The organism is Pseudomonas sp. WP18, from assembly GCF_036689585.1.
Taxonomy (GTDB): Bacteria; Pseudomonadota; Gammaproteobacteria; order Pseudomonadales; family Pseudomonadaceae; genus Aquipseudomonas; species Aquipseudomonas chlororaphis_E.
On record NZ_CP144758.1, the window covers coordinates 3,818,809 to 4,049,494 of the forward strand.

202 protein-coding genes, 1 tRNA gene, 6 pseudogenes and 2 riboswitches (2 of these 211 running past the window's edge) are annotated in these 230,686 nt (G+C 59.6%); of the genes and pseudogenes, 122 read left to right on the forward strand and 87 right to left on the reverse strand.

Annotated features, from left to right (window positions below; all coding sequences use genetic code 11):
* The 6 genes and pseudogenes from V5F23_RS16775 to V5F23_RS16800 form a co-directional block, all read left to right on the forward strand.
* Positions 1-241 carry the end of a transporter gene (locus tag V5F23_RS16775; RefSeq protein WP_338498943.1) on the forward strand. Its footprint begins 635 nt before the window's first position, so the window shows 241 of its 876 coding nt (coding positions 636-876); its start codon lies off the left edge, out of view; its stop codon occupies positions 239-241.
* Between the two features lie 22 nt (positions 242-263).
* A complete protein-coding gene (locus V5F23_RS16780) occupies positions 264-1,427 on the forward strand; it encodes an MFS transporter (RefSeq protein ID WP_123579859.1) in 1,164 nt (387 codons plus the stop codon).
* 34 nt (positions 1,428-1,461) lie between these two features.
* Positions 1,462-2,574 (forward strand): class II histone deacetylase, encoded by a 1,113-nt coding sequence (locus V5F23_RS16785; RefSeq protein WP_123579858.1) that lies wholly within the window; start codon positions 1,462-1,464, stop codon positions 2,572-2,574.
* 363 nt (positions 2,575-2,937) lie between these two features.
* A pseudogene (locus V5F23_RS16790) lies at positions 2,938-3,015 on the forward strand (ABC transporter ATP-binding protein); the annotation flags it as partial.
* Between the two features lie 107 nt (positions 3,016-3,122).
* A complete protein-coding gene (locus V5F23_RS16795) occupies positions 3,123-3,365 on the forward strand; it encodes a hypothetical protein (protein ID WP_338495686.1) in 243 nt (80 codons plus the stop codon).
* A gap of 270 nt (positions 3,366-3,635) precedes the next feature.
* Positions 3,636-4,457, forward strand: a complete 822-nt coding sequence (locus tag V5F23_RS16800) for a deaminase (protein ID WP_338495688.1) — start codon at positions 3,636-3,638, stop codon at positions 4,455-4,457.
* A gap of 93 nt (positions 4,458-4,550) precedes the next feature.
* Here the strand turns inward: V5F23_RS16800 and V5F23_RS16805 are convergent, their stop codons facing one another.
* The 4 genes from V5F23_RS16805 to V5F23_RS16820 all read right to left on the reverse strand — a co-directional run bounded on the left by V5F23_RS16805 (position 4,551) and on the right by V5F23_RS16820 (position 9,995).
* Entirely contained in the window at positions 4,551-5,888 is a 1,338-nt protein-coding gene (locus V5F23_RS16805; RefSeq protein WP_338495690.1) for a Shedu immune nuclease family protein, read from the reverse strand.
* 629 nt (positions 5,889-6,517) lie between these two features.
* The gene (locus V5F23_RS16810; protein WP_338495692.1) at positions 6,518-7,075 is read right to left on the reverse strand and encodes a hypothetical protein; all 558 of its coding nucleotides are present in this window, start codon (positions 7,073-7,075) and stop codon (positions 6,518-6,520) included.
* Between the two features lie 453 nt (positions 7,076-7,528).
* Entirely contained in the window at positions 7,529-8,764 is a 1,236-nt protein-coding gene (locus V5F23_RS16815) for an aromatic ring-hydroxylating dioxygenase subunit alpha (protein WP_338495694.1), read from the reverse strand.
* Between the two features lie 262 nt (positions 8,765-9,026).
* Complete coding sequence (locus V5F23_RS16820) at positions 9,027-9,995, reverse strand: LysR family transcriptional regulator (protein WP_338495695.1); 969 nt, start codon at positions 9,993-9,995, stop codon at positions 9,027-9,029.
* Positions 9,996-10,328: 333 nt separating this feature from the next.
* On the opposite strand from V5F23_RS16820, the gene V5F23_RS16825 reads away from it, so the two are divergent.
* From V5F23_RS16825 to V5F23_RS16865, 9 genes and pseudogenes are all read left to right on the forward strand, one after another.
* The gene (locus tag V5F23_RS16825; RefSeq protein ID WP_338495697.1) at positions 10,329-11,489 is read left to right on the forward strand and encodes a glycine betaine/L-proline ABC transporter ATP-binding protein; all 1,161 of its coding nucleotides are present in this window, start codon (positions 10,329-10,331) and stop codon (positions 11,487-11,489) included.
* A gap of 94 nt (positions 11,490-11,583) precedes the next feature.
* Positions 11,584-12,537, forward strand: a complete 954-nt coding sequence (gene proW / locus V5F23_RS16830; RefSeq protein ID WP_338495699.1) for a glycine betaine/L-proline ABC transporter permease ProW — start codon at positions 11,584-11,586, stop codon at positions 12,535-12,537.
* Between the two features lie 58 nt (positions 12,538-12,595).
* Positions 12,596-13,624, forward strand: coding sequence for a glycine betaine/L-proline ABC transporter substrate-binding protein ProX (gene proX / locus V5F23_RS16835; RefSeq protein WP_338495700.1), 1,029 nt, complete (start codon positions 12,596-12,598; stop codon positions 13,622-13,624).
* A 386-nt stretch (positions 13,625-14,010) separates the two neighbouring features.
* Positions 14,011-15,330, forward strand: coding sequence for an FAD-binding oxidoreductase (locus V5F23_RS16840; protein WP_338498946.1), 1,320 nt, complete (start codon positions 14,011-14,013; stop codon positions 15,328-15,330).
* 140 nt (positions 15,331-15,470) lie between these two features.
* Positions 15,471-16,373: a dihydrodipicolinate synthase family protein gene (locus tag V5F23_RS16845; RefSeq protein ID WP_338495702.1), complete on the forward strand. Its 903-nt coding sequence runs from the start codon at positions 15,471-15,473 to the stop codon at positions 16,371-16,373.
* A gap of 1 nt (position 16,374) precedes the next feature.
* On the forward strand, positions 16,375-17,865 hold the full coding sequence (locus V5F23_RS16850; protein WP_338495703.1) for an aldehyde dehydrogenase: 1,491 nt from the start codon (positions 16,375-16,377) through the stop codon (positions 17,863-17,865).
* A gap of 142 nt (positions 17,866-18,007) precedes the next feature.
* Positions 18,008-19,345, forward strand: a complete 1,338-nt coding sequence (dddP, locus tag V5F23_RS16855) for a dimethylsulfonioproprionate lyase DddP (RefSeq protein ID WP_338495704.1) — start codon at positions 18,008-18,010, stop codon at positions 19,343-19,345.
* Positions 19,346-19,355: 10 nt separating this feature from the next.
* A complete protein-coding gene (locus tag V5F23_RS16860; protein ID WP_338495706.1) occupies positions 19,356-20,312 on the forward strand; it encodes a GlxA family transcriptional regulator in 957 nt (318 codons plus the stop codon).
* Positions 20,255-21,319: pseudogene (locus V5F23_RS16865) on the forward strand (GlxA family transcriptional regulator); the annotation flags it as partial. The gene V5F23_RS16860 and the pseudogene V5F23_RS16865, both read left to right, overlap by 58 nt.
* An 80-nt stretch (positions 21,320-21,399) precedes the next feature.
* Here the strand turns inward: V5F23_RS16865 and V5F23_RS16870 are convergent.
* The 7 genes from V5F23_RS16870 to V5F23_RS16900 all read right to left on the reverse strand — a co-directional run bounded on the left by V5F23_RS16870 (position 21,400) and on the right by V5F23_RS16900 (position 27,507).
* The gene (locus V5F23_RS16870) at positions 21,400-22,395 is read right to left on the reverse strand and encodes a 2-oxoglutarate and iron-dependent oxygenase domain-containing protein (RefSeq protein ID WP_338495709.1); all 996 of its coding nucleotides are present in this window, start codon (positions 22,393-22,395) and stop codon (positions 21,400-21,402) included.
* 278 nt (positions 22,396-22,673) lie between these two features.
* Positions 22,674-22,922, reverse strand: coding sequence for a ribbon-helix-helix protein, CopG family (locus tag V5F23_RS16875; protein ID WP_338495710.1), 249 nt, complete (start codon positions 22,920-22,922; stop codon positions 22,674-22,676).
* 50 nt (positions 22,923-22,972) lie between these two features.
* Positions 22,973-23,590 carry a dimethylsulfonioproprionate lyase family protein gene (locus tag V5F23_RS16880; RefSeq protein ID WP_338495712.1) on the reverse strand — a complete coding sequence of 206 codons (618 nt, stop codon included), beginning with the start codon at positions 23,588-23,590 and terminating at the stop codon, positions 22,973-22,975.
* 43 nt (positions 23,591-23,633) lie between these two features.
* Positions 23,634-24,632, reverse strand: coding sequence for an Ldh family oxidoreductase (locus V5F23_RS16885; protein WP_338495714.1), 999 nt, complete (start codon positions 24,630-24,632; stop codon positions 23,634-23,636).
* Positions 24,633-24,720: 88 nt separating this feature from the next.
* The gene (locus V5F23_RS16890) at positions 24,721-25,620 is read right to left on the reverse strand and encodes a glycine betaine ABC transporter substrate-binding protein (RefSeq protein ID WP_338495716.1); all 900 of its coding nucleotides are present in this window, start codon (positions 25,618-25,620) and stop codon (positions 24,721-24,723) included.
* Positions 25,621-25,822: 202 nt separating this feature from the next.
* Positions 25,823-26,758, reverse strand: a complete 936-nt coding sequence (locus tag V5F23_RS16895; RefSeq protein WP_338495717.1) for an FAD-binding protein — start codon at positions 26,756-26,758, stop codon at positions 25,823-25,825.
* Positions 26,758-27,507 (reverse strand): electron transfer flavoprotein subunit beta/FixA family protein, encoded by a 750-nt coding sequence (locus V5F23_RS16900; protein ID WP_338495719.1) that lies wholly within the window; start codon positions 27,505-27,507, stop codon positions 26,758-26,760. Before V5F23_RS16900 ends, V5F23_RS16895 begins: the two co-directional genes overlap by 1 nt.
* Positions 27,508-27,719: 212 nt before the next feature.
* Between V5F23_RS16900 and V5F23_RS16905 the strand changes: the two genes are divergently transcribed.
* Genes V5F23_RS16905 through V5F23_RS16915 form a run of 3 tightly spaced genes read left to right on the forward strand, consistent with a single transcriptional unit; the run spans position 27,720 to position 31,363 of the window.
* Entirely contained in the window at positions 27,720-29,756 is a 2,037-nt protein-coding gene (locus tag V5F23_RS16905) for an NADH:flavin oxidoreductase (protein ID WP_338495721.1), read from the forward strand.
* A 57-nt stretch (positions 29,757-29,813) separates the two neighbouring features.
* Positions 29,814-30,938: an S-(hydroxymethyl)glutathione dehydrogenase/class III alcohol dehydrogenase gene (locus V5F23_RS16910; RefSeq protein ID WP_338495722.1), complete on the forward strand. Its 1,125-nt coding sequence runs from the start codon at positions 29,814-29,816 to the stop codon at positions 30,936-30,938.
* A 41-nt stretch (positions 30,939-30,979) separates the two neighbouring features.
* Positions 30,980-31,363 (forward strand): VOC family protein, encoded by a 384-nt coding sequence (locus V5F23_RS16915; protein WP_338495723.1) that lies wholly within the window; start codon positions 30,980-30,982, stop codon positions 31,361-31,363.
* A gap of 44 nt (positions 31,364-31,407) precedes the next feature.
* On the opposite strand, the gene V5F23_RS16920 is transcribed toward V5F23_RS16915, so the two are convergent.
* Together V5F23_RS16920 and V5F23_RS16925 are read right to left on the reverse strand one after the other, a co-directional pair.
* Complete coding sequence (locus tag V5F23_RS16920; protein ID WP_338495725.1) at positions 31,408-32,193, reverse strand: pyrroline-5-carboxylate reductase dimerization domain-containing protein; 786 nt, start codon at positions 32,191-32,193, stop codon at positions 31,408-31,410.
* Positions 32,190-32,891, reverse strand: coding sequence for a TetR/AcrR family transcriptional regulator (locus V5F23_RS16925; RefSeq protein ID WP_338495727.1), 702 nt, complete (start codon positions 32,889-32,891; stop codon positions 32,190-32,192). The genes V5F23_RS16920 and V5F23_RS16925 overlap by 4 nt, the downstream gene beginning before the upstream one ends.
* A 454-nt stretch (positions 32,892-33,345) precedes the next feature.
* Here V5F23_RS16925 and choW point away from each other — a divergent pair, with 454 nt between their 5' ends.
* From choW to V5F23_RS16955, 6 genes are all read left to right on the forward strand, one after another.
* The gene (gene choW / locus V5F23_RS16930) at positions 33,346-34,194 is read left to right on the forward strand and encodes a choline ABC transporter permease subunit (protein ID WP_338498949.1); all 849 of its coding nucleotides are present in this window, start codon (positions 33,346-33,348) and stop codon (positions 34,192-34,194) included.
* Positions 34,191-35,414 carry a choline ABC transporter ATP-binding protein gene (choV, locus tag V5F23_RS16935; protein WP_338495728.1) on the forward strand — a complete coding sequence of 408 codons (1,224 nt, stop codon included), beginning with the start codon at positions 34,191-34,193 and terminating at the stop codon, positions 35,412-35,414. The genes choW and choV overlap by 4 nt, the downstream gene beginning before the upstream one ends.
* Before the next feature lie 29 nt (positions 35,415-35,443).
* A complete protein-coding gene (locus V5F23_RS16940) occupies positions 35,444-36,382 on the forward strand; it encodes a LysR substrate-binding domain-containing protein (protein WP_338495729.1) in 939 nt (312 codons plus the stop codon).
* Positions 36,383-36,510: 128 nt separating this feature from the next.
* Complete coding sequence (locus V5F23_RS16945) at positions 36,511-37,767, forward strand: aromatic ring-hydroxylating dioxygenase subunit alpha (protein ID WP_338495730.1); 1,257 nt, start codon at positions 36,511-36,513, stop codon at positions 37,765-37,767.
* Positions 37,768-37,776: 9 nt separating this feature from the next.
* Positions 37,777-38,913: a hybrid-cluster NAD(P)-dependent oxidoreductase gene (locus V5F23_RS16950; protein ID WP_338495731.1), complete on the forward strand. Its 1,137-nt coding sequence runs from the start codon at positions 37,777-37,779 to the stop codon at positions 38,911-38,913.
* An 88-nt stretch (positions 38,914-39,001) separates the two neighbouring features.
* Positions 39,002-39,916: a LysR substrate-binding domain-containing protein gene (locus V5F23_RS16955; protein WP_338495732.1), complete on the forward strand. Its 915-nt coding sequence runs from the start codon at positions 39,002-39,004 to the stop codon at positions 39,914-39,916.
* 469 nt (positions 39,917-40,385) lie between these two features.
* On the opposite strand, the pseudogene V5F23_RS16960 reads toward V5F23_RS16955, so the two are convergent.
* Positions 40,386-41,102: pseudogene (locus V5F23_RS16960) on the reverse strand (IS21 family transposase); the annotation flags it as partial.
* Between the two features lie 518 nt (positions 41,103-41,620).
* On the reverse strand, positions 41,621-41,749 hold the full coding sequence (locus V5F23_RS16965; protein ID WP_338495733.1) for a hypothetical protein: 129 nt from the start codon (positions 41,747-41,749) through the stop codon (positions 41,621-41,623).
* Between the two features lie 65 nt (positions 41,750-41,814).
* Between V5F23_RS16965 and V5F23_RS16970 the strand changes: the two genes are divergently transcribed.
* Positions 41,815-42,135 carry a hypothetical protein gene (locus V5F23_RS16970; RefSeq protein ID WP_338495734.1) on the forward strand — a complete coding sequence of 107 codons (321 nt, stop codon included), beginning with the start codon at positions 41,815-41,817 and terminating at the stop codon, positions 42,133-42,135.
* Positions 42,136-42,161: 26 nt separating this feature from the next.
* On the opposite strand, the gene V5F23_RS16975 is transcribed toward V5F23_RS16970, so the two are convergent.
* Entirely contained in the window at positions 42,162-43,070 is a 909-nt protein-coding gene (locus V5F23_RS16975; RefSeq protein ID WP_338495736.1) for an AraC family transcriptional regulator, read from the reverse strand.
* A 163-nt stretch (positions 43,071-43,233) separates the two neighbouring features.
* On the opposite strand from V5F23_RS16975, the gene V5F23_RS16980 reads away from it, so the two are divergent.
* From V5F23_RS16980 to V5F23_RS16990, 3 genes are all read left to right on the forward strand, one after another.
* The gene (locus V5F23_RS16980; protein WP_338495737.1) at positions 43,234-44,304 is read left to right on the forward strand and encodes an NAD(P)-dependent alcohol dehydrogenase; all 1,071 of its coding nucleotides are present in this window, start codon (positions 43,234-43,236) and stop codon (positions 44,302-44,304) included.
* Between the two features lie 24 nt (positions 44,305-44,328).
* Complete coding sequence (locus V5F23_RS16985; RefSeq protein WP_338495738.1) at positions 44,329-45,351, forward strand: alpha/beta hydrolase; 1,023 nt, start codon at positions 44,329-44,331, stop codon at positions 45,349-45,351.
* Positions 45,352-45,440: 89 nt separating this feature from the next.
* Positions 45,441-46,649, forward strand: coding sequence for an MFS transporter (locus V5F23_RS16990; protein WP_338495739.1), 1,209 nt, complete (start codon positions 45,441-45,443; stop codon positions 46,647-46,649).
* 535 nt (positions 46,650-47,184) lie between these two features.
* Here the strand turns inward: V5F23_RS16990 and V5F23_RS16995 are convergent.
* Positions 47,185-49,221 (reverse strand): NADPH-dependent 2,4-dienoyl-CoA reductase, encoded by a 2,037-nt coding sequence (locus tag V5F23_RS16995; RefSeq protein ID WP_338495741.1) that lies wholly within the window; start codon positions 49,219-49,221, stop codon positions 47,185-47,187.
* 244 nt (positions 49,222-49,465) lie between these two features.
* Positions 49,466-49,906, reverse strand: coding sequence for a hotdog fold domain-containing protein (locus V5F23_RS17000; RefSeq protein ID WP_003174093.1), 441 nt, complete (start codon positions 49,904-49,906; stop codon positions 49,466-49,468).
* Positions 49,907-50,796: 890 nt separating this feature from the next.
* Between V5F23_RS17000 and V5F23_RS17005 the strand changes: the two genes are divergently transcribed.
* Positions 50,797-51,159, forward strand: a complete 363-nt coding sequence (locus V5F23_RS17005) for a helix-turn-helix domain-containing protein (RefSeq protein WP_338495744.1) — start codon at positions 50,797-50,799, stop codon at positions 51,157-51,159.
* A gap of 93 nt (positions 51,160-51,252) precedes the next feature.
* Here the strand turns inward: V5F23_RS17005 and V5F23_RS17010 are convergent, their stop codons facing one another.
* Positions 51,253-51,873 (reverse strand): TetR/AcrR family transcriptional regulator, encoded by a 621-nt coding sequence (locus V5F23_RS17010; protein WP_338495745.1) that lies wholly within the window; start codon positions 51,871-51,873, stop codon positions 51,253-51,255.
* Positions 51,874-51,990: 117 nt separating this feature from the next.
* Between V5F23_RS17010 and V5F23_RS17015 the strand changes: the two are divergent.
* Positions 51,991-52,432 (forward strand): annotated as a pseudogene (locus tag V5F23_RS17015) (hotdog fold domain-containing protein).
* Positions 52,433-53,004: 572 nt separating this feature from the next.
* Here the strand turns inward: V5F23_RS17015 and V5F23_RS17020 are convergent.
* Positions 53,005-53,910, reverse strand: a complete 906-nt coding sequence (locus V5F23_RS17020) for a LysR family transcriptional regulator (protein ID WP_338495747.1) — start codon at positions 53,908-53,910, stop codon at positions 53,005-53,007.
* Between the two features lie 88 nt (positions 53,911-53,998).
* On the opposite strand from V5F23_RS17020, the gene V5F23_RS17025 reads away from it, so the two are divergent.
* The 13 genes from V5F23_RS17025 (at position 53,999) to V5F23_RS17085 (ending at position 65,514) form a co-directional block, all read left to right on the forward strand.
* Positions 53,999-55,021 carry an NAD(P)-dependent alcohol dehydrogenase gene (locus V5F23_RS17025; protein ID WP_338495749.1) on the forward strand — a complete coding sequence of 341 codons (1,023 nt, stop codon included), beginning with the start codon at positions 53,999-54,001 and terminating at the stop codon, positions 55,019-55,021.
* 40 nt (positions 55,022-55,061) lie between these two features.
* Entirely contained in the window at positions 55,062-55,352 is a 291-nt protein-coding gene (locus V5F23_RS17030) for a DUF1330 domain-containing protein (RefSeq protein WP_338495751.1), read from the forward strand.
* Between the two features lie 495 nt (positions 55,353-55,847).
* The gene (locus V5F23_RS17035) at positions 55,848-56,597 is read left to right on the forward strand and encodes a hypothetical protein (protein ID WP_338495752.1); all 750 of its coding nucleotides are present in this window, start codon (positions 55,848-55,850) and stop codon (positions 56,595-56,597) included.
* 118 nt (positions 56,598-56,715) lie between these two features.
* Positions 56,716-56,946, forward strand: coding sequence for an AlpA family phage regulatory protein (locus V5F23_RS17040; protein ID WP_338495754.1), 231 nt, complete (start codon positions 56,716-56,718; stop codon positions 56,944-56,946).
* Between the two features lie 4 nt (positions 56,947-56,950).
* Positions 56,951-57,793, forward strand: coding sequence for a ParA family protein (locus V5F23_RS17045; protein WP_338495756.1), 843 nt, complete (start codon positions 56,951-56,953; stop codon positions 57,791-57,793).
* A gap of 85 nt (positions 57,794-57,878) precedes the next feature.
* Positions 57,879-58,085 (forward strand): hypothetical protein, encoded by a 207-nt coding sequence (locus V5F23_RS17050; RefSeq protein WP_338495758.1) that lies wholly within the window; start codon positions 57,879-57,881, stop codon positions 58,083-58,085.
* Positions 58,086-58,099: 14 nt separating this feature from the next.
* On the forward strand, positions 58,100-59,677 hold the full coding sequence (locus tag V5F23_RS17055; protein ID WP_338495760.1) for a ParB family protein: 1,578 nt from the start codon (positions 58,100-58,102) through the stop codon (positions 59,675-59,677).
* On the forward strand, positions 59,674-60,222 hold the full coding sequence (locus tag V5F23_RS17060) for a DUF2857 domain-containing protein (RefSeq protein WP_214917054.1): 549 nt from the start codon (positions 59,674-59,676) through the stop codon (positions 60,220-60,222). The genes V5F23_RS17055 and V5F23_RS17060 overlap by 4 nt, the downstream gene beginning before the upstream one ends.
* Complete coding sequence (locus V5F23_RS17065) at positions 60,219-61,409, forward strand: STY4528 family pathogenicity island replication protein (RefSeq protein ID WP_338495765.1); 1,191 nt, start codon at positions 60,219-60,221, stop codon at positions 61,407-61,409. Before V5F23_RS17060 ends, V5F23_RS17065 begins: the two co-directional genes overlap by 4 nt.
* A gap of 176 nt (positions 61,410-61,585) precedes the next feature.
* Positions 61,586-62,341 (forward strand): TIGR03761 family integrating conjugative element protein, encoded by a 756-nt coding sequence (locus tag V5F23_RS17070; protein WP_338495766.1) that lies wholly within the window; start codon positions 61,586-61,588, stop codon positions 62,339-62,341.
* Complete coding sequence (locus V5F23_RS17075; RefSeq protein ID WP_338495768.1) at positions 62,338-62,856, forward strand: DUF3158 family protein; 519 nt, start codon at positions 62,338-62,340, stop codon at positions 62,854-62,856. The genes V5F23_RS17070 and V5F23_RS17075 overlap by 4 nt, the downstream gene beginning before the upstream one ends.
* Positions 62,853-63,323, forward strand: coding sequence for a single-stranded DNA-binding protein (locus V5F23_RS17080; RefSeq protein ID WP_338495770.1), 471 nt, complete (start codon positions 62,853-62,855; stop codon positions 63,321-63,323). The genes V5F23_RS17075 and V5F23_RS17080 overlap by 4 nt, the downstream gene beginning before the upstream one ends.
* Positions 63,324-63,546: 223 nt before the next feature.
* On the forward strand, positions 63,547-65,514 hold the full coding sequence (locus V5F23_RS17085) for a DNA topoisomerase III (protein WP_338495771.1): 1,968 nt from the start codon (positions 63,547-63,549) through the stop codon (positions 65,512-65,514).
* A 30-nt stretch (positions 65,515-65,544) separates the two neighbouring features.
* Here V5F23_RS17085 and V5F23_RS17090 read toward each other — a convergent pair whose 3' ends face one another.
* Positions 65,545-65,802 carry a hypothetical protein gene (locus tag V5F23_RS17090; RefSeq protein WP_214917040.1) on the reverse strand — a complete coding sequence of 86 codons (258 nt, stop codon included), beginning with the start codon at positions 65,800-65,802 and terminating at the stop codon, positions 65,545-65,547.
* Between the two features lie 186 nt (positions 65,803-65,988).
* Between V5F23_RS17090 and V5F23_RS17095 the strand changes: the two genes are divergently transcribed.
* The 12 genes from V5F23_RS17095 to V5F23_RS17150 all read left to right on the forward strand — a co-directional run bounded on the left by V5F23_RS17095 (position 65,989) and on the right by V5F23_RS17150 (position 75,441).
* Complete coding sequence (locus V5F23_RS17095; protein ID WP_214917039.1) at positions 65,989-66,330, forward strand: helix-turn-helix transcriptional regulator; 342 nt, start codon at positions 65,989-65,991, stop codon at positions 66,328-66,330.
* Between the two features lie 863 nt (positions 66,331-67,193).
* Positions 67,194-67,751 carry an STY4534 family ICE replication protein gene (locus V5F23_RS17100; protein ID WP_214917037.1) on the forward strand — a complete coding sequence of 186 codons (558 nt, stop codon included), beginning with the start codon at positions 67,194-67,196 and terminating at the stop codon, positions 67,749-67,751.
* A 70-nt stretch (positions 67,752-67,821) separates the two neighbouring features.
* Entirely contained in the window at positions 67,822-68,079 is a 258-nt protein-coding gene (locus V5F23_RS17105; RefSeq protein ID WP_214917035.1) for a hypothetical protein, read from the forward strand.
* 89 nt (positions 68,080-68,168) lie between these two features.
* Entirely contained in the window at positions 68,169-68,663 is a 495-nt protein-coding gene (gene radC, locus V5F23_RS17110) for a DNA repair protein RadC (protein WP_338495778.1), read from the forward strand.
* 52 nt (positions 68,664-68,715) lie between these two features.
* Entirely contained in the window at positions 68,716-69,465 is a 750-nt protein-coding gene (locus tag V5F23_RS17115) for an ABC transporter substrate-binding protein (RefSeq protein ID WP_338495780.1), read from the forward strand.
* A 102-nt stretch (positions 69,466-69,567) separates the two neighbouring features.
* Positions 69,568-70,110 (forward strand): PilL N-terminal domain-containing protein, encoded by a 543-nt coding sequence (locus V5F23_RS17120; protein ID WP_338495781.1) that lies wholly within the window; start codon positions 69,568-69,570, stop codon positions 70,108-70,110.
* Positions 70,107-70,775: a chemotaxis protein gene (locus V5F23_RS17125; protein WP_338495783.1), complete on the forward strand. Its 669-nt coding sequence runs from the start codon at positions 70,107-70,109 to the stop codon at positions 70,773-70,775. Before V5F23_RS17120 ends, V5F23_RS17125 begins: the two co-directional genes overlap by 4 nt.
* Before the next feature lie 9 nt (positions 70,776-70,784).
* Entirely contained in the window at positions 70,785-71,504 is a 720-nt protein-coding gene (locus V5F23_RS17130; RefSeq protein ID WP_338495785.1) for a TIGR03759 family integrating conjugative element protein, read from the forward strand.
* Complete coding sequence (locus V5F23_RS17135) at positions 71,486-72,034, forward strand: lytic transglycosylase (RefSeq protein ID WP_214917023.1); 549 nt, start codon at positions 71,486-71,488, stop codon at positions 72,032-72,034. Before V5F23_RS17130 ends, V5F23_RS17135 begins: the two co-directional genes overlap by 19 nt.
* Positions 72,031-72,507, forward strand: a complete 477-nt coding sequence (locus V5F23_RS17140; RefSeq protein ID WP_338495787.1) for an integrating conjugative element protein — start codon at positions 72,031-72,033, stop codon at positions 72,505-72,507. The genes V5F23_RS17135 and V5F23_RS17140 overlap by 4 nt, the downstream gene beginning before the upstream one ends.
* A gap of 9 nt (positions 72,508-72,516) precedes the next feature.
* Complete coding sequence (gene traD / locus V5F23_RS17145) at positions 72,517-74,613, forward strand: type IV conjugative transfer system coupling protein TraD (RefSeq protein WP_338495789.1); 2,097 nt, start codon at positions 72,517-72,519, stop codon at positions 74,611-74,613.
* Between the two features lie 96 nt (positions 74,614-74,709).
* The gene (locus V5F23_RS17150) at positions 74,710-75,441 is read left to right on the forward strand and encodes a TIGR03747 family integrating conjugative element membrane protein (protein WP_338495791.1); all 732 of its coding nucleotides are present in this window, start codon (positions 74,710-74,712) and stop codon (positions 75,439-75,441) included.
* An 11-nt stretch (positions 75,442-75,452) separates the two neighbouring features.
* On the opposite strand, the gene V5F23_RS17155 is transcribed toward V5F23_RS17150, so the two are convergent.
* Entirely contained in the window at positions 75,453-76,034 is a 582-nt protein-coding gene (locus V5F23_RS17155; protein WP_338495792.1) for a hypothetical protein, read from the reverse strand.
* 290 nt (positions 76,035-76,324) lie between these two features.
* Here V5F23_RS17155 and V5F23_RS17160 point away from each other — a divergent pair, with 290 nt between their 5' ends.
* The 13 genes from V5F23_RS17160 to V5F23_RS17220 all read left to right on the forward strand — a co-directional run bounded on the left by V5F23_RS17160 (position 76,325) and on the right by V5F23_RS17220 (position 88,717).
* The gene (locus V5F23_RS17160) at positions 76,325-76,660 is read left to right on the forward strand and encodes an RAQPRD family integrative conjugative element protein (RefSeq protein WP_338495793.1); all 336 of its coding nucleotides are present in this window, start codon (positions 76,325-76,327) and stop codon (positions 76,658-76,660) included.
* Positions 76,657-76,896: a TIGR03758 family integrating conjugative element protein gene (locus V5F23_RS17165; protein ID WP_214917011.1), complete on the forward strand. Its 240-nt coding sequence runs from the start codon at positions 76,657-76,659 to the stop codon at positions 76,894-76,896. Before V5F23_RS17160 ends, V5F23_RS17165 begins: the two co-directional genes overlap by 4 nt.
* A 17-nt stretch (positions 76,897-76,913) precedes the next feature.
* Positions 76,914-77,285, forward strand: a complete 372-nt coding sequence (locus V5F23_RS17170) for a TIGR03745 family integrating conjugative element membrane protein (RefSeq protein ID WP_055127985.1) — start codon at positions 76,914-76,916, stop codon at positions 77,283-77,285.
* A 7-nt stretch (positions 77,286-77,292) separates the two neighbouring features.
* Positions 77,293-77,706, forward strand: coding sequence for a TIGR03750 family conjugal transfer protein (locus V5F23_RS17175; RefSeq protein WP_338495796.1), 414 nt, complete (start codon positions 77,293-77,295; stop codon positions 77,704-77,706).
* Positions 77,703-78,344, forward strand: coding sequence for a TIGR03746 family integrating conjugative element protein (locus V5F23_RS17180; protein ID WP_338495798.1), 642 nt, complete (start codon positions 77,703-77,705; stop codon positions 78,342-78,344). Before V5F23_RS17175 ends, V5F23_RS17180 begins: the two co-directional genes overlap by 4 nt.
* A complete protein-coding gene (locus V5F23_RS17185) occupies positions 78,341-79,153 on the forward strand; it encodes a TIGR03749 family integrating conjugative element protein (protein ID WP_338495800.1) in 813 nt (270 codons plus the stop codon). Before V5F23_RS17180 ends, V5F23_RS17185 begins: the two co-directional genes overlap by 4 nt.
* The gene (locus tag V5F23_RS17190; RefSeq protein WP_338495801.1) at positions 79,143-80,660 is read left to right on the forward strand and encodes a TIGR03752 family integrating conjugative element protein; all 1,518 of its coding nucleotides are present in this window, start codon (positions 79,143-79,145) and stop codon (positions 80,658-80,660) included. Before V5F23_RS17185 ends, V5F23_RS17190 begins: the two co-directional genes overlap by 11 nt.
* The gene (locus V5F23_RS17195) at positions 80,623-81,030 is read left to right on the forward strand and encodes a TIGR03751 family conjugal transfer lipoprotein (protein ID WP_338495802.1); all 408 of its coding nucleotides are present in this window, start codon (positions 80,623-80,625) and stop codon (positions 81,028-81,030) included. The genes V5F23_RS17190 and V5F23_RS17195 overlap by 38 nt, the downstream gene beginning before the upstream one ends.
* Positions 81,030-83,783: a conjugative transfer ATPase gene (locus tag V5F23_RS17200; protein WP_338495804.1), complete on the forward strand. Its 2,754-nt coding sequence runs from the start codon at positions 81,030-81,032 to the stop codon at positions 83,781-83,783. The genes V5F23_RS17195 and V5F23_RS17200 overlap by 1 nt, the downstream gene beginning before the upstream one ends.
* A 438-nt stretch (positions 83,784-84,221) precedes the next feature.
* Positions 84,222-84,956: a hypothetical protein gene (locus V5F23_RS17205; RefSeq protein WP_338495806.1), complete on the forward strand. Its 735-nt coding sequence runs from the start codon at positions 84,222-84,224 to the stop codon at positions 84,954-84,956.
* A gap of 16 nt (positions 84,957-84,972) precedes the next feature.
* Entirely contained in the window at positions 84,973-86,439 is a 1,467-nt protein-coding gene (locus V5F23_RS17210) for an RNA-binding domain-containing protein (protein WP_338495808.1), read from the forward strand.
* A 322-nt stretch (positions 86,440-86,761) separates the two neighbouring features.
* Positions 86,762-87,793 carry a hypothetical protein gene (locus tag V5F23_RS17215; protein WP_338495810.1) on the forward strand — a complete coding sequence of 344 codons (1,032 nt, stop codon included), beginning with the start codon at positions 86,762-86,764 and terminating at the stop codon, positions 87,791-87,793.
* A gap of 60 nt (positions 87,794-87,853) precedes the next feature.
* On the forward strand, positions 87,854-88,717 hold the full coding sequence (locus V5F23_RS17220; RefSeq protein WP_338495812.1) for a hypothetical protein: 864 nt from the start codon (positions 87,854-87,856) through the stop codon (positions 88,715-88,717).
* A gap of 80 nt (positions 88,718-88,797) precedes the next feature.
* Here the strand turns inward: V5F23_RS17220 and V5F23_RS17225 are convergent, their stop codons facing one another.
* Together V5F23_RS17225 and V5F23_RS17230 are read right to left on the reverse strand one after the other, a co-directional pair.
* Positions 88,798-89,181, reverse strand: a complete 384-nt coding sequence (locus V5F23_RS17225; protein ID WP_338495813.1) for a hypothetical protein — start codon at positions 89,179-89,181, stop codon at positions 88,798-88,800.
* A 471-nt stretch (positions 89,182-89,652) separates the two neighbouring features.
* Positions 89,653-89,910 carry a LasR-specific antiactivator QslA gene (locus V5F23_RS17230; RefSeq protein WP_338495814.1) on the reverse strand — a complete coding sequence of 86 codons (258 nt, stop codon included), beginning with the start codon at positions 89,908-89,910 and terminating at the stop codon, positions 89,653-89,655.
* Between the two features lie 169 nt (positions 89,911-90,079).
* Here V5F23_RS17230 and V5F23_RS17235 point away from each other — a divergent pair, with 169 nt between their 5' ends.
* From V5F23_RS17235 to V5F23_RS17255, 5 genes are all read left to right on the forward strand, one after another.
* The gene (locus tag V5F23_RS17235; RefSeq protein WP_214916988.1) at positions 90,080-90,334 is read left to right on the forward strand and encodes a helix-turn-helix transcriptional regulator; all 255 of its coding nucleotides are present in this window, start codon (positions 90,080-90,082) and stop codon (positions 90,332-90,334) included.
* 117 nt (positions 90,335-90,451) lie between these two features.
* Positions 90,452-91,408: a TIGR03756 family integrating conjugative element protein gene (locus V5F23_RS17240; protein ID WP_338495816.1), complete on the forward strand. Its 957-nt coding sequence runs from the start codon at positions 90,452-90,454 to the stop codon at positions 91,406-91,408.
* On the forward strand, positions 91,405-92,787 hold the full coding sequence (locus V5F23_RS17245) for an integrating conjugative element protein (protein WP_338495818.1): 1,383 nt from the start codon (positions 91,405-91,407) through the stop codon (positions 92,785-92,787). The genes V5F23_RS17240 and V5F23_RS17245 overlap by 4 nt, the downstream gene beginning before the upstream one ends.
* 4 nt (positions 92,788-92,791) lie before the next feature.
* Positions 92,792-93,100, forward strand: a complete 309-nt coding sequence (locus tag V5F23_RS17250) for a hypothetical protein (protein WP_338495820.1) — start codon at positions 92,792-92,794, stop codon at positions 93,098-93,100.
* A 5-nt stretch (positions 93,101-93,105) separates the two neighbouring features.
* Positions 93,106-94,656 (forward strand): conjugal transfer protein TraG N-terminal domain-containing protein, encoded by a 1,551-nt coding sequence (locus V5F23_RS17255; protein WP_338495822.1) that lies wholly within the window; start codon positions 93,106-93,108, stop codon positions 94,654-94,656.
* Between the two features lie 6 nt (positions 94,657-94,662).
* On the opposite strand, the gene V5F23_RS17260 is transcribed toward V5F23_RS17255, so the two are convergent.
* On the reverse strand, positions 94,663-95,031 hold the full coding sequence (locus tag V5F23_RS17260) for a DUF3742 family protein (RefSeq protein ID WP_338495823.1): 369 nt from the start codon (positions 95,029-95,031) through the stop codon (positions 94,663-94,665).
* Between the two features lie 455 nt (positions 95,032-95,486).
* Between V5F23_RS17260 and V5F23_RS17265 the strand changes: the two genes are divergently transcribed.
* Both V5F23_RS17265 and V5F23_RS17270 read left to right on the forward strand, forming a co-directional pair.
* Positions 95,487-95,810, forward strand: a complete 324-nt coding sequence (locus tag V5F23_RS17265; protein ID WP_338495824.1) for a hypothetical protein — start codon at positions 95,487-95,489, stop codon at positions 95,808-95,810.
* Positions 95,811-95,939: 129 nt separating this feature from the next.
* Positions 95,940-96,920, forward strand: coding sequence for a zincin-like metallopeptidase domain-containing protein (locus V5F23_RS17270; protein ID WP_338495826.1), 981 nt, complete (start codon positions 95,940-95,942; stop codon positions 96,918-96,920).
* A 243-nt stretch (positions 96,921-97,163) separates the two neighbouring features.
* On the opposite strand, the gene V5F23_RS17275 is transcribed toward V5F23_RS17270, so the two are convergent.
* Complete coding sequence (locus V5F23_RS17275) at positions 97,164-97,358, reverse strand: hypothetical protein (protein ID WP_338495827.1); 195 nt, start codon at positions 97,356-97,358, stop codon at positions 97,164-97,166.
* Positions 97,359-97,590: 232 nt separating this feature from the next.
* Here V5F23_RS17275 and mobH point away from each other — a divergent pair, with 232 nt between their 5' ends.
* The 3 genes from mobH to V5F23_RS17290 all read left to right on the forward strand — a co-directional run bounded on the left by mobH (position 97,591) and on the right by V5F23_RS17290 (position 105,558).
* Positions 97,591-99,315 (forward strand): MobH family relaxase, encoded by a 1,725-nt coding sequence (gene mobH, locus V5F23_RS17280; protein WP_338498952.1) that lies wholly within the window; start codon positions 97,591-97,593, stop codon positions 99,313-99,315.
* Positions 99,316-99,813: 498 nt separating this feature from the next.
* Positions 99,814-104,409 carry a hypothetical protein gene (locus V5F23_RS17285; RefSeq protein ID WP_338495829.1) on the forward strand — a complete coding sequence of 1,532 codons (4,596 nt, stop codon included), beginning with the start codon at positions 99,814-99,816 and terminating at the stop codon, positions 104,407-104,409.
* Between the two features lie 45 nt (positions 104,410-104,454).
* Positions 104,455-105,558: a hypothetical protein gene (locus V5F23_RS17290; protein WP_338495832.1), complete on the forward strand. Its 1,104-nt coding sequence runs from the start codon at positions 104,455-104,457 to the stop codon at positions 105,556-105,558.
* Between the two features lie 318 nt (positions 105,559-105,876).
* Here the strand turns inward: V5F23_RS17290 and V5F23_RS17295 are convergent.
* Positions 105,877-106,149: pseudogene (locus V5F23_RS17295) on the reverse strand (transposase); the annotation flags it as partial.
* Between the two features lie 665 nt (positions 106,150-106,814).
* Between V5F23_RS17295 and V5F23_RS17300 the strand changes: the two are divergent.
* The 4 genes from V5F23_RS17300 to V5F23_RS17315 all read left to right on the forward strand — a co-directional run bounded on the left by V5F23_RS17300 (position 106,815) and on the right by V5F23_RS17315 (position 113,549).
* Entirely contained in the window at positions 106,815-108,845 is a 2,031-nt protein-coding gene (locus V5F23_RS17300) for an ABC-three component system protein (protein WP_338495834.1), read from the forward strand.
* Position 108,846: 1 nt separating this feature from the next.
* Complete coding sequence (locus V5F23_RS17305) at positions 108,847-109,446, forward strand: ABC-three component system middle component 1 (RefSeq protein WP_338495837.1); 600 nt, start codon at positions 108,847-108,849, stop codon at positions 109,444-109,446.
* Positions 109,443-112,478: an AAA family ATPase gene (locus tag V5F23_RS17310; protein WP_338495839.1), complete on the forward strand. Its 3,036-nt coding sequence runs from the start codon at positions 109,443-109,445 to the stop codon at positions 112,476-112,478. The genes V5F23_RS17305 and V5F23_RS17310 overlap by 4 nt, the downstream gene beginning before the upstream one ends.
* Positions 112,479-112,586: 108 nt before the next feature.
* Positions 112,587-113,549 (forward strand): hypothetical protein, encoded by a 963-nt coding sequence (locus tag V5F23_RS17315; RefSeq protein WP_338495841.1) that lies wholly within the window; start codon positions 112,587-112,589, stop codon positions 113,547-113,549.
* Positions 113,550-114,232: 683 nt separating this feature from the next.
* Here V5F23_RS17315 and V5F23_RS17320 read toward each other — a convergent pair.
* From V5F23_RS17320 to V5F23_RS17345, 6 genes are all read right to left on the reverse strand, one after another.
* Positions 114,233-116,074, reverse strand: coding sequence for an integrase arm-type DNA-binding domain-containing protein (locus V5F23_RS17320; protein WP_338495843.1), 1,842 nt, complete (start codon positions 116,072-116,074; stop codon positions 114,233-114,235).
* A 235-nt stretch (positions 116,075-116,309) separates the two neighbouring features.
* Positions 116,310-116,385 (reverse strand) — tRNA-Gly (locus V5F23_RS17325).
* 62 nt (positions 116,386-116,447) lie between these two features.
* A complete protein-coding gene (gene pgsA, locus V5F23_RS17330) occupies positions 116,448-117,008 on the reverse strand; it encodes a CDP-diacylglycerol--glycerol-3-phosphate 3-phosphatidyltransferase (protein ID WP_042727903.1) in 561 nt (186 codons plus the stop codon).
* A gap of 32 nt (positions 117,009-117,040) precedes the next feature.
* The gene (uvrC, locus tag V5F23_RS17335) at positions 117,041-118,864 is read right to left on the reverse strand and encodes an excinuclease ABC subunit UvrC (RefSeq protein ID WP_123579857.1); all 1,824 of its coding nucleotides are present in this window, start codon (positions 118,862-118,864) and stop codon (positions 117,041-117,043) included.
* 2 nt (positions 118,865-118,866) lie between these two features.
* Positions 118,867-119,508: a UvrY/SirA/GacA family response regulator transcription factor gene (gene uvrY / locus V5F23_RS17340; RefSeq protein ID WP_003200277.1), complete on the reverse strand. Its 642-nt coding sequence runs from the start codon at positions 119,506-119,508 to the stop codon at positions 118,867-118,869.
* Between the two features lie 125 nt (positions 119,509-119,633).
* Positions 119,634-120,068: a GNAT family N-acetyltransferase gene (locus tag V5F23_RS17345; protein WP_338495846.1), complete on the reverse strand. Its 435-nt coding sequence runs from the start codon at positions 120,066-120,068 to the stop codon at positions 119,634-119,636.
* A 627-nt stretch (positions 120,069-120,695) separates the two neighbouring features.
* On the opposite strand from V5F23_RS17345, the gene V5F23_RS17350 reads away from it, so the two are divergent.
* On the forward strand, positions 120,696-121,766 hold the full coding sequence (locus V5F23_RS17350) for a 3-deoxy-7-phosphoheptulonate synthase (protein ID WP_338495848.1): 1,071 nt from the start codon (positions 120,696-120,698) through the stop codon (positions 121,764-121,766).
* A gap of 108 nt (positions 121,767-121,874) precedes the next feature.
* Here V5F23_RS17350 and V5F23_RS17355 read toward each other — a convergent pair whose 3' ends face one another.
* Positions 121,875-122,933, reverse strand: coding sequence for a hypothetical protein (locus V5F23_RS17355; protein ID WP_338495849.1), 1,059 nt, complete (start codon positions 122,931-122,933; stop codon positions 121,875-121,877).
* A 327-nt stretch (positions 122,934-123,260) separates the two neighbouring features.
* Here V5F23_RS17355 and V5F23_RS17360 point away from each other — a divergent pair, with 327 nt between their 5' ends.
* From V5F23_RS17360 to V5F23_RS17385, 6 genes are all read left to right on the forward strand, one after another.
* On the forward strand, positions 123,261-124,136 hold the full coding sequence (locus tag V5F23_RS17360; protein ID WP_338473638.1) for a triacylglycerol lipase: 876 nt from the start codon (positions 123,261-123,263) through the stop codon (positions 124,134-124,136).
* A 95-nt stretch (positions 124,137-124,231) separates the two neighbouring features.
* Positions 124,232-124,513 (forward strand): peptidylprolyl isomerase, encoded by a 282-nt coding sequence (locus tag V5F23_RS17365; RefSeq protein WP_042731335.1) that lies wholly within the window; start codon positions 124,232-124,234, stop codon positions 124,511-124,513.
* 179 nt (positions 124,514-124,692) lie between these two features.
* Complete coding sequence (locus tag V5F23_RS17370) at positions 124,693-126,561, forward strand: extracellular solute-binding protein (RefSeq protein ID WP_338495851.1); 1,869 nt, start codon at positions 124,693-124,695, stop codon at positions 126,559-126,561.
* Positions 126,561-127,619 (forward strand): microcin C ABC transporter permease YejB, encoded by a 1,059-nt coding sequence (locus V5F23_RS17375; RefSeq protein WP_042731337.1) that lies wholly within the window; start codon positions 126,561-126,563, stop codon positions 127,617-127,619. Before V5F23_RS17370 ends, V5F23_RS17375 begins: the two co-directional genes overlap by 1 nt.
* Positions 127,619-128,641 carry an ABC transporter permease gene (locus V5F23_RS17380; protein WP_042731338.1) on the forward strand — a complete coding sequence of 341 codons (1,023 nt, stop codon included), beginning with the start codon at positions 127,619-127,621 and terminating at the stop codon, positions 128,639-128,641. Before V5F23_RS17375 ends, V5F23_RS17380 begins: the two co-directional genes overlap by 1 nt.
* A 7-nt stretch (positions 128,642-128,648) precedes the next feature.
* A complete protein-coding gene (locus tag V5F23_RS17385) occupies positions 128,649-130,223 on the forward strand; it encodes an ABC transporter ATP-binding protein (protein ID WP_338498954.1) in 1,575 nt (524 codons plus the stop codon).
* 9 nt (positions 130,224-130,232) lie between these two features.
* On the opposite strand, the gene V5F23_RS17390 is transcribed toward V5F23_RS17385, so the two are convergent.
* Both V5F23_RS17390 and V5F23_RS17395 read right to left on the reverse strand, forming a co-directional pair.
* The gene (locus tag V5F23_RS17390; RefSeq protein ID WP_042732358.1) at positions 130,233-131,567 is read right to left on the reverse strand and encodes a methyl-accepting chemotaxis protein; all 1,335 of its coding nucleotides are present in this window, start codon (positions 131,565-131,567) and stop codon (positions 130,233-130,235) included.
* A gap of 168 nt (positions 131,568-131,735) precedes the next feature.
* Positions 131,736-131,949: pseudogene (locus tag V5F23_RS17395) on the reverse strand (TIGR02450 family Trp-rich protein).
* 151 nt (positions 131,950-132,100) lie between these two features.
* Between V5F23_RS17395 and V5F23_RS17400 the strand changes: the two are divergent.
* From V5F23_RS17400 to V5F23_RS17415, 4 genes are all read left to right on the forward strand, one after another.
* The gene (locus V5F23_RS17400) at positions 132,101-133,516 is read left to right on the forward strand and encodes a sigma-54-dependent Fis family transcriptional regulator (RefSeq protein ID WP_042732359.1); all 1,416 of its coding nucleotides are present in this window, start codon (positions 132,101-132,103) and stop codon (positions 133,514-133,516) included.
* Positions 133,517-133,807: 291 nt separating this feature from the next.
* The gene (locus V5F23_RS17405; RefSeq protein WP_042732360.1) at positions 133,808-135,199 is read left to right on the forward strand and encodes a GntP family permease; all 1,392 of its coding nucleotides are present in this window, start codon (positions 133,808-133,810) and stop codon (positions 135,197-135,199) included.
* 7 nt (positions 135,200-135,206) lie between these two features.
* Positions 135,207-135,983: a 3-hydroxybutyrate dehydrogenase gene (locus V5F23_RS17410; protein WP_042732361.1), complete on the forward strand. Its 777-nt coding sequence runs from the start codon at positions 135,207-135,209 to the stop codon at positions 135,981-135,983.
* Positions 135,984-136,192: 209 nt separating this feature from the next.
* Entirely contained in the window at positions 136,193-138,148 is a 1,956-nt protein-coding gene (locus V5F23_RS17415; protein ID WP_042732332.1) for an acetoacetate--CoA ligase, read from the forward strand.
* A 176-nt stretch (positions 138,149-138,324) separates the two neighbouring features.
* Here V5F23_RS17415 and V5F23_RS17420 read toward each other — a convergent pair whose 3' ends face one another.
* Positions 138,325-139,440 carry a PilT/PilU family type 4a pilus ATPase gene (locus V5F23_RS17420; RefSeq protein ID WP_042732331.1) on the reverse strand — a complete coding sequence of 372 codons (1,116 nt, stop codon included), beginning with the start codon at positions 139,438-139,440 and terminating at the stop codon, positions 138,325-138,327.
* A gap of 132 nt (positions 139,441-139,572) precedes the next feature.
* Here V5F23_RS17420 and V5F23_RS17425 point away from each other — a divergent pair, with 132 nt between their 5' ends.
* Positions 139,573-142,110: a PAS domain-containing sensor histidine kinase gene (locus V5F23_RS17425; RefSeq protein ID WP_042732333.1), complete on the forward strand. Its 2,538-nt coding sequence runs from the start codon at positions 139,573-139,575 to the stop codon at positions 142,108-142,110.
* A 45-nt stretch (positions 142,111-142,155) separates the two neighbouring features.
* Complete coding sequence (locus tag V5F23_RS17430) at positions 142,156-142,431, forward strand: peptidylprolyl isomerase (RefSeq protein ID WP_019690952.1); 276 nt, start codon at positions 142,156-142,158, stop codon at positions 142,429-142,431.
* Between the two features lie 122 nt (positions 142,432-142,553).
* Here the strand turns inward: V5F23_RS17430 and V5F23_RS17435 are convergent, their stop codons facing one another.
* From V5F23_RS17435 to cobW, 14 genes are all read right to left on the reverse strand, one after another.
* Positions 142,554-143,471: a sugar kinase gene (locus V5F23_RS17435; protein WP_042731869.1), complete on the reverse strand. Its 918-nt coding sequence runs from the start codon at positions 143,469-143,471 to the stop codon at positions 142,554-142,556.
* A gap of 151 nt (positions 143,472-143,622) precedes the next feature.
* A complete protein-coding gene (locus tag V5F23_RS17440) occupies positions 143,623-144,840 on the reverse strand; it encodes an amino acid deaminase (protein WP_042731868.1) in 1,218 nt (405 codons plus the stop codon).
* 39 nt (positions 144,841-144,879) lie between these two features.
* On the reverse strand, positions 144,880-145,644 hold the full coding sequence (locus tag V5F23_RS17445) for an IclR family transcriptional regulator (protein WP_042731867.1): 765 nt from the start codon (positions 145,642-145,644) through the stop codon (positions 144,880-144,882).
* A 62-nt stretch (positions 145,645-145,706) separates the two neighbouring features.
* The gene (locus V5F23_RS17450; protein WP_042731866.1) at positions 145,707-146,093 is read right to left on the reverse strand and encodes a RidA family protein; all 387 of its coding nucleotides are present in this window, start codon (positions 146,091-146,093) and stop codon (positions 145,707-145,709) included.
* A gap of 25 nt (positions 146,094-146,118) precedes the next feature.
* Positions 146,119-146,910, reverse strand: coding sequence for an amino acid ABC transporter ATP-binding protein (locus V5F23_RS17455; protein WP_042731865.1), 792 nt, complete (start codon positions 146,908-146,910; stop codon positions 146,119-146,121).
* Positions 146,907-147,569: an amino acid ABC transporter permease gene (locus tag V5F23_RS17460; protein ID WP_042731864.1), complete on the reverse strand. Its 663-nt coding sequence runs from the start codon at positions 147,567-147,569 to the stop codon at positions 146,907-146,909. The genes V5F23_RS17455 and V5F23_RS17460 overlap by 4 nt, the downstream gene beginning before the upstream one ends.
* A 9-nt stretch (positions 147,570-147,578) precedes the next feature.
* Positions 147,579-148,241, reverse strand: coding sequence for an amino acid ABC transporter permease (locus tag V5F23_RS17465; RefSeq protein ID WP_042731870.1), 663 nt, complete (start codon positions 148,239-148,241; stop codon positions 147,579-147,581).
* 54 nt (positions 148,242-148,295) lie between these two features.
* A complete protein-coding gene (locus V5F23_RS17470) occupies positions 148,296-149,144 on the reverse strand; it encodes a transporter substrate-binding domain-containing protein (protein WP_042731863.1) in 849 nt (282 codons plus the stop codon).
* Between the two features lie 351 nt (positions 149,145-149,495).
* Complete coding sequence (locus V5F23_RS17475; RefSeq protein WP_042731862.1) at positions 149,496-149,837, reverse strand: hypothetical protein; 342 nt, start codon at positions 149,835-149,837, stop codon at positions 149,496-149,498.
* A 196-nt stretch (positions 149,838-150,033) separates the two neighbouring features.
* Positions 150,034-151,680 carry a phospholipase D-like domain-containing protein gene (locus V5F23_RS17480; protein WP_212802777.1) on the reverse strand — a complete coding sequence of 549 codons (1,647 nt, stop codon included), beginning with the start codon at positions 151,678-151,680 and terminating at the stop codon, positions 150,034-150,036.
* 169 nt (positions 151,681-151,849) lie between these two features.
* A complete protein-coding gene (locus tag V5F23_RS17485; RefSeq protein WP_202595593.1) occupies positions 151,850-152,485 on the reverse strand; it encodes a VWA domain-containing protein in 636 nt (211 codons plus the stop codon).
* Positions 152,486-152,505: 20 nt separating this feature from the next.
* Entirely contained in the window at positions 152,506-153,510 is a 1,005-nt protein-coding gene (locus V5F23_RS17490; protein ID WP_042732887.1) for an AAA family ATPase, read from the reverse strand.
* A gap of 171 nt (positions 153,511-153,681) precedes the next feature.
* Positions 153,682-157,443 (reverse strand): cobaltochelatase subunit CobN, encoded by a 3,762-nt coding sequence (gene cobN / locus V5F23_RS17495; protein ID WP_338495860.1) that lies wholly within the window; start codon positions 157,441-157,443, stop codon positions 153,682-153,684.
* A gap of 3 nt (positions 157,444-157,446) precedes the next feature.
* On the reverse strand, positions 157,447-158,511 hold the full coding sequence (gene cobW, locus V5F23_RS17500) for a cobalamin biosynthesis protein CobW (protein WP_042732902.1): 1,065 nt from the start codon (positions 158,509-158,511) through the stop codon (positions 157,447-157,449).
* A 97-nt stretch (positions 158,512-158,608) separates the two neighbouring features.
* A riboswitch (cobalamin riboswitch) is annotated at positions 158,609-158,824 on the reverse strand.
* Between the two features lie 209 nt (positions 158,825-159,033).
* Positions 159,034-159,256: riboswitch (cobalamin riboswitch) on the forward strand.
* A gap of 104 nt (positions 159,257-159,360) precedes the next feature.
* Between cobW and V5F23_RS17505 the strand changes: the two genes are divergently transcribed.
* The 4 genes from V5F23_RS17505 to cobM all read left to right on the forward strand — a co-directional run bounded on the left by V5F23_RS17505 (position 159,361) and on the right by cobM (position 161,494).
* The gene (locus V5F23_RS17505) at positions 159,361-159,549 is read left to right on the forward strand and encodes a CbtB-domain containing protein (RefSeq protein ID WP_047739106.1); all 189 of its coding nucleotides are present in this window, start codon (positions 159,361-159,363) and stop codon (positions 159,547-159,549) included.
* Between the two features lie 11 nt (positions 159,550-159,560).
* The gene (locus tag V5F23_RS17510) at positions 159,561-160,256 is read left to right on the forward strand and encodes a CbtA family protein (RefSeq protein ID WP_047739107.1); all 696 of its coding nucleotides are present in this window, start codon (positions 159,561-159,563) and stop codon (positions 160,254-160,256) included.
* The gene (locus tag V5F23_RS17515; RefSeq protein ID WP_042728919.1) at positions 160,253-160,672 is read left to right on the forward strand and encodes a cobalamin biosynthesis protein; all 420 of its coding nucleotides are present in this window, start codon (positions 160,253-160,255) and stop codon (positions 160,670-160,672) included. The genes V5F23_RS17510 and V5F23_RS17515 overlap by 4 nt, the downstream gene beginning before the upstream one ends.
* A gap of 75 nt (positions 160,673-160,747) precedes the next feature.
* The gene (gene cobM, locus V5F23_RS17520; RefSeq protein WP_338495863.1) at positions 160,748-161,494 is read left to right on the forward strand and encodes a precorrin-4 C(11)-methyltransferase; all 747 of its coding nucleotides are present in this window, start codon (positions 160,748-160,750) and stop codon (positions 161,492-161,494) included.
* Positions 161,495-161,674: 180 nt separating this feature from the next.
* Here cobM and nfuA read toward each other — a convergent pair whose 3' ends face one another.
* On the reverse strand, positions 161,675-162,259 hold the full coding sequence (nfuA, locus tag V5F23_RS17525) for a Fe-S biogenesis protein NfuA (protein WP_024781251.1): 585 nt from the start codon (positions 162,257-162,259) through the stop codon (positions 161,675-161,677).
* A 115-nt stretch (positions 162,260-162,374) separates the two neighbouring features.
* Complete coding sequence (locus V5F23_RS17530; protein ID WP_338495866.1) at positions 162,375-164,666, reverse strand: fatty acid cis/trans isomerase; 2,292 nt, start codon at positions 164,664-164,666, stop codon at positions 162,375-162,377.
* A 154-nt stretch (positions 164,667-164,820) separates the two neighbouring features.
* On the opposite strand from V5F23_RS17530, the gene metH reads away from it, so the two are divergent.
* From metH to V5F23_RS17550, 4 genes are all read left to right on the forward strand, one after another.
* Positions 164,821-168,531, forward strand: a complete 3,711-nt coding sequence (gene metH, locus V5F23_RS17535; RefSeq protein ID WP_123579846.1) for a methionine synthase — start codon at positions 164,821-164,823, stop codon at positions 168,529-168,531.
* An 88-nt stretch (positions 168,532-168,619) separates the two neighbouring features.
* A complete protein-coding gene (locus V5F23_RS17540) occupies positions 168,620-168,838 on the forward strand; it encodes a DUF2970 domain-containing protein (protein ID WP_024781254.1) in 219 nt (72 codons plus the stop codon).
* 547 nt (positions 168,839-169,385) lie between these two features.
* Positions 169,386-171,044: a nitrite/sulfite reductase gene (locus tag V5F23_RS17545; RefSeq protein ID WP_042728923.1), complete on the forward strand. Its 1,659-nt coding sequence runs from the start codon at positions 169,386-169,388 to the stop codon at positions 171,042-171,044.
* Positions 171,028-171,522 carry a DUF934 domain-containing protein gene (locus V5F23_RS17550; RefSeq protein ID WP_042728924.1) on the forward strand — a complete coding sequence of 165 codons (495 nt, stop codon included), beginning with the start codon at positions 171,028-171,030 and terminating at the stop codon, positions 171,520-171,522. The genes V5F23_RS17545 and V5F23_RS17550 overlap by 17 nt, the downstream gene beginning before the upstream one ends.
* A gap of 207 nt (positions 171,523-171,729) precedes the next feature.
* Here the strand turns inward: V5F23_RS17550 and sohB are convergent, their stop codons facing one another.
* Complete coding sequence (sohB, locus tag V5F23_RS17555) at positions 171,730-172,761, reverse strand: protease SohB (RefSeq protein WP_042728925.1); 1,032 nt, start codon at positions 172,759-172,761, stop codon at positions 171,730-171,732.
* Between the two features lie 226 nt (positions 172,762-172,987).
* Here sohB and V5F23_RS17560 point away from each other — a divergent pair, with 226 nt between their 5' ends.
* From V5F23_RS17560 to V5F23_RS17575, 4 genes are all read left to right on the forward strand, one after another.
* On the forward strand, positions 172,988-173,698 hold the full coding sequence (locus V5F23_RS17560) for a histidine phosphatase family protein (RefSeq protein WP_123579844.1): 711 nt from the start codon (positions 172,988-172,990) through the stop codon (positions 173,696-173,698).
* Between the two features lie 51 nt (positions 173,699-173,749).
* Positions 173,750-174,064, forward strand: a complete 315-nt coding sequence (locus V5F23_RS17565) for an SCP2 sterol-binding domain-containing protein (protein ID WP_042728927.1) — start codon at positions 173,750-173,752, stop codon at positions 174,062-174,064.
* A 217-nt stretch (positions 174,065-174,281) separates the two neighbouring features.
* A complete protein-coding gene (locus V5F23_RS17570) occupies positions 174,282-176,000 on the forward strand; it encodes a hydrogenase maturation protein (RefSeq protein ID WP_123579843.1) in 1,719 nt (572 codons plus the stop codon).
* 63 nt (positions 176,001-176,063) lie between these two features.
* Complete coding sequence (locus tag V5F23_RS17575; RefSeq protein WP_047739116.1) at positions 176,064-176,927, forward strand: LysR family transcriptional regulator; 864 nt, start codon at positions 176,064-176,066, stop codon at positions 176,925-176,927.
* A gap of 123 nt (positions 176,928-177,050) precedes the next feature.
* Here V5F23_RS17575 and V5F23_RS17580 read toward each other — a convergent pair whose 3' ends face one another.
* Positions 177,051-177,290 carry a DUF465 domain-containing protein gene (locus tag V5F23_RS17580; protein ID WP_042728930.1) on the reverse strand — a complete coding sequence of 80 codons (240 nt, stop codon included), beginning with the start codon at positions 177,288-177,290 and terminating at the stop codon, positions 177,051-177,053.
* Positions 177,291-177,508: 218 nt separating this feature from the next.
* On the opposite strand from V5F23_RS17580, the gene V5F23_RS17585 reads away from it, so the two are divergent.
* Positions 177,509-178,030 (forward strand): DUF4142 domain-containing protein, encoded by a 522-nt coding sequence (locus V5F23_RS17585; RefSeq protein ID WP_042728931.1) that lies wholly within the window; start codon positions 177,509-177,511, stop codon positions 178,028-178,030.
* Positions 178,031-178,228: 198 nt separating this feature from the next.
* On the opposite strand, the gene V5F23_RS17590 is transcribed toward V5F23_RS17585, so the two are convergent.
* Positions 178,229-179,152 (reverse strand): hypothetical protein, encoded by a 924-nt coding sequence (locus V5F23_RS17590; RefSeq protein ID WP_338495871.1) that lies wholly within the window; start codon positions 179,150-179,152, stop codon positions 178,229-178,231.
* Positions 179,153-179,597: 445 nt separating this feature from the next.
* Between V5F23_RS17590 and V5F23_RS17595 the strand changes: the two genes are divergently transcribed.
* Positions 179,598-180,758, forward strand: coding sequence for a hypothetical protein (locus V5F23_RS17595; RefSeq protein WP_042728933.1), 1,161 nt, complete (start codon positions 179,598-179,600; stop codon positions 180,756-180,758).
* 289 nt (positions 180,759-181,047) lie between these two features.
* Here V5F23_RS17595 and V5F23_RS17600 read toward each other — a convergent pair whose 3' ends face one another.
* From V5F23_RS17600 to V5F23_RS17670, 15 genes are all read right to left on the reverse strand, one after another.
* Entirely contained in the window at positions 181,048-181,314 is a 267-nt protein-coding gene (locus tag V5F23_RS17600; RefSeq protein ID WP_123579842.1) for a hypothetical protein, read from the reverse strand.
* A gap of 93 nt (positions 181,315-181,407) precedes the next feature.
* Positions 181,408-183,519, reverse strand: a complete 2,112-nt coding sequence (locus V5F23_RS17605; RefSeq protein ID WP_047739121.1) for an ATP-binding protein — start codon at positions 183,517-183,519, stop codon at positions 181,408-181,410.
* Positions 183,520-183,795: 276 nt separating this feature from the next.
* Positions 183,796-186,894 carry an error-prone DNA polymerase gene (locus V5F23_RS17610; protein WP_338495874.1) on the reverse strand — a complete coding sequence of 1,033 codons (3,099 nt, stop codon included), beginning with the start codon at positions 186,892-186,894 and terminating at the stop codon, positions 183,796-183,798.
* Complete coding sequence (locus tag V5F23_RS17615; RefSeq protein ID WP_123579840.1) at positions 186,870-188,288, reverse strand: DNA polymerase Y family protein; 1,419 nt, start codon at positions 188,286-188,288, stop codon at positions 186,870-186,872. Before V5F23_RS17615 ends, V5F23_RS17610 begins: the two co-directional genes overlap by 25 nt.
* A 7-nt stretch (positions 188,289-188,295) precedes the next feature.
* Positions 188,296-188,919, reverse strand: coding sequence for a translesion DNA synthesis-associated protein ImuA (imuA, locus tag V5F23_RS17620; RefSeq protein WP_042731415.1), 624 nt, complete (start codon positions 188,917-188,919; stop codon positions 188,296-188,298).
* Positions 188,919-189,536, reverse strand: coding sequence for a transcriptional repressor LexA (gene lexA, locus V5F23_RS17625; RefSeq protein ID WP_338495876.1), 618 nt, complete (start codon positions 189,534-189,536; stop codon positions 188,919-188,921). The genes imuA and lexA overlap by 1 nt, the downstream gene beginning before the upstream one ends.
* A gap of 153 nt (positions 189,537-189,689) precedes the next feature.
* Positions 189,690-189,968: a DUF971 domain-containing protein gene (locus tag V5F23_RS17630; protein WP_042731413.1), complete on the reverse strand. Its 279-nt coding sequence runs from the start codon at positions 189,966-189,968 to the stop codon at positions 189,690-189,692.
* The gene (locus V5F23_RS17635) at positions 189,965-190,927 is read right to left on the reverse strand and encodes a HEAT repeat domain-containing protein (RefSeq protein WP_338495879.1); all 963 of its coding nucleotides are present in this window, start codon (positions 190,925-190,927) and stop codon (positions 189,965-189,967) included. Before V5F23_RS17635 ends, V5F23_RS17630 begins: the two co-directional genes overlap by 4 nt.
* A complete protein-coding gene (locus V5F23_RS17640; protein ID WP_042731411.1) occupies positions 190,924-191,772 on the reverse strand; it encodes an ABC transporter ATP-binding protein in 849 nt (282 codons plus the stop codon). Before V5F23_RS17640 ends, V5F23_RS17635 begins: the two co-directional genes overlap by 4 nt.
* Entirely contained in the window at positions 191,772-192,554 is a 783-nt protein-coding gene (locus V5F23_RS17645) for an ABC transporter permease (protein ID WP_047739126.1), read from the reverse strand. The genes V5F23_RS17640 and V5F23_RS17645 overlap by 1 nt, the downstream gene beginning before the upstream one ends.
* A gap of 136 nt (positions 192,555-192,690) precedes the next feature.
* Positions 192,691-194,094, reverse strand: coding sequence for an ABC transporter substrate-binding protein (locus tag V5F23_RS17650; protein WP_123579838.1), 1,404 nt, complete (start codon positions 194,092-194,094; stop codon positions 192,691-192,693).
* 236 nt (positions 194,095-194,330) lie between these two features.
* A complete protein-coding gene (locus tag V5F23_RS17655) occupies positions 194,331-194,576 on the reverse strand; it encodes a ferredoxin family protein (protein WP_003180418.1) in 246 nt (81 codons plus the stop codon).
* A gap of 24 nt (positions 194,577-194,600) precedes the next feature.
* Positions 194,601-196,346: a fumarate reductase/succinate dehydrogenase flavoprotein subunit gene (locus V5F23_RS17660; protein ID WP_162489259.1), complete on the reverse strand. Its 1,746-nt coding sequence runs from the start codon at positions 196,344-196,346 to the stop codon at positions 194,601-194,603.
* On the reverse strand, positions 196,343-197,095 hold the full coding sequence (locus tag V5F23_RS17665; protein WP_042731407.1) for a GntR family transcriptional regulator: 753 nt from the start codon (positions 197,093-197,095) through the stop codon (positions 196,343-196,345). Before V5F23_RS17665 ends, V5F23_RS17660 begins: the two co-directional genes overlap by 4 nt.
* Before the next feature lie 84 nt (positions 197,096-197,179).
* Positions 197,180-198,223: an AraC family transcriptional regulator gene (locus V5F23_RS17670; protein ID WP_042731406.1), complete on the reverse strand. Its 1,044-nt coding sequence runs from the start codon at positions 198,221-198,223 to the stop codon at positions 197,180-197,182.
* 204 nt (positions 198,224-198,427) lie between these two features.
* Here V5F23_RS17670 and V5F23_RS17675 point away from each other — a divergent pair, with 204 nt between their 5' ends.
* Positions 198,428-199,366 carry a transporter gene (locus V5F23_RS17675; RefSeq protein ID WP_338495884.1) on the forward strand — a complete coding sequence of 313 codons (939 nt, stop codon included), beginning with the start codon at positions 198,428-198,430 and terminating at the stop codon, positions 199,364-199,366.
* A 204-nt stretch (positions 199,367-199,570) separates the two neighbouring features.
* Here the strand turns inward: V5F23_RS17675 and V5F23_RS17680 are convergent, their stop codons facing one another.
* The 4 genes from V5F23_RS17680 to V5F23_RS17695 all read right to left on the reverse strand — a co-directional run bounded on the left by V5F23_RS17680 (position 199,571) and on the right by V5F23_RS17695 (position 203,843).
* Positions 199,571-200,854 (reverse strand): DSD1 family PLP-dependent enzyme, encoded by a 1,284-nt coding sequence (locus V5F23_RS17680; RefSeq protein WP_338495885.1) that lies wholly within the window; start codon positions 200,852-200,854, stop codon positions 199,571-199,573.
* Complete coding sequence (locus V5F23_RS17685) at positions 200,854-202,152, reverse strand: D-arabinono-1,4-lactone oxidase (protein WP_338474788.1); 1,299 nt, start codon at positions 202,150-202,152, stop codon at positions 200,854-200,856. The genes V5F23_RS17680 and V5F23_RS17685 overlap by 1 nt, the downstream gene beginning before the upstream one ends.
* 115 nt (positions 202,153-202,267) lie before the next feature.
* Positions 202,268-202,639 carry a c-type cytochrome gene (locus V5F23_RS17690; protein ID WP_047739131.1) on the reverse strand — a complete coding sequence of 124 codons (372 nt, stop codon included), beginning with the start codon at positions 202,637-202,639 and terminating at the stop codon, positions 202,268-202,270.
* 319 nt (positions 202,640-202,958) lie between these two features.
* Positions 202,959-203,843 carry a LysR family transcriptional regulator gene (locus V5F23_RS17695; protein WP_042732153.1) on the reverse strand — a complete coding sequence of 295 codons (885 nt, stop codon included), beginning with the start codon at positions 203,841-203,843 and terminating at the stop codon, positions 202,959-202,961.
* 117 nt (positions 203,844-203,960) lie between these two features.
* On the opposite strand from V5F23_RS17695, the gene V5F23_RS17700 reads away from it, so the two are divergent.
* Both V5F23_RS17700 and V5F23_RS17705 read left to right on the forward strand, forming a co-directional pair.
* Positions 203,961-205,604: a GMC family oxidoreductase N-terminal domain-containing protein gene (locus tag V5F23_RS17700; protein ID WP_338495887.1), complete on the forward strand. Its 1,644-nt coding sequence runs from the start codon at positions 203,961-203,963 to the stop codon at positions 205,602-205,604.
* 189 nt (positions 205,605-205,793) lie between these two features.
* The gene (locus V5F23_RS17705; RefSeq protein ID WP_338473657.1) at positions 205,794-207,416 is read left to right on the forward strand and encodes an MFS transporter; all 1,623 of its coding nucleotides are present in this window, start codon (positions 205,794-205,796) and stop codon (positions 207,414-207,416) included.
* Between the two features lie 154 nt (positions 207,417-207,570).
* On the opposite strand, the gene V5F23_RS17710 is transcribed toward V5F23_RS17705, so the two are convergent.
* A complete protein-coding gene (locus V5F23_RS17710) occupies positions 207,571-207,978 on the reverse strand; it encodes a response regulator (protein ID WP_042732097.1) in 408 nt (135 codons plus the stop codon).
* A 243-nt stretch (positions 207,979-208,221) separates the two neighbouring features.
* Between V5F23_RS17710 and V5F23_RS17715 the strand changes: the two genes are divergently transcribed.
* Together V5F23_RS17715 and V5F23_RS17720 are read left to right on the forward strand one after the other, a co-directional pair.
* Positions 208,222-210,147: a DNA topoisomerase III gene (locus V5F23_RS17715; protein WP_338473658.1), complete on the forward strand. Its 1,926-nt coding sequence runs from the start codon at positions 208,222-208,224 to the stop codon at positions 210,145-210,147.
* 573 nt (positions 210,148-210,720) lie between these two features.
* Positions 210,721-211,050 carry a hypothetical protein gene (locus tag V5F23_RS17720; RefSeq protein ID WP_042732095.1) on the forward strand — a complete coding sequence of 110 codons (330 nt, stop codon included), beginning with the start codon at positions 210,721-210,723 and terminating at the stop codon, positions 211,048-211,050.
* Between the two features lie 58 nt (positions 211,051-211,108).
* On the opposite strand, the gene glsB is transcribed toward V5F23_RS17720, so the two are convergent.
* The gene (glsB, locus tag V5F23_RS17725; protein WP_042732094.1) at positions 211,109-212,017 is read right to left on the reverse strand and encodes a glutaminase B; all 909 of its coding nucleotides are present in this window, start codon (positions 212,015-212,017) and stop codon (positions 211,109-211,111) included.
* Between the two features lie 141 nt (positions 212,018-212,158).
* Here glsB and V5F23_RS17730 point away from each other — a divergent pair, with 141 nt between their 5' ends.
* Positions 212,159-212,353 (forward strand): hypothetical protein, encoded by a 195-nt coding sequence (locus V5F23_RS17730; protein WP_042732093.1) that lies wholly within the window; start codon positions 212,159-212,161, stop codon positions 212,351-212,353.
* Positions 212,354-212,362: 9 nt separating this feature from the next.
* Here V5F23_RS17730 and V5F23_RS17735 read toward each other — a convergent pair whose 3' ends face one another.
* The 6 genes from V5F23_RS17735 to V5F23_RS17760 form a co-directional block, all read right to left on the reverse strand.
* The gene (locus V5F23_RS17735) at positions 212,363-213,382 is read right to left on the reverse strand and encodes a hypothetical protein (protein ID WP_080964374.1); all 1,020 of its coding nucleotides are present in this window, start codon (positions 213,380-213,382) and stop codon (positions 212,363-212,365) included.
* Positions 213,383-214,155: 773 nt separating this feature from the next.
* Positions 214,156-215,085 (reverse strand): ZIP family metal transporter, encoded by a 930-nt coding sequence (locus tag V5F23_RS17740; protein WP_042731040.1) that lies wholly within the window; start codon positions 215,083-215,085, stop codon positions 214,156-214,158.
* Between the two features lie 109 nt (positions 215,086-215,194).
* On the reverse strand, positions 215,195-216,076 hold the full coding sequence (locus V5F23_RS17745; protein ID WP_042731041.1) for a manganese catalase family protein: 882 nt from the start codon (positions 216,074-216,076) through the stop codon (positions 215,195-215,197).
* 253 nt (positions 216,077-216,329) lie between these two features.
* Positions 216,330-216,641, reverse strand: a complete 312-nt coding sequence (locus V5F23_RS17750; RefSeq protein ID WP_042731042.1) for a general stress protein — start codon at positions 216,639-216,641, stop codon at positions 216,330-216,332.
* A 461-nt stretch (positions 216,642-217,102) separates the two neighbouring features.
* Positions 217,103-217,375, reverse strand: coding sequence for a hypothetical protein (locus V5F23_RS17755; protein ID WP_042731043.1), 273 nt, complete (start codon positions 217,373-217,375; stop codon positions 217,103-217,105).
* Between the two features lie 58 nt (positions 217,376-217,433).
* A complete protein-coding gene (locus tag V5F23_RS17760; RefSeq protein ID WP_042731044.1) occupies positions 217,434-217,943 on the reverse strand; it encodes a ferritin-like domain-containing protein in 510 nt (169 codons plus the stop codon).
* 191 nt (positions 217,944-218,134) lie between these two features.
* Between V5F23_RS17760 and V5F23_RS17765 the strand changes: the two genes are divergently transcribed.
* On the forward strand, positions 218,135-218,974 hold the full coding sequence (locus tag V5F23_RS17765; protein ID WP_042731045.1) for an NAD-dependent protein deacetylase: 840 nt from the start codon (positions 218,135-218,137) through the stop codon (positions 218,972-218,974).
* A 45-nt stretch (positions 218,975-219,019) separates the two neighbouring features.
* On the opposite strand, the gene V5F23_RS17770 is transcribed toward V5F23_RS17765, so the two are convergent.
* Positions 219,020-219,967, reverse strand: coding sequence for a LysR family transcriptional regulator (locus V5F23_RS17770; RefSeq protein ID WP_234407923.1), 948 nt, complete (start codon positions 219,965-219,967; stop codon positions 219,020-219,022).
* Between the two features lie 168 nt (positions 219,968-220,135).
* Between V5F23_RS17770 and V5F23_RS17775 the strand changes: the two genes are divergently transcribed.
* The 3 genes from V5F23_RS17775 to V5F23_RS17785 are packed head-to-tail and all read left to right on the forward strand — an operon-like array spanning position 220,136 to position 222,729.
* Entirely contained in the window at positions 220,136-220,834 is a 699-nt protein-coding gene (locus V5F23_RS17775) for a CoA transferase subunit A (protein WP_042731046.1), read from the forward strand.
* A 36-nt stretch (positions 220,835-220,870) separates the two neighbouring features.
* Positions 220,871-221,536 (forward strand): CoA transferase subunit B, encoded by a 666-nt coding sequence (locus tag V5F23_RS17780; RefSeq protein WP_003180355.1) that lies wholly within the window; start codon positions 220,871-220,873, stop codon positions 221,534-221,536.
* 11 nt (positions 221,537-221,547) lie between these two features.
* Entirely contained in the window at positions 221,548-222,729 is a 1,182-nt protein-coding gene (locus tag V5F23_RS17785) for an acetyl-CoA C-acetyltransferase (RefSeq protein WP_042731048.1), read from the forward strand.
* 336 nt (positions 222,730-223,065) lie between these two features.
* On the opposite strand, the gene V5F23_RS17790 is transcribed toward V5F23_RS17785, so the two are convergent.
* Positions 223,066-223,776, reverse strand: a complete 711-nt coding sequence (locus V5F23_RS17790) for a FadR/GntR family transcriptional regulator (protein ID WP_042731049.1) — start codon at positions 223,774-223,776, stop codon at positions 223,066-223,068.
* A 338-nt stretch (positions 223,777-224,114) separates the two neighbouring features.
* Here V5F23_RS17790 and V5F23_RS17795 point away from each other — a divergent pair, with 338 nt between their 5' ends.
* The 3 genes from V5F23_RS17795 to V5F23_RS17805 all read left to right on the forward strand — a co-directional run bounded on the left by V5F23_RS17795 (position 224,115) and on the right by V5F23_RS17805 (position 228,078).
* A complete protein-coding gene (locus tag V5F23_RS17795) occupies positions 224,115-225,461 on the forward strand; it encodes an MFS transporter (RefSeq protein ID WP_042731050.1) in 1,347 nt (448 codons plus the stop codon).
* A 27-nt stretch (positions 225,462-225,488) separates the two neighbouring features.
* Positions 225,489-226,832, forward strand: a complete 1,344-nt coding sequence (gudD, locus tag V5F23_RS17800; RefSeq protein ID WP_212802793.1) for a glucarate dehydratase — start codon at positions 225,489-225,491, stop codon at positions 226,830-226,832.
* A gap of 328 nt (positions 226,833-227,160) precedes the next feature.
* Entirely contained in the window at positions 227,161-228,078 is a 918-nt protein-coding gene (locus tag V5F23_RS17805; protein WP_047737935.1) for an IS110 family transposase, read from the forward strand.
* A gap of 89 nt (positions 228,079-228,167) precedes the next feature.
* Here the strand turns inward: V5F23_RS17805 and glgB are convergent, their stop codons facing one another.
* Both glgB and treS read right to left on the reverse strand, forming a co-directional pair.
* Positions 228,168-230,402, reverse strand: a complete 2,235-nt coding sequence (gene glgB / locus V5F23_RS17810) for a 1,4-alpha-glucan branching protein GlgB (protein WP_042732774.1) — start codon at positions 230,400-230,402, stop codon at positions 228,168-228,170.
* 11 nt (positions 230,403-230,413) lie between these two features.
* Positions 230,414-230,686, reverse strand: partial view of a maltose alpha-D-glucosyltransferase gene (gene treS / locus V5F23_RS17815; protein ID WP_212802794.1) — the final stretch only. 3,072 nt of this gene lie beyond the right edge of the window; the window shows 273 of its 3,345 coding nt (coding positions 3,073-3,345); its start codon lies beyond the right edge, outside the window — the gene reads right to left on this strand; its stop codon occupies positions 230,414-230,416.

Here is a 230,686-nt window from a genome sequence, read left to right on the forward strand (position 1 = left end):
CTACGACTTCACGCCCAGCACCTACGGCGCGCTGCGACTGATCCACGCCGACGGTGGCGAATTGCGCATCAATGATCAGCGCATCGACGACACCCACAAGCGCTACACCCAGGTGGGCTTCGAGGTCGGCCACTGGCTGGATAAACAGAACCAGTTGATGTTCGGCCTCTCGCAGAACGTCGCTACCGACAACGGCTATCACGGTACCGACGCGCTGCTGCGCCTGGTCCACGTGTTCTGAATCCCCTCATCGGAGCTTGCCCATGAACACCCAGACACAACCGCTGACCGATGAACGCTCGCGTGCTTCATCTCCATTAGCACTGCTGGCCGCCATCGTGCTGTTCGCAGCCATCACCCCGACCATTCTCATGACCGCACCGGCCGTGGCCGCGCAACTGGCGACGCAATGGCAGTTGAGCCCATCACAGATCGGTGACCTGTTCTCCACCGAACTCGGCGCCATGAGCCTGGCCACCCTGCCCGCACTGTGGTGGCTCAGGCGTGTCGACTGGCGCCGCGCCGCGTTGCTGGCCGGACTGCTGTTCATCGCCGCCAACCTGCTCTCAATGCTGGCCCGCGACTACCCGATCCTCCTGGCACTGCGCTTTTGCAGCGCCCTGGCCGGTGGCTCGTTGATGATTATCTGCCTGTCCAGTGCGGCCTCGACGGCCAATCCCGGGCGTGTCTACGGGTTATGGGTGATGGGGCAATTGGTCGTCGGAGCGATCGGCTTGAGTATCCTGCCCCGCCTGTTCGAGCACTACGGGTTGTCAGCCTGCTACATGATCCTCGCCGCCTTGATGACCCTCTTTTTGCCCCTGGCGCGGCACTTTCCCCAAGGCAGCCCAGTGCCTGAAAAAGCCGCCGAGCACATCGCCCTCGACTCCAGGTGGAAAGCCACGCTGGGCGTTCTGGGCATCCTGAGTTTCTACGTCAGCCTGAGCGGTGTCTGGACCTTTATCGGCTCCATCAGCAGCCACGCCGGCGTCTCTGCCGAGGCCAGCGGTGAGATCCTGGCGCTCGCCACGGTGATGGGCATCGTCGGGGCCGGTTGTGCCTCACTGATCGGCGATCGTCTGCCGCGCCTGCCGCTGCTAGTGCTGGGGTATGCGCTGATGGCTGGCGCCGTGCTGTTGCTGCTTGGGCAACCCGACATTCTGCGTTTTGCCGTGGCAGCGCTGCTCTTCAAGTTCACCTGGACCTTCATTCTGCCACTGATCCTGGCCTGCCTGGCCGACCTCGACCGCTCCGGAAAACTGATGAACGCTTCCAACCTGGTGATCGGTGGCGGCCTGGCCATCGGCCCGACCGTGGCGGGCCGGATGATCGAAGCCAGCGGCAGTTTCCAATCGCTGCTGATCGCTGGAGCTTGCATCACCGGGCTGTCGCTGGTGTTGATGCTGAGCAGCCGCCCGAATGCCTGACAGGCCCTTTCACCCCAACGAAGATGGAAAAACGATGAGCCGAAAAAGTGCATTTTTCTTCGACGAACTCAGCCTTTGGCACAGCGCCGGGGCGCACGCCTTGACCTTACCGGTGGGTGGATGGGTGCAGCCGCCTGCGGCCGCTGGCCACGCCGAGTCACCGGAAACCAAACGTCGCTTGAAGAGCCTGCTGGACGTTTCCGGCCTGACCCGCCACTTACAGGTGCGCAGTGCCAACGCGGCCACCGATGAAGACCTGCTGCGGGTGCACACGCCCAACTACTTGCAACGCTTCAAGGCGATGAGCGATGCCGGGGGCGGCGATCTGGGGCCGCACGCGCCCATCGGGCCTGGCAGTTATGAAATCGCCCGGCTCTCCGCAGGGCTAGCCATGGCAGCAGTGGATGCGGTGCTGTCCGGCGAAGTCGACAACGCCTATTCCCTGTCGCGTCCACCCGGCCACCACTGCCTCGCCGACAGTGCCATGGGCTTCTGCTTCCTGGCCAACATCGCCATCGCCATCGAAGCCGCAAAAGCACGGCGTGGCCTGGGCAACGTCGTAGTGATCGATTGGGACGTCCACCATGGCAACGGCACACAATCGATCTTCGAAGAACGCAGCGACGTGCTGACGATTTCCCTGCATCAGGACGGCTGTTTCCCTGCTGGCTACAGCGGTGAAGCTGATCGCGGGCGCGGTGCGGGGCTGGGTGCGAATATCAATATCCCGCTGCCTCCCGGCAGTGGCCATGAGGCATATATGCACGCACTGGAGCGCATTGTGATTCCAGCGCTGGAGCGCTTCGAACCGGAACTGATCATCGTCGCCTGCGGCTACGACGCCAACGCTGTCGACCCACTGGCGCGAATGCTGTTGCACAGTGACTCGTTCCGACACATGACCCGTCTCGTACGCCAAGCTGCCGAACGCCTGTGCCAGGGGCGTCTGGTGCTGGTGCACGAAGGCGGCTATTCCGAAGCCTACGTACCGTTTTGCGGGCTGGCGACCCTTGAGGAACTGGTGGGTGTCAGGACACAGGTCAGCGACCCGATGCTGGAGTTTGTGCAGTTGCAGCAACCGAAAGCGCCAGTGGCGGCGTTTCAGTTGCGCTTGATCGATGAGTTGGCCGAAGCTTGCTTAGCATGACGTAAATCCATGACGCCATGGAGGCGCAGTTGCATCTGCCCAACGATTGACCGAAAACGCTAAAGCCTGACGTCTCAGCACGTAAAATTCAGGCAAAAAAAAGCCACTCAAATGAGTGGCTTTTTTGTGAATCTTGGAGCGGGAAACGAGACTCGCATCTGGCGTCCGACCCATTGAAATCAAAGGGGTTTCTTTTCGTGCCGAAGCATCAAAAGACTCAATTCTGGACTTGTTTTTGGGGTGTATCAAGGGCCAAGAAAGAGCGATTCACGAACGCGGCAATCGAAAGCATTCGAGCGATGGCAGAATGCAACGACAAGGAAATCCATATCCTGCCGGACAAGACACGTAGCCACCTGCAACAAGCCCGACCTGCTGCTTGACGAGCCGGTTAACGCGCTGGACGTGTCGGTGCAGGCGCGCATTCTTGAGCTGCTTGAATAGCTTCAGCGTGAGATGGGCATTGCTTACGTACTGGTGTCGCACGACCTATCGGTGGGCAACTGCGTTTGGTATGGCTGCTAACAGGAAAAAATGGGGTTGTTGAAGTGCGCTATGAAGGCGCGCAAGACATCGACATACGGTATGGAAACGTCGAACAACAATTCGTCCAAGCAAAAGACCATGCGTGGGGCAAACTCACCAGGGCTGCTATTTACGATGCCCTTGCAGGCTTTACACGAGACCTCATTCACGCGAGAAAACAAGGAACCCCAGAAGAAAAATTTTTACGATTTACCTTGACCCGCTGGGGCTCAGGCCACCAGCCATTCAAGACACCCAAACAATGACGCAGAATACGCCTCCACTCACGAAGCAGGCCGCCGCGCCCGTCGATTGAGATGGCTGCCGGTTCTTCAATTGACGAGAATTGGCTGACATTGTCTGGCATCGCCCTAGCCATGACTAGGCATCAGGAAGCGGCACGCAGTGCCAAACAGCCTGATGCTGACTGGCACAAACTTATCCTACAAGCGGTGCGACTGTAGCTTATGACCTAAGCAGTGGCCTAGTATCGCGGGCTGCGCGCACAACATGCCAAAGCCAACAGGAGAACTGACATGCAAGCGGATATGCAGCAACACAGAACGTTTATGGAGCGGGCCATCCAGGAGATGGGCAATTCTCCGGGTAGCACCAAAGTCGGGGCGGTGTTGGTCGTCGACGATGAAGTCGTCTCTACGGGTTTCAAAACCCCTGGCTGCCATGCGGAACGAGCCGCAATTGAACAGGCCAAGGCGAACGGTATCGACTTGAAGCAGGCGGTGCTCTACACCACGCTCGAGCCCTGCATTCAAGTAAAGGAAACGCAAACGAAGGTCTGCTGCTCCAGCCTGATTCTCGATGAAGGCATCCGCAAAGTGTTCATTGGGTACACTGACCCGAACCCGAAAGTCTTGCGTCAGGGCTGGCGGAGTCTGCGCGATGGCGAGGTGGAACTACGGTACTTTCCTGAGGAGCTGCGTAGCAAGATTGAAGCAATAGACCCCTTTGTTCACGTCTTCTCCCAGAGCATCGGCCCTACTGGCACAATGACGATCGATGTCCTTGAACCTGAGACCGTGACAATTCGATTCTCGGAGGATGACCCGCGCACCATGGCGATTCGGTGGTCTTGGTCAGGAAAGGGCGAGGCGTTTGCATACGACTCTGGAGGCATCGATGTTGCTCTCGCGAGGGAAGCGAAGGAGTTTTCTGAAATCGACGATCCGGGAATTTTTAAGTTCGGTCCTCAGGCTCGAGTACCGATTGGTGGCATCGCAATCTTTCGCCATCAAGACGCCTATCTGCTCGCGAAAGTTATCGATTCACAGGCAGGCCCGTCGTATGGGGATAAGCACTATCTTGTGAAGTTCAAGTACGAGATTTGCGTCAGGAACTGAAGTTTTATATTTCCCTTGGCGTCGACCCCGCAACCTGTATGCCCTGGCAAGCATGACCTGGTTGTGCAGTCCGACGCCGTCTCCACTACTTCGCTAGAAAGGCGGTTCATTATCTGGTGCTTCGCGCGGTGGTTCTTCGCGCCGCGTCAGGTGCTCCGACAACAGCTTCAGTTTGTCCAGCAGTTCATCGAACGTGATGACTTCGACGTTCTTGCAGGCATTGCGAAACACTTCAAGGCTCCGACGCTTCATTTCGTCCTTGGGCAGCATGCCGGTAATGATTACGCACTTGATGGCATCTGGACGCGAGTCCTGGAGCTCTGGCCGTACCCGGTGAACCAGCCAGTTTTCGTGAATCTTGCTCTGCTGGTACAACACCTGCGATACCGCGCCGCTGAGCTCTTCGTCTGGCGCGAACACTTCCCTGTTTCGGTAGGCCTTTCCGCGTAACAAAGGGCTGCTTGGCGTCTTGATTTCCACGATGGCCAAGGCGAAGCCTTTTTCGGCCAGCAGAAAATCTCCAATCTGTGCGCCGGCACCGTCCAACAATGAGCCCTGGGCATGGAACTGAGAGTGAAGCAGCCTGACTGGACGCGCGAAAATCAGGGTCAGGATGAAGGTGTTGCGCTCAAAGAACTTCTGCCATGCCGTTTCTGGCAGGCCCTTCTGGAGCATGTCTTCGTACTTCTCAATCATCTGGACCAGGGTGACTCGCTCAATCTCGGCGTGCAGCTCGATGAGTTCTTCGGGCGCTTCGGCCGCCAGGGCCTCCACATTGGAGCGCACCGCTTTCACCGTGGCACTGCGACCGGTGCGGGCGGCTTGTTTGCTTTGCCGCCCGTGGTCCAGGCGGACCTCAAGCAGTTGGCCTTTCGAATTGATCTGAAACATCGCCGGGTACCGCGCAGGGTCCAGCTGCGAGAGCAGTGCGTTGCGGATGTGGGTCTTCCTGACCTGTTTGACGAACTCGCGCATCCTGCGAGTGGTTCGCTCGAACGCACGACGAATCTTGTCAACTTCGTCCTTCGGAATTAGAACGGCACTGCCGTCCACCCGCAATGCGCCACCGCGGGTCAGCACCAGGGTGTTGAGCGCCGGAAACCTCGACAGCCCCCTCCACACTTCATCCAAGTCCTTGGTAAGTCCAAGTCCATAGATGCACGCATTCGACGCCCGCCAAGGAAGGGCAATCTCGATATGGGAAACAGTCGCCCCCGAGCTTTCAGGCAAGGCAGTTCCGTAGCTACTTTCGTAGATGACCGTTCTGAACTGACCATGCCGACGGGCCAAATACCGCTGTGCATGAGGATTGGTGAACACCGGATAGGAGATGATTTTGTCCAAAAATACCCTTGCCAGATGATGCCAATCTGACTCGGGTAGACTCCGCCAACGTCCAGTTTCCGAGGTATCTTTCTCGAAAATCTGCATGAATAAATCCCTGTACTCTTTCCCGTCATCGGCCACCCCCGCTTCAAGCCGGAACCCTGGCTCCAAGACTTCAGCGTCGGTGTACCGCCTGGTTTGTCCCTGCCCCTTCCTTCCTGCCATTGGTTTCCCTCCTGAGACATGCGGCCTCGTTCCGAGATGGCCGTCAGTCGATTATCGCGGACAGTTTCGCGGAAGCGTAGACGTTCATCTGCATTTGCCGGCAAGTTCACTGCCACACCTACCCATGACACATTGGCCAGAGTTGTCTTCAATTTCGGTCACGTTCGCCGACATGACCGGACGCGCACCTGGCCGGACCAGGCGAACCTGCTGGCGCGGCTGACGCCCGAGGGGCGTTCCGACCTGCAATTGCAGAGTTATCTGGACCAGCGCCCGGAAACCGAGTTTGACCACCAGTTGCTGGCGGAGCCGCGTGCGGCGTCGTGCACCCGGCGTACGACGTACGACGTACGACGTACGACGTACGACGCGAAGTGTGCCGTGACAGTGAGCAAGCAGAGCCAATGCTCTGCGCCACATGTCGGGCCAACTTCGACCCACCGAGCCATTGTCCAATTTGGCTGGTTCGCCGGCCATCGATTGGTCCATTAGCTGGTTTTGCAGAGACTTCATCGCATCAGCGTGGCACTTAAGGGCATACCGATGATGATCCCCATGGATAGCGCGTAGGTTCTGGAGTGTCCAGGCCGAAAGAACGGGTTCGCCGCGATTTCGGCCAACGCGACGAAGTACGTGGCGAAGAACATGAACCCAAAAGCGTGACCGAAGGCGCCGCACAGGGCCGCTGCTAGCGCAAAACCTGCGATGACCGCAGCTGCAACGGAGGCGAACGCCACGGCACGGGCGGACACGTGGCCAACGAACGCCTTGAGACGGGGGTACTCTCGTGTGGTGCATAGCCGTTCGACCAGTCCCTTGGCAAGCCATAGGAACATGACGGTTAACAGGAGTGAATTGAAGGCGATGTGTTCTTGAAGCAGTTCGGATCCCCAATTGGCTTTGTTGAAATATTGGTAGCCCACCCACTGGACTAGCCCACAAATCAGTCCGACGGTGCCGAAAAATGGGATATCACCTTGCAGATCCTTCGCAACCAACATCCAGGGGGTAGCCATACCATTTCGAGGCCGTGGGTCCCGCTCACGATCATTAAAGTAATCAGTCATAAGCAATCCTTACGTTCTACGCTGAGCGCCAGCACTTCAGACATCTATTATCCGAGTGCTCTTAGTCGACCTCGAAGATCCTAGGCCGAGTGAGTACCGAGTTGTTCGCCCATGTATGTGACAATCTTTCGCGCGGCTCCCGACCCTGGCGCGACAATGCTCGTTGACGCCTGGCAACACGTCAGTCATTGGCGCGCATGTGCCCGAAGCTGGAGCTTTCGTTGACAGTCGCACACCCTGTCAGCAGCGCCATGGTCATTACAGTTAGCATGAGCCGCATGATGTACCCTCACCCTGAAAGGGTGAGACTGTAGCACTGAAATCTCAGGCACAAAAAAAGCCACTCATCTAAGTGGCTCTTTTAATCTTGGGGCGGGAAACGAGACTCGCATCTGGTGTCCGACTCATTGAAATCTAAGGGTTTCTGAAACCGTCGGCCATCGTTGCACGAAATCAATCCACTAGTTTAAGCGGTATCTCGCCCCGGAGACGCGTCAGCATGGTTTCACAGTACCAATCGTCAAATTGGCATACACCATTTTCCGCAATGTCCGAAAAGGGTCCCGGCTCGTAAGTCGGCGAGGTCACACCAGCCTGCGTTCCTTCCACCAAACGACGGTCTTGATCATTGGTGGCAAGCCAGACTTTTGTCAGCCGGTCGATATCGTAGTCAACACCTTCAACGGCGGTATTGGGCACAAGCCATTTGGTCGTCACAAGCGTTTCGCCAGGTCCGATCGGGAGTACCCGGAAGCTCAATGCATGATCGCCGAGAAAGTGGTTCCAGGTAGACGGGTAGTTAAAGTAGAGCAAGGCACCAATATCCGGCTCGCCGCTTTTATCCAGGCGCCCCGCAACAGCAGGTTTACCGTCCATAGTGTAACTCACGGCACCCGCGGAAAGGGGAATGCGTGTCATACGAAAACGGCCATTCGGGTCCATCACAAGCCTGCTTGGCATACCCGCGCTTTCGCAGCGATTCCAGTGTGCAGTCAGTTCGGGATCGTCTTCGCCTCCAACCCCTGCCACCGAAAGGTTCTCGACAAAAGAGTTCATCAATTCGGGATGCGTACCGTCACAGTGGAAACACTCGCGATTGTTTTCAAACACGAGCTTCCAGTTACCCTTTTCCACGAGATTGGACTCGAAAGCAACCTTGCAATTATCCAGAAAATGGGGGGCGATGAAAGGACTTACAGAATTTCTGAAACTTTCGAACTCAGGCGCGTCGTCAGCGACGCATACATAAATGTACGTATGGACAATTTCACAGTGAACAGGTTTCAGATTGTATTGAGACCTGTCGAAATCGACCCCCATATTACCGGCAAATAAAAGATTACCGTCCAACTCGAAAGTCCACTTATGATAAGGGCAAACCAGTTTGGCGACTTTGCCTTGGGCGTGCTCACAAACTTTAGAGCCTCGATGACGACAAGCATTGTGAAAAGCACGGACCTGACCACTTTTATCCCTGATAATTAAGACTGGATAGTGACCGATCTGCAACGTCAAGTATTGCCCGGGTTTTTCAAGTTCAAAGGTATGCCCGGCAAAAATCCAATCCTTGTGCCAAATCTGCTCAAGGTCCTGATGAAAAACCTCAGGTTCAATATACAGTTCGCGGGGAAGCGCGTGGCGCGCCTTGCGTTTTTGAATCAGGTCGATCACGGATGCTTTGATATTCATTATTATCCTCTACACATCAACCTTGCGGTTAATGGCAAGTACGCCCAGAAAACAGTGTCATGGCCAACGGATCCTGCGAGGAAAATCGTCCAAGCAATCCTTGAATACGCATGTTTTAGCCATGTTTAACACAAAGAGTACGACAGCCATTTCAGTTGGCAAAGCTACATTTTCGTCGCTCAACTGATAACTTAGCGTTATGACACACCAACCCGGACAATGCTTTGCTTACAATCGCTACCGACCGAAAGGACTCAAATACTCATACACTCCACCTGGTAAATTTCGAAAGAATCCAGTCCCGTACTCTCCGACAGGCATCTTCGTATTCAGTCCTTTCATTGCAAGCCACGTAATGAAGACTGTTTCGAAGCGTCACCTGATGCTCGACGGGGCGAACAAGCTGCCCTCTCTCGACCATTGCACCGACAAGCTGGTTCCAGCCCAGTGCTACGCCTTGATGGGTCAAGACCATGTTCATGATCAGGTTGTAATCATTGGCATGAAAAATAGGCGGACAGTCTGAAGGGCGCTCATCAATATCAACGTTCAGAAACGCCAGCCACACCCCCCAGTCCACATGTTCAGCCACGCCCGACCGTCCATAGGGGCTTAGATCTAGTAGCGAAGAATCACGCATCCCTTCAAGCGAGCTCAGCTCGGGATGCGAGTCTAAAAATGTTGGAGAGCAGACAGGATAAATAATATCGTGGCACAACTGATAACTCTTATACCCATCCCCCAGCTTGCTAATCTTTGAGATGATGATGTCCGGCTCTACGCCAGGCTCCATATTTACAAAATTTTGAGTAGTAATCAGATTGAACTCAATATCCGGGTTGTTCGCACGAAACTCTGGAAGATGTTCTGATAGCCATAATGCAGAGAATGCGGGTGAGCAACAAACGGTCAGGATATGTTTCTGCGTCGGAGCGGTACGAATCCTTTCGGCCGCCTGTGCAATATTAACGAACGAAAGCTGCGCCGCCTCAAAAAAAATCTTTCCCTCGGCGGTTAGCTCCACCGTCCGCCCGGCACGCATGAACAGCTGAGCGCCCAACGACTCCTCAAGCTCTCGAATCTGCCGACTAATCGCTGCTTGCGATACGCACAGTGCCTCCGCTGCCCGAGTGAAGCTTTCATACTTAGCGGCGGCGACGAATGCTCTGACAGCCCGAAGGGAAGGCATTCTAAGCAGTAAGGTATCGGGGTCAACGTGTCTGCTGAGCATGGTAGGCCCTCATACTCCTATCATCCGCGAAAGCGGCGGAGCGTAACTCAACAGCCTAGCCCAGGCCATACAAAAGCGTCGTGATCGCGCCAAGGCGGTCGTTTCAGCGGGTTACGATAACGTTAGGTTATCCATAAAGCCCTGTAAATGTTGTTGGATTTAAAATCAGGATACTTATAGATTGAAAAAAAGCCCAACCCATTGGGCGAACAATAAAAAACAGGTACATGTCATGCGCAGATCTATCTTTTATTACTGCCCACCTAAATTACCAACGCTCGAGTTCAATTCGATTTCGCGCGTTTGTAGCGTTACACGCAAAGGAGGGACGCGATGACTAGCCCAGACGAAATCATTTCTGTTAAAAACGTTTTTAAAATATTTGGCGCACAACCTGACACGGCGATGAAAATGCTCGCCGCCGGGGCAAGCAAAAAAGAGGTTTTTGAAAAAACAGGCCAAGTTATTGGTGTTTTCGACGCCAGCTTTGCAGTTAAGCGCGGTGAAATCTTTGTGATCATGGGGCTCTCAGGTTCTGGGAAGTCCACGATGGTGCGATTGTTCAACCGCCTCATCGAGCCCACATCGGGCAGTATTTATCTGAACGGTCGAGAAATTACTGGACTGGATGACAAAGCGCTTCTTGATGTCCGCCGCAAAGAGATGGGCATGGTGTTCCAATCCTTTGCCTTGATGCCCCATATGAGCGTTCTCGAAAACACCGCCTTCGGGCTGGAAATTTCTGGCATCAGTGAAAAGGAACGCCATGGCCGCGCCAGGGAAGCCCTCGCCCAAGTCGGTCTTGCTGGACAGGAGCACAGTTATCCGCATCAACTTTCCGGCGGCATGCAGCAACGCGTGGGCCTGGCCCGCGCGCTTGCCAACGACCCGACCATCCTGCTGATGGACGAAGCCTTTTCCGCCCTCGACCCGCTTATCCGCAGCGAGATGCAGGGAGAGCTCATTCGCCTGCAAGCCGAGCAAAAGCGGACCATCATCTTCATTTCCCACGATATTGAGGAAGCCGTTCGTATCGGTCACCGCATCGCGATCATGGAAGGGGGTCAGGTGGTACAGATCGGCACGCCTCAGGAGCTGATCAGTCAACCGGCCAATGACTATGTACGCACGTTCTTCAAAGGATTCGACAGCTCCCGGATTCTCAAGGCAGGCGACGTGGCCAGGCTCGATCCGGAATCGGTTCGTAAAGCGAATGGTCAAGCTCCACATTTCAAGGCCGGCCTACCGTTTGGTTATTTGATCGACGAACGTGGGCAACTACTCGAGGTAGTCGATATCGATACAAGCGGCGCGGGTGGCAGCACCCATTACACCCAGCACAAGCACCAGCCCGTCTTTACCGATACCCCCCTGCACGAAGTACTGGAGATTGCGGCCAACCTGCCGTACCCGGTCCCAGTACTCGACCGCTCGGGCGCGCTCACCGGGACACTATCAAAGAGCGAGTTACTGCAAACGCTGAGCCGCCATTAATACAGCCGCGCCCTTCTACGCCGGCGCGTCCCTGACCTGAAGTACCTGCGGCCTTCATAACGCCGCTGCGGTGATGATGAAGAGGTAAGCCCTGATGTCCGAGTTCAGTTTTCTAGATCCGTTTCAAGTCGCCACTATCCCATTGGGTGATTGGGTGGAAAGCACCCTCAATTTTTTGGTGCACAACTTTCGCGATGTGTTCCGCGCCATCCGCTGGCCGATTGACCAAGTACTGAACGGCGTCGAATACATGTTGCAAAGCATTCCACCCAGCATCGGGATCCTCCTGTCTTCTTTGTTGGGATGGCAACTAGCCGGTAAACGAATGGCGTTGCTGTGCTTTGTGACGCTCACGCTGCTGGGGCTTATCGGTGTCTGGTCCGAGTCGATGACCACCTTGGCGCTCGTACTGACGTCGGTATTCTTTTGCGCCCTGCTAGGTATACCACTGGGTATTCTCTGCGCTCGCAGTGACAATTTGGAAAGAGTCCTGCGTCCCATACTCGACGCCATGCAGACACTGCCGGCGTTCGTTTATCTCGTACCTGTCGTCATGTTGTTCGGCATCGGCAACGTGCCGGGCATCCTGGTAACCATTGTCTTCGCCCTTCCCCCTCTGGTGCGCCTGACGAACCTGGGCATCCGCCAGGTACCGGAGGACAAAATAGAAGCCGCCCGCGCTTTTGGCTGCACACCGCGGCAGATGCTGACCCGCGTTCAGTTGCCACTGGCGACGCCGACCATTATGGCTGGACTCAATCAGACCCTGATGCTCTCGCTGTCGATGGTGGTGATTGCTTCGATGATCTCGGTGGGCGGCCTTGGCCAGATGGTCCTGCGCGGCATCGGCCGTCTGGACATGGGCTTGGCCACGGTCGGCGGGACTGGCTTGGTGCTGCTTGCCATCTTCCTTGACCGTTTGACCCAAGCCATAGGCGCGCGCACCGGAGCCGATCCGAGCCTGCGCTGGTATCACACAGGTCCCGTGGGCCTTCTGCTACGTCTGTTCGGCGCGAAACAGCCAGCGGGGCACAGCAAGACCGCCTGAACCCTCCCATTCGATCTGCCGCACTTGAAGATAAAAACCCAAAAAAAGGTATGCGAAGATGTCTGAATTCAAGCTTTCCCGCAGCATTCTCAATTGCGCTACAGCCCTTGCCATTGCGGCCATGTCCATCTGCGCAAACGCCTCGGCGAATCAACCGGGAGACGGTGTAAAGATCACCCCCATCTTCCCTTCTATCGCTGAAGAGCGATTCCGTGGCGAAGTGGCCATGGAGGGTCTTCGAGAGCTGGGCTACAAGGTGCAGGAGCCCAAGGAGACGGAGTACGGCGTCATGATGATGGCCTTGGCCAGCGGTGATGCGGACTTTACGGTGCACCTGTGGGACAAGCTGCACGATAAATTCTTCCAGCAGGCCGGGGGCGATAAAGTCATGGTCAAGGCGGGCGACATCATGCCCGGCGTACTCCAAGGTTATTTGATCGACAAAAAGACCGCTGACGCGCATGGCATCAAATACATCACGGACTTGAAAAAACCGGAAATCGCCAAACTGTTCGATACCAACGGCGATGGGAAAGCAGACATGACGGGATGCAATCCTGGATGGGGCTGCGAGCTGATCATCGCTCATCACATGAAGGCTTACGGCCTCGAAAAGTCGATAAACGTCAACCAGGGTTCTTATTTCGCACTGATGGCGGACACCATTACTCGTTATAAGGAAGGACAGCCGATTCTCTACTTCACCTGGGTCCCACAGTGGATTGCCACTGTTTTGGTCGAAGACAAGGATGTGGTATGGCTGGAAGTACCGAAAACCGACTTGCCTGATGGCAAAAATGATGTCAACACGATGTACAAGGGCAAGAATCTCGGTTTTGCAGTAGATAAAGTCGAGGCCGTGTTGAACAAAGACTTCGCCGAGAAAAATCCGGCGGCCTTGAAGTTTCTTTCGGTGATGCAAATTACTACGGCTGACGAAAGTGCCCAGAACTTGAAAATGCAAGAGGGCGAGAAAAAGCCGGCTGATATCCGCCGTCACGCCAAGGAGTGGGTAACAGCCCATCGCCAGCAATTTGACGCTTGGTTGCAATCAGCTCGCGCTGCGGCGGCACAAGCCAGCAATTAATAGACATACCGAGGTGGGGCACGTCGATGACTGTCCCATCCTTTAATGACATTGCGTTCGTAGCAGCACTTCATCCGCTGGAATTAACCGGATACCTTTTCGGATTGGCAGTTATAACGGGAGGTTATCTCTTTTCTCTCTTAAATGTTGTTGGATACCAAGCAATAACCCGAATAGATTTGAGCCCTGGCTTGCCCCACTGTAAGCCGGTATGAATTCAATACCCCAAGCAATTCAAACGTACTTCGATACCGCCTGACCCCAAAGTTAATTGAAACTGCAAAGGCTTAACACTTTCGTCCGTTGGATATTTAGCTCACGTGAATTATCGAGCACCCTTTTTTGCATGACTGGCGTCGGATCGGTTGAATGAACAGGATCTTGAAATGTTGAAAGTCTCTTCGTTACCTGCCGATGATCAATCTTGCGGGTGGTATCACTTGAGCAAGGGGCGCCAAATCAGGCCCGCCCATCAAGGCCATAGCAGCGCCCGTTGGGTCATTGTCGGTGCCGGCTTCACAGGGCTTGCCGCCGCCCGTCAGCTCGCGACTCATTTCCCCGACGATCAGATTGTGTTGATTGACGCTCAGGAAGTGGGCTTTGGCACTTCCGGTCGCAATGCCGGATTTGCAATCGACCTGCCGCATGACATCGCCGCTGAGGATTACATAGGCGATATCGCCACGGCCAAAACGACGCTGAAGTTGAATCTGAGTGGCCTGGGCTATTTAAAAGAGTTGGTTGAACGCCACAGTATCGATTGCCAACTGAAGCATTGCGGCAAATATCAGGCAGCTGTTGAACCAAGAGGTATTGCTGTCCTGGAGGCCTACCGCCGCGGACTCGACAAACTGGATCAGCCTTACCAGATGATCGAGGCCAGCGAACTGCCCGAACATATCGGTACGCACTTCTACCGCAAAGCGTTATTTACCCCAGGGACTTCTTTGCTTCAACCTTCAGCGCTTGTCAAAGGCTTGGCCGACAGCCTCCCCAGTAACGTGACGCTGTATGAAAACACTGCGATCACTCATGTGGAGTACGGCACGAAGACAGTGCTCACGCACGCCGCGGGCTCAATCACCGCAGACAAACTGATCCTGACCAATAATGCCTTTGGCATGAGTTTCGGCTTCCTGAAGGGCCGAATGCTACCGGTGTTCACCTATGCCAGCCTGACCCGTCCCATGACCGAGCAAGAGCAAGCTCGCCTCGGCGGCCGGCCTTATTGGGGTGTCATTCCTGCAGATCCATTCGGTACCACGGTACGTCGCACACCGGACAACCGTCTTTTGATCCGTAACAGTTTCAGCTTTAACCCGGACGGCCGCAGCGATTCAAAATATTTGAAACGCTTTGTCGCCAGGCATCAGGCATCTTTCGACCAACGCTTTCCCATGTTGCCTGAGATGAAGTTTGAATATACCTGGGGAGGCGCACTGGCTCTTTCACGTAACCATATGGGTTATTTCGGCGAACTTTCACCTCATGTCTATGGGGCACTGTGCTGCAATGGACTAGGTGTTACCCGCGGGACGGCGACTGGCAAACTCTTGGCGGATTGGCTGGCAGGGGAACACTCTGAACTCATTGACTTCGTCTTGAAATCACCGGGCCCATGCCCTAACCCACCCGCCCCACTGGTTTCAGCAGGCGTCAATATAAGTTTGCGATGGGGGCAGTACCGTGCGGGTAAAGAAAGTTGACCCGCCCCGAGAAACGAGGAAGTTGAAGTCCACTTGCTTGTTCCTCAGCAAGCGGCCTCCCTTGGTTAAAAAAATTGCTGCGCTGACTCTATCGAGCTAGCGCCGCTTGATAGGCAGTGACACTAACTGGAGCGAGATTAATGAAATTTGAAGGCATTTACACACCGGCAGTTACGCCCCTTTCCTCTGACGGCAGTATCGACAAGACAGCCTTCGCCGAAGTCCTGGAGTACCTGGTCGACTCCAAGGTGCACGGCATCATTATCGGCGGCTCAACCGGCGAATACTATGCACACACCGCTCAAGAGCGTTTCGACCTGGCAGCCCAGGCCAAGGACGTGCTGCGCGGCCGTCTACCGCTGATCGTGGGTACCGGCGCCATTCGCACTGAGGACTCGGTCGCCTACGCCGAAGCGGCGAAGGCCATCAAGGCAGATGCACTGTTGGTTGGCTCGCCACCCTACGCGCTGCCAACGCAAAAAGAAATCGCGTTGCATGTCAAGGCGGTAGACCGCGCGGCCTCGCTGCCCATCATGCTTTACAACTATCCAGGCCGCATGAGCGTAAGCATGGGCGAGGAATTCTTTGATGAGGTCAGCGATGTGACAAACATCGTCGCCATCAAGGAAAGCTCCGGTGACATGGCCCAGTTGCACCGTTTGGCCTGTAAATACCCGCGCATCGCCCTGTCCTGCGGATGGGACGATCAAGCCCTGGAGTTTTTCGCATGGGGCGCCCGCAGCTGGGTGTGCGCCGGTTCCAACTTCATCCCTCGCGAGCACATCGCCCTTTACGAGGCCTGCGTTGTCGAGAAAAACTTCGACAAAGGCCGTCGCATCATGGCGGCGATGATGCCGCTGATGGACGCTCTGGAAGGCGGAAAGTTTGTCCAGTCCATCAAGTACGGGTGTGAACTGAACGGCTTGAGCACCGGTGGCCTGCGCGCCCCTCTGCAAGGCCTAGATGTTGATGAAAAGCAGACGCTGCAAGGCGTCGTCACCGAGCTCAAGCGCAACATCGCGCAGATCACTGGAGGTGCCTGAAATGGCCGATCTACTGACCAAGGAACAGTACGCGGCCATCGCCGCCAAATTGGAATTTCCTACCCAGGCATTCATCAACGGCGAGTTCCGGGATGCACTCTCTGGAAAAACGTTCATCACGACGAACCCTGCCACGGGTGAAAAGCTTGCAGAGGTAGCGGCATGCGATACCCGTGACGTCGACGTTGCCGTGGCTGCCGCCAAGCAGGCGTTCGAGGATGGACGCTGGCATAAGCTGTCACCTGGCGCACGCAAGCAAGTGCTGCTGCGCTTCGCCCAATTGCTGGAAGACAACGCACATGAGCTCGCCGTGCTGGAAAGCCTGGACAGCGGCAAGCCAGTCAGCGAGTGCCAGAATGTCGACGTGCCCGATACCATCCATACCCTACGCTGGCATGCGGAGTTGATCGACAAGGTGTACGACAGTACCGCGCCGACCGGCCACGGTGCGGTGACCCTGGTGGTGCGCGAAGCGATCGGTGTCGTCGGCCTGGTCCTGCCTTGGAACTTCCCGTTGCTGATGCTGGCCTGGAAGATTGGCCCCTCCTTGGCCGCTGGCTGTTCCATCGTGGTCAAACCGGCCAAGGAAACCACCCTGACCGCATTGCGTGTTGCCGAGTTGGCGCATCAGGCCGGTATTCCGGCAGGCGTATTCAATATTACCCCTGGCGGCGGCCGGGAGGCTGGCGAAGCAATCGGTCGGCACATGGATGTGGCGATGGTCAGCTTCACCGGTTCTACCGACACAGGCCGGTTATTTCTCAAGTACGCGTCCGAGTCGAACCTCAAGCGCGTGGTGCTGGAACTGGGGGGTAAGAACCCCGCCGTAGTGATGAATGATTGCGAAGACCTCGATCAGGTTGCCCAGTATGTGACCGCCGGCGCTTTCTGGAACATGGGCGAAAACTGCTCGGCCTCCTCACGGCTGATTGTCCATGAGGACGTCAAGGATGAACTGCTGAAACTGATCGGCAAGCATTTGCGCGATTGGAAGATGGGCGACCCCCTGGATCCTGAAAATCGCCTCGGCGCCATGATCAGCAAAACGCATTTCGATAAAGTGCGCTCGTATCTGGAGTTGGCCGCCGAGCAGCAACTCAATGTGACGCAAGGGGGCGGGACTGAGTCCGGCGTCTTCGTGCAGCCCACGATCATCGACGGTGTCGAACGTGAAAGTCGCCTGTTTATCGAAGAGATCTTCGGGCCGGTACTGAGTGTCACCAGCTTCAGTACTCTCGACGAAGCCATAGAACTTGCCAACGACACCGTCTACGGCCTGGCGGCATCCGCCTATACCGGCAGCCTGCGTAATGCCTTGCGCCTGTCGCGGGAGATTCGTGCGGGCGTGGTCACAGTCAACTGTTTCGGTGAAGGCGACGCCTCCACGCCGTTCGGTGGCTACAAGGAATCCGGCTTTGGTGGTCGCGACAAATCCGTCTGGGCGCATGACCAATACACCGAGCTGAAAACCATCTGGATTGACGCTTCGTAACTTGATCGAGCGCGTGCTGTATTGAACGCTCAGCACGCCGGTCACCGCTTCAGGCAAGCGGTGACCGGGCTATGGATTCCCCTCGGCTTGTTGGTCGCCTGGCCAGACAGAACTTTTCACAGATTGCACTCTGGACGCCATCATGACTCATTCACTTGTTTCGATTCCAGCCAACGCTCGGCGCATCGACCCAGCCAGACAACGTGCAAAAAAAGATGGCTCCGCCGATGACAACGACCGTGTCGAAATAGGCCCCACGCCGCTGGCTTTTACGGAATGGGAACGTTTGGGCCTAGAGCCGCCCCATTTGCCCACCCTTCGCACATACCGATTGCAACGATTGGTGGATCAGTTGGTAGCCCGTGACCTGGGCGGTATTCTGTTATTCGATCCACTGAATATCCGCTACGCAACTGATACCACCAATATGCAGTTATGGACGACCCATAACCCCGCACGGGCATGCTTCATCGCCGCCAGTGGGCATGTTGTCCTGTGGGATTTCCATGGCTGCGATCATCTGTCCGCCCACTTGCCGCTGGTAACGGAATTGCGCAGCGGCGCGTCTTTTTTCTTTTTCGAGACCGGTGAGCACACCGATCGACACGCCAGACATTTCGCCGCGCAAATCGACGAGTTGCTGCGCCAACACGCCGGCGTCAACCGTCGGCTTGCGGTGGATCGAATCGAAGTCGCCGGCTTGCGCGCCTTAGATGCATTGGCGATCGACATTTGCAGCGGCCAGGAAGTGACCGAATTTTCCCGCATGATCAAGGGCCCTGATGAAATCAAGGCGATGCGCTGTGCGGTGGCCGCGTGCGAAGCCTCAGTGGCCGAAATGCACCAGGCCATGCGTGCCGGCGTGACTGAAAATGATGTCTGGGCAGCCCTGCATGCCGGCAATATCCGCCGCGGTGGCGAGTGGATCGAGACTCGAATCCTCAGTTCCGGCCCTCGCACCAACCCCTGGTTCCAGGAGTCCGGGCCACGGGTGTTGAACGACGGCGACTTGTTGTCGTTCGACACGGATCTGATCGGCACCTACGGCATGTGTGTGGACATGTCCCGCAGCTGGATTTGCGGAGGGCTGGAGCCTACGGCCGAACAGAAACGCCTGTATCGAATTGCCCACGACCATATCACCCACAATATCGAGCTGGTCAAGCCAGGCGTGCGCTTCACGGAACTGACCATCAAGTCGCATCGGCTGCCCGAACCCTGCCGCGCCCAGCGGTACGGCGTGCTGTTCCATGGTGTCGGCCTGTGCGACGAGTACCCCAGTATCCGCTATCCGGAAGACCTGGAATCTTACGGATACGAGGGCGAGCTGCAGCCAGGCATGGCCCTCTGCGTCGAAGCGTACGTGGGTGAAGTGGGTGGCCGCGATGGCATCAAGTTGGAGAACCAGCTGTTGGTCACCGAAACCGGCTATGAATTGCTGACGCACTACCCATTCGACGACAGTTTTCTGCAAGCATGAAACTTGATCGATGAATCAGTTAACCGAGTGTCATCAACCATCAAGCATCGGCTTTCTCTTGCTTGAGAACTTCTCGCTGACATGTTTTACGCAATGTCTGGACGTGCTGGTGACGGCCAACCTAATTCGGCCAGGCTCGGTAAAATTCCATACATTCAGTTGCAACGACTCCGAAGTCACGAGCGACCTGGCCATCCCAATCAGGCCGGATACCCCTCTCACCGATCTTAGAATCGCTTCCCTGGATCTGATGATTGTCTGCGGTGGGTTGCGAACGCCAAGAGCCGTGCCTGGCGGGCTGGTGAAACTCTTGAACAAACTCGCCAACATGCCCATCGCACTCGGTGGGTTGTGGAATGGCGCCTGGTATCTGGGTAAAGCCGGGTTATTGGATGGCTACCGCTGTGCCATTCACGCAGAACAACGGATCGCCTTATCCGAATGTTCGCCCAACACAACTGTAACTCAGGACGCCATGACATTTGATCGAGACCGACTCACGGCGGCTGGCCCCGCAGGCGCATTTCAAATGATGATGAAGTGGCTTTATACAACACTTAATCAGGATGTCGTGAACGCAGTTTTCGAGCTGCTGGATCATGACCAATCCAGGTTTCGTACATCAGTGCCGGTTCAAGATGGCAAGGTCAGCGCCGCGCTACGAGAAATAATCACATTGATGGAATGTAACTTGGAGGAGCCGTTAAGCCAGGATCAACTCGCCGAGTGTGTTCAGCTATCAAGACGTCAAGTGCAACGTCTCTTCCAGGAACAATTGGGAGTTGCTCCACAACGTTACTACTTGGCATTACGCCTTAAAGGCGCCCAGCGCCTGATACGGAACTCAAGCCTAACGATCATCGATGTTTCAATCGCCTGCGGCTTTGCCTCAACCCCCCATTTCAGTAAATGCTACAGCTCTTTTTTTGGTTATCCACCGTCGAGGGAAAGTCGCCACGAACTATGAGAGCTGCACGGGTACGTAACATCCAAAAGGAGCGTCACACAGTGTTCACTTCGCCCCCCCCTGCCCCACATTACGTCGGATTCCTGCTGTTGGATGGCTTCACATTCATTTCCCTCGCATCAGCGATAGAACCCTTGCGCATGGCCAACCAGCTCTCAGGTAAAGAGTTGTACCGATGGTGCACCCTGGGCAAGGAAGCAAAACCTGTGTGTGCCAGTGCCGGCTTGCAAATAACACCCGACACCAGCATGCAAGAAACCCCTGCGTTATCTACCGTGATCGTGTGCGGCGGAATGGATATCCAGGACAGCGTCAGCCATGAGCATGTACTTTGGCTGCAGAGCCAAGCCCGCCAGGGTCGCAAGTTGGGGGCCGTCTGCACAGGGACCTGGGCGCTGGGCAAAGCCGGGCTGTTGGAAGGACACCGATGTAGCGTTCATTGGCACTGCCTGGAGCTGATGCGCGAAGCGTTTCCAGTGGCAGATATAACGCCACACCTATTCTCCATCGATAGAAACCACTTGACCTCTTCGGGTGGCACGGCACCGATGGACATGATGTTGCACATCATCAGAAGCGAACACGGCCGTGAATTGGCGGCGGCTATTTCCGACATGTTCATGTATGAACGAATGCGGGATGATCAGGATGAGCAGCGCATACCGCTCAGGCATACACTGGGCGCCAATCAGCCCAAACTGCAAGCGGCCATCCTGTTGATGGAGGAGAATCTGGACGCGCCACTCGATCTCAAGGTGCTGGCGTTCAAGGTCGGGATTTCACGGCGCCAGCTGGAGCGATTGTTTCATAGGTACCTGGACACTTCTCCCTCGCGCTATTACCTCAAGCTGCGTTTAGTCCGGGCACAACAGTTGTTGAAACAGTCCTCATCGCCCGTCCTGAAAATAGGGGAGCTGTGCGGCTTTGGTTCAGCAGCCCATTTCACAAGAAGCTATCGTGGGTATTTCGGCGTAACCCCACGTGATGAACGCACTTCGTCGAATACCCATGGGACAACCTCAACGCGCTCACAGGCAGCCACCGCCTCTACGTAGACGGTGGCCGGGTTTGATGGGCTCAACAACACCTAGCGGTTGGCGCCTTCGATGGGCTGCAGATGGGCGTAGCTGGCGACAAAGCGATTGTATTTGTGTTGACCGCAGGTGTAAGGCGCGTATTTGGCCGGGTTATCGGCGCTGATGCACGTGGCGACGGTTTCGACCGGCGCGTCGAAGTCCAAGTCAATGAAAAATGGAATGGAATACCGTTCGACACCGCTGGTATTGATGACGCGGTGCATGGTCGACGTGTAGCGATCATTCGTCAGGGTTTGAACCAGATCACCGATGTTGACAATGAACGTATCCTCCACCGGCGGAGCGCTTACCCATTCCCCAGCACGATTGCGTACTTGCAAGCCGCCGACCTTGTCCTGGAAAAGAATCGTCAGAAAACCATAGTCCGTGTGCGCTCCGATCCCGATTTCCTTTTGTGAAATCTCGCCACTCTGCGAGGGGTAGTGCAACAACCGCTGAATGGTGATCGGTTTGCGTTGCAGTTTTTCAAAGTAGTCCGCGGGCAGATCCAGGCTCAGGGCAATGGCGCTGATGAGCTTACGCGCCAGGTCAAGCATTGCGCGATGGTAGGCCTCACAGACATCGGAAAATTGCGCAGGCTCAGATGGCATCAGGTTCGCCCCGAAGAACGGGGACACCTGATCATCGTGGGCGCCGTAGTCGAAGCATTCCTTGAAATCGCGGGTGTTTTCCGGATCGACGTTCTCCGCGTACATAGGAATGTAGCCGCGAAGTGTGGGACCTGAGTGAACCACGTTTAGCTCATTCTTCTTATCAAAAGGCATGGCAAAGAATTTTTTTGTCTGAGCGTACATCGCGTCTATCAAGGTGCGAGAAACGCCATGATTCTTGATATAGAAAAAACCGACTTTCTCACAAGTCTCCCCGATCTGGCGCGAGACTTTTTGTGGATCGCTACCATCCAGCAACGGCGCGATATCAATAAAAGGGATTTCTTCGAATGTAGTCTGTTTGCTTGCAAGCCGGGCATCGATCAGCTGCATCATCGGTAATCCTCAACAAAAGCGCCGCGTTTTAGTTATTCTGAAGAAAGTTCTAGGGCATGGAATCAACGCCACTCATCTTGATCCCTTATGCTGCAGATATTGTTCAGGACCGAACGGACACCAACAAACCATTTTTCATTCAATACTCATGAGAAAAAATCAATCATGAAAACTGAAACAAGCCTATAACTTATGATGTTATATGCACGTCACTTCACGATTTGTTTAAGCCAGGTTTCGTCAATGATTCTTAGACTTGGCAGGTTCAGGACACACTATCAGGTTAACTCATCAGTACTGCTATCTTTGCGAAGCCGTCGTGCAATGCTGTGGCGCCTCGTATCTTTTTCCAAAAATTCGACCGCTATGAACGCCTCAATCCCCGCTCCAGCTTCAACTTGTTCAATAAAACTCAGAATCGCCTTTCTCATGAACCAATGGGAGGTGCGATCCAGCTTAGCCGATGCGGACTTCAGCCTGGCCCGCGTTTCTTCGTCCAACTTGATGCCCTGCGTGGTCACTGCCATATTTTCTTCCCTCAATCATTACCGAGTTTGTTCACGCTCATAACGAGGCATTAATGCATCAAGCCCCACAGGGCCAGAAGCGGAACATTCGTCGATTTCATGGCATGGATACAGGAAGGAAAGTTGAACACGACGCCCCCCACCCCGGGAGTCCACCACCCCACATCCTCCCGATACCAGTCGCCCGGCGACAGAACGAGATAGAACTCAGCAGGCGGGTGCTGATGATAGGGATAACAGGTCTGCGGCATCATGACTGCCAACCCCAAGGTCAAGGTGGAACATTCCAATAATCCTCCCGGGCCTGCGATTATCCCGTGACGATGTCGCTCCACGAAAGCGCTATCCTGGTCGGCCTGGGCCTGGCGGTTTATCCAAGTGACATGGGGCAAGAGCGTGCCTAACGCGTCCCGTATCGATATCAGGTCATCATCGGTCCTGGGCATCGCCCGAAGTGCCTCGGATAAGTGAAGTGCCAGAAAATCTGGCAGCGCATTTGAAGTTTTCGCAGATTTGCTGATCGTCCATTTAGCCGCATTCAGAGACGCGACATGCACTTGCGCCTCATCACGAACGCTGCACGACAGGACGTTTTGAAGCGAACGCTTCAGCACGTCGCCGCTGCGGGCAATGTCCTGATCCCACGCCACCTCTTCAGTGCTGCTCATCATCGTGTTCGACCTCATTTCTCAAGCGATATATCGAACGGGCTTACAAACGGCTCAACTGTTCCAGCAGATCAACGGGAACATGAATCCCATCATTCTGTGCGTTGACCATTGAGTGTTGCCGGTCCCATCCCGGCCTGTGAACGCCCATTTGCGTCAAACGAGTCATTTGACTGGCAAGCCGCTGCTCGAATCCCTCTGAAAAAAACGTCGGCGCCAGAAGCAGTATCAACAGGCCACAACCCGGCGACTGGGCCCCCTGGTTGAACGCCGGCGCATCCAGCGACCAGTTGGCGCCCGTGAGCCCCGCTGCCAGTACTTCGACCATGAGCATCAGGTTGGCCCCGCGATGACCACCAAAAGGCAGTAGCGCACCACTCAGCGCCGCCAGAGCATCACGTGTTCCGTTGCCATACTGGTCCACCGCCCACCCCTCGGGAATACCGCTGCCTGTCGCGGCGGCATGGGCGATATTCACGAATGCCGCGGTACTGCACGCCTGGTCGAACAACAGCGGGATGCCGTCGGCCGAGGGTGCGGCAAATGAGATTGGATTGGTCGAGTAGGTCTTGCCCTTGGCGCCAGGAACGGCAACCAGGGCCGGCCCGTTCGCGACCGCCAAGGCGATCAGCCCGGCCTGGGCAAAGCGCAGCGTGTAGTCACCCAGTTCACCGCTGGTGAAACTATTGCACTGACTCAACGTGGCCATGCCATTGGCACACGCGGCATGACACAGCGAATCGAAACATCGATCGACGCCAAGCTGGGCAATGCCGCCTTGGGCATCAGATTTGAAGATCATCGCGCCGACGCGGGAGATGCGTGGCTCGACAAGTGGATTAATACGCCCGGAGGAAAAGCCCGGCAAATAATCGGCGAGATGCCGAAACCCCACGGCCTGGTTACCACGCGCTTGCGCCGCAACGGTGGCGTGGGCCAATGAGTTGGCAACCGCTGGAGAGCAGCCCTTCGATTCGCAGAGATGCTTCACCCAGCCAATCGCTTCATCAAGGGTAAAGCGACGATAGACTGTGGTTTTCAAGGGTATCGCCTGAAAGTCCGTTCGACGAATCCGGTGCCCTTCGCGAAAGGCACCGGATTGCAACACAACTATTGGATAGCAACAGCCCTTACTGGGACGGTGTTGCGGAGGCGGTCTGGCTGCCGAACATCGCCTCGAAGCGGGGCTTGTTGGCGGCGTAGTATTCTGCAACGACCTTGTCTGCCGAGCTGTCGCGGGCGGTCGCCATCAGTTTCTCGAGGTCGGCCTTGGGAATCTTGAAGTTGGCGAAGAAGCGCGCGACATCGGGATGTTCGGCGCTGAAGCCTTTGCGTGCAACCGCGTGAATTTGCTCGGCGCCACCGAAAATCTGCTTCGGATCGTCCAGGTAGCGCAGCGGCCACTTGGCGAACATCCAGTGTGGACTCCAGGCGTTGATCAATGCCCATTTGTCACGCTTGAGGTTGCGATCCAGTTCGCTCAACATGCCAGACTCCGAAGAAGCGACCATCTTGTAACCATCGAGTTTGTATTCCTTGATGGCCTTTTCCGTCAGTTTGTACTGACCATTGCCCACTTCCGACGTCAGGATCTTGCCGCCGAGTTTTTCCCGCACTTCAGGCTTGTTGAGATCCTCGACACTGGCAATCTCGCTGGTGGGAATGGACGTCGGCACGGCCATACCGATCCGACCTTCATACAGCACGCCAAGGTCTTCGAGCTTGTCCTGGTACTTGTCGTAGAACGCCTTGTGGGTGCTTGGCAGCCAAACCATCGGGATCAGGTCGATATTGCCGTTAGCCAGGGCCTGGAACTGAATGCCAATATCGGCGAGCACTAACTTGACCGGTTGTTTCAAGTGGTCGCGCAATGCGGTGTCTGCCAACTTTACAGCGATTTCCGTATCCGACCAATTCACCCATCCGATGCGGATGGGCGCGGGCTCCTCAGCGTGGGCCATCAGGCTGCCGGCAATCAACGCCAGGCCTGCAAACCAGCCGATACAAGTTTTACTGGATAACGTCATCATGGTGCATCTCCGCGTGCTGTATTAATAGTTATTGGCAGGACAGAAGAAGAATTAACGCGCCCCCATAAGAGCAGAGTGCCATTATGCTCCTCAAGGGATTTAAAGTTATGCTCGAATAAGTTTTAGTTATGCGAAAAGCCTTCATGTTTCGCGGTCGTTTTGCCCTCCTCCACCCTTTGGCGGAACTTGCCAATGTAAGCATTCACAGTGCTTTTTCGAGTGCCGGTAAAGCCTCGAACACATCCGCCACCAACATGTAGTCCGCCACTTGGGCAATCGGCGCTTCAGCGTCCTGGTTGATCGCGACGATGACCTTTGAACCACTCATGCCTGCCAGATGCTGAATGGCGCCACTAATACCCGCCGCGATGTAAAGCTCCGGCGCGACGATCTTGCCTGTCTGCCCGACCTGCAAATCGTTGGGGGCAAAACCCGAATCCACTGCGGCACGCGATGCACCTACGGCACCGCCAAGCTTGTCTGCCACTCGCTCGATCAAGGCGAAATTTTCTTTGCTCTGCATCCCGCGACCGCCGGACACGACGACACGGGCGCTCGACAGATCAGGCCTTTCGCTGGCCGTCAGTTGCTCGCTCACGAAGCGCACGTTGCTCGCGCTTTGCCCGCCCTCCACCGCCACCACTTCGCAGCGATGCTCCTGGGACAAGGCTTGGGCGAACGCCGAGGCGCGGACCGTGAGCAACTTGATCGGATCAAGGGACTGCACGGTAGCGATGGCATTGCCGGCGTAAATGGGCCGCTGGAAAGTGTCCGCCGAAACGATTTGGGTGACGTCGGACAGCATGCCGACATCCAGGCTCGCCGCGACCCGTGGCAGCACGTTGCGGCCCATACTGCTGGCGTCGGCGACGACATGCGTATACCCCTCAGCCACCAGTGAAGTGACCAGCGGCTGGATATTCTCAGCCAAGGCATTTTCGAACATTATCCCTTGCGCCAGGAGCACCCGATCCAGACCCTGGGTCAGCGCCGCCTGTTGCGCAACTGCCGAGGCGTCCGTCCCACCCATCACCAGTAGATCCATCTTGGCACCCAGGGCCATGGCGGCCGTCACGGCACTCCACGTACCTGCCGTCAGTTGACCGGCGCTGTGTTCGGCGATCACCAATGTACGCATCAAATCACCCCCGCAACGTTCTTCAATTTATCCACCAGCTCGGCCACCGAACCAACGGTTATCCCCGCTTTGCGCACCGCGGGCGGGACAACCCCTAATAATCGAGCGTGTTCCTTCACGCTCGCGCCCAAGGTGTCAGCGGCAATGATCTCAAGCGGTTTTTTCTTGGCTTTCATGATGTTGGGCAACGAGGCGTAGCGCGGTTGGTTCAGCCGCAAATCGCAGGTCACCACGGCTGGCATGGCGAGGGCGAGCACCTGGCTGCCGCCGTCGACCTCTCGCTCGATAACCCATTGCCCGTCGACGTGATTGACTGCTGAGGCGTAGGTGGCCTGACCGCTGCCAATCAGCTGCGCGACCATTTGCCCAACCTGGTTGTTTTCCTGGTCGATCGCCTGTTTGCCGAACAGGATCAATTGGGGCTTCTCCTGATCGGCCACTTTGCTCAGGTACTTGGCGACGTTGAGCGGTTCAAGCCTTGCATTCGTCTCCACCAGCAGCGCCCGGTCCGCCCCGAGTGCCAATGCCGTGCGCAGTTGTTCCTGGGCGGCCGACGTGCCCACGGAGACGACCACCACTTCGGATGCCAACCCCTTCTCCTTGAGGCGAATCGCCTCCTCCACCGCGATCTCGCAGAACGGATTCAAGGCCATCTTCACGCCACCGAGCTCGACGTCTGAACCGTCGGCTTTCACCCGGACTTTCACATTCGGGTCGATGGCGCGCTTTACCGCAACGAGCACTTTCATAGTTCTTCGCACTGCCCCCTTGCACTTTGGATCGATGCGGGAGGGTCGGGCGCAAGTGCCGCCCCCCCCCTGTTTCGACTGGATGGTAATCCTGGTTTTTCCGTCACGCAAGAAAAATGTACACCTATGTCTCAATCATTGACACAGATGAACATTCGACATACCGTTATGTCAAAACCAAGCCTGATGTTCTGTTCCCGGAGCGCAACACCATGTCCAGCGATCCTCTGCTGCAGCCCTACAAGATCAAACACCTAACCCTCAAGAACCGGATCATGACCACCTCTCATGAGCCGGCTTATCCTGTCGACGGCATGCCGAAGGATCTGTACCGCGCCTATCATGTCGAACGCGCCAAGGCTGGCGTGGCACTGACCATGACGGCGGGCTCCGCCGCCGTCTCTCGTGACAGCCCGCCGGTATTCAACAACGTGCTGGCGTACAAGGATGAAGTGGTCAAATGGATGAAGGACCTGACCGACGAATGCCACGAATACGGCACCGCAGTGATGATTCAGTTGACTCACCTGGGGCGGCGCACGCGCTGGGACAAGGCCGACTGGCTACCGGTCGTCTCACCGTCCCATCGCCGCGAAGCGTCCCACCGGGCCTTCCCGAAAAAGATGGAAGACTGGGACATCGACCGCATCATCAAGGATTACGTGGACGCCGCCGAACGCATGAAGGCCGCCGGGCTGGATGGTTTGGAACTGCAGGCCTACGGACACCTCATGGATCAGTTCTGGTCGCCACTGACCAACGACCTTGACGGCCCTTACGGCGGTTCGTTGGAGAACCGGTTGCGCTTTACCTTCGACGTCCTGCGCGGCATCCGCCAGCGCTGCGGCGAAGATTTCCTGCTGGGGGTTCGCTACACCGGCGATGAAGACCTGCCCGGCGGTTTCGGTGCCAAGGACGGCATCCAGATCTCGCACATGCTCAAGGACAGCGGCCTGGTCGACTTCCTCAACGTCGTTCGCGGCCACATCGACACCGATGCCGGCCTCACCGACGTGATTCCGATCCAGGGCATGCGCAACTCCCCGCACCTGGATTTTGCCGGCGAGATCCGCTCGGCCACCGGCTTCCCCACCTTCCATGCTGCGAAGATTCCCGACGTAGCCACGGCCCGCCACGCCATCGCGTCGGGCAAGGTGGACATGATCGGCATGACCCGGGCGCACATGACCGACCCGCACATCGTGCGTAAAATCATTGAAAAGCGCGAAGAAGAAATCCGCCCTTGTGTAGGCGCGAACTACTGTCTGGACCGTATCTACCAGGGTGGCGCGGCGTACTGCATCCACAACGCCGCCACCGGGCGCGAAACCACCATGCCCCACGAAATCCCCAAGGCGTCGGTCAAGCGCAAAGTGGTGGTGATCGGCACCGGCCCGGCGGGCCTGGAAGCGGCACGAGTGGCCGGCGAACGGGGCCACGACGTCACCGTGTTTGAAGTCGCCGATCAACCCGGCGGTCAGATTCGCCTGACGGCGCAGAGCGAGCGCCGCCGCGAGATGATCAGCATCATCGACTGGCGCATGGCGCAATGCGAACGCCTGGGCGTGAAATTCCACTTCAACACCTGGGCCGAGGCCGAGACGGTACTGGCGGAAAACCCGGACGTGGTGATCGTCGCCACCGGCGGCTTGCCGCATACCGAAGTGCTCAAGCAGGGCAATGAACTGGTGGTGTCGACCTGGGACATCATCTCCGGCGACGTCAAGCCCGGCCAGAACGTGCTGATCTTTGACGATGCGGGCGACCATGCAGCGCTACAAGCGGCCGAAGTCATCGCCAACAGCGGCGCGAAACTGGAAATCGTCACACCGGACCGCTCGTTCGCGCCCGAAGTGATGGCGATGAACCTGGTGCCCTACATGCGCAGCCTGCAAGACCTGAACGTCACCTTTACCGTCACCTATCGGGTCGACTCGGTGGAGAAACGCGACGGGCAATTGGTGGCGAACTTCGGCAGCGATTATGGCCAGGTGCATAAACAGCGAGTGGTCGATCAAGTGGTCATCAACCACGGTACCCTGCCTCTCGACGATCTGTACTTTGAGCTGCGTCCCCATTCGCGCAACAACGGCGCGGTTGAACAGCATGATCTGATCGCCGGGAAAACCCAGAACATCGTGACCAACCCCGAGGGCCGCTTCCAGTTGTTCCGGATCGGCGACGCGGTGTCGGCGCGCAATACCCACGCGGCCATCTACGATGCGTTGCGACTGGTCAAGGACATCTGAAGTCATGCCCCTGATCCTGGATCAGGGGCAACCCCCTATTCGAAACGAGGCTCTACCATGTCAGCACAGACCTTGAAATCAAGGGCTGCGGTCGCATTCGCGCCCAATGAACCGTTGCAGTTGATCACCATCGATGTCGCACCGCCCAAGGCTGGTGAGGTCCGGGTACGTATCGTTGCCACCGGCGTCTGCCACACCGATGCGTTTACCCTTTCAGGAAGCGATCCGGAAGGTATCTTCCCTAGCGTCCTGGGCCATGAAGGTGGCGGTATCGTCGAAGCCGTCGGCGAAGGCGTCACTTCGCTGCAGGTTGGCGACCATGTGATTCCGCTCTATACCGCCGAATGCGGCCAGTGCAAGTTCTGCCTTTCCGGCAAGACCAACCTCTGCCAGGCCGTCAGGGCGACCCAGGGAAAAGGCTTGATGCCCGACGGTACTTCGCGCTTTTCCTATGAAGGCAACCCCCTGTTCCACTACATGGGGTGCTCGACGTTCTCCGAATACACTGTGTTGCCGGAAATTTCCCTGGCGAAGATTCCCAAGGAGGCGCCGTTGGAGCAGGTCTGCCTGCTCGGTTGCGGGGTGACCACCGGAATCGGCGCCGTCCTCAACACTGCCAAGGTCGAAGCGGGCGCCAGCGTAGCGGTGTTTGGGCTGGGCGGTATCGGCCTGGCAGCCATCATCGGCGCAAAAATGGCCAACGCCGGGCGTATCCTGGCTATCGACATAAACCCTGCCAAGCGAGACGTCGCACTGTCGTTGGGCGCGACGGACTTTATCAATCCCAAGGAATACGACAAGCCGATCCAGGACGTCATTGTCGAGCTTACCGATGGCGGCGTGGACTACTCGTTCGAATGCGTTGGCAACGTGCAACTGATGCGTGCCGCACTGGAGTGCTGCCATAAGGGCTGGGGCGAGTCGATTATCATCGGCGTCGCCGGCGCAGGCCAGGAAATCAGCACCCGCCCCTTCCAGCTCGTCACCGGTCGTGTGTGGCGTGGCAGCGCGTTTGGTGGCGTGAAGGGCCGCACCGAGTTGCCCAGCTATGTGGAAAAGGCCAGCCGAGGAGAGATCCCACTGGACACCTTTATCACCCACACCATGCCACTGGAAGAAATCAACAAAGCATTCGAGTTGATGCATGACGGGAAAAGCATTCGTACCGTCATTCATTATTGATTCGGCCGATCCTCATTTCCCCCCACAAAAAGGAAGCAATGATGTCCGTTTTTACCCATGTAACCGTCGGCACCAATGACCTGGCAAAAGCCCGTGCGTTCTATGACGCAGCACTGAAAGAGATCGGCCTCAAACGCGTCGCCGACCTCAGCGAGAATGGCTCCATCTGGGGCGTCGACAAGCCTTCGTTTTTCGTACTCAAGCCGGCCAACGGCAATCCGGCGACTGTCGCTAATGGCGGCACCGTCAGCTTCGAGGCGCCGAACCGTGCTGCGGTCCACGCCTTCCACGCCGCGGCGCTGGCAAACGGCGGCGTCTGCGAAGGTCTGCCTGGCACGCGTGGCTGGGCTGAAAATGCCTATGCCGCTTACGCTCGGGATCTGGATGGGAACAAGCTGGCGGTCTACTGCTTCAAGGCAGAGTAAACAAGACGCTTACCGAAGCCCCCTTGACCGGGGGCTTCGGCTTATCAGGCATGAAGCCCTTTGCGGGCAACCGCAGCACCGGCCTCCAGTGCCCGACCGACGTGTTCTTCGAAGCGACTATCGATCATTGATTGCAAAGCCGCGGCCGTGACGCCTCGATAGGCGACCAAGGCCTCGATCATCTCCAGCGCATCGTGGTTTTCCAGAAGCTGGCTGCTATTGACCACGACGTTCTTCGCAGCCAATTGCGCAATATCGGAAGGAATGCCCGCAGCCCTCGCCTGATTCGCCAGCGCGGTCATCAGCAACGCAGGAAAAGCCGGACCGGTACCCGAGAGCGCCGAGAGGTAGTCGATGAAGCCTTCTTCCTGAACCTCAGCCGCAGTACCTACCGATTCGAACAGCCGCTGCACCCATTCCCTCGTCTCCGCGTCCACCTCCCCCCAGCAAAACCACGGCGTAAAGGATTGCCGGATTTCCACCGCCGCGTTGGGCATCGCCCGCACGACTGCCGAAGCTGAGGTTTGTGCAGCAATCGCCTGCGCCGGAATCCCGGCCATCAAGGACACGATGGTCTTGCCCGTTGCGTCGATGTCCAGACTGGCGAATTGCTCGGGGCGCACCGCGATGATCACCATGTCGCTACGTGTCACCAGCGCCTGATTGTCCGTGACCAGGCAAACGCCTTGTTGTGCCAGCGGATGGCTGCCGGAGCGATTGGAGATGATCAGATTGCCAGGCGGCAGCAGCGACTTCGCCATAAGCGCTTTCGCAATCGCTGCGCCCAACCAGCCCGTTCCGCCGATGATACCGAGCGATTCGCTGATCATTTTGCAGAGACCTCCTCGAAAGTCTCCGTCAAGGGAACGAAAACCCCTGGCTCTTTCTCGGCGTAGCCGAACTTCCCATAGAAGCGATCCAGCTCGCGCTGCTTGGGAACCTTGCCGGTGAAGATGCTGACGTAATGAGGAATACGCTGGAAACGCGTGGTGATCAGCTCACTGGTGTTCATGCTGATATAGCCGATCTGGGTCAGGTAAATCGTGCGGGCCCGGGTATCGGCACCCTGACTGTCATAGCCAAAACGCTTGAACATGTTTGCCAAAGCGCTCATCCGCTGTTCGTCCACGGTAGCGACCTCCTGAGCCACCTCAGCCGACTGCAGCGCCCAACTGCGCACGGCAAATTCGAATTGGGAGTCGAACAATTGCGGGTTGAGCCAGCACTCGAACACATTCAGGATCGCCTCGGAAATGCTTTCGGCATAGCTTTCACTTTGCCGGATCAAGCCCCCCGTGTTGGTCTCCCGCCAACGGGAAAGCAAGGCGGCCAACAACTGTTCGCGATCCTCGAAAAACCAATAGAAACTGGTGCGTGACAAGCCCAGGCGCTTGGCCAGCGGCATGACTCGAACAGCATCGATGCCCGATTCCTTCAGGGCCTCGTAGGCCGCTTCCAGCCAGCCCTCCGGCGAGCCCCGCCAGCCTGCGTCCTGGGCCTTGCCACGTGCCTTTCCTACCTGGGGCATTCTGCTCACCTTCTTGATAATGCGTAATGCGAATGTACTCGGATGACAGCTTAATGTACACCAAAGTACATTTAGTTGACTTTTACGACTCAGAGTAAGCGAGATCATTAATGATAAAAACTCATGAGACGCGGACATAAAATGGTTTGTCGGCAAAAGCCCCCTGGCTGACCATACCCCACAGGCAATGGACTCCAAACCAAAACAACAATGAGCCGCCATCATGAATCTTGCAGTGCATACCTCTGAAAGCCTCTCGACCTCCGGTCTAAGAATGCCGGGGCGACTGGCATTGCCACACGCTACTTCTGTTACTTATCCCCTGCCCAAACTTCGATAACTGCTGAAGCGACGCCTCCTGCAGTCGCTTTGTATTGCCTGCTAACCCGGCGCGCGAAGCTGTGCCCGGACGGTTGCTGGCGTGGGATTTCTTTCTATCAGTCGGATCAGTGATATGTGGATGACACAAGAAAAGCTTCCCTTGGGCGAACACATCGCTCGGTATGTCGAATGGTTGACTCAGCATGGCGCAGGTATTTTCGACGCCATCTCACTCTCGCTTTCGGGTGTCATTACGGCGTTTAGCAGCGTGCTCCTTTGGTTTAACCCCTTGGCGTTGATCGCTGTATTTGCCCTGTTGGCCCACTACATCCAGCGCAAGGTGAGCCTCACCCTCTTCGTCACCCTCGCCTTCCTACTGATATTCAACCTCGGTTACTGGCAAGAGACCCTGGAGACCCTTGCTCAAGTAACCTTCGCCACACTCGTCTGCGTGGTCATCGGTGTACCACTGGGCATCGTCGCGGCACATCGGCCCTGGTTCTATGCGGCCTTGCGGCCGGTCCTCGACCTGATGCAGACCGTACCGACCTTCGTCTACCTCATTCCTACCCTGACCCTCTTCGGCCTGGGTGTGGTCCCGGGTCTGATCTCCACGGTGGTATTTGCAATCGCCGCACCTATTCGCCTGACCTACCTGGGCATCAGTGATGTTCCCGAAGAACTGATGGATGCTGGCAAGGCCTTTGGCTGTTCGCGCCGCCAATTGTTGGCTCGCATCGAGCTGCCCCACGCCATGCCCAGCATCGCCGCCGGCATCACCCAATGCATCATGCTGTCACTTTCCATGGTCGTGATCGCCGCCCTCGTGGGGGCCGACGGGCTGGGCAAACCCGTGGTCAATGCGTTGAACACCGCCGATATCTCGATGGGTTTCGAAGCGGGCCTGGCGATCGTGCTGCTGGCGATCACGCTCGACCGCATCTGCAAGCAACGTGAGCCCCTGAAAAGAGGTGAGGTATGAGCATCATCCGTTTTGAAGACGTCGACGTGATCTTTTGCGCTCGTCCGAAGCCTGCCCTGGAATTGCTTGACCAAGGCTTTTCACGTCCGGAGATTCTTCAGAAGACCGGTCTGATCGTCGGCGTGGAAAAGGCTAACCTGGAAATCAACAAAGGCGAGATCTGTGTACTGATGGGCCTGTCCGGTTCGGGCAAATCCAGCCTGCTGCGCTGCATCAACGGCTTGAACACCGTCAGTCGCGGCAAGTTGTTCGTCGAACACGAAGGCCGCCAGATCGACATCGCCTCCTGCTCCCCCGCCGAGCTGAAGATGATGCGCACCCAGCGCATCGCTATGGTCTTCCAGAAATTCGCCCTGATGCCTTGGCTGACGGTGCGCGAGAACATCAGCTTCGGCCTGGAAATGCAGGGCCGGCCGGAAAAGGAACGGCGCAAGCTGGTGGATGAGAAGCTTGAGCTGGTGGGCCTGACCCAGTGGCGCAACAAGAAGCCCAACGAACTGTCCGGCGGCATGCAGCAGCGGGTCGGCCTGGCCCGTGCCCTGGCAATGGACGCCGACATCCTGTTGATGGACGAACCATTCTCGGCTCTCGACCCGCTGATCCGCCAAGGCTTGCAGGACGAACTGCTCGATCTGCAACGCAAGCTGCACAAGACCATCGTGTTCGTCAGCCATGACCTGGACGAAGCCCTGAAGCTGGGCACACGCATCGCCATCATGAAAGACGGCAAGATCATCCAGTACAGCAAGCCCGAAGAAATCGTCCTGAATCCGGCCGACGACTATGTGCGCAACTTCGTCGCCCACACCAACCCGTTGAACGTGCTGTGCGCGAAAAGCTTGATGACACCGCTGGACCAATGCGTTTTCGCCCGCGACGAATACTGCCTGGATACAGCTCAGAACATGTGGATGCTGCTGAGCGCGCAGCGTCATTTGACCAGCCTTCGAAAAGGCGCCACTACCGCGCACGTCCAACCCTGGAATCTGTCCAAGGCAATCGAGACCTTGGCTCGACAACCGACGTGCGTCCCCTGCACTACCACCATGCGCGACGCACTGCAGATTCGCTATGAAACCGGCCATCCCCTGATTGTGCAGGACCAAGCTGGCACCGTATTGGGCATATTGGGTGACGGTGAGCTGTATCGGGCACTGCTGGGGCACAACATGTCCCAACCTGTTCCTACTGAACCCGCACGAGAGTCTTCGGTGGCTTGAGTCACCAGGCAAGACGTTGGAACACACCTATGCAACCCAGCGATATCGATAAAAAGGTCAAGGGCTACCGACGGTTGATACCGTCGATGACGGCGTTGCTGGAGTTCGAAGCCGTGGCGCGGTTGACCAGCTTCACCCTGGCCGCCCAAGAACTGGGCGTGACCCAGGCAGCCGTCAGCAAACAGATCCGCTTGTTGGAAGATACCCTGGAGACCAAGCTGTTTCATCGCCTTCATCGGTCGATCAAGCTGACTCACGAAGGCTATGCCCTGCATCTGGTCGTCGCGGAGTCCATTCATCGCATGGCCAGCGTCTTCGACAAAATTGCCGAGGGCATTGGTGAACAGGAAATCACCATCGCCTGCACCGAGGCGTTTTCTCACTTGAGAATACTCCCTAGATTGACCGCGCTGCGCACCCTGCAACCGAAGTTGAAGTTGCGCTTGATGACACACCAGGTCTCGCCCAGTACATACCGGGATGACGTTGACCTGGCCATCCGTTTTGGTGATGGAAAATGGGAGGGTGGGAGTTCGGTTTTCCTGTTCGACGAAGAAGTGTTTCCCGTTTGTTCGCCGGCCTGGCTCGCCGCCAACCCGCCCCCTTCATCCATTACCGATTTTCTGGACACGGCGCTGATTGACTCCGATTCCACCCTGGAAGGCTGGATGACCTGGAACCGTTGGTGCCGGGAACTCGGCGATCTGCGCCCCAAGCTCAATTATTCATTTCGCTGCAGTTCCTATAACGATGCGGTCCAGGCCGCCATTCAAGGCCATGGAATTGCATTGGGATGGAGTCGGCTGATCGCACACCGACTCAATAGCGGTGAGCTGATCAGAATTACGCCCTATAGGGTCAAGCCCAAGGACGCCTATTACCTGGTTATTCCGAGCGGCCGGAAAGTTGAGCCTATTACCCAGGCACTGGTCGATTGGCTGCGCGACGATAGTTATTTAACTAACTGATTAGAAAGAAATTTTACGCATAACGAGAAGTTATGCGAGCGTGAAAATAAAGCGCGTTGACGGTCTTATTCCACTTTTCCAAACTGTACTTGCCGCCTGATCAACTTTGAGTTTGAGCGAGACCCATAATGACTATTAATGCCGTGAAAACCCATCGTGAACTTCTGACCGACCGCACTCCCGGCCATGGCATGCCGGGTAGCTTGTTTGGTCGCCAGGATATTTTTGAAACCGACGTCGACATCTTTTTTACCAAACATTGGATTCTGGTGGGAGTCACCAGCGACATTCCCGAACCCGGTGATGTCTCCACCCTCGACATCGGCAAATCTTCCATCCTTCTGGTGCGCGACGATGACGAGCATGTGCAGGCATTCCGCAATGTCTGCCGTCACCGCGGGGCTCGCTTGAAACAGGCCGGCAAGTCGACCGTGGGCATGCTGGTCTGCCCCTATCACCAGTGGAGCTACGACCTGGATGGCAGCCTGAAACATGCGGCACACATGGGCAAGGACTTCGACCCTAAATGCAAAAGCCTGATCCCTGTGCACACCCGGGTCATCGGCACTCATATCTTCGTCTGCCTGGGCGACGAACCACCGGAAGACATCACGTACCTTGAACAGGTCATGACGCCGCGTTTCGCCCAATACGACATTTCCCATTCCAAGATCGCCTACGAATCGGAAATCATCGAGAACGGCAATTGGAAACTGGTCATCGAGAATAACCGCGAGTGTTATCACTGCGCTGCCACTCACCCGGAATTGACCGCGTCTTTCCTGCCCGAAGATTTTGGATTTTGCACCGACGGCCTGGGGGAGGATTCTCTTCAGGCGTTGGCGGAGTATCACCAACGCAATGCCGACACCAAGGCCAACTGGGAGAGCGAAGGCTATATCTGCGATGCCGTCGAACACCTGGGCGAAGACGCCGTGACCCAATTTCGCTCGCAGCGACTGGCCATTGCCGGCAACGGTGAATCGCAAACCCTGGACACCCGCGTGGCATGCACCCGCCTCTTCGGTGACCTCACCCGTCGCGACTTGGGCGACATGCATCTTTGGACACACAACTCGTGGACCCATGTCATGAGCGACCACGCCGTTGTCTCCTACATCATCCCACTGGCACCCGATAAAACCCTGGTCCGGACCAAATGGCTGGTCCATGCCGATGCCGTCGAAGGCGTCGATTATCAAGTGGATAAGGTGACTGAGGTCTGGGTCGCAACCAACCTGCAAGACGCCAATCTCGTTGGTATTACCCACAGCGGCACCCAGGACCCTTCCTACACGCCTGGACCGTTCTCGGCCTTTACCGAAACCTATGTCGACCAGTTCTCTCGCTGGTACGCGGCGCGTCTGGCCGCCCATGGCGTGTGAGGAATGAACATGACGACTTATGAGAACTTGACGCGCCCTGAAAACGCCCGCGCGGCCCAGAACTTTACCGACCCGACCACCTGGGGCACGTTTGGCGCGCAGTGGCACAGCGGGGAACAGAAAACCCTGCAGTGCTGCGCTGTGCGCCAGGAAACCCATGACGTCAAGACTTTCATTTTTCGTTGTGCGGACTTCAGCGCCCTGAGCTTCGAGCCTGGTCAATTCATCACGATCTCGCCGGTCATTGGTGGGCAGACCATCGCTCGCTGCTACACTCTGTCGTCCTCTCCGACCCGGCCCTTTGCGTTTTCCATTACCGTCAAGCGCGTGCCGGGGGGCGTGGTGTCGAACTGGCTACATGACAACCTCAAGCCAGGCGATAGCCTGAAAGCGTCCGGCCCCGCCGGCAGCTTTACGCCGATCGGCCATCCGGCAGGTAAACTGTTGTATCTGTCGGCCGGCTCTGGTGTGACCCCCTTGATGTCGATGACTCGGGCAGCCTATGACATGGCCGCCAACCTCGACATTGTTTTTGTGCATAGCGCCCGTACGCCGGTCGACATCATCTTCCACGCGGAGCTGACGCGCATGCAGGCCGCCATGCCGGGACTTCGGGTGATCAGCATTTGCGAGGGACTTGGCGAAACAGCGCAATGGCAGCAACCCATAGGCCGACTCGATTTGCCTTCGTTAAGCCAGCTGGTACCAGACTACAAGGAACGAGAGATCTTCACTTGCGGCCCCCTGGGCTATATGGAAGCGGTCAAATCGCTGCTCAGGGAAGCGGCATTCGACTTCGCCCACTACCATCAGGAAAGCTTCGATATCACCGCCCTGAATGAAGAGCCGTTGATCGAGCAGGCCGCTTCGCTCGACCAGCAAGCCGTGTTCACGGTGACGCTGGCGCGTTCAGGCAAGACCTTCAGCATGTCGGGTAATCAGACGGTGCTGTCTGCCGCAAAGAAAGCCGGTGCCATTGTGCCCTCCTCCTGCAGCCAGGGCGTCTGCGGTACCTGCAAGACCGCCTTGATGCAGGGCACGGTCGAGATGAATCACAACGGCGGCATCAGGCAGCGGGAAATCGACAAAGGCATGCGTTTGTTGTGCTGCAGCAAGCCCACTTCTGACCTGGTCCTCGATCTCTAGACGTGCCGCACTAATTTGATAGTCACTGCACAAGGGCTTCTGCACAATATCTGCGCGCCCAACACCTATAGAACAGTGACCCAGCCTGATGAAACTGCAACCTTTGCCGCCGCTCAACAGCCTGGTGGCGTTCGAGTCCGCAGCCCGCCACTTGAGTTTCACCGTGGCGGCCCGCGAACTGAACGTCACCCAAGGCGCCATAAGCCGCCAGGTACGATTACTCGAAGATTACCTGGGCACGGCGCTGTTCACCCGTACAACTCGGGAAATCAACCTCACCGCCACCGGCAGCCAGTATTACGAAAGTGTGCACGACACATTGCAGCAAATCGCTCAGGCCACGGCGGGTATACGTCACTGGCAAGGTGCGCAGCAAGTTACTGTCGTCACCAGCACGGCAATGGCGTCGTTGTGGCTGCTGCCGCTTGTAACGGAGTTCCAGCGCCAGAATGAGGAGATTGACCTGCGCATCATCGCGACGGATCAAGTCAGTGATTTTTCCCGGCTGGACTGTGACCTGGCGCTTTATTACTGCAGCACGCCGCCAAAAAACATGAAAGTTACACCGCTGTTCAACGAAGAGATTTTCCCGGTATGCAGCCCCACCTATCTGGCGCAACACCCAGGGATCGAGACGTTGGAACAGTTGGGGGGATGCACCTGGTTGTGGCTGGAAGATCAGCACCGGGACTGGATAGGTTGGAAAGAATGGTTCCAACGCCTCGGCTACCCGGCGCCAGAACCCAGGCGTCGCATCAATATCAACAGCTACGCCATGCTGATCCAGTCAGCGCTGGCAGGCCAGGGGATCGCCCTGGCTTGGTCAGGCCTGCTGAGCAACCACTTGCAGACCGGCAATCTGGTGCGGCCGACGAAAGCAATATTGCGCACCGATGCGCAGTTCTGCCTGCTGGAACCCCAAGGCCGGGCCCAGAATAGACAAAGTGTCAACCGCTTCCGCCAGTGGCTGATGGCACATCTTGCCAAAACAGTTGATACCTGAGAGACAGTCTCGGGTGAACGTTGACGCGCTGGCGGGCGAACCAGACCACGGCTACGTCCGGGCAACTTTTATCGGTCGTCGAACGGAGCAAACACATGCACCACCCATTCGACGAACAGCCAAGTCTTTGCGCTGAGATGTCTGTTGCTCGGATAGACCACGCTCAATCGATGTCGCGGCCGATTCCAGTCGTCGAGCACGGTGCGCAGCCAACCTTCTCATGCCTGCACATTTTCTATGCGAATCGCAGTCTATCGTCACCTGCTCTAGCGTTGATCATCTACGCCCTGCGATATCCCAATCGAGCAAGCAAAGTAAAAAGATAGCATCCAGACTCCACCTACAGAGATGCCTTCGCATGAGCAAGCCTGCCGCACGCCCTCACAAAGTTCTTATGCTTCTGACATCAGACTTCGTCACTGCCCGCTACGAAGCGCTGCGTACCCGAGCGCCCGATCTCAACATCGTCACTTCCCGACTCAAGTACCAACTCCACCGCAACCAGCACCGGTTCGAGACCGGCGATAGGCACAGCAGCCAGTACCTGCATCATGATTCGATCACCGTTGGTGTGACGCCTCAGTCCCCGTTTGAGAAGCAGTAACGGCTTCGGTAGATCGGCAAATGGCGCGCCATTACGCAGTGCCCCGGGCTTGCGTTCGATAAGCGGGATGTAATGCTGCCAGTCAAAACTGACCTGATCTCGATCAAGGAGGCGCTCGTGGCTGGCTATGACCGTTTCATCGGCGATGACCACGATTCGCGAAGGATACAGACGGCTGCTGACCCACTGGCCGACTCGCTCACATGGCACTGAATAGCGATTTCGCGCCACGCTGATCAGGCAGGTGCTGGAGACCCGCACGGTACGTTCGACGTAGCCATCAAACGCTGTCGGCATCGGCATCATTTCAACCCGCTCCAGCTCCAAGACCTCGGCCACCGTCAGCCCGCTGTACTGAGGATGCACCAGCTCGCTCCAGAGCGACCGGCAGCGTTGACCGAGCCAGATATTCAGTTCTTCGAAAGTGTGAAACATGCAGTCTTGAGCGTCGATCCAAATGCGCCGACGGCTGTCTTGGACGTTCTTTTCAACGATGCCTTTTTCCCAACCCGAGGCGACGTTGCAGAAGTCTGGGTCGAACAGGTAGTGGGCACACATGACAGCAAATCGGGCATTAACCGTAACGCATCCAAGACCGCCACCAAGTATTCGTTGGTTCTTGGCGCAGCGTTAAGTGCCTGAGACAAATAGGGCTCCAGGGATTCTGGTAGCGTCCGTGGCGTTTCCGACAGCTTTTTTAATAGTCCATTGGGCAGTGGTTAAAGATGTGGAGCGCTTCTGGATCGAATCTGGCACCGCGTCGGAAACTACGTTTGACAAAGCCCCATGAAGTGAGCGCTGAAGCAACTGCCCGCTTCTAATAAAAACCTGATCCAACGATAAATTTTCAATGCTGTTTATCATCGTTTTAAATCCACTACTAAGCCAGATTTCGAACTAGATAAAGCCAAGGTACTGCTCGAGCGCGCACGAGATCTGGCAGACGAGGTCTACTACCTGTCCCACGCCGAACGCGGGCAATTGAACTTCGGGGCCAGTCTACTCGCCATGGACGGGCCGCTGCGACATGCGCTGCTCGAACTGAAACCCATTGCCCACACCTGAGGCTGCACATCGAAGCCAGCCAGACGCCGAAACTATTAGTGCACCTGGAACAGGAACACATTGAGTTCTTCGTAGCCTACTCTGGCGAATTGGAACAGGACGATCGCTTCGAGGTGATCCGGCTGCCGGCCGAGCCCGCCGCCCTCTATTGCCGACCGGAACATCCACTACTCCAGCAGAATACCCCCCGTCACCGACGCAGGTACCGGGCTAGCCATGGTCCGCCGTTATGCTCGACAAATCTCTCGCCCCGCGTCTACGCGCGATGTTCAGCATGAAACAGAATCAAGCGCTGCCGGTGGAGCTATCCTGTGACAATCTGTCGTTACTGCGCCATCTGACGTTGTGTAGCGACAACATCCTGTTCACCTGGATCCCCTGGCTCGATCACGATGACCGCAATGGCAACCTAGTAAACTTGGGTTCCCTGTTACATCCCGAACTTCCGCCATCGGATATGTGTATCGAGTGCGCCATCTTGCAACTGGCGGGACGTACCCTATCGCCGCCCGCGCAGCGGCCAGTGGACCTGATCCTTGCACCGGCCTGACTCGCCGAAAAGACCTCACAATGTCGCTAGCCTGCCTTTCGTAACGCTGCGATATCCCGTTTAGGAGCAACTCCAAAAAGTCGACTGTATTCGCGGCTGAACTGGGAAGGGCTTTCATATCCAACCTTGAAAGCCGCACTGGATACGTCCTGGTGTTCATTGAGCATCAATCGTCTTGCCTCATTCAGTCGAAGCCATTTTTGATACTGCAAGGGGCTCATTGCGGTGAGTTGGCGGAAGTGGTTGTGGAAGGTCGGCGTACTCATCTGGACACGGGCCGCTAGCTCATCGACTCGAAGCGCCGAGGTGTAATTCAACTTCAACCAATCGATGGCTTTCGCGATCCGATAACCTTGACCATCGACAGAAGTTATCTGTCGAAGCCGGCCCGCCTGATCACTTTTCAACAGACGGTAGTGAATTTCACGCTGAATCAAGGGGGCGAGAACAGGAATGGCCTCCGGCTCATCAAGTAGCGCCAATAAGCGTTCGAACGACGCCAGCATGGCTGCGGTCACTGAACCAATGCCTACCCCTTTCGGAACTGAACGATCACGGGTGGGCGGCAGGTCACTCCGCGTTATCAACTCGGCCAGCATGCGCAAATCGAGCTTGAACGTCAGCCCTAGGCATGGGTGCTCGGGGCTCGCCGCGAGCACCTCCGAGTTGGCAGGCAAATCCAGTGAGGTGACCAGAAATCGCGTAGCGTCGTAGGGATAACCCTCACCGCCCGTCCACAACTGTTTCTCGCCTTGGGCGACAAGAATGATGCTCGGCTCGACCATGCAAACAACGGGCGGCGTCGGGTGTTCGCGCCGAAAGAAGCCGAGGCCCGCAATTGACGTTGCGTAGTCGCCCGGTTTCGAGACCCGCGAGCCAATGACCTGGGCGAGCGCCTCTTGGGGCGATGTGGCGGTTTCGGGTTGGGTCATCATGTTTGTCTCGTAGCTATCGCTGAACTCTAACTCGTCCGCACGCAACCGTCCTGAAAAAGATCGAAGACTCATAGAATCAGGCAAGTAATCGAGCGTAATACACTGTTATCAGTCTGAGCAGAGCGGGAAAATTTTCGTCCGACACACCATCGAGGACTTTCCCATGTTTGTACATGCATATGGTGCTCATGCGGGCGACAAACCCCTTGAGCCTTTGCAGATCACTCGCCGTTCCCCGGCCGCCCATGACGTTCAGATTGATATCGCCTTCTGCGGTATCTGCCATTCGGACTTGCATCAAGTGCGTGCCGAATGGGCAGGAACGCAGTTCCCTTGCGTACCGGGACACGAAATTGTGGGTCGTGTATCGGCGGTCGGCGCCCATGTAGCAGAATTCAAAGTCGGCGACTTGGTCGGTGTCGGTTGCATCGTCGATAGCTGTAAACACTGTGACGACTGTGAAGCGGGCCTGGAGAACTACTGCGATGGCATGATCGGCACCTACAACTTTCCGACGCCAGAAGCGCCCGGCTGGACGCTGGGCGGCTACTCGCAAAACATTGTGGTGCATGAGCGTTATGTCCTGCGCATCAGTCACCCGGAGAAGCAATTGGCCGCCGTCGCGCCGCTGCTGTGCGCGGGCATCACCACGTATTCTCCGCTGCGTCACTGGAACGCCGGGCCGGGTAAGAAAATCGGTGTGGTCGGCATCGGCGGGCTGGGCCACATGGGCATCAAACTGGCCCATGCGATGGGCGCCCACGTTGTGGCGTTCACCACGTCCGAATCCAAGCGCGAAGCGGCGAAGGAGTTGGGCGCTGACGAAGTTGTGGTATCGCGCAACGCTGAGGAGATGGCCGCGCATACCAAGAGCTTCGACTTCATCCTCAACACCGTCGCAGCGCCCCACGATCTGGATGTTTTTCTGATCTTGCTCAAGCGCGACGGCGCGCTGACGCTAGTCGGTGCGCCCGCCTCGCCGCATCCATCACCCAATGTGTTCAACCTGATCATGAAGCGTCGAACGATCGCCGGCTCGATGATCGGCGGCATCCCTGAAACGCAGGAGATGCTCGATTTCTGCGCTGAACATGGCATCGTCGCCGACATCGAACTGGTTCGAGCCGATCAGATAAACGACGCCTACGAACGAATGCTCAAGGGTGACGTCAAGTATCGCTTCGTGATCGACAACGCCACATTGGCTACCCAAGCGAAAGACTCCAGCCAATAACGACTCAACCGAAAGGAAGATCCAGTGAGAGGTATTTTTCTCGCCTTCGGGCTGCTTGTTACCACTTTTTCCTCAATGGGAGCCGACATGTCAAACAGCGCGTACAACTTCTACAAAAGCGAGAAAGTGACCGTTGAAAAGATCACTTTCAACAATCAATACGGCATGAAAGTCGCGGGCAACTTGTTCACCCCGAAAGACCTCGACCCGAAAACGAAAAACGCCGCCATCATCGTTGGCCACCCCATGGGCGCAGTGAAGGAGCAAAGCGCAAACCTCTACGCCACCAAAATGGCCGAGCAAGGATTTGTCACGTTGTCGCTGGACTTGTCCTTCTGGGGCGAAAGCGAGGGCACTCCTCGTCAGGCAGTCTCGCCTGATATCTACGCCGAAGACTTCAGTGCCGCCGTGGACTTTCTCGGCACTCGACCCATTGTTGATCGTGAACGTATCGGCGTCATCGGCATCTGTGGCAGTGGCAGCTTCGTCATCAGCGCGGCGAAGATTGATCCGCGCCTCAAGGCCATCGCCACCGTTAGCATGTACGACATGGGCGCGGCCAATCGTAATGGCCTCAAGCACGGTGTAACGGCTGAACAGCGCCAGCAGATCATTCACGAGGCGGCGCAGCAGCGAGACGTGGAGTTCCAGAATGGCCAGACCCGCTATACCAGCGGCTCACCACTCAAACTGACCGGAAACGCCGTGGGTGACGAGTTTTACGAGTTCTACCGCACTCCACGAGGTGAGGTTACGCCTACCGGTGCTTCGGCGCAGACAACCACCATGCCGACGCTGACCAGCAACGTGAAATTCATGAATTTCTATCCGTTCAACGACATCGAGACGATCTCCCCTCGCCCACTGCTGTTCATTGCTGGCGCCCAGTCACACTCACTCGAGTTCAGTGAGGACGCTTACAAACGCGCTGCCGAACCTAAAGAACTGCTCATCATTCCAGATGCTGGGCATGTGGATCTCTACGACCGGGTCAACCTCATTCCATTCGCCAAGTTGACCTCGTTTTTCAAAAGCAACCTGAAGTAACTGGCCGGTGCCCCTGGCAGGGCCCCCCGGTCTCTCTCGCGGCCTCGTTTGCGGGGCCGCGACGCTTCGCGCATGACAGGATTCAATCAATGCCCAATCACTCCTTCCACACCCTCCGGAAAGCTGAACAATCGTGGGGCGCCGTATTTGCCATGTCGCTTGCAGCTTTCGTGCTGGTGGCGTCGGAATTCATGCCCGTCAGCCTGCTGACGCCGATTGCCGCCGATCTACAAATCACCGAGGGGCAAGCGGGCCAGGGCATTTCTGTCTCTGGGCTGTTTGCGCTGTTCGCCAGCCTCCTGATCGCTTCGGTGGCGGCGCGGGTCGACCGCAAGCCACTGCTGTTGTCACTGACTGTGCTGATGATCATTTCGGGAACAGTGGTCGCTTTCGCACCGAATTACTGGGTATTCATGATAGGTCGCGCGTTGATCGGGGTAGCGATAGGCGGCTTCTGGTCTCTGTCGGCCGCAACCGCCATGCGCCTGGTGCCTGAAGACCAGATCACTCGCGCCATGGCAATCGTCAACGGTGGCAACGCTTTGGCAACAGTGATTGCAGCGCCGCTGGGCAGTTTCCTTGGCGCGTTGATCGGCTGGCGCGGTGCATTTTTGTGCGTTATCCCGGTCGCGGTAATCGCCTCTGCCTGGCTTCTGTTTAGCCTTCCGGCGATGAAGTCACAAAGTGGTTCGGGCACTGGGAATGTCTTCAAGTTGATGAAAAGCCTACCGGTCGCGTTAGGCATGTTGGCGGTCAGTGTCTTTTTCATGGGGCAGTTTATGCTGTTTACCTACCTGCGCCCGTTCCTCGAAACGGTCACACACGTCAGCGTTTCCACGCTGTCGCTGATGTTGCTCGTCTTGGGTCTAGCTGGGCTCGCGGGAACCTTCCTGATTGAAGCCTTCTTGAAAAATGGCCTGCATCGCACCCTCATCGTCATTCCGATATTGATGGCGGTGATCGCACTGGCGCTCGTTTCATTCGGCAGTTCGGCTGCCATCACCACTGTCTTGTTGGGTCTCTGGGGACTGGTTGCAACGGCAGCTCCAGTGGGATGGTGGACATGGCTGGCCAGAACATTGCCAGAGGCTGCTGAAGCGGGAGGCGGCTTAATGGTGGCGATCATTCAAATGGCCATTGCCTCGGGTGCAACCGTTGGCGGGCTGGTGTTTGACTTGAGCGGCTATCGCGCAACCTTCGAGTTGAGCGCCGCGTTGCTGGGCGTGGCGGCTGTACTTGCCTTCCTGGCTGCACGCTCTGCCACGCGAGAGCCGATTGCATCGGTGAACATCGCATAAAAAAAACACAAGACACGCCAAGGCATCCCTTGTGTTCCGGTGGAGCAATCGCTCAGAGGCTGGACGGTAAAATATAAAGCTTTCCAACTGCGGTACATCCTCCAGACCTCTGAGACCGGAGAAACACACATCGAAGCACTCCCGCAACAACTGCAGCCCGAGTTCTTCCTAGGAATCGTGGTGATGGTAGAAGGACCCGCGAGAAACATCGGCTATCTGCAATAGTTCGATGATTCCCATACCACCAAAACCATGCTGGCTTATCAGCAAGCGCCCAGCATCCAATAGCCTGGTTCTGGTCCTTATACCTCCCAAAGCCAACAGAAGTATAAGCCTGCATAACTGAGCCAGCGCTGCAAAGCCAAATAGACCCCGCAACCCAGCGCCAATAGGCCTGCCGGAATTGCCGACAGAGAGATCAAATCAATCTGCCTGGACAGTTGGATGACCACCGAAAGGTTATGGCGCTCGGCCGAAGAACTGCGCTGAAGAAGAGGCATGAGGCATGCCGCCATGTTGGTTACGCTCTCCTGCATTAAAGCTCGGCGGCCAAGCGCGAGCCTTGGTTGATCGCACGCTTGGCATCCAACTCGGCAGCCACATCAGCGCCACCAATCACGTGCACTCGCTGCCCGATGGCCACCAGACTTTCATGCAGTTCGCGCTGCGAGTCTTGCCCTGCGCAGACAATTACGGTGTCTACCGACAGAACTTTAGGCTCGCCACCAGCAACACTTATGTGTAATCCATCATCATCAATCTTGAGATACTCAACCGAGTTAATCATCTTCACGTTTTTGTGCTTCAAGCCGGTGCGGTGGATCCAGCCAGTGGTTTTACCCAGTCCATCGCCAACCTTAGACTTCTTGCGCTGCAGTAAGAATACCTCGCGAACCGCCGGCTGCACCTCTGCCTTGATTCCGGCGACACCGCCCCGCGTGCTGAGTGTCGCGTCGATGCCCCACTCCTTCCAGAAGGCGTCCCGGTTAAGGCTGGTGGCCTCGCCGCTATGGATGATGAATTCGGAGACGTCGAAGCCGATGCCACCGGCACCAATCACCGCGACCTTCTGGCCGACCGGCTTACGCTGAAGGAGGGCATCTAGGTAGCTGATGACCTTTGAGTGTCCGATGCCTTCGATGGCCGGGCTGCGCGGCACGATGCCGGTAGCCAGGATCACCTCGTCGAAGCTGCCCCTGGCCAAGTCCTCGGCCGACACACGGGTATTGAGGCGAAGGTCGACGCAGGTGATTTCCAGCTTCCTCTTGAAGTAGCGCAGAGTCTCGTAGAACTCTTCCTTACCAGGAACGCGCTTGGCGACATTGAATTGACCACCGATTTCGCTGGCCGCGTCGAATAGGGTCACACTGTGTCCACGCTCGGCCGCTACGGTGGCGGCGGAAAGGCCCGCTGGGCCGGCACCGACCACGGCGATCTTCTTCACGGTGGTGGTGGGGATGTAGTTCAGCTCGATCTCGTGACACGCGCGCGGGTTGACCAGACAACTCGTCAGCTTGCCGCTGAAAGTGTGGTCGAGGCAGGCCTGATTGCAGCCGATACAAGTATTGATTTCGTCGGCGCGGCCGGCAGCGGCCTTGTTGACGAAGTCAGGGTCGGCGAGGAACGGACGAGCCATCGACACCATATCGGCATCACCCTCGGCTAGCACCTGTTCCGCCACTTCTGGGGTGTTAATGCGGTTGGTTGTGCACAGTGGGATTTTTACCTCGCCACGCATTTTTGCAGTGACCTTGGTAAAGGCCGCACGCGGCACCTTCGTAGCGATGGTCGGAATGCGTGCCTCGTGCCAACCGATGCCGGTGTTGATCATGGTGGCACCGGCCTTCTCGACGGCTTTGGCCAGGAGGACGATCTCGTCCCAGGTACTGCCTCCTTCGACCAAATCGAGCATCGATAGGCGATAGATGATGATGAAGTTCGGGCCTACCGCTTCGCGCACTCGTCGAACGACTTCTACCGGAAGGCGCATACGGTTCTCGTAGCTTCCCCCCCACCGATCAGTGCGGTGGTTGGTATGAGCAGCAATGAACTGGTTGATGAAGTAGCCTTCTGAACCCATGATCTCGACACCGTCGTACTCGGCCTGCTGGGCCAGTACAGAGCAAGTGACGAAATCCTGAATCTGTTTTTCTACCCCCTCGTTATCTAGCTCCGTAGGTTTAAACGGCGTAATCGGGGCCTGAATGGCGCTTGGTGCCACCGACTTCGGGCTGTAGGCATAACGACCGGCATGGAGGATCTGCATGCAGATCTTGCCGCCCACCTCGTGCACCGCGCGGGTGACGATTTTGTGCTTCTCGGCTTCTTCGTCGGTGGTCAACTTGGCCGCGCCGGAGTACACCCCGCCCTCCGCGTTCGGAGCGATCCCTCCGGTTACAATGAGGCCGACTCCTCCTTTCGCACGCTCGGCGAAGAATGCCGCCATACGCTCGAAGCCATTCGGCTTCTCCTCCAAACCAGTGTGCATAGAGCCCATCAGCGTACGGTTCTTGAGAGTCGTGAAGCCAAGATCTAGCGGAGAAAGCAGCTTAGGGTAGATTACAGAGCTCATTCATGGCCTCCGGCGTGTCCTGGATTACGTGCAGACTCTGTGTATGGTCAGCACTCTGTATCCAGTAATGGATTTGGAATATATGCAGGCGCTCCTTCCGGCCATCACCTAATTAGCCGCAGAAAGAACCTTCAAACTCGTGAGCGCCGACTTGCCTATAGGTGCTGAGCACCGACAGTGATCAGACGCTCAGGGGTAAGCCGAAAAAACCAGCCGCTATGGAAGCGGCTGGTCGGCCAGCTACTTAGCCAAGCTTCACATTCATGGTAATTCGTGCGGTAAAGACCTTCACTCCAGCCTCGTCGAAAATTTCGACCGGAACGACTTTGTCGCCCGACGATTCCCAATCGACTTCGCCGCCGTCGGCGATTGCATGAACGGAAGTCTTGGCTTTAGCCAGATACTCGACGGTCATGCCTTTCGGAATCCATTTTGCGCCGCTAGGAATGGATACTTCGGTCATCATGCCGCCGGCGAGCTCTGCCGCGTTACACAGTGCGATAGCGTGAACAGAGGCGAGATGGTTGGTGATTTCTTTGCGGAAAGGCACTTTCACTTCAGCGCGACCGGGAGTCAGCACGGAAATTTCCGGAGTGATGGTGCCGAAGTAGGGGGCCATTTGGCAGGCCATGTTGCTGAAAGCTGAAGCGCCAACGCTTTGGTACATGCCGAGAGTCTGGCTCATGAAGGGTGACCTCTGATCTAGTGAACGGTAGAGTAAGATACAGAATACTTTTCTGTTACAGAACAATATTCTTATTTTGGCAGACCGTCAACGGCTCGTAAGCGTCGTCCGCTCCCTTACCATCACGTTTTTTTGGCAAGACTGAAGAACGGAACCTGCTGGTCTCCTTGAGAACTGTTATCCCGGGCGACGAGCCGAGTCCAATCACAGTGGCAAGCGGTTCATCCAGGTTGGGCTCAGTCATGCGAGATTTGCACCGGTCACGCAAAGGTAGTGTTGAACGCTACAAACTTGCGATGCGGTGATATACCTACGCTTTCGTCGTCTAAGTTGCTCCCGTGACAGCGAAGTCTGGAACGCAGCGTTACTTCAAGCACTTGATTTCACTGGCAACCATTTCTAGCTCCACGCACGGCAAAACGAGACGATGAGGTGGACTCAGTAAAAACGATGTTCTGGTTTTGGTGCTTGGAGGATCGCTTGGGAACGCATGAGGTACGTCCAGTCCAGCGTGCAGTTGCGCCCAATAGTATTGGCTTGGACAGCCGCGGCGACCCCATCAAGAACGGCAAGCTTCTGAGTTATAAGAGAGGCGAAAGAACCCCATCCGACCGGCTAGTGGAGCAAATCGAACAGTAAGTCCCGCGATCAGCTTGGAACCTGGATCACTCGCTTTGGCTGGTGCTCCGGACGTCAAAGTTGCTCAAGAAATCGGCGTGCCAGTGGGGGCGCCACACCTTGGTCCCCTGGAGCGGCGTGCAAACCTGGACAGCCTTGCCTCTCAGTTACGCCGACTTAGGGCAAGATTTCGGCTAACATGAAAACCCACAAGTAGGATGAGTACTGGTACTTAGTATGAAACCAGGCCAATGATGGCGCTCAGATCAACCATGCACGAGGAAATGCGCCGTGCATTTTCGCTGTTTTCAGGCAAGTGGAAACTTGAAGTCAGGCGGTTGCTAAACCAGCGAATCTACCGCTTTGTGGAACTACGCAAGGCGATTAGCGACATCACGCAACACATGCTGACGGCGCAACTGCGAGAGCTTGAAAACGATAGCCTGATCTGGCGAACAGTGTTCGCGGAACCTCCCCGCGTCGAATATGAGACGACACCAAAGGCAATTGTACTCGGACCGACGATGGCGGCACTCGCCACCTGGTGGAGCGAGTACGGGAAAAGCGTCCCCGTGAAACCAAATCCACGTTGGCGAAAAGCTAACAGCATCCGCAAAGGTGATGGGACGGGTTAAACCTGAGCGATTCACTGCAGCCGAGGTGATATGCAACGTGCACTTTGCGCCTTGAAAGCCAGCTGATTCACTTACTCAAGGTCAGTTAGCTATCTAGTCTATTTGCGTAATCGAATTCCAAGCAGCCTTCGCGAGAAAATCCTGATACTGCTTCGGGCTTTTTTTGACCCTCCCGGAAAGCCAGGCACGCGAATAGCTTTCTATCGCTCCGATGATGAGTGACGGTAAGAGTTCTACAGGAAGATGACTGAACTGCTCCTTGCGGCCCTCGACACTCATCCAGTCCAACAACTGCCTGTTGCGTTGTTTATTGCGTTCAAGCAATTCACCGTTGAAAGGCCCATTTGAGACGGCGTAGCGGCTTTGGAAAACAAAGCGAGCCCAATCCGGTTGTTTATCGACCCATTCAGCGTAGCTATAGATAAGAGCCGTTACACCCGCTTGAGCAGTCTGTGCCTTCTGCAAATAGCTATCTCGGAGCGCTGCCTGATCTTCTAGCGCAGCAAAAAAAAGAGCAGCCACAAGTCCCTCTTTACTGCCGAAGTGATGATAGATAGCGCCTACGCTCGTTTCGCATTGAGCCCGAATGGTTTCGATGTTTGTGGCTTCGATTCCTACCTCGTTAAAGCAAGCAAGCGCTCGGCGCAGGATAGTGCGCTTGAGCTCGCTACGCCGTCCCGGATAGATACGCTCGATGAGATCAGTTGAATGCATGAGGGGAAACGCCAAATGAAACGGAGTCTACAGGGTGAACGCACCGTAAAGAAAGCTACGCTTAACAGCATCCAGAAATACAGAATATTACTCTGTACGCAGCCCAGAGGATATCTCATGTGTCAAGCTCTAAGCATGTCCAACAGCGTAGGCCCCGCCGCGTTCAGCAATATGGCCTGCCTAATGGCACCTTATTTCCGTACGATCGCCCCTGAGATTTCAGAGCTCAGCCCAGGCCATGCAGTCGTTAGCGTGCCGTTTCGCAAGGAAATTACCAACCATCTGGCATCTGTTCACGCGATAGCCCTGTGCAACGCAGCCGAGCTCGCGGGCGGAATGATGACTGACGCTTCGATTCCTTCAGGCTCCAAAATGGATTCCGAAAGGCATGACCGTTGAATATCTCGCGAAAGTAAAATCGAGCATTCGAGCTGTAGCTGACGGCAGCGGTATTGACTGGAAAATCGCCGGCGACAAGTTCGTTCCGGTTGATATCTTCGACGAGGGTGGCGTGAAGGTTTTCATTGCCAGAATAACGATGAATGTGAAAATCGCTTAGGCCTTTTCTATAGGCTCGGCGTTTCGCCGAGCCAAATCGCTCCTGCTGGGAACATGAAAAATGCGTCATAGTTTCAACGATTAACTGTCACCGGTAGAGTTTGAAAAACGCTACACAGCAAGCTTGGGGAGTGTTTAGAAAACCCGAGGCGATTCAGGGCGTTACACTCCCCCTAAATAATGAGGATGAAAGCGGACTCTGGACCTGCATTACAGAGGCACCTCCGCCTTCGTCAGAAAGTGTCGGTACGTCGCGCAAAGATTCAACAAGGCAAAGACTTTCACCAACTGTTTTCTTGCGCGGCCATGGAAGCGCTCCTTTACTCCATCCAACTCGGTATTGCGTCTTCAGTGATCAGCGCTGATGTCTATCTTCACTCATGCAACGTGATTGCAACCCAGAATATCGTCGGGTAGGCGACAGTCAGCAGAAATCTTTGCAAAAGTTCGCGTTGTACTTTTCGATTTAGATCCATCGTTTATAAAACACCGGGTAACCCCTAAAGGAGGAGCCTGCAATGCGAGGCGCTTTTCACTTCCTGGCCCGCATACCGAGCAACTGCAATGCCTTTGTCAAGGTCTGCTGACTAAAACATAGTCGATGAATGCGCGAAGTTTGGGCAGTACATTTCGCCGACTGGGATAATAAAGCGCCAATCCGGGAAAGGTCACCGAGAAGCTTTCGAGTAAGACTTCAAGTGTTCCTGCGTGGATATTGCGCGCAACGAGAGATCGCGGGAGCATGAACAATCCGACCCCTCGCTCCGCGGCGAAAATACAAGCGGCCACATCATCCAGTATCAACGGACCGCGAACCCGCACTACGTATCTTTCACCCGAGACGTTGAATGTCCAGTTGTCCAACACAATACCCGCCTGCCGATAGGTGATGCACGGCAGGCTTAAGATATCATCAGGTAGCAGAGGCCGCGCATAGCGCGCAATCAGGGACGCTGAACCTACAACAATGCTGGGTTCCTCAACGGTCAGAGGCACCGCAACCATATCAGCGTGTACATAAGAACGCGGTCGTACTCCGGCATCGCAACCTTCATCAATGATGTCCACGAGGTGATCATCACCGACGAATTCAAGCTGTATTCCCGGGTTCGCGTTAAGGAACCCAGGCACGAAGCGTTCTGTCAGCATAGGAACACTTGCCCTGGGAACACTGATTCGAAGCAGCCCGGTTACAGACTCACCGAAGTTACGCGCGGACTCAATTCCCAAAAGTACCTGCTGAGCAGCAGGCCGCACTTGAAGCAACAGTCTTTCTCCAGCCTCTGTCAGTCCGACGCTTCTGGTAGTTCGAGCCAGCAGTGGCACCCCCACTCGCTGCTCGAATGTGCGTATCGCCTGACTAACAGCTGATGGCGTAATGCCAAGGCGGCGTGCAGCCGCCCTGAAGCCGCGTTCCTCGGCGACCGCCAAGAACACGAGAACCCCATCTAACTCATCGCGTCCGATTGTGTAGTTCATCTAAACAGTATGAGTGGGTGGCAGTGGATTATCAACCACGGCATTCAAGGGGAAAATAATGTATCAACCCCCTAGAAAGGATTGTTTCATGAATGCTGAAACCAAACAAAACCGCGCCTATCACCTCGAAAAATTTGGCGGGCTCGATGGCCTTGTCAACGGTGCCATAGCGATTCCGATTCCGATTCCGGCCTCAGGCGAAGTCGTCGTCCGCGTACGCGCCTCCTCGTTGAATTTCCGAGACATCCTCATTCTGCAAGGACACTACACAGCGCCCGTACCGTCGGGCACCATCCCTCTTTCCGATGGTGCAGGTGAGGTGGTCGCCGTTGGCGAGGGAGTGACTCGCTTCGTCACGGGGGATCGAGTCGTGAACTCATTCTTCCCTGAATGGATCGACGGGCCGTTTACCGGAAAGTATTCCCAGTACTCATATGATGTCGACGGCTGGCTGGCAGATTACCGCGTCACGTCAGAAAACGCTCTGGCACACATTCCTGACAGTCTGAGCTTTGAAGAGGCCGCTACCCTACCTTGTGCTGCGGTCACTGCGTGGTCTGCGGTCAAAGGAGTAAGCGCAGGCGACACGGTACTGACACAGGGAACGGGGGGCGTCTCGTTGTTCGCCATCCAGTTTGCGAAAGCGCTGGGCGCGCGTGTCATTGCCACGACATCCAGCGATGATAAGGCCGAACAGCTCAAGCTGTTGGGTGTAGCCGACATCATCAACTACAAAACTCATCCCGCATGGTCGCAACAGGTCCGAGCGCTTACCAACGGCAATGGTGTCAATCGCATCGTTGAAGTGGGTGGCTCAGGCACTTTCCAGGAATCGGTCAAAGCCATTGCGGTGGGTGGCCAGGTTTCGATGGTGGGTGTACTGGCGGGCTTGGAAGGCAGCGTAGACTTCATGTCCATGTTCATGAGCCAGGCGCGATACCAGCCCATCGCTCTGGGCAGTCGACAAGATCTGGAAGATTTGATCGCAGGCATCGCCGCGCATGGAATCAGCCCTGTAATCGACAGTCGTTTTGAGTTTGGGAACGCCAAGCTGGCGTACGAAAAACTCATGACACGCGACGTTTTCGGCAAGGTCGTTATCAGCCACTGATGTGATGACCACCCAGTCAACGATAACTAAAGGATCGATCATGACTGCTTATGTAATTTTCATCCGAGAAAAAACGGTCGACCAGCACGAGCTTGAGATCTATGCACAAAAAGCGACCATTGCTCTTGCCGGCCTGCAGTCCACGGTGCTTTCAGCCTATCAACGGATTGAGGCGTTTGAAGGGGACTTACCAGAAGGTGTTGTACTTTTCTCGTTCCCAACATTCGAAGAGGCCACGGCCTGGTATCACGGCGACGCGTATCAGTCCATCGTTGGACACAGGCTCAAGGGTGCAGTCTATCGAGGGTTTGTCGTAGACGGCGTAAGTTAAAACTCCTACCGAGGATCCAGAACCCTGCAGCCGTCGAAGGACACTTACCTAGGCTTACTATTCAGGAAATGAAGCGCGCAGGGGAACCTGCGAGCATTTTCGCTAGTCCATGTGGCAGTCCCGGTCACCTGATCGCCCATCACCACACGCCGAGGCACTCGGTAAAATGGTATGGGCTATGCGTCAGGAATACTCAGACAACGCAATTGGGGAGCAGTAAGGTGCGCTCGCCAACTCGGCCCGCCCTGCTGAAAGGCCATGGTCGACGCCAAATTACCCGTCTCGACCGGATCGCACCCCGGGTCGCTGACCAGTGCAGCAGCAATCTGCATAATCTGCGAATCATCGCTGGCGATCGGCATGCCGATCCGCCAGGGTGCAGCTTTCCACTAGATCAGTTTAATGAAGAGACAGCCACCGCAAGGAAGCTAAGGCCTGTACAAGCCTCTAACACGTACCTAGCGGATCTGCTCCCTCAGGCATGAGGCCGCTAATATGTACACATCCCAAAGCTATAATCAGCTGGAGAAATTGTTTTACCGTCCCATTGATGTCGCAATTCGCTGGTGTGACCTTATGATTTACGAGGCTCAGATTCTTGATGCCGCATGGGATTGTTCCACCTCGCTTTCCAAAACATTCCCCCAATGGCCGTGTCTTCCTGCCAACATCGAAAGGATATTCGATGCTGTTCGCAACCATGAGCTTCCGTTTGGCCTTTTTGGCGTGACGGTAGCTCCAGGAACCCCCATCGACTGTAGGCTGCTCACGGTCAGGCATACCGACCTCAAATGGTGGATGTCACATCATTATCCCGATCAGCGTCCGGCGTTCCTATTTGGAAAACTGCCCGCTGAGAATGAACAAATCAGTTTTGGTACTTACCTGACATTGCGAGCTGACCGGGAGGCGCTGGAAGTACAGCTCAAAGCGAGTGACGCCGCCCTTCGTGAGCTCCTTGAGGAACTCAAGGCTATCGGTTTGGAACGGGAAAGCTTACGTGCACTCGTTAAAGCACAAGGTAAGCTCAGCGAGCGCAGCGAAACTGGATATCAGCATGTTATCGGTGCCTTACTCGAAACCCTCCTCGGATCCTCGCCAGCTGGAAAACCCAACTCCGTGTTCGATAGCCAAGCCGCTATCGTTGATTCAATAACTGCGCACTATGAAGGCACTCCAGGTTTGAGCAAACGCTCTCTCGATGAAAAGTTCGCCGCCGCCCGGCGGAGCCTTTCCCGGACGTAAGTCCGGCAGTCATTGCATTGCAATAGGTACTATTGCAGTGCAATGACTGCCCCCCGTTTCTGCTATTCAATTCAGGTCACTTCCCACTACGCGCCAATCCGCGCCAGGAGTGACTAGCGTGTCCATCCAATCCTTACCCATCGTTGAAGCACCTCAATTGCAGGTAGAACGTCACATCATGCGGCGTGACGAGGTGGAGCGAAAAACAGGCTTCAAGCGCGCGCACATTTACAACTTGATGAAGGAAGGGAAATTCCCTCAGGCTAAACGCATTGGATTGCGGGCTGTGGGCTGGGACTCACTGGAGATCGAGCGGTGGGTCAGCGAGCGCTTGGCGCAGCGGGGCTGACGTCATGCGTGTGGTATCGGTGGTGTCCACTAAGGGGGGCGTGGGCAAAACCACAGTAGCCGCGAATCTCGGAGGTCTTCTGGCGGATGCGGGTCTGCGCGTTCTGCTGCTGGACCTGGATAGCCAACCTACCCTCTCTGGCTATTACGCCTTGAAACAGAAGACTGATGCGGGTGCATACGAGTTCATCGCACTCAACCTAACAACGCTTGCTGAGATTGTTTCCAAGACGGTCATTCATGGGCTCGATTTGATCCTATCCAACGACGATCAAGGTCGACTGAGCACCTTGCTGCTGCACGCCCCCGACGGGCGATTACGGCTGCGTAACTTGCTCGACAATTTTCGCCTCCATTATGACCTGCTTTTGATCGACACCCAAGGCGCACGTAGCGTGCTGCTGGAGATGGCCATCCTCGCCTCCGACCTCGCCCTCTCTCCCATCCCGCCGGAAATGCTCGCCGCCCGCGAACTGCAGCGCGGCACCTTGAAGCTACTCAGCGAACTCGAGCCGTTCCGCCTCCTGGGAATTACACCGCCCCCCTTGCGACTGCTACTGAACCAGGTGAATGCCATTCGGGTGGATACACGGATGATCATTCGTGGCCTGCGCGAGACTTTCGCTGGGGCTACCAACATCTCGATTCTAGAAACCGTAGTTCCAGACCGAGTGGCATATCTCAACGCCGCCTCCCTCGGCATACCGGCCCACCGAATCAAGACGCGCCAGCCGCGCGAACGACACTCGCCATCTACTTTGGAAATCATGCAAACGCTGGCCATCGAACTGTTTCCGGAATGGCGCGAAGCGATCTCTACGGTGAACAGATACACGGAGACTCAATGAGACTAATCACCCAAATGGTATTTCTCACCCAGTCATTGGGTTTGATCGACCTTGTGGCCAATAGCGATTGGCAAGGAGTCTTTTGATGTTGGATCAGCTCCCCATCATCGTTCCGCCCTCCATTCGACCACACCACTCACCTTGCGAGGAGTACTGCACCGTGGTCTTTCGCCTGCAGGATGGGCGCTCCGCCATGGGGTGGTTCCTCGCAGAACTCTCCCGACATTTCGAAGGTTCAGGGACTGCCGAAATCGTGAAATTTGAGGTCGGTGACCATTTGAACCGACGTTAACTGAGGTTGTTCCGATGAAGAAGCTCAGTCAACAAGACATCACCGACAAACTGCACCAGGACCATTTCCCTCGAGGGCCAGAACTGGAGCGGCTGTCCGATCCACTTACTGACACGCCTATGTTGGTCACGCTGGAGCAGTTGCGGCCCTACGAACATAACCCGCGCTTCATCCGTAATCCGCTATACGACGATATCAAGGCCTCAATCCGCGAACGAGGGCTGGATCAGCCACCACCGATCACCCGCCGGCCGGGTGAACCGACCTTCATCATTCGCAACGGCGGCAACACCCGCCTGGCGATTCTCGGAGAACTGTGGCAAGAGACCCATGACGAACGCTTCTTTCGTATCCACTGCCTGTTTCGACCTTGGACCAATGAAGCTACTGCCCTGCTCGGTCATCTGGCAGAAAGCGATTTGCACGGCCAACTCACCTTCATCGAACGCGCCCTTGCCGTTGCAAAACTCAAGACCATGTTTGAACAGGATGAAGGTGCACTCTCGCAGCGCGAACTGGCGAAACGCCTCGCTTCCGGGGGCTATCCGATTTCGCAATCGCATATCAGCCGGATGCTCGACACCTTGGAATATTTGCTGCCTGCTATCCCGCAAACACTGTATGCCGGATTGGGTAAATCGCAAATTGAACGCCTGATAGGTCTGCGTAGCCAGGCAGAAAAAACCTGGAATCGCTATCCGGCCAATAGCCTTGAGTTCACCGAGCTCTGGTTGGACACCCTGGCCTCTTTTGATGCCGAGCCCGAGTCCTTCGACCTTGAACAGATCCAGGATGAACTACTCGAGCGAATGAGCCAATTGCTCGGGCAGTCTTACCGCATGCTGGCTTTGGAGCTGGGCGACCCCCAACGCCCTCTGCCGTTACCTAGCGTTGCCGTGACCACGCAAGCAACGCACACGCCTCCATCAGGTGATGAAGAGGGAACCCCTCGTCGCACTGAACTTGAGTCTTCTGACCATAAGCACCGTTCGAAGACCGACCTGACACCAAAGCTCCCCGCAATGCCTGGAACAAGCGCTATCCCCGAGGTTAGCCCTCCATCACGCGTTCAACAGATCCGCGACCAGATCAAACGCGAAACGTGTACCGAAGCATCAGAAGATGTTGAAAACTTTGCGAGTAACGATATCTGGACAATCGCCCCTGCGCTGGATGCCCCCGAACAACTGCGTTCAGCCATCGCTACACTGGCGAGAGAGATGGCAGCCTATGCCGGGCGGCCCGAGATCATCATCACTCAGCAGGATGGCCTGGGCTTCATCCTCGATATGGAGCAGATCGATCTGGCGACACCGCATGCGACCGGTGTCCATCTACTGCTTCTGGCCCTGTTGCGTGCTCAAGATGAGGTGGACTGGGAGGACCGCAAACTGTTGCCCTCAGCCCTGTTTGGGCAACTGTTGCTGGGGGTATATCAGTTGCCCCTGACAGATCAACCAACCATGGATGTGGGGTTGGAACGCCTGCCGGACCATTTACTGATCAAGCTATATCGCCTGATCCGCTTGGCCCGGCGCCTGATCGAATTAACGCTTGCCGCTGAAGACAACTCACCGGAGGAGCTGCCATGAACTTGTCGTTCAATATACTCAATCAAGCCATGTTGACTCAGGTCCTGCATGAACTGCGGTTGGGTAATTTGCAGCGTTGCAAAGCGTTAGGGCTGGTTGAGGATGACATCTACTTATTGCAGTCCCTGCCGCCGATCACCCTGGCGCGTCTGGCGCACGCGAGCGTACCTTGGGTCGAGGTCAAGATCGACTCGCCGGTGCTGCACAGATTAATTGAGCAAGCCGATCGCGATGAACAAAATGAGCGCTTGATCAACCGAGCTCTTAAGCTCGGCGCCAGCAGCACCATCATGTATCAGAACTTCGGCTTGGCCCATTCGGAAACCGCGTTGCGTCGACGTTTGCTTAAGATAGAAACCCGCAAGGGACGACCGCAGAATTTGAGCGAAGCGCAGGAGCACGCACTGTGGCAACGCTGGTGTCAGCTACGAGCGCAGGACCCTACCGAAGATCAGCTCGACGCCATGATGATCTTGGCTGAGGAACAACAGATCAGCTTGACCATCGTCTGGCAGCAGATCGAGCACTACAGCAAGAAAACATGAACACCGTCCCGCTCAGCCGTTGGCAACGCGTCCTACAGCAATGCACACAGCAATTGAGCGAACGCTGGCCCACTCGCCCTACCATCGAGAAACCTTCCAACCAGGCTCTTCAGGCTGGATTTCTATTCAGCGGCCAAGCACACGAAGTCGTACCGCGTCGTTTGCTGCTGGATAACCGTTTGACACCGTTAGAACGCAATGCATGGCAAGTTTTTCGGTTCATGCTGCAAGGCCAGGGCCTGGTTACACCGCGCTATGAGGATCTGCAACCGTATCTGTCGAGCATCCCCTACGGGACCTCGGCCTCGCGTGAAACCATCGCTCGCGTATTGACGATGCTCAGGCTCACTCGTTGGCTCAGCTTGGTGAGTCGCGGGCGTGACCAGGTTAGTGGCCGTCTGCAAGGCTCTTTGTATGTTCTGCACGATGAACCATTAACTCCCGCCGAAGCCATGGAGCTGGATCAGGATTATCTGGAGCTGGTTGGACATTGCCTTGAGCATGCAACCAAGGCGGTGCGTATCGTCGCTCAGCACCTTCTGGATGAAATCAGCCTGGATACCAGCATCGACCTGAGCCATCTTCCCACCCGCCTCGACACCTGGGGTGATCGGTGGGTAGATCAGAACCCTAACTCGCAAACAGAAGATTCGATGCACGATTCCGAACAAAGCGGCGACCACCCCGTTCGGAATCATGCCGCCCCTCGTTCGGATTCCGAACCAGGTGTGGAGGCCAATGTTCCCGGCGACGTTCGGAATCCGAACGCCGCCTGTACAGTAGTAAAAGAAAGTATTTGTACAGTACCGCACGCGAGCCCGGCGGTGGATAACGTGCTCTGGCCCTCTGCGCTGACCTTGAGCCCGAACGAGCGTCAAGCCATCACCGTGGCGCTCAACAAACTCAAGCTGCCAGAGAGGCAGGCGGTGCTCAACGAAGCCGGGGCACGTTGTGCCGCGGGCGGCATCCGCAAACCTGCGGCCTATCTGATGGGCCTGATTCAGCGTGCGCTAAAAGGCGAGTTTCATCCGTGGGCAGGTCAGGCAGAAACAACGTCCATTGCAGAGCATCCTCAATCTGCTCCAGTGCGGATCACTCGAAAAAAAGGTGAACCCGCCTCTGCCCTCGCTCAAGCCTGCCTGGATGAACTGCGCCAACTGCGTGGGAAGCGTCCTGGACGTCAGTAGATTTGATGCCAGTGGCATCAAATCCAGGGAGTTCCAGAGGCCCATCTCTGTAGTGCCATAGGCATCAGGGGAATCATCCCAGAAGCTCAAACCGAACAGACCGCATTCAGGTTTTTCGCTGCCCTCAAAGCTCATCCGTCACAAGGTGCTCGCCAAGCTTATGCGAGGACTCCATCGTGGCCGATCACTACCAACTCAACTTGGGCTCGTTGCGCAGCAGCATCACGTTAACGCTGCATACCCATCACGCCGCTCGCATCTGGCAAGGCCGGACTGCACGCGAGGGTGTTCACTCGATCATGGGCATGGCCGGCTATATCAGCGTCACCAACCTGATCAAGCAAACTGCGGCACAGGACGACCCGTATGCCGACTGGGCCATGGTGCAACTCGAAGAAAAACTGCTACAGGCCAAGGCTGGGATGCTGGAACTGACCCAACAGCTTGATCGGATCAGACAAGACCTGCCGACCCAAATCGACATGGGCGACAACCTCAACATCCACCCCGTCACCTTGCCGTTGTACATCGGCAGCCAGTTGGGCTTTCTGGCGGTGTACCTGTTGACCGATTACGACACACTGGTACGCCATACCCTATTGGCCCATCACACCGCTCTGATCGGGCGCATGGACATGGAAACCTGGATCGATGACGGCGCCCATCTACTGCGCAGCCTATTCGGCCAGGCGCAGCGTTACCGGCATTCTGGCGTTACCCGCGATGACATGGCAGCGAACAACGCCCGCGCCCTGGCGGCCATCGAAAAGCTAGGTCTGCCCCCCATGGACATCCTCGAGGGTCATCGCCGCTCCCAGTTTGCGCCACCGATCATTCGCCGTGGTGCTGTGACCATGGATGATGCTGAGACTCCGACTGAGGAGCCCATTGAACCATCAACGACCGCGGATAAACCCGAGGGCGACGTATGAATCTCAAGGTCCCTGCTCAACCGATAGCCTTCGCAGGGCTGACATCAGATGCCTATCGACAGCTCGAACACGCAGCCTCCCTAAAAGGCCTTTTAAAACCATTTAAGGGTAAGGGGGAGTTGGAGCACCTGGCGCAAGTTGCGAGGGAAATCGAGGCGCAACTATGTCGCTTGATGGAAACCGTGGTGCAGCAGGTAGAACGCCTTCCTTATTCGCTGCTGGATTTTCGCCTGGTGTTGCAGAACACCAGCGCCGGCAGCACCTTCCTGCGCTGGCGCACTCGGGATTTCTCCCGTATGGGCGTTGCGGTCTGGGAACAGCAACTCAACAACAAAGCCTTGCCGCAGGTTGTGCGCGAGGGCTTGCACCGATTCGAATGCGACCGCATTGCGCTGAACCTGCAGATGAGCGTGGTGCATTCGATACTGCGCCAGGCCACCACCTGCGCGATCAAAATGGCCAGTGCCGACGAGCGATTGCGCCAGTTCACTACAGCAGTGGAGGTATCACGATGAGTACTTTTTTTGTCGGCGAAGGCAATATCGGCAGTGCGCCAGAATTCCAGGAGTTTGCCTCAGGCAATGACGAGCCACGGCGTCTGCTGCGACTGAACGTGTACTTCGACAATCCCGTGCCCCGCGACGGTAGCTATGAAGATCGGGGCGGTTACTGGGCACCGGTTGAGCTCTGGCACCGCGAAGCGGAACATTGGAGCATGCTTTACCGGAAAGGCATGCGCGTACTGGTCGAGGGTCGCACGGTCAAAGATGAGTGGGAGGACAGCGAGGACAATGCGCGGGTGACCTTCAAGATCGAGGCCCGTCGGGTCGGTATCCTGCCTCACCGTGTACAAAGTGTGGTCATGCGCGAGCGTTCCAATGAACAGGCAGCACCAGGAAAACACGGTGGACAAGGCGCAGAGCCAGCCAGTCCGCCGGCATCGAAGCCCAGGAAGCGTCGAGGGCAGCAACCTACGGATTGATGGGGACTGGCATAAAAAATGCGCCTTTACGCGGGTCTACTGTGCTGCGCGTATACCCTGCTCGTGAATATGCGCGCCATGCCCAGACAGCAGAGGGCCAGCGACCGCTCCCCGTTCAAGGCTGCTCCACTGATTAATATGAGAAGCCTGCGGTTCGGGTTTCTCATACCGCGCATTAGCTGTTTCAACAACTCTGCTTCGGACCCCTATCTGGAGCAGTTTTATGCGCTTATTCCTTTGCGAGAAACCCTCTCAAGGTCGAGACATCGCCAAAGTACTCGGAGCCACCCGTCGCGGCGACGGCTGCCTGCTCGGTATCGAAACAGCTGTCACCTGGTGCATCGGCCACCTACTCGAAGCTGCCCCACCCGAAGCTTATGGCGAACAATACAAACGCTGGTCGCTTGAGCATCTGCCGATCATTCCCTCGCAGTGGAAGGTCGAGGTCAAGCCCAAAACTGCAGCACAATTCAAAGCCATCAAACGCCTGCTTAAAGAGGCTTCTACCGTCGTTATCGCGACCGATGCCGATCGCGAAGGCGAGATGATCGCTCGCGAATTACTGGAGCTCTGTCAGTATAGAGGTCCCATTCAAAGGCTCTGGTTGTCTGCACTCAATGAAGCCTCCATCCGCAAAGCATTGTCCTCGCTGAAAACCGACCACGAAACCTTCCCCCTCTACCATTCAGCCCTTGCCCGCAGCCGCGCCGACTGGTTGATCGGCATGAACCTCAGTCGGTTGTTTACCCTCCTCGGCCGGCAAGCGGGCTACGACGGTGTGCTGTCGGTTGGACGGGTCCAGACACCGACATTACGTCTGGTGGTTGATCGGGATCGCGCGATTGCCAGCTTCATCCCTGTGCCCTATTGGCAGGTGGAGGTGCAGCTATCGTCGAGAGGACAGCCGTTCCTTGCGTCGTGGTTACCGCCAAGCATGGATCGGGATGAGGCAGGTCGCTGCCTACAACAGGCGCTTGCCGCTCAGGCAGTCCAGGCGATCACTGCCGGCAAAGTTGCCACGGTACTCTCGCTGCAGACCGAGCAGCTTCGCGAAGCGCCGCCCCTACCCTTTGACTTGAGCACGCTACAAGAAGTCTGCTCACGTAAGCTGGGGCTCGGCGTCCAGGAGGTGCTGAATATCGCCCAAGCCTTGTACGAAACACACAAGGCCACCACGTATCCGCGCAGTGATTGCCGCTATCTGCCAGAGAGTATGTTCAACGAGGTGCCCGCAGTACTCGATGCTCTGCTCAAAACAGATCCCGCACTGCTATCCGCCGTCGAAAAACTCAATCGATCATTGCGTTCACGGGTGTGGGACGATGCCAAGGTCACTGCGCATCACGGCATCATCCCCACCACCGCTCCGACGAATCTTGCGCGGATGTCCGAACCAGAGCGCAACGTCTACGAACTGATTCGCGGCCATTACCTCGCGCAATTTCTTCCTCACCATGAGTTTGATCGCACCGAGGTCGAACTGGCGTGCGGCAGTCAGCGATTGGCCGCCGTGGGTAAGCAGATCTTGGTACAGGGTTGGAAGAGCCTGGTCTACGACACCACAGAGGACGAAGAGCTCGCTCAAAAGTCCCAGGTATTACCGGCTCTGCAACAGGGCACACAGTGCTCCGTGAGCGATGCTGAACTCAAGGCCATGCGTACCACGGCCCCCAAGCCACTCACCGAGGGCGGTCTGATCAAGGCCATGAAGAACGTGGCCAAACTGGTCAACGATCCACGGTTGAAACAGAAACTTCGAGACACCACCGGTATCGGTACCGAAGCCACGCGGGCCAGCATCATCAAGGGCCTGATCGACCGTGGTTACTTGCTGAAGAAAAAACGCGCCTTGATGGCTTCGGCCGCGGCTCATACTCTGATCGAAGCAGTGCCTTTGGCGGTCGCAGATCCGGGAATGACGGCGATCTGGGAGCAGGCCCTGGACGAAATCGAAGCCGGACGCCTATCTCTTGATGCGTTCGTCGCCAAGCAAGCGAACTGGATTGCGCAGCTGGTCGAGCACTGTGGAGCGCTTAGATTGGCAGTGCCTGTGGAGACTGGGCCAGCCTGCCCAAGGTGCAACGACACGATGCGCAAGCGTAAGGGGAAGGCTGGCTCCTTCTGGTCATGCGCCCGTTATCCTGACTGCAAGGGCACTTTGCCCATCAAAAACAAAGCTCAGCGTACCTGATGCTGATCATCGTCTGAGATCGACGAATTGTCAGTGCATCAGCAGCGGCCGCTGGTCCTGCTCTAACTCGTTCAAGGGCTGTCCGATTTCACGGGCCAAGGCGATACCCGCCGAAATCCATATCTGGCCCAGTTCGTTGAACGCTTTCAGATGAGCAGGACTCTCATTGAGCCAGTGAACAAGACTGTCGAAGTGTTCGGGATTGCCCGGGGAATCATGGATCTCGATGACCAGTTCCATTGCTCGATCCCAGATGGGGTCCATGACGTCCTCGCTCTCATCTTCCATGCCCAACCAGTCCTCACCTTCACACCGGCCACTAGACCCCTGGCCCTTAGGGAACAGAAACCACGTCGCGGTAAATGTCGATTTCAGTCAAAATAGCAACCTATACAGTCGATATTCAACTTATAAGGATGTTCATGTCAATGAGTCTTTGCTCAACCATTCGGGTTGAACTGGAGAACTCATCACTTGGCACATAAGCATCCAACCCAAACCCAAATCGGACGCATGATCGCGAAGCACCGGACCGAGCGCCATCTGACCCAGGAAGAGGTCGCTGAACGCTTGGGAATTGGCAGCGAGGCGATATCGCGGCTGGAGCGTGGGGTGGTGGAGCTGTCCGTCGCCAAGCTGATGCAATTGGCGGACATCTTCGACTGCCGAATAGATGAATTGCTGACGGAGTCCAGCAGTCGCCCCAACGACCAGAGTCAGATGATCATGGGGCTACTGAGCGGACTGAAAGAACATGATCGTGCGTTTATCCTGGCCACCGTCGAACAGTTGGCCGCTCATCTCGGAAGTAAATGAGCATTGGCCTCTTGCTTGACGCTGTGACGCTCCTTCTGCTGTAGTCATTCGGGTTCATCGCCAATGGCGACCCAAGACCGATTAGCTCCGGGCAGCTCGGTCGGACTCAATGAGTTTGGAGCCTTCTTCTCAGTGGATCATTTTCCGCCCTCATGCGTTGCTGATCGTGGCAGCGGATGACCACTGCTGCCACACAGCGACAGCAGCGGTCATCCGCTTCGGCGGTCGTATTCAATTCCGGAGCCCGCCGGCGAAACACTGGGCACCCTTTGTGCGCGGATGCGTGCCAGTACGTTCCGATCCAGGCCACGACAAGGGTCGGTTGGCGAATCGTTACGCAGTGAAGCAAGCTTTGCGAGGAGCTTTTCGACTGCATGAGATCGTCAAAGGTGGCTTCTCTCTTCCTCGCCTGGCGCTTGCGTCAGGCCCACTCTTCACTTTTTTCATTCCAGTAACTGCCACTGTATTCCAGGTGTAAAAAATCGGGTTGCAGCGTCTTGACGCTCCCCTTTGACAGGCTTATAGAGAGAGTGTGGTCCGCTGTCGTTGACAGCCCAGCCCAGGTAGCCAGAACCTTCAAGGCTACGCCACGTTTGTGGTGGTTTACCCAAGTGCGATCAGCGTTCGGAAGCTCGCACGGTCACTGCTTCGGCGGTGATGAATGCCCACTACCTCAGCCTGCGGACTTCGCCGCAGACATCCTTCTGCTGTATCGCTATTCACCCAGATGCATCGCGCTGCCCATCATCGGTTTACCGATGACAGCCGTTCATCGCTGCACTCACTTTACCCACCCTGACGGGGACTCACTTTTCCGTCAGGGATCGTGCGTCTTCGTTCTTCCTTGAAACAGGAGAACCACCATGGCCCACGCCAACCAACCTCAAGAAGTGACCAATTACTTCAACCTGCACACCGCCGGTATTGGCTATCTCAACCGTGTGCGTGAAGTACAAGTTCGTCGCGGCCAACCATTCATGGCCTGTGATATTGCAGCCCTGCACGGTGCTAGCGATGCAGTGGAATACACCCGCTTCGATTGCAAAGTCGCTGGAGGCGAAGCTGAACGTTTGGTTCGCCTCTACATGGACGCCGTCAATGCCGAGAAAAAGGTGTTGCTGTCGTTTCGCATCGGCGACCTGTGGATCGATCCCTTTCTCTATGAGAAAGGCGCCAAACAAGGCCAACCAGGCGCCAGTCTGAAAGGCCGTTTGTTGTTCATCGACTGGATCAAGGTCAACGGCATGTTTGAGTACAAAGCGCCCGCCAGGCAGGAAGTCACAGCACCTGTTGAGCAAGCGCCTACCAATGAGTCTGCTTCAACATCGGCTGATGCCGAAGCTGAAGAGAACGAACCCGAAGTTAAACCTTCGTCACGCACGGCTCGCCGTGGCTCTACTCAAACCGCCCAGTCCGCCTGAACGGTTCATGAAGCCCTCACCAAGGCGCTCGTTTGAGCGCCTTTTTCTGAACCGACATGGGAGCACTCTCATGGAATCCTTCTGGCTTTGCGACGATTGCTTGTTCGCTGCCGCTTATGAGGACTACAGCGCGCTTTCCCTCTACTACACGGCGGATCAAATCGCCCAACGCATCGCCGCTCTCCAAGCTGGATTGGCTCGACTAATGCCCATCAGTGCCGACTTCGATCCAGAAAGCGGCTGGGGAGTCAAAACTTTTTCCTCGCTGCCCTGCGATGGCTGCGGCTCTCCTCTACACGGTCAACGTCACCAGTTCACCAGGTTGTAAACAGCCTACAACCGCAACTTCATACCCACCGAGGGGATATCACTCCCCTTGGGTGTGTGCCCCTGATGATCCAATTCGGAGGCACTACCATGAACAATCAACTCACCCTGATTGAAACCACTGAGCTTGAGACTGATCGGCTCGCGCATGAAAACCGCGTGATCGATGAAGCACTGCGTATTCTGGATCGTCGGTTGTTCACCCGCGGCCCCGGTCTGACCTCGCCCGACGTCGTGGCTTCGTTCCTGAAGCTGCATCTGGTTCAACAGGAGCACGAAGTCTTCGGCGTGATCTTTCTCGATGCCAAACACCGAGTACTGGCGTTCGAAGTTCTCTTTCACGGCAGCATTGATGGGGCCAGCGTATACCCCCGCCAGGTCGTTAAGCGCTCCATGGCCCATAACGCCGCAGGCGCCATTTTTGTTCACAACCACCCTTCTGGTTGCACCGAACCCAGCCAAGCAGATCGCATTCTGACCGCTCGGTTGAAGGAGGCATTGGCGCTGATCGAAGTGCGTGTATTGGACCATTTCATCGTGGGCGAAGGTCGCCCGCTGTCCTTTGCCGAATACGGCTGGCTTTAACCCTTACAGGCACCTTCGGGTGCCTTGTTCATTGTTAGCCTGGAGAATCTCTATGAACCCTAGCCATCAAGACTTCGCGCTGCTGGTAGATTCAAATCCTTTTACGCGTGGCTACCACAGCCTGGATATCGAGCGGCTGCTGCAAATCACCTATGACAACGACTGCCCGCCCTGCTTTCGCCCCCTGCATCACTCGCAGGCCCATCTGTCCGATGATGAACTGCAACTGTTGTCCTGCGTATTCAATGATGATTTTGCCCTGATCAGCGAAGGCCAATCCATTCCGGATGAACTGGATGAGCGTTGCCAGTCCATGGGGCTGGTCCGCCAAGTTATCTACGCGGTGATCGGTGAAAGGCTAAACCAGAGGCACCATGTCGGTGACCTGTATTCTCTGGAAGAAGCTCAAGCTGTGATCTATCACTTGAGCTTCGAAACCGGACACTACAGTCGGTCCTGGGAGATCAGTACTGCCCATCTTCCCGCAGAGGCGATGTCTTATCTGCAGGACCGGGTGTCCCGCGAACCCAGGCTAACGGGGCTGCTTTTCGAGCTGTTCACATTGCCAGACTGCGACGGCATCGGATGCAAGCTGATCGGCACACCCTGGACCGATGAGCACCTGTTGAAAATCGACAGCGGTTCTTACTTGTCCCTCAGACAAGAACAACTCGATGCCGGTACGCCAGAAGCCTTGGTCAAGGTGTTGTACCTGGCGGCGTTGGCGGATGTGCGAATGTTGATCTTCGACCCCTGGGCATCCGTCTTACCCGGACTCGAAGTTTTCAACGAACAACCATGAAACGTGCCGCAGTAATACGCGGCTCCCTGAATCGCCTTTCTCACTGAATTCCCCTTCCCCTCATGTCAGGTTCTGCACTGAACCTGACATGAGGATCTTTTCATGACCCGCTTTTTCACGCCGATTTGCCTGCTGGGCGCACTGAGCGCGTGTACTGCACAAGTCCCCGATACATCGCCACCCAAACCATCGACCAAGAGTGAGATGAGTCGGGGCCCATCCAAAATGGGTGCGGGTGATGACGGTCATCAGACAGAACTCCGCTATGGCCGCTATACGCTGGTGAGCACCGCACCCACCACGGAGCAACGGGACCTTCTGGCCCAGACCATCGACGTAAACATTCCGTCGAACCTGAACCCATCGGTGCAGGATGCGCTGCACTATGTGCTGCTGCGCTCAGGTTATTCGCTCTGTCCTGATGCCGCGCCAATGAAAGTGCTCTTCAGCCAACCATTGCCAGCAGCACACTACCGCCTTGGACCGATCCCTTTGCGCGGCGCACTTCAGGTGCTAGCCGGTCCGGCCTGGCAACTCACGGTCGACGATATCAACCGCTCAGTCTGCTTTGAACCGCATAAAGCCGACATCCGCGCCAGGCCAGTCGCCTCTACTTCGTCCCGCCAGCCGGAGGCGCGCTCATGAAACCTGCAACGTTTCAAACCTTGATCGTTGGAGGGCTGTGCCTGGCTGTCGCCGGCCTGAGCGGCGGTTTATATAACCAGATTCAGCGCGTGGCGCAATTGCAGGACAGCAGCATCCAACACCAACAGGCTCTAGATACCCTGCAGCAAGACTCGAACGCCCTCAAGGATACGCAGGAACAACTGCATTACACAGTGAAGGACCTGAGACAGATGGTCGATACCGGCGAGCAACAAGCCAATGTGCTCGACCCGATGCTGGATCAGTGGGCACAAGAGATTCAGGAACTGCGCGATGGTCTGGCCGCCCGCGCCACCGAGGCTGACATGACCGCGTTACGGGCACGCCTGGAACAGATCGAGAAGCAGCTCCTGGACCTCAACTCCAGGCCATCACTACCACCGCCACCCTTCGCTGCAAAACCGAAAAAAACCACTCTCCCTAAACCCATCCCGCTCTCGCCCCCATTTTCAGTGTTGGGTGTTGAGTCTCGCGGTGGAGAACGCTTCCTGGCGATCACCCTGCATGGCAGTCGCACCCTCGCGGACGTTCGGCTGCTGCATAGCGGTGAGCAGACCAGCACCTGGCGCTTGAAAGCGCTGGAACCCACCTCGGCCATTTTTGCGGTGGCCGAGCATCCAGACCAATCCGTGAAGTTTCCTTGAGCAATCAGCATGAACAGAGCGCTGCTGCCGACCTGCTTCTGTCTCGCGTCAATGATTGCCATTGGCTCTGCGCAGGCAGAAATCAATGCAATCCACTCACAGAGCAGTGATACCCAATCAATTCCATTAGAGCACTCCCGATCGGCACAAGCTGCGACCTGGGGATTGTCAGATCAGGAGTGGTCACGCTTCGAGCAGATCCTAGCGGGTCCGCGTGGCTTCTGGAGCCCGAATCTCGATCCATTGACGGCACTTGGGGTCGAAGCCGAGTCTGATCAGGAACGCCAGCGCTATGCCGAGTTGCAGGTCAGGCTGGAGGCCAAACGCGCTGAACGCGAACTGGCCTACCAGAATGCTTATACCGCGGCCTGGGCCAAGCTGTTTCCCGGGTTATTGCCTGTCCAGGGCATGACGTCTGCCTCTCCTGCCAGCTCTCCGGTAGTGTCCCGTCCAGCCTTGTTCGTGGAAGACAACTGCCAGCCATGTATCGCCGAAGTGCAGCGTCTGCAAAACAGTGAGGCTGCATTCGATATCTACTTGGTGGGCAGCCAAGGTAAGGATGAACGCATCCGTACCTGGGCGCGGCATGCAGGCATTGACCCGTCTCGAGTACAACGCCGACAAATCACGCTGAATCATGACCGTGGCCACTGGTTCAGTTTGGATGCGTCAGGCTCATTACCTGCCACATTCCAACAGGTGAATGGACAATGGCAGCGTCTCAATTGAGCAGTCTTGCACTCATGCTAACGGCGCTGACGGTTCAGGCTAACGAGCTGCCACCACCGGCCTATCAACTGGCTGCGCAAGATGCCGACATTCCTTCTACTGTGCTGTTCGCCATCACCTTGCAGGAGAGTGGTATCCGCGCTCGTGGCCGTCTGTTGCCCTGGCCCTGGACGCTGAATATCGCTGGAACCCCCTACCGCTTCGCCACACGTCCAGAGGCATGCCAGGCCTTGCTTGAGGCACTCTCCCACCATGACGCCAAACGGGTCGATGTTGGACTCGGACAAACCAACCTGGGTTATCACGGACAACGTTTTGCCAGCCCCTGCGATGCCCTCGACCCCTACCGAAATCTCGCAGTGACCGCCGAGTTGCTACGTGAGCATCACGCTGCCACCGGTGACTGGGTATTGGCAGCCGGACGTTATCACCGACCGGCAGGTGGTGCGCCGGCCGCCCGCTATCGCGCCGGTTTTTCCCAGCAACTCGAACGGCTGCTGGTTTCCTTCGATCAGGTCATATCTCCATGAAACGAATTATTTTTGCCTGCTATTCGATCTTGTTCCTGGCACCTTTCGCCCACGCAGAACTGGCCGCCGTAACGGATATTGCCCAGTTGAATAAAGGAGTCCCATCTCATCGAGCCATTCATGCAGACCTGTCCATACCACCAGATGAAACGTGGATACTGCCGGTGAGAAGTTCTCAACTGAGCCCAGGCCAGGTCGCGTCTCGACGGCTGGAAATGCCCGGTTTGAAGCCGTTCTTCCTGGTGGGTGATGATCCACAGTCGCTGGATTGGCTACGCCAACGTGGTGCGGAGTTACAAGCAATAGGAGCGGCTGGTCTGGCCGTCGAAGTCGCCGATGCGAGCGCGCTCGCTCGAATCCGAGCAGCGGCTCCTGACATCACCATTTTGCCGGTCAACGGTAACGACATTGCTACTCGCTTGCAGATCCAGCACTACCCTGTCTTGGTCACCGCCACCTCGCTGGAACAGTGAGTTCGAACCATGGCCGAGCATGCGATGGAATCCAAACTCCGGCCGGCGGTGGAGCTGTACACCGTAGCGATCTGCATCGCGGCCGCGATGTTGTGCGTGTACTCGCCTTGGGCCGCGGCCCTGTCGCCTGAGATCGGTCGAATCACGGCGCTGGCCTACACGGTGTTCGGGCTCGTGCGATTTCGCCAAGCCTGGGACGTGCTGCGCTATCGTCGCAACATCCGTCGGCTACCTCGCTATGAACTGACCAGTCGACAGATTCCTGTCAGCCACAAGCGTCTGTTCATGGGCCGCGGTTTTCGTTGGACTCGCCTGCACACGCAACGTCTGGTGGAGGCTCAAGATCCGGCCGTGGCCCATTATGTCGATCCACCTACCCGCTACCGTGTTGCACGAGGGCTCGAGCGGCGTTTGGAACATGCGCCATTTCCACTCTCGGTCCTGGGGCGTGTTACGGCCTGGGACAGTGCTTTCAATCCCGTGCGCCCTTTGCCACCGGTAGGCGGGTCACCGCTGCTGCATGGCGTCGAGCCGGACGAGATGGAGGTCAGCCTGCCGCTAGGCGAACGGGTCGGACATACACTTGTACTCGGCACCACCCGTGTCGGCAAAACGCGACTGGCTGAGGTGTACATCACCCAGGATATCCACCGCGTCGAACATGAGGTGGTCATTGTCTTCGACCCCAAAGGCGACGCTGACCTGCTAAAGCGTATGTACGTCGAAGCTCGACGAGCCGGTCGTGAGAAAGAGTTCTATGTCTTCCATCTGGGTTGGCCGGAGATCTCGGCCCGTTACAACGCTGTAGGACGTTTCGGGCGTATCTCGGAGGTAGCGTCGCGCATCGCCGGGCAGCTTAGCGGCGAAGGTAATTCCGCAGCCTTCCGCGAATTCGCCTGGCGCTTCGTCAACATCATCGCCCGCGCCCTGATCGAGCTGGGCCGGCGGCCGGACTATCTGCAGATCCAACGGCATGTGGTCAACATCGACGCGCTGTTCGTTGAATACGCCCAGCAATTCTTCGCTAAAACCGACTCAAAAGCGTGGGAAGTCATCGTTCAAATAGAAGGCAAACTCAACGAGAAGAACACCCCGCGACATATGGTGGGACGCGAGAAACGTGTGGTGGCCATCGAACAATACCTTGCTGCGAAACGGGTATTCGATCCGGTGCTGGACGGATTGCGCTCTGCCGTGCGTTATGACCGGACCTACTTCGACAAAATCGTCGCTTCGCTGCTGCCTCTTCTGGAAAAACTCACCACCGGTAAAACCGCTCAACTATTGGCCCCCAACTACACCGATCTGGATGACCCGCGGCCGATCTTCGACTGGATGCAGATCATTCGAAAACGCGGCATCGTCTATGTCGGTCTGGATGCGCTGACTGATGCAGAGGTTGCTGCGGCGGTGGGCAATTCCATGTTCGCCGATCTAGTCTCGGTCGCTGGGCATATCTACAAGCACGGCATTGATCAGGGGCTACCCGTAGAGAGCAGCAGCACAGAGAAACTGCCCATCAACCTGCACGCCGATGAGTTCAACGAGTTGATGGGTGATGAGTTCATTCCGTTGATCAACAAGGGTGGCGGTGCCGGCATCCAGGTGACGGCCTACACCCAAACCCTGAGTGATATCGAGGCGCGTATTGGCAACCGAGCCAAGGCCGGCCAGGTCATTGGTAATTTCAATACTTTACAGATGCTTCGCGTCCGTGAGACGGCTACCGCTGAGCTGCTCACCCAACAGCTGCCCAAAGTCAATGTGCTGACCAAAACCTTGGTATCAGGAGCCACTGACACTTCCGATCCAGAAGCCAATACGGACTTCACTTCTTCCTCTCAGGATCGCGTCAACAGCACCAGCGTGCCACTGATCGAGCCAGCTCACATCGTCAGCCTGCCCAAGGGGCAGATGTTCTCCTTTCAGGCAGGTGGACAGCTGTGGAAGGTACGTATGCCATTGCCTAAGCCTTCCAACAACGATGCCATGCCCAAGGACCTGCAGGAGCTCACTCAGCGGATGCGGGCGACCTACAACCAGCAAGCGGGCGAATGGTGGAGCGCGAGCGGCGGTGGCCCAACCGTTGACTTCAATCTGGATTAGGTGGGGTAACGCTCCCTCCTAGTCTAGGTTCCGACTCCAGGAATATTTAAAAGGCGTCATGAATACCTCGATGCAATGATATGCAATGGAGTGAAGATGGCAGACTCTACACAGAACACTCCGCCACAGCCCATCCAGCGTCCAGGTCTGATTGTATCGGCGATCAGGCTCTTCCTACGCGTCATCGGAGTACTGATCGCTTCGTTGTTGTTTTCAGTGCTGATCGAGTTCGCGGGTCTACTGCTGTTCTGGGAGGATCAAGGCTGGCGCCACAGCCAAGCCATGCTAACCAGCGAGCTAGGCTGGTTGAGCGAGCATTTCAAATCATCACTCATCATCCAGCAGCCCGGCCAGACGATCATTCGATGGCTGGACCTGCTCGATCAATGGCTGCTGGTCAAGACTGGCTTTGCAGATTTTGCTCAGCAGGCGCGCGTATCGAGTCAGGGGAATGGCTACTGGAGTTGGCTTAATCAGCTCTACGTAGGCGTTGAAGATTTTGTGTTGGCGGCGATGTATGCCGCCTTCACCTTCATGGTGCGCCTAACCATTCTGCTTCTGGTGACACCCTTGTTCCTTCTGGCAGCGCTCACCGGTTTTGTGGATGGATTGATGCGCCGTGACCTGCGAAAGTTTGGCGCTGGGCGAGAAAGCAGTTTTGTCTACCATCGCGCGAAACGCGCGATGGTACCAATGCTCCTGACTCCATGGGTGCTGTACTTATCGCTACCTTTCTCGCTTAACCCAATAGCGGTCTTCTTGCCCTTCGCTACTTTGCTAGCCGTTACGACCGCAATCACCGCGGCGACTTTCAAAAAATATCTTTGATACCTGAACTTCTAAACCATCCCGGTCAGCTTAGCCATTACCGCAACTATATAACCACCTACTATCGACAAACCAACAATTCCCCATGGCCGCTGCCACCAATCACTGTTAGGCGTTGGCGGCATCTGTTGCTGATAAAAATTGATCTGACCAATCTGATTTGCATTGATTTGGGTCGCGGCTCCACTTTGCATTGAACTGCGCCATTGCGCCTCCTCCAGTCGCTCAAGTTGGCGCTGAACCCGACTTTTGAGATGCTTCGCAGAAAGGAGTAATTGCTTACCAATAATCATGACCCCAGGCAAACCAAGGAATAGCAAATTTCCATAGCTGAGAGGATCCTCCTGGCTGAGGGTGGGTGCGTGACTCCATACGATGCCAATGAAAGGGGATGTGGCCTGATAAACGTCGGCGATAAAATTTTGAACCTCCCAGGCGAGATGTCCAAAAATCCTCGAACCAGCAAGCATTTCTGCCTGATGGTGAAGAAAAAGCAATGAAGAGGTGAGATAAAATAACGCCCCTCCCAGCAGCAAGGTGACGCCTGCTACTTGACGCATTCGGTATCGGTGAATCGCTTGTTGAATATTCATTGCCCGTTTCCAGCTCCGTAGATCTTCCGCATGCGCCATGATCAGCGCGGCGCTCGATAGCTATGTCGGTCACGTTTGCAAAATACTGAACATTTTCAGACGATCACGCGAAAATCCGTCGCCCAGAAAAATCGAGCGATAAGTCCATATGCAGTCAATGTAGGCTCGAACTTGAGCCCCTACATTAGGTTTTTTGAAGCGCTCAAAAGTGATAGTGCACGATTCGTATTCCTCGCTGCTAACCCATGCTGCGAAGTGAATGATGCTCCCATCTCAAATGGGACAACATCATGGCGACCGCCCTTTTCCGAATCAGCTTTTTGCTCACTCTACTGACGGTTCATGGAAGCCTCTACGCAGAGTCTGCCCAAGAGCACGTCCGACTCACTTCGATCCAACAGCAGGTTGACAATATTGAACGCATCGCCGCTCAGGCACAGGCGGCAAATACACCTGAGCCCATCGAACGTTATCGCTTCGACTACCCGCGTCTCTCTCATGACATTCAACGCATCCGCCAAGGCGTGCAGGACTATCTCTCCCCTTCCCGCGCGCAACCTCGCGATCCCGGCGAATTGGCCGGCGATTACCGTCTCGACTCTCCTCCTCCGGAGCCGTCGCCATGAGCATGACAGACGCTCAGACCGCAGCCTTCCAAAACGCCTCCGGTTTTTCTGCTCAGAGCAGTTCAACGCTGTGGATCTCCCTGGTTCTAGTCCTGGCGCTGCTCTGGTGTGCCTGGGTGATGTGGACCGCTTACCGAGGATGGGCGGCAGGGAGCGTTCGCTTTGGCGCGCTGGGTGGCAGCGCCGCACGCGTGTTACTCGCCTTGTTGATTTTGATGCTCTTCACCCTTTCCTAAACCAGGAGACCTCCATCATGCTCAAGTGCCTTGTTCCTCTGAAAAACAACCTACGTGATCGTGCGAGCCAGCGATTGATCGGTTTGCTGCTGGTACTCGGTCCGAGTCTGGCTTTTGCCGAGCTTCCCACCATGGAAGCCCCCTCGCGTGGCGAAGGCTCCGGCTTGATCGATACGATCAAAAACTACGCCTACGACGGCGGCATTCTGCTCGGTCTGCTGATCGCTCTACTGGCCTTTCTCGGCGTAGCCTGGCATTCCCTCACCGTCTATGCCGACGTGCAGAATCAGCGCAAGACCTGGAAGGACCTGGGCGCGGTGGTGGGTATCGGCGCCCTGCTGGTGGTGATCATTATCTGGTTCCTGACCAAGGCCGCAGCGATTCTGTGAGGTCGAGATGAACGATACTATCGAGCGTCTTACCGACGGTACGCTGGTCTTTCTACCCGAGCGACTCAATCGTGATCCTGCTGTACTGCGTGGATTGACCAACGATGAAATGTGGGTAGCGCTCGGCACCGGCGCGTTTATTGGCCTTCTGCTGGGCGTACCCCTGACGATCGCCACCGCCTCCATTGCCGTGGCACCGACCAGCATGATTGCCTGTATGGCGGTGGTGCTATTTGCCGGAGGCTCGCTACTGCGTCGAGCCAAGCGGGCCCGCCCCGAAACCTGGTTGTACCGCAAACTCGAATGGATTCTCGCCAGTCGTTGGCGCCTGGGTCGTGGAAATTTGATCCTCCACTCCGGCGCCTGGACGGTTCGTCGCTCACGTCGACTGCGCCCGGCCCTGTCGCGGTGGCAGCCATGAGTCGTTTTCGGAACAAGGTGGATGCGCAACAGGCACATATTTTTAGCCTGCGCCTGGCGGTCATGATCCTCGCCCTGCTCTGTGCTGGACTCTGGTATGGCTGGCGATCCGCGCCGACCGATCTGACCGTGCATGTACCACCGGATCTGCGCTCGGGCAGCACTCGCAAGTGGTGGGACATCCCCTCAGAGAATGTGTATGCCTTTGCCCTGTACATCTTCGGCCAACTCAACCGCTGGCCGTCGGATGGCGAGCAGGATTATCGCCGCGCCATCTATGGCTTGCAGTCCTACCTGACACCCGCCTGCAAGGCCTTCCTTGACGGCGACTATGAATACCGAAAAGCCGCCGGCGAGTTGCGTCAGCGGGTGCGTGGCGTCTACGAAATTCTGGGCCGTGGCTACAGCGAAGATCCGGAACTCAGGGTCAAGCAACTCGATCGCGACAGCTGGCTGGTCAAGCTCGATCTTAATGCCGACGAGTATTACGCCGCCGAACCGGTGAAGCGGGTGGTAGTGCGATATCCATTACGCGTGGTGCGTTTTGACCAGGATCCCGAGCGCAACAAGTGGGGGCTAGCGCTGGATTGTTATCAGGGTACGCCGCAAAAGATTTCTCTGCCTGGAGGTGAGCCATGAAGCGTAGGTCTGTCCTGGGACTAGCCGTTGCGCTGATGCTATGGGGGGCGACAGCGCAAGCCATTGAGCTGGTGCGCTGGGAACGCCTTCCTCTCGCGGTCCCGCTAGTGATCAATCAGGAACGGGTGATCTTCGTTGATGAGGATGTTCGGGTTGGCGTTCCCTCAGCCCTGACGGGGAAGCTCCGCGTGCAATCCACCGGCGGCACGCTGTACCTGCGCGCGTCGGAAGCCATTGCACCGACCCGACTGCAATTGCAATCGGTCACAACAGGCGAGATCATCCTTCTGGATATCGCGGCCACGCCTGGTGATCAATCGCTGGAGCCCGTGCGTATCCTCAAGAATGCTCAGGCGCAGCCTGCCAAGACTGACTCCAGCCCCGTCCCGGTTCCAGAGCCTACACCGATCCCGGTTGCTTTGACGCGCTACGCCGCCCAAAGCCTATACGCGCCGCTGCGCACCGTAGAGTCACTCCCAGGCATACGCCGCGTACCGCTCATGGTGCACACCGAGTTATCGACGCTGCTTCCAACCGAAAACGTGTCCAGCACCCCCATCGCCGCCTGGCGACTTGGCGACTACTGGGTGACCGCCGTGAAGTTGCGTAATCGTGGATCAGAGACAGTGCAACTCGATCCGCGTCGGCTTCAAGCCAAGCTGTTCGCTGCCTCTTTCCAGCACGTATTCCTCGGCCCAGTTGGCAGTGCGGAAGACACCACGGTTGCCTACCTCGTCACCCGCGGAGCCGGCCTGGAACAGGCCGTGCTGATTCTGCCTGTTGCGCGGGGTATTGGCGATGAAGGCTAACGCGTTGCTCAAATGGCTGGTACCGGCTGCGCTGTTAGCCGTGTTGTTAATTATCCTGAAAACTTGGGTGGCGAATGACGGCAGTTCCTCTCAAGAGAAACCGCTCGATGAGCGCGATCTTCAGTTATCCGCCGAACAAGCCAAGTCGCTTGGCATTGCCGGCGATACGCCGCGCGACACGGTCGCCACCCTGGTAGGTCAAGTGAAGGCCATGCGCAGCGACATGCTCGGCTTGAAGAAACACAACGATTCGCTGCAAACGGAGAACAGCCGCCTGCGTGAGCGGGAAAACAGTGTCGACTCACGTATCCAAACCGCCCTTGGTAGCGTGACCCAACAGGTCGACGAAGGCCGCCGGCAAGCCAACGAAGCTCAACTCAAAGCGGAACAAGACAGTCGACAGGCCCGTGGGTTGCTGACGCAACTGCAGGAGCAGTTGTCAGGACTGACGAGCAAAGACAAGGATATGCCCATCGGATTGGGGTTTGAATCAGGCGAAGGTGCCCAGTTCGAAGGACCGCACGCTGCCAATGATACCCTGCAATGGATTGAGCCCGCGGATGCTCCGTCCACCGACGCCCGAGGCAAAACCAAGAGCGTCTCTCCGCTGAGTTTGCCGAGCGCTTTCAACTCACTGGAAGGCTTGAAAGACAATGCTATTGATCGCAGCCAGAAACAGCTACGTGCAGCCACCAAGGGCGAGCGTGACCTGACTCGGACCGTTGATCGTACCGAAGGTGCGAAGCCGGTCTACACAATCCCCGAAAACGCCACACTGATGGGCTCGGTCGCCATGACAGCGCTAATCGGCAGAGTCCCAGTGGACGGCACAGTGAATGATCCTTACCCCTTTAAGGTACTGATCGGCCCAGAGAATCTAACTGCGAACGGCATCGACCTGCCGGACGTCGCAGGAGCGGTGATGAGTGGTACGGCATCCGGTGACTGGACCCTGTCCTGTGTCCGTGGACAGGTTGAATCGATCACCTTTGTATTCACCGATGGCACCATCCGCACGGTGCCTCAGCCGCAGGCCATCGTCAGTCGCAATGCCTCCACCCCCCAGAGCTCAAATACCGACAAGGTCCGTGGCGGGCTCGGCTACCTGTCCGATCCGTATGGCATTCCTTGTATCGCTGGCAAGCGCCGGTCGAACGCCCAGCAGTACCTCAGTAGCCAGAGTCTAATCACCGCCGCCGGCGCGGGTGTCGCAGCCTTGCTCGGGAATGAGCGGAACAACAGCAGCGTAATCAGCTCAGGGGGCAGCACGCTCGGAGTCACGAACAGCGCGGGCAACAGCGCACTGAGCTCAATTCTCAGTGGTGGCGTCAGCGACATCCGCGAGTGGGTCAACAAGCTGTATGGCGAGGCTTTTGCCGCCGTGTACGTGCCACCGGCAGCGCAAGTCGCATTGCACCTCGACCATGAGATCACCATCGACTACGAGCCCAAGGGCCGGAGCGTTCGCCATGAAAAAGATCCAGTTTCTCTGCCTGACCTTGATTAGCTGGATCTTGACGGGCTGTTCCACCGATAAGGAAACGGTTCTGCCGCATGGTGAACAAACCATGCTGGACATCTGGAACGGCACCGGCGTCCAAGGTACTCAGCAGCAACTGCTGGATGCTCGACAGCAGTTGCGCCGTCCGCTGGACCAGACAGACCTCTCCGCCTCTCTCCAGGAGACGTACACTCGTACAGCGGCGAATGAGATCCACAACCTGTTCCCCCGTCTGCCCAATCCCGATCTGGTGCTGTACGTCTACCCCCACTTGAGCGGTACCGAGCAAGCGCCGGTTCCGGGCTATTCGACAGTCTTTCCGTTCTACCAACGTGTGCAGTACGCATTACCTGGTGAACGTCAGGAAGATTTGTAATGAGTACCGGCGATTCGGGCAAAAGCACTCCTACGTGGACAGGCTGGCGCAACCCGTTGCGCCCGCGCGCCACCTTGGCCGATGAAGCCGCTCTGTATGCGCACAACCCCAGCTTCACCGATCACCTGCCGTGGGTCGAGTACTTCGACAGCGAGCAGTGTTTTCTGCTCGATGACAATCGCTCGGTCGGTGCGGTGTTCGAGTTGCTGCCCATTGGCACCGAAGGGCGTGAGCCCGATTGGCTGATGGCAGCCCGCGATGCGCTCGAGGATGCCCTTCAGGACAGTTTTGACGAGCTGGATCAAGCGCCTTGGGTCGCGCAGTTTTTCTGCCAAGACGACAATGACTTCACCCCCTATCTGTCCCAGCTCACCGACTACATTGAGGGCCGCGCACGAGGCACGGTCTTCACCGAGGCCTATCTGGAACTCAGTCGGCGTCATTTAAGGGCCATAGCCAAGCCCGGTGGTCTGTTTGAGGATAAGGTAGTGACGCATCTGCCCTGGCGCGGCAATAACCGCAGGGTGCGCCTGGTGGTCTATCGCTGGCTGGAATCTGAAGCTGAGGAGACAGGACTCACCCCGATGCAATCCCTGCAGCAAGCATGCGAACGAATCGGTGCCTCGCTGCAGGCATGCGGGGTGCAATCAACACGCGTAGATGGCCGAGGTTTTTATGCATGGTTATTGCGCTGGTTCAATCCAGCACCCACGCTCACCAATGGAGCACCCGATGATTTCTACCAACGCGTGGCTTATCCGGAGTCGGGCGACGGCGAGTCGTTAGAACTGCCCTTCGATCACGACTTTGCCGAACGACTGTTCTTCAACGAACCGCGCTCGGATGTGCAGCACGGACTTTGGTTTTTCGACGGTCAACCCCACCGCGTGATGGTGGTGGACAAGCTGCGGCGGGCACCATCAATCGGTCAGCTCACCGGCGAGACCCGCAAGGGCGACGCAGTGAATGCCCTGTTCGACCAGCTACCCGAAGATACGGTGATGAGCCTGACTTTGGTGATCAAACCGCAGGATGTACTTGAGGATCAACTGAATCGGCTGGCGCGCAAAGCTATCGGCGAAAATCTGGCATCGACCCAGACCCGCCAAGATGTTGAAGAGGCTCGCGCAATCATCGGCCGCCAGCACAAACTGTACCGCGGCACGCTGGCGTTCTATGTACGCGGCCACGACGAACATCAGTTGCACCAGCGCTCCGTCAGCCTTGCCAACGCTCTTCTGGGGGCAGGGCTGCAACCGGTACAGGAAGCCGATGAAGTCGCCGCCTGCAACAGCTATTTGCGCTGGTTGCCAATGGCCTATAACCCATCTCGCGACACGCGCAATTGGTACACCCGCCTGATGTTTGTCCAACATCTCGCGAACCTGATGCCCGTCTGGGGCCGCAGCACAGGCACAGGCCATCCGGGCATCACCCTGTTCAATCGCGGCGGCTCGCTGTTGAGCTTCGACCCGTTGTCACGCCTGGACCGGGCCATGAACGGTCACTTGCTACTGTTCGGCCCAACTGGCGCTGGTAAGTCGGCCACGCTGGTCACTCTACTGATGCAGGTCATGGCCATTTACCGCCCTCGCCTATTTATCGTCGAAGCCGGCAACTCATTCGGCTTACAGGGCGATTACTTTTCGACGCTGGGCCTCTCAGTCAACAAGGTCAAATTGCAACCCGGTGCGTTGGTCAGTCTTGCCCCCTTCGCCTATGCCGGGCGCCTGGTCGAGCAACCGGATCAGGTGGCCAATCTATCGATCGATGAGTGGGATGATGATGCTGTAGCAAGTCGCGAAGACCAACGCGACATTCTTGGTGAATTGGAAATTACTGCGCGCTTGATGATCACAGGTGGCGAAGCCAAGGAGGAGGCCCGCCTGAGTCGAGCCGATCGCAGTTTGATTCGCGAATGCATCATCGATGCAGCGCAAACGTGTGTCGGAGCGAATCGCCAAGTGCTGACCCACGACGTTCGCGACGCCTTGCTGCGCGTCGCTGCCGACCCGCACTTACCGGAAAAAAGGCGCGAGCGCGCCCAAGAGATGGGCGAGGCCATCGACCTGTTCTGCCAGGGTTTCGAGGGTGAGCTGTTTGATCGCGAGGGCACGCCTTGGCCAGAAAGCGATGTAACCATCGTCGACCTGGCCACTTACGCCCGCGAAGGCTACGAGGCGCAGATGTCCATCAGCTACATCAGCCTGATGAACACCGTGAACAACCTCGCCGAACGCGACCAGTACCTAGGGAGGCCAATCATCATGGTCACCGACGAAGGCCATATCGTTACCAAGAATCCATTGCTGGCACCGTTCGTGGTCAAAGGGACGAAGATGTGGCGCAAGCTCGGTGCCTGGTTCTGGCTCGCCACGCAGAACCTTGCCGACTTCCCTGCCGCGGCGCAGACCATGCTCAACATGATTGAATGGTGGATTTGTTTGAACATGCCACCGGCGGAAATTGAAGAAATCGCACGATTCAAGAAGCTCACGCCGGCGCAGAAGGCCTTGCTGCTATCTGCCAGTAAGGAGTCGGGGAAATACACTGAGGGGGTGGTGCTATCGAAGAAGCTCGAGACGCTGTTCCGTGCCGTACCGCCCAGTCTATATCTCGCCCTGGCGATGACGGAGCCGGAGGAAAAAGCTGAGCGCTGGAGAGTGATGCAAAAGAACGGTTGCTCAGAGCTGGAAGCGGCCTACGGGGTGGCTGAATGGATAGACCGAGTCAGAGGAATACGACCAACATAGCGGTTGTGTTCAGCCTCTTCGTTGTAAGAAGTGAGGTTCGGGGTCCATCGTGTTTACCTGCACCTGCTACCACAGATCTGCTTGATCTCATGGCAGCGGCCAAATTTGGCCGTTCAAGTAAGGCAGAGACCGGCCAGAAACAGACGTCAACTCCATACCTACTACTGTCCAGAAACGGATGTTGACGAATGCTCGCTATCGATCTACAAACACAGAGCAGATAACTCCTATCTGATACGTTAACGATGGACCGAAGCTACGCCGGCTCATATTTTCTCTCCCGCCCGGCTACCACCCATTGTTACCCGCGGTTAGCGGCCAGAGGCTGCAACTGAAAGCGGTTAGCGTACCTAGAGACAGGATGTCCTGGGCGCTACCAGGTTACAAAAGAGAAGTCAGCATGAAGATAATTCAATAAAAAGGACCATGGTAACATTCATGAACACTATTATTTTACGATCCTGGCGGCATCTTCGAGACCTACCGGTCCTACGATATGCGGTGCTGTTGTTTATTCCAATATTTGCGCGCCCCATACATTTTTCAAAAGCACCTGATCGCCCCATGTATACACGACTCAAGGGCCTGGTGACCTTGCCGATATTTGTCGCAACGCTTTGGCAGTCTACGACTCTTTCGATGTACCAGTGGCTTGGTAAAAGAGAAAGCGTGCGGCTTATAGATGGGGTGAATCAGGGAGATATTTGGGATCATCTGCATAGTACGCAGAACTGGGTTGGACTGACGGCCTTATCCGCCGCTACATTAAGCATTTATGCGATCGCATTATTGCGCTGGGGCTACCACACAGGTGCTGTCTCAATATGCCAGAAGCTAGGTTTTAGCTGCGTGCGAATCTCATTTCTGTACTTCATCGTGACAACCGCGGCTTGGAGTTTATGGATAGGCTTGCTGATGAAAGGAATCGATTACAGCTTGTGGCTCTCAGACGGTGACCTTTCCGGATTTTTCAACGAACTATCGGCGGAACACCCATATAAAACACTCGGACTCTTTCTTGTAATTGGCCTAGCAACATATCGAGCATCCATCAACAGTAGCCATGGGATGGTTGCAATTTATGCAAACTCCAAATTACTTGCATGGATTGTCGGATTCCTACCTATCATTCTCTTATTATCGCTTGCGTACACGCTTGAGAATTTTTTATAAATCGCAGGACTACTAAATGGCAACTGAGAGCGAAGTCAGCATCGGGGGGACGTATCTTGGCGGTACCCCAAGGTGTATCGGAGACCACCAAGTAATGCTTTTTAACGCATCCGATCTAGTTGCAATAGGTGATGTCACGGACGACTCGTTTTCCCGGGCCTACCAAATTACTATCCGGGAGCTACGCCGCAGACTAGAAGCACTGGGGTATTCACTCAGTCAGGTGCAGGAGCAGATCGTTAGCACCCTTAAAAAAGGATATACAGAATTAAGTAATGATGACATACCTCAATGCAGGTCTTTTCTTGACTACGGTTGCTCAATTACTGTTGAGCAGCTTATAGAGCTAGCACGACAATGGAAAAACGAAGACAAAGACAACTACGATTACATGGCGCAATTCGATCTAAATAACTACCCGATTACCATGTTGAACTTCATTCAGGGTTGTAGCTCTGAGTTTTTGCTGCCTCAAAACATCTGGCTTCACGGATATCACTTTGAGCGCCTACTTTGTGAAGTTTATTCGGATGAAGAAATCTTCAAAATAGACTTTACTCGACTTATCCATGCCGGATACTACAAGCCCGACAGCCAGCCCATCACAGATGAATTTGACAGGTCACTTTCACAATTCAACCCTCTCTCCTTCAGACTCATGGAGAAGCTCATAGCGGAGGAGTCTGAAAACCTTGAGTTCAAGACGGTGGTATCAGGCAACCCCAGTAAGGCAATCGCCCAGCAATTGCCAAAGTACCTCATCGGCTTTTTGAATGGCAAAGGGGGGCAAATCCTCTTCGGAGTTACCGATGCAGGCATTGTCGAAGGCGTGATGTTAAATCGGGAAGCACGAGACGAATTGCAAAGAAATATAGGTGCTGCTATTTCGTCCATTACACCCAATTTTCCGCAAGCCGCAGTTCATGTAAACCTCCGACCATTGATCAGCGTTGGAATGGAAGTGGAGGATAGATTCGTCATAGAAATCAGCGTACCAAGCGGCAAATTTAATGAAATGTACTTTACCCACGCTGGCGACACATGGGTTCGTCACGGGACGTCTACTTTGCCCCTGAAAGGACATCAATTATTTGTCCACATTTGCACTCGTTACAGCTCAGCAGACGATCTACTTAGAGCCATAGGACAACGTGTTCATACTGCCATGGAAGAAATCCGAAGATTAGAACAGGAAGGCGAACGCTCCGAGGCAGAACTCGCCAAGAAGCAAAGCGAACTACTGGAGTTACGGGAAAGTGTGTCGTCCGCATGGCAGCTCCTCAAAGAAACCGATCTTATTTGTCCTATATGCGAGTCACCGCTCGCGGTCAGGCACTCTTTCACGAACAACATGTCGATTGGCGGCAAGGATATTGATGCAGACCTTGAGTATATTCAATACGAATGCGGCTATGCTATCCGGGATGATCGTGACCAACCTGTGTCGCTGTGCTCTAAACAATCTCAGGAATCACCCAAATGACCCAATAGAACGACCAAAGTACTCGACAAACGTCCCTTGTCAACGTCTGCTTTTTGCCGTTTCTGCTTGTCACCGAAGGTTGAAAAGACTAAAGACAAGGGGAAGCCCATTAGCCGCCCCACCGGCCCTTCTAGCAATAAATCGCAACGGCCCTACATTGAATTACTAACGGGGGCTGGACCACTCGGTTTCCGCGCAGTTTTGGAACTGTCGCTGTGGCTTGGTGTTGGTCAGGTTGAAAGGACAATAACAAGCCCGCGGGCACTAGCGTCTCCCTACCCTCTCGGGCTTTGGTTTCCCCTATCGCTACAGGATTACAAAAATGCTTGATTCATTGCTGCTGGTCGCGACAATTCTGAGCCCAGCTCTGGCCATCTATTGGCTGGTCATGAGCTTCTGCGGTGATGGTCACGATTTCAGAAGCAAAGCACTCTCGGTAGCCGAGCTTCACACTGAACATGGCTTGATCAGACAAGGCTTGCTGTGGTTAGCCATTGGCATACCGCTAAGTCTCGGGCTAGCATTCGGCGTATGGGTTTGCTCTGGGTATGAGGTGAGCCTCAATCTGGAAGGTTATAAGAAATTCGTCGAGATAAGCCTTCTACCGCTTGCAATCATGTCGGTCTCACTCCCACTAGCGGCGCTGGTGTCGCGCATTCATTCTACCCAGCAAGCCGCCAGGCAGATTGTTCTGAGCAGAACCAAGAACAACCTCGATGCTTACTATGCACACCGAAAAGCCATGTTTGAATACTTCAAAGAAATCGACGAGACGGAGTACTTCAATCAATATAAATTCAGCTACAAGGCACACCCTGTTCTTCACAAACGCTTCTTCCTTGGATCACCTGAAGAAGGCACACCCGTTATGCATGAACATACTTTCACAAAAGTTGAGCAATGCATCAACGGTGCGGCCACATTCCTCATTGATGTGCTTTCGGGCAGTGCCAAAGAACCACTGGCTTTTTACCTGACAGCATGTTCCAACATCTATCACGCGTCCAAAATTCTCAACATAAAGCCTGTATACATCGACATGAAGGATCGAGGCGTCTTCATCCGCCACAATGAAAATGAAGGAGCCACAACATTTGGCGTGAGCACCCTTGAAACCCTTGCTGCGCTGAGGTTCACCCGAGAATACTTCAACAATCTTTGTGATTTTTCAGGCAGAAGCCGAATGTCAGTCTCTCCGAAACTGGATGAGGTCTTTGATAAAACAGAATTCTGGCTTCACAAAGGAAAATTCATTGAGGAGCTCCATGAAGGCATCATTGCTAATCTGGTGGCGAGCGGTGGAGCCACACTTGGTGAAAAGCACCATTCCCTGCAGACCGTCCAAGCAGGCTAGGCATGTAGCGACGATTACATTACGTTTCCCGCACGCGATCGTATTGTTCAGGAGCAGACGATGAATCCCGACGACACACGATCAACACTTCTCAACGAGCACTGGACAGACAGCTACGCTGAGGTGGCAGCGAAAGTTGCGACCGTACGCGATATTTTTGAAGCCAGAGAGATTAAGGTTAGGCCGGGCAGCGCTCTGTCTCAGCTGTTGAAACAAGCTGATAAACTCCTGGAAGCATGGATAGAGCAACGTAAACCAGACAACCAGACGCTCATCGAAGCACTGCATGTGAATCGCCTAGCAGATGCAATCACCCTGCTCCCCGATGAACCTGGCATTCAACAGTCACTGAAACGCGTAGCCGGGAGCGTCATGCAACCGGACGACCGCAGCTTGTCGCAAGGTAAAGACGCCCTTTGGGAGCTGGTACTGCAAGCCCACCTCATCACTAACGGTATCGCTGCCAGGGCGGCAGAACCAGACCTCATGGTCGATTTTGGCATCGGCGACTACCCCGTTGCGTGTAAAAAAATCTGGTCTCTCAAGAACCTGGAGAAACAAGTTCAAAAGGGATGCAAGCAACTCGCCCCTTTCCAGCACCACGGTGTGATTGCGCTGAATTTGGATGATCTGACACCGGTCGGCAAGGTTGTAGCTCAACCTACCAAAAGCCTTGCGATAGAGTTCCTGGCGGAGTTCAACATGACATTCATAGCCAAACATCAGCGGCTGCTTGAGCAGGCGGTCACCACAGGTCGGTGTGATGGTTTCATAATCTCCACCGCAGCTGCGGCAATACTGTTGGAAGAAGAAACACCTCTGTATCTCGCCACCCAGTACACCCTGTGGCATACGAGAAACAAATCAGCGGCTGCCAGTGATCGCTTTTTAGCTTTTGCCTCAGCTCATAACGGAACTGCTTGAGCCACTGACACTTTCACCAAGCTGCAGAGTGAAGTTGTAAATACATCGCGTTCGGTCATGTCTGTCATTGTCGGACGTGATCAAAACGACGGCACTGATTGGATCCAGTGAAGTGCAGTTGCTCTTGCCTCCATCGCGCCCTGCCAGTCCGTCGCGCCCATCGCAATGCCCCAGAAGATTGTGGTCACCGTCAGAAACTTTGCTGCAGCCGCAAGCAAGAACAATCGGCGAGCCAGGGAGGCACGTTGCGCAAGCTCAGGCTCGATGCCGCGATACGCTTTGCCCCGGTAGTAGGCGATGGTCATCATGGCGAGCCCGAACAAGAGGCCGAACAACTGGTTGACCGGGAACAACAGTATCAATGCACCTGCGGAACCAGGCCCGACGAGCCTTCTGGCATAGCACTTGGCCACCCGTTCGCCGCTCCAGGTCAAGATTGGGTTGTATTTACGGATTTGGATCATCGGCTCTCATCTCAGGCTGTCAGCTGGCTAGAGGCTATCAAAGCGCATGCGCTTGAGCAGGCGGCCAAGGTAACCTGATGTTTCATCTCCTGCTACGCAGCGATCTCGACTGGACAACTATCTCAAAAAACAGTCCTAGCTAACCTGCGCACCGTGATGGTTTGCTATGACCGTACCTATAATATGGGGTACGGCAGAGAACCGGTGATGAAGCATTTAAGCTACGGGATGAATCTCAATCAGTACTGGCTCCTCATTCCATTGTCGTATTGCCGCGCATAGGCGATGACGGCATCGCCTGAAGTAGACGTTCGGCTCTGGGTCGTTTTCAACCTGTAGCAGCAGACGTTCGGGCGGCTGAGGTGCTCCTAAGATTGCTGAATCACGCGGTACGCGAAATCATGAGCAGGCGAACTTACTCTGCTGGGCCGTAGAGCCAGCGATCATGCAGACGTAAGTGTAAGCGGTAGGTCATTTCGCCGCGCCTCGAAGCCGCTGCTGAATCCTCAACAAAAATCCCGCTTCAAACGCATCCTGGCAGTCACCGAGAGGAAAGGTCTTACGGGCTTGAGCCAGCTCCCACCACAGCGGGACCTCATCGACTGTCTCCAGCCACGACTCGGCGCATTGCACGCCACGCTTGATCATCGGTGCAAACTCGCTACCCCACGGTGTCACAAGACATGGACACCCATCCGCCGCCGGAACTGAAACGTATTTTTCGTCCATACACACCCTAGATTTCTGATTATTGTTAGACGCAGAGTCCGCTCTCGAAAAATCTCAACGAGACCAAATGAACGCTCAATCGCAGACATGAGCAGCAAATGGCTTACATCAGTACCAATGTAGACTATATCCCGTGGATTGAGGGTCCCTGAAAGCGCAATTTGCGCGCATGACTCAGGACTACGAACAGCTTCGTGTGAATCTGGCGGAAAATATCCGTTTGATGCGACGCGTGAAAAACCTTACCCAAGAGCAGTTGGCGCTCATGGCCGAGGTGGATCGTACCTACGTCAGCCAAATTGAGCGATGCACGAGCAATCCGTCGCTGATGGTTCTGTGCAAACTTGCCAACATTCTTGAGGTTGCTACGGATCAGCTTCTCACCGAGCCCGACGCCTTTCGCCGCACGCAGAGTATCGAATAGCTGCTCGCCGCCGCACAAACTCTCGTAAAACCGACAACACCAGCTTCACCTTTGCTACTGACGATGTACGTTCAAATCATTGAACCTGCCCAGGCTATTTTTTCAAGAGCCTGGACCATGTCTGTCGCACGCCCGTCAATTACACCAAAAAAGTTACGACCTATGGCGCTGAGCATTCTGCTAGCGTCCGGCCCAGGCATGGCGCTGGATACCGGGAGCATCACCTCCTCTGTCCTTTCGCCAAACTGCCTCGCATACAAAGTCGTCGGCATTTGCTTCTGGCTCCTCTGCACGCCCTTCGGCTGCACCATCAAGACCTCACCCAAGGTTCGTCATTTCATCCCTGAACTCGTGGTTTCGAGTTACGCCACCACGGGCGCAAATCCTTGGACCGAGATGGCCACCCTCTCCTCTCCAATCAGCGGTGCGGAAGGTGGCGGCAACCTGATCACGCCGAACACTTACCGCGATAACATGCCTCGTTTCAAAAACGTCGACGGCATCGGACATCCAGGTGGCTCGGCTGCAACACAATTGGCTTCGCAATCCGGCTATGCCTGCGCCAGTGGCGCCACCGCGTTCCTACCTTACTACTTGAGCACCCTGGACTCACTGGCCTGGCGCCATGGCATTCCGGAAAGTTTCTATCCCGAATCCCTCATACCGGGAGTTCGTGAAATTGGTCATCAGGCATTGGGAAACATGTGGGGAAACGTCTATCCCCGTCAGGGCTTCCTGGTACAGCCAGATGATTTCAAAGCTTCAGCGGTGATGGCTCAACGGGCCGGCGATGTGATTACTCGTATTGGGCAACCGCATGTGTACTTACCGCTCACACCTATTCCACGCGACGGTTATTGGCCGCCGGGACCTATCATCGAAAACGACGCCACAACCCACAAGTGGCAACTGTTATACCCCCAGCTTCAGCCTACGTGCGCCCTCTTCCCCAGCGATCCTATACAGAGCGCCGATGGCGGCTACGCCTGGTCACTGTGGCGGCCCTATCGCTGCTGCAAACGTGAGGGGCAGACCTTTCTGTTCAGCATCGACTTCGAAGGAGGTGCGTCATGAGCCGGCGTAACAGTCGACCAACGCTAGGCATCGTGAGCCTTTGGCTCTGCACACTCTTGGCTGCAGCCGCTCCTACCCATGCCGCCGAGGAGGATTATCGACTCGGCACTCAAGGCGGAGTACTCGACGACCGGGTGATGTACACCATCGGTGGTGGCTCTGCCGTGGGGTCACCGAGCTCGCTCTATCGACCCAGTGGTCTCGGCGTCGGCGGATCCTGGCGAGCGAACATGATGTGCGGAAACATGAGCCTCACCAACACCCTGCAAAACCAGTTAAATGGTGTGACCGAAGGTTTCCAGCAGATCATGGGCAGCATTGTGCAGAGCGCGACCCAAGCCGTGATGTCGCTACCGGCGCTGATCATCCAGCGCGCCAACCCCGGTCTCTATGAGTTGCTCAGCAACGGCGTGATGCAAGGTCGCATTGACTTCGACCGCTCCAAACTGACCTGCCAGGCCATGGCCGAGAAGATGGCCGACAAAGTTGGGCAAGCGGGCTGGGGGGAGTTGGCCAAGAATCAGGAAATGCAGAGAAGCCTGGAGAATACAGGCGGTGATGCTGTGGCCGCGGTGAAAAACACCGAAACTCATAACGGCAACAATGGGGTGTTCTGGGTCGGTGGGCAAAAGGCCGGAGGTAGCGGGCAGACGCCCATCAAAGTGACCTCCGACGTGGTCCGTGCGGGCTATAACCTGCTGCATAATCGCACAGTGGATGACAGTACTTCGATCAGTAGCAATGATTGCCTGGGGGGAGCCATCTGCCAGACCTGGGCTTCGCCTCAGGAGGAATCCGAATGGGCTGTTCGTGTATTGGGTGAGAGCGAAGTCGCAACCTGTGACAGCTGCGAAACCCTGCGAGCTACCGCCGGCAGTGGATTGACACCACTGATCCAGGTGACCTACAGCGAGCACCTCAAAACCCTGCAAGGGTTGTTGTCAGGCTCACTGCCGCCCACCCCTGATAACTTGGCTAAAGCATCCAGTTCAATGCTACCGGTGACCCGTGGCGTGATCGAAGCCCTGCGCGACGATCCCGACCAGGATGTGTTGGCGCGGCGCTTGGCCAGCGAGACGGCCCTGTCCAGTGTGCTCGATAAAGCGCTCCTGCTACTGCGCACGCTACTGGCAGGTAGTCACGAACCGAACATCGCCTCCGCCGAGCCGGCACAGATCGCTTTGACGAAAAACATTGATGCTCTCGAGCGTGAGATACGCCTTTTGCAAACCGAGCTGCAGGTTCGGCAGATGCTGGCCACCAATACTGCCAGCCTTGTGCTCGATCGGCATACAGGTGGTGCGGATGCCTCACGTACCGTCGAGCAAGGCGACCCTGAGCCAGGCCGACTCAATCACGCGGATTCTAGGCGCAAGTGATGCCATGAAACGCTCACAGCTATGCACACTGATTTCAGGCCTGGGGATCGCTGCTGGGATGATCCTGACCGCCATTCTGGTCGCATGGATCGGCCGCACTGCGCTGGGTAGTTCCGAGGCCTGGCAGCAGGTATTCGAATCCGTACGATCGTATCTACGGTGGTGGCGCGCCCTGCTCTACAGCGCCCTCTTTGCGCTGTGGTGGGATCTGCTTCGGCGCTACCGACACCGACCACAGGATCGGCTGCGCGTAACACGCATCGGAGCGATGGGGCTCTTGCTCTTTACCTGCATCGAACTGACTCGGTTGTGACCGCCATGCTCATGAGCACCAACAGCTACTTGGAGTTTTACCTCTCCCTGCTGGCCTGGATCATCAACAACGGCATCTGGAGCGTCCTGTCCGACACCGGACTGTTCGCTGCACCTTTTGCTGCAATCATCCTGCAAGAATGGCTGTCGGCCCGACAGCAAGGCGCCGATGAAGGCAACAAGGGACTGCTCTCGGTACCGCGGATTGAGAACCGACTGTGGCTGGCCTACATCGTCATCTTGTTCGGCTGCGCGCCGGTCCTTCCGTTAAGCCTCACATCAATGGCGCTCGATGACGCCGCAAGTCAGCGCTGCGGCGTGAGTGTGGCCAAGCCGGCGGAAACTACCTGGGGTACTACCTTCAATACCATTGGCGAGCGTTCCGCGAACGTGCCGGTCTGGTGGTTCCTAGTGCATGCCCTGAGCAAAGGCATAAACGCGGCAGCGACCGCCGCCATCCCATGCGCACCGGATATCCGACAGATGCGCATGGAAATCGACAGCTCGCGCATCGATAGCCAAGTACTGCTGCAAGAGGTTGCCGACTTCACTCAGGACTGCTACGGCTACTCCCGCTCTCGGTTGTTCACCAATCGTCCGCAATTGGACAAGGCCCAAAGTCACGATGCCGCGTGGATCGGCTCAAGCTATTTTCTCGACACACCGGGCTACTACGATACGGATCGTTCTCGCACACCACGAATCAGTTGGCCCTATGACGAAAGCCGCGATGTTTCCCTGCCTAAGCTCGAGAATGGCGCGGGTTATCCCACCTGTAAACAGTGGTGGAGCGACAGTGGTATCGGGCTACGCGAGCGCTTGATCGAGCAGGTCGATCCTTCGCTGCTGACTCAGCTGAAAGGTTGGCTGACTGGCCGATCGAGCAACGAGATCGACGACTCAATCCTGCGCGAGCTGGTCAGCCCGCGCCAACAATCGATGTCCATGTCACCCGGACAGGTGTATCAGGACTACGGCTCAAGTGCCCGTGGTGGTTCGATCAATCAGGGACTCAATAACTTAGCCACCAACACCGGGTTGGCTCTTGGGTCCTTCAGTAATTTTCCCGCAATGAACGCGCTACGTGCTGCTCTACCGATGGTGCAGGCGTTTCTGATCATGGGCGTCATCATCAGCCTGCCGCTGGTTCTGTTGGTCAGTACCTATCAGTTAAAGACTGTCATGACGGTGACATTCGCGCTGTTCACCTTGCACATGCTGACCTTCTGGTGGGAGCTGGCGCGCTGGGTTGACTCAAGCATGCTCGACACCTTGTACAACCAGGTCTCGGCTTCCAATCAGGTTCTGCTGTCTCTGCCCACATCTGGGTTTATGGATGGGACTGTCACGGCGCAGGTGATCGAGTATGTGATGGGGGCAATGTTCATCGTGCTGCCGATGCTGTTCTTGGCTGCAATGAGCTGGGCTGGGTATCAAGTGGGCTCTGGGGTAGAGGGTATGCTCAGTAGGGGAACTCAGGCCGCGCAAACAAACAGCTCCAAAGGAGCATCACAATTGGCAAGCGCCGCACAACTGACCGCAGGTAGATTGAAATAACACCCCTTACTTCAACGAGCCCCACTCATCATATTGTTCAGGCCTAGATGTCCGGTGCGTAGGACCGACAGGATCATCAACGTCCGACGTATCGCCGTCTCGGCCAGGTTGAACGAATGCAAGTGCGCTGACAGTGCATACAATAATAAATATCCAAAAGCTGAAAAAGAGCAAAGCCCCCACCGCCGCTAATTTCGCAGCCAGAAAGCCGCCATGGACAAGTAGCTTTCCAGCAGGAATACCTCGTGCTGTCGCGCTTTCAGCCACACGCATCTCGAACGCTTTCAACTTGCGATAAGCACGCTTAATCGTCCGGCCCCCTGCATATGCCCAGCGGCGACCGCGAGAGTCTTGATTGTGGCGTTGGTTCAGCATGTTCTCGCCCTCTTCTGAGCGCACTTTCTAGTTGAGGCCGAGCTAACAGCCTACTACTGAAAACTGTCCGTGCCTGACCGTTTATCAGTTTTCCCAGCCAAAAAAACCTCACTGGAATACAGAAGAAAAACCCGGTGAAGGAATGTCTCTCCAGCGATTGACCCATGTAAATCGTGCGGCTAAATACACAGTACGGATCGCTGTTATCGACAGCACACTCCCAGGTAGCCGAAGCCTTCAAGGCTACGTCACTTCGGTGAAGGCTTTCCCAAGTGCGATAAGCGTTCGGTAGCTCGCACGGTGACCGCTTCTGCGGTGATGAACGCCTTCTCCTCTGCTGAGTGCCTTTCGAGCCATTCTCGTCAGGTACCCCCTCTTGTTTTTCTTCAACCCATTGCGGGGAAATTCTTTCCCGCACGGGACAGGTTTCTTCGCGTTTTCAACGGAGGTACACCATGTCCGACTCACCCATACTCGAAGCCCTGAGCACCATTCAGTTACCCATCGTGTTTACCCCTGATGCCTGGCGAAGGGCGGTGCTGCTCGAGCATTCAGATCATCTTGAAAGCCTGCTGCTCACTCAGTTGAGCCATGTAGTACGCGCGGCCCTCGAAGCTCACCTCGCCCACCCACTCGAACCTTATGTCGTGTTCGAGGTAGTCCAGATCACATCAATAGGTCGTCCAGACCATGACTCGACACTGCAACTGAGCCTCAGACTGCTACAAGAGCCGAACCAGCCTGTCGCCTTGCTGATCGCTCTTGCTGGAGAGCCCTAGCACTAAGGCCTATCACCCAAATTCGCACTCGGGCAACAGGCCCGGCCTGCGTCAATCCAATTCCACCACCCAACCGGGGAACCCTCCCCGACGGGCAAGGCGTTCCTCCGTTATTTTGAGGAACATGCCATGCGCGATATCTACCAAGACGTGACTGACAAGATCATTAATGCTTTGGACCAAGGAGTCGCGCCCTGGATCAAACCTTGGGCATCTACCAGCTCATCTCACACTGATCGTCACCAACCCTACCCGATCAACGCCGTCACTCAGCGCCCCTATGCCGGCATCAACTTGCTGTTGCTATGGGCCGAGGCCCGGCTACAGGGATTTACTCAAGATCGTTGGCTGACCTTCAACCAAGCCAAGAAAGCCGGCGGACACATCCGCAAGGGCGAGCACAGTACCCTGGCGGTTCTCTATAAGCCGATGGAACGCGAAGAGCAAACCGAGTCAGGCCAACCTGTTCTCGATGAGAATGGTCAGCCCAAGGTCACTCACTTTGGCATTCTCAGGACGCATTTTCTGTTCAATGTCGAGCAAACTGAGGGGCTCGAAGCGCTCACTGAGACATCGATCGAAACGGAACCAAGCGATCCATTCCAGGCCAACAGCGCTGCGGAAAATTTGTTGTTAGCGTCTGGAGCAAAGATCGTCCACCGGCCTGCCAGCGAAGCGTTTTACCACCCGCTCAAGGACTTCATCCAACTGCCGACAAAAGCCCAATTTCATGATGAAGGCGGCTACTACGCGACCGCACTGCACGAGCTGACGCACTGGACCGGACATCTCTCCAGGTTGCGGCGCGAGGGACTCACCTCTCCCTGTCCGTTCGGCTCACCGGCTTATGCTTTTGAGGAGTTGGTCGCCGAGATGGGGGCTGCTTTTCTATGTGCCCACGCTGGTATCCAAGGAGCGCTTCGACATGAAGGCTACATCGACTTCTGGCTCAAGGTACTCAAGGCAGACAAACGAGCGATATTCCGGGCCAGTGGCCAAGCCAGGGCTGCGTCGGAATACGTGCTCAACCTGAAGCAGCAATTGGAGCAAACAGTAGTGGAGGCCCCCAGCGAGCACGAGCGCCAACGTTCAATCGTAAGCAATTCTTAAAACTCACCGCTTCAAATGTTTCACAGGGCCCGACGCGAGTTGGGCCTTCTTCTACCAGCGAAGGCGCATCAAGACATCAGCTACCATCAGCGCTGCTGCTCAGTTAGTAATCATCCCATCGCAATCAGCGTACTCCGCGGCACGCAGAGTTTTATCCACAGATATACCCACGTTTTCCGTGGACAACTTTACCTTCGTCCGAGAGTCTTCCCAGGCCCAGCGTGCCTTGGAAGATATCGCAGGTCAGTTATCCAGGTTTTCTGCCAGAAACCCGACTAGATCGAGTGGACTTCGGCTGTCGATCACCTTGTAGATCAGATCGCGTTTGCTGCGCGGTAGCTTCTTGACCACGCTCTTCGCCGAGGCCCTGACGGCTTCGTCTGTTCCATGGATACGTGCCGCGAGCAGCAGTATGAGCGTGGCGTCAGTGAGGTTCATGACAAGACCCAATAAAATTCGCACCGCAGTGTACCGACACTTTCCTTTTTCGTACCAGCACGCGCATCCAACAAAACGGCACCAGGACAAATCGATATTCCGATAGCCGCACAAAGGGAAACGCGGCAAAAGGACAGGTAAGGGTTGGAAGGGCAATGGGGATTCAAGGGTAAGAGCCCTATCCGAAAAGGCTAAAAGGCCACTGACTCTGCCAGTTCCCGGGAGGACCATGATGCTCAGTCTGTTTCGGCAAAAAAGGCAAAAGCCTCCTCCGCCACCGACCCTGAACGTCGCTGAAGGTTACTTGCCCGTCGAGTCGCCCCATAACTTGTTAGCCGCGGAGCATCGCCGTCAGTTGCTCGATCACATCTGGCAGTACACCGCCCTCTCCCATCCGCAGTTCAGCCAGCTGTATTTAAATCCGATCCATCGATACGCCGAACTGGTCCAGCAGCTCCCAGCCAGCGAGACGCACCACCATGCTTATCTTGGCGGCATGCTCGACCATGGATTGGAGCTGGTCGCTTGCAGTTTGAAATTGCGTCAGTCGTATCTGCTGCCCACCGGCGCCGCACCCGAAGACCAAGCAGCCCAGACCGACGCCTGGTCCGCCGGCATTGCCTATGGCGCGCTGCTGCATGACATTGGCAAGATCGCCGTGGACCTGCTGGTCGAACGCCAGGATGGGCGTGTCTGGCATCCTTGGCAGGGCTCCCTAGATCAGCCCTACCGTTTTCGTTATATCAAGGGTCGCGACTACCACCTGCATGGCGCGGCCGCAGGCTTGCTCTACAACCAGATTCTCGACCGCTCGATCCTCGATTGGCTCAGTGGATTTCCATCGCTCTGGGCCAACCTGCTGTATGTCTTAGCAGGTCAGTATGAACGTGCCGGCGTGCTTGGTGAGCTGGTGATGCAGGCAGACCGTGTTTCCACCGCACAGAACATCGGTGGTAACCCGACCAAGGCGCTGCAAGCGCCAATTCATTCGCTGCAACATCACTTGATCAGCGGACTGCGTCATTTGGTTCAGCACGAGCTGAAACTCAACCAGCCGGGTGCCGCAGGTTGGTTGACCCAGGACGCCCTGTGGCTGGTCAGTAAGACGGTCACCGATAAGCTACGAGCTTATCTGCTGTCGCAGTCAATTGAAGGCATTCCCTCGTCCAACCTCGCAGTGTTCGACGAACTCCAGTCGCACGGGCTGGTCGAGTCTACCCCCGACGGCAAAGCCATCTGGACCGCACTCGTGACACAGGGAAAGTGGGAGCAGGCCTTTACCTTTCTGCGCCTTCAACCGGGACTGATTTGGGGGAGCGAGGACCGGCCTGAGGTTTTCAGCGGAACGGTGAGCATTGTGGCTCATGAACACTCATCTGACACCCCGCTACCAACACCAGCGCCCGAGGCAGCCAGTGCAGGATCAGGTCAAAGCCAACCGCAGCCTGCCCCCATGGCGCTAGAGGATGCCGATTACCTCGGCACGCTGCTGGACATGTTCGAGTTGGAAGAGCCTGAGGCCCATGACACACCGTCAGAAAATGCTGTCGAAACTTCAACGCCTCGATCGGATAGCCCAGGCCAGGCGTTCCTGAATTGGGTCAAGGAGGGCATTCTCAGCCACAAGCTGATCATCAACGACAGCAAGGCCAAAATCCACACGGTGAGTGGCAGCGTATTGCTGGTCACGCCAGGCCTCTTCCAACGCTACGCGCAGGAGTTTTCCGGTATCTCTCAGGGCGCCTGCCAAGAGATCGAGGAATGGCGTTGGGTGCAGAAACAGTTCGAGAAGCTGAAGGTTCACAGGAAGCGAGACAACGGTCTGAATGTCTGGACATGCCAAGTGCAAGGCCCGAGGAAGAAAACAACCTTGAAGGGCTACTTGATTGAGGATCCCAAACTCTTTTTTGAAGTGATGCCACTCGATAATCCGTTTCTTAAAATCGAAAGAGATTAACTTTCAACGGCCCCATTAGTGGGAATCGAAACCCAAGTTGATTCTGAAGTGCACACTCGCCGCTTTACCGCTCTGTTATTCATCCCGAGACGCTCGCCGTCTTTTCGTCAACGGCACCCCTGGGACGAACGCAGCCCTTCACAACAGGCAACAATCGGCCCAGGCTGTGTAAAAACGTATCCACTGCTTTGAAGTCCGCGTCGCCACGTAAAATCTGCCAGTGATTGGTAATCAGTGGACTTGAAATTTGCGTAGGAACGCGATTTTCGTTCTGGTTCTGACCTCAAACCTGCTTTAAAACATTTTTACACAACCTCGGCAAATAGGAGACGTTAAGTGTGCTTGACTCGGCATGGCTGGAAATCTGTCATTGTACAGCTGACACCTTTGTTTTTTCGAACCTAGCCAAGAGGCGACGCACCAGCTCTCATCTAAGCTAAGGAATTCTTTGAAAATTAGCTGCCACTGGCCGCAAACTTGCGATGGCGTTCTTTCAGAATGAACACAGCAGATCAAATACATGCAACAGCTCTTCAAAACACTTTGCTCGCCCTCGACCCGTCCGGCCCAGAAGGGTTTGAAGGGTTTCTCGGCGTCATCCTTGGTGATCTGACAGGGCAATCGTTCCGTCTCGCAAAGTCAGGTACGCAGAGAGGGCGAGACGGCGATTCCGCGTTCGATGGCGGTGCCACATATTTCGAGGGAAAGCGTTACAGGGACCGCCTCTCGAAAAACGAAATTTCGACGAAGCTTTTTGACGTTGCCAATGAAGATGCCCGTCTGGTGGATCTCTGGATACTCGGAGCTACATGCGAAGTAGCCTCGCAAACCGTCCAAGACGCGCGGATATTTGCGGCCAAGCTTGGCTTCGGGATCGTGGTGTTGGATTGGTCAAACAATGATTTGGGATCGCTGCTCGTCGCCGCTGTGGCGGCGGGGGAAAAATCCAAAGCATTCATTACACAAGGACTTACTGGAAGGCCTGACGCAGGGCTTATTGCCTCCGCCCTCAACGCGATCGACCACTTTGAAAAACATGGGGATTTTCCCCTTAGGTTGAGTGCGCTCAGACAAGCGCTCGCCGAAGATGTTGGACTGGGTCACGCCAAGACACTCAACCAGGCATGGCTGAGTCGATTGTTCTCAAACAAGACTGAGGCGCGCGTCGAATTTGGCCAGCCCCTCTGCCCCCTTGATCCTTCCGGCCCCATGGTGCTCGACCGACCTGAGCGTGCGCGTCTTACAAACGCATTCTCCGGAACGCCAGAGAACGCAATCTACGCAATCGTCGGTGAGGAGGGTGTCGGCAAATCCTGGCTCGCGGTCCAAAGCTGGAACCTATCCAATCCCAAATCGCTCCTCGTAATGTGCCCCGCCGAAGATTTAACCGGCGACGACGCAGAAGACTTCGACGACTTCCTGATTCGCAAACTGCTCCGTCAGACGGGCGTAAGCGTTACGCAGCAGGCGATTACGCGATGGCAGCGCCGTTTCAACGCTTGGCGCGCGAACCTTCCAGCGACCTCCGTCCGCTTAACGCTCATAGTGGATGGCCTCAACCAACCGCTCAAATCGAACTGGGGGCGGTGGCTCGGTCGCGCCGCGCTAAAGTTAAATGGCCTCGGTGGCTGTCTGTTGCTTACCACCCGCACGCAGCACTGGGCGCATCTAAAAAACACGCTGCCCTGCGATACAAGGACAATCACGCTCGCCGAGTGGTCCATCGAGGACGTCAATCAGATACTGGACAGTCGTGACATTGATTTTTCCAACGCAAGAATGGAGGTTCTTGAATCCGTTCGTAATCCCCGGCTGCTCGGAATCGCGATCGAGCTGATAGAGGCTAAGACCATCGAGCTTTTGGATGAGCTAAGCGTTGGGCGGCTCCTCTTTGAGCATATGCGCGGGATGCAACAGCACGGAGCGGCTCCACTCCCGGCGCCGGCCTTCGCCGACCTATTGAAAAACCTTGCTGCGAAGATATTGGCCCGAGCGAAAGCACAGGATACAGACGACCTTAGGTTGTTTGATGCCGTCCAAGAGTCTCAACTAGAAGCTGTTGCTTCTAGCCAGTTCTTCACCTCGGTGAAAGGAAGCGCTTCACAGTATGAGATAAAGCCAGACGGTCTCAACCTGGCGCTCGCGCTCTACCTTGTTGGTCAACTCGAGCGGGAGTTGCGCAACGACCGTGACCCGCGCGAAAAGCTAGCAACAATCCTGGAGCCGATCAGCGCACTTGATGAGACGGCCAAGGTTGTTTTGCTCGCGACACAAATTGCTTGCCTGAATGAAGAAACAAGCCCCCAAGTACAGTCGGCACTGATCGAAAAGCTAGTCACGCTGCAGAATCTACCGAACAGCCAGGTCGAGGCCTTCGCAGTCCTCGCAAAATCGGCTCCGCTCGCCTTTCTGCAAGCCGCTGAAAACCTGTACGTGTCGCAAGAGCACATCGCCGTCAACGAATGGCTGCTTCACGCGCTACTCAAACGACGCGACCATCCGGGTGTTTGGCAGCAAATTCTGGAGTCGACAAAACGCTGGCTGTCCTTCTATTCGCTTGAACCCGAGCGCCGGATGCAAAGGACGCCGCGTCCTGATTCTGCCGCGCAGGTTGATGAAGAACGCTCTCGGATCTTGGCCGACATTCTTGAGCGTGAGGCTGCCCTCACTGAGGCTGAGCGATCATTCATGACAACGAATCTCGTTGCCGCTCCGCACCCTAGGTTTGATGGCATAAGCCGCTTTGCTTTCTATCTTATGGCCGGCATGCCGCTAGAAGAGGTCGCACCCTACCTTGTTCGTTGGCGGTTCTCTTACGCGCTCAATCTATCAATCTCGGCACCTTACGAAGAGTTCGAGCAAGTGCTTCGCTTCAACCGCATTGATTGGCAGGAGACAAGATCAGCACTCCTCAAGGAGCTGAAAACATTGCCGGAGGAGGATTCATCCAATGTGGGCAGGTGGACGCGCGTTGGTATCCTACACGGCACCGGAGATATCGGGGACGCGCAAGAAGGTGAACGGATTTTCGACGAGCTCACACGTGACCAGGAACGCTTTGGAGGCTGGTCCATAATAGAAGGCTATTGCGCGGTCGATCCATGCGATCCACGTACCGACACGCCCGAGAACGTTATCGCGACTGCCCAAGACTACCGACAGATTAATCCAGGAAAGGTCGCAATGAGCCGGGGGGTGTCCGAGCAGGATCACTTCTTCCGCGGCGCCCGCGCCGGAGTTGCGCGCTTCGTACCGGACGACGCGATCTACGCGCTTCGTGCGCTCGCGAGCGAAGTTCTTGTTCGCGACGGATACGAACGACGACAAGGCGTTTTGGAGCTTATGCGGCACAGTGCTGGGATCACAAAAGATCAGGCTCTACGTTTCCTTGCGGCCGGTGTATCTAGTACCGCGTCTCATAAAGACAAGAACGACAGTAGGGACGAATTCCTCACGGCACAGTTTTCCACGCTTATCGCGTTACCGCATCTCACCGCCGACGAGCAGCTCGACGCGATCGCAAACATGCAGGGTGATACGGTCCTGCTGGAGCTGCTTGACTGCGTGCGAAAAGCCACTCCAGAGAAAGTAGAAGAGGTTTTGGAGCGTGTTCTGCAGAGCGGGGACACGCACGCCCAGGCTGCGGTTCTTGCCGCAATTCACTATTCTCAACCGCTGCTGACGTCCCGTGCTGCCGTTACCCTCAAAGGCTTCATCCGAGCTCCGCTCAAGAGTCTCCGCCGCGAAGCGCTCGCCATCGCCGCATCGAGCGGTGACGCTTCACTACTGCAGGAAGTGGTGGATGGTGGATGGAGCGCGGAAAAGCCGCGCGGACGTGATAGCAACTTCGAGGACTGGCATGGGTCCACAGCGATATTGAAAGCGTTGAAAGCTGGTCTGATAGAAGCAGAGCCTGCGCTTGATCGAATGAGCCTGTCCCACTATGGGTTTGCCGCCGAAATTCTACCCGTCGAAGACGTAGGGGTCATCGCCGATCGTGTCGAAGTCGCGATTGCGAAGGCGTTGGGCTATGAAGGTAATGTGGAGTTACCAGATATCGAGACGGAGCTGCCGAACGCCTCCGACCCGACCCCCCCTCTGACCTCATTAACGGAGCGGGTGTTGACGGACAACGATCTAGCATCCCAGATGAGTCGGCTTTCGGAAACGGATGAACAGTTCAACGAGCGCCACCGCCGCATGGGCGATAGCTATGAACGCTTTGCCGTTGAGCTTACGGCCGCAGATGCGGACCTAATACTCTCCGACCTTACATTCGAGGGCATCCAAGCGATCATCGGACAGGATGCGGATCGCGCTCAGTGCTGGATCAAAATGTTAGTCGCCACTTCTGACCGCAAGCTGCGCCACCTCCACCATGTCGCGCTGCAGGTGGCGATCGTGTCCGGCGTCAGTGACAATCAGTTAGCTCAAGACCTCATCAACCGTGTCCTGGCCTTGGACCCGACCATACGTCGTGTCACTGGCGCTGCGAAAATCCCTGGGGAGGCCATTACGCTCTGGAGCAACACAACCAGTCCGAAGATGGTGGACATCTGCAAAAAACGTCTGCAAAAGGCGCGAACCGATAGCGAAATCGCACGCGAAGTCATAGCAGCCCACCTATGCGGAAAGGTGGAAATCCTGCAGACCTACATCGATGAACGTCTTGCCACGGGACGGCCTTATGACACAGCGCTTGCCTTGATGATCGCGGGATTTTGCGATGAAAGCGTCCACGCCGAGGCGGTCCTTTCCCGCTTCGATGACGCTAAAGGTTTTATTGGCTCCGCACATGCAGCTGCAAGCGATTGGTATGCAAAGAATGTCTGGGCGAAAACTTGGTATGCAGAAATGCTACATACCCAGCAGCCGAGAGATTTCTGGAGGGCATCTGTCTTGTTTATGAAAATCGTCGATGGTCGCTTTGACATATGGTCCGATGCTGCGGGGGTACCCTCGACAGTCTTCAAGGCTTTCATACCAACGATGGATCGAGAGATCGACAAGAGGGCAGCGACGGTTCAGAAGAAGCGCGAAGGTAAGCTGTTCGGCAAAAAAGCTCCTGCGTCGCTAATCATGGGTGCGAAATAGCTCGTGCTGTTGACCGGTTTTGTCTAATGCCAATGGATGCCAAAAATGAACCCTCAAGCCTATCTACGAGCGCTAAACACGCAACTCACCTACCTGTTCACCTACGCGCTGAAGATCAATGAGATCGACACCGCAGCCGCTATGTTTGGCGAGTTCCGCGGAATGCAGGATGCTGGCTGGAGCACCATTGCTACAGCTCATGAGGTCTTCCACGAACTGAAGGTGCTTGGATCGAAGGGAGTACCACTCACGCGACCTGAGCTTCGCCAGGTGCTCTGTCTTTATGCGCACCTTGCTGAGGCTGGCGGCGTCTACGAAGGGTTATTGAACACCCTGCAGGTAGCGCAATTGAAGGCTTATAACCTCTGGCCATTTCAGAGCCTCGTTCGTGTCCGCCAAGAACCTCGGGCCATAATCGGCCCCAATGCTAACGCCATGTTCCGACGCCTAGCACAGGTTGCCACAGCAATCGGAATGACTGGCCTAGCAAGCCTCCTGGAAATTACTTTCAGAGATGACATTCGAAACGGCATGGCCCATGCCGACTACATATTAGTTCCTGAAGGGCTGCGGTTACGGCGCAGAAACGGTGGCCAACCAGTGTTCGTCTCTAATGATGACCTAGTTGTAGCCTTACAAATCGCGCTGTTCTTTTTCGAACTCCTCCAACGCTTTCAGCAGGCAACGATGGAGTCATTTCGTCCCGCTCGCTCCATTGTAGGTCGGTTCAGTGAGAACTTACCTATGGCTTGGCGGATCGAGTTGACTGACGACGGGTTCTCCATCTCTAGCGACGCGCCAGGCCCACAAGTCGATACCTCCTACGAGCGGCAGCAGCGGATCAACGACCATTTGGGCGGACGGATGGTGACGGCATTTGTCGGGCCCGGAATTGATATCCCACCGGCACTTCTTGCGGATATTTCTGCAGCAGGCTTTGAGGCTTCAATCGTCGGTTTCAAAAGCTCGGAGCAATTCGACGCTCTCGTTGCTGAGATAGAAGAATTCGGTCTGTGGGCCCCCAATCCAAACGTAGAGAATGCCGTCGGCGCGACGTTGATGGCTACGCCACTCGGCTTTCGGCAGGTTTCTACCGGGAGTGAATTCCAAGCTTGGCTTCCAATGGTCGATGAAGTTCACATCGAATAATTTACATACTTCCTTCCTTGTGATGTTCATTGCGCTCCGCTGTTCCTCTTGCCGCAAGCACGTCATGAATTTCACCTGATTTCTTGGGCGCATTTGGAAAACTGCTTTTGGCCGACTCTGTTAAAAAAGTCGGATTTTCAGATCGCCCCGAACTCAGGCACGGCCATCAGCGGAGAACCTTCTCACCACATTGAGTGGTTTCTCGGCCCTTCGTTGAGCTTTACTGCTCTGTTATTGGGTTAGTTTGAGGTTTTTTGCTTAATGCAGGCGCACCTATCCCGTAGCTGGCGGCCCTTGAGATGTAAATTTGGCCAACCGTCACAGGTTCTGCACCGCAGCGGCCAGCGTGCATTCATCGGTCGCACCACTCGTGCCACGTAGTCGCAAGCGATCCAATTTCAGGATGCGCTTGAGGTGAGCAAACAACATTTCGACTTTTTTACGTTCGTGGCGAGAGCGCTGATACGCCGGCGTTGCTGCAATGCGCCGAGCCGCATCACGAGCGGCTTCATGGACGCTGCGAGCAATCTTGCGGAACGCAGTGTTCGGGCAGCACTTGGCTTTCATCGAACACGTTGTGCAGTCGGTCTCCAGAAGCAATGGGATGGACTCCTCTTCACCTCGGCATCTTGAGTGCCAGACTGAAGGTGCGAACCACAGGTGCGTAGAGCACGTAGAAGCGATTGGGAGCCGACGCGCGAATAGCCCATCATGGCCCTGCATCGAATCGATGCCGAAGTCAGAGGCCGAATGTACGTGCGCAGTCGGCACGGGCGCCAAAGCGAAGGAAGCTTGCAACGAGGAGGAGTCCATATCGCTGTACCGCGTTGCTGGAGTCAGCGTCCTCAGCCGCCATGCAAGCGCCAACAACCCCAAGACCCAAGACAAACTCAACTCCACCTGTCAGGAAGTCATCACCGGCACCACCGCGAATCGCGGCGTGCGAATCGGCGGCCCTTCAAAGCTGTCGCGGCTGCTTGGATTCTTTAGTGGGGTTCTAACGCGCACAGAGGTACGCTTACCAAACAACCAGTCCCACATGCGCATCGGTGCTCGCTCCCTTGGCAATGACCTAAATATCAATGTTCAGTACCCATAGCTCGGCTTGATGAAACGACCTCATGTCTGTGCGGTGGTGTAAACGTCTGCATGTTTGCGCAAGCACGCCCAGTACGACTGCCAGCTGCCAAGTGGTAGGATGTGGCGAATCGCCAGCGGAGCTGGCCAACGAGGTGATGACGTAAAGGGATGTTAGTATGATCAGACGGTTTCGGCTGGAGCAGAAGTCGCTTTACGAAAAACTGGTCATTGCTCAGCGCTTGTCGGACATGATGGAAAAATTCCTTGACGGGCGTCGTGCTCCGCTAGAAATTGGCGCCGAGCAAGGTGGTATCGAAGAGTGGGATGACGTCGTAATTGTCCATTCTCGTGAGTCATTCGAGCACCTGCAAGTCAAGCGTCAGAGCACGCCTTTCTGTACCAAAGACCCCGACATGCAAGTGTATCTGCGAAAACTTGCAAAGCTGCGACTCGCCCGTAAAAAGAAAAAAGCCGCAAAAGCTGGCCCCGGATCCTCCGAACCCGTTGTTACGGACGAACCTATTGGCGCGGACGAACCTGTTGCTATAGACGAACCCGCTGATGCTGTTGACGCTGACGCGGCTAAAGACAGCCTTTCGGTTCTTGACTCGGCCTTTTCAAGCTTAGCCAAGCACGCTCGCGCCGGTACATTCGCCCAATTGCCTGAACGTCGATTTCAGCTGACGCTTTTAGGGGCACACCTGAGCATCAAGCACGACCTAACCGTTAACCATCTGGACGAGCTGTGTAAGCTGTGTCGCCAGGATGGACTCAATCCCAACGACTTGGCTCAGCGTTTGGACGGGCCGACAACCCGGGTTCATCTCTGGCTTACGACCTGGTGTGGCTTCGAAGATTGGACGCAGATCATCGAAACCCTCAAGCGTGTCACGGTCGTCTGCATTGGGAACGACGCGACATTGCAGCAGCGCTCAGTCCAATCCCTTGGCAGGCATTTCACGAATCCGGAACGCGCGCTTGAACGGCTGATTTCGGTGATCACCGCTGAGGTCTCTGACGTTTCGGCCTTGGGGTGTCATGCGATTATCCATGAGCTCAGAGACGAGCTTCGTCCCGATATCGAAACCTGGGCTCAATACCTGCTAGGTGATGAAGTTCAGCCTGCCGGCAAGACCTGGTCGTTTTCTGGCACCCATGATCTCGGTGCGCTCGTCCCCCGAACAGCGCAGGGCGTCGTAGATCACCTTTGGGGCAGTGCTCCAGGAAATCGGAGGCTTAGGGTGTACGCACCGTACGCGCCTCCCATCGGAGCAAACCTCACGCTCCCATCCGCGATATTGCGAATGGCGCTGCACCTGCCACACGGCAGTCAAAGCCTGATGCTGGGCGAGCCAGCCTGGCGCAGCAGCGTTGGCCATGAAGTCGGGCACACCCTCGGTTGCGCTGAGAGCGACCTCAAAGATCTCCCGTGGATGGAGAACGCTGAGCGGCTCGTGTGCTCCCTGGATCATGAGTTCAAGACCCTGAATGCTGCTCGAGCGGAAGCTGCAGCGCTCGCAAGCGCCATGGACGACGTGGTGTGGCAACGACTAACTCAAATAGTCTCTACAAAACTAATAGCTGTAAAAGACCCTGCCCTTGCTGATGCTATGGAAGCGATCTGGCTGGAGTGGTTGGACGGATTCACCAAGAATCCCGAGAGCCGTCGTCAATTTCTGGAGCAGCTTCTGTATCCGGAAACGGAAGGCAAAAATGCCACCCACGCGCTTCGCCTTGGCCCTCGCACCGTAGACCTGTTGGTTAGCGCCGTCGAATTGCTCTTGCTGGTCGCGGTGGGGGTTGGAGGCACAGGCACTGCCTGGAAGCACTTCCCGGATTTTGGGGAGGTGATGAGTATTGCCCTCAAGTACTGGTCTGGCCCAGCAACTGGAGTCCCTGAAGTCCGTGAGATATCCGACGATCCGTTGATCAACGTTATCGGCCCGTCCCCTGCCCCAGTCGTGATTCTGTCGGGGGTCAGCACTCCCCCTTCAGAACTGTTGAATACAGGTATGGCTGACGATGCAGAATCGGCCACCAGCATGGCCGCAGAACGCCGACCACATCTGCTCGTGACCCGCTCTGGAGTATTCAATCAATTGCGCTTCGGCACGCTGGCCACGGTGCGGCAACACTTTAGTAAACAATTGCAAGATCGACTGCTCGCGCGCCAGTCCGCCATCGATACGAACACGAAAGGAATCTGAAATGTTAACAATCTCGGAGATGGTTGAGGCCATCTCGAACCGTGCCGAAGGTCGCTATGAGGTCTCCTATCCGGACTCGGTGGAATTGCCATCGCCGTTGACTGAGATCGCGAGCGCAGGGATGCAGCTGAAACGGGTTAATCGGGAGGGTGCCGGCAGGCGGACAGTCTTGATCGCCGCCTTTCCCTACGACGTAGCCAAAATTCAGGGAGCGTTTCGGTGGGCGGCAGATGTCCGTGACATGCTCCCAGAGCCGCAAACTGCTGATCTCTACATGTTCATGCTCATTGAACGTATCGAGTCTGAGGACGCTGCTCGTCTCGAGACGGACGACCGTTTCTGCAGAAAGGTAGTCGTCAGAGAGGGCGAAGACGTCGGTTCCTTTCTCGACCGTAGCTTCCTTGCAACGCTTTCGATTCCTGGCAGCTCCGACAGCATTAGTGACCCATTGTCAGCTTCCCTCAGCGCCCTTGTCCTGGCGCATACGTGGGTCAAGCCGCATCGCGATGAATGGCGCGAACTCCTGCTGTCTGGCAAATCGGGCGGCGAGATCGCTGAAGCCCTTAAGGTTTCGGCGTTTGGCGAAGAGGACGAGGAATGAATCAGTTAAAGTCCATAACGCTCTCGAACATCCGCCGGTTTAGCGCCGAAACGAAGATTGAGCTCAGCCGAGGGGCCACGATATTGCTCGCCCCCAATGGCACCGGGAAAACTGCGATCTTTGAAGCAGTCGAGTTCGCATTGACGGGCAAGATCTCTCGCCTCGACGGAAACCTTGTCCCGATCATCCGAGACTCTCAATCCATGGCCCGAGTGAACCTTGATTTCGGTGATCTGCAAGCCAGTGCCCAAGTCAACAAAAGCGGAGACGTTGAGACAACGGGTGATCTGAGCCTTCTATTTCCCTCGAAAGATCCTGCTGACATCCCCTTTCTGCTCAGGCTCACCCACCTGCTTGATCAGCGCGAGGGTGAATGGCTAGTCAAGGCAGATCCAAAGGTCGCGGGCTCCCAGTTGGAACGGTTGCCGATTGGTAAGGACGGCAGTCAGGTAAGCTCTGCTCTCGGTAGCATCCGGCGAGCGCTCACAGAGCAGCTCAAGCAAGCGAGAGCGTCGCTGGATTCGCTGGAAGCCGAGTTTGCCGAATGGCAAAGCCTGAGCCTTGACCGAGACCAAGCGGCTGTTCAAACCCAAGGGGCGCTTCGCAGCAGGGAAAGCATTGCCGAGTCGATATCGGACATTGCCCAACAGGCGCAAAGCTTCGACCAATTGCCCTCCGGCCTGCTCGTACCGCCACTGGGCCAAGATGGGTTGGAGACGGTGCATGATGCGCTGGAGCAACTGGTTCAAAACAAGCTCGAGCGATTTCGTGAACAGATCAAGGAATTGACTGAGGTCGACGGGCTCATAGGCCGGTTTGCGTCTGAACAAGCTCGTTCAGAGCAGCTCAGTGCCGAGTTCATCTCCGCGACGCAGGAACTGAACCAAAAGAAAGAACATCGCTCGGCGGCCGCGGCAGCCCTTGAGCAGCTTCAACGAGATTTGGTCGCCGCAGAAACTGAACGCGACACGATTGCTCAGCAACTCAATCGATACGTGAATGAGACCAACGCCAAGGAGACGGTTGAACAACGCCAGCAAATGCTGAAGACAACCGACGACGCCCTCACCGTCGCTGACTCGCACGCCTCTACGGCCCGCAGAGTGCACGAAGGACACGAGCAGCTCGGTGTTCAACATGACCTGATCAATGGACAGCGCAAGACGCTGCTGCAAATAGATGCCGACCTCCTCACAGCTCAAGAACTCCTGGGTCGCTGGGAGCTGACCCTTCAGCACGTTGCAGAAGTTACCGGCACCATCAGCGGCGAGGAAGCACATGAAGAGCGCCTTAGCGAACAGCTTAGTGTTGCGCTATCAGCCAGAGCGACCGCTGAGGAAGAAGATCAGGCCGCCAAGAGTCATCATGAAAGTCTGACATCTGCGGCTGACTCAATACGCCAAGCAGTTGCAGCCATCGCGGCCCACTTGCCTCCCGACCGCGGTGATTGCCCGCTGTGTGGCGAAGAGCATGGCGCGGTCGGATTACATGAGCGTGTCGCCAAGGCACTAGCGGCTATCGACCCAAATGTCGTCGAAGCCGAACGACGTGTAAAAATGGCCGCTGATGTTCTGCGTGACTGTACAGAGGCAGTGACGAATGCTGAAGCCGAACTCAGAGCATGCAAGCACGGGCTTACTCAACTGGAGTCACAGCAGGAACACCTGACAGCGGATATCGTCGAGATCAGCTCGAACAATCTGCTCGGCGGCGATACGGTTTCCTTGGCGAAAGAGTCCATCCGACTTCGCGTTGATGCCAATGTCGCTTCGAAGCTGCAACTGGACGAGAAACAACGCAACCTCGCCCCGCGGGTAAGCTCAGAAGTCTTGGAGCAAACCAGGAACGAATACGACTCCGCTGTTCGTGCAGTTGACGCTGCGCGGCAGGCCCGCTCAGAAGCCAGTAGCAGGCTGGAGCAAGCGACTGCGGCATTGGCAGCGATCACCGCCGACGCCCCGCCAGCTCAATCCTTGGAAGATCTGTCCATCGCGCAGAACCAGAACGCCAATCAGCTCGTTGAGCTAGGTGCCAAGTTGATTGCCGAGCAGTCCGCCTTGGATCGTCAACAGGTTCAGCTGACAGATGCCACAACCGCCGCAGCTGGTTTGGAAACACAGCTGTCTGAAGCGCAAGCCCGACTGGCTACGATCAGAGCGTCCTGGCGTCAGCTCTCATTCGCCGGCGATCCCACTGCCGAGGTTGCGAGCAGCCATGAGGCTCAGTTGCAGTCCATCAGTACTGAGCTTACCAGGCACTCGGAGACGCTTCAGACCATCAAGGTCGAGATTGGCGCATGGAGCAGGATAGAGCAGGCCCGTCTCGCTCAGGGCCTTCTCGATCGAAGGCGCGGCGAGCGGACGGAAAATGAGTTCTCGACTCACCTCAACCAACAGGTCGAGTCGAAGCGAACGGGCATGCAGCGCCTATCGCAATTGTCTGCAGCAATGGAGTCACTTAACCAGTCCCTTTCCTCGGAAATCGCGAACGTCCAGAAAAACGTTCAGGCAGTGATGCCTCGGTGGCAAGCACTGTTAAAACGCGTGGTCAGGGAGCAAAGGTTCACCGGGACGAACCTGAGTTTCCGAAGCTCCTATCAGAAGGCACGTGCTGAAGTATCTGTGCCGCTCCACGGAGGGTTAGCCCCAGTACCCTCGATAGCCAGTGAGGCTCAACTGACGGATCTGCAACTGACGTTCCTGCTGTCAATGGCCTTGGAACATCAGTGGTCTCCGTGGCGCGGACTCCTCCTCGATGACCCCACACAGCATCACGACCTGGTGCATGCCGCGTCCGTCTTTGATGTGCTTCGCGACTACATCATCGATCATGGCTTCCAGGTGGTCATCGCCACCCACGATGCCCTTCAGGCCCGTTACTTCATGCGCAAACTGCAGAATGATGGGATCGAAGCACGCATATGGTCACTTGTTCCCACCCCTGAGGGCGTAACCGCAGTGGAAACCCCTTGGCCGGGCAGAAGCCAGATAACGGTTGGCGAGCAGACACCACCAGCCCTCGACGATGTGTGAACGGTAGATAGAATCTGATGATGCTGCATTTGCAATCAATCGATACAGCGATTCCAGTTACAGACCTCAGAATCATCACGTAGTCACGATGTTCGACCTAGGAAGATTATGACAAGTAAAAAAGATAAAAAATTTACCTATGAAATGATGGTAGAGGATCTAAAGGATAACGCAAAGAGAATATTGAAGGGTGGCTGGTTAGAAATTTCAGAGATAACCGAAACCCTGCTTCAGATAGCCGACTCACCCGAGATGAATGCGAGAATTTACTTGTCTTCAGCAGATCAATACACCATCAGAATTTACGAAGGCTTGCTGAAGGCTTGCTACGCCTATGCGAACAGTGATATCCGCGATTACTATCCAACCATAGCCCATCGGAGCAACTTTACAGAAGAATTATTCATTAGAACCGTTTGCTCCTGCGTCACGGAATTTATTTTCTGGCATGAATATTCACATATTGCAAGGGGGCATTTAAATTTTTTAAGCTCCCGAAAAAAACTTTGGGCAGCAGATAGCTCTTCCACCTTGGAGCTGATAGACCGAAGGCTTGTAGAGCTGGATGCAGATATCTATGCAGCGTCCTTTCTGCTCGCTCGTACGTACTCGGTGTATCTAAGTTCCAATGGCGCCTATCCACTTCAAGACCTGATGCAAGCGTATTCAACTGGTATACGCGTGCTATTTGAGGTACTTCACCGAAATAACGATTTTGAAGATGACACCCATGAGTTATCTGACCACCCACACTCACTGGCTAGAGCTTATGCAGCAATAGCCTTCGGCTTGACTGGTCCTGTAGGTGACAAGATTGGAGCGGACGGTGCCGCTTGTCAGTCCATAGCAATTGCAGAGCTGCTTAGTTATGAAATGTCGACTCGCACAACCCCCGTAGACACGGCTATCTTACAAAGCTATATGGATAAAGAAGCCGTATTATGGGGCGCGAGGGCCCATGAAATAAACGATTACTTTCAACTGACGGTTCGTACTGTACCGGTGTTCACAAAAATTCGTGGACGGGCTAGAAAAATGATGATGTTTGTTCGGCAGTATTTGAATGTCTAAACCAATATCGGAACTGGTATTCAACCTACCCAGCGTTAAGCTTGGGGCTAAATACTCAAGGTAAGTTTTTGCGGATCCTTGGTTTGTGGTTTGTCGCGGCTCCGCTATGCATCCGAATCATTTGCTGCTCCAACGTTTCGGCCCGCGCCTTCTGCGCTGCAGCAGTTTGCAGCGTCAGGTTAAGCTCCTCCTGGACTGACTCCAGCTTTAGCTGCAACTCGTTATTCTTCCGCGCGGCAGCTTTTAGTTGAAGTGCCGTGGCTTTGCCCTCCTATCGCGCCCGATCAACCTCTCGGTGCGCCCGGTCCTCAACCCCTCGCATGTAGGCGTCCTGCGTAATTCGCTCTTGGTCTGCCCTGAGTCGTAGTGCTTGGAGTCTTGCAGCAGTGCCTGATTTTGCTGCTGGGTCTCATGATCTGGATAACGGTACACTGAAAGCCATCGGAACATATTGCGTTTTGTCAGAAATTCGCCGTTCTTGATTGCTCATACACCCCGTGTTACCGGGGGCAAAACTTGGGGGCATAATTAGCTTTATAAAACCTGAACAACCGTCCTAAAGCCTAGTCAAAATGCTTTCCGGCAACCCAGAGAGTCTCTAGGCGGCCCCCCGAATGAAGACGGGAGTTCACCGAAAGCAGTAAATTCAGCGGCAGCCCCGCCACTTCCTTAAAGATGGAGCGTTATCTCGGCCCCAGGGCCCCGCAGACAATCTGCACGGTTAATTCGAAATTATCCGTAGTGAGCCCATCGATTGGCGAATGCCCCTTCAGTCGCTCATGAGGCTCACAGACCGTCCGATAAAGCCTCCACGCATCGACATCTGGAAACCGCGCCAATGCAGCAAGTACCAACTTATGCCGCAGTGGATCAAGCTGCCAATCAGGAATGCGCTGACCGCGATTCCCCAGGCTCAGGGATAGAAGGCGCCGAGCCTTGATATCGCGGTTGATCTGATCGCGGGATTTGCCTGCCAGTTTGGCGAAGACAAGCAGCGGCAAATTATTCGAAGCTTCATAGGTGGCGAGCATCTCGGCGCGCTGACGTTGTATGTCAGATACTTGGGGTTCGTGCAGCTGTTCAGTCTGCGTTGGAGCAGGTAGGACAGGTGAATACTGAGCCGCGCTAAGGACCGGTTCGTTGCTGACGGATGTTTTGGAGGCTGGGACCGTCGTCGCTGGGAAGCCACTGCCGTACAGAACGGCGTTTGTGTTCGCGTTTTCCAACGAAGGTAACGAAGCTGCACCCTCTAAACGAATGGTAAGCGGAGAACTTGCCGCTTTCAGCTGGCCCTGCCCCCACAGATCCAGACGGTTCGCCCAATCCTGCATCATAGTCCGGCGCTGCTCCACGTATTCCGCGTGATTGTAGGCCGCACTCACCTTGTCCGGGTCGGCATGAGAAAGCTGGGCATCCACCCACACCTTCGGGTATCCGATCTCGTTCAGCGCCGTCGAGATCGTCGCCCTCATGCCATGACCGGTGAGTTGATCGGCATACCCCATCCGACGTAACGCGCCATTCAGCGTATTCTCACTGATACGCTTACTCAGGTCGCTTCGATGCGCAAACAAGTACCGTTGTGCCGGGACAACCTGGTCTAGCAAGTGACGCACGATCTCGAGCGCTTGCACCGACAGCGGCACGATATAAGGCGGTACATTTTGGGTCTGCTTACTTGGCTTTCGCATGGCTAGCTGGAGTTGTTTCACCACTTCCGCCGGTATGACCCACAAGCGCTTCTCCAGATCGAACTGGTCGGGTGTCGCCAACCGCAATTCGCCCGTGCGGACACCGGTCAGCAACAACAACCGAAGGCCAAGCCGAGTTTGGTTGGCGCCACCGTAGTTTCGAAGAGCAGCCATCAATGCCGGAAGCTCATCCATGCGGAGAAACGGATTGTGCGTCACGGGAGGTTTGGGAAGTGCGACCACATCGAGGTCTGAAGCCGGATTGTGTTCCAGCCCCTCGATCTTCACCAGCGCATAGCGGAACAATTGGTTGAACCAGGTCCGACATTTCTCGGCTGTAGTTAAGGCCTTGCGCTGTTCGATCCTGCTCAACAAATCCAGCAGATCGTGACGATTGATATCGTAGATAGACCGCCCGCCCAGGCTGGGCAGGACGTCTTTATTGAAGATTCTCAAGATCTGCGAGAGCGTGCTCTGGCGTCCTTCCTTCAGGCTCAGCCTGCGGAAGTCTACCCACTGATTGAACACGGCCTCGAAGGTGTGCTCCGCCGCAAAACGAACAGCACGACGCTGTTGCTTACGGTACTCATAAGGATTGATGCCTTGGGCGACCAAGGCGCGCGCGCCATCACGTCGAGCACGGGCTTCTTTGAGGCTGATTTGCGGATAACTACCGAGAGACATGCGCTTCTGCACGCCCGCCCAGTAGTACCTGAAACGCCAGATTTTTCCGCCGCGAGCCGTCACGTTGAGCGCAAGCCCATCCGTGTCGCCCATCGTGTAGTCATTGCCGGTGATTCGGGCTTGCCGAACGGTCGTATCCGAGAGTGCCATAGCGAGCTCCTGAACAGAGTCAGGGCCAGATGCTCGTCTCGCTATCCAAACTGCTCCAGCAAAAAACCGATTCAGTGCACATCCAAATCCAAGATCCTCATTCGGGACTTAAATCGGGACTTAAAAGCACTGGATGGAGCTGGATTTCAGTGGTTCCCGCTGGAACGAAAAAAGGGCCTAAAGGCCCTAATTTCAATCACTTACAGAATTCAGTGGAACTCTGTAGCGCAATATTTGGAGCGGGAAACGAGACTCGAACTCGCGACCCCGACCTTGGCAAGGTCGTGCTCTACCAACTGAGCTATTCCCGCGTCTTGGTGTGGCGCATTCTATAGATTCAGATTACGCCGTCAACCCTTTGATTCAAAAAAGTTTATTTGGGGTCTACGTCGGTCCGCAGATGCGGCCACGCGGCGCGCAGGTATTGGACCATCGACCACAGTGTGAGCCCCGCCGAAACCAGCAACAGCGCGTAGCCCAACAGCACCCAGAAACTGAAGTCCGACGGGTTGGCCAGCAGGATCACCAGCGCCAGCATCTGCGCGGCGGTTTTCCATTTGCCCAGGTTCGACACGGCCACTTGGGCGCGGGCGCCCAGTTCGGCCATCCATTCGCGCAGTGCCGAGACGACGATTTCGCGACCGATGATCACCGCCGCCGGCAAGGTCAGCCAGAGGTTGCCGTGTTCCTGCACCAACAGCACCAGGGCCACGGCGACCATCAGCTTGTCGGCCACCGGATCGAGGAAAGCACCGAAAGGCGTGCTCTGCTCCAGGCGTCGCGCCAGGTAGCCGTCAAGCCAGTCCGTTGCGGCGGCGAAGGCGAAGACCGAGGCCGAGGCCGCGTAGCTCCAGTGATACGGCAGATAGAACAGCAATATGAAGATCGGGATCAGCAGGACACGGAGAACGGTAATCAGATTTGGGATATTCATCGGCACAACTGGCTGCGAGGTTGACGGGCATTCTACTCGCTGTGCAGGTTTGCATAAATCGACTCAGCGAGCTTTTTACTGATACCGGGTGCTTTGGCTATCTCTTCGATGCTTGCACGAGACAGCTCCTGCAATCCACCAAAATGTTTCAACAGGTCGCGACGCCGTGTCGGGCCGACCCCCGCCACGCCTTCCAGCGTCGAGGTACGGCGGGTCTTGCCACGGCGGGCGCGGTGACCGGTAATGGCGAAACGGTGGGCTTCGTCACGGATCTGCTGGATCAGGTGCAGGGCCGGTGAATCGCCTTTCAAGGTGAATTCATGGGCCGCATCGTTCAGGTACAAGGTCTCGAAACCGGCCTTGCGCGTCGCGCCCTTGGCAACACCCAGCAGGATCAGGTCGGGAACCATCAATTCATTGAGCACGTCGCGGGCCATGGATAACTGGCCCTTGCCACCGTCCACCAACAGGATGTCCGGCAGCTTGCCCTCCCCGTCCTTCAACTTGCCGAAGCGCCGCATCAATGCCTGATGCATCGCCGCATAGTCATCGCCCGGCGTTACGCCTTCGATGTTGTAGCGACGGTAATCGGATTTGATCGGGCCTTCCGGGCCGAACACCACGCAGGACGCCACGGTCGCTTCGCCGCTGGAATGGCTGATGTCATAGCACTCCAGCCGCTGCGGCGGCTCTTCCAGGTTGAGGACCTCGGCCAGGGCATCGAAGCGCGCGGCAACGTGCTGGCGGTTAGCCAGGCGCGCGCCCAGGGCCTGTTCGGCGTTGGTCACGGCCAGTTGCTGCCAGCGCGCGCGCGTGCCGCGAACGCGGTGGCTGATAGTCAGTTCCCGACCGCGCAGGGTCTGGATGGCTTCGGTCAAGGCCGCGAAGTCTTCATGGACCACGTTGACGATCAATTCGGCAGGCAAGTCGCGTTCCGGGCTGCTGACGTAGTACTGCCCCAGAAAAGCGGCCATGACCTCAGCCACGTCTTCCTCGATACCCACCTGGGGGAAGAAATTCTTGCTGCCGAGCACCCGGCCACCGCGCACACTGATCAAGTGAACGCACGCGCCACCCGGGTTGGTGAACGCGGCGATCACGTCGACGTCGCCACTGCCGCCTTCCATGCTTTGCTGGTCCTGTACCCGGCGCAGCAGTCCGATCTGGTCGCGCAGCTCAGCGGCCCGTTCGAATTCGAGGTTGATCGCCGCCTCTTCCATCGCCGCCGAAAGCTCATCGGTCAACGCGTTGCTGCGCCCCTCCAGGAACATCACCGAGTGACGCACGTCGTCGGCGTAGACCTGGGGCTCGACCAGCCCGACGCAGGGCGCCTTGCAGCGCTTGATCTGGTACTGCAGGCACGGTCGGGTGCGGTTCTTGTAGTAGCTGTCTTCACACTGGCGAACGAAAAACGTCTTCTGCAAAAGGCTCAGGCTTTCACGAATCGCCCCGGCGCTGGGGTAAGGCCCGAAGTAGCGGCCTTTGGCCTTCTTCGCCCCACGATGAATGCTCAGGCGCGGAAACGCCCCGTCGGACAGGAACACGTACGGGTAGGATTTATCGTCGCGCAGCAGGATGTTATACGGCGGCCGCCATTCCTTGATCAGCGTCTGTTCAAGCAGCAGCGCTTCGGTTTCATTGGCGGTGATGGTGGTTTCGACTTGCGCGATACGCCCCACCAAGGCGGCGGTCTTCGGCGCCAGGCCGGTTTTGCGAAAGTAACTCGCCAGGCGTTTCTTGAGGTTCTTGGCCTTGCCGACGTAGAGCAGGCGCGCCTCGCTGTCGAACATGCGATACACGCCTGGGCGGCCGCTGCAGGTGGACAGGAAAGCACTTGGATCAAACAGTTCGGTCATTGTCAGGCGCTGGCATCGACCATGCCGTGGCGCACCGCAAGCAGCGTCAACTCGACATCACTGCTGATCGAAAGCTTCTCGAAGATCCGGTAACGGTAGGTGTTGACGGTCTTGGGCGACAGGCACAGCTTGTCGGAGATGATCTGCACCTTCTGGCAACCGACAATCATCAGAGCTATCTGGATTTCCCGCTCGGACAGCGCATCGAAGGGCGAATCGTTGGTCGGCTGGAATGACTTGATCGCCAACTGCTGGGCGATCTGCGGGCTGATGTAGCGTTGCCCGGCAAAAACCAGACGAATGGCCTGGACCATCTCGTTCAACCCGGCGCCCTTGGTGAGGTACCCCGCCGCGCCCGCCTGCAACAAACGGGTGGGGAACGGGTCTTCCTCGCAGACGGTCACCGCGACCACCTTGATGTCCGGGTGGCTGCGCAACAGCTTGCGCGTGGCCTCAAGACCGCCGATGCCGGGCATCTTGACGTCCATCAGCACCACGTCGGGCTTGAGTTCACGCGCCTTGATCAGGGACTCTTCCCCGGATTCAGCCTGGCCAACCACCTGCAGACCGTCGATATCAGCCAGCATTCGTGTAATGCCCGTACGGACGAGATCATGGTCATCGACCACTAACACCCTAATCAAGCAGACACCTCACGATTTGGTCTTATTTGGGTTGATCCACACCTTAGCAAAAAGCATCCGGCAGACCTAGCGCAAAGGGGCATATAAAAATTACAACAAGTCTTATAGACAGACGAGCCGAAGCGTCAAGCGCCGACTTCTCGCTCCATCCTCAGGAAACACTCATCCTCGCCGACGACCCGCAGCCCCATGCGTTCGTACAACGCCCTGGCCGGATTGTCCTTGAACACCGTCAGGCGCAGCGCCGGACGTCGCTCCTGGCCCACCAGGTCCCAGGCCTGCTTGATCGCCCAGGCCCCGGCGCCCTGGCCGCGAAAGGCCTCGCCAATCTGTAACTCACGAATATACAAGGCCCGCGCATCCCGGCTGAGGCTGACAAACCCCACGTCCTGGCCGTCGCGCTGGATGATCCAGTTCTGGCGGATAATCCAGGCCAGGTCGAAGGCGTTGTCCTGCCAGAGCAGATCATGTTTCAGGTAATAGCCAAGCATGTTGATGCAGGTCAGCCGCCGGGCAAAGCCGATGTCCCCGGCCGTCGCCGCGCGCCATTGGAAACTCATGAGCACCTCGTCAAAACCCTGCCACCGGCAAGCCCGTCAAACCCGAAGTTTGTCATAAACCCCACCGGACTCAAGCCAGGAGGGACGATTGCATCGCGCCCATAGCATTTTCTGATTGAACCGGCGCACCGCCCTCTAGTAAGCTCGGGACCATTGAAACGGAGACCGACCATGTTCAACGCCCCTTCACCCCTTCAGGCCACCCGCGCATCGCGCTCGGTTGCGGCTGCATGGGCGAATGGCGTCCAGGCTCCGGCCTGCTTTTATTTTGGGTATTGGTTTAGCCACTGGCGCGCCTGATACCCCACCGGCGCCCACTTCAAACGGGTCGCCTTCCAGAGTTTTCCAAACCCCCGGTCGGCCTCCCGACCGGGGGTTTTGTTTTTTCAGCTCCACACACTCGCATCACCAGACACCTTGAGGATTGAGCCATGAACTACGCCACTTATTACCGTTACGACTTTTGCGCCTGGCGATTTACCAACCTCCGCTCGGGACAGCCTGCCGCCTCCGATCGGTCACCTACCGGTGGCATGCAAACACTCAAGGCCAGTACGGCCAACTGTCGAACACCCCAGTAGGGCCGGCGCGGGAAAAGAACCCGCTGCCCGCCCAGGAAGCCAGATCATGAATTTGTCCGTTTCCGCTTTGCCGCTGTCCACGCTCAACCCTGCCAATGAAGCCCTGACCCTGCGTCTGCCCAGCTCGTTGCAGCTCAAGCACCAGTTGCCGCTCACCCATGCGCTGAGCCAACAAGTCGACGCCCACCGCCGCGCCGTCCGCGCCATCCTCGACGGCCATGACCGCCGCTTGCTGGTCATCGTCGGCCCCTGCTCCCTCCACGACCCGAAATCAGCCGTCGAATACGCCGCCAACCTGGCACGCGTGACCCATGAGGTAAGCGACAGCATGCTGCTGGTGATGCGCGCCTACGTGGAAAAGCCCCGCACTACCGTGGGTTGGAAAGGCCTGGCCTACGATCCCGGCCTGGATGGCAGCGACGACATGGCCGCCGGCCTGACCCTTTCCCGGGAGCTGATGCGTGAAATGCTGCAACTTGGCCTGCCGGTCGCCACCGAACTGTTGCAGCCCATGGCCGCCAGCTACTTCGACGACCTGCTCAGTTGGGTCGCCATCGGCGCACGCACCACCGAGTCGCAGATCCACCGTGAGATGGCCAGCGGCCTGGGCATGCCGGTCGGCTTCAAGAACGGCACGGACGGCGGCGTTGGGATCGCCTGCGATGCCATGCGCTCCGCAGCCCATGCCCATCGGCATTTCGGCGTCGACAGCCAGGGCCATCCGGCAATCATCCAGACTCAGGGCAACCCCGACACCCACTTGGTACTGCGCGGCGGCCATCGCGGCCCCAACTACGACCGCGACAGCGTCGCGCAGATACACGGCGACCTGACCCGCTTGAAGATTCCCGCCCGGATCATGGTCGATTGCAGCCATGCCAACAGCGGCAAGGACCCGTTGCGCCAGCCGCAGGTGTTCAACGATGTGCTGGAACAACGGCTGCAAGGAAACCGCGCGCTCATCGGCATGATGCTGGAGAGCCATCTGTTCGAAGGTTGCCAACCGCTAGGCCCGGCGATGCGCTACGGCGTCTCGGTCACCGATGGCTGCCTGGGCTGGGACGCCACCGAGCGACTGCTGCGCGAGGCTCATCGCAAACTGCAATCAGCCGTCTGAAATCCCGCGAACGCTTTCTACAGCAGTGGTGAGGGAGCAAGCTCCCTCACCACGACAAGCGTCTTCGACAAGCCCCCTAGATTTCTCGGCCAGGACAATCCTCGGCGCCTATACCGGGGAACCAACCTGGACCGTCAGGTCCCCCGAACGCTGGCTGACGTCATCCAGCCGTTCGATCTGATAGAACACCTGCACCGATCGACCCCGCTGGTCCTGCCAGAACGCCGCCGGAACGACGAAGGTCACCGGTTGGCCCGCCGTGGCTTCGGTGATTTCCCGCTCTTCGACATGCGCGTAATGCCCATTGCATTGCAGCCACACCAACTCACCCGCTTCGAGCCCGGCACCATAGATAGCGACGGTGACGCCATCCGGGTAATCGTCGATGTCCAACCGCCCATCCTGCAACGCCTGGATCCGCGGCAATGCCAGCGCCGGGCGCACCAACGGACCGATGTGCAGTGACAACGACTCGGCGCGACGCACCGAATGGCCGCGCCTCACCACATAGGCCAACGCCAGGTCATGACCGACATGGGTCGCGAATTGCGAAGGATCCAGCCAGAACGAGACTTCCCGGCCAACGGCGTGGGCCTCAATCTCCAGCATGTCCCGCCAGAGTGGCTGGTCGTCCCGGCTGGCGATCAGGATCAACCGGTCGCCGACGGCCATTCGGGAATAGGGCCGAATACTCACGCGGGTGCCTTCCGGCACGCGGCCGGGGTCCAGGGCGCCTCCCACGGCATCGCTGGCGACGGCCGCCAATAGCTGCGGTGAGGCGTCGCCGATTTCCAGTTGCAGCGGCTCCGAGACCCAGGCGGCCGGCAACTGCCGCCCCGTCACCTGGTAGAAGATTTCCAGCGAACCGCCGTCCAGTTCGGCAATGTGCGGCTCGCGCACGACGAACACGAGGCCGCAGCCAACATGCCGTTCGGTCACGAACCCTCGCACTTCATGCCGATAGGGCTCGGCGTCGCCATTGAGGCCGTGCCAGCACAGCAGCACCTCGTCCCCGCACGCCATCAGTGGATAGGCCTTCAGGGTGATGACAACCTTGCGCCAGGCCGGGTTGATCACCCCGCCCTTGGCCGCGGCCACGCAAGGCGCCGGAAGTTTCGCGGACGAGCCCGGCAGGGCTCGCTGGGAAGATCGGTAGGTGGTGGTCATGCAGTTGCTCCAGTCCTTGGAAAGCGGCAGCGTTGCCGGATAACGCAGCCCGATACCGCCATTAGAACCCGATCGGCGCCAACCCTCAGTCAGACAAAAACGACGGCTCGCGTCGTCTCCTACGCCCAAGGCTGTAGCTGCAAACACCGCAGCCTATCGGAAGCATCCGGACACCTTCGGCTCCACTGACTCCGGGCTCGACTCTTCCTGCTTTTTTTAATCCGCTTTCCTTAACTTACTGCGGGTTCTTCCTACACCACCCAACAAACGCCTGGATTAGAGTGAGGACGCAAATTCAACGTGAACCTCTTCGAAAAAGGTACGAACATGCAACGGAATGCAACCACCCAATTTCCCATCCTGCTGGTCCATGGGTTGTTCGGGTTTGACAGGATCGGCGGCTTCGAACTTTTCCACGGCATCAAGCAGGCGTTGCGGATTGCCGGCGCCCGGGTGTTCATCCCCTGCTTGTCGGCCACCCATTCCAACGAGGCACGCGGCGAACAATTGCTGGCCCAGATGGACCGGATCCTCAACGGGACCGGCGCGGCCAAGGTCAACCTGATCGGCCACTGCCAAGGCGCGCTCGCCGCACGCTATGCCGCTGCGCTGCAACCGGAACGGGTGGCGTCGGTGACCTCGGTCAGCGGCCCTAACCAAGGCTCCGAACTGGCCGACTTCCTGCGCAAGGCGCTCACGCCGGGGCGACTGCCGGGGCACGTGGCGAGCCACATTGCCACGCTGTTTGCCGACTTCCTTTCGTTGCTGGGCGGCCAGGCGCAACTGCCTTCGGCGGCCATTGCCAGCCTGGGCGCGTTGACCACCGAGGGCGTCGGCGCTTTCAACGACAAATACCCTCAGGGCCTGCCCAGCCATTGGGGCGACAACGGCCCGGAAAAGGTCAATGGCGTGCGCTACTACTCGTGGAGCGGCACGCTGCCCGCCGGCCAGCACGAAGAACGCGACGCGACGTCGCCCCTGCATGCCTTCTGCCGGGCCTTTTCCGAGTATTTCATCACCGAGGCCGGGCAGAACGACGGCATGGTCGGGCGCTTCAGCTCGCACCTGGGCAAGGTCATCAGATCCGACTATCCCATGGATCACCTGGACGTCATCCACCAGGCGGGCAGGCCACGCGGCGGCGCCGACCCGATCGCGCTCTACCTGCGGCACGCCGAACGCCTGCGCAAAGCCGGCCTTTGATCGTCAGGTCCAAGGTTTTGACGCAATTTTGACAACAACCACTCGACGAATCCGGTAGGCTCAACACCTTTGAAAACAGCGAAGGAGATTTTCCCATGGCCAAAGCCACTGCCCGCCACATCCTGGTTTCCAGCGAAGAGAAGTGCAACGAACTGAAAGCCCAGATCGAAGGTGGCGCTGATTTCGCCGAAGTCGCCAAGGCCAACTCCTCGTGCCCGTCCAGCCGCCAGGGCGGCGACCTGGGCTCGTTCGGTCCGGGCCAGATGGTCAAGGAATTCGACACCGTGGTATTCAGTGCCCCGCTCAATGTGGTCCAGGGTCCGGTCAAGACCCAGTTCGGCTACCACCTGCTGGAAGTCACCAGCCGCCAGGACTGATGAAGACTGTGGCGCGGGGGCATGCTTGCGCTTGAGAGGCTGACAGCGCACTCCAACACGAGCATGCCCCCCTCGCCACGATTGCCCAATGGCCACAACTCCCTCGCCACAGGGCTGGCGATCAGCGCGCCGCTCGCGTACAAATCGTGCTTATCGATCACCCGGCTTTAAGGCTGACAATGCGACTGGCGTTTCCTTCATTGCTGTTGACCGCCGTGGCCCTGCTGACAGGCGCCGCCGGTGTGGCTGCCGCACCGCAACACGCGCTGACCGTCTATGGCGAACCGGCCAAATATTCCGAAGGCTTCGGCCACTTTGCCTACGCCAACCCCCAGGCGCCCAAGGGCGGCACCTTGCGCCGCTCGGCCGTCGAGATCGGCCAGTTCGACCATGTCCTGCCCTACATCGACAAAGGCATCGGCGTCAGCCAGATCGACGGCTTGCTGTATTCGCCGCTGGCCCAGCGCTCGCTGGATGAACCCTACACCGTCTATGGCCTGGTGACCGAGAAAATGGAGCGTTCGGACGACGGCCTGTTCCTGCGGTTCTACCTGAACCCCAAGGCCCGCTTCGCCGATGGCAAGCCGATCACCGCCCAGGACGTGCGCTACAGTTTCGAGCTGCTGATGAGCCAGGGCAGCCTGCGCTATCGCACCCAGTTCGCCGCCGTCAAAGACGTGGTCATCGAAGACGAGCGCACCGTGCGCTTCGACTTCAAGAACAATGAAAGCCGCACCCTGCCCCTGGATATCGCCACCTTGCCGGTCTTGCCCGAACATTGGTGGAAGAGCCGCGACTTCGCCAGCGGAGGCGGCTACGAAGCACCGCTGGGCAGTGGCCCGTATCGTGTGGGCAAGGTCGATTCCGGCCGCAGCATCACGTTCGAACGCAACGCCGACTGGTGGGGCAAGGACCTGCCGGTCAGCCGCGGACTGTACAATTTCGACCATTTCAGCATCGAGTATTTCGGCGACACCGATGTCGCCCGGCAAGTGCTGCGCGGCGGCGCCTACGACTACAACCGCGAATTTTCCGCCACCGGTTTTTCCATCGGCTATGACAGCCCGGCCCTGCGCGACGGTCGCCTGCAAAAGGCCCACCTTGCCACCGAGGCGCCGCAGACGGCCCAGGGTTTTGTCTTCAACCTGCAACGCCCGCAGTTCCAGGACCGCCGGGTTCGCCAGGCCCTGGCGATGCTCTGGGATTTCGAATGGAGCAACCGCCAGATGATGCGCAACGTCTATGTGCGTCAGCAAAGTTTCTTCTCCAACACCGACCTGGCCGCCCGGCAACTGCCTGATGCCGCCGAACGGGCGATCCTCGAACCCTTGCGCGGGCAAGTCCCCGACGAAGTCTTCGACCAGGTGTTCGAGGCACCGAAGACCGATGGCAGCGGCGTGATCCGCGACAAACAGCTGCAAGCCCTGGCCCTGCTGGAACAGGCCGGCTGGAAGCCCGAAGGTGATCGCCTGGTGAATGCCGAGGGCGAACCGCTGAGCTTCACCTTCCTGAACACCCAGAACGGCATGGACCGCCTGCTGCTGCCGTACAAGCGCAACCTGGCGCAGATCGGCATCGACATGAGCATCCGCCGCATCGACCCATCCCAGTACGTCAATCGCCTGATGAGCCGCGACTACGACATGATCGTCACCGGCTACCCGGTCAGTACGTCGCCGGGCATTGAACTCTACAACTACTTTGGTTCGGCGGCGGCCAACGATCCGGGCGCCAACAATTACATGGTCTTGAAGAACCCGGCGGTGGACAGCCTGATCGACGGACTGGTCAAGGCCACCACCCAGGGCGACATGCTGCGCCATGCGCACGCCCTCGACCGGGTGCTGCAGTGGAACTACTACTGGATCCCCAACTACTACCCGCCGGGCAGCTCGACCGTGTGGTGGAACCGCTTCGGCATTCCGAAGGTGCAGGCCAGCAATGACGAAGCCATCGAAAGCTGGTGGGAGATCAGCACCACGCCGCTGACCAACGAGCAGATGACCGCCGAGCGCATCAAGCGTGGCGCACCTGGAGGACGGCATTGATGTGGGCTTACATCGCACGTCGGCTGCTGCTGATCATTCCGACCCTGGTGATCATCCTGCTGGTGAACTTCGTCATCATCCAGGCCGCGCCCGGCGGGCCGGTGGAGCAAGCCATCGCCCACCTGCAAGGCATCGGCGGCGCCAGCGTCGGCAGCTCGGGCAACGCCATGACCGGCAGCTCCCGCGCCAGCCGGGGCCTGGACCCGCAACTGATCAAGGACATTGAAAAACAGTACGGCTTCGACAAGCCGGCCCATGAACGCCTGTGGCTGATGCTCAGCAGTTATGCCCGACTGGATTTCGGCAAGAGTTTTTTCCGCGGCGCCACGGTCACCGACCTGATCCTGGAGAAAATGCCGGTGACCATTTCCCTTGGGCTCTGGGCAACGCTGATCACCTACCTGGTGTCGATCCCCCTGGGCATTCGCAAGGCGGTCCGCCACGGCTCTGCCTTCGATGTGTGGAGCAGCACGGCGATCATCATCGGCTATGCCATGCCGGCGTTTCTCTTCGCGATGTTCCTGATCGTGATGTTCGCCGGCGGCACATCGCTGAACTGGTTTCCGGTGCGCGGGCTGGTGTCGGATAACTTCGAGTCGCTGTCGACACTGGGCAAGGTCGCCGACTACTTCTGGCACCTGGTGCTGCCGGTGAGCTCGCTGGTGATCGGCGGCTTCGCCACGCTGACGATCCTGACCAAGAACTCGTTCCTCAATGAAATCACTCGCCAGTACGTGGTCACCGCCCGTGCCAAGGGCATGAGCGAACGCCGGGTGCTGTACGGGCATGTGTTCCGCAATGCCATGCTCCTGGTGGTCTCGGGGATTCCCCAGGCGTTCATCAGCGTGTTCTTTGCCGGGTCGTTGCTGATCGAGGTGATCTTTTCCCTCGATGGCCTGGGACGCATGAGCTACGAAGCGGCGGTGTCCCGGGATTATCCGGTGGTGTTCGGCTCGCTGTTCATCTTCACGCTGTTCGGCCTGCTGATCAAACTGATCGGCGACCTCTGCTACACCCTGGTGGACCCGCGCATCGACTTCGCCGCGAGGAACGCCTGATGTTCAGACTTTCGCCCTTGGGCCGCCGGCGCTTCGAGCGCTTCAAGAAAAACCGTCGGGGCTGGTGGTCGCTGTGGCTGTTCATTGGCCTGTTCACCCTCACCCTGGGCGGCGAGCTGATCGCCAACGACAAGCCGCTGGTGGTGAGCTACCAGGGTTCGCTGTACTTCCCGGTGTTCAAGCGCTACACCGAGCAGGCGTTCGGCGGGCAACTGCCGTTCCAGGCCGACTACCGCAGCAGCTACGTGCAGAACCTGATCCACAAGGACGGCGGCTGGCTGCTGTTCCCGCCGATCCCGTTCAGCGACGACACCCCCAACTACGACCTCACCCAACCGGCGCCGAGCCCACCCACCTCGGTGAACTGGCTGGGCACCGATGATCAGTCCCGGGACGTGTTGGCCCGGGTGATCTTCGGCGCCCGGGTGTCGATCCTGTTCGCCCTGGCATTGACCGCCATCAGCGCGCTGATCGGCATCGCTGCCGGTGCGCTGCAGGGCTACTACGGCGGCTGGGTCGACCTGCTGGGGCAACGCCTATTGGAAGTCTGGTCCGGGCTGCCGGTGCTTTACCTGTTGATCATCCTGTCCGGTTTCGTCGAGCCGAATTTCTGGTGGTTGCTGGGGATCATGGCGCTGTTTTCCTGGCTGGCCCTGGTAGACGTGGTGCGGGCCGAGTTCCTGCGCGGGCGCAATCTCGAATACGTGAAAGCCGCCCGGGCCCTGGGCCTGTCCGATCGCAAGGTGATCGTGCGGCACATCCTGCCCAACGCGATGAATGCCACCCTGAGCTACCTGCCCTTCATTCTCACCGGCGCGATTTCCACCCTCACCGCCCTGGATTTCCTCGGCTTCGGCATGCCAGCCGGCAGCGCTTCGCTGGGCGAGCTGATTGGCCAGGGCAAGCAAAACCTGCAAGCACCGTGGCTGGGGCTGACGGCGTTCTTCACCCTGGCGCTGATCCTTTCGCTGCTGGTGTTCATTGGGGAGGCCCTGCGCGATGCGTTCGATCCACGATCCTGATCCGGGAATGAGCGACAACCTGATCGAAATCCGCGACCTGAGCGTGGCCTTCAACGACCACACCGTGGTGCGCAGCCTGTGCCTGGACATCCGCCCCGGCGAGTGCCTGGCGCTGGTGGGCGAATCAGGCTCCGGCAAGTCGGTGACGGCCCATTCGATCCTGCAACTGTTGCCCGACACCGGCACCCGCACCACCGGCAGCATTCGCTATCGCGGCCAGGAACTGGTGGGCGCCGACGCCAAGACCTTGCGCGAGTTGCGCGGCAACCGGATCGCAATGATCTTCCAGGAACCGATGACGTCCCTGAACCCGTTGCACAGTGTCGAAAAACAGATCGGTGAAACCCTGATGCTGCACCGTGGGCTAGGCGGCAAGGCGGCGCGCGCGCGCATCCTGGAACTGCTCGCCCTGGTGGGTATCCAGAACCCCACCGAACGGCTCAAGGCCTATCCGCATCAACTGTCGGGCGGTCAGCGACAACGGGTGATGATTGCCATGGCCCTGGCCTGCGAGCCGGAACTGTTGATCGCCGACGAGCCGACCACCGCCCTGGACGTGACCGTGCAGCGCAAGATCCTGTTGCTGCTCAAGTCCCTCCAGCAGCGGCTCGGTATGTCGCTGCTGTTGATCAGCCACGACTTGAACCTGGTGCGCAGCATCGCCCAACGGGTGTGCGTGATGAAGGCCGGCGAGATCGTCGAGCAAGCGCCGTGCGAAACCCTGTTCAGCGCACCGAAACACCCCTACAGCTGCGAGCTGCTGCACGCCGAACCGGAAGGCGAGGCGCTGCCCCGGGATGATCGCGAGGACGTGCTCCAGGTCCAGAACCTGCGCGTGAGTTTCGCCCTTGGCGGCGGGCTGTTCCAGCGCAAGCAATACCTGCGCGCCGTGGACGGCATCAGCCTGAATATCCAGCGCGGCAAGACCCTGGGCATCGTTGGTGAGTCCGGCTCCGGCAAGTCCACGCTCGGCCAGGCGATCCTGCGGTTGATCGAGTCCGAGGGCAGCATCCGTTTCCAGGGGAAAGCCCTCGATCATCTATCACAGAAGGCCCTGCGCCCCTGGCGCAAGCAGATGCAGGTGGTGTTCCAGGACCCATTCGGCAGCCTCAGCCCACGGATGTCGGTGCAGCAGATCATCAGCGAAGGCCTTGAGGTCCATAGCCCCTCCAGCGCCGAGGAGTGCGAGGCACGGGTGATCCAGGCTCTCAAGGAAGTCGGCCTGGACCCGCAGAGCCGGCATCGCTACCCCCATGAGTTTTCCGGTGGCCAGCGCCAGCGCATCGCCATTGCCCGGGCGCTGGTGCTCAAGCCGGCACTGATGCTGTTGGACGAACCGACCTCGGCCCTGGACCGGACCGTGCAAAAGCAAGTGGTCGCCCTGCTCCGCCAGCTCCAGGAAAAGCACGGGTTGACCTACCTGTTCATCAGCCATGACCTGGCGGTGGTGCGCGCCCTGGCCCACGACGTGATCGTCATCAAGGATGGCAAGGTGGTCGAATGCGGCGCCAGCCATGACGTCTTCGACGCGCCCCGCCATGCCTACACCAAGGAGCTTTTGGCGGCGGCGCATCCCGGCTAAGCCCGCCGTTCAGGCGCCCCGTCGCTGGTCCAGGGTGCTGGCGAAATCGCCCATCACCGTCACGACCTGCTGCGCGCCCCGGTGAATATCCTGGATGACCGCCCCCGCCTCGTTCGCCAATGTGACCCCCTGCTCTGCCTTGAGGGTACTCGACTGCATGCTGGTGACCGCTTGCCTGGCGAGCTCGCGGTTCTTGCCGACCACCTCAGTGATGGCGACGGTGGCCTGGCTCGTACGCCGTGCCAGGTTGCGCACCTCATCGGCCACGACTGCAAAGCCACGCCCCTGCTCCCCCGCGCGGGCTGCTTCGATGGCGGCATTGAGGGCCAACAGATTGGTCTGTTCGGCAATGCCCCGGATGGCATCGACGATGGTGCCGATTTCCTCGGACTGCGCGCTCAGGGCCCCGATGCCCGTGGCCACTGCCTGGAGTTCATCGGCGATGCTCTGCACGACGGTCACGGTTTCCTGCACAACGGCGGTGCCGAGCCGGGTGTGTTCATCGGTCTGCCGCGACGTCTCGAAGGCCAACTGCGCCGCCCTCGATTCGCGCTGGCGCTGTTCGATCTCAGCGGTGCAATCGGTGGCGAACTTGACCACCCCATACAAATGACCCTGGGCATCATAGAGCGGGTTGTAGGTGGCCTGCAGCCAGAGGGTCGCCCCGCGCTTGTCGACCCGCTCGAAAAGCCCTCCCATGTATTCGCCCCGGTTCAGTGCGGCCCAGAAGCTGCGATAGGCTTCGCTTTGCGCCTCGCTGGGTTTGCAGAACAAACGATGGTGCTGGCCGCGCACCTCTTCCAGGCCATAGCCCACCACCTTCAGGAAATTCGTATTGGCATTGACCACCTGCCCGTTCAGGTCAAACTCGATGACCGCCATCGAGCGGTCGATCGCCTGCGTGAAGCTGGACTCGGCCTGGGAGCGAAGCACCTCATCGTTGACGTCGCGAACGATGCTGATGATGCGCTGCACACCCGTCCCCGCCTCTCGTACCGGGACATAGTCCGCCTCCACCCATGTCCAGCGTCCATCACGGGTCAATTGCAGAAACCGGTCGCTGGCACTTTCACCTCGCACCAAGCGCTGCCACAGCGTTGCGTACTGCGGGCTGCGGGCGTAGGCCGGCGGGCAAAAGGTCTGGTGGTGCTTGCCCAAGATCTCGTCGAGCGAGTACCCGGTCATTTGCAGGAACAGGGGACTGGCGCCCAGTACCTCACCGGTCGGCGCGAGCTCGAGCACGGCCATGCAGGCATGCAGCGCCAGGTGCTGCGCTTGAAGATAAGCCTCCCTGGCCTGGATTTCATGCAAGACCTGCTGATGCTTGCGGGTACGAATGAACATGGGCGCCACTCTGGAACGTTGGATGCGTGGGTCGAGCGACCTGAAGGCTCAGGTGCCTTTTGGTTGGAGAGATGCCATTAAGCCATGACTGCAACAATAATTGTACAAGTTTTTATTTATGTACAACTTAAAGCCCTTCTTGAGGCGCCTTCAATCACCAAGCCCCTTTCATTTCCAGCCCATGCGCCAACGCTTGTCATCGCGCAACTCGCGCCAGTCCAGCCGCTCGGCACGGCCACTGTAGACCGCTTGCAATTCGACCTGCAGCGGCACGCCGACCTCGTCACAGATCAGTTGGGTGACCAGGAAATGCTTTTCCTTATTAACCGGCGCACGCCGTCCATTTCGAAAGCGCGAGTTTACGAGGATTGAACGGATTCATAGAGGGCCCCAAAAAATGTACAAATCAAAAATAACTGTACAATTTTCCCGCCGCGTAAACCACGGATCTCAATCAAAGGGTTCTACGGCATAATGCCGCTGCAACAGACTCGCCAGAGGACACCACCCCCATCTCTTTCTGGAAACGCCCGATGCGCCCGACCGAAAATCTCAAGGACTACCAGCGCGTGCGCACCCTGGCGATCCGTTCGTTGTTCGAAATCATCGAGCAATCCAGTGAAGGCACGGTCATCGTCGACCGGGACGCGAATATCGTCTGGATGAACGAACGCTACGCCCGGCGCTTCGGCCTGAACTCGGCACAGGAAGCGATCGGCCGAGCCTGCGAGAGCGTAATCCCCGGTAGCCTGCTGCGGGAGGTGGTGCGTACCGGGCAGCCGATATTGCTCGACATGCAGGAGATGCCTAAGGAGCCGCTGGTGGTGATGCGCCTGCCGATCCATGACAGCGCCGGGGCGGTCATCGGCGCCATCGGCTTTGCCTTGTTCGGGGAACTGCATCGCCTGTCGCCCATGCTCAAGCGTTACTTGAGCATGCAGGAAGAACTGGCCTCCACCCGTTCGCTGCTGCGGGCGCGGCAGACCAAGTACAACTTCGCCCATTTCATCGGCACCAGCAGCGCCGGCCTGGAGGTCAAGCGTCGTGCCCGGCGCAGCGCCAGCGCCGATTCGCCAGTGCTGCTGCTGGGCGAAACCGGCACCGGCAAGGAACTGCTGGCCCAGGCGATCCACAGTGCCTCGCCCCGGGCGCACAAAGCCTTTGTCAGCATCAACAGCGCGGCGATCCCCGAGGCGCTGCTGGAGGCCGAGTTCTTCGGCACCGCGCCCGGCGCCTTTACCGGGGCCGACCGCAAGGGCCGCGCCGGCAAACTGCAGATTGCCCAGGGCGGTACTTTGTTCCTCGATGAGATCGGCGACATGCCGCTGCCGTTGCAAAGCAAACTGCTGCGGGTGCTCCAGGAAAAAGAGTACGAGCCGGTGGGTTCCAACGCAGTGCTGCAAAGCGATGTGCGGGTGATCGCCGCCACGTCCATGGACCTGGAAGCGGCCATCAAGCGCGGCGAGTTCCGCGCCGACCTGTATTACCGTCTCAATGTGCTGCCGATCCAGGTTCCGCCCCTGCGCGAGCGCCTCGACGACTTGCCCGCCCTGAGCGAAGCGATCCTCGAAGACCTGCGCAGCCAGCACGAACTGAACCCCGACGCCCTCCACCTGCTGGGGCAACACGCCTGGCCGGGGAACATCCGCGAACTGCGCAACGTGCTGGAACGGGCCGCGTTGCTCAGCGACAACGTGCTGCTCACCGCCACCGACATCCGCGCGGCCATCGGCACTTTCACCCCCGTGACCCGCAGCACCAGCCCGGCCCTGGAGCCGCTGCCCCAGGAAACCTTCAGTCAGGCCCGGGCGCGATTCGACCGGCAGTTGATCGAAACCACCCTCGCGCAATGCGGCGGCAAGGTGGTCGACGCGGCGCAGCGATTGGGACTGGGGCGGTCGACGCTGTACAAGAAAATGGTGGCGCTGGGGATTGCCGAGTCTCAATAACGGGACGATTGTCTCTTTTTTTAGATCACGCCTTTGTTGAGCGCTTCGCGCTCTTCGCGGGCAAGCCCGCTCCCACATTTTGACAAGACACCACGTCTAATGTGGGAGCGGGCTTGCCCGCGAGGAGGCCTGTACCCCCCTGAAAATCTCAAAACAGAGACAAATCCTTTCCAGCTCACACTGCTCACAAAATAATTCCTTAAATTTCAGCAAGTTACCTACCTGGCACAGAACTCGCTAAAGCCTCCGTCACCGCTTCACCACAACAATAACAATCCCAGGAGACACACCATGAGTGTGATCATTGCCCTGGCAGCCCTTGCGCTGCTGATGGTCGCCGCCTACCGTGGCTACAGCGTTATCCTCTTCGCCCCCATCGCCGCCCTCGGCGCCGTCCTGCTCACCGACCCTGCCGCCGTGGCCCCTGCATTCACCGGGGTGTTCATGGAGAAAATGGTCGGTTTCATCAAACTGTACTTTCCGGTGTTCCTGCTCGGCGCGGTGTTCGGCAAGCTGATCGAGTTGTCGGGGTTCTCCCGCTCCATCGTCGCGGCGGCCATCCGCTTGCTGGGCACTCGCCAGGCGATGCTGGTGATCGTGCTGGTCTGCGCGCTGCTGACCTATGGCGGGGTGTCGCTATTCGTGGTGGTGTTCGCGGTGTACCCGTTCGCCGCCGAGATGTTCCGCCAGAGCGACATTCCCAAGCGGCTGATCCCGGCCACCATCGCCCTTGGTGCGTTCTCCTTCACCATGGACGCGCTGCCCGGCACACCGCAGATCCAGAACATCATCCCCAGCACCTTTTTCAACACCACGGCCTGGGCCGCGCCCTGGCTGGGCGTGATCGGCACGCTCTTCGTGTTCAGCGTCGGCATGCTGTTCCTCCAGCGCCAGCGCAACAAGGCCCAACGCCTGGGCGAAGGCTATGGCACACAGTTGCGCAACGAGCCGGAAACCGCCGAAGACATCCAACTGCCCAACCCGTGGATCGCCGTTTCGCCGCTGCTGGCAGTGGGCATCATGAACCTGCTGTTCACCCAATGGATTCCCCAGTGGTACGGCAAGAGCCACAGCCTGGCGCTGCCGGGCATGGCTGCCCCGGTCACCAGCGACATCGCCAAGCTCACCGCGATCTGGGCCGTGCAGGCGGCCTTGCTGGTGGGCATTCTCATGGTCCTGGCGTTTGGCTTCCGGGCCATTCGCAGCAAGTTGGCCGAAGGCAGCAAAAGCGCGGTGGGCGGTGCCCTGCTGGCGGCGATGAACACCGCATCGGAATACGGCTTCGGCGCGGTGATCGCTTCGTTGCCAGGGTTCCTGGTCCTGGCCGACTGGCTCAAGAGCATCCCCAACCCGCTGGTCAATGAAGCCGTGACCGTCACACTGCTGGCGGGCATCACCGGTTCCGCCTCGGGCGGCATGAGCATCGCCCTGGCGGCCATGTCCGAGAGTTTCATCAGCGCTGCCCACGCCGCCAACATTCCCCTGGAAGTGCTGCACCGCGTGGCCGCCATGGCCAGTGGCGGCATGGACACCCTGCCGCACAACGGCGCGGTGATCACCCTGCTGGCGGTCACCGGCCTGACCCACCGTGAAGCCTACAAAGACATTTTCTGCATTACGCTGATCAAGACCCTCGCGGTCTTCGTCGTGATCGGCGTGTTCTACGCCACTGGCATTGTGTGAGGTTCCCATGACGACAACCCTTTCGGGCAAGACTGCCCTGGTCACCGGTTCTACCAGCGGCATCGGCCTGGGCATCGCCTTGGGCCTGGCCAAGGCCGGCGCCAACCTGATCCTCAATGGCTTTGGCGATGCCTCGGCGGTGATCGCCGAGGTGCAACAGTTCACCGGCCGGGTCGGCCATCACCCGGCCGACGTCAGCGACCCGGCGCAGATCGCCGACATGCTCGCCTACGCCGAGCGCGAGTTCGGCGGCGTCGACATCCTGGTGAACAACGCCGGGATCCAGCACGTGGCCGCCGTGGAAGACTTTCCGGTGGAGCGCTGGGACTCGATCATCGCCATCAACCTGTCCTCGGTGTTCCACGCCACTCGCCTGAGCCTGCCGGGCATGCGCGCCAAAGGCTGGGGCCGGATCATCAACATTGCGTCGGTGCACGGCCAGGTCGGCTCGGTGGGCAAGGCCGCCTATGTCGCGGCCAAGCACGGGGTGATCGGCCTGACCAAGGTGGTCGGCCTGGAAACCGCCACCAGCAACGTGACGTGCAACGCCATCTGCCCCGGCTGGGTGCTGACGCCGCTGGTGCAGAAACAGATCGACGACCGCATCGCCAGCGGCGTCGACCCGCAGCAGGCCCAGCATGACTTGCTGGCCGAGAAGCAGCCGTCCCTGGAATTCGTCACCCCGCCGCAGTTGGGCGAACTGGTGTTGTTCCTGTGCAGCGAAGCCGGCAGCCAGGTGCGTGGCGCGGCGTGGAATATCGACGGTGGGTGGCTGGCGCAGTAAGTCCCCATCTCCAAGGCGAGAACGCCTTTGTGGCGAGGGAGCTTGCTCCCGCTGGGGTGCGTAGCGCCCCCGATTTGCGGCCGCTTCGCAGCCGAGCGGGAGCAAGCTCCCTCGCCACAGAAGCACTTCTCACAGCAAGCTCCCTCGCCACAAATAGCACCTTGTGCTGCAATGTTTGTAAGCCCCTATAAAAGAATAAGAGGCACGCCATGTCCGACACCCTCTGGCAACCCACCCCCGAACGCATCGCCCAGTCGCGAATGGACGCCTTTCGCCGGTTCGTCAACGCCCGACACGCTCTGCAACTCGACGACTACCCGGCCCTGCACGCCTGGAGCATCGACCAGCGCGAAGCCTTCTGGCAGGCCATCGTCGATTTCTTCGAGATTCACTTTCACCAGGCGCCCCGCGAGGTTTTGGTGGAAGGCCCGCAAATGCCCAGTGCCCGGTGGTTCCCCGGCGCCACCCTGAACTTTGCCGAACATCTGTTGCGCCGTCGCGACGAGGCCGTCGCGGTGGTGGCCATCGATGAAGACGGCGGCCAGGAACAACTGACCTGGGCCGAACTCGCCGCCCAGGTCGCCGGCCTGCAACGAAGCCTGCGGGCCGCCGGCGTCACCCAGGGCGATCGCGTGGCCGCCTGCATGCCCAACACCTGGCAGACACTGGTGGGCATGCTCGCCACCACCAGCCTGGGGGCGATCTGGTCTTGTTCGTCACCGGACTTCGGCACCCAAGGCGTCATCGATCGGTTCGGCCAGATCGAACCCAAGGTACTGATCACCTGCGCCGGTTACCGCTACGCCGGCAAGGTCATCGACCAGCGGGCCAAGGTCAACGAAATCCTCCAGCGGCTGCCGTCGCTGCAGCAACTGATCGTGCTGCCCTACGCCCAGCCGCAAGCACGCCCGGACGACTTCAAGACCCCGGCCCGCGTCGCCTTGTGGGCAGACTTCTACCACAGCGGCGGCGAACCGGAGTTCACCGGCGTGCCCTTCGACCACCCGCTATACATTCTCTATTCCAGCGGCACCACCGGCGTGCCCAAGTGCATCGTCCACGGCACCGGCGGTGTGTTGCTGCAGCACGTCAAGGAACACGGCCTGCACGTCGATCTCGGCCCCCAGGACCGGCTGTTCTATTACACCACCTGCGGCTGGATGATGTGGAACTGGCTGGTGTCGGCCCTTGCGGTGGGCAGCGCCGTGGTGCTCTACGACGGCTCGCCGTTCCATCCAGGCCCCGAGCGCCTGCTGGACCTTATCGACCAGCAGCGCATCAGCGTGTTCGGCACCAGCCCGAAATTTCTCGCCGCCCTGGAGAGCCAGGGCCTGAAGCCGCGGCACAGCCATGAGCTGGGCAGCCTGAAGACCCTGCTGTCCACCGGCTCGGCGCTGGCGCCCCACAGCTACGATTATGTGTACCGTGACGTCAAGCCAGACGTCTGTCTCGCCTCAATGTCCGGCGGCACCGACATCGTCTCGTGTTTCGTCAATGGCAACCCGCTGTCAGCGGTGCGCCGGGGCGAAATGCAGGGCAAGAGCCTGGGCATGGCCGTGCAGGTCTGGAACGACGCCGGCAAAGCGGTCATCGGCGAGAAAGGCGAACTGGTGTGCACCCGGCATTTCCCGGCGATGCCCATTGGCCTGTGGAACGACCCCCAGGGGGAAAAGCTGCGCGCGTCCTATTTCGCCCAGTTTCCCGGCGTGTGGGCCCAAGGCGATTATGCCGAGGAACTGCCCCACGGCGGCCTGCTGATCCACGGGCGCTCCGACGCGGTGCTCAACCCCGGCGGCGTGCGCATCGGCACGGCGGAAATCTATCGGCAGGTAGAAAAGATCGAGCAGGTGCTCGACAGCGTTGCCATCGGCCAGCAATGGCAGGGCGACGTGCGGGTGGTGCTGTTCGTGCGGTTGCGCGACGGGGTGGCGTTCGATGAGGACCTGGCCCAGCGGATCCGTCAGGTCATCCGCGCCAACACCACGCCGCGCCATGTTCCGGCGAAGATCCTGCCGGTCACCGACATTCCACGAACCATCAGCGGCAAGGTGGTGGAGCTGGCGGTGCGCAACGTGGTGCATGGCGAGGCAGTGAAGAACACCGACGCCCTGGCCAATCCCGAGGCGCTGGAGCAGTTTCGGGAGCGGCCGGAACTGGCCAGTTAGGCGCCCTTGTGGTGAAGGGATTATCTGTGGCGAGGGGATTTATCCCCGTTGGGTTGCGCAGCAACCCTCAAACCTGTCAACTCGGTGCATCAGACAGAAGGGGTTGGCCTCATGGGGGCTGCTTCGCAGCCCAGCGGGGATAAATCCCCTCGCCACAAGGAGTCGGTTTTTTCCCGTCAATCCACCAACCCCCACTCCCCCGCCGCCGGATCAGCCGGCGGCGCGGCGCCCGACTCGGCATGCAGCTTCAGGCGCAAGCGCAGGTTGTTCGCCGAGTCGGCATTCTTCAGCGCCTGCTCCTCGTCGATGGCGCCTTCCACCACCAGGTTGAACAGGGCCTGATCGAAGGTTTGCATGCCCAGCTCTTCCGATTTTTCCATGATGCCCTTGAGCTCGCTCAGTTCGTTGCGCCGGATCAGGTCGGCCACCGTGGGCGAGCCCAGCATCACCTCCACCGCCGCGCGGCGCTGGCCGCTCACGGTGCGCACCAGGCGCTGGGAGATGAAGGCCTGGAGGTTGTTGGCCAGGTCGCTGAGCAGTTGCGGCCGGCGCTCTTCGGGAAAGAAATTGATCACCCGGTCCAGGGCCTGGTTGGCGTTATGGGCATGCAACGTGGAAATCACCAGGTGCCCGGTGTCGGCGAAGGCCAGGGCGTGTTCCATGGTTTCCCGGTCGCGGATTTCACCGATCAGCACCACATCCGGCGCCTGGCGCAGGGTATTTTTCAGGGCGGCGTGAAAGCTGCGGGTGTCGACACCGACCTCACGCTGGTTGATGATCGACTTCTTGTGCCGATGGATATACTCCACCGGGTCCTCGATGGTGATGATGTGGCCACTGCTGTGGCGATTGCGGTAATCGATCAACGCCGCCAGGGACGTCGACTTGCCGGACCCCGTGGCGCCGACGAACAGGATCAGCCCCTGTTTGCGCATCACGCTCTCCAGCAGCACCGGAGGCAGCTTCAGGTCTTCGAAGCGCGGGATGTCCAGCTTGACGTTGCGGATCACCATGGACACGTCGTTACGCTGCTTGAAGACGTTGACCCGGAACCGCCCGACGCCGGCGAGGGAAATTGCCAGGTTCATTTCCAGCTCTCGATCGAACTCAAGGCGCTGTTCGGCGTCCATCAAAGACTCGGCGAGCCCGGCAATGTCGCCAACCTTGAACGCCTGGGAACCCAGGGGCTTGAGCACCCCCTCGAATTTCGCGCACGGCGGTGCACCGGTGGACAGATAAAGGTCGGAGCCATCCTGGCTCGCCAGGATTCGCAACAAGGGATCGATTTCCATGGACTGAAACTTCCGCGAGGCATCAATGAAACAAGCTGACCCGAGCATGCACCTCTTCAGACCAACCCGCGCTTACCGTCCTCGAAGGATAGTAGACACCGCCACACAGACATGATTTCCAGGGATTCCGTGATGAACGCAACACCTGTCGGCAGCGACACCCAGGGCCTGATCGCCCGCCTGGACTGGGCCTCGAGCCCGCTGGGCGCTGCCCACACCTGGCCCCAGAGCCTGCGCACCGCCATGGACATCATGCTCCATTCGCCGATGCCGATGGCCCTGCTGTGGGGCCCGCAGCTGTGCCAGTTGTACAACGACGCCTTTGCCCGACTCATCGGCGACAAGCACCCGCGCACGTTCGGCCAGCCGACCCACCTCGCCTGGCCCGAGCTCAAGGCCGCGACCGAGACGATTTATGAACGGGTATTGCAAGGCCATGGCCATGCCTGCCGCGACCAGCAATGGCGCGTGCCCTTCGCCGGCCGCCTGTGCGACGTGTGGCTGGACCTGACCTACAGCCCGGTGCATGACGAAGGCGGTCACGTCGCCGGCCTCCTGGTCACGGCCATCGAGACCAGCGAACGCCGACGCCTGACCCAGGAGTTCGAGCGCCGCTCCGAAGCCAGCCTCAAGGCCCAGCATGAAAGCGAAGAACGCCTGCAACTGGCCCTGGCCGCTGCCGATGCGCTGGGCACCTGGGACTGGGACATCCGCGAGGACCGCTTCGTGGCCGACGCGCATTTCGCCCGCCTGCATGGCGTCGACCCGAACCTGTCGCGCCAGCTCCCCATCAGCGCCTACCTTGAAGGCGTGCACCCCGAAGACCGGGCCATGGTTGCCCGCAGCATCAGGCACTGCATCAGCCACGGCACCGAATACGCCGAGGAATACCGCCTGGTGCAGCCCACGGGCGAAATGCGCTGGGTGTTCGTCCGGGGCCGCTGCTACAAGGATCGCCACGGTCGGCCGAAGCGTTTCCTCGGCGCGGCCCTGGACCTCACCGAGCGCAAGCACGCCGAGCAGGCGCTGCGCCAGAGCCAGAACGAGCTGCAACTGATCATCAACGCCATGCCGATCCTCATCAGTTACGTGGACCGCGACGAGCGTTTCCGGCTGAACAACAGCGCCTACCTGGACTGGTACGGCCTGACCCCACAAGAACTCTACGGCAAGACCATCCGCGAAGTGCTCGGTGAAGAAGCCTATGCCTTGCGCGCCGCGCACATCGCCGAGGCCCTGGCGGGCCACCCGTGCAGTTTCGCCATCGAGTCGGCCCACCGCGATGGCCGGCCGCGCCATGCCCTGACCAACTACCTCCCGCGCCGTGGAGCGGACGGCGCGGTGAACGGCTTCTACATCTTCGTGATCGACGAAACCGAGCGCAAGAAGACCGAAGAAGCCTTGCGCAACCTCAACGAGACCCTGGAAGACCGGGTGATCGCCCGCACTCGCCAACTGGCCGAGGCCAACCAACGCCTGCAAGAAGAAATGTTCGAGCGCGAGCGCGCCGAAGAAGCGTTGCGCCACGCCCAGAAGATGGAAGCGGTCGGCCAGCTCACCGGCGGCATCGCCCATGACTTCAACAACATGCTCACCGGGATCCTGGGCAGCCTTGACCTGATGCAGCGCTACATCGCCAATGGCCGGGTGGCGGAAATCGGACGCTTCACCGAAGCGGCCGTGTCCTCGGCCAACCGCGCCGCCGCGCTGACCCATCGGCTCCTGGCGTTTTCCCGTCGCCAGTCCCTGGACCGCAAGCCGCTGGACCCCAATGACCTGGTGCACTCGCTGGAGGACCTGCTCCGGCGCACCACCGGCGAGCACATCGTGCTGCGCCTGCAACTGGGCCACGAGCTGTGGCCGGTCAGCACCGACGCCAGCCAGCTGGAAAACGCCCTGCTCAACCTGGTGATCAACGCCCGGGACGCCATGCCCGACGGCGGCGAGCTGGTCATCGAAACCGCCAATGTCTACCTCGACGGCAATGACATCGACACCCTGGAACCGGTCAAGGCCGGCGACTACGTGATGATCGCCGTCAGCGACAACGGCAGCGGCATGACCCCTTCCGTGCTGGCCAAGGCCTTCGATCCGTTCTTCACCACCAAGCCCATCGGCCAGGGCACCGGCCTGGGCTTGTCGATGATCTACGGCTTTGCCCAGCAGTCCGGTGGACACCTCAACCTGGACAGCGTGCCAGGCCTGGGCACTCGGGTGCAGTTGTACCTGCCACGCCTGCGCATGACGCCCGCCGAACAGCCTGCGACAGCCGGGACGGTGGAGGTGCCGGCGGCGATCGCCGGGGAAACCGTGTTGCTGGTGGAGGACGAGCCCGCAGTGCGGATGCTGGTGCTCGACCTGTTGGAGGCGCTGGGCTACACCGCCCTTGAAGCCCGCGACGCGAGGACCGCACTGCCGTTGTTGGAGTCAGGACAACGCATCGACCTGCTGGTGACGGACGTCGGCCTGCCGGGCATGAATGGCCGGCAACTGGCGGAAATCGCCCGCCAGCACCGGCCTGACCTGAAGGTGCTGTTCATGACCGGTTACGCGCAGAAAGCCGCCGAGCGCCAGGGGTTTCTCGACCAGGGCATGGACATGGTGGCCAAGCCGTTTACCCTCGACCTGCTGGCGACCAAGATTCGGGCGATGATCAACCATGACAGCTGAGTTGAGGCATAATCGCCGCCCCGTTACGTTCAGGTCCGCGCCACCATGAAAGCCCAAGCCCGCCATATCCTGGTGAAAACCGCCGAAGAAGCCGAACAGCTCAAGCAGCGCATCGCCAAGGGCGAAGCCTTCGACGTACTGGCGAAGAAGTATTCCACCTGCCCTTCCGGCAAGCGCGGCGGCGACCTGGGTGAGGTCCGGCCGGGGCAGATGGTCGGCGCAATCGACGCGGTGATTTTCAAGAAGCCGTTGCGGGTGGTGCACGGGCCGATCAAGAGCAAGTTCGGCTATCACTTGGTGCAGGTGTTTTACCGGGATTAGCCTGGAAACCGCCCCTGTGGGAGCGGGCTTGCTCGCGAAGGCGGTGTGTCAGGTTGTATCAATGTGACTGACCCACCGCCTTCGCGAGCAAGCCCGCTCCCACACGACGTTCTGTGGTGGTTTCATGGACGGGGGATCAGCGCTCCCGGCACCTGGATCACCCGGCTCGCCAACAAATGCCCGGCCTCGGCGGCGTCCACCGGGCTGCCGCCCAGCAAGCGGCTCGCCAGGTAGGCGGCGCTGAACGAATCCCCGGCCGCCGTGGTGTCCACCACGCGCTCGACGCGTTGGGCGGGCACCTCGTAAGACTGCCCCTCGTAGCGGATCAAACAGGCCTCGGCACCGCGCTTGAGCACCACCTCAGGCGTGCCCAGAGGCGCATAGGCGGCAAACACCGCGTCGCTGTCCTGATGACCGAACAACGCCTGCTCGTCGTCCACCGTCAGCAACGCCAGCGTCACATGGGGCAGGACGCTGCGATACGCCGCCCGAGCCGCGTCAATCGAGGCCCAGAGCCTGGGCCGGAAATTGTTATCGAACACCACCTGGGCCCCGCGCCGGCGCGCCTCGACCAAGGTTTCGATGAGCTTGACGCGCCCCTGCTCCCCCAGCACCGCCAGGGTGATGCCGCTGAAATACAGCACGTCATAGCCCGGCAGCGCCGCCAGGATCGGCGCGGCGGCCGGGGTGGTGAAGCAATCACGCACCGCCGCCTCGTTGCGCCAGTACAGAAACCGCCGCTCGCCGGCCGCGTCGGTCTGGATGCAATACAAGCCCGGCAGGCGCCCGGGCAAGCGCTGGACCCGTTCCAAGCCGATGTTTTCCGCCGCCCAGCCCTGGCACATGGCGTCGCTGAAACTGTCATCGCCCAAGGCCGTGACGTAATCCACCGCGCCCCTGTCGCCCAAGGCACGGGCCAGGTACACCGCGGTGTTCAGGGTATCGCCGCCGAAACTCTGGTGCAGGCTGCCGTCGGCGCGTTGTTGCAGTTCGATCATGCACTCGCCGATCAGGGCGATGCGGGGTTTGGGGTTGCTCATGGATGATCCTGATAATTCAGCGGTGTCTGGCAGCCGCTATCGCGAGCAAGCTCGCTCCCACAAGGGGATCATGGCGATCACAAATTTTGTATTCACAACAATCCAGTGTGGGAGCGAGCTTGCTCGCGATAGCCGCAACTCGGTTCAAAGACTAGAAACACGTATCCATGCTCTCGACCACCCGCAACTCCTCATCCACCAAGCACCCCACCCGCCACTTATCAAAGGTCAGGCACGGATGCGAGGTGCCGAACGAAACGATATCGCCGACCCGCAACGCCACCCCCGGCGCCACGGTCATGAACGCATGCTGGTCCATCACCGCCGTCACCTGGCAACCGCTCACGTCGTCGCCCGCCACCGAATCCGAACCCGGCGTGTAGCGCTTGAGCGGCACCGGCAAGCCCGCGTCATAGGCCACGTCGCGCTTGCCCAGGGCGATCACCGCGAAACCCGGCTCCGGCAGCGATTGCACGTGGGCCCAGACTTCCAGGGCCGGGCGCAAGCCTTCGTGCAGGTCATTGCGACGCTCCAGCACGCAGCACTGGGCCTCTTTGTAGATCCCATGGTCGTGGGCCACGTAACTGCCGGGGCGCAGCACACTGAGGAAGCGCCCATGGGCGTTCTGGGCCTCGAACGACTCGGCGATCAAGTCGTACCAGGCCGACCCCGAGGCGGTGATGATCGGTCGATCGATGGCAAACGCGCCGCTGTCTTGCAACTGCACCGCCAAACTGACCAGGGACGCGGCGAACGCGCGGATGCCGCTGATGGCGTGGTCACCGTGGATCACGCCCTCGTAACCCTCGATACCGGTCAGTGCCAGCGCCGGTTGCGCCCGGATCGCCTCGGCCAGGGCCAGCACTTCAGCCTCCGTACGGCAACCACAACGCCCACCGACCACGCCGTACTCGATCATCACGTTCAATGTCACACCGCGAGCGGCAAAGAACGCGCCCAGGTCGGCCACGTTGTCTGGGTGATCGACCATGCAATGGAAGTCGAACGCCGGATCGGCGAGCAAATCGGCGACCAGGGCCATGTTCGGCGTGCCCACCAGTTGGTTGGCCATCAACACCCGGCGCACGCCATGGGCGTACGCGGCACGGGTCTGCACGGCGGTGGCGAGGGTCAGGCCCCAGGCGCCGGCGTCGAGCTGACGACGGAACAGGGCCGGGGTCATGCTGGTCTTGCCGTGGGGCGCGAGTTCGGCACCGCTATTGCTGACGAACGCCTGCATCCAGCGGATGTTGTGCTCCAAAGCCTGGCGATGCAGCACCAACGCCGGCAGGCTGACGTCGCGCAACAGGTGAGCCCCCACGGTGGCGGCGCCCTTCTCTACGGCTGCGTCCTGAATGGCAGAAGACATGGTCGAACTCCTCTCGCGGTCGCGGATGACCGCTATTGTCTATTCATTGATGCGCCGGGCCAGGTGGTTGGCGCTTTCGATCAGCACCCGGCGATAGTCGGCGTAATTGTTCTTGGCGTCGGCCCGTGGGGCGACGATGCACAGGGTGGCGATGGCGACACCGTTCGGGTCTTTGACCGGTGCGGCGAAGCAGTGGGTGAAGGTGTCGGCCACGCTGTCGAACGAGAAGAACCCCTCGTCGCCGGCCTGGCGGATTTCCCTCAGGAACTGCTCCAGAGGCAGGCGCTCGCCGTCTGGCAGGATGAAGTCATCGGGGTCGATCAGGTCGATGATCTGCTGGTCGCTCAGATGCGCCAGCAACAGGCGACCGGAGGCTGTCCAGGGGATGGGCGCGTTTTCGCCGATGTCCGATGAAATACGGAAATGCCGTTCGCCCTCCTTCATCAGCGCCACGGTGTATTTGCGCCCGTTGAGCAGGCACATCTGCGCGGTTTCCCGGGTCTGGCGCACGATGTCCTGCAAGGCCTGGTCGGCCTCGCGGCTCAGGTCGAAATGACGCAGGTGCGCCTGGCCGAGAAAGTACAACTGGCGGCCCAGGTAAACATGGCCGTCCTTGCCCACCGGTTCGAGGATGCGTCGCTCCAGCAGCGACGCCACCAGCTCATAGACCGTGGACTTGGGGCTGCCGATGCCGCTGGCGATGTCGTTCGGACGCAGCGGCTGGCCGATTTCCTTGAGGAAATCGAGGATATCGAACGCCCGATCCAGTCCCCGGGCCCGGCGTTTGATGGTGTCTTCGGTCATGTCTTGGGTTTCCATTCAGTTGGCCACGAGTGTAATCAGACTACTGCGCCACCCACAGGTGATCACTTTTTCTTGTAGGCCACGCAATCGATCTCGACCTTGCAATCAACCATCATGCTGGCCTGCACACAAGCCCGGGCCGGGGCGTGTTCCGGGCTGAAGTATTCGCCGAACACCTTGTTGAAGCTCCAGAAATCCCGCGGGTCGTCCAGCCACACGCCACAGCGCACCACGTCTTCCAGGCCATAGCCGGCCTCTTCGAGAATGGCGATCAGGTTCTTCATCGTCTGGTGCGTCTGCTCGACGATCCCGCCAACGATGATCTCACCGTCCACCGCCGGCACCTGGCCGGACACGTGCAGCCAGCCATCGGCCTCCACGGCCCGGGCGAAGGGCCGAGGCTGTCCGCCGCCTGCGCTGCTGCCAGTGCCGTAACGGGTAATGCTCATGGGTGTTTCTCCTTATGCAATGCAGTTAAAAACGGGTGTTCTTGAGAAATTCCGCCAACCGTGGCGATTGCGGGCGTTCGAACAATTCCTTCGGCGGGCCCTGCTCTTCGATGCGGCCCTGGTTCATGAACACGATCTTGTCGGAGACCTCGAAGGCAAAGCGCATTTCGTGGGTCACCAGCAGCATGGTCATGCCGTCTTCGGCCAGGCCCTTGATCACGTTCAGCACTTCACCCACCAGTTCGGGGTCGAGGGCCGAGGTCACCTCGTCGAACAGCATCAGGCTGGGGTTCATGGCAATTGCACGGGCAATCGCGACGCGCTGCTGCTGACCGCCGGACAACTGACCGGGAAAGTGATTGCGACGTTCCAGCAGGCCGACCCGCGCCAACCACTTCTCGGCCAGGGCCACCGCTTCGTCCTTGGGCAGTTTTTTCACCTTGAGCAGGCCCAGGGTGACGTTCTGCAAAGCAGTCAGGTGGGGGAACAGGTTGAATTGCTGGAAGGCCATGCCGGTCATGGCCCGATGCCGGGCAATGACCTTCTCGGGGTGGCGCAGGCGCTTGCCGTCGATCTCGTCGTAGCCGATGGCCTCGCCGTCGAGCATGATCCGCCCGCCCTGGAACTCTTCCAGCATGTTCACGCAGCGCAACAGCGTGGTCTTGCCCGAGCCGCTGGAGCCGATCAGCGTGACCACATTGCCGCGCTGCAGGCTCAGGTCCACGCCCTTGAGCACTTCGAGCGGGCCGTATTGTTTGCGCAGGCCACGAATGTCCAGCAGCGGCTGGGCGTTGGAGGAAGTCGAAACATCAGTCATGGCAAGGCCACCCGTTTTTCAATGTGCCGGCCGAGTAACTCGATGGCGTAATTGATGATGAAAAAGAGAAAACCGGCGAACAAGTAGAACTCCAGCGTCATGAAGGTTCGGGCAATGACCTGCTGGGTGCTGAGCAACAGTTCGGCCACCCCGATCACCGACAACAGCGTCGAGGCCTTGACGATCTCGGTGGAGGAATTGACCCAGGTCGGCAGGATCTGCCGCAACGCCTGGGGCAACAACACATAGCTCAGGGCCTGGTAGAACGTCAGGCCGATGGCCTGGCTGGCTTCCATCTGCCCGCGGGGTAACGCCTGCAAGGCACCGCGCACGATCTCGGCCACGTGGGAGCCGCAAAACAGCGTCAGGCCCAGGACACCGGCCTGGAACGCGCCGATCTGCCAGCCCAGCGCCGGGGCCATGTAAAAGCAGGCCAGCACCAGCACGAACACCGGCGTGCCACGAATCAGGTCGACATAGAAGCGAAACGGCGCGCGCATCCAGATTCGGCCATAGGTCAATACCAGCCCGGCGACCAGGCCGATCAAGGTGCCCAGCAAAATCGCCAGTACCGAACACTGCACGCTGGTCACAAAGCCCGCCCACAAGGTGTCCCGCGCAACCCACAACTCATGCAACCAACTGGGGGATTCGTACATGGGAAGCTCCTAACGGCGGATCGCCAGGCGCTGCTCGAAGTACCGCAGCAGCATGGCAATGAGGTAACAGGCCGCGACATACAGGGCCGTGGTAACCAGCCAGGTTTCGATCACCCGGTAGCTCTCCACGTTGATCTTGCGGGCGTAGTAGGTCAGCTCCGGCACGGCAATCGCCGCGGCCAGGGAAGTGTCCTTGAACAGCGAGATGAAGTTGTTCGACAAGGCCGGCAGCACGTTGCGCAGCATCACCGGCACGGTGATGTAGGCCTTCACCTGCCACTCCCCCAGGCCGATCGCCAGGCCCGCTTCACGCTGACCCTTGTGAATGCTCATCAAGCCGCCGCGGAACACCTCGGTCAGGTAGGCCCCGGCGTATAGCGACAGGGTGATGACGAACGACGGCAGCTTGTCCAGGCGAATGCCCAGGCTCGGCAAGGCGAAGTAGATCAACAGGATCAGCACCAGGATCGGCGTATTGCGGATCACCGTCACATACACCGAGGCCAGCACACGCAGGAGGCGGTGCTTGCTCAGCAGCGCGAATGCCATCGCCAGACCGATCACGCAACCGATGGCGATCGACACCAGCGCCAGGGAAAGCCCCAGCCCGAGCCCCGCCAGCAAGGTGTCGAAATCGCGCCAGACGGCGGCAAAGTTCAACTGATAGTTCATGGTCGACAGTACCTTCGGCGGGACGCCCGCGACGGGCATCCCGGGCTCACAGGGTCATTTGTATTCAACGGGGAAACCGATGGCCGGCGACGGCAGGTCCACGCCGAACCATTGCTTGAACGACGCCGCGTAGGTGGGGAATTCCACGCCGGTCATGGCTTCATGCAAGGTGGTGTTGACGAAGTTCAGCCAGTCCTGGTCGCCGCGCTTGACCGCACAGGCATAGGTTTGCGGGCTCCAGGCGTAGGCCGGGCTGCGATAACGGCCGGGGTTCTGCACCATCAGGTACTTCACAGAGGACTGGTCCGTGGCGGCGGCATCGGCACGGCCGGAGTTCACCGCCTGGTACATCAGGTCGACGCTGTCGTACTGGTCGACCTTGGCCTTGGGCAGTGCCTGGTGCACCAGCTCTTCGGCGTAGACGTTCTGCAGCACCGCCACGGTGACACCGTCGCCGGCGGCCTTGAGGTCTTCGATCTCCTTGTACTTGCTGTTGGCCGGCAACAACAGGCCGACCCCTTCGCGGTAGTACGGCAAGGTGAACGCCACCTGCTGGGCACGGCTGGCGGTGACGGTGATGAACTGGCAGCTCATGTCGACCTTGTCGGTCAGCAGGTTGGGGATCCGCGCATCGGAAGACTGCACCACGAACTCGACTTTCTCCGGGTCATTGAACAGGCCCTTGGCGACCATCCGCGCAATGTCGATATCGAACCCCTGCAACTTGCCATCCGCTCCCTGGAAGTGCCACGGGGCATTGGTGCTGCCCGTGCCCACGATCAATTTCCCGCGTTGCAGCACGCTGTCCAGCTTGCTGTCCGCCGCCTGGGCGACACCCACGACCGCCATCGAGGCGGCGAAGAGAAAAACACACGCTTTGAACAAGGAAGGTCGGCGTTGCATGGCTAGCACTCCAGGATGAGTTTATTCCGCTATACCGGAACATGGTTTGTAACAACGGAATAGACAGCAGAAAGTGTGCCACAGCCAAACGGACTTCGGGCCAGGAAAATGGAAAGTGAATGGAATCAGATAGATGGGAAAATCAGCCGTGCGTGACGACGTCGGACGTCATTCCAGGGATTGCTACCGTTGGCTACGACATGCGGGTAACAAGGCCCCAGAACGGTGCCTCGCCCCCTGTGGGGAGCGGGCTCGCTCGCGAAGAGGCCGGCACATCCAACATTGTTGTCGATTGTCACACCGTCTTCGCGGGCAAGCCCGCTCCCACAGGAGGAGGTCGGCGGTATTGCGCTACTTGCGTTTGTAACTCTTGCTGCCGCCGGGCGTGAGGCAATAGACGCCGCCCCGCGGGCCAACGCAGTAACTGCCGCTGCCGCATTGGCAACCGTCGGCCTGCTTGAGTAATGACGAGGGTCGGGTTTCATTGCGAATCCCCAACACAGCGGAACAGGATTTTTTCGAAGCGCTGATGGACCCGTCGTTGCACAGGAACGTGTCACCGTCACAGCCGGCGATCCCGCCCTTGCGCCCGGAACAGGGAGTATTGGCGGCGATGGCCGAAGCACAGACCATCAACAATACAATCGCGACACCGGCGCGAAGCAGACTCGACATTCCGTGACAGCGGTTCATGGCAGCGTCCTGGCTGATAGATGGCCCTATGCTAGCACCTCATCCCTGCCACACCTAGGCTCTGTTTGAAAAGTCTTGAGACGAAGGTCAGGCAAGGCGAAAACCGGCGAGGAAGCGGAGTTTACTGAAGTAAATGAGCATTCCGAGCCGGTTTTCAACGCAGCATGAACGAGTATCAAGGCTTTTCAGACAGAGCCTAGCGTCCGCAGAACCTCACCCTCGACAATGCCCGCAGGTCCCCTTCGCGGTAATAGTCGTCACTCCAGCTGTCATCCACCGCCAGTGGCTTGACCTGCTTGAGGGCCAGTTTCTTGGCGAAGTACCGAAAGCGGTAATGCTCATAGAAACGCAGCAACTCCAGCCCGTAACGGTCGGCCAAGTCGGTGTCGCCCTGGATGATGAGGTAGTTCTCGTCATTGCCGTTGCTGGCGGCGGCGCTCAGGTTGTGGCTGCCGCTGATGATGGTCGGTGTGTCGCTGGTGAAGTCGGTGACGATGGCCTTGGTGTGAACCAGCAGGTTGCCTTTCTGGCCCTTCATGTTTTCCCTGAGCCAGCCTTCCAACCCGGTGTTGAGCAGCGCGGTGGCGGCGAATTGGGCGGTGCGGTCGGCATGGAAACCGGTGATGCGGCTGGCGGTGTTCTGCAGACCGTAGCGCAGTACGTCATCGTTCGGCTGGCCGAGCAAGGCATCGAGGATCCGCTCGGGCAGGACGAACGCGGTGACGAACAACAGGTCCTTGCGGGCGCCGTGGATGATGTCGACGAAACGGTCGAGGTCGCCTTCGCCCGTGCGCGGTGAGAAACCGGCGAACAGTGGCTCTTGCGGCGCCATCGGGTTGTTCAGGGTCAGCCACTGGCGGGTGGCGTCGACGTCCTGCGGTGCGGCCCAGATCTGCTCGAACACCTGGCGATAGCTGTCGCTCACCCGCGGCTCATCCAGCACGTGCACGACATTGGCCTGGCGATAGACACCGTTGGCGGTGAAGTTGGTGCTGCCGCACAGGACCGCTTCCGGTTGCCGCGAACCGGCGCCGTCCACCCGGCTCAGGACGATGAATTTGTCGTGGAAGATGTTGTGGGTGACCCGCCCGCGCTTGTTGGCCGCCGGCAGTTTTTCGAGGCTGGCCTCGTTGCGCTGCGTGGTGTCGTCGCCCGGCTCGGCGTGGTACAGCACCCGCACCTGCGCGCCTCGGGCGAAAGCGGCGTTCACCGCATCGACGATCACCGGTAGTTCGTATTCGTAGATGGCTACGTCCAGGGCCCAGGTGGCATCGAGGGCCCGGTCGATGAAGCCGATCAGGCGTCCCAGCAGGCCGTTTTCCAACCAGCGACGCGGCGCGTCGGGCCAGTCATCGATGGACAGGTTGCGATTGGCGCTGATCAACGCATCCAGCTCGGGAAACTTGCGCTGGAACGCCTGGCTGGCGGCCACGGCTCGGTTGAAGATCACGCGCTGGTTGACCGGCTGCCCGTTATCGCTGGTGACGCTGATGTCCAGGGACTCGCCCAACTGTGGCGCGTCGGGGCTGCCATAGGCCAGGTGCACGCGGTAGTTCATCGTCACGCCGGGGTTGACGGCGTAGTCGGCCCAGCGAAATTTCTGCAACGGCGCCTGGTCGCTGGGTGTGGCGTAAAACTGGGGGAACGTGTGGGCCTTGCCAGGGAAGGTCAGGCTGTTGAACAGGAACAACCAGGGCTTGTCACCCTGCTGTTTCTCGATGGCAAAACCCAGCAGCCCCTTGCGACGGGATTCGGCCAGGTCCATGGCGAGCAGCACGCCGTTGGTGCCAGCGTAGGCCTTGACCCGAAAATCATCCTGGGGATTGGTGACGAGTACGCGCATGGTTCACTCCTGTGAAGTCGCCTCAGCATAGAACAGAGTGGGCAAATCCGATTCCGAGGTGATGCCTTCGCGGGCAAGCCCGCTCCCACAGGGACTGCGACAGGCCGCCGATCAAGTGTGGGAGCTTGCCCGCGAAGGCGTCCGCCCAGACACCTCGGAAACAAGCGCATCAAACCTGGTCGATATGCCGATACTCGGCCCCCAACTGCCCCGCCAATTGCCGGGCACGGCCCAGGCGGATCGGGCCGCGCTCGATGTCGATCAACAGGCTCGGGCAGTCGAGAGGCGACGGCGCCAGCCCCTCCTTCAGCCGTCCATCCGTCATCACCAGCACCCGCTGTTGCTCTGCCGGGTAGCGCTTGCGCCGGGCTCGCAGCCAACGCCCGGCCTCTTGCAACGCGGCCAGCAACGGCGTGCCGCCGCCGGCGCCGAGTGCATCGAGCCAGTGTCGCAGCCCAGTCGAGGCCTTGAGCCCTTGCACTTGCCAGTGCGGAACACTGCCACTGACGGTCAGCAAGGCCAGTCGCGCGCGCTGCCGGTAGGCGTCATCGAACAGTTGCACCAGCAGGCCCTTGCCATCGCTCAAGGCACGATGACGACGGGTCGAGGCCGAGGCATCGACGATGACCAGCCACAGTTCATGGGGCGAGCGATGACGGCGGTGAAAGCGCAGGTCGTCATAGCGTTGGGGACGGCCCTTGAGCAAAGTGCCCGGCCAGTTCACCGCGCCACTGGAGGCGACTTTGCTGCGCCCCTGGCGTCCATCGTCCAACCGCCCCGCCCGGGGCCTGGCATCCGCCCCCACGGCCGAACGGGGGCGAATGCCTAAGGCTTTTTTGGCCAGCTCGGCACGTCACGCCGTGCACCGGTGGGCAAGGCCTGGGCCGGCAAGTCGCCCCACTGGCCCTGGCCTTCGTTGGGCTGGGCCGCGCGATCGCCCGTCGAGGGTGCCTGGGACGGCGCAGGGGCCGGGCTCGAGTGCCCGCGCCGCCGATGGCGCAAGGCGAACTCGGCGACGGCGTCGATATCTTCATCAGCGATGGCCTGTGCCCCACGCCAGGCCGCGTGGGCCCGGGCCGCCCGCAACCAGACCAGGTCGGCACGCAGGCCATCGACCCCAGCGGCAAAACAGCGCTCGGTGATCTGGGCGAGCGTCACGTCATCCAGGGCGATCCCGGTCAGGCGGTCGCGGGCCTGCTGGCAGCGTTCACGCAGGGCCTGCTGGGCGCTTTCCCAGTGCGCGCAGAAGGCGGCCGGGTCAGTGTCGAAATCCAACCGCCGACGAATGATCTGCCCGCGTTCAGCCGCAGGGGTGTGCCCGTCGAGGGCCACGTTCAGGCCAAACCGGTCGAGCAATTGTGGGCGCAGCTCGCCCTCTTCCGGGTTCATGGTGCCGATCAGCACAAACCGCGCCGGGTGCCGATGGGAGATGCCGTCGCGCTCGATCAGGTTGGTGCCGCTGGCCGCCACGTCCAACAGCAGGTCCACCAGATGATCAGGCAGCAGGTTCACTTCATCGACGTACAACACGCCGCCATCGGCCTTGGCCAGCACACCGGGAGAAAACTGCGCGCGCCCTTCCCCCAGCGCCGCGTCCAGATCAAGGGTGCCCACCAGGCGTTCCTCGGTGGCGCCCAAGGGCAAAGTGACGAACTGACCGCTGGCCAACAGGTCGGCGAGGCCCCGGGCCAGGGTGGACTTGGCCATGCCACGCGGCCCCTCGATCAGTACACCGCCGATCTTCGGGTCGATGGCGGCCAGGCACAGCGCCAGTTTCAGATCATCGGCGCCGACCACGGCGGAGAGTGGGAAATGAGGGGTGTCGATCATGTGGAGGATCTCATAAATGTTCGATAGTCCGCTGTGGCGAGGGAGCTTGCTCCCGCTGGGGCGCGAAGCGGCCCCAAACCGGCCAACGCGGTGCACCTGAAGTGTCGCGTTGCCTGGATTACGACTGCTGCGCAGCCGAGCGGGAGCAAGCTCCCTCGCCACAAGTGCACCTCAGCCATCTTCTTCAATGTCCAACAGCAAATTCTCCAACGCCTCGCGGTAGTCGCCCGGCGCCTGCCACATGCCCCGCTGTTGCGCTTCGAGCATGCGTTCGGTCATGTCGCGCAGGGCATCGGGGTTGTGCTGGCGGACAAACGCCCGGGTGTCCGGGTCGAGCAGGTAGGCGTCGGCCAGCAACGCGTACTGATGGTCGTCGATCAGTTGCGTGGTGGCGTCGAAGGCGAACAGATTGTCCACCGTCGCCGCCAGCTCGAACGCGCCCTTGTAGCCGTGACGCTTGACCCCGTCGATCCACTTCGGGTTGGCCGCCCGGGAGCGGATGACGCGGTTGAGTTCTTCCTTCAGGGTGCGGATCCGCGGCAGGTCAGGCTGGCTGTGATCGCCGTGGTAACTGGCCGCCTTTTGCCCGCTCAAGGTCTCCACCGCGGCCAGCATGCCGCCCTGGAACTGGTAGTAATCGTTGGAATCGAGCACGTCGTGTTCGCGGTTGTCCTGGTTCTGCAACACCGCCTGCGCCTGGCTCAAGCGCCGGGAAAACGGCTCCCGGGCGGCAGTGCCTTCGTCGTGGGCACCGTAAGCGTAGCCACCCCAATTCAGGTACACCTCGGCCAGGTCCTCGCGGCTCTGCCACAGGCGCCCGTCGATGGCGCCCTGCACGCCCGCGCCATAGGCACCCGGCTTGGCGCCGAAGATCCGCCAGCCGGCCTGCCGGGCCGCCGCCTCTGCCGTCAGGCCCGACGCCAGCAAGCTGTCACGCTCGCTGCGCACCTTGGCGGCCAGGGGGTTCATGTCGGCCGGTTCATCGAGGTCCGCGACCGCTTGCACCGCCGCATCGAACAGGCGAATCAGGTTGGCGAAGGCATCGCGGAAGAATCCGGAGACTCGCAGCGTCACATCGACCCGAGGCCGGTCCAGCAGACTCAGCGGCAAGATCTCGAAATCGTCCACCCGCTGGCTGCCGGTGGCCCAGACCGGGCGCACACCCATCAACGCCATGGCCTGGGCGATGTCATCGCCGCCGGTGCGCATGGTCGCGGTGCCCCACACCGACAGGCCGAGCTGGCGCAGGTGGTCGCCGTGATCCTGCAAGTGCCGTTCGAGCATCAGGTTGGCCGATTGGAACCCGATGCGCCACGCCGTGGTGGTGGGCAGGTTGCGCACGTCTACCGAGAAAAAGTTACGCCCGGTGGGCAGCACGTCCAGGCGGCCGCGACTCGGCGCACCGCTGGGGCCGGCCGGCACGAAGCGCCCGCCCAAGGCATCGAGCAGGCCGCGCATTTCCGCCGGGCCGCAGGCGTCCAGACGCGGGGCGACGACGCTGCGCAGGTTTTCGACGATGCTGCGCACCGTTTCCCAGCCCGGTGCCTCCAGCCACAGGACGTCGCCTGCCAGCGCTTGCTCGATCAAGCGCGCCGCGAACAGCTCCAGGCGCTCGCGCGTATCGCCGGCGGTGCGCCAGGGTTCGGCACTGACCTGCTGCAACGCCTCGGGACAAGGGCCGGCCCAGGGGTCGGCCAAGGCGCAATCCAGCGGATCGAAGCCCAGTTCAAAGGCGTTCGACAGCGCCCGCAGCAGGCTCGACTGTGCACCCTTGCCGTCGCCGCGGGGAATGCGCAGCAACGCCAGCAACGTGTCGATGCGCAGCCGTCCGCTAGGCGACTCGCCGAAGATGTGCAGGCCATCGCGGATCTGCGACTCCTTCAGGTCGCACAGGTAGGTGTCCAGGCGCGGCAGCCAGACCGCCGCGTCGGCGTCAGCATCCAGTTGCAGTTCGCGGTCGATGTGGGTTTCGCGCACCAGGTTCAGGATGTCCCGCTGCAATTCTCGGGCGCGGCGCGGATCGAGCAGTTGCGCCTCGTAGTACTCGTCGGCCAGCCGTTCGAGGTCGCGCAGCGGCCCGTAGGTTTCGGCGCGGGTCAGCGGCGGCATCAGGTGGTCGATGATCACCGCCTGGGTCCGGCGCTTGGCCTGGGCGCCCTCGCCCGGGTCGTTGACGATGAACGGATAGATATTCGGCAGCGGGCCCAACAGCGCGTCCGGCCAGCAGCTTTCCGACAAACCGACACCCTTGCCTGGCAGCCATTCGAGGTTGCCGTGCTTGCCGACATGGATCACCGCGTGGGCGCCGTAGGTGTGGCGCAACCAGAAATAGAACGCCAGGTAGCCGTGGGGCGGCACCAGGTCCGGGTCGTGGTAGACCGCACTCGGGTCGACCTGATAGCCCCGCGCCGGCTGGATGCCGACGAACGTCAGGCCCAGGCGCAGGCCGGCGATCATCAGGCGGCCGTCGCGGAACATCGGGTCCTGCTCGGGCGCCCCCCAGCGCGCCAGCACCGCCTGGCGATTGGCATCAGGCAGTGCGTCGAACAGCGCCTGGTAGGCCTCGACGGCCAGGCTCTGGTGACACGGCCGCAGGTCGAGGCTGTCCAGGTCGTTGCTGACCCCACCGAGCAACTGCTGAATCAGCGCAGTGCCGCTCGCCGGCAGTTCGGCCGGCAGCGGATAACCCTCGTTGTGCAGGGCCCGCAGGATATTCAACGCGGCGGCCGGGGTGTCCAGGCCCACGCCGTTGCCGATGCGGCCGTCCCGGGTCGGGTAGTTGGCCAGGATCAGCGCCACCCGCTTTTCCCCGTTGGGCACCCGCGCCAGGGCGCTCCAGCGCCGGGCCAGTTGCGCAACGAAGTCCATGCGCTCGGGCACGGCCCGGTAGCAGACCACATCGCTCTGGCTGCGCTCGCTGCGCCAGGCCAGGTCCTTGAAACTGATGGGCCGGCTGATGATTCGCCCGTCCAGCTCCGGCAAGGCAATGTGCATCGCCAAGTCCCGCGGCCCCAGGCCTTGTTCGCTGGCACGCCAGCCGGGTTCGTTGTCCTGAGCGCAGATCGCCTGGATCACCGGAATGTCGCGGCGAAACGGCCGCAAGTGAGGGGCTTCCGGACTGGATTGGGCGAACCCGGTGGTGTTGAGGATCACCCCCGCCTCGACCTCATCCAGCCAATCCTCGACCTGCGCCAGGCAGGCCGGCTCCTTGAGGCTTGCGACGGCCATGGGCAACGGGTTGAGCCCCGCTGCTTGCAGGCGCTGACAGAATACGTCGATGAAGGCGGTGTTCGCCGCTTGCAGGTGCGAGCGATAAAACAGCAGGGCCGCCACCGGCTGGCTGGCCTGCCAGTCGGCTTGCCAATCGCCGAGGCTGGCGTTGGTGTTTTGCGGGTGATAGATCGCCGTACGCGGCAGGGCCTGCGGTTCGTCCCACGGGTAATCGCGACCGAACCATTGGCTGGCTAGGTTATAGAACAGATTCAGGGCATTGCCCAGGCCACCCTGGCGCAAGAACTGCCAGAGCCGGTCGCGCCCCTCGAAGGGCACGTTGCTGAGATCACTCAGCTCCGGGTCAGGCCGATCGTCACCCGGCACCAGGATCAACGTCACCCCGCGCCCAGCCAATTCCATCAGCCGTTCAATGCCGTAGCGCCAATAGCCGATGCCGCCGTGCAGCGACAGCAGGATGACCTTGGCGTGGCGCAGCACGTCGTCGAAATACAGGTCTACCGAGGCGTGGTTCTGCACCTGCATCGGGTTGGCAAGGCGAAACGGCGGGTAGTCGTCCGGCAACTGCCGCGCCGCTTCGGCCAGCAGCGCCAGGCTGGAGTCGCCGCTGCACAGGATCACCAGCTCGGCGGGGGTTTGCCCCAGGTCGGCAATGTTGTCGTCCGCTACAAAGCCGCCCGGCTGGGTCCTGAGCAGGTGCATGGCTTAGACGCTGAGGGCGGCGCGCAGCTGCACTTCGAGCAGACCGGCGTCCAGCGCCTGGCCGATCAGCACCAGGCGGGTGACCCGCGCTTCATCGGCGCCCCATTGGCGATCGAAATGCTTGTCGAAACGCGTGCCGACACCCTGGACCAGCAAGCGCATCGGCTTGTTCGGGATGGCCGCGAAACCCTTGACCCGCAGCACGCCATGTTGCACCACCAGTTGAGTGAGCGCGTCCAGCAACAGGCTCTCGTCAGCCTGGGGCAGTTCGATGGAGATGGAGTCGAAAGCGTCGTGATCATGGTCATCTTCGTCGCCATCATGGTGATGGTCGTGATGGCTGTGGCGAGCGTCGATGTGTTCTTCGGAGCCGGCGCCCAGGCCGATCAACACGTCCAGTGGCAGGCGGCCGCTGCTGGCTTCGATGACCTTGACCGCCGGCGGCAACTCCTCGGCCACTTCCAGACGGACTTTCGCCAGGTCTTCGGGGCTGATCAGGTCGGCCTTGTTGAGGATCACCAGGTCGGCGCTCGCCAGTTGATCGGCGAACAGTTCGTGCAGCGGCGATTCGTGGTCCAGGTTCGGATCGAGTTTGCGCATGGCGTCCACCTGGTCGGGGAACGCAGCGAAAGTGCCAGCCGCCACGGCAGGGCTGTCGACCACGGTGATGACCGCGTCGACGGTGCAGGCGCTGCGGATTTCCGGCCACTGGAAAGCCTGGACCAACGGTTTGGGCAAGGCCAGCCCGGAGGTTTCGATGAGGATGTGGTCAAGGTCGCCGCGCCGGGCCACCAGCTCGCGCATCACCGGGAAGAACTCTTCCTGCACCGTGCAGCACAGACAGCCGTTGGCCAGCTCGTAGACGCGGCCGTTGGCTTCTTCTTCGGTGCAACCGATGGAGCACTGTTTGAGGATCTCACCGTCGATGCCCAGCTCGCCGAATTCGTTGACGATCACCGCGATGCGGCGACCCTGGGCGTTGTCGAGCATGTGCCGCAGCAACGTGGTTTTACCCGAGCCGAGGAAACCGGTGACGATGGTGACGGGGAGTTTGGCCAGTGTTTTCATCGGATGCCCTTTGGCAAGGTGGCGGGCAAACGGGACGACAACCGCAGGCACAGGGGTGCGCGGAAGATTTCGCCACCGGATCACCCCGCCCGGTTGTAGTGAGAATCTGTCTCGAGGCAGGTCTCCTGGCTGACGGCGGGGCCGGCCCGGCTTTGACAAAGCCTGGGCAGGCAATTCCTGCGCCTTCCCGTGCACATGCACAGTGGCCCGGCAGGAACGTCACCGTTCACAGTTGCGGGGGCAGCCGCGGCTTGGACCGCGTTCCCTTCTTAGCTTCGGCGCGAACCGAAGAACCTCGAAGGCGCAAGGCTACGCAGGGAGTGCGGGCGGGTCAATCTCCACAAGTAAGCTCTGCGGTGTCCTTGCTACCGCCATCGCGAGCAAGCTCGCTCCCACATTGGATCTGCATAGGTCTTGAATTTTGGGCCCGACGCAAATCCTTGTGTGGGAGCGAGCTTGCTCGCGATTGGGCAGCGCAGCGGCCCTCTCTCCGCATTGACGCCCCGCCCCCGCCCATGCTCTCCTGTGCGCCTAGTTACGGGTGCCCTTCACAGGGTGAAACGGGAAACCGGTGAATCGTGTGCTTTACTTCAAGGCCACGTCAGTCCGGTGCTGCCCCCGCAACGGTAAGCGAGCGAAGCGTCTTAACCACTGTGCCCATGGCATGGGAAGGTGACGCTTGCCGGCAAGGCCCAGCCCCTGCCCCTCGCGAGCCCGGAGACCGGCCCATGACTCAAGCATCAACAAACCCGCGGTGGGCGGGCGCTGTTCGAACCTTGGCGACCTGCGCCAGGGTTTTCATTGCGCTCGATTTACCCACTGGACGAGACAAGAACAGAGGGAAGCGCCATGTCGACCATCAGCAGCACCGTTCGTACCGCCAGCAGCACCACCACCCTGAGCCAGCGCCTGAGCGCGGCGATCCTCGCCTCGATCCTGGGTGCCGGGCTGGTCTATTTCGCCGGGTTCTCTCACATCGAAGCGGTGCACAACGCTGCCCACGACACCCGCCACAGCGCCGCCTTTCCGTGCCATTGAGACCTGACGACATGATCAAGCGTATCGCCCAGACCGCCGGTTTCAGTGGATTGCTGGCCGCCCTGCTGCTGACCCTCCTGCAAAGTTTCTGGGTATCGCCGCTGATTCTCCAGGCCGAGACCTATGAAAAAGCCCCCGCGGCCGAAGTCCACGAGCACGCGGCCGGGGTCGCCCATACCCATGACGCCGAAGCCTGGGAGCCGGAAGACGGCTGGCAGCGCGTGCTGTCCACCACGGGCGGCAACCTGGTGGTTGCGGTGGGCTTTGCGCTGATGCTGGCCGGCTTGTACACCTTGCGCGCACCGACCCGCACCGCCCAGGGCCTGCTCTGGGGGCTGGCCGGCTACGCCACGTTCGTCCTGGCACCGACACTCGGCTTGCCGCCGGAGTTGCCCGGCACGGCGGCGGCTGACCTGGCCCAGCGGCAGATGTGGTGGATTGGCACCGCCGCGTCCACCGCGGTGGGCATCGCCCTGATCGCCTTCGGCCGGCACTGGCTGCTCAAGCTGCTGGGCGTGGCAACCCTGCTGGTGCCCCACGTCATTGGCGCACCGCAACCGGAGGTCCATTCGATGCTGGCACCCGAAGCCCTTGAAACCCAGTTCAAGATCGCCTCGCAGCTGACCAACGTGGCGTTCTGGCTGGCCCTGGGCCTGATCAGCGCCTGGCTGTTCCGCCGTGACGGCCAAGCCCACCACGAGGCATGAACAGCCGCTCTTCCCAGGCTGCGCCGACCCTGGTGATCGGCCTGGGCTGCCAGCGTGGTTGTCCGGCCAGCGCGTTGCGCGCCTTGCTGGAGCAAACCCTGCAAGCCCACGGCATCGACCTTGATCACGTGCAGGCCCTGGCCAGTATCGACCTCAAGCAGAACGAAGCGGGCCTGCTGGAACTGGCCGAGCATCTGGCGCTGCCGCTGGTGTGCTTCAGTGCCGAACAGTTGGCCGGTTATCAGGACCGTCTCAGCCACCGCTCCGACATCGCCTTCGAACGGACCGGCTGCTACGGCATCGCCGAAAGCGCCGCCCTGGCTCTGGCCGACCGCTGGGGCACGGCACCGGCCACGCTGCTGATTACCCGCCAGCGAGGCCTCAAGAGCACGCTGGCCTTGGCGGTCGTGGCGTAAATCCCGATAATCCGCGCCCAGGATCATGAGCGATCTTCATCCAAGCGCCACTCACCTACCCTGCAGGAGCCGGTCATGACCGTTTACTTCATCGGCGCCGGCCCCGGCGACCCGGAACTTATCACCGTCAAGGGCCAGCGGCTGATCCGCAGCTGCGCCGTGATTATCTACGCCGGCTCCCTGGTGCCGGCCGCCGTGCTGGAAGGCCACCGCGCCGAGCAGGTGATCAACAGCGCCGAACTGCACCTCGAACAGATCATCGAATTGATCAGGGCGGCCCACCTCAAAGGCCAGGATGTCGCCCGGGTGCATTCCGGGGACCCGAGCCTGTATGGCGCCATCGGTGAGCAGATTCGCTGCCTGCGGGCGTTGGAGATTCCGTTCGAGATCATTCCGGGCGTTACCGCAACGTCCGCCTGCGCCGCCCTGCTGGGCGCCGAGCTGACCCTGCCGGACGTGTCCCAGAGCGTCATCCTGACCCGTTACGCCGACAAGACCGCCATGCCCGCCGGGGAGGAGCTGGGCAGCCTGGCGCAACACGGCGCAACCCTGGCGGTTCACCTGGGGGTCAATCATCTGGAAAAAATCGTGGCTGAACTGCTGCCCCACTACGGCGCGGATTGTCCGGTCGCCGTGATCCACCGGGCCACCTGGCCGGATCAGGATTGGGCCGTGGGCACGCTGGCGGACATCGCTGCAAAGGTCCAGGCCAAGGGCTTTCGCCGCACGGCGCTGATCCTGGTGGGACGGGTGCTGGGCAATGATGTGTTCAGCGAGTCATCGCTGTACCGCGCCGGGCATGCGCACCTCTACAGGCCCTGAGCCGTCAGCCGGATCGACCCGAATCCCTGTGGGAGCGGGCTTGCTCGCGAAAACGGTGTATCAGGTGGCTGACGTGCTGTATGTACCGCCGCCTTCGCGAGCAAGCTCGCTCCCACAGGACTCACCGCAATCCTTGTGGGAGCGAGCTTGCTCGCGAAGCGGTAGCCCAGCCTGCGCCAATCAGTAGTAGGCGTTCTCTTTCTGGGTGTGGTCGGTCACGTCGCGCACGCCCTTGAGCTCAGGGATGCGCTCGAGCAGGGTGCGCTCGATGCCTTCCTTCAGGGTCACGTCGGCCTGGCCGCAGCCTTGGCAGCCGCCGCCGAACTGGAGCACGGCGATGCCGTCTTCCACCACGTCGATCAGCGACACCTGGCCGCCGTGGCTGGCCAGCCCCGGGTTGATTTCGGTTTGCAGGTAGTAGTTGATGCGCTCGTTGATCGGGCTGTCGGCATTGACCATCGGCACCTTGGCGTTAGGCGCCTTGATGGTCAGCTGGCCGCCCATGCGGTCGGTGGCGTAGTCGACCACGGCATCATCGAGAAACGCTTCGCTGAACGAATCGATGTAGGCGGTGAAGCTCTTGAGCCCCAGCGCGGTGTCTTCGGGTTTCTCTTCCCCGGGCTTGCAGTAGGCAATGCAGGTTTCAGCGTACTGAGTGCCGGGCTGGGTGATGAAGATACGGATCCCGATCCCCGGGGTGTTCTGCTTGGACAGCAGGTCGGCCAGGTAATCGTGGGCGGCATCGGTAATGGTTATGGCGGTCATGGAAACTCCTCGCAGGCTTGCCGGCAGTTTACGCCAATCATCGCGCCGGACAAAGTCCCAGTATTTTTGTCAGGAAAGCAGCCGGCGACACGATCCGCGAAGCCGGCCGTTCACGTCAGAGGTTCTGGTAGCGGTTCATGTCCAGCACACCGGCTTCCAACGGCTCCGTCTCGTGGATGTACTGGCTCAGGTCGTGGAAGTAGAACCAGAACTGCGGGTGACTGCGGCGAATCCCCCAGCGCTCGACAATCCGCTCGAACGCCGGCTCGTCCTGGGCGCTTTCCATGGCATCGACGAACGCCGGCACCTGCCCGGCCGGGATGTTGAAGATGAAGTTGGGGTAGCTGCTGAGCACCCCGGGGTACACCGTCAAGGTGTCCAGGCCGGGTTGGTAACGCAGTTCCTCGCCCAGCAGGAACGCCACGTTGCTGTGGGCCCGGTTGCGCATCAGGCTGTAGACCTCACGGTGGCCGCCAGGGGTTTCGACCCGCAGCAGGGTTGCTTCGGGCAGTTGATTGATGACACTGAGCCCCGCCGCCGGGCGTGACACCAGGCGGCTGAGGGCCTGCTCGGCGTTCTGCAGGGCCGGATCGATGTTCGGCCGCGAGCAATAGGCGCCCTCGCAGCGGTTGATCGGGTCGGGCCGCGCGTTCAGCTCGCCATAGCGAGCCAGCAATTGGCGGGTGAAATCGCGCATCGGGTCGTGTTCATCGAGCTTGAGCGCGGTCGGCTTGTCATCGTCGATGGCCTCGTAATCGAGCCACATCTTGAACTTGCCCCCGGACTGGTACCAGTCGTCAAGGTAGGCTTCGCGGGAATCGGCCGGCATCAGGCGCAGGAAGTTCTGCTCGGCGCCGTTGCGGATCAGGTCGAAGTACAGCCGGGTCTGGGCCTGGTGGGACACATTGCCGAACACATCGAAGTTCACCGCCAACTGGTAATAGGTGCGCTCCAGCAGCGGGAAATCGAACAGCCACATCGTCTGCGGCACGTCGCCGATCAATCCCTTGGTCACCGAGGCGCTGTCGAAATGCCGGAAGATGCTCAACAGCGCATTGTCATTACCGGCCCACAACGTCGACCAACTCGGCGGCGGCAGCTCGGCGTAGTTGTCGCGGCGCAACGCTTCGTACGCGTTGCGCTTGTCGCGGTAGTCGCGCCACAAGCTCAGGACGCTGCCGACGTCGTCATTCTGTCCCGGCATCGCCAGCAACGGCGTGGCCTGGCCACGATAGTTCGGGTCGGTGATGTACAGGTCATGCTCGGGGGCCTGGAACAGCGCCCAGAAATTGTCGCGGATCACGTCGGTGGCGATCTGACCCCGGCACACCGGCCCACGGATGAAGGTGCGCACGAAGTACTCGGCGTTATCGAGCATGAACTGGTAGCGCGCCTGGGCCGGGATCGCCTCGAAGGTGGAGAACGGATTGGCCCGACGCTCCGGCCCATAGCCCGGCAACGCGCTGACCTGCCACTTGCCGCTGTAGAACAGGCTCTTGATCCGCGCCATCTTGGCCGGGCTCAAGCCATAGGTGATGTGGGTCTTGTGCACGATCACCCCCTGCACCGGCCACAGCCGGTAATAGATGCGGGTGCCGGGATCGTCGTTCGGGCGGCGGGTGTTGATCAGGTCGATGGGCTGGCCGGTGGGCGTGCGTGAGCGCACCCACTGGAAGAAATGCCCCGGCTCGCCGTCCTTGAAATAGATGTGCGCCAGAAACCAGTGCTCGAACAACCAGCGCCCCACCAGGCTTTCCCGGGCGCCAGGCGCATTGAGCAGGTTCTCCCACTGCACCACCTGCAAGGCCTCGGCAGCGCTCGGGGCCAGGGCCTGCTGGTCGATGGGCGCACCGGCCGCCAGCCAGCGCTGCAACGTCTGGTACTGCTGGTCGGTCAGACCGGTGACGGCCAGGGGCATGCCTTCGCGCGGATGTGCGGCGGCATACTCGTCGAATTGCCCCGGCACCGCGCAACTGTTGTCGCGGTTGAGCCCGAGCACGATGTCTTCGGGCAGCTTGGCGTTGGGCGTCAGTGGCGTGCGGTGGCCCAGTTCCAGCACCCGCGCCATCAACGCCGCCTGGCTGCCCTGGGCATCGAGTACCGAATAGAACCCCTTGCGCTGCCAGGCCCGCTGGCCGGACGCGTCATAGAACAACCGGGTCGGCTCCGCCGCCACTCGCCGCTCACCGTCATACACCGACAGTTTGCTCGCGCCCCGGGCCACGCCTTCGCCGCTGCCCAGGTTCAACTGGCAGGCGGAGTCGTAGCAGGCGTGGCAGGCCACGCATTTCTCCGTGAAGATCGGCTGGATGTCGCGCGTGTAGGAAAGTGCCGGGACGGGATCCCCGGCCACTGCAATGAAAGACCACAGCAGCAGCAGACTGCCGACGAAAACCCGGTACGGCATGTCGCGGATCCTGAAAGAAAGTCCGGCGATTCTACCGGGCCAGCACTCCCTTGCAAACATGAGCGAGATTCATGCAAAAGGCACCTGCGATCAAATACCGCACAGGTTTGCTATCATCCCGGCTTTCGTCATCGTCATTTTTCCAGGTAGTCCTATGTCTGATCGCAGCGCTCGCCTTTATCTTCTCCAGCAAGCCCTCAAGGAACGCATCCTGATCCTCGACGGTGGCATGGGCACGATGATCCAGAGCTACAAGCTGGAAGAGCAGGACTATCGCGGCAAGCGTTTCGCCGACTGGCCGAGCGACGTCAAGGGCAACAACGACCTGCTGGTGCTGAGTCGCCCCGACGTGATCGGCGCCATCGAAAAAGCCTACCTGGATGCCGGTGCCGACATCCTGGAGACCAACACCTTCAACGCCACCCAGGTGTCCCAGGCCGACTACGGCATGCAGGGCCTGGCCTATGAGCTGAACGTCGAAGGCGCGCGCCTGGCCCGTCAGGTGGCCGACGCCAAGACCCTGGAAACCCCGGACAAGCCACGCTTCGTCGCCGGCGTGCTCGGCCCGACCAGCCGTACCTGCTCGCTCTCACCAGACGTGAACAACCCCGGCTACCGCAACGTGACCTTCGATGAACTGGTGGAAAACTACACCGAGGCCACCCGGGGCCTGATCGAAGGCGGCGCCGACCTGATCCTGATCGAAACCATCTTCGACACATTGAACGCCAAGGCGGCGATTTTCGCCGTACAAGGGGTTTATGAAGAGCTGGGCGTCGAGCTGCCGATCATGATCTCCGGCACCATCACCGACGCCTCCGGCCGCACCCTCTCCGGCCAGACCACCGAAGCCTTCTGGAACTCCGTGGCCCACGCCAAGCCGATCTCCGTGGGCCTGAACTGCGCCCTTGGTGCCCGCGAGCTGCGGCCTTACCTCGAAGAGCTGTCGAACAAGGCCAACACCCATGTCTCGGCGCACCCGAACGCCGGCCTGCCCAACGAATTCGGCGAATACGACGAACTGCCGGCCGAAACCGCCAAGGTCATCGAGGAGTTCGCCCAGAGCGGCTTCCTGAACATCGTCGGCGGCTGCTGCGGCACCACGCCGGCGCACATCGAAGCCATCGCCAAGGCCGTGGCCGGTTATGCCCCGCGACAGATTCCGGAGATTCCACGGGCCTGCCGCCTGTCGGGCCTGGAACCGTTCACCATCGACCGCAACTCGCTGTTCGTCAACGTGGGCGAGCGGACCAACATCACCGGCTCCGCCAAGTTCGCCCGGCTGATCCGCGAAGACAACTACACCGAAGCCCTCGAAGTGGCCCTGCAACAGGTCGAGGCCGGCGCCCAGGTGATCGACATCAACATGGACGAGGGCATGCTCGACTCGAAGAAGGCCATGGTGACCTTCCTCAACCTGATCGCCGGCGAACCGGACATCTCCCGCGTGCCGATCATGATCGACTCCTCAAAGTGGGACGTGATCGAAGCCGGCCTCAAGTGCATCCAGGGCAAGGGCATCGTCAACTCCATCAGCATGAAGGAAGGCGTCGAGCAGTTCATCCACCACGCCAAGCTGTGCAAGCGCTACGGCGCCGCCGTGGTGGTGATGGCCTTCGACGAAGCCGGCCAGGCCGACACCGAGGCGCGCAAGAAGGAAATCTGCAAGCGTTCCTACGACATCCTGGTCAATGAAGTGGGCTTCCCACCGGAAGACATCATTTTCGACCCGAACATCTTCGCCGTGGCCACCGGCATCGAAGAGCACAACAACTATGCCGTGGATTTCATCAACGCCTGCGCCTACATTCGCGACGAGCTGCCCTACGCGCTGACCTCCGGCGGCGTGTCCAACGTGTCCTTCTCGTTCCGCGGCAACAACCCGGTGCGCGAGGCGATTCACTCGGTGTTCCTGCTGTATGCGATCCGCGCGGGCCTGACCATGGGTATCGTCAACGCCGGCCAGTTGGAGATCTACGACCAGATCCCGGTGGAGCTGCGCGACGCCGTCGAAGACGTGATCCTCAACCGCACGCCCGAGGGCACCGACGCCCTGCTCGCCATCGCCGACAAGTACAAGGGCGATGGCAGCGTCAAGGAAGCGGAAACCGAAGAGTGGCGCGGCTGGGAGGTCAACAAGCGCCTGGAACATGCGCTGGTCAAGGGCATCACCACCCACATCGTCGAAGACACCGAAGAATCGCGACTGTCCTTCGCCCGCCCGATCGAAGTCATCGAAGGCCCGCTGATGGCTGGCATGAACATCGTTGGCGACCTGTTCGGCGCCGGCAAGATGTTCCTGCCCCAGGTGGTCAAGTCGGCGCGGGTGATGAAACAGGCCGTGGCCCACCTGATCCCGTTCATCGAAGCGGAAAAAGGTGACAAGCCGGAAGCCAAGGGCAAGATCCTGATGGCCACGGTCAAGGGCGACGTCCATGACATCGGCAAGAACATCGTCGGCGTGGTCCTCGGTTGCAACGGCTACGACATCGTCGACCTGGGCGTGATGGTGCCGGCAGAAAAGATCCTGCAGGTGGCCAAGGACGAGAAGTGCGACATCATCGGCCTGTCCGGCCTGATCACCCCATCGCTGGATGAAATGGTGCACGTGGCCCGCGAGATGCAGCGCCAGGATTTCCACCTGCCGTTGATGATCGGTGGCGCCACCACCTCCAAGGCCCACACCGCGGTGAAGATCGAGCCCAAGTACAGCAACGATGCGGTGATCTACGTCACCGACGCCTCCCGCGCCGTGGGCGTTGCCACGCAGTTGCTGTCCAAGGAGCTGAAGGCGGGGTTCGTCGAGAAGACCCGCCAGGACTACATGGACGTGCGCGAACGCACCGCCAACCGCAGCGCCCGCACCGAGCGCCTGAGCTACAGCGCTGCCATCGCCAAGAAGCCGCAGTTCGACTGGAGCAGCTACCAACCGGTCAAGCCGACGTTCACGGGCGCCAAGGTGCTGGACAACATCGATCTTGACGTCCTGGCCGAATACATCGACTGGACGCCGTTTTTCATCTCCTGGGACCTGGCCGGCAAATTCCCGCGCATCCTCACCGACGAAGTGGTCGGGGAAGCCGCCACCGCGCTGTACGCCGATGCCCAGGCCATGTTGCGCAAGCTGATCGACGAAAAGCTCATCAGCGCCCGCGCCGTGTTCGGCTTCTGGCCGGCCAACCAGGTGCATGACGACGACCTGGAAGTCTACGGCGATGACGGCAAGCCGCTGGCTCGCCTGCATCACCTGCGCCAGCAGATCATCAAGACCGACGGCAAGCCGAACTTCTCCCTGGCCGACTTCGTCGCCCCCAAGGACAGCGGCGTGACCGACTACGTGGGCGGCTTCATCACCACCGCCGGCATCGGCGCCGAGGAAGTGGCCAAGGCCTACCAGGACGCTGGCGACGACTACAACTCGATCATGGTCAAGGCTTTGGCCGACCGCCTGGCCGAGGCCTGCGCCGAATGGCTGCACCAGCAGGTGCGCAAGGAACACTGGGGTTATGCCAAGGACGAAAGCCTGGACAACGAGGCACTGATCAAGGAGCAATACAGCGGTATCCGCCCCGCTCCCGGCTACCCGGCCTGCCCGGACCACACCGAGAAAGCCACCCTGTTCCGCCTGCTCGACCCCGAGGCCAGCGAACTCAAGGCTGGACGCAGCGGCGTGTTTCTCACCGAACACTACGCCATGTTCCCGGCGGCGGCCGTCAGCGGCTGGTACTTCGCCCATCCGCAGGCGCAATACTTCGCCGTGGGCAAGATCGACAAGGACCAGGTCCAGAGCTACACCGGCCGCAAGGGCCAGGACCTGAGCGTGACCGAGCGCTGGCTGGCGCCGAACCTGGGCTATGACAACTGAGTGAAGGGATCACGGTCGGCAACGGCCGTGATCCTTTTTTTCACGGGTTGTCTATGCTTGTCCCAGACCCATGGCAGACGAGAGATTTATGGACGATCCAGTCGACAACAAGCCGCCGACCCTGCTGCAGATGATGCACAGCGTGCTGGCCGCCGCTTTCGGCGTGCAAAGCGGCAAGAACCGCGCCCGTGATTTCACCCACGGCAAACCGAGTCACTTCGTGATACTGGGCATCGCCTTCACGGTGATCTTCGCCCTGACGCTGTTTGGCATCGTCAAGCTGGTGGTGCACCTGGCGGGGTTGTAGCGCCCCCCCAGCCACCACACCCTTCTGTGGGAGCGGGCTTGCTCGCGAAATGCGGTGATTCAGTCAATATGAATGTTGGCTGACATACCGCATTTCGCGAGCAAGCCCGCTCCCACAGGTTTTTCATCGCATAGTCGATCGATTACTGATGGCTGACCCAGAAAACCGCGGTGCCCACCACCAGGATAATCAGGAACAGAATGGCCCAGGCATCGACAGTACTGTCGCTTTTCCTTGCTTTGGTCGGATTGCTCATTGCATCGCCTCTTGTCGGTTTTTTAGGTGATTGCAGAAAGACTCGACCACAGTTAAGACGATGATTGCCCATACGACAAATGTGGGTTACGCGCCGATAGATCTCATTAGGCCATTTGGTTCTTTACATATACTCAAACATCACTTTTGCGCATAACTCAAAACAGGTATCTTGCACCGGCTCCTTTAGGAGTGCGCGGCCGTGCGCGCAGAATTGCCGAGGCAGAACCCGATTCCAGCGAGCCAACACGCAGCTGTTTCTGATCGGCCCAAGCCTGAGACCGAGACTTATATGTACGTATATGACGAGTACGATCAGCGGATCATCGAGGACCGCGTCAAGCAGTTCCGTGATCAGACCCGACGCTATCTGGCAGGCGAGCTGAGCGAAGAAGAATTCCGCCCTCTGCGCCTGCAGAATGGCCTGTATATCCAGCGGTTCGCCCCGATGCTGCGTGTGGCCGTGCCTTATGGCCAACTGACCTCGCGTCAGGTGCGCAAGCTGGCCCAGATCGCCCGCGACTACGACAAGGGCTATGCCCATATCAGTACCCGGCAGAATGTCCAGTACAACTGGCCAGCCCTGGAAGACGTGCCTGAGATCCTGGCCGAACTGGCGACCGTGCAGATGCACGCGATCCAGACCAGCGGCAACTGCCTGCGCAACGTCACCACCGACCAGTTCGCCGGCGTCGCCGCCGATGAGCTGATCGACCCGCGCCCGTGGTGCGAAATCGTCCGCCAGTGGACCACCTTCCATCCGGAATTCGCCTACCTGCCGCGCAAGTTCAAGATTGCCATCAACGGCTCGTCCTCGGACCGCGCCGCCATCGAGGTCCACGACATCGGCCTGGAAACGGTCTACAACGCCGCCGGCGAACTGGGCTTCCGGGTGCTGGTGGGCGGTGGCCTCGGGCGTACGCCAGTGGTCGGTGCGTTCATCAACGAGTTCCTGCCGTGGCAGGACCTCTTGAGCTACCTGGACGCCATCCTGCGGGTGTACAACCGCTACGGTCGTCGGGACAACAAGTACAAGGCGCGGATCAAGATCCTGGTCAAGGCCCTCACGCCTGAAGTGTTCGCCGAGAAGGTCGAAGCCGAGATGGCGCACCTGCGCGGCGGCCAGACCACCCTGACCGAAGCCGAAGTCCATCGCGTCGCCAAGCACTTCGTCGATCCGCAGTACAAGGCCCTGGGCAACCAGGATGCCGAGCTCGCCGCCCTCGACAAGGAACACCCAGGATTCGCCCGCTGGCGCAGCCGCAACACCCTGGCCCACAAGAAGCCAGGTTACGTCGCGGTGACGCTGTCGCTGAAACCGACCGGCGTCGCGCCGGGCGACATCACCGACAAGCAGCTCGATGCCGTGGCCGACCTGGCCGAGCGCTACAGCTTCGGTCAATTGCGTACCTCCCACGAGCAGAACATCATCCTGGCGGACGTTGAACAGACTCAGCTGTTCACCCTCTGGGGCGAGCTGCGCGAACAAGGTTTCGCCACACCGAACATCGGCCTGCTGACCGACATCATCTGCTGCCCGGGCGGCGACTTCTGTTCGCTGGCCAACGCCAAGTCGATCCCGATCGCCGAATCGATCCAGCGTCGTTTCGATGACCTGGACTACCTGTTCGACATCGGCGAGCTGGACCTGAACATTTCCGGTTGCATGAACGCGTGCGGTCACCACCACGTCGGCCACATCGGCATCCTCGGCGTGGACAAGAAAGGCGAAGAGTTCTACCAGGTCTCCCTGGGCGGCAGCGGTAGCCGCGACGCCAGCCTGGGCAAGATCCTCGGCCCGTCCTTTGCCCAGGACGACATGCCTGACGTGATCGAGAAGCTGATCGACGTGTACGTTGAACAACGGACCGAAGACGAGCGCTTCATCGACACTTACCAACGTATTGGTATCGACCTCTTCAAGGAACGCGTCTATGCAGCGAATCATTAAGAACAACGAGGTCATCGACGAGACCTGGCACCTGCTGCCCAAGGATGCGACCCTCGACGGTATCTCCAACTGCGACGACCTGATCGTGCCCCTGGCCCTGTGGCGCGACCATGCGCATGCCCTCAAGGCCCGCGACGGCGGCCTTGGTGTCTGGCTGGATGCCGACGAAGAAGCGGAAGAGATCGGTGATGACGCCAATCAGTTGCAAGTCATTGCGCTGAACTTCCCGGCGTTCACCGACGGCCGTAGCTACTCCAACGCCCGCCTGCTGCGTGACCGCTATGGTTTCAAGGGCGAGCTGCGGGCGATTGGCGACGTGCTGCGCGACCAGTTGTTCTACATGCGCCGCTGCGGCTTCGACGCCTTCGCCCTGCGCGCCGACAAGGACCCGTACGAAGCCCTTGAAAGCCTCAAGGACTTCTCGGTGACCTACCAGGCCGCCACTGACGAACCGCTGCCGCTGTTTCGTCGTCGCTGAGCCTCAAGCAATAAAAAAGCCCTGGACCGGGTGACTGGTCCAGGGCTTTTTCATGGGTGGACGAGGCTCTTCAAACCACCTCGCTCCCTGTGGGAGCGGGCTTGCTCGCGAATGCTGTCAGCACAAGCAAAATGGATGTCGACTGACCCACCGCTTTCGCGGGCAAGCCCGCTCCCACATGGTAGTGGCGAGAGCAGGCTTGGTGGATTACCAGAACCGCTGCTGGGTCAGGCGACTCCACCAGCTCAACAGCACCCGGTCCACCGACCCGCTGGCCGCCATGCCGATGCGTTCCTGCAGGCTTTTGCGCTCGGCGTAGTGCAGGTGGTAAAGCTCGGCGCCCTTGGCCCGTTCGGCCAGGTATTCGTCGCTGGTCTTCAGCTCGTCCACCAGGCCTTTGCCCAGGGCCGCGACGCCCAGCCAGACTTCGCCGGTCGCCACTTCGTCGATGGCCAGTTGCGGACGGTAGTTGGAGACGAAGTTCTTGAACAGCTCATGGGTGATGTCCAGGTCTTCCTGGAACTTCTCCCGGCCCTTCTCGGTGTTTTCGCCGAACACCGTCAAGGTGCGCTTGTATTCGCCAGCGGTCAGCACCTCGAAATCGATGTCATGTTTCTTCAGCAGGCGGTTGACGTTGGGCAACTGGGCGACGACGCCGATGGACCCCAGGATGGCGAAAGGCGCGCTGATGATCTTCTCGCCGATGCAGGCCATCATGTAGCCGCCGCTGGCCGCCACCTTATCGATGCAGACTGTCAACGGCACGCCGGCCTGACGGATCCGCGCCAGTTGCGACGAGGCCAGGCCGTAGCTGTGGACCATGCCACCGCCGCTTTCCAGCCGCAGCACCACTTCGTCCTTCGGCGTGGCCAGGGTCAGCAGCGCGGTGATTTCATGGCGCAGGCTCTCGGTGGCCGACGCCTTGATGTCGCCGTCGAAATCCAGCACGAACACCCGGGACTTGGGCGCCGGCTTGGCCTTCTGCTTTTTCTGCGCTTTTTCAGTCTTGCCTTCGGTCTTGCGCAGGGCCTTTAGCTGGTCCTTGTCCAGCAGCGTCTGTTCCAGGCGCTCGCGCAGCCCCTTGTAGAAATCGTTGAGCTTGCTCACCTGCAACTGGCCAACCGACTTGCGCCGCCCCTTGCTGCGCAGCGCCGCAAAACTGGCCAGCACCACCAGGATGGCGATCACCAGCGTCACGGTCTTGGCCAGGAACCCGGCGTACTCGATGAAAAACTCCACAGCGACTCCTTAAATGCAATGCGCCACTGAACGCAGGCGCGTAACGCCTCCAGCATACCCATGCGCCTGCGCCGCGGCCAGCCAAGAAACCTATGGTTACCTTCGTCCGAGCGAGGCCGAACAAGGCTCCAACGGACATTTCAAACAAGCGTATGTTTTTTCATTGACAGCTCACCGTCATCCTCATAACCTCGCCAAACCTTCAACGTACCGGGATGACGCGGACGTGGGCAGCATCTATCTGATTCGACATGGCCAGGCCTCCTTCGGTGCGGACGACTACGATGTCCTTTCGCCCAACGGTGTGCGCCAAGCCCAAGTGCTGGGTAATCACCTGGCAGAACTGGGTGTCGTGTTCGATCGCTGCCTCTCGGGAGACCTGCGTCGCCAGCAGGACACCGCCTCCGGTGCCCTGGGCCAGATGAGCGCCGCCGGGCTGCCGGTTCCCGTGCTGGAAATCGACGCAGCCTTCAACGAATTCGACGCCGATGCGGTCATCCGCGCGCTGTTGCCGGACATGCTCACACAGGAGCCCGAGGCGCTGGATGTCCTGCGCAACGCCGCGCAGAACCGTGCCGAGTTCCAACGCATCTTCGCGCTGATCATCGAACGCTGGCTCGAAGGGCGATATGACCCGCCCGGCCTGGAAAGCTGGCTGGGTTTCGTCGAGCGGGTCCAGGGCGGCCTGCAGCGGATCCTCGAACAGGCCGACAACCGCCAGAAAATCGCCGTGTTCACGTCCGGCGGCACCATCACCGCCCTGCTCCACCTGATCACCCGGATTCCGGCCCGACAGGCCTTCGAACTGAATTGGCAAATCGTCAACACCTCGCTCAACCAGCTTAAATTCAGGGGCCGCGAGGTGGCCCTGGCGTCCTTCAACAGTCACGCCCACCTGCAACTGCTGAAGGCCCCGGACCTCATCACCTTCCGCTGAGGCCGAATTACCCAAGACCCTTGCTGTACAACCCAAATAAGGATCGACACCATGACCTCCGTAGCCGACGCCGTACAAGCCATGAAAGCCAAGTTCAACCCAGCCGCCGCTGCCGGCCTGGACCTGGTCTTCGGTTTCCGCATTGACGATGACAAGCACTTCTCGCTGATCGTCAAGGACAGCACCTGCGAGCTGCAGGAAGGTGAGAACCCGGACGCCCAGGTGACCCTGGTGATGGACGGCGAAACCCTGGAAGGCATCGTCGACGGCAGCACCGATGGCATGCAAGCGTTCATGGCCGGCAAGCTGCGCGCCGAAGGCGACATGATGCTGGCGATGAAACTGTCCGAGCTGTTCCCAGGCTAAGACCAGGCCCGCGCGCAACACGCGCCTGCTGCCTGCAAACGAATCCCGCCCCCATGGCGGGATTCGTGTTTCTGCGCGCCCCTCAACGCCTCTCGGCGCACGCAACCTTGACCCCTGTCAGCTTCGCCCCCTCCTTCAACCGCTAACGTAGCGCCTCCATCAGCCAGGGACGGCTCATCGGGAGCCCGTGCCTGCATCTCTCAAGGAAGGGAATTTCATGTCTGCACTGAAGATCATTCTGCTGTCGACCGCGTTCAATGGCCTGACCCAGCGCGTCTGGCTGGACCTGCGCGAAGCCGGCTATCGCCCCAGCGTCGTACTGTTCACCGACCCGGACTCGGTCTGCCAGCAAATCGAAGACAGCGGCGCCGACCTGGTGATCTGCCCGTTTCTCAAGGACCGCGTTCCCCAGCGACTGTGGCGCAATCCGCGGCGGCCGGTGGTGATCATTCACCCCGGCATTGTCGGTGACCGCGGCGCCAGTGCCCTGGACTGGGCCCTCATGCGCCAACCCGAGCGCTGGGGCGTCACGGCGCTGCAGGCCGTCGAGGAGATGGACGCCGGACCGGTCTGGGCCACGTGCGAATTCCACCTGCCCGAAGGCCTGCGCAAATCCGAGCTGTACAACGGCCCGGTCAGCGATGCCGCGATCCAGTGTGTCCGCGAGGTCGTGCAGAAATACCTCAACGGTTTCACCCCGGTGCCATTGGACTACAGCCGCCGTGAAGTTGTCGGACGCCTGCAACCGAATATGACCCAGGACGATCGCACCTTCAGCTGGCACGACAACAGCGCGTTCATCAAGCGTTGCATCGACGCCGCCGACGGCCAGCCGGGCGTGCTGGCAAGCCTGGCCGGCGGCCAGTTTTATGTGTACGACGCGCACCTGGATGTACGCCGCGGCGTGCCCGGAAACCTGTTGGCCGTGCGTGACGACGCGGTGCTGGTGGCGACAGGCGATGCCAGCCTGTGGATCGGATCCCTGCGCCTCAAGCCGCAGTCCGGCGAACAGACGTTCAAACGGCCAGCGCGCCATGTGCTGGCCCAACGGCTCGCGGGCGTTCCGGTACTCGACGACTCACTGGCCCGGCAGCCGTTCAGCGACGAGCCTTACCAACCCATCCGTTACCGTGAATGCGGCCACGTGGGCGAACTGACATTCGAGTGCTACAACGGTGCGATGAGCACCGAGCAATGCCAGCGCCTTGTGGCGGCGCTGCGCTGGGCCAAGACGCGGGATACCGAGGTGTTGCTGATTCGCGGTGGCCGCGGCAGCTTCTGCAACGGTGTGCACCTGAACGTGATTCAAGCCGCCGCCGACCCCGGCCTGGAAGCCTGGGCCAACATCCAGGCCATCGACGACGTCTGCCTTGAACTGTTCAGCGCCCGGCAACTGGTGGTCAGCGGTTTGACCGGCAACGCCGGGGCCGGCGGCGTGATGCTGGCCCTGGCGGCGGATATCGTGCTGGCGCGGCGCGACATTGTGCTCAACCCCCATTACGCGACCATGGGCCTGTACGGCTCCGAATACTGGACCTACAGCCTGCCTCGGGCCGTTGGCCCGGACAGGGCCTACGCACTCACCCAGGACTGCCTGCCCGTCAGTGCCATCCAGGCCTTGCGCTACGGCATGGTCCAGGAGATCGGCCCGCGCTGTCCCGACGAGTTCGGCCTGTGGCTGCTGCAACGGGCCAACAGCGCCCTGCTCGATCCGGCCTACGAAAGCCTGCGGGTCCGCAAGGCCGAGCGAAGCCTGTCGGCGATCCAGGCCTGCCGCGACGGCGAACTGGCACAGATGCGTCGCGACATGGTGGACAACCGCCACGGCTTTGCCGAGAAGTGCCATCGCTTTGTGTTCAAGCACCGCGCCTGCCGCACGCCGCAACGCCTGGTGGCGCCATGGGCGCGAGCCGAACGGGTCCAACCCGTCCAATGATTCGCGGTATCGGGCAAGCGTGGCAGCTCTTACAATGCCCGCTTCCCCTGTACCGGCCTGAACATGGACATCGACCTCGCCCGCACTTTCCTGGAAATTGTCCGCCACGGCAGCCTCGCTGCCGCGGCTGAGAAACTGCACGTCACCCAGACGGCAATCACCGCCCGGGTGCAGAAACTCGAAAGCCAGCTCGGTTGCGCGCTGTTCGTGCGCAATCGCGCCGGCGCGCGGCTGACCGCCGACGGCGAAGCGTTCGTGGTCTACGCCAACCAGCTCGTGCAAACCTGGGAAGCGGCCCGGCGAGACCTGCCCTTGCCCGAAGGCTATCGCAACGTCCTGCACCTGGGTGGCGAGGTCAGTCTGTGCAACCCGTTGATGCTCGCCTGGGCCGGTGCATTGCGCCAGAAGATCCCCGGACATGCCCTGCGCATGGACATCCGCGATGGCGAGAAGCTGCTGCAACAGCTGGAGCTGGGCCTGTTGGACGCGGCGGTGGTGTACCAGCCCGAATACTGGCCACGGTTGCAGGTGGAACAACTGCTGGAAGAAAAACTGATCATGGTGCGTTTGGCGGCACGCCCCGAGCCCTATGTCTACATCGATTGGTGCGCCGACTTCCGCCGCCAGCACGACACGGCGCTCCCCGACAAAGCCAAGGCTGCCGTGACCTTCAACCTCGGCCCCCTGGCCTTGCAGTACATCCTGGAGCATGGTGGCAGCGCTTACTTCCGCACCCGGGTCGTGCAGAGTTACCTGGACAGCGGCATCCTGGAACGGGTGCCCAAGGCGCCTGAATTCAATTACCCGACCTACCTCGTCTATTCCCGGGACAGGGATTCAGCCGCGTTGCAACAGGCGTTCGAGGTGCTGCGAGAAATTGTCAGGGCCGGCAGCGATTGGTCGCAGCGTTGGGATCCGCTGAGCTGAAGGGGTTGTGTGGGGGCCGCTCCGCAGCCCAGCGGGAGCAAGCTCCCTCGCCACGACGGTTCGGACGGCAGACCGCTCCAATAGGAGGGCCCCTGCAAACGCAGGGGCCTTCGGGGCCATCCGTCACTGCATCTGCAAGTGCTCGACGATCTCGTCCTTGATCAACAAGCGCTTTTTCTTGAGCGTCTCCAGGGCGTCATCGGACAGGGCTGGGGAAGACGGCTTTTCGGCGTCGACCACCTCGGCATCAAGTTGGGAGTATTTGTGAAGTAACGAGTCGAGCCTTGGGTTCTCGCTGCGTTTTTGCTGGATGTGGTCTTTTGTGCAGTTGAGATCCTGGCACAAATCGTGAGACACCGGCATGGAACACCTCCTTTTGGTGGGTCGGTGGCAGACGCTTTTTGCGGCGCCCGTCGATTATCAGGATGGCCTCCTCGACGGGGTTCTGTCGACCGCCTATCCGACCAGCGGTGACCGTTCGTCGTGCCGCTACGCTTTCCAGGCAAACCTTTATTCGCGCCCAGACCTCCATTGAACAGAGACGAAACAATCGTCCTATCACCCTCAACGGAGACTTACCTATGGACGGATTTACCCTGCGTCAACTCGGCCTGGCCATTGCCTTGAGCACCAGCATGGGCACTGCGTGGGCTGCCACTTCCAACGACTTCGTCGACAACGCGGCGGCCGGTGGTATCGCAGAAATCGAAACCAGCAAACTGGCCCTGGAAAAAAGCGCCTCGGCGGACGTGAAAGAATTCGCCAACAAGATGATCACCGATCACACCAAGGCCAACCAGGAACTGATGGCCCTGGCGAAAAAACACGACATTGAAGTGCCGGATGAAACCACGCTGGTGAAAAAGGCCAAGGCCAAGATCCTCGACATGCGTGATGAATCCTTCGACGCGGCCTACGCCAACAACCAGGTGAAGGCCCACGAAGAAACCATCGCCCTGTTCAAGAAAGAAGCCGAGACCGTGACAGACGACAAAAAGGCCGGCAACACCGAACTCAAGGCATTTGCGCAGAAAATGCTGCCGGACCTGCAACACCATCTCGATGCCGCCAAGAAGCTCCAGGCGGCGCATCCTAGTAAGTAATACAAAGCCGGGCTTGCTCTCAGCAATGACCGCTAAGCCTTGCAGGCCTATGCCTGCAAGGCTTAGTGATTGGTTCACTTATGAAAGCCGGCTTTGCGCGAACATTCTGAATAGGGTTGGCGCCTCTAATATCCCCTCATCTTATCGCTTGAACATTATTCCACTCTAGCTGATACCTGCGTTCGCGTTATTACTTCATCAAACAATAGGTGTGACGCTGACAGCAGGGCTGAGAAAGTCGATATGATAGCCGCTTGACCCATCTCCGATAGCCAAGTGCACACCGTCTATACCTTCGTTCAACTGCGAGTTCATTTTGTAATCGATGAGTGGCTTTATTTCACTATTTACGCCAATTGCAAATTCGGTCAATCGAAGACCCCGAGCACCAGCAGCAACCGTCAATAATTCCATGTACTCCCTATTATCAACTCGCAAAGATTTAACTTCGTTATCAACAACAACCAATAAACCTCCCTTCTCAAAAATCTTATCGGATAGCAATCCAAGCCTCATCCCGATATCTTTGGGTAGTATCGGATTAGGTTTTCTCAGCACAGTCAAAACCCCCGAAACCTCCAACACTCCATTAAAAGAGAATGGGCAAGCCTCCTCAGGATTCATATGGGCATAATGAACCTCGAAAAATTCCGCAACAGAATGGATAAAATAACCAGAGACATCTTCCGCGATCAATGCGTACGGCTCCGCTTTAGGAGATAGAGCCATCTGTCCAGTGGAGCCGTCGCCGGTCAACAAAAACAAATAATTGGAATTAAGCATATTCAAAACCACCCGCTGCCTTTTTAAAGCTTCCTGAAAATCACTATTCAGAAGCAAACTCAAACTGTAATTTGCGCAGTGCAACGAGGGTTCGAAGACCTGAGTGGCGCAGAAAACGCTTCTCTTTTTCTGCGTAGACTGGGCAAGTGCCAACGTAAGCTTAGCGGCGCTATTACTAAAGGAGAAAATCACACTATTGAGAGGAAGCTGCTTCACTTCGTTTATATCCGCAGCGTTCAGCCCTCGCTGCGAGCATTCATCAAGAAAAGGTATTGAATCTGCGAGAACCCAGAACTCTTCATCGCCAAAAAGACTAGGAATACTTATTGTGATTGACATAAAAAACTTCCTTTTATAAAAGGGTGGCCTGTCCATGCCACCCTCTCAGTCAGTAGCAATCAATCATCTATATAGGCCCAAGCCAGCGGTGCCCATCCAAAATTTTCAGGACCCGAAGTAATCCTGTTCAATTTTTCCTGATTAATTTTCTGCTTTTTCATATTTAATCCTCTTTTTTATTGGGCTCCCCTGCAGCGCAAAGGAGTAATTCATTAATTCAAATTTATTTTGTTTTTGGAATGCCTTTCCCAAATCTTTTTAGAATCAATAATTCTAATTTTACTGAACGAAAGACATAAACAGATATTTATGTAGGAACCATCTGTAATCATCTTCTGAAAATTCAAAAAATTACCTTCTTTTATTGTTTGACTGAGCTAAGGTTGATAGTTTTTTTACTGGCTACCCAAGCTTAATCAAACAATTCGAAAGGAGGACATTACTAATGAGCGATAGTAAAAAATACCTGACTGATGCCGCACTTCAGCAGGCCTTGTCCATTGCAGATCTGACCGAAACCCACTCCACCGCCCATGCGGTCCGGTTGATCATGAACGAGGTACTCGAAGGGTTGGCCCGCGCCGGTTGGCCACAAGCCCAGATACAGAGTGGTCCAAGGGTCGTATCTGCCGAAGAAAACTATGGCTTGCTCGGATATGACCCGTCGGAAGTAACTTTAGGCAGCGCGCACACGCGTTGGGTGGATGAGCATTCGCTGTTGCGTACGCAAACCACCAGTCAGATTCCGATTGCGCTGAAGCATGCCGCTCAGAGCCGCAAGCCTGGAGCATTGATATTGCTGGCGGCTCCGGGGATCACTTTCCGTCGCGACAGTCGTGATCGTTGGCACTGCGCCGAGCCGCACCAGATGGATATATGGGTGCTGGGAGAGCCGGAACTCTCATCCCGTGAACATCTTCTGCGCCTGGTCGGCGATGTTCTCAATGCGGCGACTCCGGACAAGCCCTGGATCTATAGCGACAGCCCGCATCACTATACCGAAGGAGGTATCGAGGTGAATGTGATGAACGATGGCTCTGCTGTCGAAGTGCTGGAGTGTGGGCTTATCGCTACTTCATTGCTGCAACGACTGGGGATCGATCCTCAGCGCCACGGAGGTCTGGCGCTGGGAATGGGGTTGGACCGATTGGCCATGTTGCGCAAGGGAATCCCGGATATTCGCCTGCTGCGCGACCCTAATGAACGGGTCCAGGCCCAGATGCATGATTTACGACCATGGAATGCAGTGTCACGTCTACCTTCGATCAGCCGAGATATATCTGTGGCAGTGACGCCAGGGTTAAGTGAGGAGGTATTGACTGAAAAGATGCTACAGGCAGCCGGCGACTGCTCGGGATGGATCGAAGAGATGCAGGTCAAGGGCCGATGGATTTCGTCCGAGTTGCCGTCACAAGCCATTGAAAGACTCGGGCTGTTACCCGACCAGGAGAATATTCTACTGAGGGTTGTGTTACGTGACTGCTCGCGATCGATCACGACCGCCGAGGCCAATGCGTTGTATGAAAAAATCCAAGCAGCGTTACATGAAGGTGCACCGGGCGCGGGCTATAGAATGGAATTGTCGACACCGTCATCCATTCCATAAAACTCCACTCCACTGGAGGGCGACTTACGGGGTTCAAAAGTGCCGTTTAAGAAACGGGACTTTTTGTTGGCTAGCCACCATCCGTATCAATACAGGCATCCGTGCTTCACCGAGTTCGGGCCGGTTAGGGCTTGGCCTGAAACCGAGGCTGAAGGTGTTGTCGTTGTCTGGTGTTGGTTCTTCTGGTCGACGTCACTCGTCGCGCCCTGGACCTGGTCCGTGACGGCGCGGCGGGCCTTGTTCGAAGGCATTCCCACGCAAAGCGTGAGAACGCTCTTGTGCGAAAAAACTAACCACCATCCGTATCAATATCGGCATCCGTGCTTTCGCCGGGTTCAGGCCGGTCCGGGTCTGGCTTGAAACCGGGGCTGAAGGTGTTGTCGTTGTCCTGGTGATGGTTCTTCTGGTCGACTTCAGTCGCCGCGCTTTGGGCCTGGTCCGTGCCGGCAGGGCTGGCAGGCTGGGTGCCCGGGGGTGTCGGCTGGACCTGGGGGTCGATGGCCGGGTCGTTGCGCGGTTGGCCTTGTTGCTGGTTGTTTGCAGGATCTTCGTTCATAGCCACCTCATTCATGACAGGGCCGGTTGGTGACCGACCTTGATTATTCGAAGGTGTGGCGAAGGCTTCGGTTCCATTTGTTTGCCGGGACGTTCATTGGCCCAGCACCGACCTGACCATGGCGGTCAGCGCTTCGGGACCATAGGGTTTGCTCAACAAATGAGTGTCGGGACTCAATTGGTGGTTCTGGGAAATGATGTCGCGGGTGTGGCCCGAGGTGAACAACACCGGCACCGGCGGCACCTGCATTTTCGCCCAGGCCGCCAGGTCTGAACTCTTGATCAGGCCGGGCATGACCACGTCGCTGAAGATCAGGTCCACCGAGGCGCCATCCAGCAGCAGCTTCATGGCCACGTCGGCGTTGGCGGCGGTCAGCGTGCGGTAGCCGGACTGTTCCAGCAGTTCCACCGAGGCGCTGCGCACCTCGTCGTTGTCCTCCACCACCAGGATCGTCTCCTGCTCGCCGGCCTGAAGCGGTTCGCGTGGGCGTTGCTCGTCGGTTTCCGGTTGGCAACTGCGGGGGAAGTACATGTGCGCTCGCGTACCTTTGCCCAGGTCGCTGGCAATCTCGATATGGCCGCCACTCTGTTTGACGAAACCGAACACCATGCTCAGCCCCAACCCCGTTCCCTGGCCTTCGGTCTTGGTGGTGAAGAACGGCTCGAACACCTGGTTCAGGATGTCGGGCGGCATGCCCGCGCCACGGTCGATCACCGACAGCCGCACATACTCGCCTGGCGCAATGCCCTTGCCGGCGCAGGAGGCTTCGTCGAGCACGATGTTCTCGCCGACCATGCGGATGGTCCCCTCCCCGCCCATGGCATCGCGCGCGTTGATCGCCAGGTTCAACAGGGCATTTTCCAGCTGGTTGCGGTCGACGTGGATGCACCATGGGGTCTCGGGCAAGGTCACTTCGATCAGGATGGTTTCGCCCAGGGCCCGTTGCAAGAGTTCGACCAGGCCGTCGTAGATGCGCCGTGGGTTGTAGACCGCCGGTGACAACGGCTGGCGCCGGGCGAAGGCCAGCAATTGCGTGGACAGCTTGGCGCCGCGCTCCACGGCTTCGATGCAGGCGCCGACCCGTCGTTGCACGTTGACGTTGTCCGCTTCATGGCGAGCCAGCAGGTGCAGGTTGCCGGCGATCACTTGCAGCAAGTTGTTGAAGTCATGGGCCACGCCGCCGGTGAGGCCACCAATGGATTCGAGCTTCTGCGACTGGCGCAACTGCTCTTCGGCGTTCAATCGCGCCTGCACTTCGTCAGCGACGCGCCGCTCCAGGTCGCGGGTGAACTTGAGCAGCGACGCTTCGGCGGTCTTGCGCTCGTTGATGTCGATCAGCACGCCGGGAAAACGCAGGGGCGTGCCCAGCTCGTCGAACTCGCACCGACCGCTGGCGAGCACCCAGAGGTAGTCACCGCTCAGGCGGCGGATTCGATATTCGGCGCTATACGGGATGCCAGTGCGCACGGTCAGTTCGACCCGCTGGTTCACTTCCTCGAGGTCGTCGGGGTGGATGCTCTGGCGGGCGATCTCGATGGGCAACGCGTCCAGTGGACAATCCGGCGGATAGTTGAAGCTACGGGCGAAGCGCTCGTCACCGGAGAGCCTGTCGGCCTGGATGTCCCAGACGAACGACCCCAGCAGCGGGCCGGCCGACAACGCCAACTGGATCCGCTCGTTGACGGCGCGGTAACTGCGCTCGGCTTCTTGCCGGGCCCGCTCGGTCAACACATGCTCGGTGGTTTCCACCACGACCGCCAAGACCCCTGCCGGCGCCTGGTCCTCACCGGGCACGGGGCTGTAATAGAGGTCCATCCAGACGTCTTCGGGCTTGCCATCGCGCAGCAGCACCAGTTCTTTGCTGCGATAGGACAAGGTGCCGCCGGCCAGGCAAACGTCCAGCACATGGCGGTTGAAATCGGCCACTTCCGGCCAGCCCAGCTCCACCGGGCAACCCAGCAGGTACGGGTGGCGGCCGCCGGCAAACTCGGCATAGGCATCGTTGTAGATCATGAAACCCTGGCGCCCCCACAACATCACCATCGGCAGGGGCGACGCGAGCAGCATCTGGACCGCGTTGCGCAGGCTCGCGGACCAGTGCTCGATAACGCCCAACTCGGTCTGGCGCCAATCGAACGCCCGGATGCGCCCGGCCATTTCACCGCCCCAACCGAGGCATCCGTGATTGTGGGATAAAAACTCCATGAGAAGACTGTGAACCTCAACAGGCTTGCTGGGAATCGGCATACCACGAGTCCCTTGTGCTCAGTGCTTCGAGCGCGGCGGCTGCGTTTGGTTTCATACTCGCCGATTCAGACGCTCACCGTGGCGAGGGAGCTCGCTCCCGCTGGGCTGCGTAGCAGCCCCAAAATCGGCGATCCTTCAGGCAGACCGCGCCAGGCTGTTGACGACGGCTGCACCGCCGAGCGGGTGCAAACTCCCTCGCCACAGCAGCGGCAACGGTTGGAGATGACAACCGCGTCAGCGAAAATCACGGCTTTGCACCTGGATGCCGGCCAGCAATTCGGTCAGGTCGCTCAGGCGTCCGGCGATCAGGTGGCGGACTTCGCCCACGCTTTCCCAGCGCCCATCGACCCGCAGCAGTTGCGAGCCCACCAGGGTCTTACGTTGACGTTCCGCCAGGTCACGCCAGACCACCACGTTGAGGTTGCCGAACTCATCTTCCAGGGTGACGAAGGTCACGCCGCTGGCCGTGCCCGGGCATTGGCGGCCGGTGACCAGACCGGCAACGCTGACGTTGCGGCCATGTTCGACATCCTGCAATTCCCGTGAGCTGCGGCACCGCCGGGCACGTAGCTCGGTGCGCAACAAAGCCAGCGGATGCGGCCCCAAGGTGGTGCCAAGCGTGGCGTAGTCGGCAAACAGGTTTTCCCCCAGGGTGGGTTTCGGCAAGCTCACGGGGGGTTCTTCCTGGCTGGGCAAACCGGCGAACAGGCCCAATTGTTTCTGCACGCCAGCGACGGCCCAGCGGGCGCGATGCCGGTCGCCCGCCAAGCCGTGCAAGGCGCCGGCATCGGCCAGTTGCGCCTGGGCCCGGGCATCGAGTTGCGCCCGTTCGCCCAAGTCGGCCACGTCACTGAAAGGCCGATGCCGGCGAGCCGTTTCGATGCGCCGGGCGTCCTCCTCGCGAAACCCCTTGACCAGGCGCAACCCCATGCGAATCGCCGGTTGCCGGCCTTCCATGGGTTCGAGGCTGCAATCCCAATCGCTGGCGCGCACATCCACCGGGCGGATCTGCAATTGATGTCGGCGGGCGTCCTGCAGAATCTGGTCCGGGCTGTAGAACCCCATGGGCCAGCTGTTGATCAGGGCGCAGGCGAATGCCGCCGGCTCGTGGCATTTGAGCCAACTGCTGACGTAGGTCAGCAAGGCGAAACTGGCGGCGTGGGATTCGGGAAAGCCGTAGTTGCCGAACCCCTTGATCTGCTCGAAGATCTGCGCGGCGAACTCAGGGGAATAGCCATTTTTTTCCATCCCCCGGGCCAGGCGAACCCGATGCGGCTCAAGCCCGCCGTGGCGCTTCCAGGCGGCCATGGAACGACGCAACTGGTCGGCCTCGCCGGGGGTGTAGTCGGCCGCGACCACGGCAATCTGCATGACCTGCTCCTGGAACAACGGAATGCCCAGGGTCCGCCCCAGCACCGTCTCCAGCTCGGGCGAGGGGTACGTGACGGCTTCCTCGCCATTTCGCCGCTTCAGGTACGGGTGCACCATGCCGCCCTGGATCGGCCCCGGTCGCACAATCGCCACTTCGATCACCAGGTCGTAATATTTCCGTGGCTTGAGCCGGGGCAGCATCGCCATCTGCGCCCGTGATTCGATCTGGAACACACCGATGGTGTCCGCGCGGCTGATCATCGCGTAGGTCGCCGGATCGTCCTTGGGCAGCGATGACAACGTATGGTGCTGACCCCGGTAGTGTTCGATCAGGTCGAAGCATCGCCGGATCGCACTGAGCATGCCCAAGGCCAGGACATCCACCTTGAGCAGCCCGACCGCGTCCAGGTCGTCCTTGTCCCACTGGATGATGGTGCGCTCGGCCATGGCGGCGTTTTCCACCGGCACCAGGGTGTCCAGGGGCTGCTCGGAAATCACGAAGCCGCCGGGGTGCTGGGACAGGTGACGGGGGAAGCCGATCAGTTGCCGGGTCAGGCCGAGCACCCGGCGCAAGATCGGGCTGTCCGGGTCGAAGCCGCCCTCACGCAGGCGATCCACGGGCGGCGCCTCATCGCTCCAACGACCGCAGCAGTCGGCCAGCGCGTTGACCTGGTCCGGCGGCAGGCCCAGGGCCTTGGCGACGTCCCGCACCGCCCCGGCGCCGTGGTAGCTGCTGACCACCGCCGTCAACGCCGCGCGATGGCGACCGTAGCGCCGGAAGACGTATTGCAGGACTTCTTCACGCCGCTCGTGTTCGAAATCCACGTCGATGTCCGGCGGTTCGTTGCGCTCGCGAGACAGGAACCGCTCGAACAACAGGTTGCTCTGGCTCGGGTCGATCTCGGTGATGCCCAAGGCGTAACACACCGCCGAGTTGGCCGCCGAGCCACGTCCCTGGCAGAGGATGCGCTGCTGCCGGGCGAAGCTGACGATGTCCTGCACGGTGAGGAAATAGCTGTCGTAGCCCAGCTCGGCAATCAATGCCAGCTCCCAGTCGATCTGTCGTCGAACCTTGTCACTGACCCCGTCAGGCCAACGCGTGCACATGCCGCGCTCGGTCAATTCCCGCAACCACGACGCCGGATCATGGCCCTCGGGCACCAACTCACGCGGGTATTGATAGCGCAACTGACCCAGGTCGAAGGTGCAACGCCGGGCGATCACCAGGGTTTCATCGAGCAACGCACGGGGGTAGAGATCGGCCAGGGCCTGGAGGCTGCGCAAGTGCCGCTCGCCGTTGGGGTGCAGGCGCTGGCCGGCCTCGGCGACCGTCACGTGGTGGCGGATGGCGGTCATGGTGTCCTGCAAGGCCCGACGGCCACGCACGTGCATGTGCACATCGCCCGTGGCGACGGCGCGAAGACACATGCGATCGGCCAGCGCCAGCCAATCCGCCAGTCGACGCCGGTCGTCCTGCCCGCAATGCAACTGGACCGCCAGCCACAACCGCTCGGCGAAGATCGACTGAAGCCAGCGACCCTGTGCTTCGTCGTCTTTGCCGTCTGGCACCCATAGCGCCAATAGGCCCGGCCAGGGCTCGTCGAAATCTTCGCGAACGACGCGATAGTGGCCCTTCTCGCTGCGCCGGCGAGCGCGGGTGATCAACCGACACAAGGCCTGATAGCCCTCGAGGTTTTCCACCAGCAGCACCAGTTTCGGACCGTTTTCGACCTGGATCTCGCTGCCGACGATCAGCGGTAATTGCAGTTCCCTGGCCGCTTGCCAGGCCCGGACGATCCCGGCCAATGTGCATTCGTCGGTGATCGCCAGGGCCTGGTAGCCTTGCTCGCTGGCGCGCCTGCACAACTCCAGGGCACTGGAGGCACCCCGCTGGAAGCTGAAGTTCGACAGACAATGCAGCTCGGCATACCCAATGCTCATGCGAACCACCCCTGCAACCACAGCGGCCCACCCTCGCCCACCGGCCGATAGGCCCAGCCCCGTTGCCCGCTGCGGGTCTCGACCAGGTAGTAATCGCGACGCACATCGGCGCCGTCCCACCAGCCCGTCTCGATGCGTTCCGGGCCCATGAGGATCTGCGCCTGGCTGGGCGACAAGGCCTGGGGTTCACTGAGCAACCAGCCGGGGCGTTGCACGTCTTGCACCCGGCAAGCCTGTGGCCGAGGCTGGGCGCTCATCTGCCAGGCACATTCGGGGCGGTGATCATCGCGAAACCCCAGGCCCTGCACCGCTTCGTCCCCCAGCCGGGCCCGCAGGCGCTCGCGCAATTGCTCCCAGGGCAAGGACTGTTGCGGGCGCTCATCGAACAGCTCCAGGCGTTGGGGCACGAAGCTCGGCAGGTCTTCGGCGCACAAGCGAAAGCCGCGCACCGGGGCTTCGACCTGAACCTGTTCCAGGCGACCACGGGCCAGTTCGAACAGCATCGAAGGCTCCCGCTCGGCGCTGAGCAGGCCGACCTTGATCACCGTGTCCGGCAGCCCGGCGTGTTCCAGGTGCAGGTCAAAGCGCTGTACGCCACTGTCACGCCCGCACAGGAACGCCGACAGGTCACCGGTCAAGCGGCGCAACGGGAACAACAGCGCCTGGTGGGACTGGACGTCGTAGTTGAGCTCGATGCGCACATCGAAACGGTCCGGTGGCAGGTAGAACGACAGCGCCAGGGTGCGGCTGCCGGTGAGCGCATCGAGGTGCTTGAGCACCTGGGCTTCAAAGCGCCGCGCCAGGGTATGTCGGGGCAAGGCCTGAACCTGGCTCAAACGACGCAAGCCCATGCGTGACAACGCCGTGGCGACTTCGGCTTGCAGGCCGATCCGTTCCACCGGCATCTGCCCCAGGCACGCTTGCAGGGCCTCGTCATCGGGCACCACCAGGGCGTCGTAGGCATTGGCCAACACCCGCGCCGCCACCGGGTTCGGCGCGGCGACGATGCGATGGCGGAACCCCAGCGCCGTCAACTCAGCCCGCAACCGCGCCTCGAACACCGGCCAGGGACCGAACAGGCCGAGGCTCGACTCGATCTCGAACAGCACCGTGCGCGGGTAATGCACGCTGACCTGGGCGCTGAAACGGTAGGCCCAGGCAGCCAGAAATTGCTGCCAGTGTTCGATCTGCGCGGCGTCGTACTCGGCGGTGGCAAAGCCTTTGCTCAAGGCTTGGGCAGCGGTCATGGTCTGGCCCGGACGCAAGCCCAGAGCTCGCGCCGACGCATTCACCGCTTGCAGCACCCGCCGCTGAGCCGGGCCGGTCAGCAGCGCCAGCGGCTCGTCGGGATCGGGTCGCTGACGCAGCGCGGCATCCAGCGCCAATTGCGGAAAGAGAATACAAACCCAGCGCATCGCAACCTCAGTGCCTTGTGGACGCGGCAAAGGCAATCGGCGCCGAACGGGCCAGCCCGCCTCGACACTTGAGCACGCGCAACTGCGCGGGTCGGGCGTCGATGGCGATGCGCAAGGCCGCCGGCGACGGGTTGATGGCTTCCTGCATCGAGCGCCAGGCGAACGCCAGGGTCTGGCCGGTTTCGGCCGCCACTTGCAGCCGGCGCAGAGCCCGGTCGTCTGCCTGACGAGGCCAGCACAACACCGCGCCGCAACTGCCCGAGCGCAGGCATTGTTCGGCGGCCCACAAGGCATCGCGCTCATCGGCCTGAATCACCGACAACTGGCGCAGGTCCACACCGGCGTTCTGCCAGGCCTGGGGATAAGGCACGAACGGAGGCGCCACCAGCACGATGCGCTCCCCCGCGCTCGACAATCGGGCGAGGGTCGGCCACACCACTTGCAACTCGCCCACGCCTGGGGCGGCGATGAGCAATTCCGTCAACGCCGCTTCCGGCCAGCCGCCACTCGGCAAGGCCGCATCCAGCGCAGCATGCCCGGTAGGTTGCGGGCTGGCGGCTGGAGGCGCGGGCCGGCCCTTCCAGACCTGGCCCGCATTGAACAGCGTGTCCAGCGCGACGACAGCGCCCATCAGCCTTGCCTCAACAGGCCGCAGAACACGCCTTCGATGGCCAGGTCCTGATCGGCTTCGACAATGATCGGTTGATAAGCCGGGTTGCGCGGCAGCAGGCGCACGCGTTCGCCGATCCGCTCGAAACGCTTGATGGTGACCTCACCGTCGAGCCGCGCCACGACAATCTGGCCATTGGCGGCCTGGGGGGTGCGTTGTACACCCACCAGGTCACCGTCGAGGATGCCGTCCCCGATCATCGAGTCGCCCTGCACCCGCAGCAGGTAGTCCGGCGCCTTGGTGAACATCGCCGGGTCCAGCATCAGGCGGCTGTGGACGTCGGCGTCGGCGCCAATCGGCAAGCCGGCCGCCACCCGCCCCAGCACCGGCACGTCCAGCAGTTCGGGCCGCGGTGGCTGGTTCAACAACCGGATGCCTCGGGCCTGGTGTGGATTGACCTCGATGAAACCGGCTTCGGTCAGCGCCAGCACATGCTTGCGGGCGACACTGCGCGAGGCAAAGCCGAACGCCTCGCTGATCTCGGCGAGGCTGGGAGACTGGCCCTGATCGGCGATGCGTTCGCGGATGAAGGTCAGGATGGCGGTGCGGCGGGGAGCGAGAGTCGTCATGGAGTACATTTGTACTCCTGTCGGTTTTTTCTGACAAGCGCCGTCAGTCAGCTCACAGCCATGCACATCCCTGTGGGAGCGGGCTTGCTCGCGAAAGCGGTGTGCCAGTCAAAGAAAGTGTTGAATGCGCCGGCGTCTTCGCGAGCAAGCCCGCTCCCACAGTCAATGTCCAAGCCCTGCCAGGTAAGCCCATGGATAAATCCCGCGCCCATGGCCATCGCTGAAGACCAACTGGACCCCATACCCCTGGGCATTGACCTCCACCACCCGAACCCGTGGATCGACCTGCACCGCCAGCCCTTGCAAGCGAAACGCCCGGCACTGGGAACAAGGACACTGGCGGCGCAGTTCAGTGTGGTCCAGGCGTTGTTCGCGGCCATCGGGCCAGTTCAACCTCAACTGGCCTTTGTCAGGGCTGTTGCCCATCGCCAGCGGGCTCATTGCACTTGCGCCAGGGCGATGCGCACGGCCTTGCGGACTTCAGGGTCGCCATCGTCCTGGGCAGCCTGCAATGCCGGGATCGCAGCGGGGTCGTTCAACTCGCCCAAGGCCAGGGCGGCTTCCTTGCGCAGGTTGCTGATGCGATGGCCCAGGGTCTCGATCAATCCCGGCAACGCCGGGGCGTAGCGCAAGCGGCCGAGGCTACGGGTGGCGCGCAGGCGCACTTGCCAATAATCATCCCCCAGGGCCTCGACCAGCGCCGGGCCGGCATCGGCGTGGCCGACCTTGCCCAGGGTGGTGGCGGCTTCTTCGCGCACCGCCCAGGCAGGGTCCCGCAGTGCCTGGCGCAAGGCCGGCAAGACGTGTGCATCAGAGCCCAGGCCGAGGGCACCGGTGGCCGCCCGGCGCACCTCGGTGTCCGGGTCGGCGCTGGCCAACCGCGCCAGCGCCGGCAACGCGTCGAGGTGCTTGAGCCAGCCGAGCACGCCAACCGCCTCACGGCGGACGCTGGCATCGGTGTCGGCCAGGGCAATGAGCGCGACCGGTGCCGCGTCGGCCAGGCGCAATTCGCGCAAGGCCCTGAACGCGGCGACGCGCACGCTGACGGTCTCATGGGCGGCCCAGGGCAGGATCACCCTCCCCGCCGCCTCGCTCTTGAGCAGGCTCAGACTCTGGGCGGCGGCGCCCTGCACCGTCGGGGACGGATCGGTGAGGGCCTGGCACAACGCGGCGACCACCGGCGCGTCTTCCCAGGCTTCGAGCAGTCGCGCGGCCTCGGCGCGGACCTCAGCACTGGCATCGTGGGCCAGGCGATCCACCAGCCACAGCAGGCCTTCGGGTTCCTCGAGGTCGGCCAGTTCAATCAGGGCGATGCGGCGCACACCAGGGTCCTCGTCCACCAGGCGCGGTTGCAGGGCGAGGATGTCATCGTTGTCGGTGTCTTCAAATAAAGAGGTCATAAGGCAAATCGCGGCAAGGAGGTTTCAAGGGGAAGCCCGAGGGGATTGAGGCGTGGCAACGGCTGGCCGTCCTCATGGCGCAACAACTCGAGGCAGTGGCGCTTCAACAGGGAAAACTCGGGACGGGTGACCAGTTCAGTGGTGCGTGGCCGGGGAAAATCCAGGCGCAAGTCCTCGATGATCCGACCCGGGCGCGGGCTCATCACCAGCAGTCGATCGGCCAGGAACAGTGCCTCGTCGATGTCGTGGGTGACGAACACCACGGTGGTGCGGATGCGGGTCCAGATCTCCAGCAGCAACTGCTGCATGTTCAACCGGGTCAAGGCGTCCAGGGCACCGAAGGGTTCGTCCATCAACAGCAGCCGTGGCCGATTGACTAGCACCCGGGCGATCTCCACCCGCTGCTGCATGCCCCCGGACAGTTGGTCCGGCCAGTGCCCGGCGAATCCGTCCAGGCCCACCAGGGCGAGGATTTCATCCGCCGCCCGCTGCCGTTCGGCTTTGCCCAGGCCCCGCATCTTCAGGCCGAAGGCCACGTTGTCGCGCACGCTGCGCCACGGGAACAGCGTGTGCTGCTGGAACACCATCCCGCGCTGGGGCGATGGCCCGGCCACCGGCAAGCCGTCGACATGCAAGGTACCGGCGCGCGGTTGCAGGTGCCCGGCCAAGGCACCGAGCAAGGTGGATTTACCGCAACCGGACGGCCCCAGGACGCACACGAACTGGCCCGCCTCGATCTGGCAATCAAGGCCCTGGACGGCCTCGAACGCCTGGGCTCCCTGGCCCAGGACAATGGACAACTGACGGATATCGATCCGTCCCTCAGGCGTTTGCATCACACTCATCAGGCTTTACCTCGCGGTCGGTGCCAAGGCGTCAACAGCCCGCCCAGGCGCTTGATCAACACACTGCTGCCCATGCCCAGCACACCGATCAACAGCATGCCGACGACAATGTCGGCGTAGTTCTGCACGGTGTAGGAGGACCAGGTGTAGTAACCGATGCCGTACTGGCCGGCGATCATCTCCGCCGTCACCAGGCAGAACCAGGACGTGCCCATGCCGATGGCCAGCCCCGTGATGATGCTCGGCGCGGCGCCCGGCAGAATCACTTCCAACAGGATCGCGCAGCGACCGGCCCCCAGGCTTTTCGCCGAGGCGATCAGCCGCCGGTCCACCGCCTCGACGCCGTGCACGGTGTTGAGCAGGATCGGGAACAGCGCCCCGGTGAAGGTGATGAACACCATCGACAACTCCGAGGAGGGAAACATCAGGATCGCCAGGGGAATCCAGGCCACCGCCGGGATCGGCCGCAGGACTTCCAGCGGCGGCAACAGCAGGTCTTCGGCCCATTTCGAGCGACCGATGGCCAGGCCCAGGGCCACGCCGGTTAACACCGCCGCGCCATACCCGGCAAACACCCGGCCCAGGCTGGCGCCCAGGTGTCGGCCAAGGCTGCCCGACTCCCCCAGGCCGAGCGCAGCCTGGATCACCGCCAGCGGCGTCGGAACGTTGGCAAACGTCACCAGGCCCAGGTCCCAGTGATGAGTGGCGGCGAGTTGCCAGAACAGCAGGCAGAGCACCAGGGAAGCGGCTCGCAGGAGCCAGCGAAAATAAGATCGGGACACAACTCTTCCTCTCAACCGAGATCCCTGTGGGAGCGGGCTTGCTCGCGAAAGCGGTGGTTCAGTCGACATCAATGTTGAATGTCAGACCGCATTCGCGAGCAAGCCCGCTCCCACAGTTCACTGAGTATTCTGACGATCAGCGCGCAGCAACCGACTGTGCCGTAGCTTCGGTAAAGTCCAGGACCTTGCCGCCCTGCTGCGCGGCAAACTGCTCGGCCTGGCCCTTGAGCAGGAACGCACTGAGTTGCCCCTGGGCATCGCGGGCGAACCACGCCTGCTCGGCCAGCAGCTTGATCCCGCTGTCGCTGGCCTGGGCATACACGGCACGGATGCCCTTGCCTTGCTGCTTGAGGCTCGCCAGCGCGGCGAAGGCCGACTGCGCCGAGGCGTAGTGGCGCACTTTCGGTTCGCCCCGCACCCAGATCTCGGCGACGCGGCTGAAGTCGCTGATCGCCTGGCCCGTCGCGGCGTCGGGCGTGGTCAGTGGCGTCTGGGCGTAGTTGGCCAGTTGCGCGGCGTAATCCAGGTTTGAGGCCTTGAAGGCGGCACGGATGTACTGGTCATCGATGAAGGTATTGAGGTCCAGGCCACGATCGGCCTTCTTCAGCAGCTTGAGGGTATCGATGGCGGTGCCGACGGCTTGCCGGTATTCCGGCTTCCAGCTCAGGTCGCGGGTCTGTACGCCCAGCGGCCCATGGAACAGGTAATTGACCTCGGCATCCACGCCGGTGACCTGGGCGATCAATTCGCTGTACTTCTCAGGTTCCGCGGCCAGCAGTTGATTGGCCTCCAGGGACGCACGCAGGTAAGCGACCACGATTTCCGGGTAGCGCCGGGCATAGGCCTGGTCCACCAGCGCGCCATGGAACGTCGGCGCACCGGCCTGGGCGCCGTCGTAGATCTTGCGGGCGAACCCGCGGCTGGGGAACAGCTCGGCGAATGGCACGAAGTCGGCGTGGGCGTCGATCTTGCCCGCCTGCAACGCCGAGCCGGCCACTTCCGGCGGCTGGGCGATGATGTTCACGTCCTTGAGCGGGTCCCAGCCCTGGGCCGCCACGGCGCGCAGCAACATGCCGTGGGCGGTGGACGCGAACGGCACGGAAATCGTCTTGCCTTTGAGCTCGGCCAAAGCCTGCACGCCCGAGGCACTCGGCACGACGATGCCGTTGCCGCTGCCCCGGGTACTGCCCGACAGCACGCTGATGAACAGGCTGTGCTTGCCGGCGGTCTCGAACGCCACGCCGTTGAACGCCCCCGGGAAATCAGCCATGGCGCCGAAGTCGAGTTTGCCGGCGACCATCTCGTTGGTCAGCGGCGCGCCACTGGTGAAGTTCTTCCACTGGATGTCGTACTTGGCGTCTTTGTAGGCGCCGTCATGGGGCAGGTACTTGTCCAGCAGGCCCAGTTCACGGATCAGCAACCCGCCGGCGGCGCAGTTGATGGTGGTGTCCTGGGTGCCGATGGCGATTCGGATGGTTTCTGCCTGGGCAGACAGGGTCAATGAAGCCAGTACCAGACCGGCGAGTGCTGCACGCAACATGGGGGTTCCCCTCGAATCATTTATAGGAGGTTCGTCTCCGCCACGATCAGGGCGCGGTGGGAAACGAGGGGTGTTTTTGAATCAGGCGTCCGGGGGTGGCCGGATGGCTTCTTGGGTGTCAGGGCTGGCCTCATCGCGGGCAAGCCCGCTCCCACAGGTTTATGGGTGCACACAACAACCGCGACTAGACTTGATCCACTGTGGGAGCGAGCTTGCTCGCGATGGCATCCTCCCAGTCAACGCAGTAGGTACGGGATCTCGACTTTCACCGCGCCGGTCGGGCAGTCCTTTTCACACGGCATGCAGTACCAGCATTCATCGAACGCCATGTAGGCCTTCTGGGTGGCCGGGTTGATCGCCAGCAGGTCCATGGGGCAGACATCGACGCACACGGTGCAGCCTTTGTGGGCGATGCATTTGTCCTCGTCCACGGTGACGGGGGCATTGGAGCGGAAGAAGATTTCCTGGGGTTGATAGGCCATGGGCGTTCTCTCTGGGTGGAAGGTTCACGCCGCGCTGGCGTCGACCCGCAGCCGGTCGTAGGCCTGCAGCTCTTGGGCATCGAGGGCGATGATGTAAGGCTCGACCGCTTTCTTGAAGGAGGTCATCGCGCCGTCGTCGCCTTTCTTCAGGTGGCAATGGCAGAACCAGTCGCTGTCGTTGCGCTGCGGGTGATCGACCCGATAGTGGTACAGGCCCCAGCGGCTTTCGGCGCGAAACAGCGAGGCGCGAGCGGCCATCTCGGCGCAGTCGCGGATCACGCTGACCTCCATGGCGCGCATCAATTCATGGGCGTCGTGGGCCTTGATCTGGTCCAGGTCGCGCTGGATATCGCTGAAGCGTTGCAGGCCGATCTCCATCTTGCGGGTGACCTTGGGCGGTTGCAGGTAATCGTTGACGAAGCGCCGCAGCTTGTATTCCACCTGGGCCGGCGGCAAACCGTGAGCGCGCGTCAGGGGTGCGTAGACGCGGGCCTTTTCCCGTTCGACCTGGCCGGCATCCGGCGTCGAGAAATCCTTCCCGGCCACGAAGTCCGCGGCGTTATGGCCGGCAAACCAGCCGTAGGTGAACGCCCCGAGCATGTAATTGTGCGGCACCGCCGCCATGTCGCCCGCTGCGTACAGGCCCTTGACCGAGGTTTCGGCCCGCTCGTTGACCCACACGCCCGAGGCCGAATGGCCGCTGCAAAAGCCGATTTCGGAGATGTGCATTTCCACCATCTGCGTACGGTAGTCGGTGCCGCGATTGGCATGGAACTGCCCGCGACTGGGCCGCTCGTTGCTGTGCAGGATTTCCTCGATGTTCTGGATGGTTTCCTCGGCCAGGTGATCGAGCTTGAGGAAAACCGGGCCATTGCCGCCCTCGAGTTCCTGGTGGAACTCCCACATCATCTGCCCGCTCCAGTAGTCGCACTCGATGAAGCGCTCGCCCTTGTTGTTGGCGGTGTAGCCACCCAGTGGCCCGGTGACATAGGCACAGGCCGGGCCGTTGTAGTCCTTGATCAACGGGTTGATCTGGAAGCACTCCAGGTTCGCCAGCTCGGCCCCGGCGTGGTACGCCATGGCATAGCCATCCCCGGCGTTGGTGGGGTTTTCATAGGTGCCCATCAGGTAACCGGAGGACGGCAACCCCAGGCGCCCCGCCGCGCCGCAGCAGAGGATGACCGCCTTGGCCTTGATCACATGGAAGTCGGCGGTGCGGCAATCGAACCCCATGACGCCGTTCACCGCGCCCTCTTCATCCGTCAGCAAGCGAGTGCAGACCAGCCGATTGGTGATGCTCACCCGCGCCCGTTTCAACTGGCGGTAGAGCACTTTCTTGATGTCGTGCCCTTCGGGCATCGGCAACACATAAGCGCCCATGTGGTGGACCTTCTTTACCGCGTAGTCGCCGGTTTCGTCCTTCTCGAACTTCACGCCCCAACGGTCCAGTTGCTCGATGGTTTCGAAGCTGTGCGTCGCATAGGCGTACACCGCCGCCTGGTTGACGATGCCGTCGTTGGCGATGGTGATTTCCTTGGTGTACTGCTCGGGTGTCGAGTGCCCGGGGATGATCGCGTTGTTCAACCCGTCCATGCCCATGCTGATGGCGCCGCTGCGCTTGACGTTGGCCTTGTCCACCAACAACACGCGCAAGTCACGGTTGCGCTCCTTGGCCTTGATCGCCGCCATGGGCCCGGCCGTGCCGCCGCCGATCACGACGATGTCGTATTCCTGTTCCAGGGTGCTTCCAGTCACAGCGCTGTGGGTCATGCTTGCGTCCCTTTTTGCCGGTCGATCCGCAGGCGGTACTGGAAAGCATCGCCGCGGTAATAGAGGTATTCGAAGTCCAGCGGCTGGCCGCTGGCGTCATGGGTCAGGCGTTCGATGCGCATGATCGGCGAGCCCGGCTCGACCTCCAGTGCCTGGGTCAACTCGGTGTCGGCCAGCACCGCGTCGATGGCCAGGTCGGCATGGCCGAGGGTCAGGCCGCAGTCGTTTTCCAGGATCAGGAAGATGTCGCGGGTGACCAGGTCGGCCTTTTCCAGACGTTCGCCGAGGGCCTTGGGCAGGTAGGTGATCTCCAGGGAAACGGGCTCGCGGTTGATCAACCGCACCCGCTTGACCTGCGCCACCGTGTCGCCTTCGGCAAGGCCCAGGCGCTCGGCCACGCGTTTGTCCGCGGCAACGAAGCGTAAGCTGTGCAGCCGGTTGATCACCTCGAAGCCGCGCCCGGTCATGGACTCGGCCAGGCCCTGGAGGGTGCTGACGTTCTGGAAGGTCTTGGGCTTGGCGACGAAGGTGCCTTTGCCATGGATCTTGAAAATCAGCCCTTCCTTTTGCAGATCACCCAAGGCCTGGCGCACGGTGATGCGACTGACGCGAAACAGCGCGCCGAGTTCGCTTTCCGAGGGCATCTGGCTGCCCTGGGGGTATTCGCCGTCGAGAATCCGCGCGCGCAGCACGTCCCGCAGTTGGGTATGCAGCGGCACGCTGTCGAGGGAAAGAACGTTGTTGGACATGGACCCCATCACTTGTCATAACGAGTTATGACGTGATCTTAGGGAAACCGCCCGTGGCTTGAGAAATACCGTTTGGACATAACCTTAGAGCCGCGCCTCGGCGCCCTCGCTACGAAACGCGCTGGGACTCATGCCGGTCCAGCGCCGAAACGCCCGACGAAAACTGCGCACATCGCTGTAGCCCACCTCTTCGGTAATACGCTCGATGGACAGGTCGGGGTTCGCCAGCAGGTTCAGGGTCCGACCGCGCCGGACCTGTTCGAGCAAGGCCTCGAAGGTCAGGCTGTGCTCCGTCAGGCGCCGGCGCAGGGTCCGGCTGCTCATGTTGAGGTCGCTGGCGATTTTCTCGATGTGGCTGCCCCGGGTCAGGTCCCGGGCAATCGCCCGTTCCACGGCCTGGATCAAGTCGATCTTCTGGTGAACCTGGGCGGCCTCCTGCTCCAGCAGGGCCAAGGCCTGGCGCAAGGCCAGCGGATGATGATTGGGCAGGCGCATGTCCAGCCAGCGAACGTTGATCAACATGCGATTGTGCCGGCAACCGAAGCGCACCTCCGGCCCCAATATGCGCTGGTATTCCCGGGCATAGGACGGCGCCGCGTGCATGAACTCCACGGCCTCTGGCTTGAAATCCGGGCCGGCCAGCGCTCGGCCGTAGACCATCAGGCTGGCAAAGAACTCCTCGACCGCAAACACCTGGATCTCGGCGAACGGCAGGCGGCAGGTCGCCTCGACCCTGATCTGCTCGGCGGCTTCCTCGACACTGGTCACCGCGATGCCACCCGTGGTGTGTTGGTAACGCACGCCCAGGGCGAAGGCATCGCGCAGGGTTTCGCACAGCGACAGGACATGACCCAGCAGGCCCAGGGTGCCCAGCACGTTCCGGTCGCCGACCCACAGGCCCAGGCCTTGGTCGGGCAGCAGCTTGAGCGCACGCTGGATCATGATCACGGCCTGGCGATAGGAAATCCGCTGGGCGGGGTCCTGCAAATCGTCGAGGCCAAAGCCCAGGCCGCGACACAGGCTGGCCGCATCGAAGCCTTTGTCCGCCACCACCTCGGCCAAGGTTTGCAACAGGAAGGGCGAGACCAGCGCCAGTTCATAGGTGGGGTCGATGACTTTCATCTGCATGGCGGGTTCCGGAGCACGTTAGGTGGCGTTTTTGTAACCGGTTGTTTCATGAACGTTAGCATGCGCCGGCGCAATGGGGGACACAAAATCTGGCCGCCCAAGTCCCCTGCGTGGCCGCCAATACCCTGCCCTGGCCGCCACTAACGGCTTATTTCTATGGCTCGGACTTTCGGTGCATCACCAACAATAATAATGAGCCCCCCTATGAACCCGATCCGCACGCGCTTTGCCTTGCCCCTGGCCTTCGGCCTGACCGTTACGCTGCCCGCCCTGGCGACGGAATCCGGCGTCGACAACATCGGCCCCGGCACCGACGGTTTCTTCGTGTTGCCGCTGGAGGTCGACAGCCTTCCCGACAACATGGTCGCGTTCAACCTCTACTACAACCATTACAAGGCACGAAAATTCAACATCAGCTCATTGGGCGGCGACGTGCCGAAGGTTGAAATCGAATCCACGGCGGTGGTCCCGCGGATCGACTACCTGAGCCCATTGCGGGTGGCCGGCGGACGGCTGGGCATCTACGTCGCCCAGCCGTGGCTCAAGCAGGAAGTGTCGGTGTTCGGGTTGCACGACACCCGCGAGGGCATGGGCGACACGACCATTTCACCGATCGTGCTCTGGGACATGGGCAAGAACCTGACCTTGGCCGCGGCGGTGGAAATCACCGTGCCGACCGGCGAATACAGCACCGATCGACTGGCCAACACCAGCAACAATTTCTACACCTACAAACCGCTGTTCTCCTTCACCTGGTTGCCCACCGAGGCCACCGAGGTGTCGATGAAGACCACCTACAGCTTCAACCGCGAGAACAAGGACACCGACTACCGCTCGGGGCAGATCTTCCACTTCGATTATTCGGCCAGCTACCGGGTCACCGACAACCTGCGGCTCGGGCTCAACGGCTATTACCTCAAGCAGACCACCGACGACAAACAGTACGGCCGCACGGTGCAATTCGCCGGGCAGGACGTCGACGACGGCGTGCGCGGCCAGGTCTTCGCCATCGGCCCGGCGGTGCACCTGACCTTCCTCAAGTACGCCAGCGCGGAAATTCGCTGGGCCAAGGAGTTCGACGTGGCGAACCGCCCGGAAGGGGAAATGCTGTGGGCGAAGGTGAGTATTCCGTTTGCGTTCTAGGGCTCATCGCACGTCTGGAGATGATTGAATTGTGGCGAGGGGATTTATCCCCGCTGGGCTGCGCAGCAGCCCCATTGCTGTGGTCTCAATCTACCTGACACACCGGGCTGGATGGTTTTAGGGCTGCTGCGCAGCCCAACGGGGATAAATCCCCTCGCCACAGGTAGTGTTTTTCCCAATAGCGTTGTGTTTGGCAACCCCTGCTCAGCTATAGACCGGCCACCGCTCGACAATCCGTCCACCGCGCACCGCCAGCAAGTCACCGAACTGCAGCAACACCGACTCTGTCTGGGTGGGCCGCAGGAACACCTGGTCTTCCAGCTCCAGCCCCACCGCTTCGGAACCGTTGACCATTTCCTGGTTGGAGCTGCGGCCATAGAGGCTGTTGCTCTTCAGGCCGGGGGGCGATTCGAAGTCGGCCATCCAGTTGCCGCCGTAGATGAAAAACGTCGCCCGCTGGTTCACATCCCACCAGGAAAAGACCCGTGACTTATCGTCCAGCGCCGGGATGTTCACCGCGCCGGTGCGCTTCAACACCGGCGTGGCGATGTAGGCCGCCGGCACGTGCTCGCTCAGGGATGGCAGGTCGTAATGGCTGGGCTTGAGCATGGCCGTGCCCACCGACACTTCAGTGCTGAGGTTTTCCTGCTCGTGCAGCCGATAACTGGGGCTGCCGGCGGTGTTGAAGGTCAGGCTCGGGTGCCACAGGTCCGGGTAGCGCAAGCGAACGAAATCCACCCGCGCGGTGTAGATCGCCATGACCCGGGCCAACAGCGTCTGCGGGCTCGCCAACACCTCGGGCACACCCATGCCCACGAACGGGTCATAACCCATGAACCCGGCGAACTCCAGTTGCGCCGGATGGGCCCGGATCAGCTTGAGCATGGCGTCCAGGCTTGCTTCGTCGGTCACGCCCCCCCGGTGCAGACCAACGTCCAGTTCGATATTGACCCGCAACCGCGTGCCCAGGCCTTGGGCCAGGGCGCGGTACTGTTCGAGCCGTTGCGGGGTGTCCAGCAACCACTGCAACTGCCGCGCGGGGTCGAACGGCCCCTTGTGCAACTGGTAGAACAGCTCGGCGGAGCGCACCGGCAGCGGCTTGCCCAGCAGGATATCGGCGTCGGGAAACTGCATCGCGTCGTGGTTGAGAAACGGCTGGTGGAACGACATCAACCGCCGCGTCTCGGCCCGCTGGCCGATGTAGGCCAGCAACCCGGGCGACGGCAATGATTTTTCCACCAACCGCAGTTGCTTGCCGGTGCGCCGGACCGACGCCTTGACCACATCGACGTTGTGGTCCAGCCGATCGAGGTCCACCAGCAGCACCGGGCGCATCGGGCCGTTGGCCTTGAGCTCGCGGTTCAACTGGCGGAAGTAATCACTGTACGGCCCGCCCTTGTCCTGCGGGCGTAACAGCACGGCGGCCCCGGCGAGCAGCACCCCCGCACCCAACGTTCCCTTGAGAAACCCTCGACGATTGAAGCCCATCAGCTCACCCCCAGGATCGTGGACAGATGCCCGTTGAGAAACTTGCCGGCGGGGTCCAGGGCCTGGCGCACCTCGGAGAATTCCTGCCAACGCGGGTACAGCGCCTGGAGCGCCCTGGCGTTGAGCGAGTGCAACTTGCCCCAATGCGGACGGCCCTGGTACTTCCAGAAGATCGGCTCGATGGCGGCAAAGAAATTGTGGTGGTCCATCTGGTAATGCTGGTGCACGGAGATCGAGCAGCTGTCGCGCCCCTCGAACATGCTCAAGGCGATGTCGTCGGCCTTGACGTAGCGGTACTCGATGGGAAACCAGGTGCGCAGGTCCTTGTCGCGGATCAGCGCAAGAATCTCCCGCAGGCACGCCGGGCCGTGTTCGGCCGGCACCGAGTATTCCATCTCGTTGAAGCGCACGGTGCGGGCGTTGGCGTAGATGTCATGGGAGTCGCCGACGCGATCGTCGAAACTGGCCAGCAGGCGCAGGTTGTTCAGCAGCATTCGTCGGGCCGCGGGAAAATCGCTGCCGTACTTGTCGAGTTTTTCGATCAGGGTGACGAACTCGTTGCCGCCCTCTTCTTCCGGGCTGATGGGCGGCGTGGCCGGGTCGCTGGTTTCGTTCAGCGCGATGGCCAACGCATAGTCGGAATGGGTGACGACCTGCATTTCCCAGTGCTGGTTGTCGCGGGTGTGGGCGTCGATGTCTTCGAGCAACTCTTCGGTTTTTGCCACCCACTGACGCTCGCGCAGCCGATAGGCCGGGCGATTCTGCAAGCGCACCCGGGTCACCAACCCCAGCGCCCCCAGGGAAACCCGCCCGGCCTTGAACACCTCGGGGTGGCGATGGGCGTCGCAATCGAGAACCTCGCCACTGGCGGTCACCAGTTGCAGGCCAACGACCTGGGACGCGTAGGAGCCGAACGCCTTGCCGGTGCCATGGGTCGAGGTGGCGATGGCGCCGGCCAGCGTCTGGTAATCCACGTCGGCCATGTTCGGCAATGCCTGGCCGACGGCCTTGAGTGCCAGGCCCATGCGCGACATGGGTGTACCGCCTCCGAACTCCGCTTGCAAGCTGGCGGCGTCGTGATCGAGCAATCCGCTGAAAAAGCTCAGCGACAGCAAGGTCCCGTCCGTGGGCACCAGCGCGCTGAAGGAATGCCCCGAGCCCACCGGCCGAATGCGACCTTCGGCGCGGGTCACCACCTGCACCAGTTCATCCAGGTCCTTGGGTGCCAGGCGCGCCAGCGGCAGGCAACTTTGCCCTCCCGACCAATTGCGCCAGGGAATCAGGCGCGGCGCGCGCATCAGCTCGGCCAGGGCGCCCTGGCTGCCGAGCGCAGTGAACGCCGCGACAACGCCGGCCCCTTGCAGCAACCGGCGCCGTGAAAAATCCATCGTCATGCCGTCGTACCCTTGTCTGTTATTGGAGAGATTGGCCGGACATGAAGGCGATCAGGGCCAGGAACTGTTCTTCGGAACAGTGCATGCACAAACCCATCGGCGGCATGCCGTTGTAGCCATTGATCGCGTGGTCCAGCAGGGTGTCGGCGCCCTGGGCCACGCGCGGCGCCCAGGCATGGGTATCGCCGGTCAGCGGCGCCCCGGCACCGGGGTTGGCGTGGCAGAGCTTGCAACTGCTGTCGTAGACCTGGGCCAGCGCCGCATCGGCGGGCATGGCCGTGAACACCGTGGGTGCGGGTGGCTTGGGTTCCTCGCCGCAGCCGGCGAGCAGCGCGCCGAGCAGCATGACGGCGGCGGTATGAAGCAATATCGGTGGTGTGGTTGCCGGCATAGGGCCCCTCTTCGCGGCGCATGGCTGCGCCTTTCTTGTTGTGGGTCAGGCAGTTCCCACGTTAAGGCACGCCGGCGTGCCGGCTGAGGTCATTGGGGGCCATAAAAGGGGACTTGGGCGGCCAGTGCTTGTCGCACCGCCGATTGGACTGGCCACTGCCCCTGTGGCGAGGGAGCTTGCTCCCGCTGGGTTGCGAAGTAGCCCCAGAGATCGACTTAACGGTGGCTCGGATGCAATGAGCTCACTGATTCAGGGGCTGCGTTGCAGCCCAGCGGGAGCAAGCTCCCTCGCCACAAGAAAGGCTGTGCGGCTTGCGCGGCTAAGGAAGTAACAGCCCCTGCTCCCGCTCGCACAACTGCACCACGTAATCCCACAACACCCGCAAGCGCACCGACTTGTGCAGTTCGCGGCGGGTGCTGATCCAGTAGCTGCGGCGCAGGGTTTCATCCGGCAGCAGCGGCACCAGCGTCGGATCGCCGCTGGCCATGTAGCAAGGCAGCACGGCAATGCCCAGGCCGGACCGTGCGGCCTGCTGCTGAGCGATGACACTGGTGCTGTGGAACACCACCCGAGGGTGGCGGCAGAAGCCGTTGAGGAACATCAACTCCTGGCTGAACAGCAGGTCGTCGACGTAGCCGATCCAGGCATGGCGGGCCAGGTCTTCACGGGTGCGCAACGGTGGCGAACGGTCCAGGTAGGCCTGGCTGGCGTACAGCGCCAGGCTGTAGTCGGTGAGTTTGCGCGTCACCAGCAGGTCCGCCGCCGGGCGTTCGAGGTGGATGCTGATTTCCGCCTCGCGGTTGAGGATGCTGACGAACCGCGGCACCGCCACCAGCTCCACTTCCAACCCCGGATAACGCTGGAACAGCCCATCCATGCGACTGGCCAGGAACATGATGCCCAACCCTTCGGTCACCCCGAGGCGAATCTTGCCCAACGGCGCGCTGGACTGGGTGATGTCCTCCTGGGCCAGCAATGCCACGTTTTCCATGGCCTCGGCATGCTTGAGCAGCGTCTCGCCGGCGGGGGTCAATTCATAGCCCTGGGCATGCTGGACGAACAGCGCCGTGCCCAGGCTCTTCTCGATGGCCTCGATGTGCCGGGCGACGGTCGCGTGGGTGGTGTTGAGCCGCCGCGCGGCCGTCAGCAAGCGGCCACTGCGTTGCAGCTCCAGGAAGTACCGCAGGTCATTCCAGTCAAACATGGTCGCTCCTTGCACATTGCTGTTCATAAACGCACAGCCGCTGCGCAAAAACTAACATTCTTTAAACGAAAACTAACAACTAGGATGAATCCCACAACAACAATAAAGAGGTCGCGGATGCAACCTGTCGTCGATGAATACGATTACGTGATCGTGGGCGCCGGCCCTGCCGGATGCCTACTGGCGAACCGACTTTCAGCCAACCCGCAACACCGGGTGCTGTTGCTCGAAGCCGGTGGGCGCGATAACTACCCGTGGATTCACATCCCGGTCGGCTACCTGTTCTGCATCGGCAACCCGCGCACCGACTGGTGCTTCAAGACCGAAGCACAACCGGGCCTGCAAGGACGCGCCCTGAGCTACCCACGCGGCAAGGTCCTGGGCGGCTGCTCGTCCATCAACGGTATGATCTACATGCGCGGCCAGGCCGCGGACTACGACGGCTGGGCCGCCGAGGGCAATCCAGGCTGGACCTGGAACGATGTGCTGCCGCTGTTCCGGCAGAGCGAGAACCACTTCGCCGGCGCGTCGGAGCTGCATGGCGCCAGCGGCGAATGGCGGGTCGAACGCCAGCGCCTGTCATGGCCCATTCTTGATGCATTCCGCCGCGCCGCCGAACAGAGCGGCATCCCCAACGTCGACGACTTCAACGGCGGCGACAACGAAGGCTGCGGCTACTTCCAGGTCAACCAGAAGGCCGGGGTGCGCTGGAACGCGGCCAAGGCTTTCCTCAAGCCGATCCGCCAGCGCCCCAACCTCACCGTGCTGACCGAGGTCGAAGTCGATCGCGTGTTGTTGCGCGACGACCGTGCCCATGCCGTGCGCGCCCGCTGGCAAGGCAAGGGCATGACCTTCAAGGCCCGCAGGGAAATCGTGCTGTGCGCCGGGGCCGTGGGGTCGCCGGGAATCCTGCAGCGCTCGGGGATCGGCCCCCGCGCCCTGCTGCAACGCCTGGGGATCGGCGTGACCCATGAACTGCCCGGCGTCGGCGGCAACCTGCAGGACCACCTGCAACTGCGGCTGATCTATCAGTTGGAAAATGCCCGGACCCTGAACCAGATCGCCGGCACCCTGTGGGGCAAGATGGGCATGGGCCTGCGCTATCTGTACGACCGCAGCGGACCGCTGTCGATGGCGCCCAGCCAACTCGGCGCGTTCGCCCGCTCCGGGCCCGAGCAGACGTCGGCCAACCTTGAGTACCACGTGCAACCGTTATCCCTGGAGCGATTCGGCGAGCCGCTGCACAGCTTTGCCGCGTTCACCGCATCGGTCTGCGACCTGCGCCCGCAAAGCCGTGGCCGGGTCGACATTCGCTCGGCCGAGCCCCATCAGGCGCCGCTGATCCAGCCCAACTACCTGAGCCATCCGGAAGACCTGCGGGTGGCCGCCGACGCCATCCGCCTGACCCGACGCATCGTCGCGGCACCGGCCCTGGGCGCCTTCAAGCCGGTGGAATACCTGCCAGGGCCCAGCCTGCAAACCGAAGAAGAACTGCACCAGGCCGCTGCCCGTATCGGCACGACGATCTTCCACCCGGTCGGCACCTGCCGAATGGGCCAGGACCGAGACGCCGTGGTGGACGCCCAGTTGCGCGTGCACGGCATCCGCGGCCTGCGCATCGCCGACGCCTCGATCATGCCGCGCATCACCTCGGGCAACACCTGCTCGCCGACGCTGATGATCGCCGAGAAGGCGGCGCAGATAATGCTCGAGCCGCAGGCTTGGAGCGCCACCCTCCAGAAGGAAACCGCCTCAGTCTAAAGAACCACACTATCCCCTGTGGGAGAGGCGGCGTATCAGTGAGCGATGATGTCGGCTGACACACCGTTTTTCGCGAGCAAGCCCGCTCCCACAGGGGAAATGTACCGATCCAAGGAACGCAGCACGCTACAAACGCCCACCGGCGTCGACAGTGGAACAACAAAAACAATCACTGTGAGGGATATCGCTATGTCGGAACATGTTCAGCCCCTGGAAGCCACGCGCAGCGCCGGCACCAGCCGGGAAACCCAGAAGGTCATCTTCGCCTCGTCCCTGGGGACGGTGTTCGAGTGGTACGACTTTTTCCTCTATGGCGCCCTGGCGGCGGTGATCAGCAAGCAGTTCTTCGCCGGGGTCAACGACACCACGGCGTTCATCTTCGCCCTGATGGCCTTCGCCGCCGGCTTCATCGTGCGCCCCTTCGGCGCGCTGGTGTTCGGGCGGCTGGGGGACATGATCGGGCGTAAATACACGTTCCTGGCAACCATCGTGCTCATGGGCCTGGCGACCTTCTGCGTCGGCCTGCTGCCCACCTACGCCAGCATCGGCATCGCCGCGCCGATCATCCTGGTGGTGCTGCGCATGCTCCAGGGCCTGGCCCTGGGCGGCGAATATGGCGGGGCCGCGACCTATGTCGCCGAGCACGCGCCCATCGGCAAGCGCGGCTTCCACACCAGCTGGATCCAGTCCACGGCCACCCTCGGGTTGTTGCTCTCGCTGCTGGTGGTGCTGGGCTGCCGCTACTTCACGGGCGACCAGTTCGAAGTCTGGGGCTGGCGCATTCCGTTTTTGCTGTCGATCCTGCTGCTGGGCATCTCCACCTGGATTCGCCTGAGCCTGCACGAGTCGCCAGCCTTCCTGAAAATGAAAGAAGAAGGCAAATGCTGCAAGGCGCCGATCCGCGAATCGTTCGGCCAGTGGGAAAACCTCAAGGTGGTGCTGATCGCGCTGTTCAGCATCAACGCCGGGCAAGCGGTGACTTTCTACGCCGCGCAATTCTACGTGCTGTTCTTCCTCACCCAGTTCCTGAAAATGGACCCGGCCCTGGCCAACAGCCTGCTGATCGTCAGCGTGGTCATCGGCGCGCCGTTCTTCATTTTCTTTGGCTGGCTCTCGGACAAGGTCGGGCGCAAACCGGTGCTGATGATCGGTCTGCTGCTGGCGACAGCGCTGTACTTCCCGATCTTCAAGACCCTGGCCCACTACGCCAACCCGGCCATCGACCAGGCGAGTCGCCAGGCGCCGATCAGCGTGATCGCCGACCCGGCCACCTGCACCTTCCAGTTCGACCCGGTGGGCAAGGCGCGCTTCGACAGCCCCTGCGACAAGGTCAAGACCTTCCTGGTCAAGCAAGGCCTGCCCTACACCAGCGTCGCCGCGCCGGCCGGCAGCCTGGTGCAGGTCAACATCGGCGACGTGAAGATCGACGGTTACGACGAAGCCGCCCTGCGCGGCGCGGTGACCTTGGCCGGCTACCCGCAACAGGCTGACGCCCAGCAGATCAACCGGCCGATGATCGTCGCCCTGATCGTGGCGCTGATCATCATTTCAGCGATGTGCTACGGCCCACTGGCGGCGTTGATGGTGGAACTGTTCCCGACCCGGATCCGCTACACCTCCATGTCCCTGCCCTACCACATCGGCAACGGCTGGTTCGGTGGCTTCCTGCCCACTGTCTCGTTCGCGCTGGTGGTCTATACCGGGGATATCTTCTACGGGCTGTGGTACCCGGTGGTAATCACTGGCGTGAGCCTGGTGGTGGGCATGATCTGCCTGCGGGAAACGCGGAATGTGGATCTCGACAAAAACTGAGGACCTGCGCTCATCCCGTGGCGAGGGAGCTTGCTCCCGCTGGGTTGCGCAGCAGCCCAAACGGTTCAATCGATAAATGCTCACGCATTACACAAAGGGGCGCTTAGCGCCCCAACGGGGATAAATCCCCTCGCCACAGATCCATCATTGCTTGTCAATGCACCGAATGATTCTTCACTGTGCTCTCCACCAGGTCCAACATCTGCCCCAGTGCCCAGGGCTTGGCGATGAACGAGGCATGGTGCTTGATCCCCGCGCTTTCCGGCGTCTCGAAGCCCGACATGATCAGCAGCGGTATCTGCGGCCAGCGCTCCCCGGTGAGGTTGGCCAGGTCCGCACCGTCCAGTGTCCCCGGCATGGTGATGTCGGTGAGCAACAGGTCGACATAGTCGGAGTTTTCTTCGAGAAACGTCAGCGCTTCGTCAGCGCTTTCCCGGGGCTCCACGACGAACCCTTCTTCCTCAAGGATTTCACACAGGAACTCCAGGATCGTCGGGTCATCCTCAACGACGAGAATCAAACGTGTGGTCGTCTGCCCGTCGCCCTTCGGCATCGAATTCATGATCAGTGACTCTCCTAGACTTCATAGCTTTCTTTGCGGTTGCACCCGCTCTGAAGGTTATGAGCGATGCCTCTTCGAGAAATTCATTTTTGCCTGCACAGATCCCGCCGAACGTCACGCCAGAGGCCCTGGGGCAACGCAGCGCAACGTTTTATCTGTATATCCATACAGATAAAACTTGCCGCGACGCTCATCCATGACCATGCTTAGCACCCATCAGACCCGCCAGAGGAAACGGTCGCTATGCAGTTGTACCTGTGTGAGAAGCCCTCCCAAGCCAAGGACATCGCGGCCGTGCTCGGTGCCAAGCGCCGTGGCGACGGTTGCTGGTTGGGCGCGGGCGTCACGGTCACCTGGTGCATCGGCCATCTGCTCGAAACCGCTGCGCCCGATGCCTACGACGCGCGCTACAAGCGCTGGGTACTGGCCGACCTGCCGATCGTGCCCGCGCAGTGGAAAATGACCGTCAAGCCGAAAACCGCCAGCCAGTACAAGGCGGTCAAGCGCTTGCTGGGGGAAGCCCGGGAACTGGTGATTGCCACCGACGCCGACCGCGAAGGCGAAATGATCGCCCGGGAGCTGGTAGAACATTGCCGCTACCGCGGGCCGATCCGCCGCCTGTGGCTGTCGGCCCTGGACGAAGCGTCGATCCGCAAGGCCCTCGCCGCCCTGCGGCCGGGGGCCGATACCTTCAACCTGTATCACTCGGCCCTCGGTCGTTCCCGCGCCGACTGGTTGATCGGCATGAACATGAGCCGCCTGTTCACGCTGCTGGGGCGCCAGTCCGGTTATCAGGGTGTGTTGCCGGTGGGCCGCGTGCAGACACCGACGCTGCGCCTGGTGGTGGACCGCGACCGCAGCATCGCCGACTTCGTGCCGGTCGCCTATTGGGCCATCGACGTGCAGCTCAGCCACCAAGGCATCGCCTTCACCGCCCAGTGGCGCGCCGACCCGCAGGCCTGCGACGACCAGGAACGTTGCCTGAATCCGAGCCTGGCCCGGGATGCCGCCCAGGCCATGGGCGACGCCACTACCGCCCGGACCCTGAAGGTGCGCACCGAGCGTCTGCGCGAAGCGCCACCGCTGCCATTCGACCTCGGCACGTTGCAGGAAGTCTGTTCGAAGAAGCTCGGCCTGGGTGCCCAGGAAACCCTGGACATTGCCCAATCGCTTTACGAAACCTACAAACTCATCACCTACCCGCGCAGCGACTGCGGTTTCCTGCCCCTGAGCCAACACAGCGAGGCGCCGGCCATCCTGGCCGCCCTCGCCCAGGCCGACCCGAGCCTTGCGCCCTTGCGTGAACACCTGCAACCGCAGCGCAAATCCCGGGCCTGGAACGACGCCAAGGTCAGCGCCCACCACGGCATCATTCCCACCGCGGCGGCAAAAAACCTCGATAAACTCGCCAGCAAGCAGCGGGCCGTCTATACGCTGATTCGCGCACGTTACCTGGCACAGTTCCTGCCCAACCACGAATACGACCGGACCCAGGCCGACTTCGACTGTGCCGGCCAGGCCCTGCGTGCCGTGGGCAAGCAAATCATCGAGCCTGGCTGGAAGCGCGCCCTGCCCGAGGCCCTGGCGCCGGCCAAGGGCCGCGAAGCGCCCGCGCCGCAAACGCTTCCCGCACTGGTCGAAGGGCTTGACTGCGCGGTGGACGAGGTCCGGCTCAAGGACCTGTGGACCCAGCCCCCGAAGCCATTCACCGAAGGCGACCTGATCAAGGCCATGAAGAACGTCGCCAAACTGGTGGAGGATCCGCTGCTCAAGCAAAAACTCAAGGACACCACCGGCATCGGCACCGAAGCGACCCGGGCGTCGATCATCCAGGGCCTGCTTGATCGCGGTTACCTGGTGAAGAACGGCAAGGCCCTGTCCGCCACCCCGGCGGCCTTCAGCCTGATCGATGCCGTGCCTCGGGCCATCGCCGATCCAGGCACCACCGCCATCTGGGAACAGGCCCTGGACATGGTGCAAAGCGGTGAGATGAGCCTGGAAGAATTCGTCACCCGCCAGGCCGCCTGGATGAGCAAGCACGTCGCCCGCTGCCAGGGCATGAACCTGACCATCAGCGGCCCCGCCAGCCCAGCCGGCCGTGGCGCCACCCCGTGGAAGAACAAACGCAAGCCGGCCAAGCGCAAGGCCGCCAAAGCCAAGGCGACCTGACAGTACCTGTGGCGAGGGGATTCATCCCCTCGCCACAGGTAAGTCCAAAACCTGCCCTGCCCCAGTGCGCTCCTCAAGATTTTTCATACCCAAACCATTTTGTCCGACAATATGTAGTGACCAAAAATAATCACTACAAAACCGTTGACGCCTACGATTTGCCCTTGCATGATGCAGACGTCTCCCCGATCGGGAGTACAGGCAACCGTTGGAGCAAGCTCGTCTGACCGCCGAGCTGTTTTTTGGATAAGGGACTGCCCACAAGGCAGATTGAAGGTGCTGACCTGGCCTGACCGTCCGGTAACAAGGACGAGAAACGTCGGTGAAGATCCTCATGACGCACGTGGTCGACCCTGCAAGGTTGACACTGACTGAAGATTCTTCGCTGTTTCTCTTCGTTGTAGCGCATTTGCGTAGCAGCCCTTCGATAACACTACATAACCACTGCATGACCCCGTCGACGTCTGACGGACGAATGCTGACGACCTGGTTTCGGTACCAGGCAGGCACTTACCGATAGCGAAGTTTTGCGAACCACCAGACAGATCAACCAAATGGTCAAGGGGCTTACACATGAATCTGAATGATCAACCAACTATTGATGAACTGGCTCGCATGTTCGCAGCACACAAAGACACCCTGGACAGCCATATCCTGTGGATCAGCAAGACAGGCCAGGTGCACATGGACTGCCTGTCGCCCTTCACCGAGGAAGGCGAGTTCGAGAGGAACAAGCAGGAGCTGTGTGCCCGCTTGAAGATGTACCGCCGTGGCCAGGGCTACGTTGGCAAGAAGGCTGCCGCCGACAAAGACTTCATCGGTCGCGTGCTGCAGACGCTGACCCAGGCCTGGCAGTCGATGCACAACACCTCGCAGGTACAGGTCATCGATCGCCTCTGCTGATTGCGCCTGAATGAAAGGGCCCGTTCCGTCACCCGGAACGGGCCCTTTTTCGTCGACCCTAGAACACCGACCAGCCGATCCGCTGGCTGAGCAATTCCAGCGCCGCCATGCCGGCCAGGGAGTTGCCGGCGGTGTTGAGTTCAGGTGACCACACGCACACCGAAAACTGCCCCGGCACCACGGCGACGATCCCGCCTCCCACGCCGCTCTTGCCCGGCAGGCCCACGCGATAGGCAAAGTTGCCGGCCTCGTCGTAGAGCCCGCTGGTGGCCATGATCGAGTTGACCTGCTGGGTCTGCCGCGCGCTCAGGATCTGTTCGCCGCTGTGCTTGCAGAACCCGTCGTTGGCCAAAAAGCAAAAGGCCCGGGCCAGGTCGATGCAGTTCATGCGCAAGGCGCAGTGGCTGAAGTAACTGCGCAGCACCGCTTCCACGTCGTTGTGGAAGTTGCCGAAAGACTGCATCAGATAGGCCATCGCTGCGTTGCGTGCGCGGTGCTGGTATTCCGAATCGGCGACCTTGCCATCCACCATCACCAGCGGGTTGCCCGACAGGCGCCGGACGAAATCGCGCATCGACAGCGCCGGAGCGGCGAAGCGCGACTGATTGATGTCGCAGATCACCAGGGCACCGGCGTTGATGAACGGGTTGCGCGGCCGGCCCCGTTCGAACTCCAGTTGCACCAGCGAATTGAAGGGCTGGCCGGACGGCTCATGGCCGAGCCGTTCCCAGATCGCCTCGCCAGAATGCTCGATGGCCTGCACCAGGCTGAAGACCTTGGAAATACTCTGCACCGAAAACGGCGTTTCGGCGTCGCCTGCGCAGTACATCTCGCCGTCATTGCTATACACGGCAATACCCAACTGATTGGGCGCCACGGTCCCCAGGGCCGGAATGTAGTCGGCAACCTTGCCCTGACCGATCAGGGGGCGAACCGCATCGAGGATCTCGTTCAACAGTGCTTGCATAAACGCGGGGTCCAGTCATTCCCCGTTCGAGTGCGGGGATACAGACGCTAGACGCTGATCGACGGGACCGAAGCACATCGATGTGCGGGCCGCAAATCGAGCGGTCTATAGTTCAAAGGCTCAACCGAACGGAGGTGACCGATGCGCCAGATCATGCACAAAGAACCCTGGTGGGCCTCGCCGCCCCAACCGGGGCAGGATGAAAGCGAGCTGGAATGGGGATGGCTGGTGATCTACAGCGAAGGCGAGCCGCGCTTCGAATTCGTCAAGGAGCGGCCCTCGGACGAAGAGATCCGCCATCGCAAGGGGTGTCGCGTCACCCTCGACGTGCAATGAGCCGCCCGCTCATGGCGTGAGCGGCGGCAGGACCACCGCCCGGTTGGCCAGGTCCGTTTCCACCAGATTGCCTTCGATTTCCTCGTCCAGGTAGTACACCGGCGCCATCACCCCGCTGAGGGGATGCTTGAGCGACTTGAACCAGGCCTCGTCGAACGCCGCGCTCAGGCTCTTGCGGATCTGTGCTTCCATTCCCGGCCGCTCGCCTTCATGAATGATCGCGCGAATACCGGCCACGCCCACGGAAATCAGCGCCCCCGCCGCCTTCCCGGCCACGGCCGCCGCCGCGCTGGTCGCCCCTCGCGTGGCGAATTGTGCCTGGATTTTTTCACTGGTGCGTTGCGCCACCGTGGCAATGACGGCGTCCGACGGGCCCGAACCGGTGGCGGCGGCCTTGTTGACGTGATCGATCAGCGCGGCATAGGCCGGCAAGGTGTTCAGCGGTTGGGCGTGGACCATCTCGTACAACGACGCATTGCGCGCCGCCGGCGGCCCCAGGTTGATGGCGGGAATGCCATGCAGGCGTCGATTCATCAGCTCATTCGGGACTTGATTGCGCAGCGCGATCACCTGGACCTGCTGATTGAGCAGGCGCAGATAGTAGTCGGTCGCGCTGGCCCTGATCGCCTCGGGGTCGATGTCCACCGCCACTGGCGCCAGGACCCGCTCGCGATACTGCTCTTGCAGATAAAGCGCCAGGCGCCTGGCAGAGGCATCGTCCTCGCCTTGGGCACTGGCCGAGTACCAGCTGACCTTCACCGCCAGCCATTCCTGGGTCCAGTAGCTGCTGAACCAGGGGATGAACTCGGCCTCGGTGCGCTCGTACACCAGCACCCGCCAATGCTCCATCGAACCGCGGGCATAGAGGCCAGCCTGTTCGATGGCGCTTTTCGACGCGGCGATGATCTGCCGGTCAACCTGCCGCCAGGTTTCCTGGGAAATAGCCACAGTAACGGCCTGTTGTCCGCGCTGCGGCGTGGCGCACCCCGCCAGAACGAGCAAAACGGCCACCATCAGCGAACGCCACACAGTCGCGCCACCCCGGTTTCAGGTCACCCCACGAGATGAGTATAGGCCTCGCAGCCCAAGGCCATCTCTGCCAGCCTTCGAATCTGCGGGCACCGCCAACACCCTGTGGGAGCGGGCTTGCTCGCGAAAGCGGTCTGCCTGTACCGGTGATATAGAAAGTGCCGACGCCTTCGCGGGCAAGCCCGCTCCCACACGGGATCGTGAACACCCACAGCATCCAGCCACCCCACCTAACCTGTGGGAGCGAGCTTGCTCGCGAAAGCGGTCTGCCTGTACCGGTGATGTAGAAAGTGCCGACGCCTTCGCGAGCAAGCCCGCTCCCACACGGGATCGTGAACACCCACAGCATCCAGCCATCCCACCTAAGCTGTGGGAGCGAGCTTGCTCGCGAAAGCGGTCTGCCTGTAAAGGTGATGCTGGAAGTGCCGACGCCTTCGCGGGCAAGCCCGCTCCCACACGGGATCGTGAACACCCACAGTATCCAGCCACCCCACCTAACCTGTGGGAGCGGGCTTGCTCGCGAAAGCGGTCTGCCTATAACGGTGATGTAGAAAGTGCCGACGCCTTCGCGAGCAAGCTCGCTCCCACACGGGATCGTGAACATCCACAGCATCCAGCCGTCCCACCTAACCTGTGGGAGCGAGCTTGCTCGCGAAAGCGGTCTGCCTGTACCGGTGATGTAGAAAGTGCCGACGCCTTCGCGAGCAAGCCCGCTCCCACACGGGATCGTGAACATCCACAGCATCCAGCCATCCCCACCGTTCGGCAGGCCGTCAACCCAGCGCCGTATCGAGGAACATCATCACCGCAAACCCCATCATCAACCCGAGGGTGGCCGGGGTTTCGTGACCGTTGCGGTGGGTCTCGGGAATCACTTCATGGGACACCACGAAAATCATCGCCCCCGCTGCCAGCCCGAGGCTGATGGGATACGCGACTGCCACGCCGGACGACATGCCCAGGCCAATCACCGAGCCCAACGGCTCCATCAGCCCCGACCCGACCGCAATCAGCGCAGCCCGCAGGGTGCTGATACCGGTGACCCGCAAGGCCATGGCAATGGCCAGGCCTTCGGGGATGTCCTGGAGGGCGATGGCGGTAGTCAGCGGCAGGCCGACCTTGAAATCACCGTCGGCGAAACTGACGCCGATGGCCATGCCCTCGGGCAAGTTGTGCAGCGTGATCGCGAGCACGAACAACCAGACGCGATTGATGCGCTCGGCCTGAGGGCCGCGTCGGCCGCTCAATTCGTGTTCGTGGGGCACGAAGCGGTCCAGGCCGATCATCAGCGCCACCCCCAGCCCGAGGCCGACCACCACGACAAACGCCGCCAGCAATCGATTGCCACAGATGACCTGGGCGGCTTCGATCCCCGGCAGGATCAACGAGAAAGAACTGGCGGCGAGCATCATGCCCGCGGCGAAACCCAGCATGATGTCCTGGGTGCGCGACGAGATGTCCCGCAGCACCACGGCCATCACCGCGCCCAGGGCGGTGGCGGCAAAGCCGGACGTTCCGCCCAATACCGCGTAGCCCAGGTTGTGTCGGTCAGCACCGACCAATGCGTTGTAGCCGCTGTAGAGCAACAGCGCGGTGATCACGGCCAGCCCTAGCCAGAAGCTTACCCCCAGCACCAGATTGTTTTGCACCGGGTCCAGCCAAGTGCGCCAGGGGGAGCGGATCCGGGAGGTGGGCTGGTCCATCGAATGTCCTTACTGGCTCTGGCCAGGCAATGCCTGATCGCTTCTCCAAACGGTGGGAGCGATCAGGCGTGATGTCCAGGCGAGGGAGCCCTGCCCCCTCGCCAAGTTTTTACAGTTTGTCACCTTGCATCCCCGAACCCAAGTCTGCACCAGTGGTGGGATCGCTTTCAGGGTTGGACATCGTCCGCGCCTTCATATCCATCAGCAAGGCTTCGTCTTTTTTACTCAGCTGTACGCTGGCCAGGCCATCGCCGCCATCCACGGCCGGCGTGGGGTCTTCGACGAACTCCCAGTCGTCGCCCTGGTTCCATGGGCCGCGTACAGCCGGCTCGCCCTGGGACATGTTGAAGTACACGTTGGTGAACTCCGGCATGCCCGGCAATTTACCCTGAGGGAAATTGGGCTGGATGGAATGCAAGGCTTTTTCAAAAGACATCTGGTGAGCGATTTCCCGAGTCATCAGGAAACCCAGCGCCTCTTTTACGCCTGGATCGTCGGTGACGTTCATCAGCCGTTCATAGACGATTTTCGCCCGGGCCTCGGCGGCGATGTTGGAGCGCATGTCCGCGGTCGGCTCGCCAATGGTGTCGATGTAGGCTGCGGTCCAGGGCACACCCGCCGAGTTGGTCAGGGGTGAACCGGCACCATACAAAAGGCTGGTGATATGGGAGTCGTTGCCGGCACCGTTGATATCCCGGTACAACTGCCCTTCCTTTTCCACGCCTTCGGCCATCTGGCCTTTGGCGCCCTTGTTCAGCATCACGATGATCGAACCGATGATCTCCAGGTGGCTGAGCTCTTCGGTGGCGATGTCCATGAGCAGATCCTTGCGGCCCGGATCATCTTCGGACAACGCCTGGGTGAAATACCGCGAGGCGGCCGCCAGTTCACCCTGGGCACCGCCGAATTGTTCGAGCAACAGGTTGGCAAGTCCTGGATTGGGTTCAGCCACACGTACGGTGTATTGCAGCCGCTTATTATGTAGAAACATGATTGAAACTCCTCGATCAAGGCACACAAACGCGAGAGCACTGCCAGAAAAGCAATGCCCTCAAGTTTCTGAAAAAGTTAAATGAATAAAATTTGTTTTTTATCCGACAAACAAGACGAATGGCCCATCACCCCTGCTGAGAGGCGGCAGGTGATTAAATCAATGAAACATCCGACTGAATGCCACGCTGAAGCACTGGACATGAACGGCCCAGCCCCCGTACCTCGGCACAGGGCCGGCGAAACCATGGAAGTTACGAGGTGCGTCCACCACCGCGGCTGTTTTCACCGCCTTTGCGACCGGCCTCGGAGGCTTTCTCCCGGTCATTGGCAAAGTTGCCACCGGAGGCTTGCCCGCCCTTGCGGCCCGCCTCGGCTGCACGTTTGGGGTCATTGGCGAAGTTGCCGCCAGAGGCCCGTCCGCCCTTGCGCCCGGCCTCAGACGCACGGCCCGGATCATTGGCGAAATTGCCGCCGGAGGCCTGTCCACCTTTCTTCCCGGCTTCCGATGCCTTCTCACGATCGTTAGCGAAATTGCCAGGGTTTTTATTTCCTGTGTTAGCCATTTCATTCACCTCGTTAGTTGATGTAACGAACCTTCGATGGCTCGTCTTATTCGGAAAATCCGACGCCTCGAAGGTTTGAACAAAAACCGCCAGCGGCGACGAACGGTCAATTGACCGTTTGTTTTAATTACGCAGCGTCATTCATATAACAACGAACTATCAAACAAGCGGCGGATGATAAATAACTTCAACGCCGCCTGCGCAGCGGTACACCCGCTATTGATCGTCCACAAAAAACAGTGCGTGTCTTTCCACGCTGTCCGCCAAAGGCCGGATGACGCCGGCACCCCACTGCACCGGTCTCGTCACCCTGGCCTCGCGCCGTTCCAGGAAGCCAAAACTCGCGGGCTGCCGGCGTTATCCTGCACCACCGCACTGACCGGCTTGCGGCGTCCGGATACCCTGTCGCCGATATCCGGATTTAGAGATAGTCACGGTGAAACAATGGAACGGCGGTGCCCTCAGGAAGACCCCACCAACAACTGGACCTCCAGGTTCGCTGCCGCCACACCGTGGTTGGCGACGTACACGTCGGCGGTCCAGCCCTTGGTCAGGTTGTGATAGGCCTGGGTGCCCAAGGCCGTGCCGCTGTCCCATTCCAGGATGTCGCCAATGTCGATATCACTGGCAGAACGCAGTTCGAGCACGGTGTGACCGTCCTCCTGCGCCACGTACACACCGACCATTGCGCTCTGTCGATTGATGGCCCGTACTTCACCTGTGGTCTGCTTCATACGTTTGCCCTTCTCGGCAGCTTCAACAGCGACCGACACCGGCCGGTCGCTGCTTACCTCAGCGCTTGGCTTCGGTGTGGGGATTGTCCGAACGTTCCAGAAACGCCTGCGTGATCTGTGGCAAATGGTCACGCAGCCACTCGGCCATGGCGATTTCCTGCGGCAGGATCTGCTCGCAAGCTCGCTGCGTTTCCACATCGCCGGCCACTTTCGCGGCCTCGATCAGCACGGTATAGGAAGCGATTTCGAGGTTCTCAAAGACGTAACCGCTCATGGCGCCCTTGACCACTTCGTCGCTCATGGTCATGCCGCCCACCGCCTGGCCGAAGGCCATGAGCTTGCCAGCCAGATCCTTGAGCGTCGATGTGCTGCCGCCCAGGCGCTCGATGCATTGCTCCACCAGCTTCTGCTGACCCAGGGTTTCTTGCAGATGCTCCTCGATTCGCGCCTTCAGCACCGGATAATGTTCGAGACGTTCGGCCTGGGCCTTGAGCATCTTTTCCGCCTGCTGCTCCATGGCATGGGCGTCCTTGAGCCAATCCAACAGGTTCTCTTTTGGCGTTGCCATTTCTTTCTCCTTTAGCCGTGGTCGACACTGCCGCGCAGCGCGACGGTTCTGAAGTACCGCACATAAAAATGGATAGCGCGGCGTCGGGGAAAGTTTGAAAAGACCGCGAGACAGGGCGACGAAAGGCGCCGCAAGCGCTCCCGCGCGTTGGAATGCTAACCTCAACCGCTCCAGGCCAACGGAGACCTCCCATGCCCGACGACCTTCACCTCGAACCGCTCGATCGATTGCTGGCGCACATGAGCGGACGCCGTTTCCTGGTGCTCACCGGTGCGGGCATCAGCACGCCGTCCGGCATCCCCGACTACCGCGACAGCGAAGGTGTGCGACGGGGGCGACAGCCGATGATGTACCAGGAGTTCCTCGCCCAGGCCGACGCCCGTCGGCGCTATTGGGCGCGGGCGATGCTCGGCTGGCCACGGGTGCGCCAGGCCAGGCCGAACGCAGCCCACGAGGCCCTGGCCCAATTGCAGGCTCAACAGCGCATCACCGGGCTGATCACGCAGAATGTCGACACGCTGCATGACCAGGCCGGTAGCCACGACGTCATCGAACTCCACGGCAGCCTGCACCGGGTGTTGTGCCTGGATTGCAACCAACGCAGCGAGCGACAGCAGATCCAGCAATTGATGGAAGCGCAAAACCCCTACCTGGCCGGCGTCGATGCGGTCCAGGCGCCCGATGGCGACACGCTGCTGGACCCGGCCTTCGAGGCGCGCTTCCAGGTGCCCTATTGCCCCCATTGCAACGGCAACCGGTTGAAACCCGACGTCGTGTTCTTTGGCGAGAACGTCGCCCCGCAAACCGCCGCACGCGCCAGTCAGGCCGTGGAGGCCGCGGACGGCCTGCTGGTGGTGGGCTCGTCACTGATGGCCTACTCGGCGTTTCGTCTGTGCCGCAGCATCAAGGATCAGGGCAAGCCCCTGCTGGCGATCAACCGGGGCAAGACCCGCGCCGACGAATTGCTCGATCTGAAACTAGAGGAGCCGTGCGAGGCGCTGTTGCCGTTGCTGGCCCGCACGCTCACCTGATCACCCAAACCCTGTGGGAGCGAGCTTGCTCGCGAAGGCGGACTGTCAGCCGACATCGATGTTGAATGCGCCAGCGTCTTCGCGAGCAAGCCCGCTCCCACAGGGCTGAGTGGCCAACTCCTGGTCCTTGAAGGTATCGAACAGCGCCTGGGCCGCCGCCGACAGTTCATGCCCAGGCTTGGTCAGCACACCGATGGCCCGCTCCACCACCGGATCGCTCAAGATGATGCAACGGGCACCCAGCTCGTGCATCTGGCCGACACACAGCGCCGGCACCGCGCTCACCCCCAGGCCACTGGCGACCATCCGTCCGACCGTCGCCAGTTGATGGCTCTCGAACTCCACCGGCAGCTTCATGCCCCGCGCCTGCAAGTGCTCTTCCAGCATCACACGGACGGTGGACGGCCGTTGCAGGGTGATGAACGGCTGTTCGAGCAAGGTCTTCCAATCGACGTCACGGCGCTGGGCGAGCGCTGAATCCTGCGGCACCACCGCGACGAAACGATCGAGGTACAACGGCGTGAACGCCAGCGACGAACCTTGCAGCGGCTCGAACGCCACGCCCAGTTCGACATGCCGATCGCGGACCATTTCCAGCACCTGCTCGTTGATCACGTCGTTGACCGTGACATTGACATTCGGATAGCGGGCGCGGAAGGTCTTGAGGATCGGTGGCAACAGGTTGCCGGCGAACGAGGGCATCGCCGCCAGTGTTACCCGGCCCCGCTGCAAGGTGAAGCGCTGGCGCATTTCATCCTCGGCGTTGTCCCAGTCCGCCACCAGCCGGCGCGCCAGTGGTAACAGGGATTCACCTTCGGGCGTCAGCGCGACGTTACGAGTATTGCGGCTGAACAGGCGCCCGCCCAGGCCTTCTTCCAAGGCCTTGATGGTCAGGCTCAAGGCCGACTGGGACAGGTGCAAACGCTCGCCCGCCACGGCAAAGCTCAGGCTCTGGGCCACGGCGAGGAAGGCGCGGATCTGCTTGAGGGTCATGGGGATCGCTTCGCTCCAGCGGCAAGCCGTAAGTTTCGAGCCGCAAGTGGACGGCGGCGACTATTGAGATTTATCAATTAATCCAACCTAAAAATCAACTTAACAAATATATGACTTGGCGCAACACTGCACTTCATTGCGACCCCATCAAGAATAAAAGAGGTGTCTATGGCAGGTTTCGACAAACGCGTGAGCTCCTATGAGCAAGCCCTGGAAGGCCTGAAGGACGGCATGACCGTCATCGCCGGCGGCTTCGGCCTCTGCGGCATCCCGGAAAACCTGATCGCCGAGATCAAACGCAAGGGCATCCGCGACCTCACCGTCGTCTCCAACAACTGCGGCGTCGATGGTTTCGGCCTGGGCGTGCTGTTGGAAGACCGGCAGATCCGCAAGGTGATCGCCTCCTACGTGGGCGAAAACGCCCTTTTCGAGCAGCAACTGCTCAGTGGCGAAATCGAAGTCCAGCTCACCCCCCAAGGTACCCTCGCGGAAAAAATGCGCGCCGGCGGCGCAGGCATCCCGGCCTTCTTCACCGCCACCGGCGTCGGCACGCCAGTGGCCGAAGGCAAGGAAGTACGCGAATTCCATGGCCGCCAATACCTGATGGAAGAGTCCATCACGGGCGACTTCGCCATCGTCAAGGGCTGGAAAGCCGACCATTTCGGTAACGTGGTCTACCGCCACACGGCGCAGAACTTCAACCCGCTGGCGGCCACGGCCGGCAAGATCACCGTGGTGGAAGTCGAGGAAATCGTCGAGCCCGGCGAGCTGGACCCGACGCAGATCCATACCCCCGGCATCTACGTCGACCGGATCATTTGCGGCACGTTCGAAAAGCGCATCGAACAGCGCACCGTACGCAAATAATCCCTAGCCCTGCGGCCCGAATGAAGGAATAACAACATGGCACTTTCCCGCGAACAAATGGCTCAACGCGTCGCCCGCGAAATGCAGGACGGCTACTACGTGAACCTGGGCATCGGCATTCCCACCCTGGTCGCCAACTACATCCCCGAAGGCATGGAAGTCATGCTGCAATCGGAAAACGGCTTGCTCGGCATGGGCGCGTTTCCCACCGAAGCCGAAGTCGACGCCGACATGATCAACGCCGGCAAGCAGACCGTCACCGCGCGCATCGGCGCCTCGATCTTCTCTTCGGCCGAATCGTTTGCGATGATCCGCGGCGGCCACATCGACCTGACCGTGCTCGGTGCGTTCGAGGTGGACGTCGAAGGCAACATTGCCTCGTGGATGATCCCCGGCAAGCTGGTCAAGGGCATGGGCGGTGCGATGGACCTGGTGGCCGGTGCCGAGAACATCATCGTGACCATGACCCATGCGTCCAAGGACGGCGAGTCTAAACTGCTGCCCCGTTGCAGCCTGCCGCTGACCGGTGCCGGCTGCATCAAGCGCGTGCTGACCGACCTGGCCTACCTGGAAATCCAGGACGGCGCCTTCATCCTGAAAGAACGCGCCCCGGGCGTCAGCGTCGAGGAAATCGTCGCCAAGACCGCCGGCAAACTGATCGTGCCGGACCACGTCCCTGAAATGCAGTTCGCTGCCCAGTGAGGAGAGATTCGATGCAAGAAGTCGTGATTGTCGCCGCTACCCGTACCGCCATCGGCAGCTTCCAGGGTTCCCTGGCCTCCATTCCTGCGCCGGAACTCGGCGCCGCGGTGATCCGGCGCCTGCTGGAGCAGACCGGCCTGTCCGGCGAGCAGGTGGACGAAGTCATCCTCGGCCAGGTGCTGACCGCAGGCTCCGGACAAAACCCGGCCCGCCAGGCGTCGATCCTCGCCGGCCTGCCCCACGCGGTGCCGGCGCTGACCCTGAATAAAGTCTGCGGCTCGGGGCTCAAGGCCCTGCACCTCGGTGCCCAGGCGATACGCTGTGGCGACGCCGAGGTGATCATCGCCGGCGGCATGGAGAACATGAGCCTGGCGCCCTACGTGCTCCCGGCCGCCCGCACCGGCCTGCGCATGGGCCACGCGAAAATGATCGACAGCATGATCACCGATGGCTTGTGGGATGCCTTCAACGACTACCACATGGGCATCACCGCCGAAAACCTGGTGGACAAATACGGCATCAGTCGCCAGGAGCAGGACGCCTTTGCCGCCGCGTCCCAACAGAAAGCCGTCGCGGCCATCGAGGCCGGTCGGTTTGCCGATGAGATCACGCCGATCCTGATTCCCCAGCGCAAAGGCGACCCGGTGGCCTTCGCCACCGATGAACAACCGCGTGCCGGCACGACCGCCGAATCCCTGGGCAAGCTCAAGCCGGCTTTCAAGAAGGACGGCAGCGTCACCGCCGGCAACGCCTCGTCGCTCAATGACGGCGCCGCCGCAGTCGTGTTGATGAGCGCTGAAAAAGCCAAGGCGCTGGGACTGCCGGTGCTGGCGAAAATCAGTGCCTATGCCAATGCGGGCGTCGACCCGGCCATCATGGGCATCGGCCCGGTCTCGGCCACCCGCCGCTGCCTGGACAAGGCCGGCTGGTCGCTGGAGCAACTGGACCTGATCGAAGCCAATGAGGCCTTCGCCGCCCAGTCGCTGGCCGTGACCCGGGAACTGGAATGGGACCTGGCCAAGGTCAACGTCAACGGCGGCGCCATTGCCCTGGGCCACCCTATCGGTGCATCCGGGTGCCGGGTGCTGGTGTCGCTGCTGCATGAAATGATCAAGCGCGACGCCAAGAAAGGCCTCGCGACCCTGTGCATCGGCGGCGGCCAGGGCGTTGCCCTGGCGCTTGAGCGAGCCTAGTCACACCCGATTCAACGGTGGCTGCGCGGACCCACGAATATCCGCGCCGCGACCGGCAACACCACCGGCACAACCTCGGTTGCGCCGGTTTTTTTTTGCCCGTGTGTTTAGCGGGATACTTGCCGGCCCCATCGCGAGCAAGCTCGCTCCCACAAGGGAATCTGTGGCGGACACACCTCTCCAGTCCACAAAACAACACTGTGAGAGCGGGCTTGCCCGCGAAGGCGGTAGGTCAGTTTGTTCCGGTGCTGGATGGACCATCGCTTTCGCGAGCAAGCCCGCTCCCACAAGGGGATCTGGGGTGGGCACACCTCTCCAGTCTCCCGCAAGGGGATCTCAGGACCTGGCGCCAAACCGGTCGCGGCTGTTGGTCAGGTGCAACCACATGGCTGCGCGGGCGGCGTCCGGGTCTTGGCGCTTGATGGCGTTGAAGATCGCCTCGTGCTCCAGGTTCGCCAATTGCGCCAGCTTGCCCAGGTCCGCCTGGCCTCGCTCGATCACGTTCACCCGGGTCCTGGGGATCATCGCACTGCCCAGGTGCTGCATGATCTCGACAAAACAGGCGTTGTCCGTGGCTTCGGCAATCAGCAGGTGAAAGCGCCGGTCGGCTTCGACGCAGCTGTCGTTGTTGCTGGACAACCGCTGGTAGTCATCCAGCGCCTGGCGCATCTGCTGCAGGTGGTCTTCGCTGCGCCGCTGGGCGGCCAAGGCGGCGGCCTGGGTTTCCAGGCCCAGGCGCAACTCAAGGATGCCACGCACCCCCGCCGCCGTGTCGACGTTGAGCCGCAACCCTGGCTCGCCGGTGGGCTCGAGCACAAACGTCCCGATGCCGTGACGGGTCTCCACCAGCCCCGAGGCCTGCAACTTGGAGATCGCCTCGCGCACCACCGTGCGGCTGACGCCATGCTCACGCACGATCGCCCCTTCGGACGGCAACTTCTCTCCTGGCTTCAACTGCCCCAGCAGAATGCTCTGGCTCAGCTTCGCGACCAGGTCGTGGGCCAGGTTATGGGTACGCTTGCGCAGGGGCGCTTCGGTGTCTTGCATCGCCGGGGTTCCTCGAAGACAGGCTGAATGATCCTACCACCAGTGGTAAGGGGAGTAATCGGCAATGCAATGCCCAACTTGTATGACAACATACTGAAAACCTACGAAATACTGTAAACCTCGCCTTTAAAATTCGCTGCTCTTGCCGCTCCCCCACTCGCCTCCGCCAATGTAACCATCCAAAAAAACCTAACAAATACGGCATAAGAACCCATCCCACCCGAGCCAATCATCATCAAAAAGCGCTTGTCAGCGAAAAAAATCGAGTTGTATGATGTCTAGCAACATCGGCACCTGCACGATGCCCCGCATAAAAATAACGAGTGGGAGAAAAACCAGTGAACACATCCATCCCCCAGGCCAACGCCGGTGCGGATCCCGTGCTGCTTTCGGCCATCGCCAAGGTCAAGCGCCACATCCTGCCGCTGTTCGTCATCATGTTTATCGTCAATTACATCGACCGGGTGAACATCGGTTTCGTGCGCGCCCACATGGAGCACGACCTAGGCATCGGCGCCGCGGCCTACGGCTTTGGTGCCGGCCTGTTCTTCATCGGCTATGCACTGTTCGAAGTACCTTCCAACATCCTGCTGCAACGCATCGGCGCCCGCATCTGGCTGACCCGCATCATGCTCACCTGGGGCCTGGTGGCCGCCGGCATGGCGTTCATCCAGAACGAAACCCACTTCTACATCCTGCGTTTTCTGCTCGGCGTGGCCGAAGCCGGCTTTTTCCCGGGGGTGATCTACTACTTCACCCGCTGGCTGCCAGGCGCCGAACGCGGCAAGGCCATCGCCATCTTCCTCAGCGGCTCGGCCATTGCGTCGTTGATCTCCGGCCCACTGTCGGGGCTGCTGCTGCAAATCAACGGCCTGGGCATGCACGGCTGGCAGTGGATGTACTTCATCGAAGGGATGTTCTCGGTCGGCCTGTGCGCCTTCGTCTGGTTCTGGCTCGACTCCAAGCCCCACGACGCCAAATGGCTCAAGCGCGAAGAGCAGGACGCACTGGTAAACGCCATCGACGATGAGCAACGGGCCCGCGAGGCCGCCACGCCGATCAAACTGTCCATCGGCCAACTGCTCAAGGACCGCCAGATCCTCCTGTTCTGCCTGATCTACTTCTTCATCCAACTGACGATCTACGCCGCCACCTTCTGGCTGCCGAGCATCATCAAGAAGATGGGTGACCTGAGCGACATCCAGGTCGGCCTGTTCAACTCGATCCCGTGGCTGTTGTCGATCGTCGGCATGTACGCCTTCGCCTCGCTGTCGTCGAAGTGGAAATTCCAGCAGGCCTGGGTGGCCGCCGCCCTGTTGATCGCCGCGGCCGGGATGTTCATGTCCACTACCGGTGGGCCGGTGTTCGCGTTCGTCGCCATCTGCTTTGCGGCCCTGGGCTTCAAGTCGGCCTCCTCGCTGTTCTGGCCGATTCCCCAGGCTTACCTCGACGCCCGGATCGCCGCTGGCGTGATCGCCCTGATCAACTCCGTGGGCAACCTCGGCGGCTTCGTCGCCCCCACCACGTTCGGTCTGCTGGAACAGCACACCGGCTCGATCCAGGGCGGCCTCTATGGCCTGGCGACCACCTCGATCATCGCCGCGATCATCGTCTTCGCCGCCCGCAATACGCCCAAGGCCAAGTCGGCAACGACGCCTACCCACTCAGCCGCCAGCCACGTCTGACCATTCGATTGCTCAAGGACTCGCACCATGAATTCTCAAGAAACCAGCAACGCCCCGATCATCACCAGCATGCAGGTCGTGCCCGTGGCCGGTCATGACGGCATGCTGCTGAACCTCAGCGGCGCCCATGGCCCGTTCTTCACCCGTAACGTGGTCATTCTCAAGGACAACGCCGGCCACACCGGCGTCGGCGAAGTGCCCGGCGGCGAACGCATTCGCCAGACCCTCGAAGACGCCCGCTCGCTGGTGGTCGGCAGCCCCATCGGCACCTACCAGAAGATCCTCAACACCGTGCGTCATGCGTTCGCCGACCGCGATGCCGGCGGCCGCGGCCTGCAGACCTTCGACCTGCGCATCACCATCCACGCGGTGACCGGCCTTGAAGCCGCCCTGCTGGACCTGCTCGGCCAGCATCTGGACGTGCCGGTGGCAGCCCTGCTCGGCGAAGGCCAGCAGCGCGACGAAGTGAAGATGCTCGGCTACCTGTTCTACGTCGGCGACCGCCAACAGACCGACCTGGCCTACCGCAGCGAGCCGGACGCCGACATCGACTGGTTTCGCGTGCGTCACGAAAAAGCCCTGGACGCCGACGCCGTGGTCCGCCTGGCCGAAGCCGCCCATGCCCACTATGGCTTCCAGGACTTCAAGCTCAAGGGCGGCGTGCTCAAGGGCGACAAAGAAATCGAAGCGGTCACGGCCCTCGCCGAGCGCTTTCCCCAGGCACGCATCACCCTCGACCCGAACGGCGCCTGGTCACTGAAGGAAGCGATCCGCCTGTGCCGCGACCAGCACAAGGTCCTGGCGTATGCCGAAGACCCTTGCGGTGCCGAGCAGGGCTATTCCGGCCGGGAGGTCATGGCCGAGTTCCGCCGCGCGACCGGCCTCAAGACCGCGACCAACATGATCGCCACCGACTGGCGCGAGATGGGCCATGCCATCACCTTGCAGTCCGTGGACATCCCCCTGGCCGACCCGCACTTCTGGACTATGCAGGGTTCCGTGCGCGTGGCGCAGATGTGCAACGAATGGGGCCTGACCTGGGGTTCTCACTCCAACAATCACTTCGATATTTCATTGGCGATGTTCACCCACGTGGCCGCCGCCGCGCCGGGCGACATCACGGCCATCGATACCCACTGGATCTGGCAGGACGGCCAGCGGCTGACCAAGGCGCCCTTGCAGATCCAGGGCGGCTGCGTGCAAGTGCCGAAAAAACCGGGGCTGGGGATCGAACTGGACACCGATCAACTGGCCAAGGCCCATGAACTGTACAAGGGCATGGGCCTCGGCGCACGGGACGATGCGGTGGCGATGCAGTACCTGATTCCGGGCTGGACGTTCAACAACAAGCGGCCGTGCCTGGTGCGCTGAAGGAATCACAAAAGTCCTTCAGGTGAGCACATCCATGTGGGAGCGGGCTTGCTCGCGAAGAGGGCCTGACAGTCAGCATCGATATTGACCGTCAGACCGCTCTTCGCGAGCAAACCCGCTTGTGTCTGAGTAAGGGAATAAACTCTGGGGTGAGAGGGGTAGATGGCAAGCTGTGAGTCCGCGGTGCTTGAAGCACGAGTGGGAGCAAAGCTGCCATCTACCTTTCTACTCTGGCCCATAAGCCCGAACAGTTGGACGAGCGGCACTCGAATCACAAGCGTGGGCAAAGCCAGAGCACTCTCATTTCTGAGTGTAAGAGGGTTTTGCCATGATTTCCTGGGTCGGTATCGATATATCCAAATCAAATCTCGTCGTTTGGGTTCGACCACAGAACCAAGGCTACGAGGTCCCCAATACGCCTGAGGGTTTTGCACAGCTGGTCGAACAGCTAAGCCCGTACACGATTGGCCGGGTGTTACTGGAAGCCACGGGCGGCTATGAACGAAAGGTTATGGCAGCACTGCAGGAGGCAGGTTTCAATGTGCTCAGGATCAACCCTCGCCGGGCTAGAGCCTTCGCCGTAGCAATGGGCAAGAATGCCAAGACCGACCCCATCGATGCGGCTGTTCTTGCCGATTTTGCCGAAGCTCTGCATGCGTCTCACGAAAAGCCCATTTCACCTGAGCGTGAAGCACTGCGGGAGCTGATTCAGCTGCGCGAACACTTCGTCCAGCAACGAGATGACAACAAGCGCCGGCTACAGCAGGCTCAGCTTCCGGCGGTTATCGAGGTGATCAAAGATCATATTCGCTACCTGCAAATCCAAATCAAGCAGTTTGGCAAAGCCATTAATCAAAGCATGCGTAAGCTGGATGCGGAGAAAGCCGACCGACTCACATCAGTTAAAGGGATCGGCACTGTGGCGACTGCTAGTTTGTTGGTTTACCTGCCTGAGCTCGGTGAGCTTGATCGCAGAGAGATCGCGTCCCTGGCGGGAATCGCCCCCTACAACGACGACAGTGGCAATCACAGCGGCAAACGTCAGATTTACGGAGGAAGAGCGCGGGTCAGACGTGCGCTTTATATGTCGTGCTGGGTTGTCATCCGCTATCACGCCGACTTCAAGGCCCGGTACGAAGCACTTCGAGGGCGAGGCAAGAGCGCGAAAGTCGCGCTCATCGCCTGCATGCGAATATTGCTAATCAGACTGAATGCCATGCTTCGAGACGGCACTGAATGGCGGTGACGGGTGGCAGAGGTAAGACAGTTGCTCCCACATTGGAACTGCGGTGATCTTTGATTCTGTAACCGCCACAGTTGGCCTTTATGTAACCCCTAACCCTCCGGCCGCAGGATCAGCACCGCCAACGGCGGCAGGTTGAGCTCCAGCGACAGGGCCTGGCCATGGCTCGGCACCTCTTCGGTGCTGGCACCGCCACTGTTGCCATAGTTGGACCCGGCGTAGGTCGCGGCATCGCTGTTGAGCAGTTCCACCCACCGCCCAGGGAACGGCACGCCCACCCGGTAGGCCTCACGCGGCACCGGGGTGAAGTTGGCGACCACCAGCACCGGCCGGCCTTCCTTGCTCCAACGCAGCCACGCATAGACGCTGTTCATCGCGTCGTCGCCAATCAGCCATTGGAAACCCTGGGGCGCATCGTCCTGGTCGTGCAGGGCCGGCTCCTCGCGGTACAACCGGTTCAAATCCTTGACCAGTTGCTGGACACCGCGGTGCTCAGGGTATTGCAGCAGGTACCAGTCCAGTTGCTGATCGTGGTTCCACTCGCGCCACTGGCCGAACTCGCAGCCCATGAACAGCAGTTTCTTGCCCGGATGCCCCCACATGAAGCTTAAGTAGGCGCGCAGGTTGGCGAACTTCTGCCAGCGATCACCGGGCATCTTGTCGATCAGCGAACGTTTGCCATGGACCACTTCGTCATGGGAAATCGGCAGGACGAAGCGTTCCGACCAGGCGTACACCAGGCCGAAACTCAGTTCATTGTGGTGATGGGCGCGGTACACCGGGTCCTGCTGGATGTAGTGCAGCGAATCGTGCATCCAGCCCATGTTCCACTTGTAGGAAAAGCCCAGGCCGCCCTGCTGCGTGCTCTGGCTGACGCCCGGCCACGCGGTGGACTCCTCGGCGATGACCAGCGCGCCCGGCGCCTCCAGCGCCACCACGTCGTTGAGATGACGCAGGAAATCGATGGCTTCCAGGTTCTCGCGGCCACCGTGGCGGTTGGGCACCCACTCGCCAGCCTTGCGCGAATAGTCGCGATAGAGCATCGAGGCGACGGCATCCACACGCAGGCCATCGATATGGAAATGCTTGAGCCAATGCAACGCCGACGCCAGCATGAAGCCGTGGACCTCGGTGCGCCCGAGGTTGTAGATCAGGGTGTCCCAATCCTGGTGGAAGCCCTCCAGCGGGTTGCCGTATTCGTACAGCGCGGTGCCATCGAACTGGGCCAAGCCGTGGGTGTCGGTGGGGAAATGCGCCGGCACCCAGTCCAGGATCACCCCGATGTCAGCCTGGTGACAGGCGTTGACGAACGCGGCGAAATCATCCGGCGAACCGAAGCGTGCGGTCGGTGCAAACTGCGACAGCGGCTGGTAGCCCCAAGACCCGCCGAACGGGTGTTCCATGATCGGCATCAGCTCGATATGGGTGAAGCCCAGGTCCTTGACGTAAGGCACCAGGCGCTCGGCCATTTCGTGCCAGTTGTATTGCCGGGCAACTTCCCCCGCCTCGTCGGTCTCGCATTGCCAGGAACCGGCGTGCAACTCGTAGATCGACAGCGGTGCACCGGGCAATTGCCGCTCGCGGCGCCGTTGCATCCAGTCATCGTCCTGCCAGTCGATCTTCAACGGCGAGGCGACTTTCGAGGCGGTGTCTGGCGGCATCCGCGTGGCCAGCGCCACCGGGTCGGCCTTGAGCGGCAGGATGCCGTGGGCACCGAGGATTTCATACTTGTAGGCTTCGCCCGCGCCCAGTCGGGGAATGAACAGCTCCCACACGCCGGAGGGATACCGGATGCGCATCGGGTGCCGACGGCCGTCCCAGACGTTGAAATCCCCCACCACCGAGACCCGTCGCGCGTTCGGCGCCCACACGGCGAAGCGTACGCCGTCGACGCCGTCCACCGTGGTCAACTGCGCGCCAAGACAGGAACTGAGGTCGCGATGGTTGCCCTCGGCAAACAGGTAAAGGTCCATCTCCCCGAGCAAGGCGCCAAAACTGTAGGGGTCTTCGGCCACTTGCTCGCCGCCGGCCCAGCGGGTACGCAGCAGGTACGCCTGGGCATGGTCGAAATGCCCGACGAACAGGCCCGGGGTTTCGGTCAGTTGCAGCTCCCCCAGTTCCTGGCCACCGTCGCGGGCCAGCACATGCACGCTCAGCGCACCCGGCAGGTAGGCGCGGATGAACTGCCCGCCGGCCCCGTCGCCGTGGGGGCCGAGGATGGAAAACGGGTCGTGGTGTTCGGCACGCACCAGCGCGTCGATGTCCTTGGCGGACGGCAGCAACACGTCCTTGGGCTGCCCTTGGGGTTCTTTGTTCGAGACGCTCATGATTCTCTCCACTAAATCGGTCCGGCTAAATCGGAAAAGGGTTCCAGCCCACTCAACAACCCGTACAGACCGTGCAACGGCACGGGCAGCCAGGCGGGGCGATTCTCGGCTTCATAGGCCACTTCATAGGCCGCCTTCTCCAGGCCGAACAACGCCAGCGCGGCGTCTTCGCCTTCAGCATCCTTCCATTCATGGGCAAGACTAGCTGCCGCCAGCCGGTATGCCTCGACAAATGCCTGACGAGCCTCTTTGAGGTAACGATCGGCCACCCGTTGCCGGGCCGC

Excerpts from the sequence above, each read along its gene's own strand:
- V5F23_RS16965 (WP_338495733.1), bottom strand. The coding sequence starts at position 41,749 with ATGTTCCGGTCGGCAATAGAGGGCGGCGGGCTCGGCCGGCAGCCGGAT.
- V5F23_RS17780 (WP_003180355.1), top strand. The coding sequence starts at position 220,871 with ATGGCACTTTCCCGCGAACAAATGGCTCAACGCGTCGCCCGCGAAATG.
- V5F23_RS16915 (WP_338495723.1), top strand. The coding sequence starts at position 30,980 with ATGTCCGTTTTTACCCATGTAACCGTCGGCACCAATGACCTGGCAAAA.
- V5F23_RS17605 (WP_047739121.1), bottom strand. The coding sequence starts at position 183,519 with ATGGAGTTTTTATCCCACAATCACGGATGCCTCGGTTGGGGCGGTGAA.
- V5F23_RS16875 (WP_338495710.1), bottom strand. The coding sequence starts at position 22,922 with ATGGCAGTGACCACGCAGGGCATCAAGTTGGACGAAGAAACGCGGGCC.
- V5F23_RS17320 (WP_338495843.1), bottom strand. The coding sequence starts at position 116,074 with ATGGCACTCTCGGATACGACCGTTCGGCAAGCCCGAATCACCGGCAAT.
- V5F23_RS17385 (WP_338498954.1), top strand. The coding sequence starts at position 128,649 with ATGAGCGACAACCTGATCGAAATCCGCGACCTGAGCGTGGCCTTCAAC.
- V5F23_RS16955 (WP_338495732.1), top strand. The coding sequence starts at position 39,002 with ATGAAACTGCAACCTTTGCCGCCGCTCAACAGCCTGGTGGCGTTCGAG.
- V5F23_RS17275 (WP_338495827.1), bottom strand. The coding sequence starts at position 97,358 with ATGAACCTCACTGACGCCACGCTCATACTGCTGCTCGCGGCACGTATC.
- V5F23_RS17175 (WP_338495796.1), top strand. The coding sequence starts at position 77,293 with ATGAACGATACTATCGAGCGTCTTACCGACGGTACGCTGGTCTTTCTA.
- V5F23_RS17310 (WP_338495839.1), top strand. The coding sequence starts at position 109,443 with ATGAATCAGTTAAAGTCCATAACGCTCTCGAACATCCGCCGGTTTAGC.
- proW (WP_338495699.1), top strand. The coding sequence starts at position 11,584 with ATGTCCGAGTTCAGTTTTCTAGATCCGTTTCAAGTCGCCACTATCCCA.
- V5F23_RS17690 (WP_047739131.1), bottom strand. The coding sequence starts at position 202,639 with ATGCCGGCAACCACACCACCGATATTGCTTCATACCGCCGCCGTCATG.
- V5F23_RS17060 (WP_214917054.1), top strand. The coding sequence starts at position 59,674 with ATGAACTTGTCGTTCAATATACTCAATCAAGCCATGTTGACTCAGGTC.
- V5F23_RS17565 (WP_042728927.1), top strand. The coding sequence starts at position 173,750 with ATGACCTCCGTAGCCGACGCCGTACAAGCCATGAAAGCCAAGTTCAAC.
- V5F23_RS17760 (WP_042731044.1), bottom strand. The coding sequence starts at position 217,943 with ATGGCAACGCCAAAAGAGAACCTGTTGGATTGGCTCAAGGACGCCCAT.
- V5F23_RS17650 (WP_123579838.1), bottom strand. The coding sequence starts at position 194,094 with ATGTTGCGTGCAGCACTCGCCGGTCTGGTACTGGCTTCATTGACCCTG.
- V5F23_RS17170 (WP_055127985.1), top strand. The coding sequence starts at position 76,914 with ATGCTCAAGTGCCTTGTTCCTCTGAAAAACAACCTACGTGATCGTGCG.
- V5F23_RS17270 (WP_338495826.1), top strand. The coding sequence starts at position 95,940 with ATGCGCGATATCTACCAAGACGTGACTGACAAGATCATTAATGCTTTG.
- V5F23_RS16810 (WP_338495692.1), bottom strand. The coding sequence starts at position 7,075 with ATGACTGATTACTTTAATGATCGTGAGCGGGACCCACGGCCTCGAAAT.
- V5F23_RS16845 (WP_338495702.1), top strand. The coding sequence starts at position 15,471 with ATGAAATTTGAAGGCATTTACACACCGGCAGTTACGCCCCTTTCCTCT.
- V5F23_RS17105 (WP_214917035.1), top strand. The coding sequence starts at position 67,822 with ATGGAATCCTTCTGGCTTTGCGACGATTGCTTGTTCGCTGCCGCTTAT.
- V5F23_RS16970 (WP_338495734.1), top strand. The coding sequence starts at position 41,815 with ATGCTCGACAAATCTCTCGCCCCGCGTCTACGCGCGATGTTCAGCATG.
- V5F23_RS17155 (WP_338495792.1), bottom strand. The coding sequence starts at position 76,034 with ATGAATATTCAACAAGCGATTCACCGATACCGAATGCGTCAAGTAGCA.
- V5F23_RS17435 (WP_042731869.1), bottom strand. The coding sequence starts at position 143,471 with ATGAGCAACCCCAAACCCCGCATCGCCCTGATCGGCGAGTGCATGATC.
- V5F23_RS16825 (WP_338495697.1), top strand. The coding sequence starts at position 10,329 with ATGACTAGCCCAGACGAAATCATTTCTGTTAAAAACGTTTTTAAAATA.
- V5F23_RS17210 (WP_338495808.1), top strand. The coding sequence starts at position 84,973 with ATGGCAACTGAGAGCGAAGTCAGCATCGGGGGGACGTATCTTGGCGGT.
- V5F23_RS17000 (WP_003174093.1), bottom strand. The coding sequence starts at position 49,906 with ATGAGCCAGACTCTCGGCATGTACCAAAGCGTTGGCGCTTCAGCTTTC.
- V5F23_RS17100 (WP_214917037.1), top strand. The coding sequence starts at position 67,194 with ATGGCCCACGCCAACCAACCTCAAGAAGTGACCAATTACTTCAACCTG.
- V5F23_RS17010 (WP_338495745.1), bottom strand. The coding sequence starts at position 51,873 with ATGCATTCAACTGATCTCATCGAGCGTATCTATCCGGGACGGCGTAGC.
- V5F23_RS17425 (WP_042732333.1), top strand. The coding sequence starts at position 139,573 with ATGAACGCAACACCTGTCGGCAGCGACACCCAGGGCCTGATCGCCCGC.
- V5F23_RS17730 (WP_042732093.1), top strand. The coding sequence starts at position 212,159 with ATGCGCCAGATCATGCACAAAGAACCCTGGTGGGCCTCGCCGCCCCAA.
- gudD (WP_212802793.1), top strand. The coding sequence starts at position 225,489 with ATGAATTCTCAAGAAACCAGCAACGCCCCGATCATCACCAGCATGCAG.
- V5F23_RS17460 (WP_042731864.1), bottom strand. The coding sequence starts at position 147,569 with ATGTACGAATCCCCCAGTTGGTTGCATGAGTTGTGGGTTGCGCGGGAC.
- V5F23_RS17510 (WP_047739107.1), top strand. The coding sequence starts at position 159,561 with ATGATCAAGCGTATCGCCCAGACCGCCGGTTTCAGTGGATTGCTGGCC.
- V5F23_RS16990 (WP_338495739.1), top strand. The coding sequence starts at position 45,441 with ATGCCCAATCACTCCTTCCACACCCTCCGGAAAGCTGAACAATCGTGG.
- V5F23_RS17680 (WP_338495885.1), bottom strand. The coding sequence starts at position 200,854 with ATGGGCTTCAATCGTCGAGGGTTTCTCAAGGGAACGTTGGGTGCGGGG.
- V5F23_RS17025 (WP_338495749.1), top strand. The coding sequence starts at position 53,999 with ATGAATGCTGAAACCAAACAAAACCGCGCCTATCACCTCGAAAAATTT.
- V5F23_RS17125 (WP_338495783.1), top strand. The coding sequence starts at position 70,107 with ATGAAACCTGCAACGTTTCAAACCTTGATCGTTGGAGGGCTGTGCCTG.
- V5F23_RS17265 (WP_338495824.1), top strand. The coding sequence starts at position 95,487 with ATGTCCGACTCACCCATACTCGAAGCCCTGAGCACCATTCAGTTACCC.
- V5F23_RS17755 (WP_042731043.1), bottom strand. The coding sequence starts at position 217,375 with ATGAAGCAGACCACAGGTGAAGTACGGGCCATCAATCGACAGAGCGCA.
- V5F23_RS16850 (WP_338495703.1), top strand. The coding sequence starts at position 16,375 with ATGGCCGATCTACTGACCAAGGAACAGTACGCGGCCATCGCCGCCAAA.
- V5F23_RS17380 (WP_042731338.1), top strand. The coding sequence starts at position 127,619 with ATGTTCAGACTTTCGCCCTTGGGCCGCCGGCGCTTCGAGCGCTTCAAG.
- V5F23_RS17050 (WP_338495758.1), top strand. The coding sequence starts at position 57,879 with ATGTTGGATCAGCTCCCCATCATCGTTCCGCCCTCCATTCGACCACAC.
- V5F23_RS16785 (WP_123579858.1), top strand. The coding sequence starts at position 1,462 with ATGAGCCGAAAAAGTGCATTTTTCTTCGACGAACTCAGCCTTTGGCAC.
- V5F23_RS17260 (WP_338495823.1), bottom strand. The coding sequence starts at position 95,031 with ATGCTGAACCAACGCCACAATCAAGACTCTCGCGGTCGCCGCTGGGCA.
- V5F23_RS17300 (WP_338495834.1), top strand. The coding sequence starts at position 106,815 with ATGATCAGACGGTTTCGGCTGGAGCAGAAGTCGCTTTACGAAAAACTG.
- V5F23_RS17715 (WP_338473658.1), top strand. The coding sequence starts at position 208,222 with ATGCAGTTGTACCTGTGTGAGAAGCCCTCCCAAGCCAAGGACATCGCG.
- V5F23_RS16840 (WP_338498946.1), top strand. The coding sequence starts at position 14,011 with ATGTTGAAAGTCTCTTCGTTACCTGCCGATGATCAATCTTGCGGGTGG.
- proX (WP_338495700.1), top strand. The coding sequence starts at position 12,596 with ATGTCTGAATTCAAGCTTTCCCGCAGCATTCTCAATTGCGCTACAGCC.
- uvrC (WP_123579857.1), bottom strand. The coding sequence starts at position 118,864 with ATGACCGAACTGTTTGATCCAAGTGCTTTCCTGTCCACCTGCAGCGGC.
- V5F23_RS17750 (WP_042731042.1), bottom strand. The coding sequence starts at position 216,641 with ATGGCTAACACAGGAAATAAAAACCCTGGCAATTTCGCTAACGATCGT.
- traD (WP_338495789.1), top strand. The coding sequence starts at position 72,517 with ATGGCCGAGCATGCGATGGAATCCAAACTCCGGCCGGCGGTGGAGCTG.
- V5F23_RS16815 (WP_338495694.1), bottom strand. The coding sequence starts at position 8,764 with ATGAATATCAAAGCATCCGTGATCGACCTGATTCAAAAACGCAAGGCG.
- V5F23_RS17140 (WP_338495787.1), top strand. The coding sequence starts at position 72,031 with ATGAAACGAATTATTTTTGCCTGCTATTCGATCTTGTTCCTGGCACCT.
- V5F23_RS17705 (WP_338473657.1), top strand. The coding sequence starts at position 205,794 with ATGTCGGAACATGTTCAGCCCCTGGAAGCCACGCGCAGCGCCGGCACC.
- V5F23_RS17035 (WP_338495752.1), top strand. The coding sequence starts at position 55,848 with ATGTACACATCCCAAAGCTATAATCAGCTGGAGAAATTGTTTTACCGT.
- V5F23_RS17065 (WP_338495765.1), top strand. The coding sequence starts at position 60,219 with ATGAACACCGTCCCGCTCAGCCGTTGGCAACGCGTCCTACAGCAATGC.
- V5F23_RS17345 (WP_338495846.1), bottom strand. The coding sequence starts at position 120,068 with ATGAGTTTCCAATGGCGCGCGGCGACGGCCGGGGACATCGGCTTTGCC.
- V5F23_RS17055 (WP_338495760.1), top strand. The coding sequence starts at position 58,100 with ATGAAGAAGCTCAGTCAACAAGACATCACCGACAAACTGCACCAGGAC.
- V5F23_RS17370 (WP_338495851.1), top strand. The coding sequence starts at position 124,693 with ATGCGACTGGCGTTTCCTTCATTGCTGTTGACCGCCGTGGCCCTGCTG.
- V5F23_RS17655 (WP_003180418.1), bottom strand. The coding sequence starts at position 194,576 with ATGGCCTATCAACCCCAGGAAATCTTCTTCCGCTCCAATGCCCCCGTC.
- dddP (WP_338495704.1), top strand. The coding sequence starts at position 18,008 with ATGACTCATTCACTTGTTTCGATTCCAGCCAACGCTCGGCGCATCGAC.
- glgB (WP_042732774.1), bottom strand. The coding sequence starts at position 230,402 with ATGAGCGTCTCGAACAAAGAACCCCAAGGGCAGCCCAAGGACGTGTTG.
- V5F23_RS17765 (WP_042731045.1), top strand. The coding sequence starts at position 218,135 with ATGCCCGACGACCTTCACCTCGAACCGCTCGATCGATTGCTGGCGCAC.
- mobH (WP_338498952.1), top strand. The coding sequence starts at position 97,591 with ATGCTCAGTCTGTTTCGGCAAAAAAGGCAAAAGCCTCCTCCGCCACCG.
- V5F23_RS16805 (WP_338495690.1), bottom strand. The coding sequence starts at position 5,888 with ATGCAGATTTTCGAGAAAGATACCTCGGAAACTGGACGTTGGCGGAGT.
- V5F23_RS17225 (WP_338495813.1), bottom strand. The coding sequence starts at position 89,181 with ATGATCCAAATCCGTAAATACAACCCAATCTTGACCTGGAGCGGCGAA.
- V5F23_RS17020 (WP_338495747.1), bottom strand. The coding sequence starts at position 53,910 with ATGAACTACACAATCGGACGCGATGAGTTAGATGGGGTTCTCGTGTTC.
- V5F23_RS17400 (WP_042732359.1), top strand. The coding sequence starts at position 132,101 with ATGCGCCCGACCGAAAATCTCAAGGACTACCAGCGCGTGCGCACCCTG.
- V5F23_RS17570 (WP_123579843.1), top strand. The coding sequence starts at position 174,282 with ATGTCTGCACTGAAGATCATTCTGCTGTCGACCGCGTTCAATGGCCTG.
- V5F23_RS17410 (WP_042732361.1), top strand. The coding sequence starts at position 135,207 with ATGACGACAACCCTTTCGGGCAAGACTGCCCTGGTCACCGGTTCTACC.
- V5F23_RS17615 (WP_123579840.1), bottom strand. The coding sequence starts at position 188,288 with ATGCGCTGGGTTTGTATTCTCTTTCCGCAATTGGCGCTGGATGCCGCG.
- V5F23_RS17775 (WP_042731046.1), top strand. The coding sequence starts at position 220,136 with ATGGCAGGTTTCGACAAACGCGTGAGCTCCTATGAGCAAGCCCTGGAA.
- V5F23_RS17440 (WP_042731868.1), bottom strand. The coding sequence starts at position 144,840 with ATGTCTTCTGCCATTCAGGACGCAGCCGTAGAGAAGGGCGCCGCCACC.
- V5F23_RS17515 (WP_042728919.1), top strand. The coding sequence starts at position 160,253 with ATGAACAGCCGCTCTTCCCAGGCTGCGCCGACCCTGGTGATCGGCCTG.
- V5F23_RS16870 (WP_338495709.1), bottom strand. The coding sequence starts at position 22,395 with ATGATGCAGCTGATCGATGCCCGGCTTGCAAGCAAACAGACTACATTC.
- V5F23_RS17430 (WP_019690952.1), top strand. The coding sequence starts at position 142,156 with ATGAAAGCCCAAGCCCGCCATATCCTGGTGAAAACCGCCGAAGAAGCC.
- V5F23_RS17150 (WP_338495791.1), top strand. The coding sequence starts at position 74,710 with ATGGCAGACTCTACACAGAACACTCCGCCACAGCCCATCCAGCGTCCA.
- V5F23_RS17580 (WP_042728930.1), bottom strand. The coding sequence starts at position 177,290 with ATGCCGGTGTCTCACGATTTGTGCCAGGATCTCAACTGCACAAAAGAC.
- V5F23_RS17090 (WP_214917040.1), bottom strand. The coding sequence starts at position 65,802 with ATGGAAGATGAGAGCGAGGACGTCATGGACCCCATCTGGGATCGAGCA.
- V5F23_RS16800 (WP_338495688.1), top strand. The coding sequence starts at position 3,636 with ATGCAAGCGGATATGCAGCAACACAGAACGTTTATGGAGCGGGCCATC.
- V5F23_RS16890 (WP_338495716.1), bottom strand. The coding sequence starts at position 25,620 with ATGATGACGTTATCCAGTAAAACTTGTATCGGCTGGTTTGCAGGCCTG.
- V5F23_RS17160 (WP_338495793.1), top strand. The coding sequence starts at position 76,325 with ATGGCGACCGCCCTTTTCCGAATCAGCTTTTTGCTCACTCTACTGACG.
- V5F23_RS17405 (WP_042732360.1), top strand. The coding sequence starts at position 133,808 with ATGAGTGTGATCATTGCCCTGGCAGCCCTTGCGCTGCTGATGGTCGCC.
- V5F23_RS17135 (WP_214917023.1), top strand. The coding sequence starts at position 71,486 with ATGGCAGCGTCTCAATTGAGCAGTCTTGCACTCATGCTAACGGCGCTG.
- V5F23_RS17505 (WP_047739106.1), top strand. The coding sequence starts at position 159,361 with ATGTCGACCATCAGCAGCACCGTTCGTACCGCCAGCAGCACCACCACC.
- V5F23_RS17215 (WP_338495810.1), top strand. The coding sequence starts at position 86,762 with ATGCTTGATTCATTGCTGCTGGTCGCGACAATTCTGAGCCCAGCTCTG.
- V5F23_RS17805 (WP_047737935.1), top strand. The coding sequence starts at position 227,161 with ATGATTTCCTGGGTCGGTATCGATATATCCAAATCAAATCTCGTCGTT.
- V5F23_RS17590 (WP_338495871.1), bottom strand. The coding sequence starts at position 179,152 with ATGTCAATCACAATAAGTATTCCTAGTCTTTTTGGCGATGAAGAGTTC.
- V5F23_RS17115 (WP_338495780.1), top strand. The coding sequence starts at position 68,716 with ATGAACCCTAGCCATCAAGACTTCGCGCTGCTGGTAGATTCAAATCCT.
- V5F23_RS16995 (WP_338495741.1), bottom strand. The coding sequence starts at position 49,221 with ATGAGCTCTGTAATCTACCCTAAGCTGCTTTCTCCGCTAGATCTTGGC.
- V5F23_RS16905 (WP_338495721.1), top strand. The coding sequence starts at position 27,720 with ATGTCCAGCGATCCTCTGCTGCAGCCCTACAAGATCAAACACCTAACC.
- V5F23_RS17710 (WP_042732097.1), bottom strand. The coding sequence starts at position 207,978 with ATGAATTCGATGCCGAAGGGCGACGGGCAGACGACCACACGTTTGATT.
- V5F23_RS16940 (WP_338495729.1), top strand. The coding sequence starts at position 35,444 with ATGCAACCCAGCGATATCGATAAAAAGGTCAAGGGCTACCGACGGTTG.
- V5F23_RS17770 (WP_234407923.1), bottom strand. The coding sequence starts at position 219,967 with ATGACCCTCAAGCAGATCCGCGCCTTCCTCGCCGTGGCCCAGAGCCTG.
- V5F23_RS17670 (WP_042731406.1), bottom strand. The coding sequence starts at position 198,223 with ATGCAGATGAAAGTCATCGACCCCACCTATGAACTGGCGCTGGTCTCG.
- V5F23_RS17355 (WP_338495849.1), bottom strand. The coding sequence starts at position 122,933 with ATGACCACCACCTACCGATCTTCCCAGCGAGCCCTGCCGGGCTCGTCC.
- V5F23_RS17085 (WP_338495771.1), top strand. The coding sequence starts at position 63,547 with ATGCGCTTATTCCTTTGCGAGAAACCCTCTCAAGGTCGAGACATCGCC.
- imuA (WP_042731415.1), bottom strand. The coding sequence starts at position 188,919 with ATGGGCGCTGTCGTCGCGCTGGACACGCTGTTCAATGCGGGCCAGGTC.
- V5F23_RS17290 (WP_338495832.1), top strand. The coding sequence starts at position 104,455 with ATGAACCCTCAAGCCTATCTACGAGCGCTAAACACGCAACTCACCTAC.
- cobM (WP_338495863.1), top strand. The coding sequence starts at position 160,748 with ATGACCGTTTACTTCATCGGCGCCGGCCCCGGCGACCCGGAACTTATC.
- V5F23_RS16910 (WP_338495722.1), top strand. The coding sequence starts at position 29,814 with ATGTCAGCACAGACCTTGAAATCAAGGGCTGCGGTCGCATTCGCGCCC.
- V5F23_RS17130 (WP_338495785.1), top strand. The coding sequence starts at position 70,785 with ATGAACAGAGCGCTGCTGCCGACCTGCTTCTGTCTCGCGTCAATGATT.
- V5F23_RS17455 (WP_042731865.1), bottom strand. The coding sequence starts at position 146,910 with ATGACTGATGTTTCGACTTCCTCCAACGCCCAGCCGCTGCTGGACATT.
- V5F23_RS17220 (WP_338495812.1), top strand. The coding sequence starts at position 87,854 with ATGAATCCCGACGACACACGATCAACACTTCTCAACGAGCACTGGACA.
- V5F23_RS17185 (WP_338495800.1), top strand. The coding sequence starts at position 78,341 with ATGAAGCGTAGGTCTGTCCTGGGACTAGCCGTTGCGCTGATGCTATGG.
- V5F23_RS16780 (WP_123579859.1), top strand. The coding sequence starts at position 264 with ATGAACACCCAGACACAACCGCTGACCGATGAACGCTCGCGTGCTTCA.
- metH (WP_123579846.1), top strand. The coding sequence starts at position 164,821 with ATGTCTGATCGCAGCGCTCGCCTTTATCTTCTCCAGCAAGCCCTCAAG.
- V5F23_RS17240 (WP_338495816.1), top strand. The coding sequence starts at position 90,452 with ATGTCTGTCGCACGCCCGTCAATTACACCAAAAAAGTTACGACCTATG.
- V5F23_RS16945 (WP_338495730.1), top strand. The coding sequence starts at position 36,511 with ATGACTATTAATGCCGTGAAAACCCATCGTGAACTTCTGACCGACCGC.
- pgsA (WP_042727903.1), bottom strand. The coding sequence starts at position 117,008 with ATGAATATCCCAAATCTGATTACCGTTCTCCGTGTCCTGCTGATCCCG.
- V5F23_RS16980 (WP_338495737.1), top strand. The coding sequence starts at position 43,234 with ATGTTTGTACATGCATATGGTGCTCATGCGGGCGACAAACCCCTTGAG.
- V5F23_RS17685 (WP_338474788.1), bottom strand. The coding sequence starts at position 202,152 with ATGCGCGCGCCGCGCCTGATTCCCTGGCGCAATTGGTCGGGAGGGCAA.
- V5F23_RS17390 (WP_042732358.1), bottom strand. The coding sequence starts at position 131,567 with ATGTTCATTCGTACCCGCAAGCATCAGCAGGTCTTGCATGAAATCCAG.
- V5F23_RS17075 (WP_338495768.1), top strand. The coding sequence starts at position 62,338 with ATGAATCTCAAGGTCCCTGCTCAACCGATAGCCTTCGCAGGGCTGACA.
- V5F23_RS17465 (WP_042731870.1), bottom strand. The coding sequence starts at position 148,241 with ATGAACTATCAGTTGAACTTTGCCGCCGTCTGGCGCGATTTCGACACC.
- V5F23_RS17585 (WP_042728931.1), top strand. The coding sequence starts at position 177,509 with ATGGACGGATTTACCCTGCGTCAACTCGGCCTGGCCATTGCCTTGAGC.
- V5F23_RS17245 (WP_338495818.1), top strand. The coding sequence starts at position 91,405 with ATGAGCCGGCGTAACAGTCGACCAACGCTAGGCATCGTGAGCCTTTGG.
- V5F23_RS17030 (WP_338495751.1), top strand. The coding sequence starts at position 55,062 with ATGACTGCTTATGTAATTTTCATCCGAGAAAAAACGGTCGACCAGCAC.
- radC (WP_338495778.1), top strand. The coding sequence starts at position 68,169 with ATGAACAATCAACTCACCCTGATTGAAACCACTGAGCTTGAGACTGAT.
- V5F23_RS17120 (WP_338495781.1), top strand. The coding sequence starts at position 69,568 with ATGACCCGCTTTTTCACGCCGATTTGCCTGCTGGGCGCACTGAGCGCG.
- V5F23_RS17350 (WP_338495848.1), top strand. The coding sequence starts at position 120,696 with ATGAATTTGTCCGTTTCCGCTTTGCCGCTGTCCACGCTCAACCCTGCC.
- V5F23_RS17190 (WP_338495801.1), top strand. The coding sequence starts at position 79,143 with ATGAAGGCTAACGCGTTGCTCAAATGGCTGGTACCGGCTGCGCTGTTA.
- V5F23_RS17635 (WP_338495879.1), bottom strand. The coding sequence starts at position 190,927 with ATGACCTCTTTATTTGAAGACACCGACAACGATGACATCCTCGCCCTG.
- V5F23_RS16880 (WP_338495712.1), bottom strand. The coding sequence starts at position 23,590 with ATGAGCAGCACTGAAGAGGTGGCGTGGGATCAGGACATTGCCCGCAGC.
- V5F23_RS17630 (WP_042731413.1), bottom strand. The coding sequence starts at position 189,968 with ATGAGCCCGCTGGCGATGGGCAACAGCCCTGACAAAGGCCAGTTGAGG.
- V5F23_RS17450 (WP_042731866.1), bottom strand. The coding sequence starts at position 146,093 with ATGAGCATTACCCGTTACGGCACTGGCAGCAGCGCAGGCGGCGGACAG.
- glsB (WP_042732094.1), bottom strand. The coding sequence starts at position 212,017 with ATGCAAGCACTGTTGAACGAGATCCTCGATGCGGTTCGCCCCCTGATC.
- V5F23_RS17305 (WP_338495837.1), top strand. The coding sequence starts at position 108,847 with ATGTTAACAATCTCGGAGATGGTTGAGGCCATCTCGAACCGTGCCGAA.
- V5F23_RS17235 (WP_214916988.1), top strand. The coding sequence starts at position 90,080 with ATGACTCAGGACTACGAACAGCTTCGTGTGAATCTGGCGGAAAATATC.
- V5F23_RS16975 (WP_338495736.1), bottom strand. The coding sequence starts at position 43,070 with ATGATGACCCAACCCGAAACCGCCACATCGCCCCAAGAGGCGCTCGCC.
- V5F23_RS17490 (WP_042732887.1), bottom strand. The coding sequence starts at position 153,510 with ATGATCGACACCCCTCATTTCCCACTCTCCGCCGTGGTCGGCGCCGAT.
- V5F23_RS16900 (WP_338495719.1), bottom strand. The coding sequence starts at position 27,507 with ATGAAAGTGCTCGTTGCGGTAAAGCGCGCCATCGACCCGAATGTGAAA.
- V5F23_RS17250 (WP_338495820.1), top strand. The coding sequence starts at position 92,792 with ATGAAACGCTCACAGCTATGCACACTGATTTCAGGCCTGGGGATCGCT.
- V5F23_RS16895 (WP_338495717.1), bottom strand. The coding sequence starts at position 26,758 with ATGCGTACATTGGTGATCGCCGAACACAGCGCCGGTCAACTGACGGCA.
- V5F23_RS17550 (WP_042728924.1), top strand. The coding sequence starts at position 171,028 with ATGCAGCGAATCATTAAGAACAACGAGGTCATCGACGAGACCTGGCAC.
- V5F23_RS17660 (WP_162489259.1), bottom strand. The coding sequence starts at position 196,346 with ATGACCCACAGCGCTGTGACTGGAAGCACCCTGGAACAGGAATACGAC.
- V5F23_RS17420 (WP_042732331.1), bottom strand. The coding sequence starts at position 139,440 with ATGGAAATCGATCCCTTGTTGCGAATCCTGGCGAGCCAGGATGGCTCC.
- V5F23_RS17005 (WP_338495744.1), top strand. The coding sequence starts at position 50,797 with ATGCACGAGGAAATGCGCCGTGCATTTTCGCTGTTTTCAGGCAAGTGG.
- V5F23_RS17545 (WP_042728923.1), top strand. The coding sequence starts at position 169,386 with ATGTACGTATATGACGAGTACGATCAGCGGATCATCGAGGACCGCGTC.
- V5F23_RS17470 (WP_042731863.1), bottom strand. The coding sequence starts at position 149,144 with ATGCAACGCCGACCTTCCTTGTTCAAAGCGTGTGTTTTTCTCTTCGCC.
- V5F23_RS17180 (WP_338495798.1), top strand. The coding sequence starts at position 77,703 with ATGAGTCGTTTTCGGAACAAGGTGGATGCGCAACAGGCACATATTTTT.
- V5F23_RS16860 (WP_338495706.1), top strand. The coding sequence starts at position 19,356 with ATGAATCAGTTAACCGAGTGTCATCAACCATCAAGCATCGGCTTTCTC.
- V5F23_RS17200 (WP_338495804.1), top strand. The coding sequence starts at position 81,030 with ATGAGTACCGGCGATTCGGGCAAAAGCACTCCTACGTGGACAGGCTGG.
- V5F23_RS17230 (WP_338495814.1), bottom strand. The coding sequence starts at position 89,910 with ATGGACGAAAAATACGTTTCAGTTCCGGCGGCGGATGGGTGTCCATGT.
- V5F23_RS17480 (WP_212802777.1), bottom strand. The coding sequence starts at position 151,680 with ATGCGCGTACTCGTCACCAATCCCCAGGATGATTTTCGGGTCAAGGCC.
- V5F23_RS17700 (WP_338495887.1), top strand. The coding sequence starts at position 203,961 with ATGCAACCTGTCGTCGATGAATACGATTACGTGATCGTGGGCGCCGGC.
- lexA (WP_338495876.1), bottom strand. The coding sequence starts at position 189,536 with ATGTACTCCATGACGACTCTCGCTCCCCGCCGCACCGCCATCCTGACC.
- V5F23_RS16925 (WP_338495727.1), bottom strand. The coding sequence starts at position 32,891 with ATGCCCCAGGTAGGAAAGGCACGTGGCAAGGCCCAGGACGCAGGCTGG.
- V5F23_RS17720 (WP_042732095.1), top strand. The coding sequence starts at position 210,721 with ATGAATCTGAATGATCAACCAACTATTGATGAACTGGCTCGCATGTTC.
- V5F23_RS16950 (WP_338495731.1), top strand. The coding sequence starts at position 37,777 with ATGACGACTTATGAGAACTTGACGCGCCCTGAAAACGCCCGCGCGGCC.
- choV (WP_338495728.1), top strand. The coding sequence starts at position 34,191 with ATGAGCATCATCCGTTTTGAAGACGTCGACGTGATCTTTTGCGCTCGT.
- V5F23_RS17790 (WP_042731049.1), bottom strand. The coding sequence starts at position 223,776 with ATGCAAGACACCGAAGCGCCCCTGCGCAAGCGTACCCATAACCTGGCC.
- V5F23_RS16920 (WP_338495725.1), bottom strand. The coding sequence starts at position 32,193 with ATGATCAGCGAATCGCTCGGTATCATCGGCGGAACGGGCTGGTTGGGC.
- V5F23_RS17575 (WP_047739116.1), top strand. The coding sequence starts at position 176,064 with ATGGACATCGACCTCGCCCGCACTTTCCTGGAAATTGTCCGCCACGGC.
- V5F23_RS17205 (WP_338495806.1), top strand. The coding sequence starts at position 84,222 with ATGAACACTATTATTTTACGATCCTGGCGGCATCTTCGAGACCTACCG.
- V5F23_RS17640 (WP_042731411.1), bottom strand. The coding sequence starts at position 191,772 with ATGAGTGTGATGCAAACGCCTGAGGGACGGATCGATATCCGTCAGTTG.
- V5F23_RS17695 (WP_042732153.1), bottom strand. The coding sequence starts at position 203,843 with ATGTTTGACTGGAATGACCTGCGGTACTTCCTGGAGCTGCAACGCAGT.
- cobW (WP_042732902.1), bottom strand. The coding sequence starts at position 158,511 with ATGAAAACACTGGCCAAACTCCCCGTCACCATCGTCACCGGTTTCCTC.
- V5F23_RS17080 (WP_338495770.1), top strand. The coding sequence starts at position 62,853 with ATGAGTACTTTTTTTGTCGGCGAAGGCAATATCGGCAGTGCGCCAGAA.
- V5F23_RS17255 (WP_338495822.1), top strand. The coding sequence starts at position 93,106 with ATGCTCATGAGCACCAACAGCTACTTGGAGTTTTACCTCTCCCTGCTG.
- V5F23_RS17445 (WP_042731867.1), bottom strand. The coding sequence starts at position 145,644 with ATGACCGAAGACACCATCAAACGCCGGGCCCGGGGACTGGATCGGGCG.
- V5F23_RS17375 (WP_042731337.1), top strand. The coding sequence starts at position 126,561 with ATGTGGGCTTACATCGCACGTCGGCTGCTGCTGATCATTCCGACCCTG.
- V5F23_RS17045 (WP_338495756.1), top strand. The coding sequence starts at position 56,951 with ATGCGTGTGGTATCGGTGGTGTCCACTAAGGGGGGCGTGGGCAAAACC.
- choW (WP_338498949.1), top strand. The coding sequence starts at position 33,346 with ATGTGGATGACACAAGAAAAGCTTCCCTTGGGCGAACACATCGCTCGG.
- V5F23_RS17530 (WP_338495866.1), bottom strand. The coding sequence starts at position 164,666 with ATGCCGTACCGGGTTTTCGTCGGCAGTCTGCTGCTGCTGTGGTCTTTC.
- V5F23_RS17540 (WP_024781254.1), top strand. The coding sequence starts at position 168,620 with ATGGACGATCCAGTCGACAACAAGCCGCCGACCCTGCTGCAGATGATG.
- V5F23_RS17665 (WP_042731407.1), bottom strand. The coding sequence starts at position 197,095 with ATGTCCAACAACGTTCTTTCCCTCGACAGCGTGCCGCTGCATACCCAA.
- V5F23_RS17285 (WP_338495829.1), top strand. The coding sequence starts at position 99,814 with ATGAACACAGCAGATCAAATACATGCAACAGCTCTTCAAAACACTTTG.
- V5F23_RS17475 (WP_042731862.1), bottom strand. The coding sequence starts at position 149,837 with ATGAACCGCTGTCACGGAATGTCGAGTCTGCTTCGCGCCGGTGTCGCG.
- V5F23_RS17785 (WP_042731048.1), top strand. The coding sequence starts at position 221,548 with ATGCAAGAAGTCGTGATTGTCGCCGCTACCCGTACCGCCATCGGCAGC.
- V5F23_RS17675 (WP_338495884.1), top strand. The coding sequence starts at position 198,428 with ATGAACCCGATCCGCACGCGCTTTGCCTTGCCCCTGGCCTTCGGCCTG.
- V5F23_RS17600 (WP_123579842.1), bottom strand. The coding sequence starts at position 181,314 with ATGAACGAAGATCCTGCAAACAACCAGCAACAAGGCCAACCGCGCAAC.
- V5F23_RS17165 (WP_214917011.1), top strand. The coding sequence starts at position 76,657 with ATGAGCATGACAGACGCTCAGACCGCAGCCTTCCAAAACGCCTCCGGT.
- V5F23_RS17740 (WP_042731040.1), bottom strand. The coding sequence starts at position 215,085 with ATGGACCAGCCCACCTCCCGGATCCGCTCCCCCTGGCGCACTTGGCTG.
- V5F23_RS17315 (WP_338495841.1), top strand. The coding sequence starts at position 112,587 with ATGACAAGTAAAAAAGATAAAAAATTTACCTATGAAATGATGGTAGAG.
- nfuA (WP_024781251.1), bottom strand. The coding sequence starts at position 162,259 with ATGACCGCCATAACCATTACCGATGCCGCCCACGATTACCTGGCCGAC.
- V5F23_RS17365 (WP_042731335.1), top strand. The coding sequence starts at position 124,232 with ATGGCCAAAGCCACTGCCCGCCACATCCTGGTTTCCAGCGAAGAGAAG.
- V5F23_RS17595 (WP_042728933.1), top strand. The coding sequence starts at position 179,598 with ATGAGCGATAGTAAAAAATACCTGACTGATGCCGCACTTCAGCAGGCC.
- V5F23_RS17360 (WP_338473638.1), top strand. The coding sequence starts at position 123,261 with ATGCAACGGAATGCAACCACCCAATTTCCCATCCTGCTGGTCCATGGG.
- V5F23_RS17745 (WP_042731041.1), bottom strand. The coding sequence starts at position 216,076 with ATGTTTCTACATAATAAGCGGCTGCAATACACCGTACGTGTGGCTGAA.
- V5F23_RS17415 (WP_042732332.1), top strand. The coding sequence starts at position 136,193 with ATGTCCGACACCCTCTGGCAACCCACCCCCGAACGCATCGCCCAGTCG.
- V5F23_RS17195 (WP_338495802.1), top strand. The coding sequence starts at position 80,623 with ATGAAAAAGATCCAGTTTCTCTGCCTGACCTTGATTAGCTGGATCTTG.
- V5F23_RS16820 (WP_338495695.1), bottom strand. The coding sequence starts at position 9,995 with ATGCTCAGCAGACACGTTGACCCCGATACCTTACTGCTTAGAATGCCT.
- cobN (WP_338495860.1), bottom strand. The coding sequence starts at position 157,443 with ATGCACCTGCTCAGGACCCAGCCGGGCGGCTTTGTAGCGGACGACAAC.